The organism is Dyadobacter sp. AC419, from assembly GCF_979253085.1.
In genome coordinates this window covers 1-230,686 of sequence record NZ_CEEDCD010000020.1, presented here as the reverse complement: position 1 = coordinate 230,686, position 230,686 = coordinate 1, and the positions used below count along the sequence as shown (strand labels likewise).

Sequence of the window (230,686 nt, the reverse complement as noted above, 5' to 3'; positions counted from 1 at the left end):
CCTCTCGCCGCTCTGATCTCGTCACGGTTGTGTAAACACTGTTTGTATTCAACAAATTACGAACTCTGATTGCCTTAGTTGAATCCGGTGTTAACCCTGGTTTGACATTTCCGTAATTGGGACTATTTGGATTCAGATTCATAGAAACTTTTGGTAAGTATCCAGATAGTCGTGATATTTTATCGAGTTCAGATAATAAAGTGTACAAACCTCCGCCGAATGCAATGTAAACGATCGGGAGCTTCCAGTAATCGCGGGTCATAAATCTGCCCGCCCGGGATCAAAGCAAGTCTCTGTCGCCGTTTTCGGCACCGGAATAAACTTCTTCTTTTTATTTGAGCCCTTCACCGAATCGGCTGCCGAAACGACCGTGCTATCCGCCGAAATGATCTGCACTTCTCCTTTTCTAATGCTCGTCCTTTGGGACATTTTGCGCTATCGCATTTGCGGAAAGCATTAACATTACGACAAGCCCAAACCAATTTTTCAAGTTTATTTAAATTTCAGTGTTTCCAGAATCTTTTTCAGTTCGTCCTGAGAAGCAAAGGGAATCTTGATTTCACCTTTGTTATCATTGTTACTTTTTACGGAAACCTTAGCCCCGAAAAAGGACGATAATTGAAACTGTAACGACTTAATTTCTTGATTAATTGTTGCTTGTTTTTTGCTCGCAAACGAGATATTACTCATCATTCCCAGCTTTCTGACCTCCTCTTCCACTTTTCGTACCGACCAGCCCTCTTCAATTATTTTGTTAAAAATCTTTAATTGACTCTGATCGCTGTTAATGGTGATAATGGCGCGGGCGTGTCCCATGCTGATCTGGTTGTCGCGCAATGCTGCCTGGATCACCGGCGGCAGTTTCAGCAAGCGGATATAGTTATTGACTGTCGTGCGGTTTTTACCAACACGAACACCCAGTTCTTCTTGTTTAAGATTACATTCCAGGATCAGACGCTCATAACTTAACGCGATCTCGATAGAGTTGAGATTTTCACGCTGAATGTTCTCAATAAGCGCCATTTCCAGCATTTGCTGATCATTCGCAGTCCTATATAGGCCGGAATGGAGGTCATTCCAATAGACCGGGAAGCCTGCAAACGTCTTTCACCGGAGATCAGCTGATAACTGTCTTCGGAAAGCTGCCTGACCGTGATGGGCTGGATAATGCCCTGCACGCGAATGGAATCCGCAAGTTCCTGCAATGATTCCTGATCAAATTGGTGCGGGGCTGATAGGGATTCGCTTCAATGAGACTTACATCGATCTCGCTCATTGAGCCGACAACATCTGTTGACGAGGGTCGTTCCTTGGTGCGGTGCGTATTTACTTTTTCAGAATCCTAAGAAGCGCGCCTAGGCCTCTCCCTAATCCTGTCATTTTTTTGGCTTTACTGTTCTCCATTGCTTTCTCGCTATTCAAATCATTTATCAGTTCACTCCCAGGTGTTTATCCGAGGACAGCAGACCATTTTTACTGAGAATTTCCCGGCAAGATTTAAATAGCTCACCGCTCCCTTGCTATCGGCATCCTGCGCCATGACAGGAATTCCGTAACTGGGCGCTTCGCTGATGCGTACATTTCGGGAATAATGGTGTTAAAAACGAGTGATTCGAAATGGCTCGTCACCTCGTTCACAACCTGGTTGGAAAGCCGAAGGCGCAAATCGTACATAGTCAGCAGAATGCCTTCAATGATCAATGCAGTGTTAAGCCTCGACTGGATAATGGTGATGGTGTTCAGCAGTTTACCCAATCCTTCCAATGCAAAATATTCACATTGAACCGGAATAATAACTGAATCTGCGGCGGTAGGGCTGTTTATGGTGATTAGTCCGAGTGAAGGCGAACAATCGATGATAATAAAATCGTAGTCATCACGGATCTCTGCAATCGCGTCTTTCATGCGCTGCTCACGGTTTTTGAGGTTAATCATCTCAATTTCCGCTCCTACAAGATCAATGTGTGAGGGTAATAAATTTAAATTCGGAAAATCGGTCTCTAAAATAATATCCGCTGTCTTGGCCTGCTCCACCATGCATTCGTAAATGCTGTTTTCCATCTCCTGCGGATTAAACCCAAGCCCCGAAGTTGAATTGGCTTGCGGGTCAGCGTCGATGATCAGTGTGCGGAATTCCAACGCGGCCAGACTCGCCGCCAGATTAATAGCAGTTGTCGTTTTCCCTACTCCTCCCTTTTGGTTTGCGATTGCAATTACTTTGCCCATGTATTCATTTGAGTTACCCAAGGTCAAATTTCTATTATTCGGGGCAATTCACCAAAAAATGTTCCACGGAGTTTTAAATAAATGATTTAAACCATTATATATCAAATATTTAAATCACATTATTATTTAATTAAAAATAAAATAAAGCTGTTTTAGCTAAGTGTTTCACGCCCAGACCTGCGTTCCTTCGGTGCAGTTTTTACACATTTCTATCTCCGAGCGGGACCGGATTAGCGATGCCCGGAAATCTGAATATTTCTTGCCTTTCCAAAGCTGGCGGAAGTCTCCCTTTTCATGTCTCCAAGCTGATATTCGGCATCCTTATCAAAGCAGCATGGCACCACAGCGCCATCCCACGTGATCACACAAGAGTGCCACATTTTCCAGCAATGGTCTACAAATTTGTTTTTGATAGAATAGCGACCGCTTTCGGCCTTCTCGTAACGGGAATATTTATCAATGGTCGGGATCAGGTCAGAACCTTCTTCGTAATCGTAGATCTGCGCTGTTTTCAATCCCACTTCGTCCACGCCCATTTCCTCAGCCAGTTTTTTCACCTCTTCAATCTGATGCTCATTAGGCTTAACCACCAAAAATTGGAAAATCACATGCGGGGTGGCTGATTTCAATTCTTTTTTCCACTTGATAATGTTCCGCGTTCCTTCCAAAACCTTTTCCAGATTGCCGCCAATGCGATATTGCTGGTAAACATCCTGCGTTGTGCCGTCAATAGAAATAATCAAACGATCCAAGCCAGATTCAACCGTTTTCCGCGCCTTTTCGTCGTTCAGATAATGTGCATTCGTTGACGTTGCCGTGTAAATGCCTTTATCATGCGCATACTGAACGAGTTCAAAGAATTTGGGATGCAGATAAGGCTCGCCCTGGAAGTAAAAAATCAGTATATAATAATGTATCCGCAAGTTCGTCGATGGTTTTCTTGTAAAGTTTTTCTTCCATCATGCCGGTCGGGCGCGTAAATGAGCGAAGGCCGCTGGGACATTCCGGACAGCGCAAATTACAGGAAGTGGTGGGTTCAAAGGAAATTGCAATGGGCATGCCCCAATGGACCGGATTGCCTGTTGCTTTTGAATAAAAATAGCTGCTTAATATTTGAATGGCGTTCCATGCCCGTTTCGGCGTAACCTTGGACATCAGGTTCAGACCATCTTTGAAATTTTTATTCATTATATATGGCTTTTGGCAATTCGCAATGCTAGTTGCCTTTATATCAGGATTATCAATACAATATCCGGCAAGCAGGTCAGTTCACTGTAATCCCGGTCGTGTACTTGATTTCGGAAATTACGAAATAACTGCTGATGTGTAACACACTTTTCAGGGCAGAAAGTTTGTGCTGGTAAAATTGATTGTAAGCTTCCGCATCTTCCACAACCACTTTCAGCATGTAATCGAAGTTCCCCGAGACAACCGAACATTCCAGCACTTCGCTCATTTTTACAATGGCTTGGTTAAAATCTTCGAAGCTCTCTTTCCGCTGCTTATCCAATGTGACATTGCAATAAACGACAAGCGCTTTTCCCAATTTCCGGCGGTTGATCAGGCACACATATTTGTCAATGATCCCCTCCTTTTCAAGTTTCCGGATGCGCTCGTGCACCGGTGTGACCGACAGATTAATGCGGCTTGCTATCTCTTTGATTGTCAGTTTGGAATCGTGCTGTAAGAACTCGAGTATTTTACTGATCTGTGACGTCAGGCTGCATACAGTATTTTTTATTTGTCCGCCATTCCTGAGAAGATAATGTGCCGAACTTTTTCTTACATTAATAACCAAAAATAGTTTTTTTTTCTGTCCTTCCGGGTGAGCATAGTATCTTTTTTCTACAAAAAGTACTTTTGTTCACTACAAAGAATTTAAATCTCTACACCACAAAAACTGACACTTCCAATGATCATTGGTGTTCCCAAAGAAATTAAAAATAATGAAAACCGCGTGGCTGTGACGCCAGCTGGTGTAACTGAGTTTCGCAAGCACGGACATACGGTTTATGTGCAGGAGCAAGCCGGTAAAGGCAGCGGTTTCAGCGACGAAGAATATGCATTAGCGGGTGCAGTGATTTTGCCAACCATCGGTGAGGTTTATGCTGCCGCAGAAATGATCATCAAAGTAAAAGAGCCAATTGAAAGCGAATACAGCCTTATTAAAGAAGATCAGCTGCTATTCACTTACTTTCACTTCGCATCTTCGGAGCAACTGACTCATGCTATGATCGAACGCAATGCGGTTTGTCTGGCTTACGAAACGGTCGAGAAAACAGACAGAAGCCTTCCTTTGCTTGTTCCAATGAGTGAAGTTGCAGGAAGAATGGCCATTCAGGAAGGAGCAAAATATCTGGAAAAACCAATGGGCGGTTTTGGAATTCTGCTTGGAGGCGTTGCCGGGGTTAAGCCTGCGAATGTCCTTGTGCTGGGCGGCGGGATCGTTGGAACGCAAGCTGCAAAAATGGCTGCCGGACTTGGCGCTAATGTTACAATCGTTGACATTAGTTTGCCAAGATTAAGATATCTGGAAGACATTATGCCAGCGAATGTGGACACGGTAATGTCCAACGAATACAATATCCGTGAGCTGATCAAAAGTACGAACCTGATTATCGGCGGTGTGCTGATCCCGGTGCTAAGGCGCCATCGCTCATTACACGCGATATGCTCAAATTAATGAAACCCGGAACTGTTATGGTGGACGTGGCCATTGATCAGGGAGGATGCTTTGAAACATCCAAAGCAACCACACACGAAGATCCTATTTACGAAGTGGACGGCGTGGTGCATTACTGCGTTGCAAACATGCCAGGCGCGGTTCCATACACTTCTACTCTCGCATTGACCAATGCCACACTTCCTTACGCTTTGCAGCTGGCCAACAACGGATGGCGGAAAGCTTGCGCGGCAAATGAGGAATTGCGCAAAGGTCTGAATGTCGTAAATGGCAAGGTTGTCTTTAAAGGTGTTTCCGACGCCTGTACTTTTCCGTATACAGACGTTCAACAGGTTTTTTCATAACAAACCTAACCAGAAGCGGTCTGGCTGGCGCAAGCCGGTCAGACTTTTCATTTCCCGAAATATTACAATTACTTTTGCCTCAGTATTGTAATTTCGAAAGTTATCCTTACTTTTGCATAAAATTTGAACGAACATCCGTTGTCTCTCTGCTTCTTACACGGTTTAGCACTTTTTAGATCCGCTACCAACCTTTAAAATTCGCCTGGTTGGCACACCGTTCTCATGCAGGACCCCACGGATGGTTTGTGGTGGGCTTTGCGCAATCCCCTTTTGAATTAGTTTACGATTTGGCTTTGAATTTTTAGGTTTTGGGACAATTTTATTGTTTCTGACTTCAAATCCATCGAGCCCGCTGACCTACGATACGTTTTCTGTTCCGGCGATCCGCAGCAGCATTCAAATGACCGTAACGACTTGACAATCTTTTTATTACCCAAGAATTAATACAAAAATAAATATAATGACAACTGAAAATTTCGAAACTTTCGAAGAGCTTGGCCTCTCAGAAAACATCCTTAAAGCCCTTACTGAAATGGGTTTTACAAAACCCTCACCCATACAGGCACAGGAAGCTACTCCGCAGTAATGCAGGGATCTGACGTAATCGGACAAGCACAAACAGGAACCGGAAAAACCGCCGCGTTTGGTATTCCTGTATTGGAAAGAATTGATGTCTCGAATAATGCCGTTCAGGCACTGATCCTATGCCCTACCCGCGAGCTTGCGGTGCAGGTTTCCGAAGAAATTGGCCGTTTGGCGAAGATATGTTAGAGGTTTGAGAATTGAAGCAATCTACGGTGGTGATTCAATCGACCGTCAGATCCGTTCCCTTAAAAAAGGTGTTCACATTGTTGTAGGAACGCCTGGCCGTGTAATGGACCACATGGAGCGTAAAACGTTGAAATTCGACGAAGTACGCATGATGGTTCTTGACGAAGCCGATGAAATGCTGGATATGGGTTTCCGTGAGGACATCGAAAGCATTCTGGCAGATATGCCATCTGATCGTCAGACAATTTTGTTCTCTGCAACAATGTCTAAGCCGATCATGTCGATCACAAAACGTTTCCAGACTGATCCTATTTTGATCAAAGTGGTTCGTAATGAGTTGACTAACGTGAACATTGAGGGCAGGCTTTACTTTGAAGTGAAGCCACAAGCTAAGGTTGAAGTAATGACGCGTCTGATTGACATGCACCATTGAAATCGCTTTTGGTTTTTTGTAATACCAAAAGAAAAGTGGACGAAATCGTTGAAGATCTTCAATTAAGAGGTTATGCTTCCGAAGGAATTCACGGCGATTTGCGCCAGCAGCAGCGTAGCAATGTAATGAGCAAATTCAAGGCGGGCGTAACAACCATTCTTGTGGCTACGGATGTTGCAGCACGTGGAATTGACGTGAGCGGATTGGATGGTGTGATCAACTTCGACATTCCATTGGACGAAGAATATTACGTACACCGTATCGGCCGTACAGGTCGTGCCGGCTTGTCTGGAAAAGCATTCTCACTGGTTGCCCGCGATGAAAAATATCGTTTGAAAACCATTGAAAGTTTTACCAAAGTAAAAATTGAAAAAGGCGTAATTCCTTCTTATGAGGATATCGTTGGCGTTCGCAAAGCGCGTTTTGTTGAAAGCATTTCTGCGTCTATCCAAGAAGGTGACGATCAGGAGCTTTTCGGCGATGTGCTTGAAATGTTGCACCACGCAGGTTATTCTACGGAGCAAGTTGTAGGTGCCATGGCGAAGCAGATCATGGGCGTTCAGAAAAACGAATATGCTGATGCTAACCTTGCCTGGGAAGAAAGACGCGGCGAGCGCGACGGACGCAGAGAAGGCGGCAGCGACAGATTTGAGCGTCGTTCATCAGGCGGAAGCCGGTTTGGAGATCGCAGAGAAAGCGCTCCACGCGGAAACGACCGTTACGCACCAGCTGCACGCGGTGAGTCACGCCCAAGATTTGAAGGCGGCCGCGACGAATCTAAACGTTCGGCAACTCCGGAAGCAGGCATGACCCGTTTGTTCCTGAGCCTTGGTCGCAAAGATCACATTTTGCCAAAAGATATCGTGGGAGCCATTGCCGGTGAAGCGAACATTCCTGGAAAAACGATCGGTGCGATTGATATTTATGACAAATTCACTTTTGTAGACGTTCCTGAGCGTGATGCCCGTGCGGTTTTACGTGCAATGGACGGCAACACGATCAAAGGAAAACCGGTTCAGATCGATATCGCTAAATAAGCGTTACACATATAATTGGAAGAAGGGACTTGTAAAAAGGTCCCTTTTTTTGTTATTTTTCGGTATGCAAACCAACCCAAAACCGGAAGTCTGGCTTCGCGGACCACTTTCTGACATTGCAGACCTGCTGCAACCCGTAGCGCACGCACTCTTGCAGGCGCAAGAGGAAATCCATGCCGCGCTGATTGACTTTCCCGAAAATCTGCTGTGGGAACGCCCTTATGGTGTGGCTTCCATTGGATTTCATCTCCAACATTTGACCGGCGTGCTCGACCGGCTTTTCGCTTACGCAAGGCAGGAATCACTCACAGAAAATCAGCTTAACTATTTAAAAAGCGAAGGCATTCCCGAACCGGAAATAAGCTTACGCACTTTACTAGATGCATTTGATACGCAAATCCTGATTGCATTAAGCCAATTAAAACACACCGATCCGGCCACGCTCGCCGAGATTCGTTATGTGGGAAGGGCTATGGTCCCGTCCACACATTTAGGCTTGCTTTTTCACGCGGCCGAGCATACGCAGCGGCACACCGGCCAGTTGCTGGTAACTGTCAAAGTTCTGACTTCGAATAGTTAATCATCATTTTCAGGTCTGATCTTGAAAAGTTTTTGAAGCCAGGATTGGCTTTCCGCCTGCTCCTCTTGTTTGTCACTTTCACTTAACGAAAAGTCTTGCATACTCCCCAGATCCGGCTGGCCTGCATTGATCCAGCATGTAAACCAAACATCCGCCACCATTTTCACAGACGCTTTCATCCGCCGCTCCACCTGATGATCCAGCGTTTCATGATATTTGGTTGAAAATTCAAGCGAGTAACTCCGTGTAAGAATGTTGTTTCGCAATTCATAGCTGTATTTCTTATTCGCAGGAAAATCATCAGTTAACCGTTTTTCAAATGATAAGACGGAATCCATTGCAGCATGCGAATCCCTGACCGTTTCCCAGGCGAGCGTTGCAATATTATCCTGATAATGTGCCTGCCCGATCCACAAATCATAATCCTGCGCGAATAACTCCGGCAACCGCGACTCCCAAAATGCGTGAATTCCGCGCTGGTTTGTAAGCTGGCCGTTGTAATTCCTGGTCGTGTGCAATGGAACATGCGCGTCTGCAATGTAATGACCCAGATCCGCCGAGAGCCGCAAAATGCGTTTGGGATCTTTGGCTTTTAATGCTTCTGTGAGCTGATAAGCGCCGATCTGAATGTGCCAGGGAACAATGCCGTGTTTGCGCAAACTGTCTTCGCCCATGCGTTTGATCGCCTCGCTCCAGAATTTCGGCAACTTGTAAAGTGCACTGTCGCCATAAACGTCCAGGTCAATAAAATGTCTCTCCGCTTCGCCAACGACTGCGTAACGTCTCCGGTCCGGGTTGACAGCATTTTCGGTAATGAAGTCAATGTTTCTTTTGTAAAAAACCTGCATTTCTGGTGGCAAGCGGAAGACGGCCAGCCGGTTAATCCGCTTATGTGCCCAAAATCCCCACTCGGGTTGAGGTGGGTTGAATGATGAAAAAAGCATGGCTACGACCACAACTTTTGGGCATAACAGCTTTAAAAGCAATATTTTTGCCAAAAATATTTTTTCCAACCAAAATTTACTTCCATATAAAATTTCGAAGAGCGTTTTTGCTCGTATGAACACTTTATACGGTCTCATGCAAAAAAAGTAACGGTTACATCGGTTTATCAAATCAAAAAATTCTGATTTGACAAAAAATGCCATTTGAAGCGTGAAATTGAAATGTTAAGAACTACGAATCGGAAAAATTGGGCTCTACGTAAGGACAAAATAATGTTTCGCGTTTCAATCGCACACTTAGCATCCATTCTGCCAAATGCTATAAAATCAAAATTATTTATATTTAATATACAAATAGTACAATTAATAATTAATGTTTTAACTTTGTATTCATAAATAAATTTGATTCAATAGAATTCGAAATAATGAAGACCAGAAATAAAACATTAGGATATTTTGTGCCCGTATTTGCTTTATGCGTTTTTATGCTTGTCATCTACGGAGCGTATGTGCCTCACAAACCAGCTGAAATTCAGCGCGTAGTTTGCATCAAATTCAAACCAGGCACATCAAACGAAGAAGTAGAAAAACATTTGCGTGACTTTGCTTTGATGAAAAATGCAGTGAAAGACGTGGTTGCTTATTCAGCGGGACACGTTCAGAAAGCAGAAGGAAGTGAAAATCAGTTTGATGTGATCCATTATCTTACTTTCAGAACTAAGGAAGGCGCGCAACAATATGCAGCCAACGCAGATCGCAAACAATTTGTAGAAGCAAATCAAGCACATTGGGACAATGTTTTGGAAATGAATTCCAACATTGAAAAGTAATTTACAATAGTAATAGGAGTGAAAATCTTAAAAGAGCCGGGCATCCCGACTCTTTTTTTTGTGCCTACCACTCAATCGGCTCCATTCCTTTACTTTCCAGATAAGCGTTGGCCTTACTGAAATGACCATTTCCAAACCAGCCACCACCATTGGCAGACATTGGCGACGGATGTTTTGATTTCAGTACATAATGTTTATTCGCATTGATTATGCTGCCTTTATCCTGCGCATAGCGGCCCCAAAGCATAAAAACCACATTTTCCTTTTCATCGGAAACACATTTGATAACAGCGTCCGTGAACCGCTCCCAACCCTTGTTTTGATGTGATCCGGCTTTGCCGCTTTCTACGGTTAATGTTGCATTCAAAAGCAAAACACCTTGCTTCGCCCACCTTTCCAGATTGCCCGTTTTAGGAATTGGCTTGCCGAGGTCGTCATGAATTTCCTTAAAAATATTAACCAGCGACGGCGGAATGCGCACGCCGTCGTTCACAGAAAAACACAGGCCGTTCGCCTGCCCGAATCCGTGGTAAGGATCCTGTCCTAATATCACAACGCGACACGTGTCGAAACTGCAGTAATTGAATGCGTTGAAGATTTGCTTCGCTGGCGGAAATATCTGCTTCGTGCTATACTCTCCTTTCACAAAGTTCACAACCTCAGTGAAATACGGTTTTTCAAATTCCGGTTCCAGCCTTTCCTTCCACGATTGCTCTATTTTTACGTCCATCTCATTGAATTTAATTCGAAACCCAAATTATATTATTTTGTTTTGGTTTTATCAGTAATTGATTGTTATTTTCGTTTTAGCAGAAATGATGCAACACTTGCTGAGCCTACATCTGCAACCATTGCAAAACGCCCAAAACACCCTCAAACTATATGGTTTCCAAAGTGACAGATGGTGTGAAAGTCACCGTATTAACTGAGTATCAACCCGACTATTCCAACCCGGGACAGGACCATTATGTTTTTACTTACAAAATCCTGATCGAGAACCATAGTGAGCACACTGTGAAGCTTTTGCGAAGACATTGGCTGATTTACGATGCGAACGGGACGGTCAGAGAAGTGGAAGGAGCCGGGATTGTGGGCTTGCAGCCGATTTTGGAACCAGGCGATGTGCATGACTATGTTTCGGGATGCAACCTCCGCACGGATCTGGGCAAAATGGCAGGGACGTATTTAATGGAACGTGTGCTCGACGGTCGTCAATTCCGCGTGGTAATTCCTGCATTTTCTCTCGTTGCGCCGTATCGAATGAATTGATTTTCGAGCAGCGACGGTCTTCTGCTTCGTTTTCCTAAATATTTTACCATTGATTGCAGCCTATTTCAAGTATTTGTTTCGCTCCGGAAACGAGCATTCCATACATTCTCCTTTCATTTTCGACCTTTACACGCAGGTTATTGCGGCAAAAAAAGATAAAAATCCAGATTACGCTGCGCTGAAAACCCTGAGAAAAACATTACTTCAATCACAGGAAAAGATCAATATTCTGGATTTGGGAGCTGGTTCTCGGATCAATAAATCGAATCTGAGAAAGATTGGCACCATTGCAAAGAATGCTGAAAAACCGGAGAAATTCGGCAAGCTGTTTAACAGATTAGTGCAGCGCTTCCAGCCACGGACTATTTTGGAACTGGGCACATCTTTGGGCCTGACAACATTATATCTTTCCAAAGCAAAGCCCGATGCGCAGATTATCACATTCGAAGGATGCCCGCAGACTGCGGAAATTGCAAAGAAGAACTTTCAGCAGCTCGGCGCTGAGAACATCGACATTGTGCTCGGCAACATTGATGAAACATTGCCGCAGACATTAAGCAAATTGGCCCCCAGCATCGATTTTGCATATTTTGACGCCAACCACCGTTATGAGCCAACGGTCCGTTATTTTGAGGATTGCCTTCCCTACGCGCATAATGATTCAGTCTTTATTTTCGATGACATTTATTGGTCGGAGGAAATGACGCAGGCTTGGGAATTTATCAAAAAACATCCTCAGGTTACGCTCACGGTTGATTTGTTTTGGGTAGGACTTGTGTTTTTCAGAAAAGAGCAGGTTAAGGAAAATTTTACACTGCGCTTTTAGCGAAAACCGCAAGATAGCCTGGATATTCCGTTAAATAATTAAGAACAAATGTTGCCCGCATTGTCCTTAATTTGCCCGTCTACTCATCCCTCTTATCCACTGCATGAACATCCAGACAATCCTGCAAGCCTTTGTCAATAAAGGCATTATTCCAAAAGAACAAGCAGCATTAATCGCTGAATATGAGGATAACAAACCATTTTCCCTGCATTGGGAGCTTCGGTCCATTCTTTATTTAGGAATCGTGCTTTTTGGCTCGGGCTTAGGCGTTATCATTTACGAAAACATTGACACCATTGGGCATCAGGTCATCATTGCGCTCATTGCGGCACTCACCGCCTGGTGCTTTTATTACACTTACAAGCATGCACTTCCTTATAGTCATGCTGAGGTCAAAAATCCAAAAAAGCTAGCCGATTATATCCTGTTATTAGGCTGCACGACTTTCCTTACTATGGAAGGTTATCTTCAATTTCAATACAACGTTTTCGGTACCCGTTACGGGCTGGCCATCATTATTCCCACCATTATTTTCTTTTACTGTGCTTACCGCTTTGACCACCGCGGAGCTCTTTCAATGGCTGTGACGGGACTGGCCTCTTGGCTTGGGCTTACAGTTGCACCACTTTCGATCCTTTCCGAAAATGATTTTACAGAGAACCGGTTACTCGGCACTGCGGTGATTCTGGGTTGCGTGTTATGCGCCGTTGGCTGGGCTTCCGTCAAGCAGGCAATCAAAGCACACTTTTCCTTTACATATATTTTCCTGGGCGGAAATCTGGCCATGGTCGCTTGCCTCGCCGGAATGTTTGACGACAAGGCGCAATTTGGTTATATATTGGTTGGTGTCCTGCTCTCTGCATTTTTCATCCTGCGCGCAAGATCTGCGCAATCGTTAATTTTTCTGCTCATGGGCGTTGTCTACGCCTACATTATCTTCACTTATCTGATCTTTTCCACGCTCGGGGCAACAGAGGCTGCAACCATCTTAGGAACATTCTATTTCCTGTTTACCAGCATCGGCGTGATTTATTTTCTCCTCAACTTTAAAAAATTCCTGGGAATCAAAAAATGAAAAAGGCCTATAATTCAACCTGGATCGACCATTTACATATTTTGAGCACGTCCGAAGCTTGGCTCGAAAAGAAGCTGATCACAAACGAGCAATTTACAGCCATTGAGCAAAGCTTCCCACAACAATTTTACAGGCCAGGCATTTTTGTCAAAATCGGCCTGTTCATTTTCACCTTGATCGCATGCTCTTTTGCCTCAGGATTTGTCTCCCTTTTCCTGCTAGGCAACAGCTCCGAAGGAAGCATTTCGATTGTCAGCCTTTTATGTATGGTTGGCTTCATTTTTTTCCTCGAAAAGTTGATCAAAACAAAGAGGCTTTATCATTCAGGCGTCGATAACGCGTTGCTTTACAGTGCAATGGGCGCTGCCGTTATTCCATTCCTTTCCCTGTTTGATAACCTCGCTGTCTGGCAGTATTGCATTATTTTCTTTGCCTTTGCCTTTGCGGCCACATTGCGTTACGCCGATATGCTCACCGCCGCTGGCGCATTTTTGCTGCTAATGGGGCTGGTTGGTAATTTGATGATGAAATTTCCATTGGGAAAAGCACTTTTGCCGTTTGCCATCATGATTCTTTCAGTTGCTGTTTATCTAATCATTGTCAAGGATAAAAGCACTTATTATCGCCGTTGCACCAAGCTGATTGAGATTTTAGCACTTGCAACATTCTATTTGAGCGGAAATTATCTCGTTGTGCGTGAGGGAAATGCGTTGCTAAGCGACGTTACGCTTCCATTTTCTCCACAAATTCCTTTTGCGACGCTGTTTTATATTTTCACACTAAGCATTCCGGCCATTTACATTTTCTTCGGCCTGCGTAAGAAGGACCGCATTTTACTCATCGTCGGTTTAATTTCATTAGCATTCTCGATTTACACATTCAGACATTATTTCGGTGTCCTAACCATTGCTCAATGGCTTGGCGTTCTAGGCATGATTCTGATTATTTTGTCTGTTTCACTGATCAAATATCTGAGCAATCCAAAGCATGGCTTGTCCGACGAGCAGGAAGGAAAGCGCAGTCTGCCAAATCTGGAAGCGATTTTGGTTGCCCAGCATTTGGGTCAGGCGCCGCAGGAAACAGGCAGTGTTGAATTGGGAGGCGGTAATTTTGGTGGCGGAGGAGCAGGAGAAGCATATTAATTGGGCAAAAATGCAGAACTTCGCCCAGTTCAATTCTTCGCATGATTTCAATGAAAAAGCACTTTCTAATTCTCGCATTGCTCTCAGTGAGTTACGGCTCATTTGCTCAAACCATTCAGAAAACCGCTGGAAATCCCGTTTTCCCTGGCTGGTATGCTGATCCGGAAGGCATCATTTTTAATAACAAATTTTACATTTACCCAACATTCTCAGCGCCTTACGAAAAGCAGGTTTTCCTTGATGCATTTTCTTTCAGAGGATTTGCTAACCTGGAAAAAGCACCCTGCTATCCTGGACACAGCAGCCATTAAATGGGCTAAGCGTGCTGTTTGGGCACCTTCGATTATTGAGAAAGACAAAAAATACTATTTGTTTTTCGGCGCTAATGACATTCAAAATGACAATGAAAAAGGTGGGATCGGCGTCGCCGTTTCTGACAGTCCGGAAGGCCCTTTCAAAGATCATCTTGGAAAACCATTGATCGACAAATTTCACAATGGCGCCCAGCCGATTGACCAGTTCGTTTTCAAGGATAAGGACGGCCAGCATTACTTATTTTACGGCGGATGGAAACATTGCAATGTTGCCAAGCTGAATAACGATTTCACTGGCTTCATCCCTTTCGAGGATGGCAAAATCTTCCGTGAAATAACGCCGGAAAACTATGTTGAAGGCCCGTTCATGTTTATCAGAAACGGTAAATATTATTTCATGTGGTCAGAAGGCGGCTGGACAGGACCCAATTATTCTGTTGCTTATGCCGTTGCGGACTCTCCTTTCGGGCCATTTAAGCGTGTTGGTAAAATTTTGCAGCAAGATCCAAAAGTGGCAACCGGCGCAGGACATCATTCCATCATTCAGATTCCTGGCAAGGACCGCTATTTTATCGTCTATCACCGACGCCCGCTGACCGAAACGGACGGCAATCACCGTGAGACGTGCATTGATGAAATGACCTTCAATGACAAAGGTGAAATCAATCCGGTAAAGATTACAGTAGAAGGTGTTGGCCCGGTTACATTGGGCAAGTAAAAACTTGAATATTAATTACTTCACGGTTACGATTGCATCGCGCAACTACTATATTTGCATATCTCCCTATCCAAATAAGTAGTTGCCTGTGAAGTTCTTGCACACCAAATTTTGGCTTATTGCTCTCTTAATAAGCGCTTTCACAATTTCTAATATCCACGCACAACGCTTTAATTCGGTCGTTTTCAACAAGCTTCCGCAGGATTTACAGCTTTATCCCCGCAATCAGCAAAACCAATCAAATGTTCCCATCGCCGGATTTGTGGATGCGGCCGGCTTTGATTATGTGTCCGTGCAGGTGCTGCGAAACAATTTAGTTCAACAATATTTCAGATCACCAATCCAGTATAACAGCAAAGGAATCGGCACATTCGCGACCGAGGCAAAAATTCAGGCTGAGCTTGCTGATTACGGTTTCAAGATTTATTTGTGCAAACAAAAAGACTCTACATTGATCGTGGAACGGCAGCATGTTGTAAGCGGTGATGTTTACGTTTTGTCCGGCCAATCCAATTCTACAGGATTTTTCACAGAGTCCGACACGAGCCGTTACTGCCGCACTTTTGGCAAAATAACTGAGAACCTCAACACGAATCCTTACAATCCGGCCGACACATTATGGGCGTTTTCCAATCAGAAAGCCTATGAAAATGGCGTTGGAACAATGGGCCTCGAAATTCAAAAAAGGCTCAGCCAGCGATCCGGAATCCCCAATTGCCTTATTCATGCAGGTTTTCACTGGTCTTCGGCATCCGGACATGCTCAGCGCACGGAAAGCAACCCGGCCGATCTGAACAATGGTTATGGGCGAATGCTTTACCGTTTGCAAAAGGCAGGGCTCGCTAATGATGTGAAAGCATATATTTTCCGTCAGGGTGAAACGGAGGCTTATCATGAGGGTGGAAACTGGTGGGGATATTTTGACCTGTTGCGTAAAAACCTGAAAATGGACCTGCCCAGTCTGGACAAAATCTATGTTTTCCAGATCGACGTTATTTATTATCCTTCGCCTGTGGGCGCACAAGTGCGTGATTACCAGCGCCGGCTTCCCGACATTTATCCTGATTTGCGTTCACTGGCGACAGTCGGCACGAAGGAATTTGACGGCCTGCATTATGGCCGGGAAGGCAACAGGCAAGGTGGAATTGAACTTTCACGCTTGATGGAGCGCGATTTCTACGATCTGAAAGATACTGCCAACATTAACTCGCCCAATGTCAGAAAGGTTTTTTACCAAAATGCGGAAAGAACGAAGGTTGTCATCGCATTCGACGAAGGTCAAGAGCTGATTTATCCGGAAGCTTATGTTGCCAATAACAATGCGACACTGGATATGAAAGACTTCTTTTATTTCAATGGTCAATCCGGCTCGGTGGCATCCGGTAAGGCAGAAGGAAACCGCATTATTTTAGAACTGAAAGTTCCTCAAAACGCCAATACGCTCGATTTGATGCCGATGTACACGCCTGTTGACGGGCCCTATTATCCATTAAACGGACCATTTATTACAAACAAGCTTGGCATGCGCGCGTTAACGTTTTTTGAGGTGCCCATCGGTCAGGCTTTGCTGACTCCCAAGCTAGCAGCAGTGCAGGAAGCCGGCGGCGATGTTGTGCTTGTTTGGGAAAAAGTCCCATCTGCTTCTTATTATGTTATGGAAAGAAAGCTGGCGAATGAAAGTTCGTACAAAACAATTGCACGCCTGGACAGCGCAACCGTAAGCATTACAGACAAAAGTGTGTCAGGATCAGGAAAAACAAGTTTCCGTTTGAAAGCAGTAAGTGCGCTTTCGGAATCTGTGGACTATGGTTATGCAGAAATTGAAACGCCGGTCATTACGGGTGTCGAACCGGCAGACGAATCAATGTTTACAGTTTTTCCAAATCCGGTCCAAAAAGGCCAATCATTAACTGTTCATTTGAAGAAACCGGCTGGCGGCACATTGTCGTTGATCAATTCGAACGGACAATCGGTTAGTAACCAGCAGCTTTCACAACAGAAAGAGGCGGTTATGCAAATTCCGGAAAGCGTGGCAGGCTATCATTTTATCAAGCTGCAAGCCGGGAACACAAGCTCGACCGTGAAATTGCTTGTGCGTTAAAAAAGATTTTTCAAGTGCACATTGAGATGCCAACAATTTGTTTGTGGCCAATTAAAAACGATATTTAGCAAATTATTCGCCGTCAATATTGCTTAACTGCAAATGCTCTCTTTTAAATACGCATTGGAAATCTTCGGTGGGATCATCGTCCTGTTTTCCATTATTCCCCTGATACGCAACGACTTCTGGGCATTCCGTGTTTTCGAATATCCCAGGTTGCAGAAGCTGTTTCTGAATCTGCTCGTGCTGATTCTTCACATTGCTTTTTTCCCGATCCAATCTACATTCGATATCGTATTTACCGCGATCATCGCTGCAAATGCGTTTTATTTGGTTTATCAGATATTTCCTTTCACACTTTTTGCAAAAAAAGCCCTGCTGAAAGCGCAATCGGTGGACGAAGCGAATAAGATCAGCATCATTTCTTCCAATGTTTTTCAGGATAATAAAAATACTGCGGGTTGCATGCAGATGCTGAAAAGGAACAATCCGGATGTGATATTGCTGCTTGAAACCGATGCGTATTGGCATGAGGGAACAAAGGATCTGGCGAAAGATTATCCGCATCAGGTCCTGATTCCAATCGACAACACGTATGGTATGCTGCTGTATTCCAAGCTGGAATTGGTCGATCACGAAGTCCGCTATCTGGTTGATGAAGAGATTCCTTCCATTAAAACCAAGCTTAAACTGCCTTCCGGAAAACTGATCCAGCTTTACTGCGTCCACCCTACTCCGCCCGTGCCTGGTGAAAATATGTATTCGACTGAACGCGATAAGGAATTGCTGCTGGTGGCCAAAGAAGTCAAAGCCAATCCGCTGCCGACCATCGTTGTAGGAGACCTGAATGATGTGGCCTGGTCCTACACGACAAATTTATTTACCAAAATCAGCGGATTGCTTGATCCGAGACGTGGACGTGGTTTTTTCAATACATTTCACGCCAAACATCCTTTCCTCAGATTTCCGCTCGACCATGTCTTTTGCTCGACGGATTTCAAATTGCTGCAACTGAGAAGACTGGAAAATTTCTCTTCGGATCACTTTCCGATCTTGATAACATTGCAATATGAACAGCTCGCTGACCTGCAGGCAGGAAGAGCCGGAAGCGGATCAGGAAGAAGTGGAACTTGCCGAAGAAAAGATCAGCAAAGAGACAGATTAGCCTGATTGAATGTTAAGAAAACCTCGACGATTGAGGTTTAGAGAAGTTTGGAATGATTTTTGTAACACTGTACGCAGGATTACCAAAACAAGTGATTCCCTTCCATCTTAACATTAATCTGTCGTTTGAGTATGCTATACCAGACATATGAAGAGCAAATAACGCCTGAATTGCACAAGTGGCAGTTAAAGATGCAAAAGCGGCCAAATCTGGTAGACAGGACATCAAAGGCGGTTCAGGATAAGATCAATAATATAATTCCGGATAAAGTCCACCAGGTCATTACGGCGACCATTAAACAAATGACGCGGGCCGTTTTGACTGGCGCGGAATTTACTACTGCACTGCCCGCTCCCAAAAATTCTTTGGAAGAAATAGAAAGGGAAGTTCAGAAACGCATTGAATTTTATAAAAAAGCAGGCGCCGCAGAAGGCGGAATTACAGGAGCAGGTGGTTTTTTACTCGCATTAGCCGAATTCCCAATCCTGATCGGCATTAAAATGAAGCTTCTTTTTGAGATTTCTGCATTGTATGGCCATTCGGCCGAAGATTACAGAGAACGCCTTTTCATCCTGCATGTGTTTCAGCTAACTTTTTCAAGTCAGAAACAGCGTCAAAAGGTTTTTGAGCAAATCATTAACTGGAAAGAAAAAAGCCAGCTTTTGCCCGAAGACATTCACCAGTTTGACTGGAAAACATTTCAGCAGGAATACAGAGATTACATTGATTTGGCAAAAATGGCGCAGCTGATTCCCGGAATCGGGGCGGCGGTGGGCGTTATTGTCAATTACAGGCTGCTTAACCAACTTGGCAAGACAGCAATGAATGCGTATCGCATGCGCTGGTTCGAGGAAAGAACTTTGCAGGCAGCAAATGCGCCAAAACAGCTGCATTAACAGCAAAAAACAATAAGTATACAAACAAGAGTTACCCTTTGATCCACTTTGCATAAAAATTGAATGAGCGCCAATCAAAAGGAAAAAGTTTACACAAAAGGCCTGGATTCGGCTTTACTCGCAGTCTATAATGGTTACGTTTTCTTCCTGCGTTTTTTCAGGGAGGCTTTCCGCGGTCGCATGGAATTTCAGGAGCTCGTTAAGCAATGTTACGCGATCGGAAACAGATCGTTGCTGCTGATCGGACTTACTGGATTCATTACCGGAATGGTTTTTACCAAACAATCCCGCCCATCACTTGCCGAATTCGGCGCTGTTTCTTGGCTGCCATCATTGGTCGCAATTGCGATCGTAAGGGCACTTGCAGCATTGGTAACAGCATTGATCAGTGCAGGAAAAGTTGGTTCGAGCATTGGTGCCGAGCTGGGTTCCATGCGCGTAACCGAACAGATCGATGCCATGGAGGTTTCTGCCGTCAACCCTTTTAAATTTTTGGTGGTAACACGTGTGCTGGCATCGACTATCACCATTCCGATCTTAATGTTCTATTGTACGGCAGTGGCCCTTTTAGGCGCATTCCTGAATGTTACGCTTAACGAAGGCACGAGTTTTATTGCCTTTTTTGAAAATGCATTTGAACAGATCACATTCCTGGATGTGGGCACTTCACTCGCCAAAGCCATTGCTTACGGATTCACAATCGGGATTGTGGGTTGTTACCAGGGCTACAATGCAAGCAAAGGAACGGAGGGCGTGGGTAAAGCTGCTAACTCTGCCGTGGTAATTTCGATGTTCCTCATTTTTATTGAAGAGGTGATCATCGTTCAGGTGTCTAATTATTTTAGAATATAAAATGGAAGAAACCAATCAAACCGAAGGGCCGGTTATCGAGATAAAGGATCTTTACAAGTCGTTTGGTGACCTGCACGTGCTTCGTGGCGTGAACTTGAGGGTGGACAAAGGTGAGAATGTTGTCGTGCTCGGCCGGTCTGGAACAGGAAAGTCTGTGTTGATCAAGATCATTGCCGGACTGCTCAAACAGGACAGAGGAATGTGTCACGTGCTTGGGCAAGAAGTTTCAGAGCTCAACGAGCGCGACCTGAACGATATCCGGTTAAAAATCGGCTTTTCTTTCCAGAACAGCGCACTTTACGATAGTATGACAGTGCGGGAAAATCTCGAATTTCCGCTGGTTAGAAATACAAAAAACCTGTCCCGGGCCGACATTAACGAGCAGGTTGAATATGTGCTAGATGCTGTGGGGCTTTTACAGACCATTAACCAGGTTCCTTCCGAGCTTTCAGGTGGACAGAGAAAGCGGATCGGCATTGCCCGGACGCTGATTTTGAAACCAGAAATCATGCTTTACGATGAACCGACAGCCGGACTTGATCCGATAACATGCCTGGAAATCAATGAGCTTATCAATGAGGTTAAAGAAAAATATCACACAAGCTCGATCATCATTACGCATGATTTGACTTGCGCAAGGGAAACAGGTGACCGGATCGCCATGCTTCTCGACGGACAGTTCCTTAAACAAGGCACTTTCGAAGAAGTATTCAGCTCCGAAGAAGAAAGAATCAAAAGTTTTTACGATTATAATTTTATTCAATAATGGAAACATCAGCCAGAAAACGCTCCATCACAGTAGGACTTTTTGTTATAATAGGCTTAGTCATATTCATAGTCGGCATCCTCACCATTGGAAGTATGAAGAAAGTTTTTTCTTCAACCATTTCGGTGAAAACCATTTTCGATGACGTCAACGGGCTTAAACCCGGCAATAATGTGTGGTATTCCGGTGTAAAAATCGGGACGGTGAAAACCATTCGCTTCCTGGGAAACTCCCGCGTTGAAGTAATGCTGCACATTGAGGAAAAATCACAGGAGTTTATCCGTAAAAATGCGAAAGCCAAGGTTAGCACCGACGGATTGATCGGAAACAAGATCATCGTGCTTTATGGCGGAACGCAGAAAGTGCCTTCGATTGAAGATGGTGATGAACTGGTTGTTGAGAAGATTGAAAGCACGGAGGAAATGCTCGCTGTTTTATCAGAAAACAATAAAAACCTACTCGGGATCACCAGCGCTTTCAAGACGATCAGCAAGAATATATTGGAAGGAAAAGGAACAGTCGGAATGCTGCTGAATGACGACAGACTTTATAAAGATGTGGATCAAACATTGGCTACACTTAAACAAGCATCGGCAAACGCGCAGACCATGACGGCATCATTATCCGGTTTTACTGCAAAATTGAACCAACCGGGCGGCTTGGCCAATGATTTTGCAACTGACACCGTCATCATGCGCGACATTAGAGGCACGATCGGACGACTTAACGAAACTGTTTCTACGGCGAATGTGATGGTTACCAATCTCAAAACAGCAAGCGAAGAACTAAATTCTAACCGCACGAGTCCGCTAGGCGTGTTGCTGCATGACGAAGCAACGGCGACAAACTTGAAAGGCACCTTGCAAAACCTCGAAAGCAGCACCGATAAGCTTGATGAAAACATGACAGCGCTGAGATCCAATTTCTTATTTAGGAGATATTTTAAAAAGAAAGCAAAGGAAGAAGCGAAGGAGCCTGCAAAAGAGGAAGTAAATCAAGAAGTAAAAGAGCCGGTAAGCCAATAAATTTCCATAATTTTGTAAATTGATTATTAACCGTTTAGTCAGCTCACTCTGAAACAGTTTTAACATTTACTTAATGGACTTACAACTCAACCCTGCTCTTGATCTTAACTACATTGATCAGGTCTATGGAGACGACCCAGTAATACTTTACATGATTTTTGATGCGTTTTTGAGTGACTCTGTTCCACGCTGGCATGCGCTTAATGATGCCCTGGCAACCGAAGACATGCAAGACGCCGCCAGCATTGTACACGGCTTGAAGCCGTCGTTCACCATGGCTGGCCTGACCTGGATCCGCCCGAAAGTGGAAGTGCTGGAAAAGGCGATCAAGGATAAAGAATCACCGGAAGTCCTGATGGAAATGTATCAGAAAATTTCTGCGGAGCTCAATGAATTGCTTCCTATTATCGAACAGGAGTCGGAGCGTTTGAAGTTGATTTAAGCTTCTAAAAATATTTGAAAAGCGTGTAGCAGTCTGCTACGCGCTTTTTCTTTTTGATTTATCCCACGCAGCGCTTTGATTGCCTTTGTAAAAACGGATAATGCCTGCTATCACAGCATAATTCATCACGCAGAAATAGTAGGGCACAAATAACGCCTTCACCTTAATTTTCCGCGTTTCCAGCATCCAGCCGAGCAATGCTGCGCCATAAAAAGCGACCTGCCCAAACAGTATAATGCCGTAAAGCACACCTCCCGAGCGGGCAACAATGATAATGTTGAGCACAAAAGCCAAAATCATTAAAAATGGCGTAACCGTCCACCGGAGCACGCGATGGCTAATGTATTGGAATGACAACATGGGGAAATGAGCCGGGTTAAGCAGTTTTTTGAGGCGCAAAATAGACTGAATCCCTCCTGCCGCGATCCGCACTTTCCGCTTCAATTCCTCTTTAATGTTCTCCGACGAAAGTTCAGAAGCATACGCGTCCGGCTCGTAAATGATGCGGTAACCTTGCTGAGCAATCAGCATCGAGATCATAAAGTCATCCAGGATCGTGTCCGGCTCAACTTGCCGGTAAAGTGAATGCCGGACGCTGAATAACTCACCAGCAGCACCCACGACAGAGTAAAGTTCAGAATCCCACTTTTTGAGCGTCGACTCATATTTCCAATAAAAACCCTCCCCGCCGTTGCATCCGAAACCGCATCCTGCATTACACGCTTTTCTCCGGAAACGGCCCCAACTTTCGGGTCTGCATAATGTCTGGCAATCAGCAGGAGCGCATCGGGATTCAGATAAGTGTTTGCGTCTGTAAAAACGACCACTTCTGTGTCCACTTCATGCATTGCACGGTGCATAGCAAGAATTTTCCCGCTTCTGACGGGCGTGTGAAGCAATTTGATCTGGCTGTAAGCGCTTACACGCTCGGGCGTGCGATCGGAAGAACCGTCTGTTACGAAGATCAAACGCAGCTTTCCTTCCGGATAAGAAAGCGCGAGCGTGTTATGGATCTTTTCCTCGATAATGCTCTCTTCATTATAAGCAGCAATGATCAAAGTCAGCGTCGGCATATTTTGGTCCAGCGACGGCGCGCGCCTTTTCCCTTTCAAAGCCCGACGAATCCGAACCAAAATGTACAGGACGATCCCGTAACCTAGAAATGTGTAAAAAACTACAAATAAACTGAGCCAGAAGAGTATTTCCATAAATTAACGGGTCAAGGGATAGCCCAGATTGTTGCTATCCGCCTTGTTGGTAAAATGCCAGGTGATGGCTTTTAGAAAGACAGGAATGAAGTTGTATTCTTTATTTTTAATGTATTGGATCAAATTCCGGGGAACGACTGCCGCCAGAAAATAGCAGCAGAAGATGAAAAACTGCATGGAAGAACCGTTCTTGCGGATAAACAAAATGCGGTTGCGGTTCATGAAAAACTCTTTCAATGCTGAGCGCTTGCCAACCGCGACAGATTCTTTGTGGTAAATCAATGCAGAAAGGTCAACATGGATTTCATAACCTGCTTTTCTGATCCGTTCGCACCAGTCGAGTTCTTCATAATAGAGAAAATAATTCTCGCTCATCACACCTGCTTTCGTCAATGCTTCCCTGCTGATCATCATCGCTGCGCCGTGCGCATAACCCGTAATGCCGCTTAATGAGTCATATTGGCCTTTATCTTCTTCAAATTGCCCGATGCACGCGTTGCGCGCGGTGTAGTAATTCATCGGTGTATAACCCGTGTATTGCAACATTCCGGGCTGATCGAAATAACGGATCTTTGGCGATATCATTCCGATTTTCGGGTTGGCGTCCATCTTGTCAACCAACTTTCCGATCAGCTCGGCAGTAACTTCCGTGTCATTATTGATCAGAAATAAATAATCGCCGGTTGCCTGCGCAATGCCAATGTTATTGCCCCCGGCAAAACCAGTGTTTTTTTCTGAACGGATGAATTTGACTTCCGGAAATTTCAGCTCCCAGGCGGGAACCACATTGGGCTGGCTGCCATTGTCAACCACGATGATTTCCAAATTCGGATACTGATTGACCTCCGCCAGCGACATGAGTAAATCTTCGGTAATCTTGGGCTGATTAAAATTTACTGTTACAATGGAAACTTGTTTCATCTTTTATAGGTGCTGCAATCGGACGGTCTGATATGAGGGAATAATTGTATTGGCTTGTAGAACTATTTCAAAATTAACAATTAAAATATAGCTTTAAACAAAATGTAATCTTTGACCCTAGAAATTGTTGGAACTGCTCGAAAAAGCGCTTCTATTTCCGGCAGAATCTAATTCCATATCGGTAAAGTGAAAATATCTCGTTTGCTTGACAATAAAAAAGTTTCGGAAAACACACCGTCTGGAAATTCAGCGCAAGAAAATTCGTTGGTTGACAAAAAAATTCAGGAGCTGATCGAAGCCATAGGCCAGTCTGCCATTGAGCCTGAAAATGCGGCAGGATATGAGGAGCAAATCGCGGAGGCTTTCAAACAATCGGCCGTTCGGGCCCGGCAAGTGGCGCCGTTTCAGGCATTGGATCGGGAGAATAATCTTTCACGGGAAGAACTTTTGGAAGGTCTCGAAAAGTTGCTCGCTGAAAATCAGCTTGACAGCCGTGTTAACCATGCACCTGTGGCAAAAAATGCAGCTCAGAAGGTCATCAACTTCATCCTTTCCATCTTGCTGATTGTCTTTGGCTTTGCAATGATCATTATGCCTGCGCCGCCTAGCTTTGAGATTTTCACTGTGTTTTACTTTAATCCCAATGACGGTGTAACGATTATGGACCTGGTGTCATTACTGGTTATTTTTGGCGGAGTGCTTTTGTTTGTGCTAAACTTTAACAAGAAATGATCTCTTTTGCTGATCCCCCCTCTCCCGTTAAAAAAATCCTCCTTGTTGAGGACAACATGCTTTTTCGTAAAGTTTTTGAGGCTTCTTTGATCAAAGCAGGTTACACATGCGTGCCCTGCGAGTCGGCAACCGAAGCATTGGAGTTGCTGCTCGTCGAGACTCCCGACCTGATCCTGTCCGATTACGACATGCCTCAGATGAACGGTTTCGACTTCCGTCAGGCTGTATTATTGAACCCCAGCATCAGCGACATTCCGTTCGTTTTTCTGACATCATTCACCGATAATTCTCTGGTGATGGAAGGACTGAGCATGCATGCGCTTGATTTTATCAATAAGGAAACGCCCATTCCGGTGATCATTTCCAAGTTGAATAACATTATCAAATCACTGCAAAATGAGCATGTGCGGTCTGTCCGTGAGCTTAAAGTTGCGGCTGAAATGCTGAATGTAAAGTCAATTCCAACAAAAAGCCCCATTGTTAGCGGTTTCAAAATTTACTATTGGCATAAGGGTTACCGGGGTTATCCGGGCGGTGATTTCATCGACTTTGTTCAGGTCGACAGCCGGTTCTGCTTTGCATTTTTGGGCGACATTATGGGAAAGAAGTGGAAAGCCTGGTTTTTCACATTCGGTTTCCTCAGTTACATCCGCGCGGCAATCCGCTTCTGCGTGCTGGATAATGACTTCACGCTGGACACCATTGTGCAGAAAATCAATAAGCTCATTTATCTGGATGAAGGCCTTCAAAATATCCTTTCAAGCTTGTCGCTGATATTGTTAGACAGCGAAACAGGCGAAATTCACTACACCGGCGCGGGCGATCTCCCGCTGATCAGCTTCCAGCCTGAAACGCAGAAAATCTCCACCGTGCTTTCGTCAGGGTTGCTGCTAGGATTGCTCGAAGATGGATTTTACGACAAACAGGTGATCAAAATGAAAAAGGGCGACCAGCTCGCCATTTTTACCGACGGCATGATCGACATTCCGGCAGATGGCTCTAAAAGAAGTGATTATCCATTTTTCGTATCCAGAATTGAACCCTTTATGGGCTCGCCTGAAAGCTTTGAATCGATCAGAACCAACGTGCTGGAAACCATTAATGACAGCAACCAGCTGGATGACGCCAGCCTTATTTTTATTGAAAAAACTTAATCCCATATGATACTACAAGTACAAGAAGTTGACGGCGTGGCGCAGGCCACAATTTTACCACAGGAAGCCAGCCTTACCAATGCTGAATTGTTTAAAGAAGAAATGATAAGCCTCGTTGCCAACGGCGCGCGCCTCATTATGGTGAGCTTTGAAAATGTCAATTACATCGACAGCTCCTTTTTGGGAAGCCTGGTGGTTGCCTTAAAATACGCCATGCCCCGCAACGTAGATATTTATCTGGTTTCACTAAAACCAGATGTTAATAGCCTGCTGACGCTAATCAGGATGGATAAGGTCTTCAAAATTTTTACAGACTATGATCAGGCGATGAAAGCGTCAAACTAGCTTATGAATCAAGATTTGGATAGTGTGAAGGTTGTGTTTAGGTGCCAGCGCGAAGAGATTCCCGGCACCGTAGGAATATGTCTGGATCAGATTAGAAAAAGAACCGAAGGGCACCCCATTGATGAGTCCATTATTTCCAGGATCAAATGGGTGATCGCCGAGCTGCTTACTAATGCAGTGAAACATTCAGGTCAGCCTGAATCGGAGCTGATGATCAAAATCGGTGCGTCCGAACTGGTTTTGGAAAAAGAGGATTACGGACAGCCACTGGTCTTAATCGCCCAGGACCAGACCCGCATTTCGTGGCCGCTGCAAAATAGCACGTCCGTCGATTTTGCGATTTATCACAATGGAATGGATTCGCTTTTTGTGCGGTCTAATCCGCCGGGCAAGGCGCTATTTTTCGTGGAGGAACTTCCAGAAGTGCTCATGCCCGGGCTGCTCAGCGATACGAGCGAGCATTTCGGGCTGCTGATCATGACCAAAGCCGCTGACGAATTTACATACGAATACGACCCCATAACCAAGCTTAACCGGTTTGTGTGCCTGTTTAATCTTAAAAATTCATAGCATGAAACACAGGTTCGAAGTGCTGGACATCTTCCGCGGACTGTTTGCCTCACTGGTCTTTCTTTTCCACCTTGCTCCCTTTGCAAACACACCGATGATCAACAATCAATTCGTTGAAAACTCGGATATGTTTGTAGATTTCTTTTTTGTGCTCAGCGGATTTGTGATCGCCTACAGCTATCAGTCACTCTCCGACGGGCCGCAGTTAAAACTGTTTCTCACCAAAAGAGTTTACCGCGTTTACCCGCTGCATTTCGTCATGCTGATGGCATTTCTGGTGATGGAAGTGGCCAAAAATGTGCTCAGTCCTTACATTCAGGTTAACAATCTGATTAATCCGGCTAATAATGTTTTCACATTTTTCACCTCCTTGTTTCTGGTGAATTCAACGCCGATTCCCGGTGTGAATGATGTGAGCTGGAACATTCCCAGCTGGTCAATTAGCGCAGAAATGATCGCTTACATTGTGTTTGGAACGCTGGTGGTTTTCATTCATTCATACGGCCAGTTCACAAGACGGAATCTTTATTACATCATGGTCATTCTGATCTCGTTAACGTGTCTTTGGCTTGTTTCCGACAGTTTCCAGATCAATTACAGCTTCAATTACGGATTTCTCAGAGGTGTGCTTGGCTTTTTTATGGGCGTTTTGTGCTTTAACTTTTTCAGCAGCACGCATCTTACCATCAGACAATTCCCTTCCTGGATATTTTCTGTTCTGGAATTGGTAACATTATCATTGATAGCCATTTGCATTTACAATGGCGAGGTGATGAAGCCGTGGGGAGCCGTGTTTGAAATCTTGTTCTTTGCCTGCATTTACACTTTTGCCTTCGAAAAAGGCATTATTTCAAATGGCATGAAGCGCGTGGGGCTTTTCCATAGCCTGGGCAAATATTCCTACTCCATTTACATGACGCACGCGCTCTTGCTGAGTCTTTTCAATGTGCTTTTTATCAGAATTTTGAAGTTCCAGCCGGAAGATTACAGTTACTTGGTTTTCCTGAATTTCGCACTCATTTACTTCGTTTCGGCATGGACATACAAAAACATTGAAATGCGCTTTCAGTATAAATCGAAGAAAAAGGCTGTTGCGGAGCAGGTGAAATAGGAAGCCTTTCAGGCTTTCCTTTTCATTTCGAGGTGTTTATAAATGATATCGCCAATGGCTTCAACACGTTTTTCCCACGTATTTTCGGCAGCGATGGCAACACGTTCCTGGTTTAAAGCTTCGCTGTCATGAGACAATGCGGCGTCAATTGCCTGCGAAAACTGCTGGGCAGAACTGCAAAATGCGACAGCATCTTTGGTAAACTCTTTCAAATCAGGATTAAAGTCACTGGCAACGACAGGCTTGCCGGCGCCGAGATATTCAAATAATTTCAACGGAAAAATACTGCTGCTGAAATCGTCTTTCTTAAAAGGGATCAAGGCAACATCAAAACCTTTGATCACAGCCGGCATGTGATTGTAATCAATAGAACCCAGAAAGTGTACATTAGGCGCCTGGTAAAACCATTCCGGGACAAACTCCGGCGACACGGGCCCTACAAAAACAAAACTCTTGGCCGGATTCATGGCAATCACTTCTTTCAGCAAGCCGTAATCTAGTCTGCGTTCAATGGCCCCCAGATATCCGATCACGGGTTTGGCAATGTCTGCTATCACCGGAAACACTTTCAGATCCGGATCTAGGGCTTTGCTGCTGTGGGAAATATCAGCTGCATTGGCCACAAAATAAGTGTTCGGGTTTTGCTTCTTTTTCTCATTATAAAGATGCTTGCTGCTGCAAATCACCACATCGCTTTCCCTGACAAGCATATCCTCCGAAACCACCCCGTGCCGCCTGTTAAATGGCAAAACCATTGGGTCAAGACAATGGTAAATCGTAAGTGCTGGCGATAAGCCTTCGGCCACAGAGGGGTAATGAAAATTAAATGAGTTGATGAAAGTAAATTCCTTGATCCCGTGTGCGTCAACAATTGCTTTGAGTTTTCTGCGTATCCAGAATTCGTTGACTTTCAGGAGCTGCCTGAAAATCACATTTTCCGGCAGGAAATTTACGGATAACAAAATAGGTGGAATGACGATTTTCAGATTGGGAATATCAGTATCGATCAGACTGCTGGAAAGGGGCTTGAAATGTTTTTTTCTTAATGCAAACTCAGGCCCTTTGCGCATTTTAAAATAATCTCTTAGCGTATATGGATTCTCAACGTAATACACAAAATTATCCCTGGCCAGTAATTTGGCAGTTGTGTAATTGGTTGATTCAATGGATGCGTCAAATCTGGGTAATCCAAAAACGATGATCTGATGTCCTCTAAGTTTCATTTATCAAGCGCGTATTCGGTGGGTTTATCGGAGATCTAGTGCTTAAATATAACAACTTTACATTCTCCTCACTTCAATTTGAGCATCGGCCTAAGGTGTTTATTCCATAATTCGGGATAAAACTCATACATATAAACGAAAGTGTTCAAAACATTAACACCGATTGTCCGCCTCAGAATCACCTGCCCCACGACAAAGGCCGCAATGCTCGAAATTAATGTAGCATACGCCGCGCCCATAACGCCTATCGAGCGGATCAGAAAATAATTCAGGCACAAGTTTAATGTTGCCGAACCAATCACAACCAGAAAAGTCACTCTCGTTTTTCCGATAGAATCCAGAATGTTGCCAAAAAGCCTTCCAAATGGCCCAAGCAGACAGTAAAGTAAAGTAACCTGCAACAGGGGAATGGAGTCGTTGTATTTTTCACCCGCGATAAAGTGAATGACAGTTCCTGAAAAAAGATAAAGGAAAACCACAACCGGAAACACAAGTGCCAGGGTCGTGCCTACCGATTTTTCGTACAAATATTTAATCGCAGCCGGGCCCTCGGATTCCATGCGTTTTGCACTCTGCGGAAATACAATGATGGCAACTGCATTGCCCGGAATGTCGATCAGATTAGTAACCCTGACCGCGATATTGAAAGCACCCGAAGCCGCGGGAGAAAGCAATGCGCCCAGCATCATCTGGTCAATCGTGCCTGAAAGCAGGGAGCTTATGAGCGTTCCAAACGCGTATTTTCCATAGCCAAAAAGCTTGTCAACCCACGCCCTGCTTACATTGCGGGACAAAACAAGGTTGCCTTTTGCAAAATTGTAAGCAACCAGCATTCCCAGTAATGCGCTAAAAATCTGCATCCAGACGAGGTAAAGCAACTCAACGTGAATGGAAAAAACAAAGCAAGCCAGCACATATGCGAAAAAAGTCCCTTGCCGAATGATGGTGGTGATAAAAATGCCATTGAATCGCAGATTGGCCTGTTCTACCCCGTTAAACTGCGCCTGCATTCCTGAGAACAGGTAAATCGCAATGTAAAAATAAAGCATCGGAACAAGCTGAGGCGAATCCCAGATCCGGCTCAGATAAGGCGCAATGGCCAGAATGGTCGTAATGCAGACAACCGAAACAATGGCGGTGATTGCAAATGATGCGGTGATGATTTCCGGGTGCTCGCGCTTGTCCGTGGAAGAAATGTATTTGACCAGTGCATTTTGCAAAAGGCCGCTTCTGATGGCTTCTAAAATGGTGGTGGTGCTTATGAAAAGCGTCCACACACCGAAATCGTGTTTTGTAAGCAGCCTTACCAAAATATAAAACCCGGCAAAGCCAAAGAAAACGCCAGAAAAGTTTTGAATTATATTGATAAACCCGGACTTTATCCAGTACTGATCTTTGGGTTTACTCTCCATTTATGTGTAACAAGCTATGTAGTATATCAGACTGCGATAATAGAACTAATTTTACTATTTTTTTGCGCAAACCCGGATTAAAGTTTTAACTTTCATCCGAAACTGCATATACAGGCCATCACAGCATTATTAGAGCGTATCGAATCCACTATACTATAAGCATATGAGTTTATTTGGCTTGCCGCAATGGATTTTGCCGCACCTTTTTACCAACAAGCGGTTTTCAGATCTCAAAGGTGAAGAAATTGATCGGCTCAGAACGAGTATAAGCCGTTTCAAGGAAGAGCAACCCGATGTATCGGTGGTAATTCCTGCCTGGAATGAAGAGAACAACATTTACCGGACGCTTTCTTCGCTGTCGGCCAGCCAAAGTAAGCACAAGGTTGAAATCATTGTCATTAATAACAACTCTACGGACGGCACACAGCAGGTTTTAGAGAAACTGGGTGTCCGGACTTATCTTCAAACTGTGCAGGGCACACCCTTCGCCAGGCAGATGGGACTTGAACTTGCCCGCGGCAAATATCATCTCTGCGCCGATTCCGACACTTTTTACCCACCCGACTGGATTGATCTGATGGTTGCGCCAATGATCAAAGACCCCGGCATCTCCGGCGTTTATGGGAACTATGCATTCATTCCGCCTGAAAATCAGGGCAGATTGGGCCTCTGGGTTTATGAAAAATTTGCAGGGGTAATGATCCAGATTCGCAAGAAAAACCGCGAATATCTCAATGTTTACGGCTTTAATATGGGCTTTGTAACAGAGCTCGGGCGCACGACGGGCGGCTTTAAAGTAAGCGGTTCGCGCGTTTACGCTAACATTGTTGGAAGCGATTTTCATAACGAGGCGGAGGATGGAAGAATGGCTCTTAACCTGAAAAAGGCGGGTAATCTAAAAATGGTAACTGATTCTCGGGCCAAGGTTTTCACTTCGCCGCGCAGGCTGATGGACGACGGAGGCATTGCCAATGCTTTTGTAAACCGTGCCAAAAGACAATTGAAAGGAATGCGTGAATATCTTTCCATTTTCTGACCCTATGCATACTTTTCCTGATACAACATTACTGATAACACATTACAACAGAAGCGAATCCCTGGAAAGGTTGCTGCAAACTTTCAAAGAACTGGGCTGCCAGTTTGGTGACATCGTGGTTTCTGACGACGGAAGCCGCCCGGAGCATTTAAGCAAAATCACCAGCCTGAAAGACCGCTTTGACTTTAATCTGGTTACAACTCCGAAAAACCGCGGACTGGGTAATAACATTAACAAGGGTCAGGATGCTGTAAAAACGGCCTACACTTTATATGTGCAGGAAGATTTTCAGCCCGCCGATATTTTCCCTGCCCATTTTCAGGATGCCCTTACATTTATGCGTAATGATGCCAAATGGGACATTGTGCGCTTTTACGCCTATTTCGCCTACCCTACTTTGAAACCGTTTCAGAAAGGATTTTCAGAAATGGTCTATTCATTTTGGGACATGAACCATTTGAAATTTTATTATTACAGCGATCACCCGCATTTGAGGCGCAGCAACTTTTTGGAAAAATTTGGTCGTTATCCCGAAGGCATCAAAGGCGATCTGACCGAATATACAATGGCGGTTCATTTCCTGCAAAAGAAGGGCAAAGGGCTGTTTTTCAATGAGTTCACCAACTTATTTTACCAAAAAAACTCATCTGATGAGCCCAGCACCATGGAGCGGGCCAACTGGAAACTGAGTGAAAACCCGCTGGTCAAACTTGCCCGACTGGGTTATCTGCGTTACCGCTGGTTAAAAAACACGCTCGACCTTGTGTTGATGAAATGACCGGACCGGAACCCTTGAATGTTATGGAAAAAGAATATTATTTCGAAGGTGTGTCGCTGTTGGTAACACATTATAACAGAAGTCAATCCCTGGAACAGCTGCTCAGATCTTTTGCTGCGCTGAATTGCCGCTTTGAGGACATTGTTGTTTCAGATGATGGCAGCAAGCCCGAGCACGTTGATTATTTACGGTCATTGCAGTCACAATTCACCTTCAGGCTCATTACGACGCCTAAAAATAAGGGACTCGGAAACAACATTAACAAGGGTCAGGATGCAGTGCAGACACCTTTGACATTATATGTGCAGGAAGATTTCACCCCGGCGGCAATATTTCCTGAAAAATTCGGGCACGCGCTACGGCTGATGAACACGCGCCAGGAACTGGATATGGTGCGCTTTTATGCCTATTTCGAATATCCATATCTTGAAAATGCGGACAACGGATTTTATGACATGGCCTTTAAAGTGTGGAAACCTGGTTATCGCAAATTTTACATGTACAGCGATCACCCGCACTTGCGAAGAACCAGTTTCTTTCAAAAATTCGGACGATACATTGAAGGAAAGAAAGGCGATTTTACAGAATACAGTATGATGATGTCCTTTTTGAAGAAAAACGGGAAGGCTGTTTTTTATAAAGATTTTACCGGACTGTTCACACAAAAGAACTCAGAAGTTGAGCCCAGCACGATGAAAAGGGAAGAATGGCGGCAAAGTGAGAATTTTTTTCTTTCACAAATCAGGCATCTTTACCGGCATTTAAAGTTTAACTTTGATTATCTCACTTAACCTTACCCGCTCTTTATTCTACCTCGTTTAAGATAGCCGATTAATCCAAGTTCATGCCGACCAGTTTGACAAAAGATGCTTCCAAATGGTATTATGCAATCATATACCTGGGCTTGGCTTTGATCTTCGCTTCCCAATATTTTACCTACAAAAACGTCCGTGACCTTTCGCTTAACAACGAGCGGCTCAATCGCACGATTGGTGTTTTAAATCAAACCGCCAAGTTTGGCCATGTTACAAAGGATTTCCAATCCAATATGCGGGGTTATCTGATCACGCAGGACAACAATCTGCTGGCGGATAATTACAATAAGAAAATTGAGCTGATCGGCATAACGGACACGCTTTTTAATCTCGTCAAAAACGATGAAGCACAAAGCACCCGCGTGCGGGAACTGCTGTCAATTTCAAGTAACATTGTGGCTTATTCACAAGGTGTTGTAACCATTTACAGAACCATTGGCCGCGACAGTGCTTTTGCAAAAATCCGCAGGGGCGAAGGAATTGCGCTCAATAATACGCTGACCAGAAAGATCGGAGAGATTGAAAGTTACGAGAATCAAAACCTGAACAAGCGGCGCATGCTCGTAGCGCGAACGCAGGACAATTCGGTTATGTTTATCATTGTTACCGGCATCGTGGGCCTGTTTTTAACAATTCTTTCCATCATTTTCCTTGACCTCGATAAACGGAGGCAAGACCTTTTGCAGAAAGAAATTAACGAAAAAGAGCGGCTTTTAAGCCAATATCTGGAAGCGATCCCGGATGGTGTAATGGTGGTCAACCAGGAACGGAAAATCGTTTTCATCAACCAGTCCGGACGTGACATATTGGGTTTAAAACAACAGGGCAAGCTCGTTACATTGGAAGATGAGCTGGCACAGATTACATTGCTGGACCCGACTCGTTACCATGTTCGCTTCACGCCGGATACACTGCCCGTGGCTCGTGGCTTAGAAGGAGAGAAACTGGCTGGTAACAAAATTGATCTGATCAAAAACAATAAAATATTCCACCTAGAAACCAATGTGCAACCTGTAATCGGCCTTGAAGGTGAAGTTACAAATGCAATCACGGTTTTCCGCGACATTACAGAACGGGCCAATTACGAGGCAACGCTGGAAAAAGCGCGCGTGCTAGCTGAGAAGTCGGTCCGTGTGAAAGATATTTTCCTTTCCAATGTCAGCCACGAAATCCGGACTCCGCTGAATGCAATCATTGGTTTTACCAACTTACTGATCAGCCAGGTCTCCGATCCGAAAAGCATTGAATATGTTGGTTACATTCAATATGCGGGCAAGAATCTGCTCGAACTGATTAACGACATCCTGGATTTTTCAAAAATCGAAGCCGGACAGGTTCATCTTGATAAGACATCCGTTTCGCTGATCGAAGTCGTAGAATCAGTATCCGTTATTGTGAAGCAAAAGGCCGTTGAAAAAGGCATTAATTACAGCTATATGCTGGCCGGAAAGCTTCCCCAGTTCGTTGAAGCGGACAAGCTGCGGCTTACCCAAATCCTGATCAATGTTTGCGGAAATGCTGTTAAGTTTACCGAAAATGGAAGCGTTACATTAAGGGTTTCACCGGTAGGCGAAATTGTCAACGGCGTTCAAACGATCCGGATTGAGGTGATTGACACTGGCGTAGGAATTGCCAAAGACAAGCTTGAATTGGTTTTCAACCGTTTTGTGCAGGCCACGGAAAGCACAACCAGGGTTTTCGGCGGAACCGGTCTTGGGCTAAGCATTGTCAAATCACTCGTTCAACTATTTGACGGAACATTAAAAGTAGAAAGTGAGCTTGGCAAAGGAAGCATCTTTACCATAGATTTTCCCTTCAAAGTGATGGAGCGGCCGGCAGAGCAGGAAGAGATTGAGATGGACATTAATCAGGGCAAGTCGATCAATTCACTTCGCGTGCTTGCCGCAGAGGATAATACATTGAATCAAAAGCTTTTAAGCGCCATTTTCGAAAGGTTGCGCATTCCGCTAACCATTGTAAATAATGGACAGGAAGCAATCGATAAATTAAAGCAGGAAGAGTTCGACATTGTTTTGATGGACATTCAAATGCCGGTTATGGACGGTTACACGGCCATTAAGGAAATTCGCAGCGCCATTTCCAAAACCATTCCGATCATTACCATGACCGCGCACGCAATGGTTGGTGAAAAAGAAGAATGCATCAGCATTGGCGCCAACAGTTACATTTCAAAACCTTTCAAGGAAAGCGAACTATTAAATACAATTGCATATTTAGGAACTAAGGAAAGCGCATCACAACAACCACAACCCGTTTCAACGATCACCCCTCAATCAAACAGCATTATGCCAGATAGTATTTTAAACCTTGATTACCTTTCAGAGATCACCGGTGGTGATAAGGAACTCCGGGACGAATTAATTCAGATGTTTGAAAATGATAGCCAGGTTCAGCTAACCGCTATTCAGGAAGCATCCGCGGTGAGAGACCTGGAAAAGCTTCGCCAGTCCATTCACAAGTTCCGCTCCTCATTGTTTTCGGTCGGCATGCTTTCGACTGCTAATCAATACAAGGAACTGGAAGCCATCCTTAAACAAGGGCAATGGAGCGATGATATGAACCAGAAGCTGGTTGCCCTGAAAACAGAATCTGAAAGTGGGCTGGTCGAGTTGAAGCAGCTTTAATTTGGTCAGGAGCTGACTTTGTTAATCGCGCTGAAAATCTGCCCTACGCTATTTTCCCAAGTGTGCGAACTTGCAAAAATCCTGCGCTCCTCAGCGCGGGACGCGGAGTTTTCCTGTAAAGCCTGCTCAATTAGTATGATATAATCTTCGTGTGTTTTTCCCAGATAAACATGCTCTGAAAACACGCTCATTGCATCCGTTTGCGTAGCAACGACAGGCTTTCCCACAGCCAGATATTCATCAATTTTGCGCGGATAATTGCCAATAGTAACCTCATTCAACAGCTGCGGGTTAAGGCATACATCAAACGAATTAATATAAGCAGGCAGTTCGCTGATGTCGCGCGAGCCGGTGAATATCACATTGGGCAGTTGGTGTAATGCACTGGCGGTAAACTCATTGTCTTCCGGACCAACCAAAACGATCGTCCATTCCGGGCGTGACTTGGCAATGTGATGAAGCAAGTCCATATCAAGCCGGATGCTTTGCAAAGCGCCAACATATCCGATGCGCGGATGAGGCAAAACGCTCATATCAGCAGGCTCGGCCGATTTGCCTGCATCCATAAAAATATCCAGATCACATCCCTGGCCTACATAAAACGAATTCGGATTGTATTTTCGGCAGTAATCTGCGAGGTAAGTCGAGTTGGCGACGCAAAGATCACTTTTGGCGATCAATTGCGGTTCCATCACATCACCGTGCTTTTTCCAGTAATCCACCGCCCGCATGTAATCTCTTGAATAATAAATGGACAACACCGGTTTCAGCATGTCTTTCAAATGAAAGCTGCGAAACATATCGTTATCATTGAAGTGGATAAAGTTGGTGAAATCTAATTTTTGAATAGCCCGCTGAATGCAATTGGCGAAAATCTGATTATTCCGTTTGTTTAAATATTCAAAAATAGGCTTTGTAGTAATCCAGTTAATAGATTCAATCAGCTCGTCGGGATATAGAACCCAAAGATTTTCCTGTATTTCCTCTAATCCGTCCTGCCTTTTATTAATGACTTCGCGGCGTTTAAATACTTTCGGGTCAGTGCTGTTTTTATACCAGCTAGCCCGGTCCAATGCAGAATTTACATATAAGACACGGTGCTGTCTGCTAAATTCCAATGCTATATTTTTGCAATTGCTTCCTATCTCTACATCCCAGGCCTGCTGTCCGGTTATAACAATGTCCATAATAATTTACCAGTAAATGCCAATAAGTTCAAACTGTGGCTAAACGTTCCCGCTCCCGATCATCAATTTTTTTGGTAATGTTGATGACTGCCACAACAAGATAGAAATAAATGTTAGACGGAAATTGCACAAGCGCTTCTTGCGGATAGTTTCCAATATTATATGCAAACACGATCAGCAACATAGCCATGCAATATGTTTTCAGCTCGTGATTCTGAATTGTATAGTAATTGTTGATTCCCTGCCTCAATATAAAAAACATTAACAGGCAGAAAAGCCCCAGCCCGATCCAGCCCAGCTCAACGGCGATCCGCACGAAACCGCTGTCCGGGGGAAAGTTGGCCAAATAAGAATTGGGAGCAAAACGCTGGCCCCAGACACCGGTTGCGCCCATCCCGCCTCCCATTGGATGCGAGAGAATGTAAGGTTGAATCCGTTTCTGATTATTTTTCCTAACCAGATACGACATATCTTCACTCGGCTTGAATGCCGTCTGAAAGCGGACAATGTTTGGATTACTTGTCGGCACCACGATCATAAAAGCGATTGCCACGGCAGCGACCGCAGTTCCGATTACAACTGCTCTGCTAAGCCTCAGGATCGCAAACAACACCATTGCAGCCGGAAGCAGTACGTAAGCGCCCCGTGTTCCGGAGAACAGCATTGCGGTGAAAAGAAGCGCTGTGATGCCCAGCAAGACGATTTTCTTCCAAGTTTTCTTTACATATGTGAACATGGCAATGCACAAAATACTGCTGACCACCATGTTATAGGAAAAGGCAACGGGATCAGAAAATATTGAAAACTTTCGCCAATGCCCCGCGATGAAAAGCAGGTTTTTAATGTTCGGATCTGAATATAAGTAAGCTTCTTCGGCTGCGGAAAACCCGATGAATTCTTGTTTGAAAGCGTACAAACCTGCAAATGTTGTCAGAACGATCCACATTTTTATAAAAAAACGGATCTGCTTTACAGTCCTGATCTGATACATGAACACGAAATAAGTGAGCATTACAATCGCAACCGACCTCACCGTGTAAACCCACGCCAGCCGCGATTCCGCCACCGGGTTAGCAACTTCAATGATGTTATAAACAAGCCAGACTAATATCATCGTCCCGACAGGCCCTTTGAACATAGACCAGTCCGGCTCACGCTTTTGACGAATAAAAAAGCCCAGAATAAGCATTCCCTGAATGCCGTCCATGACCGTTCCAAGTGGAAAATCAATGCCGAGCCGGCCAACAAAAAAGAGCAGATAAGCAAGAACCAGCAACACCGTCATGCCAAACTGAGGAAACACCACAATGGAATAAACGACAACCGGCCCAACCATCAGCACCATGATCAATGCCACTGCAATCACACCGAAATAGGCTATTAATGCACCGAAAACGGATGATAGCAAAAGCAAGATCAGCAGTCCGGTAGTGCTGCTAAGCTTATCTACGAGAAATAACCTTCGGAGCTTCCCTTTGAAGCTGTCCTCGGCCGCATTGCTGTTGGAAATATATAATTGTAAATCCGTATCCATTAAAAGAATAAAATCTTAAAGAAAAAAATGAATGCGCTCACCAAAGCCAGCAGCAAGGCAATTTGCCTCGTTCTTTTCTGCAATGGAGACAGATGATCGAAAGATTGCTTCTTTTTCTTTTCAGTTTTGACCGGGTAAATTTTCATGTCGGAGCTGTCTAAATCTGTTTTTGATCCGTTTGTCCACCTCGTGTGGCCACAGAAATTTGATTGGCCTTTCTCGCATTAAGCAAGGCAAGAATCTGAAAAGAGATGAATTTCGGAATGTTCACCAACGACTGATAAATCTTAGGATCTGTATGTGACCGAGTCAGTGAAATATAGAATCCGGCAACAAAAACACATAATCCCAAAAACCACAGCATAGCCATAGGAATCGAAATGAACAGGTTTATGAACATAAAAAATACCGATAGCAACAAAAAGATAAACAGCGGCGGCCGCAGCAGCACGAGACCGAACAATGTCTGGTTCCAGTTGAAGCGCGTAAGCCCGCTGAAAAAGATCTTGAAACCCAACGCAAAGTATTTGAACCACGTGTTGATCCAGCGCGCGCGTTGCTTTACAAGCTGATCGCTGCCAGTCGTTTTTTCATCGTAAACAACCGCTTTTTCAGCAAACGCAATGCGGTATTTGCGGCTCACAATTCCATCCTGAAGCACTTTGTCAAAACCTGCCCCGGTAACATCCAGATGTCCGAGACATTCCTGATAAAGTGCGGTGGTGAACGCCATTCCTGAGCCAGCCAATGTAGCAGATGAGCCTGCGCCGAAAAGAACCTTACCGTCATAAAAGTGATAGTAAATGTCCCTCGCCGCATCCAGGCACGCGTAGGTTGTGTCCAGATTCTTCGCTTCACGAACGCCCTGCACCGCCTGAAAACCTGCATTAAAATAAACATTCAGCTCATTCAAATACTGCGGATCTGTAAGGTTATCGCTGTCAATAATGGTCAAATGTGAATGTGGCCTGATGAAATTGCGGATCGCATAAAAGTGTGAACGTGTGTTGCTGCCCAGGACTTGTTCGGGCCTGAGCAATGAAACGCGTTCAGTCGGAAAATGCAATCCCGTAATGTCACATTTGTCGGCTACAACATAAATGTGGTAACGGTCATAATTCAGCTGCAACAGCGAGCTCACCACAGCGGGAAGTTGCTGCGTGTATTCGTAAGCCGTAACAATGATGCCGTAATCCGGCAGGCTGTTGGCCGCTGCATTCCGCGGCACAAGCTTATCCTTGCCGCGAATGCTGTAAATGATCAGCAACACCACCGGGAAAACGAGATTATAACCAATCAGCAGCTGCACGATCAACCAGACCGCTTCGATGATTTTCATACCACTTCTACCGGTTTATAAATCTTACCAGCCTGCTCCGGAATGTCCTCAGTGTTGGTCAGCACCCAGCCTGAGAATTTATCTTCCAGGTTATGCAAATATTGAATTTTCGACTGGTCATCTTCCTGAATAGAACGTCCCGCAGCATACACGGCAACTACAAGATCTGAGAATGAGATCCATTCTTTTGCTTTGTTCATAGCCGTGAGCGAATCGGTTTCTACCAGAATTACATCAAATTGCGTTTTCAGCACTTGAAGTCGCGTAGCAATGGTTTTGTCATCTGAAATTTCCCGCAGCGAAACGTCTCCGCCACTGTTGCCCAGAATCCTGATCTGTCCTGCCGAAGCTTCCATGATCGTGCTGCTGTTTACGAAACTTTCAATTTGTGTGGTCTCCGGGTTCAGTTTGGAAATATCCGGTTGTCCGAAGTTACCGTCAATGATAAGCACGGACTTGTTAATTTTCGAAAATGCCCAAGCCAATGCAACTACGAAAGAGGTCTTCCCTACTCCGTGTGAAAGACTCGTCACAGCAATCATTTTAGGATCATCCAGCTCATTATCAAGCTCGTAACGGATTGATCGCACCAGATTTTTATACAACATTGTTGCCTTGTCATCGGAAGCGTTCATTCCCGAAAGGCTCAGGTTTGAACCTTTGTCCAAACTGTTCAGATAACCCAGAACAGGCCGTTCTGTCGCATTTGCAAGCTGCAACGGATAGCGGATAGACTTATCCAGATAAAATAAGATAAAGAATACAAATACGCAGAAAACAAAGCTGATAACACCCGAAAGCACAACAAGCACCATTTTCTTGGAAGCCAGCACCTCGCCTGGCATTGCACGCTCGATGAGTCTTAAATATACCGGAAAGCTGAATTCAAGACTTGCCTCATTATATCGCTGCAAAGCCTCAATATATTCTTTGCTCGCAATGTCGATCGAAGTTTCGAATTCCTGGATTTTCGCTTCGTTCGGCACCAGACCGTCAAATTTACGGTTCAGTCTGTCAAGTTCGCCCTGAATGGAAGCAACGCTGTTTTTGGCCAGTTCCAATGAAATTTCCATCTGCATCTTGTGCGTTACCAGATCCTGCTTAAGCGCCATCGGATTGTAAGCATATCGGTCTGTTGCCTCGCCTATTTCCTGGTTCAGCTCATTTCTCAGCGAATCCATGCTCACTTTCAGGCGCGGATCGAAGTTACTGAGCACATACTTTTCGTTCAGTGAGCGCAAATTCACTTTTGTGGACATAATCTTTTGATTAATGCTGGTCAAAGCACTTTCAAAATATTTACGGTCGTTCGGATCGAATTTTTTGTCAATGTTATTAATAGCAGCCGCCAGTGCGATAATGTCTTTCTGAGCAACTTCGCGCCGCGTTTCGTAATCGGCCATTTGCCCATAAATACTTTTAGCTTGCTCATTCAGGTTAAGCACGCGATTGCTGATCTTATAATTTCTCAGCGCATTCATCCTGCCGTTTAATGCTTCAAGCTTTTGCATCATAAAAGTCTGCAAAAAGTTGATCGTCCGCTTGTTATTGCCCACAACGCGCAACGAGTTGTTTGCGATAAATTCATCACTCAGCGTGTTGATTACGTAAGCAGTCAATTGCGGATTTTCAGCTTCGAATTCGATATCAATGTAGTCGCCGCCGCCTGTGCGATAGACCAGCAGCTTTTCACGAAGCGTGTTAGCGCCATAGCCCATGTCAACGATCAAATCGTTCAGTTGCTTTTCGTATGGTTTGAAAAGGAAAAGCTCTTCCCGATTTTTGTATTTGCTGGTAAGCAGCGCAATAGCCTTGGCTTTTTCAGCCTTGCTCATCACTTCGATTTCTTTTACAGGTTCTCTCCAGACTGAATCCTTTGTGCCTTTTAACTGATTCAGCATCAAGCGATAGGAAACCTGGTCAATAGTCCGTTTCAGGAGCATTACCTGAATCAGGTTTTCGAATTTGCGGGCAATCTGTGCATCCTGCTCTTCCTTAACTTTTGTAATGACCTGATCGGTTTTATCAACCAATCCGGTTGCAATGCGGCCGTGCGACTCAAATGTGTCGGGCAAGCGCCTTACCAAGAAGTAACAAATGATCACAGTAATGAGCGGCACTACGATCAATGTGATCTTGTTGCGCTGCAATAATCTCAGAAATTGTACAAACTCGCTCATTTTATGTCTTCTAATTTTTGTCCCAGTAATTCCTCAAGCATGCTTTTTGCAATCAAAACTTCACTTTCCGCATTGAGCAGGTTTTGATAATGGTCAGTTTGCATAACCAGCACCTGATTGTATTTTTCAAGTGTTTCCTGCCCCATTTCAAACCTGTCTTTAATGTTGGCAACCATGCTTTCTACATCGAGCATCGCATTGGAACGCACAGTAAATACAGCTCTTTTTTGGATCAATGTGAAATACCGCTTTTTGATTTCAGCAATCATGTTTAAATCAAATGTCTCCTTATCACGCTGAAAAACAGCAACTTCCGCTTTTGCCTGTTTAATAAGACTCGGCTTTTGCAGTATGGCTCCAATGTTGGCAAAAAAGCCCAGCTGATAACCGCTGAGCACCGTTGGTGAAATAGTCGCCGTGTTGTTATTCGGACTATACAGATAGGAGAAGTTGAAAATATCAAAATAAGAAAGCTTGGCTTTTCTCACTCCCGCCTCCCCCACGCGAATCCTTTCTTCATACATTTTAATCCTGGGATAATTGGCTTGCGAGTAAGCTATCAATTTGTCGAGATATGCGTAATCCACATCTTTGGTGAGTGATTCCTGGGCATAAGTGTTCTGAACAATTAAAAACAGAGGAATTAAAAACACTGCGTATCTCATCGGCATTAATTTTTAGGAAAAATGTTATTTAAAATGATTTTTGCTTGATTTTGTAGTAATAGGAAATACATTTGAATAAAATTATTTCTACTTATCTCCTCGCTGTTCGTATGGCCGTCTCAGACCAAATCAAGAGTAACCCGCGTTTAAAAAAATTCTTTCACTGGCTTCTCATTCCCACCAATCAAGCGCGTCCGAGGCTCTGGGTCCGGGTGATCCTGAACCGGTTTTATCATCAGCGCGGTAAAAATGTCGTGATCCGGCGCTGGGTAAGGATGGACGTCGTGCCATTCAATCATTTCTCAATCGGAGATAATTCCATGATTGAAGATTTTACTACGGTTAATAATGGTGTGGGAGATGTATTGGTTGGCAAGAATTCGCTGATCGGGTTGGGTAATGTGATTATCGGGCCGGTAACGATAGGTGACAACGTAATCCTTGCGCAGAACATCGTCGCCAGCGGACTGAACCATAATTACAGCGATACGACGCAACCCATTCACCAGCAAGGTGTAAGCGTTGCGCCGATAGTCATTGAAGACGATTGCTGGATTGGAGCCAACACGGTGATTACTGCCGGTGTTACCATTGGAAGACATTGCGTAATTGCCGCTGGTGCGGTGGTCACTAAGAACATTCCCCCGTATGCTGTCGCCGTCGGAAACCCTGCGCGGGTTATCAAACAATACGACCAATCCCGCAACGAATGGGTGAAAACCAACTAGCATAAGCGTGTAAAGTAGAACCGATAATAATAAAAGATAAAGGAGAGTTATACGTTTTCAGATTGCAATAGTGCGGGGAATGTTTTCAGTATGATCTGCATGTCCATTTTGAATGAGAACTCCTTCGCGTAAGTGATGTCCAGCTGCGTACGCTCCTCTTCGGACATGTCCGCTTTGCCTTTACCACGCTTTGTCACCTGCCACAATCCGGTCAGACCGGCGGGGCCTGCAAAACGAAGGATCTTATCATCCGTTGTCATTTTTTCTGCTTCGTAAAGCGGCAATGGTCTGTTGCCTACAAGCGACATATCGCCTTTCAGGATGTTGATCAATTGCGGAAGCTCATCCAGACTGCTGTTTCTTAAAAACTGGCCGAAGCGTGTAATGCGCGGATCATTTTGAAACTTCATGAATGCGGCTTTCTGATCTTTTTGGAAGTGATAAAGCTTTTCGCAAATCTCCTTTCCATCGTGGAAGAGCAGGCTCTTGCATTGATTGCCTGCTGCACATTCTTCGCAAAGACCGTTTACTTCAATCTGCTGCGCAGGCTCAGTGTTCTTGTTATACATACTCAATGCGGCCATTTTCCTGATCAGCTGATCGGCGTCGGTCCGCATGGTGCGAAACTTGTAAAGGTCAAAAATCTTGTAACCGCTCCCTACCCGCTTTGATTTGTAAAAAACAGGCCCTTTGGAATCCAGCCTGATCAGAAGAGCGACCAAAAGGAAAACCGGAAGCAACAGGATCACAGCCGAGCCCGTGGTAATGACATCAATTGCACGTTTCCAAAGAGGCGTACGCGTGTTTTCAGCACTAATTTTCTGTGAGGCTTTGCTGGCGACATACCATTGCCTTTTTTTGAAATAGCGGATGCGGGTAAGCAGATCACCGTCGTCAAATCTTACAGAGAAAATGTCATCTGCGTGATGCTCACGTGCCATTTCAATGGCATCATTCGTGAGGTTGTCCACCATCAGCACGAAAGGAATGTTACCAAACCCGGCACTGCTGCGGATGGAGTCCAGCAGCTCTAAGCCGCCGCTTTCCGCGTGGGCAAGTATAATGTCGGCAGGGAAATTTTCTTTTAATGCATGCAGAACGCCTTCCTTGTTGTCAAAATATTCGACCTGCAATGACTCTGTGTATTGCTTGGAAAATTTTATATACTGTTCCAGGTCTTTGTTCAGATAAACAACCCTGAATTGGGCGACGTAGGCCTTCGGCTCAACAACCATTCCAGCGGAGGTGCTTGTCAATTCCATTTATATTGCTGATTAAGAGTAGCGTTTGCTTCTGCGGAGGATCGCGTTGATTTTGGCATGAACTTCCATCGGATTGAATGGTTTAACCATAAAATCGTCAGCGCCAAGGTTGAGGCACTGGATGCGTTCACTACTTTCGTCGGATCCGGAAAGGATAATGATGGGAATGTCCGAATACAGATTGCTGGCCTTGGCAACTTTCAGGAATTCTTTTCCGCTGAGGTTGGGCATGTGCAGGTCGGCAATGATCAAATCGGCCTGGTTACCTTCTTCGAGCCAAAGCATCCCTTCGGAGCCGTCGCTCTTGATTACAACATTAAAGTCCTTTTTGAGAAAATGTTCGAGGATCTTGGTGATACTTGGTTCATCATCAATAATCAAAAGATTTTTTCTACTGCTCATAGGTTGAGTAAAAATATTCAAATTAGAAAGTGCTTGTTTAGTTGTAACCGTTGGTAAATTTCCTCTTGCGTTTCGTATTGGGTACGAATTAGCGGTTAATTATTTCGTAGAATTAGTAATAATACTGCCTAATACAAAATCTTACAGCAGAAATTATTAAATCAGCCTTTAATCAAAAGGCAAAAAATTCATGAAAACATCATTTAGTGCTAATTTTAAATGATTTAAATGGAAACGTTGTTACGAGTGGATGGGTAAGCTGGGTGGTTGCAGCGCGTAGTAAAATTAAGTACAAGTATTTATATCTCAAAAAATAACCGTTCTAAATTATAATAATTTTAAAATTAGTTCTACATAAATTTTGTAACCGCTTGATTCAGTCACGATTATTTAAATCCCAGGATAATTATATCGTGGAAATTCAAAGACAATGCCGTAAAAAACAGTCGGTTACTTATTAAGCGGAAATTGGCAGGAGCTATTTTTTGAATTGAAGCGTAACTGTGGCGGGCAAGCTCACCGAAACACCGTTCTGTTTAACAGGAACCCAGATCGGGCCTTTCTGTACAATGCGGATCGCTGCTGTTTGTAAAGTTTTTTCTCCTTTTGCGGAAAAGTCGGATAATGTTCCGTCCGCATTGACGGTGAAAGTGACGATGACGTCGCCTTGCTGACGAACGGAATCCGCATTTTGCTGTAAATAAGCCTGGTAAGATTCCCATCCCATCAGCGGCGTTGGAGCTAATTTGTCCATTGCGCCTTTTTTAAGGACCGGAGCAACGAAAGATTGTCTCGTCGAAGATGCTGCCGACATCACAACCTCATTGGCACTTATGGTTCGCAATTCCTGAATGCTTTCGTCGGCAACTGAAATCTCCTCTCGATTGCTGCGGCAAGTCTGCCGCAGCAATTTCAGGTGCCGGGATGGCTGGCGTTTCGGCTTTGGGCAATTGTGGAGTTTTTTTAGCGGGCTTAGCGGCGGGCGCTGCACTGGGCGCTGGCGCCGACAATGTTGACTCCGGCTGGGCTGGCAATGGTGCTTCCGCCACCTGATGAGCGGCCTCCTGCGTGCCATCCTGCTTTGGATCTGATACAAAAATCAGCCACAGTGCGCCAATCGCAATCATTAGGGATGCTGCGGCACCATATAACCACAAAGGAATAGTTGCCTTCCGCTGATTTTCGATTCGTGCATCGAGCATTCGGTTTAGGTCATCGGTTATCTCACTAACATTCAGCTTGTCCACCTGCATGGCGATAAATCCTTCATAGGCTTCGGCGATAGCAGGTTCTTCCAGCATTTGCTTTTCAAACAAATGCTGCTCCTTAAGCGACATCTCTCCACTTTCATAGCGTTGAAAATCCTCAAAAGTTGCTTTATGTGTGCCTTTCTCAGCCATTTTTTTCCATGCAGATTTTTAGGTTCCGCTTTCCGTTCTGAATGTAACTTTTCACCTTTCCAGCGTCAAAACCGGTTTCTTCACTGATTTCTTTATAACATTTTTGTTTCACATAAAACAGCTCAACCGCGGTTCGCTGCTCATTTGTAAGCGTTTTCATACACGTTTCCAATGCTAAGAAACGACCTTCGCTGACCAGTTCCGTTTCTGGCTCGGCAACTTCTGAAAGTAAATGGATTTCATTTGCTTCCATGTCCGAAACGTGGGCAAAACTCCTTTGCTTCCTGATCTGCATCAGGCAATGGTTGCGTGCAACACTGTGCAGCCAGCTTTTGAAATTGTCGACCTCATGCGTGCGCAATTCCACAATGAGTTTTTCAAATATCTGCATGACCGCATCTTTGCAATCGTCTTCCTCTTTTAAATATTTATAACAAACCGAAAAAACCATCTCCATATAAGGCTGATACAACGCACCCAACACACCCAGCTCACCCGAACTGCGATAAGCAGCCAGTTGCTGGGCTTCCGAGGGCGGAGCCGTTTTGTTTGCCTTAAATACGTTTAAAAACCTCACATGTGCCGGTGTAAAACATGTTAACGATGTGTGTCAATCAGTGGATGCAAGCGCTTAAAAGATTCCATAAAATATTTTGAAAAAGATTTATGGAAATGCGCGCGCCCGTGCATCCAGCTATAAACAAAACCTTATTGACCATGAAAACCAAGATCGGAATCCTTCTCTTATTAGTATTCAGTGCATTTGCATTGATCCCCAGGGCCAGGTTCACAGGCGTGGTTACCGACGATGCAATGCAGCCACTTACCAATGTGACTGTGACAGCCAAGGGAACCGTTTTCTCCACCAAAACCGACTCGCTCGGAAGATACGCAATGAACGCGCCAACTTACACGCGAACGCTGGTTTTCAACCTGCCCGGCTATAAGACCAAAGAAGTTAAATCAGCACCAGGAATATCGCTGAATGTAATGCTTACGGGCGGCACCCTGGAACTAGAAGAGGCAATGATGCCGGAGCAAAAAATACGCAACCATGTAACGCCGGGCTTCATCGCGATGTCCCCTGCACAAGGTGCATATGCCATGACTGTAAGGCCGCTTCCGCGCGCGGAGACGGAGGATTACAATGCGGTGAATGAAAACGGATTCCAAATTGCGGCTCAACAGCCGGTAACCACTTTTTCTGTGGACGTGGACCGGGCTGCTTACAGCAATGCGCGGCGTTTTTTGAACCAAGGTCAATTGCCGCCCGTCGATGCAGTCCGGATTGAGGAAATGATTAATTATTTTGATTACAACTATCCCGCACCCACCGGCGCGCATCCATTATCCGTTTCGACAGAAATGACAGATTCTCCCTGGAACCCGGGATTGAAACTGCTGCACATTGGTTTGCAGGCTAAAACAATTCCGACCAAAAACCTCCCGGCTTCAAACCTCGTTTTCCTGATAGATGTTTCCGGCTCCATGGAGGATGAAAATAAATTGCCGCTTCTCAAACAAGCATTTAAACTGCTCATCGATCAGTTGCGGGCAGAGGACAAGATTTCCATTGTCGTGTATGCAGGCGCTGCGGGTGAAATTTTGCCGCCTACTTCGGGAAGTGAGAAAATGAAAATCAAAACCGCATTGGACGCACTGGAAGCGGGCGGTTCCACAGCAGGCGGCGACGGCATTGAGCTGGCGTACAAGCTTGCCAAGGATAACTTTATCAAAAACGGAAACAACCGCGTAATTCTCGCAACGGACGGCGATTTCAATGTCGGCATTTCCAGTGAGGCGGGCCTGCAGCGGCTGGTGGAAGAAAAACGCAAAGACGGGATTTTTCTGAGCGTTATGGGCTTCGGGATGGGCAATTACAAGGATAGCAATACCGAAACGCTGGCCGATAAGGGCAATGGCAACTATGCCTACATTGATAATATCCAGGAGGCGCGGAAGGAATTTGTGCAGGAATTTGGCGGAACGTTGTTTACGGTTGCGAAGGATGTGAAACTACAAATCGAGTTCAATCCGCGTCATGTGCTGGCTTACCGGCTGATCGGATATGAAAACCGCTCACTCAAAAATGAGGAATTCCACGACGACAAAAAGGATGCGGGCGATATGGGCTCAGGGCATACGGTGACAGCATTGTATGAGATTGTCCCCGCCGGTTCCACAAGCCCTTATCTTGCAAAAACCGACGCGCTCAAATATCAAAAGCATGACGCATCAGAAGTTGGCAAAACAGATGAAATGATGACCGTCAAAATCCGCTACAAATCACCGGATTCTGAGCGCAGTGACTTATTTGACATTGCGGTAAGTAATGCTTCCAAACCCATTGCGGCCTGTTCGGAAAACATGCGGTTTGCGAGTGCAGTTGCTGAATTCGGCTTGCTCCTCCGCAATTCGGAATTCAAAGGTTCTGCCGCATATGACCATGTTATCAACCGAGCCAAAGGTGCATTTGGCAAAGATGAGGAAGGTTACCGTTCCGAGTTTGTCAGACTGGTGAAAACCGCAGCTTCATTGGACGGCACAAATCAGACCGCCAGTAAGGAATAAAAGTTCTTCCCTAAGCACCTAAGGCAATGCTGATCAAGCGCTTGCCTTCATCACTATACGCGAGATCAAGCGCCATATTTCTGCCTGGGTCACTCATTTTGGCCCAGGTTTTTTTCAATATATCAACCATTTTTTCTTCCCCCGTTTTTGCGATGAGATCATCATATTGATATTGTAAAAAGACAAGGCATAGCGCGTTTTCAATCGTCTGGACTTCCTCGTCGGCCTTAATGCGCTGTTTGAGAATGATCTGTTTCACGCGATCGATCGTTTGCTGATCATAACCTACTGATTCCAGGATTTCTGCCGTTTTTGAGGCGTGAAACTTGGACAGGTCGCTGCGCCATTTGAGATAGCCTACCCGATCCTGCGGATAAGTGTTTCGTGCAATTTCCCAGCGGCCAATATGTTGCGCCCGGGACGCCAGGAGCAGGCTTTCACTCGCGTCCGGTTGCAGCTTTTTCACCCAGTCATATCGTTTGAGCGCATAGAAATATTCTTCGGGATAGCTTATGCCTTCATGCGTTACCTGGCCTGGTGAATTCTTGTTATAGGCATCAAAAAGTTCAAATGCTTTTTGCAAATTTTCCATTGGAGTGATCTGAGGGTTGGGATTAATTTCCGGCTTTGAATTTGAGTGAGATCTTGGTTTCGCGCGGATAGTCGTAAGCGGTGCTTGTCGTTTTCATTGTAAAGAACTCTTTGCTGACTTCCTTGGGATCAATAATCCATTCTCCGCCCTTCACATCCGATTCAGCAGCGCCTACCGTAATGTTCTGCTCATTTTGTTTCCATTTGAGCAAAAACGGCTTGGTTTCTCCTTTGAAAATTCCTGAGAATGTGCCGTCCTTCCGAAGTTCGACAGTTTCCATATAACGCTCGAAATCGATTCCGCCAAACTGCTGCGTCATTTTTCCATCACGGAATGTGGTTGCATCATTGACTGAGATCTCATCGATTTTCCAAAGTGGAACCTGCGTTAAAATGGCTGCGGCATCCTGAGGATTGTCTGCCTTTTTGCAAGAAGACAATTCCACCAGCATGCCGCAGCAGATAATCCATATAAGTGCTCTTTTGAAAACCATTGTGAAATTGATTGGTGACCTGCACAAATATAGCCACATCATCAATTTCACAATCGTTTATTTATAAAACCTTAATCGCGGTTATATAATGTGGTCATGTCCAGCAAAAAGCTCGAAGCTTCCTGCGTAACCTGCCCCGGTGCCAGCCGCCAAGCCCAGTTGTTTTCATTCGATCCCGGCTTGTTCATAATGGTGCTTTCATCCAGGTTAAGCACGTCCTGCATCGGCAGAATTGCCACTTTTGCAACCGACGCAAAGGTCAGGCGTGCCAGCGCAGCGGCGACATTATCCTCTGTAACCTCATTACCAACATATTGCGTGATCCGTGCTTTTACATCTTCATCATCCAATTGTCTGTACCAGCCGCGAGTTGTGTTGTTGTCGTGCGTTCCTGTGTAAGCATAGAAATTAGACAGGAAGTTGTGTGGAATGTGCTCCGACTGCGGCAGATTCTCATCAAAGGCAAATTGAAGCACTTTCATTCCGGGCAGCGCAAATTTATCCCGCAGCTTGTAGACAGCCGGGCTCATTTCACCCAAATCTTCGGCGATAAATGGCAGCCTTCCCAATGCAGTTTCCATTTTTTCAAAGAATTCCGCATCCGGACCGATTTTCCATTCCCCTTTTACGGCTGTTTTCTCACCACCGGGAACTTCCCAATAATCGGCAAATGCACGGAAATGGTCTAATCTCACAACATCAAACAGCTCAATGTTCTTTGCCAGACGTTGAATCCACCACTCGTAACCCTGATTTTTGAGCGCGCCCCAATTAAAGACAGGCATTCCCCATAGTTGTCCGTCATCAGAAAAAGCATCGGGAGGAACACCGGCTATTCCGGTGATCTTACCTTCTTCATCCACACAGAAAAACTCTGGATTGGACCAAACATCAGCCGAATCATAACTTACATAGAACGGAATGTCACCTAGCAGGCTAATGTTCAAGCCATTGCAATAAGCTTTAAGTTCTTTCCACTGTTTGTCAAAAACATATTGCTCCCATCTGATCAGCTGCAATTGCTCGTGCTCATCTTTTTCAAGTGTTGCCAGCGCTTCTTTTTGCCGCTTGCGGAATTCTTCCGGCCACGTGTACCAGGGTTTTCCTTCGTGCTTTTGTTTCAAAAACATATAAAGGGCAAAGTCATCCAGCCATTCCTGATTTTTCTCACAGAATGTCTCGAACTCTGCTAAGCTGTGTGAGTCGTCTTTTTCAGTAAATGTTGCAAATGCTTTTGCCAAAAGCTCACTTTTTAAAGCACCAGCTTGTTTGTAATCGGCTTTCCCGTCCTGAGGAAGGTGTTTTTCTGTCAACTGATCGGCATCCAGCAGACCAGCTTCCGCTAATGCTTCCGGACTGATCAGCAACGGATTCCCCGCCCGGCTGGACAAAGCACTGTAAGGCGAATTGGCCTGCGATTCTTCAATCGGATTGAGCGGCAGCAATTGCCATATTTTTTGACCGCTTTTCGCAAGAAAATCTGCAAATGCATAAGCTTCCGGCCCCATATCTCCAATCCCGAACGGAGATGCGAGTGAAGTAATGTGCAGCAGAACGCCTGCTTTTCGCTCATTATCAGGCTTAGAGCCTTTCAAAATTGCAAAAGGCAGATTCTTGAATATTTCAGAAGGCGTAATCTTGCCTTCAAAACTTGACTCTGAATCGGTTAACACGTCTGTCCAATCCGGGTCCATGTTATCTGGCAACACAATAGATGTGTCTTTCCAGTCAAGCTCAAAAAACGATTTATCTTGTTCCTTGCAAAGGGCAGCACTGTGCAGCGGAATAGCCACGATCAGATATTCCCTTTTTTGTCGTCTTGCGAAAGCGAGAACATTGTCTTTGTAAGCGCCACGCGTTTTGAGCGGAACATATTCGCCTTTTGTAAATAGCAAAGGATATGCTTTTCTCAGTTTATAAAGCGCATGAGTCAGCCAAAGTTTGATCTGACCGCTATTACGCGTTCTCCCACAACTTTTCAAACAGTCTTTCCGCTTCATAATCTTCAAGTTCTCTCAGCAAATCTTCGCGCTTCACGTAATCAAAAGCCCGGCGGTTATCCGGGTCAACGAGGCTCAGATCCCATAATTCAGTTCCCTGATACACATCCGGGACACCGGGGCAAGTGAATTTCAGCAGCAGTTGCGACAGCGAATTAATGATGCCGTGATCAATAATCGTCTGCTGGAATTGCTGGAAATCATTGAAAAACGGACTGTCTTTTTGAAGGAGTTTTTTGGCAAAATCCTGCACACTTCGCTCGTAAACCTCATTAGGCTCGGCCCAGGTTGTGTCGGTTTTAGCTTCGCGAAGCGCTTTTTGCAAATAGTCATGCAAGCGTTCAACAAAATTATCCTCGCCTTCGCCCGGCATCGGGTAAGCGCCTACAAGTGTCTGGTAAATCAGATATTCGTCATTTGGCGTCGGGCCGTCACTGCTGCGGAGCTCCGCGTTCATTTCGGTCCAGTCCTTCACTTTCTGAATCCACTCGCTCGAAAGATCGGTCAGCACATTCAGCCTCGCCCGCACATCTTCTCCCCTTTTTGTATCGTGCGTCGAAGTGGTGTTTAACGAAAGCGGCCATTCTTTTTGTCTCAACCGCATGCGATGGTGGAAATCCTTTGGCGTCATACCAAACCGGTCCGGAAAATCACCGACATCATTATGCCCAATAAACCGGTTGTAAGTATACATTAATGTGTCCTCGCCGCCTTTGGCCATCAATGGTCCCGAGAATTGCATCCAACGCTGATAGAATTCTAGCGCCTTCGCATCATAAGCATCGTCGCCCTGACCGGTTTTTTCCAAAATGGCATTTTCGAGAAGATCAACCGCCTCGCTAAGCGCTTCGTGGTGCGCGCGCACATCTTCAAAAATTGCTTTTACAGCCTGGACTTCTATTTCATGCAAAGGCATCGCATTGCCGTAATGACGATAAATGGGGCAATGGATCAGGAATTCGCCGATTGCGGTCTTCACATTATCCTTGCCAACGGTTTCAATCTGCTGTTGGTCTATCAGCTGCAATTCCACAAAAAGCTGGTATAAATTCTCCAACTCTCCGCCCATATGGTTGTTCAGAATGCCTGATTTTTTCTCCAAAAGCTGATCATGCACGGGTGCATCATTGTCCGTGATGCCGTGATAATATTCCGAAAATGCTTCCTCGGCACCCGCATTGGTAAGCACATTGTTAACAGCCGCCAAGAATTCATAGCCCGACGTGCCTTCAACAGGCCATTGGACGGGCATATTTTCATCTTTTTCAAGAATCTTCTCCACAACAATGTATGATTCCGGTCCGCCAAGCTCACGAAGTTTGGTGAGATAAGCGGCAGGGTCGAATAGTCCGTCAATGTGGTCCACACGCAATCCCTGGAAGACGCCTTCGTCAACAAATTTTTTGATCAAACGGTGATAATGCTCAAAAACAGCATCATCCTGCATATTCAGACAAATCAGTCCGTTCACGGTAAAGAACCTGCGGAAGTTGATCTGTGAATCTGTTTTCTGCCAAAAGCAAAGCATGTATTCCTGCCCATTGGCAAGATCTGTAATGGCTTGCTGGTCATTGTTAATTTTATCAATAAGGCCATTAACCCAGCTGCTGATCACGTCATTCTTCATTAATGAAGCAATTTGCAAAACCAGCTCGTTCCATCTTTGTGAAAACACTTTGGCATCCTCCGCTTCATGGATTTCGCCCACTTGCTTTGCAAGTTGCTGAACAGATTCCGGCGCATTCTCAACATCCGTGCCCAGAATGTTCATATAAGACCGAATGTTAACCGGGAAAGCCGCGCCTTCGTACACAAGCATGAGCCGGTCATTGGTATATTGAAGCTTCAACTGACCATTAGCAATCACTTCTTCAAGCTCCGCCCCCAGAAACGGAACCATGAGTTTTCCCTGAAAAAGCTTGCTGTTCCAGGCGATGTCAAAATAAGAAGCGTATTCGGATTGCTGGCCTTTTTCCAAAACATCCATAAGCCAGCCATTGTCAGAATGGAAAGCCATGTGATTGGGCACAATGTCCTGCAACCAGCCAATGTCCTGTTTTTTCAAAGTCGCGCTTATATCACGGAGCTGCTCTTCGGTCCCGATTTCGGGATTAATGTGCTCTGGGCTGATGCCGTCATAACCGTGCGTGCTGCCGGGTGTTGCGGCCAGGATCGGCGATGCGTAAATGGTGCTTACGCCTAGTTTTTGCAGGTAAGGAATCCTTTTTTCGAAGTCCTTGAAAGAAAATTCTTTATGAAATTGTATGCGGTAAGTAGCGATTGGATTGTTCATAATGGCTCAAATGGTATGTTGCTGTGCACATTAAATATTGTGCCACTGCTCCATTCTTGCGTGCCATAAAAACGCTATTGCTCTAATAGCGCTCGCAAAACGGGAATTTCCAGCGGTTTTGAAAGCAGTTCGATCACATGCGGATTCGCACGAACCTCGTCAATGTCTGCTATGTCGACCGTGGATGAGATCATGAACAGCCGGATGCGCTCGCGGAGGCTGAGTGGTAACTGCGCATATTGGCGTGCAAATTCAAAACCATCTACACCAGGCATTTGAATGTCGAGCAGCATAACGGTTTCCGGAAGGGTGTTGACGCGCTTTCGCAGGAAGTCGATGGCAGACTGTGCAGAGTTGAATGCAGTGACCGTTTTTGCCAGGCCGCTTTTCAGAAGCAGTTTTTCCTGGGTAAAAAGATCGAAAGTGCTGTCGTCAATTAAAATGAACTCCATCGGAATGCCAGTAATGAATTTCTGTTAGGAATGCACGCGCACTAAACTATTATATAACAATTCAAGTTTTTTATTTCACTATTTACAATTGTATCCAAAAGTATACCAATGACATCGCGGTGCACCTGGCGAGAACAATGTCGTATAAGTTGAAATTTACATTATTGCTAAATCGTAAACAAACCGATTAGTAGGTAAAATGTAAAGTCTGCAGGCATGGTTTTGATTGCTGTTCTTGCCATTCGTCTAATTGAAAATTAAAAAATCAGATCGATGCAAATTCAGGAAGGCAGAAAACGGGTCGTGATTTCTAACGTTACGCCGCAGATTGAGGGCGGTAAATTTCCTGCAAAAAGAGCGATTGGCGAAAGCTTCGTTTTTACGGCAGATATATTCGGCGACGGTCACGATGTGGTGGCGGCCAGTGTGATTTACAAGCATGAGTCCGATACAATTTGGGAAGAAATTCCCATGCAATATGTCATCAATGATCAGTGGCAGGCGTCGTGGACTCCCCAGAAAACAGGCATTTATTCATATCGCTTTACAGGCTGGATCGACCATTTTACAACATGGAAGAAAGGGCTCGTTAAGAAATTCGACGCCAATCAAGACATTTCTGTGGAAATCCTGATTGGCGCCGAATTGCTTTCGGAAGCTTCTGAAATTGCTGATAAACAGGATCAGCCTGCTTTTACAAAATGGATTAATGCACTTCAAACTGCTCCGGAACCTGCATTTGCGGTTGATCTGGCGGTAAGTGACGAAGTTGCGGACGCCATGAGCAAGATCCGTTACACCGACCGGATCACCGTTTTTGACCAGACTTACACGCTGGAAGTTGAACGAAAAAAAGCCGGTTTCAGCAGTTGGTATGAGCTTTTTCCAAGGTCCGCCGCAGCCATGCCCGACAGTCACGGAACATTTAAGGATGTAACCCAGTTGCTTCCGATGGTTTCGAAAATGGGTTTCGATACATTATACTTTCCGCCCGTCCACCCGATCGGAGAAATGAAAAGGAAAGGCAAAAACAACTCGCTAACTCCTTCGGAAACTGATCCGGGATCTCCATGGGCTATTGGTAATCGGCTTGGCGGGCATAAGTCGCTTCATCCGGAATTAGGAACGCTAGAAGACTTCCGCGAGCTGGTTGATGAGGCGAAAAAACTGGACATTGAAATTGCGATGGACATTGCTTATCAGTGTGCGCCGGACCATCCTTATGTGAAAGAACATCCACAATGGTTCAAATGGCGGCCTGACGGAACAGTCCAATACGCTGAAAACCCGCCCAAGCGATATGAGGACATTTTGCCATTTGACTTCGAAACACAAGATTGGCAAAATCTTTGGAATGAATTAAAAAGTGTAATCGACTTCTGGATCGAGCAGGGCGTCAACGTTTTCAGGATCGATAACCCGCACACCAAAGCATTTGCGTTTTGGGAATGGATGATTGGCGAAGTCAGGAAGGAGCACCCGGAAATCATTTTCCTAGCAGAGGCATTTACACGTCCGAGGGTGATGGAAAGACTGGCCAAAATTGGCTTCAACCAATCTTACACTTATTTCACCTGGCGGAACAGCAAATGGGAAATTGAGCAGTATATGCGCGAGCTGACCAAAACGGATCAGCAATATTATTTCCGGCCTAACTTCTGGCCTAACACGCCGGACATTCTACCGCACCATTTGGTGGAAGGCGGAGAGAACGCACACATTATGCGCTTCATTTTAGCTGCGACGCTTTCTTCAAACTATGGCCTCTACGGACCTGTTTACGAATATGGTGTGAACACGCCGCATCCCGGAAAAGAGGAATACACCGATAACGAGAAATACGAGATCAAGCATTGGGACTGGAAGCGATACAGCCGCACCAGAGAAATCATTACTCGGGTAAACCGCATTCGCAAGGATAATCCTGCATTGCAAACGACCTGGAACATTGATTTCACCGAAACAAATAACGACATGGTAACCTGCTTTGTCAAAGAGGATGAGGCCACTAAAAATGCATTGATCATTGCTGTGAATCTCGACGTGTTCAACACGCAGGGCGCACATATCAAAGTCCCGATCCACCGCTTTGGCATTGGCGATCAGCAACCTTACGTTGTGCATGACATGCTGAGCGGCGAAAAATATCACTGGCAGGGCGAATACAATTTTATTCAGCTAAACCCTTACGAGATGCCGGCTCACATTTTAAAAATCGAACAACTTCATTAATCTGAGCATGGAATATAAAAAAGGAGTACTCGAGAAAAAACCTGCATTGGTATAAAGATGCAATCATATATGAGCTGCATATCAAGGCTTTTAAAGATGGAAATTGCGATGGAATAGGCGATTTCCAGGGCTTAATGCAGCAACTTGATTATTTACAGGATCTGGGCGTTACAGCAATTTGGCTGCTCCCGTTTTACCCATCGCCGCTCCGCGATGATGGTTATGACATTTCCGATTATTACAGCATTAATCCTTCCTATGGGGACATCCACGAGTTCAAAACGTTCTTGAAAGAAGCGCATAAGCGCGGCTTGAAGGTGATTACCGAGCTGGTAATCAACCACACTTCGGATCAACATCCCTGGTTTCAACGCGCCAGAAAAGCACCGAAAGGGTCAGCGCTCCGCGATTATTATGTTTGGACGGACGATCCGAAGCAATTTAAAGACGCGCGGATCATTTTCCAGGATTATGAAAAGTCAAACTGGACTTGGGATAGCGAAGCTGAACAATATTACTGGCACCGTTTCTTCCACCATCAGCCCGATTTGAACTATGATAATCCGCTGGTGCAGGAAGAGATTTTCAAGATCCTGAATTTCTGGTGCAAGATGGGTGTGGATGGTTTCCGTCTGGATGCTGTTCCTTACTTGTTTGAACGCGACGGAACAAACTGTGAGAACTTGCCGGAAACGCACGAATATCTCAAAAAGCTTAGAAAATATGTAGACGAGCGCTTCCCAGGCACATTGCTGCTTGCCGAGGCGAATATGTGGCCGGAAGATTCTGCTGCTTACTTTGGCGATGGCGATGAATGTCAGATGAACTATCACTTCCCTATTATGCCGCGGATGTTTATGTCGCTGCAAATGGAGGATCGCTATCCGATCACAGACATTTTCGATCAGACGCCCGAAATTCCAGAAAGTTGCCAGTGGGGCATTTTCCTGAGAAACCATGACGAGCTAACGCTGGAAATGGTGACGGATGAAGAGCGGGATTACATGTATAAAGTTTATGTAAAAGACCCCAAAGCGCGCATTAACCTTGGCATCCGGCACCGGCTGGCTCCGCTAATGGAAAATAACCGCAAGAAAATTGAGCTGCTTAATACGCTTCTTTTCACCTTCCCGGGAACGCCTATCATTTATTATGGTGACGAAATCGGCATGGGTGATAACTTTTACCTGGGTGACCGCGACGGCGTTCGTACGCCAATGCAGTGGAGTCCGGATCGTAATGCAGGATTTTCGCAAGCCAATCCGCAGCGCCTTTACTTGCCGCTGATTCTGGATCCGCAGTATCATTATGAATCGGTGAATGTGGAATTGCAGGAGCGCAACTCTTCTTCCTTATTATGGTGGATGAAAAGAGCCATTGCCACGCGTAAAAAATACGCAGCATTCAGCCGTGGAGACATTAAATTCCTAAACTCGGAAAATTCGAAAGTGCTAGCATTCACGCGGACTTTCAAAGATGAAACAATGCTTGTCATTGCCAATCTGTCCCGTTTCCCACAGCCGGTTGAGTTGGATCTTGACCTATATAAAGGTTACCAGCCGGTTGAGATTTACAGTAAAAACAAGTTTCCCTCGGTTAAGGACGCGACGCCTTATTTCTTCACATTGGAAGCATATGCTTGCCAATGCTTCGTGATGCAAAAAACGCATCCGGAAATTGACCAGAACGAAGAACTTCCGTTATTGGAGCTCGCTGAGTGGGGCGATCTGCTGGAACCTGCTGTTTTGGAAAATCTTGAAAACAGCTTCCTGCCGAATTACCTAATGAAAATGCGGTGGTTTGGAGGAAAAGGAAAAGGTCTGGACAGCGTGAAAATTGTCTCGCATGCGACAATTCCAATGGGCAGCAATCCGCCGGCATATTTGCTGTTGCTGGAAGCGTCGTATCAAAATGATCTTCCTGAAATGTATCAGCTTCCCGTTGCTTTTGGAAAAGAGCCTTTCTCTTATCGGGTGAAGGAAAACTGTCCGCAGGCTGTTATAGCGCGCATTAAAATCGACGGAGAGGAAGAAGGCGTTCTTTTTGACGCAATATATGGTCTGGAATTGCAGATGGCACTCATTACAAACATGGGTGAGAACGAAAAACTGCATGCAAAGAACAGCGAGATCCATTTTACAGGAAATGAAGATCTGGCCAACCACATTAAGGACTCGGAGAAGATCAAGCCACGTGTCCTTTCGGGTGAGCAGAGCAACACTTCCATCACTTACGACGGAAAGTATTTCTTCAAGCTTTACCGGAAAGTGGACCGCGCGATCAATCCGGATATGGAAATCACGCATTATCTGACGCACGAAGCCAAGTTCAAGAATATTCCGGCTTTTGTAGGCGCCATTGAGTGGAAAAACAAAAAAGACAGCATGGTGCTTGGTATGATGCAGGAAATGGTGGTTAACAGCACCGATGCATGGGCCAATATGCTGGACAGATTGAACAGTTTTAACGAAAAAATCCTCTCGACGAGTGAAATTCAGTTGCCGACAGAACTGCGGGGAACATTGACTGAACCGGTCGGTTATGAAGACGTTCCGGATCTGTTGAAAGATCTTTTGGATGTTCCCGTTGCTGAACAAGTTGCCCTCCTTGGGGTAAGAACGGCGGAAATGCACCTGGCTCTGGCTTCGGGCACGAACCTGCCGGATTTCAAACCGGAAGAATTTTCATTGCATTATCAGCGTTCGGTCTATTCTTCGCTTCAATCGCTGGTGAGGGTTGCTTTCCAAAGCCTGAACAGGAACATTAAGAAGCTCACACCGGAGGTTAAGCAGGAGGCGGATGACGTTTTGCGCATGAAAGAAGATATTCTGACAGAGCTCAAAAAGGTTTATACGCGCAAAATTGACACGGCTAAAATCCGTATCCATGGCGATTACCATTTGGGACAGGTTTTATTTACGGGTAAGGACTTTATTATCCTCGATTTTGAAGGAGAACCGGCACGAAGTTACAGTGAAAGAAGGCTGAAACGCTCAGCACTCCGCGACGTTGCGGGCATGCTGCGGTCATTCCATTATGCTGCTTACGGAAGCCTTTATCTGGACAATCAGATCCGTCCGGAAGACATTGGCAAATTGTTGCCATTTGTTGAGCAATGGTATCATTACATGAGTGGCTTTTTCATGAAAGCATATCTGGAAACGGTGAAGGACAGCCCGATCATTCCACAGAAAAAGGAAGATCTGGAAGTTCTTTTGCAGACATTTTTATTACAAAAAGCGATTTACGAACTGAATTACGAGGTTAACAACAGGCCTTCATGGGTGATGGTGCCCTTAAACGGCATTAAATCGATCATGAATAAAGCCCAGACCGTAACTGCTTAAAACTTGCACTATGACAGATCAAAGTAGCGACGCATTGCCAATGTTCTCCGGGTTTGACATTGATTTGTTCAAATCCGGGACACATTATCATATATATAACAAGCTTGGGGCGCACATCATTGAAAGGGATGGTGTGAAAGGAACGCACTTCGCCGTTTGGGCTCCTAATGCAAGTGAAGTTTCCGTAGTAGGAAATTTCAATGGCTGGAACCGGTCCGCGCATCCGATGATCGGGCGAACTGATTACTCGGGCATTTGGGAAACGTTCATTCCGGAAATCGGCAATGGAGAATATTACAAATATTTTATCCGGAGCAATAACGGTTATGAAGTTGAAAAAGGCGATCCGTATGCAACGCACTGGGAAACGCCGCCGCACACGGGCACCGTGGTGTGGGACCTGGATTATCAATGGAATGACAGCGCCTGGCTGGAAAATCGCAAGGCGCAGCACGCCTTGAGTAAACCCATTTCAATATATGAAATGCACATTGGTTCGTGGCGGAGAGCACATGAAGAAGAAGGCCGCTTTCTGACTTACCGGGAGCTGGCTGAGGAACTGCCTCAGTATTGCAGTTTCATGGGTTTCACGCATGTGGAGTTCATGCCGGTGATGGAGCATCCGTTTTACGGCTCATGGGGTTATCAGCTGACGGGATATTTTGCGCCTTCAAGCCGATTCGGGACGCCGCAAGATTTCATGTTCTTGGTGGACGCCTTGCATAATGCAGGCATCGGCGTGATCCTGGATTGGGTTCCTTCCCATTTTCCAACTGACGAACATGGATTAGGTTATTTTGACGGAACGCACCTTTATGAGCATGCGGATCCTAAAAAAGGATTTCACCCGGACTGGAAGAGCTTTATCTTTAATTATGGCAGAAATGAAGTAAGGGCATTTCTGATCTCCAATGCCATTTATTGGCTGGATAAATTCCACATTGATGCATTGCGCGTGGATGCAGTTGCTTCCATGCTTTACCTGGATTATTCCAGAAATGAAGGCGAATGGATTCCTAATCAATATGGCGGACGTGAAAACCTGGAAGCGCTTGATTTCCTGAAAGAGTTTAATAACGCTGTCCATACCAACTTCCCGGACGTGTTCACAGTTGCCGAGGAATCCACTGCATGGCCAGGCGTTACAGCCCCAACCACGAATGGCGGCTTGGGATTTGATATGAAATGGATGATGGGCTGGATGCATGATACGCTTTCGTATTTCCAGAGAGATCCAATTTATCGGCCTTTCCATCAGGGACAGCTTGCATTTAGCATTCATTACGCTTTCACCGAGAAATTTACCTTGCCCCTATCGCATGATGAGGTCGTTTATGGTAAAAATTCGATGATCAATAAAATGCCGGGTGATAACTGGCAGCAGTTTGCCAACCTGCGTCTGCTTTACGGTTACATGTATGGCCATCCGGGTGCGAAATTGCTGTTTATGGGTTCCGAATTTGCCCAAAGACATGAATGGCGTCATGATTTCAGCCTGGACTGGGATGAAAATTTAAATCCTTTACACAACGGAATTCAAAAACTGTTAAAAGACCTAAATGCCCTTTACAAATCAGAACCAGCGCTTTACGAGAACAATTTCTCGCCCGAAGGTTTCGAATGGATTGATAATCAGGACGGCGTTAACAGCGTAATGAGCTGGGTTAGGAAGGGGAAAGAGGAAAAAGACAATCTGATTTTTGTAGCCAACTTTACACCGGTTGTTCGAAACAACTATCGCATTGGCGTTTCAAAACCAGGATTTTATCAAGAGATTTTTAATACAGACGATTTGAAATACGGAGGTTCCGATCTTTTGATAAAAGAAGAACAGGAAAGTTTCCCTATTCCAAAACACAGCAGAGTCCATTCGATTCCGCTTACATTACCTCCTTTGGCCATTGTTGTGTTAAAATATGTGCGGGAATTTGATTGGTTATAAATCAACATTTCATCAATAAACTAAAACAATATGTCAACTAACGGAAAATATGCGCTGATTACCGGCGCTACAAGCGGCATAGGCTATGAACTTGCATTGCTTTTTGCCAAAGACCAGTATAATCTGGTAATTCTGTCGCGTGACCAGCAGCAGCTGGAAATCAAAGCACAGGAGTTGAGGCAGCACGGCATTGAAGTGACGCCTATTGCGAAGGACCTGTTCAACCGTGAAGATGCGAAGTCGGTTTACAATGACGTAAAAAGCAAAGGCATTGAGATCGATGTGCTCGTAAATGATGCCGGACAAGGTGTTTACGGGCTTTTCAAAGACAATGATCTGGATCGCGAGCTCGACATTATTGAGCTGAACATTTCAGCTGTGGTTATTTTGACCAAGCATTTCTTGCAGGATATGGTAAGCAGGAATTCGGGTAAAATCCTTAACCTGGCGTCAATTGCAAGCAAGACGCCTGGTCCCTGGCAGGCAGTTTATCATGGAACGAAGGCTTTTGTGCTGTCATTTTCCGAAGCGCTTCGCGAAGAGTTAAAGGAAACGGACATTACAGTTACAGCGCTTTTGCCAGGCGTCACCGACACCGACTTTTTCAATAAAGCTGATATGAACAGCAGCAAAGCCGTGCAGGATGAGGATTCAAAAGCGGATCCGGCGGGAGTTGCCAAGGATGGTTATGATGCGTTGATGGCTGGAAAAGATAAAGTGATATCCGGTATGAAAAACAAAATACAAATGGGACTCAGCAATGTGACGCCCGACACGCTGGTGGCGCATAATATGAACGAAATGCAAAAACCCGTGGACGCGAAGTAGCGTTAGCAGCAATTACAAAGCCCTTTTATGAGCCATATCATCATTTTGATGATATGGCTTTTTTGTGTTTTTCCTTAAAATAATTGTCGTCAACCTTTTAATATTTGGATCCGTGTTTTTTGTTAATTAACGATTAATTATACTCCTGAAAATAAAAGTAAACCCAACTCTGACGTTCATCCACCACATCCGTAACATCCTATGATAAACGCTTTAATCATTGACGATGAGCCCAAAGCCCGCACGGTAATCGAGCACTACTTGCTTAACCTGTTGCGCCACGACGTTGACATCAGGCACGCCGAATCCGTAGACGAGGCGCTGGCCTTGATCGAAACATTCGAACCTGATATTGTTTTTTTAGATGTTGAAATGCCATATCGCAATGGCTTCGAATTTTTAATGGAAAGAAGGGATTTTGAGTATGACATTATCTTTACGACAGCTTACAATCATTACGCCATTCAGGCAATCCGTTTCAGTGCCCTCGATTATCTGCTCAAACCCGTTGACCCGGATGAGCTGGCAGCAGCCATTCAGCGACATTTAGACAAAGTCCGGGGAAAGGAGGACGTGACTACGCATCAGCTGTACGACAATCTGGTGCATAATGTTCAAAAAGCGAGCATTAAGGATTTCAGGCTTGCCGTTCCTTCCAGCGAAGGCGTATTTTTCTTCACTCTGGACGAGATCATGCGTTTGGAAGCAGACAAGAATTACACTTCCATTCACCTCGTGGGGAAAAGACCTTTCGTTTCAAGCAAAACATTGAAGCATTTTGATGAGATGCTTGGCGACTTCAATTTCATCCGCACACACAAATCACATCTGGTTAATTGCCGCTTTATCAAACAAGTTTCTCACAACAGCCATTATGTTCTCCTTTCGGACGGAACGCAAGTGGAAGTTTCACGCAGAAAACGAGAAGAAGTGCAGCAGCAGCTTAGAATGCGAAAAAACTTTATTTAACGAGTTGCGCAAATAATTTATCCAAAGTCTGCTTCGGGTCACTGCAAAGTCCGGGGTGAACTTTGGATGCTTGCACAATCGTGCTGCGGGTTGCAGTCAGCCAGCGAAACCGTGACGCGGCAGGCAATGCAGCAATGGTGCCGCCCTCTTTCCTACCCTCGCATATTTGTTTCAGCGCTTGCAGGTAAGCGGCGACATCGTCAAGATCCAGATCTGCCGAAAGTGCGCGCAATTTTGTAGCATTCATTTCAAACGTTACTTCAAGAAACCGCTGGGAAGTACAAAACACAATAACGCCCACATTAATAAATTCCTCGCGCTCGACCCTCGGTACGACGCGCAGGACGGCGTACTCAAATAAGTGTTGCTCTTGCATCATTGGCTCCTTTAACTAATACATCCGACACGGAAAGCCGCGACGTTAAAAATTCGGCATATGCCTGACGGTGCTCGTCTGCCGTTTCAAATGGCGCATCATTCAAAAGCCAGTCATCCGGAATAAGCGACACGATATCTTGTATTTGCTCCTGTCCCAAAATTGCGCTGAACTCAGCATCAATCTCTTCAAGCTGAGCAGCATAGCGAAGCAAAACGTGATCTTTCACTTGCATGAAAGGCCGCTTTGCCTGCTCTTCCCAGTTTTGCCATGAATGATGAAAGTAAAGCGCCGCACCATGATCGATCAGCCATAACTCCTTGTGCCACATAAGCATATTGGTGTTCCGGGCGGTGCGGTCAACATTGGTTAGCAGACTGTCAAGCCAAACGATAGCAGACGCAAGTCTGGTGTCAACTGTGGTAACAACCGGATCAAAAGTGATGGCACCCGATAAATAATGGACTGCCAGATTTAAACCGGTGCTTGCGCGAAGCAGATCCTGAATCTCTTCATCGGGTTCTGTCCGGCCGAATGCTTCGTTGAGATTTGCAAAAACAATTTCCGGCACCCTCAAACCAAGCAGTCTCGCTATTTCTCCACCGATGAGTTCAGCGATAAGGGCTTTGGTGCCCTGCCCTGCTCCCCGGAATTTGAGGACATATAAAAAATCGTCATCCGCTTCTGCGATGGCCGGCAGTGAGCCGCCCTCACGAAGCGGAGTGACGTATCGGGTAACATTTACGGTTCTAAGATGCGGCTTTTGACCAGTCATTTGCTTCACGCTGATGATTCAAGGCCGTCAATATAGGGAATTTTCAGAAAACAACTTCCATGCTGGTTTTGACCTGAGAACCCGTGTAAGCAACCCTGTGAACCTGATTTCCAGCGACATCTTTGAGGATAATGGTGCCGCCCGAATTGGCAAGAATAATTTTATTTGTCTTTAAATCAATACTCAAACTGGAAGTCGGCGGAATGGACCCGCTCAAAATCTGCGTTCTGTCGTGTTTATCAACCAGCGCCCAGCCTTCGATTGACACGGGCACATTGCTCTGGTTTTCGAGGATTACTTTTTCATTATTGTCATCAGCGCCCGCCGGATTAACAACTGCCGAATGGATTTTTACGGCCGAGACAGTTGCACCGCCGCCTTCAAGCCGGATTGCCAATGCAAGCTTCACGGCCTCCAATGCGTCCACCCGCCCAAAACCAAACCACGGACTCCACGAACCATCTGGATGTCCATTGTCCTGAAAAGCCGCTGGAAAAACCGGAGAAACATCCCAGGACGTGTCATTATCAAAATTGGCAGGCGGTGTTTTGGGATAAGGCGTTTCGTTAAGATCTTTCGAAGCCGTTTTTTGCATCACGGATATCACTTCCAGTGCAGTAAGGTTGGGATTTGCAGAAATGACCAGCCCGGCGATCCCTGCCGTAAGCGGCGTAGCGCTGGAAGTGCCTCCGAAATCCTCGGTTATGGCTGTAATGCTGTCGCCGGTTGTAGTTACAATGCCTTTTCCTTCGACTGCCAACCGATAATAGGTGTGAACATTGTTTGTGGGAGCAGTCAGCGAAATTCCGGGGCCGTAATTGGAATAATGACTTCGTTGCGCCGTGCTCGCCAAACCGGCAATGTGCATGACCCCAGGAATATCGACCAGATTGTGCGTGAAAACTTTGCTTTTTTGAACACCAACCCAAACCAGCGAATTGCCCTGAACGCGAACGCCGTGATCGAAAGGAATATCCTGATTGCTGGAAAATTTGATCGGGCAGTTCTCGTTACCCGAAGCCCACAAAAACACAATGCCCTTTCCGCGTCGGCCGCCCGTTGTCGCCAGTGACTTAATGCGGTTAACGACTTGCTGGCTGAATGTCATTTCCGGCGAACTGCCCCACGAATTAGAAAAAACATCCACTTTATCCGCAATGTATTGAAGCGTAAGCATCATTTTATTGTCGTCAATATAAAGGCCGCCGCCTTCAGAAGACTCCCATTTGATCGGCAAAAGCCTGCAAGCTGGCGCGGCGCCGACTGTTAATGTTCCGTCCACTTCACCGGCGATTACGCCCGCGCAGGAAGTGCCGTGATTATTTCCAGGCGAATACATGCCTGTCGGATCAGCGCCAATATCCGTTTGTTTGATCAGCGCATCATTAACAAAATAGCCCCAGCCGGCGAATTTTCCCATGGAATCAAAATCATCATGATCCAATTTGCAGCCGTCGTCCGAAAGCCCGATCACGACATCTTCGCTCCCGAAATTATCGAGAAGCTGCCATGCTTCCTCACACCGGCTCGAACTGCGCGGATCGAAATCCGTTGCAGCCGGCGTATGCATGTGCAAATGCCATTGCAGATCGTAGGATGTGTCTGACGGCAATGTCAGATATTTGGTAACGCGTTGAATCAGATCATGTTCTGCAATCTGAACCGATGGCTCCTCTTCATTAATCTTCACAATCATTTTCACCGGATTCATGCCCGACTGATTGGTCAGCTGAAACAGGAAATCGACGTCACTGTAACGATTTTTGATAATGAGGGCATACTTTGTGATGAAGTCAGAAAGCGCATCCGCAGATGGTTTTTCTTTGAATGTCACCATGATCCGGTCGGTGATCAAAAACTCCTGATTCGTATCCTGTAATTGGTAAGCGTGGTGCGTCGGCGCCAGATTCCGGCTTGCCAACATGACCTGATCCAGCCGGTCGGGAGAAACGGTTGCCCGAAACGCGGAGGGAGAGACTTTTTCAATCTGATCGATCCCGAGATTGGCAATGCTGTCGGCGGAGGTGCGGGCTACGAACTGATCGTCCTTTTTGTACAAAGCAACTTTTTTCCCGTTGCGATAGGTGTACACTGCTTCATTTTGAGGCATGTTGTAGTTTGTTTATTTGATGAAAGTGATGATTTGATAATGTAATTTAAGAAATATGTCGCTTAGTGCGTATGACCGGTAACACAAAGGTTTGACAGGGAAGATTAGAATCCCATTCTTACATTGGAACGGTATTTTAGTTGATGCTAAGAGAGAAAAACAAAACTAAAAATCACACCGATGAAAACTTTGAAGATATTATTGATAGCGATTGTCTTGATGGCGCCATCCCTTGTTTTTGCGCAATCAGGAGGAAGTAGATCAGAATCAAGCAAATCAGAACGAACGTTCCAGAAAAAATCATCCCGCGCGAAAACAACCACGGACACATCAGACGTGACAGCCATTATCAAGGACTCGTCCAACGCAGAAAGCGGCCCGATTTTAAAAGATGACGGAACCGTAGGAACGAACGGAACAATCACCGGAAGAAGCAGCACCGGCCGCCCGGACGCAGACACAACCGGCTCATACACCGTAAAACGCAATAAAAAAACAATAAGAACCGGTGGCTCCGTAATGCCCGACACGACAAAACGCAAGACGCGGCCTTAAAAAAGTGGTGACCTTAATATGTAAGATTTAACCCTGACTTCAAATCAGGGTTATTTTTTTGTCTGCCGAAAGCATTATTAGCAAAACTCAGGTTGCCGATCCTTCTTTCAATTTCTTTAATTGTAAGCTGTTAACCAAAGATTTCATTTGAGAAATGGCGACCAAGTTCAGCTGTAAGAGCCGCTCGTGCTGAGGCAATCCCTGATGTATCAAAAGTGCATTCACACTTTCCAAATTTGATAGCACAACCAACTGTTCTAATGTAGCAGTATCACGCACATTCCCCGTCTCACCAACGCGCGATTCCCTCCATTGCTTAGCCGTCATGCCAAACAATGCCATATTAAGCAGATCAGCTTCATTTGCATAGACAAAACCGATTTCCCTTTTGCTAAGTGTTTTTGGAATTAGATTATCCTTAATGGCATCAGCGTGGATCTGATAATTCACTTTGGCTAATGTTCGCTGAACATTCCATTCAAGTTTAAGATCAGTGTGCTCCTCCTCTTTTAACCGCTGGAATTCTTTGATCAGGTAAAGTTTGAAGGACGGGCTCAACCAGCTGGCAAATTCGAAGGCAATGTCCCGATGCGCAAAAGTGCCGCCATATCGGCCAGATTTGGATATAATGCCAATGGCGTCCGTAGCCTCGATCCATTTTTGTGGGGTAAGCGCAAAGCTGTTGCTTCCAGCCTCATTTTTAAAAGCATCGAATTCAATGCTTTTAAAACTTGGGTTATTCAGCATCTCCCAAAGGCCTACAAATTCGATGGCATTGCGGGTTCTCATCCAGTTTTGAATGATATAATTCGTTCGATCGGAATCCCGATAACGGGCCATGTCAGTCAGGGAAATGTATTCTCCCTCATTTCTGGATAATAAGTCGATTTTGAAGTTGTCGACTTGAATGGATTTTGACTTACTCATGATTGTCTAGTGTTTAAGTTTAAACACTAGACGTAAGTCTCAACCTTTGGTCACATTATATTTTCAACGCTAACCAACCAACCGCACATATTCATTCAGAATCTGCTCTAATTCCTCCTTCTTAGCCTCCACGTCAGCCATATCTGTGAAATACATCATGCGGCGATCTTTGTAATCTCCTTCAAGAAGATCAGATTTAATGTCCACTATTGCAATGTGATGGAAAACCAGATGCACTTTGTTTTGCATACGGTGATTGAATGTCAGCAGATCGGCGGAAGTGTAGTAACTCGGTGCATTCCACTTGATCCGTTCCTGAATTGAGGAATGAGCTCCTTTGATAATGTCTCGAACTGCTTCAATTTCTGCCTTTAATGGATGCGCCAATTGCTCCATGTAGGCTGTTACTTGCTCGGAGTCACTTGGTTTTTTCGGCTTGGCTTTTGTTTCAGGAGTTTTTTTCGTAGCCATTGGAGCAGTGTTTGAATGATGGTTTTGAAAGTAAAGCAATATTATCTTTATGCATAATCATTAATTCAACTTCACTCCGATTTCAATGACTTGGCCGGGTTCATCAATGCAGCCTTGATGGCCTGCGAACTTACCGTTAGAAATGCAATCACAACCGCAATCACGCCGGCTAGAACAAACATCCACCATTCAATATCAACCTTGTAAGCGAAATCATCGAGCCAATGCTTTACCCCAAACCAGGCAACTGGCGATCCGATTAAAATTGCGATCAACACGAGCTTTAAGAAATCAGCTGACAACAATGCGACAATGCTTGACACCGTGGCGCCGAGCACTTTACGAACGCCGATTTCCTTGGTTCGCTGCGAAATTGTGTAAGAAGAAAGGCCGAATATGCCCAAAGACGCAATTAAGACGGCAAGTAATGAGAAGAAACTCGTAATCTGTCCAAACGTTTTGTCATCCTTATACTGCCGGTTGAACTGCTCGTCCATGAAAAAGTACGAAAAGTCATTGCCGGGATAAAAAGCCTTGTATTTAGCCTCAATCAAATCGATGGTCTTTTCAATGTCCAAAGTGCCGATTTTGAAGGAAAAATAGCCGCCGTTCGTATAATATGGTCTGAAAAAAATAGGCTCGATCGCGTGTTTTAATGATTGCTGATGAAAATCCTTGACCACGCCCACAATGTCCCACTCCCGGTTTAACAACAGCACTTTCTTACCAACTGCGGATTCCGCATTTGGAAAGCCTAGCAATTTTGCAGCAGACAAATTGATCATCGCATTTTTGACTTTGCGGCCATCCGGATCTGAATCTGTGGAAATGAAATTTCGTCCGGCAGCCATGTTGATTTGATAGGTTTTGAAAAAATCAAGATCGACGTCCATCCGGTTAAGCGTCACTCCTTTGTTTTGATCCTTGCCCACAACTTTTACATTAAACATGCGCGACAAGCGGTTGCCAAAAAGATTTATCGAGGCAGTTGCCGACTGAATTTCAGCATATCTTTTCAGCTCCGATTTAAAGGCATTAATGCGGTCAATCGCAGTTGAGTCAAAACGGGTGAGTTCCGGGCCGGGAATAACCAGCACTTTCTCCATGTTAAAGCCCAGGTTTTCTTTACGCATAAATTCCAGCTGGCGGTAGACAATCAATGTGCTCACAATCAGCACAACCGAAGCTGTATATTGGAACACAACGAGCGATTGTCGAACCCAAACGCCCTTAACCGACCGTTTGAAACTGCCTTTCAAAACGCTGATTGCCTGGAAAGCCGACAATGCAAATGCGGGATAAAATCCGGAAAGCAACGTTCCGGCAACAAACACCAGCGCCAGACCAATGGCCATTCCAGCGCCGCCGTAACCGCTTCCAGTCAGCAGCGAAAGGGACAACGGCCTGTCAACGACGCTATTTAAAACAGGCTGCAATACAACCGCAAGGGCGAGTGCCAGCACCATTGCCAACACATTAAGCAAAATGGATTCGGAAAGAAATTGCCAGATAAGCTGCTTCGAAGTCGCGCCGGCCACTTTCCTGACCCCCACTTCCTTCGCCCGCTCCATTGATCTTGCCGTAGACAGATTGATGTAATTTACCCAGGCAATAACCAGAATGAATACAGCAATGATCAGCATGGTCCAGACCGCTTTCCCGTTGTTCACATTTCCGATTTCGTACTCATAGTCAGAATAAAGATGCGTTTTTGACAACGGTTGCAGATAGAATTTTTCGACGCTGCCCGACACTTTGTCGCCCTGAAAATAGCGCTGGCTGAATGCAGGGAATTTTTGTTCCAGGTCAGCGGCCTGCATGCCATCTTTCAATTTGAGATAATGCCACATATCAGATCCGTCCCAACTTGTTTTAACCCAGTCGCCCCAGGTTGTAACCAGTGTCTCATAAGACATTAATGCGCCATACTGCAAATGCGACGCTGCCGGAAAATCTTTCATAATGCCGGTTACTTGATAAGGATGCGTATCCAAATCCAGCAGAAGAGACTGCCCGATTAAACCAGCGTAATTGCTTTCATTTGCGCCAAATATCCTTTTTGCATTGCTTTCAGAAAGCACAATAGAATAAGGTTTTGAAAGCGCGCTTTTGGCGTCACCGGCAACCAGCGGAAAAGTGAAGAAAGATAAAAAGTGATCGTCGGCGTAAAGCCCTTGTTCCTGAAAAATCTTTTTATCGCGTTGTAATTTGAATGTGCCCGGGTTTGAAATGGTCGTGTAAGCCTCCACTTCGGCAAAATCCTTCGCCATTGTCGGTCCTATCGTCGGATAAGTGATCGTTCCGTGCTGGATGAGCTTGCCTTGTTGAAAGCGATCATTGGTAATGCGGTAAATGCGGTCGGAATCTTTATGAAATTTGTCGAAGCTCAGTTCAAAGCTGACGTATTGAAGGATCATCAAACATGCCGTGATGCCGACGACTAGTCCAGTGAGGTTAACGGTGGAAAAAACGCTGTTTTTCCACATATTTCGCAATGCGATTTTGAAATAATTCTGAAACATGTCGGGTTAGGTTTTGATGGCTTATTACGCGATCGAAAAATGTCTTGCCAAGGATTGAATGTTTCGCCCAGACCATGCAGACGCAGTTTTTGCCCCTGGCCCATGTTCGTAACTGAACAATTACGTCCAGCGGCGAACGCGCTTTCAAGCAGCTTTCCAAGGTCTTTTTGAATTTTGCCAATTTAACCACGAACTTGCGGTTATGGTTTTCGATTTTCGCTTACAGGTTTTCAACACAGTTGCGCGGCGGCTTAATTTTACCAAAGCAGCAGCCGAGCTTTACATTACGCAACCCGCCGTCACAAAACACATTCACGAGCTCGAAAATCAGCTTAATACCAAGTTATTTGATCGAAATGGCTCGCGTGTAAAGCTCACGCAGGCAGGTGAAATCTTGTTGCACCACAGCGAGCAGATCTTCGAAATTTATCGCAACATTGAATTCGAGATCAACAACTTGTCTCAGCGCCAAGGCGGAAAGTTGCGGCTAGGCGCCAGCACCACGGCCGCGCAATACATTTTGCCACCCATCCTCGCCGCTTTTCACAAAAAATTTCACAGCATCGAAGTAACGCTCACGATCAAAAACACGGAAGAGATCGAACAGGCGCTCCAAAACAAAGAAATTGACCTGGGCGTGATTGAAGGTTATTCTAAAAATGCTGCGATCAAATACACAGAATTTTTAAAAGACGAAATTGTCCTCGTCGCCAGCAGCAAAAATCCACTGGGAGCCACCGGCGCTGTTTCTGCCGAAAAACTGAAAGAAATTCCGCTGCTGATGCGCGAACCCGGTTCCGGAACATTGGAAGTGATAGCCCATGCATTAAAATCGATTGGGATTAGCATTGCCGACCTGACTTTGGAGATGCAGCTGGGCAGCAGTGAAAGTATGAAGCTTTATATGTTGCATTCGGACACGATGGCGTTCCTGTCCGTTCATGCCGTTTTGAAGGAATTACAAAGCAAGGAATGCCGGATTATTGATGTCGAAGGCCTTAACATTGAGCGCTTTTTTTACTTTACCATTCTACATGGCCAGCACGATGCACTTCCCGACTTGTTCATGAAATTCTCCCGTTACATTGCCAAATAGGCGCTCGTCCCGCCGAAATGCATTAAATTTGAATAGTTATTTTTATTATCAAATCCTTAACATGTTAAAAATTACATTCAGTCTTGTTACCGCGTTCCTGATCCTTTATTGGAATAACACAGGAATTGAGCGTTCTCAACCCCTTCACAATTCCCAGACACTTGTAAAAGCTGATTCTTTACCCAATGCATCGAGCTGGCCGGAAGATCTGGCTATCTCTCATTTTGCCGGTTCGGACCTCACACCCAGCCCGGCCTGTCTTGCAGTGGCGCCTGGCGGTGAAGTTTTCGTAGGCGTTGACATGATGGGTTCGCTTGGAAAAGAGCCAGGCAAAGGCCGCATTGTAAAACTTGTTGATGCAAATAATGATGGTAAAGTTGATAAGCACACCAGTTTCGCAGAGGTGGATAACCCGCGCGGAATCATTGCAATGGGTGATCGCGTGTATGTTTTGCACACAACTTTTTCCAAAGAAACAAAAAAGGCGTCCGGCATGGACCTCGTTGTTTTTGAAGACAAAAACCAGGACGGAATTGCAGACGGACCTTCGTCTCCTTTGATTCAAAATATTAGTTCGCCAAAATTCCTGCAAAGCCGTGGAACTGATCATGCTACAAACGGAATCCGGATGGGAATCGACGGCTGGATTTACATTGCTGTCGGTGACTTTGGTTTCCACGACGCCGTTGACAGATCAGGCAAAAAGATGACACAATTGGGCGGCGGGATTGTGCGCGTGCGTCCTGACGGAACTGAAATGGAGGTTTACACGCACGGCATGCGTAACATTTATGACGTAGCGATTGATCCTTACATGAACATTTTCACGCGTGGCAACACGAATGACGGCGGCGGATGGAACATTCGTTTCAGCAATCAGATTCAGTCGGGTGAATACGGTTATCCTGTTTTGTTCAAAAATTTTACTGACGAAATTATCCCTGCATTAATCGACCTTGGCGGCGGCTCGGGAACGGGTGCACTGTTTATGGACGATCCGACCTGGCCTGCAAAATACAACCAGGTGCCGATGATGGCCGACTGGGGAAGAAGCCAGCTTTACATTCACCGTGTAACGCCGGACGGCCCTACATTCAAGCAGAAAGAAGAAGAATTTGTGAAACTGGCGCAGATTACCGACGTCGACGTGGACGCATCAGGCCGTGTTTATATGTCTGCCTGGGATGGAGCAGGTTACTCCGGAAATCCTGGCAAAGGATTCGTTGTGCGGGCTGTGCCGAAAAACTGGAAGTACAAAGCATTTGTTGATCTTAAAAAATCATCTGTTAAAGATCTTGCCGCGTTGCTGACTAACGCAAGCGCCGTTCAGCGCTTAGCCGCGCAACAGGAATTGCTTACACGCAAACCGAAAGATGCGGAGAAAGAAACATGGAAAGTGGCTGATAATAAGCAGCTTCCACTTTACGCACGTGTTGCAGCCATATTCACTTACGCACAGATCGCCGGCACTTCGGGCATGAACAATCTTGTGAAATTGACTGACGACAATGATGTGCGTGAATTTGCATTACGCGCACTCGCCGATCGGGAAAAGAATGTCGCTAATGTTCCTTTGGAGCCATTTTTGAAGGGTTTGCAAGATGCTTCACCACGCGTTCAGTCGGCTGCTATTGTTGGCTTGGGACGTCTCGGCAAAACGCAGGCAGCAGAAGCATTGCTGAAAACAAAGGTTCCGGCTTCATTTGTGGCGCCGGCAAAAGGAACCGAAGGACCGCATGCCACGCCAAACTCAGCCATTATCCATCCGCATTTGGCGGTTAGGGCGCTTGTGGCGCTAAATGCAGTAGAGGCTTGCGTTAAAGCCATTGGCACCGAAAACGAAACATTGGCACTTTGGGCGCTGCGTTATATGCACGATCCGAAAGCCGTTTCAGGTCTGATCGCATCTTACGGACAAGCAAAAAATGAGGCAACTAAAAGCCAGATCCTGAATACAGTTGCCCGACTCTATAAAGAAGAAGCACCTTATGACGGCTCATGGTGGTGGAGCACGCGCCCCGACACGCATGGTCCTTACTATAAGGCAATTACATGGGAATCTTCCGATGCGATCAAAGATTTTTTGATGAAAGAATGGAACAAAGCCGATCAAAATGGCAAGCAGGTTTATGCAGACCTGAATGCACGCCTGAGAATGGGCATCACCGAATTTGGCGGTGAAGAAGTGGTGGCAGCAAAAGAGGAAGTTAAAATTGATCTTGAAAAAATCCGTAACAAAAAAGGTCAGGTTGGCGAGTCATCAATTGAAGACGTGATGCTGGCTATTGCCAAAATCGAAGGAAATCCGGCCTTGGGAAAACAGCTTTTTACAAAACAAGGCTGTGTGGCCTGCCACAGCATTAGCAAAGGTGAAGTGATGAAAGGACCGTTTATGGGCCAGATTGGCTCCATTATGAACCGCGAGCAGATCGCAGAATCCATTTTGAAGCCTAATGCATCTATTTCTCAGGGATTTGCGTCGGTTTTGATTACGGCAAAAGGTGACAAAACATTCATGGGATTTGTAACCGAAGAATCAGCGGATAAGCTGGTGATCCGCGACATTGCTGGTCAGGTTAATACGATCAAAACGGCTGACATTGTTTCCCGCAAAGAAATGGAAACTTCAATGATGCCCGCAGGACTTGCTAACGAGCTTTCTTACGAAGAATTTGCCTCGTTGATCACATTCTTATCGCAGCAGCGGAAATAGTAACATTTAATATTTAGTTTGAAAACGAAAGCCTGCATATGCGTTGTCATGTGCAGGCTTTCGTTTTCTTACAATTTTCCGGCGAGCGGCTGATTTAGTTTTGTCATGTAAATCAATTAACACAAAACAATTTTGAATCATGACGACATTCGCAGCACCTCACATATTGATCACCGGCGCAACCGGGAACATTGGCAAAGAACTCACCGCCCAGCTTTCCACGATGCACATTCCATTTCGCGCCATGGTTCGCTCGCTCGAAAGCGGCGCGGAAATAGCGAAATTGCCCGGCGCAGAGTTGGTGGTCGCCGATTTCAACGATCCGCTCTCATTGAAAGAAGCACTTTCCGGCATTACGCATGCTTTCTTACTAACGAATTCTTCGGAGTTGGCGGAGCAGCAGCAAAGCAACTTTGTCTCCGTGGCAAAAGAAGTTGGCTTGAAGCACATTGTAAAATTATCACAATGGGCAGCCGACGTGGATTCGCCTGTGCGCTTTCTTCGCTATCATGCAGGCATTGAAAATCAGATTAAAGAGTCCGGCATTCTATACACATTTCTCAGGCCTAACCTTTTCATGCAAGGGTTACTTGGCTTTCGCGAGGTGATTGCAAGTCAAGGTAAATTTTTCGGGGCAATTGGCGGTGCAAAGATCAGCATGGTTGACGTCCGCGACATTGCCCTTGCCGCTGCAAAAGCATTAACTGAGCCGGGCCATGAATTTAAAACATACGATTTAACAGGTCCGGAGGCACTTTCTCACCACGAAATCGCAGCGAAACTTTCAGCCGCGACTGGACGCCAGATCACTTTTATTGACGTCCCCCCTCAGGCATTAATGGAAATGCTGATTGGCGTGGGCTTTCCTGCGTGGCAAGCGGAAGGTTTGATCGAAGATTACGCGCATTATGCCAGAGGTGAAGCGGAAACAATTTCAGCCGACTTTCGTAAAGCAACTGGGCGTGAAGCAACGTCATTCGACCAGTTTGCATTGGACTATGCGAAAGCATTTATCTCCTGAGAAAGACTGTAAGTCATCATAAAATTTTTAGAATAAGGCTTGGTAAAAATAGCCCGATTCCCGTGCTACGCAGTAGTCTATTCAAATGCAAGCAACTAATTCATCATCTAGCATTTAACCCAACGTTTATAACTGATTTCGGTCCCCGTCACGCTCAGCAGACGGGGATTTTTTTTGACCAAGGATTTACATACATTGCTGTAAATAAATGTCATAAGACAATCGCCGGGGTTCATATGAAAAAACTATTACCATTGCTCTTATTGCTTGTCCTGTCAGCTTGTGATAATGATAAAAACGAACCAACGCCTTACCCGGACCCGGCGGTGTTAGCAGCGCATCAGGCGCCATTCGGATCGCCAGCGGTGGATGTGAAGCTCAAAAAGTTGCTGTACAACGGAAAACTATTTGCGGAATACGTTTATGACGGCAAGTCGCTTCTTGAACTGAAAAAGTATTTACTATTCGCTGCTCCAATGCATTACCAAAGCGGCAATTTTAAAAGAAACAATGGCGTAACGGAGTCTTTTGATGTCGTTACGGCAGAGTGGAACGGCGAAGCGCAGACCGTTTCAGAAGTGTTCAACCCCTCCTATTCCATCAAATTCAACGCACCTACGACTGATTCTCTACGTGAGATTACGGAAGAAAATCTGGTCTTCCTGGAAGTGTTTTACAGGACATATGCCATTGATAAATCAGGCTACATCACCCGCCAGGATTTCACGGAAAAGACTAATGTAGCAAATGATTTTACCATCACATACATTAGAAACGACCAGCATAATGTTGCCAAAAGCTGGGTAAAATACGCTTCGGAACCAGGCGTCCCCAACCGGGTCGAATATATTTATGACAACAACCCCAACCCCTTTTTCAAACTCGGTCTCGACCGCAACGGCCAGCTCGCAACCCACGCATTAAGCCCAAACAACATCATAAAAGAAACCATCACCAACGAAGACGGCCCACTCTATTCCCTAAATTACAAATACGAATACACCTCAAACGGCTATCCCGCCAAGCTCGTGGTAACATCTGATAGCCAGTCGTTTATGCCTTATACGTTGGAGTTTGTTTATTGAAAAGGGCTCCTGTTTTCACACCGAACTGAATTTAATGATGGTTGAAATGCTTGTAAAACATCATGTTCTTGTCATGTACAGTAAGGATCAGTAATAACACTTTTAAGCATCGAGGTTCCCTAGAATAAATCCACCAACTTTTAGTATATTCGTATAAACAAAAGCATTAAAGTCATGCGGTTCGGACAAGTGAGCATTGACCCAGAAATCATGAGTGGGGCACCGGTTTTCGCTGGAACACACGTTTCCAATTAAAAATTTATTTGACTACATCGAGGGTGGCGAACCTCTTTCAGAATTTCTTGATGACTTTCCATCGGTTACGAAAGAAGCTGCGTTGACAGTTTTGGAAATGGCCAAAAAGACATTGACGACAGAAAAGGTGTTGCATGAAAATTTTGCTTGATGAAAGTTTGCCGCGTAAGCTTCTAAAACTACTTATCCCGAAGGTCTTTGAACGATTGAAACAAGGCGATTTGCAAAACCTTATTGAAATCCATTGAAACTTCCTGAAACCCTTCCTATCGCAATTCCTCCAACGCAACAACCTTTGCCGTTTTTGTTAGCAAATGAATGATTAGCCAAGCGATTAGATACGTGCAGCCGCAGATGGTGAAGATGATGTTGTAACCGCCTTCGAGGTTTCCGGCGGATTTGTACGTATCTAATAAGCTGCCGATTAAGATAGGAAGCAAAATCCCGCCGACTGCTCCGGCCATTCCACCGATGCCTACGACCGAGCTTACGGCTTGTCTTGGGAAAAGGTCTGATGGTAGGGTGAACACATTCGTCGCCCAGGCCTGATGCAACGCAACGGCAAAGCTGATCAGGGCGACGGCGATCCAGACGTTGCCCGCAAATTGGATCAGGATCACTGATAATTCGAGGATCGCAAATGCTAAGAGCACGGTTTTGCGCGCTTTCAATGTTGGCCAGCCTTTCTTGATGAGCCAGGATGACAGATAACCGCCGCCTATGCTGCCGATGGTCGTTGCCGTGTAAATCAGCATCAATTCGAGGCTTGGCTTTTTGAGATCCAGATTGAATGTGGATGCGAAATAGGAAGGAAGCCAAAATAGAAAAAACCAATAAATAGGATCGATAAGGCCCTTTCCTGTAATGTAGGCCCAGGTTTGCGGGAGTGTGAAAAGCTTGATCCACTTAACAGGTTGCTTTTCAGCCTCGCTTTCTTCCTGATCCTGACCACTTACAATGTAATTCAGCTCCTCTGCGCTGAGCCGTTTTTGCTGTGCAGGAATGTCATAATAAAGTAGCCAGAATATCAGCCATACAAACCCAAGCGCACCAGTAATCCAAAACACTTCCTGCCAGCCATAATGATTCAATATCCAAGGCACCAGCAACAACGCAACCACCACGCCAACGCTGGTTCCGGCATTGAAAAGACCGGTCGCCAACGCCCTTTCTTTTTTAGGAAACCATTCCGCAACCGCCTTCACCGCCGCAGGATAATTCCCCGCCTCGCCCAAACCAAGTCCGACCCGCGCGACTCCAAAACCAAATGCGCTCCGCGCCACAGCATGCAGCATGCCCGCAACACTCCAAAAAACAATGGTGATGGAGTAACCCAATTTCGTCCCGATCCTGTCGATAACCCATCCGAAAAGCAGCAAACCGAGCGCATAGGCGGCGGTAAATGCCATTACAATGCGGGCAAAATCGGTTTCGGTCCAGACAAACTCTTTTTCAAGAATGGGTTTCAGTAAACCAATAATCTGCCGGTCGAGATAATTAATGGTTGTGGCTGTGAAAAGCAGGACCACGATGAGCCAGCGGTAATGCTTGGTCGTAGTTGGCATTACAGAGCAAGTTTGCTGTGAAATTGGAGGAAATGTGCTTTCAAGCCTTCCCAGTCCTTTTGCTCAATCAATTTTTTATCAAACAGCTGCCCGCCTATGCCCAGACCGTTGGCCCCGGCTTTTAAAAATGCACTCATATTTTCCAATCCAACCCCACCCGTCGGAAGCAGTTTGAGTTGGTTCATGGGCGCTTTGAGGTCCTTAATGTAGTCGGGTCCGAGCGAAGTTGCGGGATAGATTTTCACCATTGTCGCGCCGAGCGTCCACGCATTGTAAATTTCAGTGGGCGTGAATGCGCCGGGGAAAATGGGCACTTTCTTTTTCACACAGGATTTGATCACTTTTTTGTTAATAATCGGCGTTACAATGAACTGAGCACCAGCGTCGAGCGCTATTTCCAGATCATCTTTCGTACAAACGGTCCCCGCCCCAATATTTAGTCCTTCACCTTCCGTTTCCAGCGCCAATCGGATCATTTCGGCAGCGCCGGGCGTGTTCATGGTGATTTCAATGGTTGTTAATCCCGCTTCCCGGTAAATGGGCAGGATCCGTTTTACGTCATCGGATGAAACATTGCGGATAATGCCCACCAAAGGCGCTTTGTTAAACAACTCCCAGGAAAATGTACGCTCACTCATATTTTTATTAAATAGTAATTGCTGAATATTAATGGATGTGGATTTCAAAAGATCATTTCGCCAGCCAGACGGATTTCGCCACAGACGAATCTCTGACAATAAGCTTGGCTTCCATAAGGATCTGCTTCACCTCTTCGTCAGGATTTTTAAGTTTCTTGACCAGATATTCGACGGCTGTTTTACCTAATAATTCCAATGGCTGACGGAGATATGTGATCGGGCAATAATAGAGATCGAAAACCTCAGCTTGTCCAAAACTGACTATTGCCAGATCGGAAGGCACTCTCAACCGCAACTCATTGATATATTTCAAGCCATTGATAGCCAAGCCGTAAGTTGCAAAAATCAATGCTTCCACTTTACGTTCCGAAGCAAGAATTTCGTCAATCGCCGTTTTCACTTCCTGCTCCATGGTTTCAAACCTAACTTCTTTGAGCCAATTATCCTCAAACTTTATATCGTGGTCACTCAGCGCATGCTTGTATCCACGGATCCGTTCCACCATATGATACATCTCTGATTTATAAGCGATTAACCCGATGCGCTCGTAACCAGAACTGATCAGATGAATGCCAGCATCATAAGAAGCTTTGTAATTGTTTGTGGCCACAAAGTCGGTTTGAATGTCCGGAAAATGTCTGTCCAGCAATACAAATGGAAGATTCCGCTCTTTCAAATATTGAATCTGATTCTCTGAACCTTCACAGGAAACGATGATAAATCCATCGACCTGCCTGTTGATCAGCACATTCAGCAAATCCCAGGATTTGTCGGCATTCTCATCACAGCTTCCAATGATCACCGTGTAGCCATTCTTCTTGGCTTCATCTTCTACAACCCGCGCGATATTTGCAAAAAACGGGTTAGAAATGTCTGCTATAATGAGGCCGATGGTGTGCGTTTTACCACTCCTCAGACTCTTGGCGAGGTGATTAGGCTGGTAATTAAGCTCCTTCGCTATTTCCTTCACTTTTTTGGCAATCGCCTCTCCTACCCGGGTTTCCTTTTCCTTCCCATTCAGGACATAGGAGACCAGGGCGGTCGATACACCAGCTTTTTGGGCTATGTCTTTAAGAGATGTCTTTTTCATAATATATATATCCCGAGGAAGCCCCCCAGCAAAAAAATCAATCAAGCCCCAGGACTCTGAATAGAGCCAAAGGCTCAAAAAACAAATTTGCCCGGGTTTCAACCCGGGAACAATAAAATTCAGGGGCGGATCAAGGTGCCATCAAATTTTCTGACTTGCCAGTTAGATTTTGTGGTAATTGGATATTTGGCGGCAGCTTTTTCATCAATGTCCACGCCTATGCCAGGCACTTCATTGACAGACATATAACCGTTTTTCATAGTCGGGCAGCCGGAGAAAACTTCCTGTGTTTTTTCATTAAAACTAACCGCTTCCTGAATCCCGAAATTCCAGACCGCCAAATCAATGTGTGCGTGTGCCGAATGCCCCACCGGTGAAACGTCACCCGGTCCGTGCCATGCTGTTTTGATGTTAAACCACTCGCCTAACCGGGCCACTTTCATTGCCGGAGTTATGCCGCCGATCTGAGAAACATGGATGCGGATGAAGTCAAACCATTGATTAACCATTGGCTCCACAAATTCATTAACATTGTTGAAAAGCTCGCCCATAGCAATGGGCACAGTCGTATTTTGCCGTAGAATCTTAAACCATTTTTGATTTTCCGGCGAGAACAGGATCTTCTATAAAAAACGGACTGAATTCTTCCAGTTTCTTGATCATATTGATCGCATTCATCGGTTGCACACGCTCGTGAATGTCGTGCAGCAGCTCAATTTCTTCGCCGCAACTTTTTCTGACCGCTTCGAAAAGTTTGGGAATCGCCTTTAAATAACTGTTTTCATTCATAAAACTGTCCGTAGGACCGCCGAAGTTCTCCTTTTGAAATCCGGCTGCTCGGCAGTGCTTCCAACCGCTCCATAGCCGCCCTGCTGAATTCGAATGTATTTAAAGCCTTGCTCCTGAATGCTTTTTACGCTTTCCACTGTCGCCTCGGGCGTGTTACCATTCGCGTGTGTGTAACACGGAACCGCAAAGCGCACTTTTCCGCCAAGCAGCTGATAAAGAGGCATTCCCGCGCGCTTTCCCTTAATGTCCCAAAGTGCCTGATCCAAGCCGCTTAATGCATTATTAAGCACAGGGCCATTCCGCCAGTAAGAACTCACATAGGCGCCATGCCACATATCTTCGATCTGATCGACATCTTTTCCGACGCAAAATTCATTCAAATAAGTGTTGATGGCGACCAGGACAACGGCGGCCCGTTGCGTAAAAGTCGCGCAGCCCAGTCCGTATAAGCCCGCTTCCGACGTTTCGACTTTCACGACAATCAGGTTGGAGCCCTGCGGCGCGGTGGCGATTGCGCGAACGCTTTTGATAGTCACCGGTTTCATGGCTTTGGCATAATCCGGCGTGACCTTTTCTTCCCGTGCTTTTGCCTGAGCAGTTCCGCCAAACAGTCCTAAAATCCCTGCTGACCCGGTCAGGCCCAATGCTTTCATCGTTTCACGACGATTCATATTACTACGATCCATAAGGTTTAGGATAATGAAGAAGTTAAGGTTATAGCATTAAAAGTTTTTATGCTACAAAAATTTACTTCTCAATGCTGCCAAACACATGTATTCATAATGATAATGCACTGGCTATTTTAGCTGGATTCCGGCAGACTTGAAGCGGATCAGGATTTGTTCAAAAACGTAACTTTTAAATGTCGTTTCTGAATAAACGCTGTTGAGCCAAACCTGAATAACAAGCTCAATGCTATCAGCAGTGATGGCATTTACCAAAATTTGCTTCGGTGCTTTTTTAACGATGCCGTCGGCTTTATCAACGATTTCATTGACCATTTTTTTGATCTGCTCAATGTCCGTGTCCGCTGAAACTTTGAATGTAAGCTCACTTTTCAAACGCGCGTTGCTGGTGGTATAATTCACAAGCCGACCCGACAACAAATCACCATTAGGAATGATCACTTTGGATCCTTGCGGAGTAAGCATCCGGCTCGAACGAATCCCAATGTCCAGCACTTTTCCCTTTTTATCTGCCAGCTCAATGTAATCTCCGATTGTAAATGGTTTTTCAAAAATCAGGATGATCCCCGACACAAAATTGTTGACAATGTTCTGCATCCCAAGCCCGATGCCGACACCCAGCGCACCAAGTAAAACAGTGATTTTGCTAAGCGGAACGCCCGAAACCGTGATCGCAACCAGAAAACCTACGACAATAATCACCAGCCGGACAAGCGCCAGCTTAGAACCTTTGTGCACGGAATCGGCTGTAAAATTAATGTCTGGACCGGAGAATAACAGTCCGATGTGCTTTTGCAACTTATCCGCGAGCCAGATAATGACTGAGAAAAACAGCACATTTTCCAAGGTGAATGTTACAGAACCGAATGTGCGCTGCTTTTCAAGAATGTCCAGTAAAAATCCAAATATGGGCTCAATAATGTTGAGATTGATACAAAAAACGAGCACCCATAAAATCACCGAAAGGAACGATATTAACCTGGCAAAAGTGGCGCGGCTTTTTTCCAAACTAACCCGCGAGAACAAGCGCTTTGATGCGACGCTCACCTTCATATGCAGATCCAATGCTTCCAGAACCACATGGACAAAAATGCCCAGACTCAGCACCTGAATCAATCCGCTGATGGCCGTAATGTTGAACGATTTGGCGAGTGAAATGCGCCCGAGCACATTGAGAAGAACGGCAAGCACATTCAACGAAATGTAAATGACCAGCACGGGACGGATGAATTTTTCATCCATTTTCATTTCCCGCAGCTTCCTGAAAAACCACACACCAAATGCAATGGAGCCCAGATTAAGTGACATCAGTGCCAGGCGGGAAAGGAAAGAATCGCTTACGATAATGTTGCTGACAATGGTCAAAACATAGATTACCAGCACAAAAAGCCACCAGACCAGTTGCTTGCCTTGCAGTCTTTTCAAGAAAAAAACGGTCATCGTTATCAGCAACAGGAACTGGTTAAGCTCAATGTAAATCGATGGCGATCGTGGCTCGAACAGCGGCGTGATGTTGAAAAGGACGACAAAACTGGCGAGTATGGGTTTGGGATTGATGTATTTGAAATCCAGCTTGCCAATTTCTTTGCTGAGTGCGGCGGAATTAGCGAACCGGAAATTGACAAAAATCCAGGCGAAGAAACCTGCGCAAAAAAGTAAAAGCAGCACACGGTTATCCCAGGTAGACTGCAAAAAATAACGCAAAATCTTGTTTTGGCCCGTATAAGAGACTTTTATGATGTCGTTGACACTGTTATTGACATTGTCCTTTGGCGCTTTCCAAATGTAACTGGATTCTTTGCCCAGCAAATTCCGCCCCGATTCTTTGATGTAATCATTGATCGTAATGTCCAGATCGTTGGCCCGGAAGTAGACTTCGGAAACATCCGCGAGCAGGTTACTTACCGTATCCAGGTTCGCAGTTGTGGTTTTTCCTGCTTCCTGCAATTTCAGTTTCAGATCGGTGATCTGAGATGTGTACAATTTTTTTTGCGTGCTGTCACCCGCTTTAACCGCTAGCAAAGAATCGCGGCCGAATTCAATCACTTGCTCCGAAAGCATTTGCAGATCGCTGTTATGCTTGCTAAGCGCTTTGCGCCATTGCTCCGTGCGCTGCTGCACGTCGGTGAGCATCAGCTTGTAGTTTTGCAGGTCCTTACTGCTTGGAATGGCATTTTTCGTCCCGACGGCGTCCTCTATCTGATCGACATTACGCTTTACAGCGGCGAGTTCTTTCTTGATTACACCGCTATCGTAACCTTTTTTATTGGCAGCATTGATTTGGGTAATGACCGCCTGCGCTTTCTCAATTCTAAATAAAAGTGTGTCGGGGATTGCAATTGCGCGGGTGGATTTCTTGGTGGTGTCTTGGGCTGCAATCGGGAAAGAAAGCAGCATTGTAATCAGGCTTAGTAAGATGAATTTCTTTTTGGTCATAATGATTCTAGCTGTGCAGGAATATTAAAACCTACTTTTTGGACTAAAAATCGTACCAGAAAGTGTGCTTCGCTGCAACCGCGTTAAGTTATACGCAAATCATTACAATCCGAAATCGCTATGCATCCCGATCAACCAAAACAATACAATCCGGACAATCGCCTTTCACTTCGGGGCTTGCTGTCGATTGCAGCTTCAACTTTTTACCCGTTTCGTCCGCTTCTTCCAAAAGTTCAAATACGCGGCGTTCGCCAACCATCAGCAACGCCTGAAAAAGAACGCCGGCATACTTGCTTTCCTCACTTTCCGGCCCTTTTACTTTTGCCAGATCATTATAATGTCCAAAAAGATCTTTCCCTTTTCCCATAGCTAGTCGTTGGTTTTGATAAAAAGTGAGGGTGAGGTTCAACTTACTCAAAATGGCGTGTGATCATTCAGTGCCCTCATAGTCCTTCACATCCTGCTCAGAAAGCTCCACAATAGCAATCACTTCGCCTTTGGCCTGGTCCTGCCCGCCGCGATTGACAACATTATTGATGTAAGAACGGCCGGGGAATGTGTCAGACTGGATAATGTGGCGCTCGAATGTTAAAATATTCCCCTCAGAAGTGGAGGCAATGGTGATCATGAAATTTCTCATTGTGATTTTTGTTGATGATTAATGCCAAACCGGACCTCAATAAGTGTGCCTGTAAATCGGCCGCGCTGGCATTATTGTTTGAATGCTTCGCAAAACATTTTCAAATATTGCATTATGCCTGAGGGACCGTCCATTGTTATTTTGACAGAAGCGATTGCGGAGCTGCACCTGGAAAATCCGGTGGTCAGGCTTGCGGAGGGCAGTACAAAAATTGATAAGGAGCGGCTGACCGATCAAAAAGTGATCGCTTTCAGATCCTGGGGAAAACATTTTCTGGTGTGTTTTGAAGACTTCACGCTACGGATTCATTTTATGCTTTTCGGATCCTATCTGATCAACGAGCGAAAGAAAACGCCTCCCCGACTAACTTTGGTTTTCGACGACGCCGAGCTGAATTTCTACGCTTGTTCTCTGGCAATCCTGGACAAACCTGCCGATGAAATTTACGATTGGAGCGGCGACATTATGTCTGATTCCTGGAATGCTGCGAAGGCAGTTGAAAAGCTAAAAAACACAAGGCAAATGCTGGCTTGTGACGCCTTGCTGGACCAGAATATATTCGCAGGAAGCGGCAACATTATCAAAAATGAAGTGCTGTTCCGCATTATGGTGCATCCGCTCAGCATTGTCAGCAAGTTACCAGAAGCTAAACTGGAAGAACTGGTCACCGAAACCCGGAATTATAGTTTCGATTTTTTGCACTGGAAAAAGGAATTTACACTGAAAAAACATTGGCTCGCTCACACCAAAAAAATATGTCCACGCTGCCTTATCCCCTTTCACAAGGAATATTTAGGTAAAACAAAAAGAAGAAGTTACTTCTGCGGAAATTGCCAGATCCGCTATGACTGATTTGTTTTCTTCCGGCTTCTTGCCAGCTGCACACGCTTGAAAATCAAACTGTTTAAATATATAAAAGCTGCGAGGCCGAGCAGGATGAAGACGGCATTGAGCTTGTAGGAGAAACCAATGAATTTTTCCTGACCCTGACGCGAAAGCTCGAACCGGAGCCAGAGACGTTCGGCCACGGTTGTTTCTTTGTCAAATGGAAGGGCCTCATCGTAAATCGGTTTTATGACGTAGCGGTCATTGATGTCAATGTAACCATATTTATCATCCAGCCGGACCATTGAAATTCCGTTGTTATAGTAGGATGCAAAATCGTATTTAAGTGGCGTCCTGATCTTTCCTTTTTTATCAATGTGGCCAAATTTCCCGTTGATCGCAACAGCCGAACGGTCTTCACCGGTGAAGCCGGTCGCTTCATCATATAGGAAAGGAATGCGGGTTTTTCCGGTTTTGTCAATGCAGCCCCATTTGTTATTTTTCTTCACCCAAAACAAGCCGGATGTGGGTTTGCGGGTGTCCTCGTACAAGAAATCCGTGATGAGCACGCCCGTGAAAACATTGATATAGCCAAATTTGTCGCCATACTTGACGCGCTCCATGCCTTGTCCTGAAAATTCGTAAGTCGGGTCAATGTCGTCTAGTGAAACGGGCACGCGCAGGATCATATCCTTGTCTATTATGCCGTATTTTCCTTGAAAAAGAAAGTGATAAATGTACTTGGAGCTTCGAACTTCCTTTTCAATAAACGGGCTGAAATTCCAGTTCAAAATAAAGAAATCCCGGCCTTTCCACCACAGAATGTCTTCCCGCGTATCCTGATTGCAAAGCATATCAACATTTGCCGAAGAGATCAGAAAGTCCTTTTTGAAATACTGAATGGGCACTTTGTAAATTTCCTTGCCCGTAGAATCAATGTAGGAAAGTCCGTATTGCTTGCCTGAGCGATAAATCACCCACGTTCTTCCTTCAAAAAACTTGTCCGTAGAAACATAAATCGGTGGGATCACTTCCTGTCCTTTCCGGTTGATAAAACCATGACGCCCCAGCTTTTCTGCATCCAGCTCCATCGGCACAAACTCAGCAAGTCCGCCTGAAAATTCGCCAATATCACGATATGCGGGCGTGAGCTTTTTGCCATTGTTATCAACCAAAAATGTCTGATAAGCGCGGCAGGGGATTTCGATTTTTTTGACAACATAAATCCCGTCATATTCGCGGTGCTGCGTGTATTCTTTCAGCCACGCTTTGTCCTGCGCAAAACCGGCTTGCGCCAGCAGTAATTGAACCGCAATCAGCAAGAAGAAAATTAGTGAACCGCCACGTGACCTATGAAACATCCAGCAAAGAATTTATCCAACATCCATCATCAATAGCGACGAATATACCGATTATGCCTTTTTTACACTAAAAGCGCCCACATTTTTATCACGAATCACCTGCATTCGCTTGGCAAAAAGCCAAAATACTTTTTGAATGCAACGGTGAAATGGGCCGGATTGCGGTAGCCGATCCAATAGGAAATCTCCGCCAATGTTCTGCTCCCTTCGTTGATCAACTGGCGTGCATACTCCATCCGCAACCGGTTTACGTAAGCCAGAATCGTGTAGCCCGTGTGCTGTTTAAAGCCCTTTTTGAGCTTAAATTCGTTCAGTCCGATGATCCTTGAGAGCTCAATGATGGTGGGTGGTTTCTGAAAATTTGCGTCCAAAAACTCCCGTGCTTCTTTAATCTTATGAAAGTCGTTTGCATTGAGGCGGGCAATGGTTTCGTGGCTGTTCACGGTTTGTTCCAGTTGCAGCATGAGCAGTTCTATCACCTTGGCTTCCAAAAAAGTCTCTTCAAATAACCGGTCCGTTCGCAATGGCGAATGTCCCGGATGATCCATTTCATGGCCGGCGTGATCGGTAGGTTTTTCTCCTGATGATAAGCGGGTTTGCCGGAAAATGTGTGCGAAGCAAATCTGTTATGCAATGCGTTTTCTTCCGGAATCAAATGGAAATAAACGCTTTTGGGAATCGTTACGATGAAAATGTCGGCCGCGCCTGCTGCCGGGTTGTAATGTAGCGTGCTGACGGAAGGCGGAATGTAACAAATGTTGTGCTGCCACGGAGCAAAAGCATGCTGACCGTTGAAGCCATTGACATTGGTAATGCATTGCCCGGCAATCGAAAAATAAAGCTGGATGACGTCATTATTCATCTGCTTTTCCAGCTGCAAATCCGACTTTACATCAAAGTCACATCTTGCTAAAAGCATATTTCCCAAGCTCACCTGCTCATCTGAAATCAATCCGAGATGCTCGTGGTTGAAACTCACTTTCTTTTCGTGGAAATGCCCTTGGTGATCATAATTCTCAGCAATTACTTCCTGACAAAGGCTTTCCTGCAATCCCTTAATATTAACCTCAAACTTCATAAATCCCGAATCCGTAAGTAATAATCCGCTTTGCGATAGCCTGCGCTTCCTGTTACAATGCAAATTTGCACAAATATCGAGAATTAGTCTAAATAAGCCCGTTCAAAAAAAGCATCTTATTCAACTTATCAATATGATTAATAAAATTACCCTAACCTGTTTGTGTATCCTGACTGCACTGAGCCTTCGGGCTCAGCATGCAGGCTCGATTGAAGGAAAGATCACCAGTGAATCCGGTCAGCCTGTTTCTTATGCCAATGTGGTTTTGGAAGAAACTAGCCTGGGAACAACCAGCAATGAAACCGGTTTTTATAAAATCCAGCAGCTTGCGGACGGAAATTATACATTGATCGTCTCAGGGCTGGGTTTTAAAAACCACTCACGGAAAGTAAAGATCAAAGGCGGCGAGACGGTTAACTTAAATTTTTCGCTCGTTTCGACGGCAAATGAGCTGGAAACGGTTGAAGTTTTTGGAGAAAGAGGCAAACAGCCTGCAAAGCTGGACGCACTGACGCGTCTGCCGCTCAAACCGAGTGATCAGATCCAGAGCATTTCTGTGATTTCAGATCGCCTTATTGAGCAGCAGGGAGCACTTTCGGTCATTGAAGGCGTGCGCAATGTGCCTGGCGTTTACACTTATGCAACTTACGGCGGCGTGAAAGAAAGTATTTCGGCAAGAGGTTTTCGTGGAATCCCGACATTGAAAAATGGCGTCCGGGTTATGACAGACTTTCGCGGCATGGGTTACCCTACTGATATGCAAGGTGTTGAGAACATTCAGGTGATGAAAGGAGCATCCTCGGTTACGCAAGGTTTGGGGCAGACTTCCGGACAAGCGACGGACCTGGGTGCGCCGGGCGGAATTGTGAATGTGGTGACAAAAACACCCAAATTTGTGAATGAAGGAGCTGTCTCCATGCGTGCGGGAAGCTTCAATTTATATCGTCCGACATTTGATGTACAAGGACTGTTAAATGATTCAAAAACAATCGCTTATCGCATTGATGGCGCTTATCAAACGGGCGGCAAATTCAGAAACGGGATGGAGAAAGAGTCTTTCTACATTAACCCATCGCTAGCTTTCAGGCCTGATGACAAGACGCAAATTACGCTGGAAATGGACCATTATAATGTGAACGAGACGATTGATGCCGGAACTGTGAACCTCGCTGTTGACCCGAACCCTGCATTTGATCCTTCAAAACCAGCGGGAAGGAACAATCAGCAGTTTGTTACCAACATGCGCAACGAAATTTATGACATTCCGAACGACAGGATGCTTGGTTTCAAATCGGACATTTCAACGGTGAAGCACACGACTTTTACAGCGAGTTTCAAGCGTTATATGGACCTGGAAAACAAGCTTTACATTCGTGGAGCAGTTTACCGGTCTGTTTTTGACACGGATGCAATCAGGACTTCACTCACGCCGCTGGCCAGCAAACCGGATACAAATGATGTGCAGGTGAATCTTTACAGCCGCTCGATCGGACACAATTTGCCAAGATTGGATAAAAATACGGTTGTACAGTTTGACTTTGTCGGAGAGGAAATCAACACGGGTGCATTGAAACACACATTCATGATCGGAGCGGATTATAAAGTGACCGACCTGACGGAATATGCGTACAGCACGATCAACATTCCGGGCATTATAGACGTTTTTAAACCCGAAACCATTACAAATACGCTTCCTTTTGGAACGGCTAATTTTACCAAAACAGGTGAAACTTTGAGTAAAACGACAAATATGGGCGTCACTGCGCAGGATGTAATTTCACTTGCTGACCGTGTCAAAGTGTTTGCCGGATTGCGTTACAGCACAAATCAAAGCAATTCTCCACTCAATGCTGGCTTTACAAGGACAAGTTTCTGGAACCCGATGGCGGGCTTAATGGTGACCGTGAAGAAAGGCATGAACCTGTTCGCTTCTTACACGAACAGCACCAAACCGGAAAACGTGAGTCAGATCGATGAAAGTGGAAATACATTTGGAAACGGATCCATTACGCAATTTGAGGCTGGCATCAAGTCGGATTGGCTTAATAACAGGCTGCGTTTCAACCTCACATTGTATCGCATTGAGCAGCGCAACATTATTGAACAACTTTACGACATCAATAATGTGGCAATTACCGTCAATGGCAGAAATGTTTACCGCGCCAGCGGAGATGACCGCCGTCAGGGAATTGAAGTTGAGCTGACAGGACGCGTGCTCGAAAACCTGGAAACGATTATCGGTTACTCGATGATTGACGCTTCCTACCGCAATACAAATGTGAATGTAGAAGGCTCAGCGCCAAATAATACGCCGTCGCACACATTCAACGGATGGCTTAATTACACAGTTCGCGAAGGAAAACTGGCCCGATTGAACATTGGTGCGGGTGTATATTATTTGGGTTCGCGCCCTTATAATGACTGGACACAGGTTGGCTACACAACGCACGGCCTTGACACAAGCAAGGAGCCCTGGTATAACAAAGCGTACACATTAGTGAACGCACAGGTTGGTTATCAGGTGAATAAGAACTGGGGATTGCGCTTTTTGGCAAATAACATTCTGGGCAAAGTGGGTTATGATGCTTACCGGACATCGTTCATTGACAAGATTCAGCCAAGGAATCTTTCGGGTGTCGTAACTTATCGTTTCTGACATTATATTAAGTCTAAAAACACATAAATTAGCGTTTGCAACTCAAATGTCAAGTATGAAAAACAGGTTCAAAATATTTCTCTGCGTCGCCACGGTTTTGGCCACAATGGGACAAACGCAAGCGGGCAAACTTGAAAATTTTGCTGATACAACGCGTTCTTATGCATTGCCATTATTTACCGGCCTTGCCGATGGCAAGGTTGGTTTGTCCTGGACGGAAACTGATAATAACGGCATAAGTCATCTTTATTGGGCATTGTCATCGGATAACGGTAAAACTTTTTCGGATAAAAAACTCGTGTACGCTTCACCCGGACTTCGCAGCTCGCGATTGATGCGCGCCAAAGTGCTTGCCAAAAAAGACGGTTCCCTTGTGGCCGTTTTTGGTTTGAGTCCGCAGCCAGCAGCAGCGCCCGCGACAGCAGAAGCGCACAGCGGTCATGCCGGACATGGCGAAGCAGAAAAGCCGAAAGGCAAGCCATCAGGCGGCGGGCGACCATCAGATTTACAGATCGTTTATACGGTTTCAAAAGACAATGGAAACACCTGGACAGCGCCGGAAACGGTCCATAAAGACAAAACGCCAAAAATAATCCGGGGCTTTTTCGATTCCATCGTCATGCCTAATGGTGAAGTTGCTGTCGCATTTTTGAAAGACACGGGCAATCCGCACGAAAGGGATTTGAGACTAATTACTTCTGAAAACGGGCAGTTTGGTGAAGAAAGAGTAATTGATCCATTCGTTTGCGACTGCTGTAATGTGAGTCTGCTAACCGACAAGACGGGTGCGCTGAACATTTATTACCGCTCAAACATTAAGAATATCCGGGACATTGCTAAGATGGTTTCCAAAGACAACGGCAAGACTTTTTCCAAACCGGAGATTGTTTTGGCAGATAAATGGGAGATCAACGGATGCCCGCATTCAGGCCCGGTTTCAGCGGCTGCGAGCGGAACAAACGTGATCACTTGGTTTTCTGCGGCACCAGAATCGCCAGGCATTCGTGTTGCGAATCAGGAAGGCAAACGCCTGGTTGTGTTGAATAAAAATGCAGCTAACCCCTTTATTATATCCGGCCCAAAATCTGCTGTTTTGATCTGGGAGCAAACACAAAGTTCAGAGGACGGCAAAATCTCGACGGTTGTATATCAGCCAATTGCTGGAAGCGAACCAATTAAGCCAGAAGCCTTTATGAAAGTTGGCACGGGTACGAATCCAGCTGGATTTGCTACAAAAGATGGCCTTTGGATCGCGGCAGAAACGCCGGGTAAGGGAGGCAAAAACGCTTTGAAAATTATGCAGGTGAAATTGTAAGCTATTAAAGCAATTGCAAAGCGGGCGGAATGCTATTCTGCCCGCTTTTTTGCGTTTTGCCTAAGGCTGAAAGAGATCAAGTTGGACTAATGGTGTGGTTTCACCGAGCAGCGGAATCGTGTCGATGACCTCATATTGCCGCCGCTTCTCATTGAATTTCCGAATGACAAATGTGTCGCAATGAAAGTTTGCTTCGTAATCCGTGAATAATGTGTGCGCCATCTCAACCCACTCACGCGTAAGCCTGCGTCCCACAGACATATGCGGGTTTTTCGACTCGTCGCCCCACTTTTTCGTGTACTGCTTTTTAAGTTTTTTGTCAAAAGCGCTTACAACAGCCGCGCTCCGCTCCCGTATCGCATCAGCCGATTCAGCAGTCGGATGAATGTAGAAAGCAGAAAAATTTCCCTTATCAAAATCTCCAAAGCCAGAAAACGCAACATCAAAAGGAGTCAGTTCCGAAACCACACGGCGATATTCGGCAAGAATGTAAGGATAATGATCATCATCCGCCTCAAAACCATCCAACGATATATGCGCCTCCGCATTCACACTGCTATAAGCCTTCCCAATCGCATTCCGAAGCTGCTGTTTCATCTCCGCGACTTCGAGCAGGATTGCAGGGCTGGGCATGATGGCTAGGGAGTATTCTGAAATAGGCATTTAAAAAGAGTTTTGAATGTAAGTTAAAACAGCCGCATCTGCTGACCGGCCATGTATTCATGACCGAGCAAAGGAATGCTGTCAATGATTTCGAACTGGCCTTTGGTGTCATTTAACCTACGCACGACAAAGGATTTGCAGAAGAAACTTTCGGTAAATGTGTCGTCAAAAAGCGCGTACGATTTGTGAATTTCCACATCGATCAGCTCTCGGGCAATGGTCATATGTGGATTTTTTCTTCCTGCCACGTCCCAATGATCAATGTATCTGCGTTTCAAAACTTTATTAAAATTTCCGCCAATCGACCGGCAACATTCCACGATCTGCACGATTGAATCTGTGTCTGGTTTGACAAAGAAAGTACATTCGGGCGTGTCAGAAAAATCACCAAAGCCTGAAAACTTGACTTCAAAGGGTGAAAGTCCGGCCAAGACTCTTTTGAACTCAGCCAGAATAAGCGGATAATCCTCTTCGTAAGCGACAAAAAGAATCAAACTGATATGCGCCTGCGAATTGACACTCCTGTATTCTTTGCCTAAATGTTCCGTAAGGCGCTTCTTCAAGTCTTTCACAATTGCCACAATGCGCTTATCCGGATTGATAGCCAGGGTGTAAACGGATAGTTTTCTACTTTCCATGATTAATAGACAACGTCGTAAAAATGCTGTCTCGAATTGCCGGCAACGAGCTTCGTAATCCAAGCCGCTCTCAGTGTGATCGCATAAGTGATTTTACCTTTCTTAGGATCATTCTCATCAAATATGACACGGATCCGCTCCGGTGCTCCTGCCGCCTGCGCCTCCGCCAAATTGCTGTACAACGGCAGCATCGTGTTGTCCAGATAGCCAACTTCCGGCTCCCAGTTGCTTTCGGACATTTCAGAAATGATTGCTTTAAATGATGACGGCAATGTCAGGGACACGGTTTGTTTGTTATCATCCCATTCCCAGGTCCCGTCCCAGGTGATGCCCATGCCCGTTTCGTTCATAGACTTTGCACCATAAGGCATCTTGCCAAACGGGCCGGAGCTGATGATCTCATCAAGCGTATTTGCAGTCGTGATAAAGCGAAATCCAACATTCGGCGTAACATTTATTCTTGTCTCTGCCGAGATCAGATCGGTTGGTTCTGCCAGGTTAGCACCGGTTTTCACTCCTTGCTTCTCAATCGAAATTTCCTCAAAACGCCAATTCCTCTCACCACTTATAAGTGCAGCCAGGACTTTTCCTTTGTCTATAGGCGCCTTCACGATTGGTTCTTCTCTGTCATCGCAAGAGACAATCAAGCAAAACAAGAAGAGCAGGAATGAATGTAGAATTAACTTCATATAACTGAGGTTAAATAATATTATAAATATCGATAACAATCTTCTAATTACCACCATTTTCAAGCAGTTGGATTTGCTCCCCACCTCAGTTTCCAGATAATGTTACAAACCTTGCTATGCTGAGTATTCATCCATTTTAACATGACCAATTAATGCATTAACTTCAAAGCGAAATCCAAATCTCTATTCAGATCGTTTATGAAATCAATTTTGCTTGCTCTTACATTGGTTGTCGCTCTCGTTGCTTGTGGCGAAAAAAAAGAAAAACCGGAAATGTCAACTGCTCAGCCAATCGTCGGCACGTGGGCGCTTTCATCGAGTAAGGTCATTACTAAGAAAGACACATTGATCACCTTCCCAATAAAAAATCAGGAGATGATTAAGATGTTTACCGAAACGCACTTCACATTCATGAAGCACGACACCAAACTGGGAAAAGGCGATTCAACGGTGTTTGACGCAGGCGCCGGCACTTACAAACTAAATGGAACCGATTATTCCGAACACCTGCAATACTGCAATTACCGCGACTGGGAGAACCGGGATTTCAGTTTTAAGCTTACCATCAATGGCGACACACTCATTCAAACTGGAATAGAGAAAATTGACAGCTTAGGCATTGATCAAGAGATTCGGGAGGTTTACGTTCTGTATGAAACAGCCGTAGTAACAAGACCCAAATCTTGGTGTTAAATCAGACCTTTGAAAATGTATTGATCGTCATAGTCACCTTATGCCTTTCGAGCAGGCCGATATATTCCTTCATGAAGGTCGTTTTGCTGTGATGCTGTTCTTGATTTTGAATGTATCTGATCACATCATTAATGTGTGAACGACTGTAAGAGAATGTGCCGAAGCCGCCCTGCCATTCAAAACGTTCAGGCAGAAAGCCACTTTCGTTAATCCATTTGGAAGACTTGGCTTTCGCATGTTTCATCACATCCGAAACGGAGATTGATGGCTTCAAGGCAAAGAAGCAATGCACATGATCTTCAACACCGTTTACGATAATCGTGCTGCATCCCGTTTCATTAATCAGATTACCAATAACGGCCATCAATTCCGGTCTCCACTGCCTATCAATGACTGCCCGCCGAAATTTCACCGCGAACACAGCTTGGATGTACATCTGAGAGTAAGTATTTGCCATATATAGTGTGTTTAAATTGAGGGGCTAAACTATTAAATTATCGATATACTTCAAAAAGCTCTGAGAAATCTAAGGGATAGGCGCTTAAAAAGTTACACAGGAAGCGAGCCTAGCAAAAGCGAGAAAAGGCCAGAATAAATCTGAAAAAACAAAAAGGCCAGGATAAATCTTAAAAAAATAGAAAGGTCAGGATAAATCTTAAAAAACAAAAAAGGCCAGGATAAATCCTGGCCCAAGTAAATCGCCCGTGCCTGACGGCACTGACATCCCACTCTGAAAGTGCCGTCAGGCACGACATATCTTCAAACGGGATTTTAATCCCGGGGAATAAGCTAGCAAACCCAGGAAGCGAGCCTAGCAAAAGCAAAAAAAGGCCAGGATAAATCCTGGCCCAAGTAGATCGCCCGTGCCTGACGGCACTAACATTCCACTCTGAAAGTGCCGTCAGGCACGAAACATCCCCAAACGGGATTTTAATCCCGGGAACAAGCCAGCGATCCGGGGCAAGCTAGCAAACCCGGGAGCAGGCCCAGCAAACCCAGAAAGCGAGCATGGCAAAAACAAAAAACAAAAAAGGCCAGGATAAATCCTGGCCCAAGTAAATCACCCGTGCCTGACGGCACTAACATCCCACTCCAAAAAGTGCCGTCAGGCACGAAACATCCTCAAACGGGATTTTAATCCCGGCTCTCAGCCCCCCAGCCCCCAGCCCAAACTCCCTCACAACCCCTCGATCCACTCCCTAGCGTTCACAAAGGCCTGCATCCAAGGGCTCACCTCATCCTTCCTACCCTCCGGATAGTTTGCCCAGTGCCACTGGAACAATGATCGCTCAATGTGCGGCATCATCACCAAATGGCGGCCTGTTTCGTCACAAAGCATAGCGGTATTAAAGCCGGAGCCATTCGGACAAGCCGGATAAGTCTCGTAACCATATTTAGCAACAATCCGGTAACGGTCTTCTGTATGTGGGAAATCAAAACGGCCTTCACCGTGAGACACCCAAACGCCCAATGTGCTTCCCGCCAAATTCGCAAGCATCACAGATTTGTTAGGCTGAATGGTAAGCGAGGTAAAAATGCTTTCATGCTTACCGCTGGCATTATGCAGCATTTTCGGCTTTTGCTCGTGATCATCATTAATAAGCCCGAGTTCAACAAACAGCTGACAGCCATTACAAACACCCACCGACAATGTATCCTTACGCTTGAAGAAGTTTTCCAGCGCAATTTTTGCCTTCTCATTATAAAGAAATGCCCCGGCCCAACCTTTCGCAGAACCCAACACGTCAGAGTTAGAAAACCCTCCTACTGCGCCGATAAATTGGATATCTTCCAGCGTTTCACGGCCAGAGATCAGGTCAGTCATGTGGACATCCTTTACATCGAAACCAGCTAGATACATGGCATTCGCCAATTCCCTCTCCGAATTACTTCCTTTTTCACGAAGCACCGCCGCTTTGGGGCGAGGCTTGGAAGCGTCGATCAACGGCTTTTTACCATCGAATTCGGCAGGAAACTTGTATTTTAAAACATGATATTTATAATTATCAAAACGCTCCTTAGCAAGTTCAGGCTTGGTCTGTTTGCTATCAAGCAGATAGGAAGTTTTAAACCAAACATCACGCAGCGTTTCAATGTCGAAATCCCACTTACCGGTTGAATCTTTCACCGTTAATGTGGATGCAAGATTAACCGTGCCGATCTTATGAAAAGCAACTCCGTTGGCTTGCAAGTCCGCTTCCACAGACTCATCTGCCTGGAAAACGATCCCGATATTTTCTGAAAACAGCTTTTCAATGATATCCTGATTTCCCAGTGAAGAAAGATCGATTGAAGCTCCCAGATCGCGGTCCGCAAAACACATTTCCAGCAAAGTCGTAATCAAACCACCGCTGCCAATGTCGTGACCAGCCTGTATCTTTCCAGTCTTAATAAGCTGCTGGATGGTGTTAAATGCAATTTTAAACTGCTCTGCGTCCTTAATGTCAGGTGCTGCCGTGCCCACTTTGTTTAGAACCTGAGCAAATGACGAACCACCAAGCTTATACGTGTCAGCGGAAAGATTAATGTAATAAATAGCACCACCGGTTTTTTTCAAAACTGGCTCCACAACCGCTGTAATGTCATCACAATGTCCGGCAGCCGAAATGATAACTGTTCCCGGTGCGATGACCTCCGTATCCGCATATTTCTGCTTCATCGAAAGTGAATCTTTTCCAGTTGGAATGTTGATTCCCAGGCTGATAGCAAAATCAGAACAAGCCTGAACTGCTTTATACAATCGCGCATCTTCGCCCTCATTTTTACAAGCCCACATCCAGTTTGCAGAAAGGGAAACGCTTGTCAGACTATCTTTAAGCGGCGCCCACACAATGTTAGAAAGAGACTCCGCAATGGCATTTCTGCTTCCCGCAGCAGGATCAATCAATGCAGCCAGCGGCGCGTGGCCGATTGAAGTCGCAATGCCATCTTTACCCTGAAAATCCAGCGCCATAACGCCGACATTATTCAAAGGCAATTGCAGCGGCCCTGCACATTGCTGCTTTGCAACACGCCCGCCAACGCAACGGTCTACTTTATTGGTAAGCCAGTCTTTACTTGCAACCGCTTCTAATTGAAGCATTTGCTCCAAATATTTATTAAGCTTTTCTACTTCGTAAGTGATCGGCTCGTAATTTCTGTCGATCGTTTTGTCAGCCATCACCGTTTTTGGTGAACTGCCAAACATATCGTCCATTTCCAGATCCATTGGTTTGGCACCCGTGCTTGCCGACTCAAACGTAAAACGGTGACTTCCATTCACCTCACCCACCTGATAAAGCGGTGCACGCTCACGGTCAGCTATTCGTTTCAATGTTTCCAGATTTTCCTTGCTGATAACCAGTCCCATTCGTTCCTGAGACTCATTACCAATGATTTCCTTGGCCGAAAGGGTCGGATCACCGACAGGCAATTTGTCCAGATCAATCTTTCCGCCCGTTTCTTCAACAAGTTCAGAAAGGCAATTCAAATGTCCGCCAGCGCCGTGGTCATGGATAGAAACAATCGTGTTATTTCCACTTTCGACCATGCCGCGCACTGCATTAGCAACGCGTTTTTGCATTTCCGGATTGGAACGCTGAATGGCATTAAGCTCAATTCCCGAACCAAATGCACCCGTGTCAGCAGAAGAAACCGCTGCACCACCCATTCCAATCCGATAATTTTCACCACCCATCACCACGATCTGATCGCCAGTCTGCGGTGTCGATTTTTTCGCCTGTTCAGCAACGCCGTAGCCAATGCCACCCGCTTGCATGATCACTTTGTCGTAACCAAGCTTGCGGCCCGCTTCTTCGTGTTCAAATGTAAGGACGGAGCCTACGATCAAAGGCTGGCCAAACTTGTTTCCAAAATCAGTCGCACCATTAGAAGCCTTGATCAAAATATCCATAGGAGTTTGATAAAGCCACTTTCTTTTCTCAACGCCCTTCTCCCACGGCCGATTTTCTTCCAGACGCGAAAGTGCCGTCATGTAGACAGCCGTTCCCGCCAATGGCAACGAACCCTGCCCGCCTGCAAGCCTGTCGCGGATCTCCCCGCCCGACCCGGTCGCAGCGCCGTTGAATGGTTCAACAGTTGTTGGGAAATTATGTGTTTCCGCTTTAAGCGATAAAACGGATTCAAAATCTTTTATTTCATAATATTCAGGAACGTCAGGTTTTTTAGGAGCAAACTGCTGAACAATAGGCCCTTTGATAAACGCAACATTGTCCTTATATGCCGAAACGATCGAGTTCGGATTTGCTTCCGAGGTTTTGCGGATCAGTTTAAATAACGAAACCGGCTGCTCCTCGCCATCAATGACAAATGTGCCATTGAATATTTTGTGGCGACAATGTTCTGAGTTGACTTGTGAAAATCCGAAGACTTCCGAATCAGTCAATTTGCGGCCTAACTTTTCAACCAGATTATTTAAATATTCAACTTCCTCGTCACTAAGCGAAAGACCTTCCTGCTTGTTGTAGGCAGCAATGTCAGCAACTTCAATGATCGATTCCGGCTGAATGCTGATCGTGTAAATGCTTTGGTTCAGCTCGCTGTATTTTTGCGAAAGCATGGGATCAAAATCAGAAAAGTCAGCGCTAACCTGCTTAAATTGCTCAATTCTGACAATTCCCTGAATGTCCATATTTTGGGTAATCTCGACTGCATTGGTGCTCCAGGGCGTAACCATTGCTGCGCGGGGCCCAACAAAAAACTCCGTGATGCTGTTTTCATCCCGGAGTTTTGCGCCGCCAAAAAGCCAGCTTAATTTTGAAACATCTGCTGCTGTGAGCGTTCGCTCGATTTGCAGTGCAAAAACTGTATTGTGATCGTCAGTGAAGAAGTAAATCATGATATCGAATTATGGTGCAAAGGTAATTTAATTTTCCCCCGATGCCCATTTAAAGGATAAAAATTGCGCTCTAAACTACTAACAGTCTCAGTCCCCGCAGTTGTTCCATAGATTGATGTTTTTAGAAATTTACCAGATGATGTCAACGAATGTTGCGTATTTCACCGCAGCCGCTTCCACTTTTTTTCAAGCATATCTGCAATGATAACGTAGCCTTTGTCCGAGGGATGGAGGCCGTCGTAGGTCATGTTGATGGCTTCTGACGGGTATGGATATTCGTCTTTTTCCGGGTCAAAAGGAATGGTGGTGTATTCGGGATAAGTGTAATTTTTGTAAACGCCGGTTGCGGGATCTTTCAGTTTTTTGAAATTTACCATGTTTTCAACGGTCATACCGCTGTCGTGGAATAGATCGACGACGGGGATTTTTTCGTGCTTTCCTATTTCAACGATCGCATTCGCAAAGTCTTCCAGATTCTGACCGTTTTTAGATTTATAGGAGCCGAAAGCATTGTTTTTTGGATTGTTGATATAAACAAAATCTCCCCGCTGCATCGGCGTGATCAGCATGATCTTTCCTTTTTTATTAAGCTGCGTCAATTTATCAGTAATGACCCGGAAAGCGCCATAAACTGTTTTGGTGCCCGTTTTTTGTTCAAAATCAGACATTGTGCCGAGCGCTTTTCCCTGCCACCAGTCGTTCGTACCCAGAAAAACCGTGTAAACATCGGCCTTAACCAGTTCAAGCGACTCGATCTTGTCGGCAATGTTGACGGACGTCCAGCCATTGTATCCTTTATTAATGTACGAAACTTGCGGATGCCGCTCCGTGATCAGGGTCAGATAACCCTTCGTAATGCGATTTCCGGTTTCGTCTTTATGATCGTTCAGATAAGTGATGGAATCGCCGATGGCAACCCAGGTGATTTTTCTGGGCGCCGAGGCCAGACAGCTCAGAACGACAAATGCCAGCAGCAAATATTTTTTCATAAGGTTCAAAGGTTAAGAGCCGAATATATTAATTCCCCTCGAATTGAACGTGAATGGCACGGTCAAAACTTTTGTTATTACCTTTATCGCTCAAACATCCACCATAACCTTGAAAAATTTCATCCTCATTCTGCTCATTTTTATTGGTCAAAAAGCCTTTTCACAACAAGGTTTACTGCTTTTAAATGACAAAAAACAAGTCTATTACGCTGATTCCGGCACACCCAAAAAGACGAAAAGCGAGATCTTCCAGGAGGCGCAGAATTGGATTAGCAAAACTTTTGGAAATTATCAGAATGCAGTCACATTTGAAGACCCGGCGCTTGGGAAACTGATATTGACAAGCTATGCGCCCGTGTCAAGTGTTACGTATGAATATGTGCGTTTTGACCTGACCATTGAATGTCAGGATGAGCGTTATAATGTGCATGTGGATCAGGTTGACGGGATTTCCACCATTCATAGCCCCGTGAGACTAGGAGCGAAAGACAATGATGCAATCACTGAAAAGCGGGTTGCCGTGAAGACCGAGCAAAACAAAAAGAAGCGTGCGGAAGCCGAAGATGCGCTGAAAAACGCAGAGTCCGATCTGGAAGGGATCAACAATGCGATCTACAAACTTATGTCAGATCTGAAAGTGCAGTTAACTTCATCTGGAAAACAATAATTAAAGATCAAGAGGGCGGCATTCATCTTTCTTTTTCGACTGGAAAAGGATGGATGAATGCCGTCGGCTGTTTAAAAAAAATTGAGAATAATGCTGTCGGGATGCAACGTTTTCGGGTTGCAAGTTATCCTTAGCTAAATCCCGTTCATCATAAACGGAATACTCAATGGACTTCGAAAGAGAAATTATACTGAAAAATGGGCGATGTGTTAAAGTTTTCGCCAATGCCGTTCAAAATCACTCGCGACTGGTTTTTGAACTGATTGTCATCGTAAAAGACGCCGATGAAAATACATTCCACCCGCCGATTGGCCCAAACCACTCCAAATATTGGCAGCTAAAACGCCTCAATGCGCAGCTTGCGGGCATTCTTCAATTACGACACAGCGGCGTTTCTGATAAAGACTTTAAGCAGATTATGTCAGATGTGGAAGAGATGATTGCAGAAAAAGTAATGTGAATTGTGCCATTCAACGCTTGATTTGGCTAAAATTAAAAAATCGCCGCAAACTGTCGTTCGTGTTCTTCACTTGCTGCCCGCTTTAAAAGCCTTATTGTCCGCTTCATAGCAAGGTGTGAAATAGTTCTGGGGATAAGCTAGTATACTTGCTTAAAGGAGGGAAAATCCAGTCCGGTTTACCTCGCTGATTCTCTGTTAGTGTTCCGCTAAACTTTGTTCTATGAGAAAATTTTATGTTTCTTCATTGTGGTTCTTTGTTTACCTCCTGCTGTCCTGCCTGTTTTTTCTAACGTCGATCACCAGCTGCATTTCTCCAAAAAAGATGGTGTATTTTCAGGGCGACACACTGGCCCCGCTGATCGATACGATCAAACAAGCTTACACACCGATTATCCAAAAAAACGACATGCTTTCCATCGTCGTCGGCAGTTTAAACCCGGAGGCAAATGAAATTTTCAATGTTGCCAGTTTGCGCTCTGCCCCACCCACGGGAAACGGAAACAATGGTCCGAGCGTGCAGCCTACGGGATATTTAGTTGCGGGAGACGGAAGTGTTGAACTGCCACTGATCGGCAAGGTTAAAGTTTCAGGACTCGAAGTGCAGGCCGCCGCAGATTCATTGAACAGGCGGTTGAAAAAATATCTGAAAGCGCCTTCCGTGTCTGTTTACATTGTCAATTTCAAGGTTTCTGTGCTGGGAGAGGTGAATAAGCCCGCCGTTTTTACCGTTGCCGATGGAAAAATCACGCTTCCGGAAGCATTAAGCCTGGCCGGCGACCTCACCATTTACGGAAAACGCGACAATGTAATGATCGTGCGCGAGGAAAACGGGCTCCGCTCCTACACCCGTGTGGACATGACTTCCCGAAATATTTTCGATTCCCCCTATTATTATTTGCATAAAAACGATCTGGTCTACGTCGAGCCTACCAAAGCGCGGCTGACCGGCGCGGACAGGACTTATCAGATTATTCCGCTGGTTGTCAGTGTAGTTACCGCTGTATCAGTTGTGCTGTTTAGATTTTTGTAGTGCAAGTGTTGAGTGAGCATCAAAACGGTTAACAAATAATTTTATGGAAGACAGAATCGGGAACCGTTTTTACGGAAACGCCCCAGCACACAAAAAGTTTAATCTCAAAACTTACCTGAATCAGTATGCCAAATATTGGTATCTGTTCGCAATCTCTATCCCCATCTGCTTTGCGGCTGCCTACTATTATTTGCAGATCACGCAACCCGTTTATCTGTCAAGCACCACCATGCTGATTAAGGAACAGGAATCGAAAATGGGCGGCGGAGAGGCCATTATGGATGAAATGGTGCAATTTAACGGCAACAAATCCCTTGAAAATGAAATGGGCATATTGCGCTCAAAACTGTTAATGGGCCTTGTTGCGAAAGAACTTGCGCTGGACATTTCCTATGACGCGGAAGACGGCATGCGCACCATTGATCTGTATGGCCAAAGTCCGATCAAGGTTGAGGCTGAACTGGTGTCTTCCTATGCACACGCCAATCCCATGACGATCCATTTGCTTGACCATAACAAATACACAATCAATGACATGCCCGAAATTTACAGGTTTGGGGACAAGCTCAGAACGCCCTGGGGACTGTTTTCCATTGCCAAGGGTGCTAAGTCGCCTTACCGGGACATTCAGGTGAATTTTGCTGACCTGGCCAGCCTGACAAGAGGCATGCTTTCAAGATTGAAAGTGCAGGTTCTTTACCCGGAAAGCACATTGCTGGAACTTACTTTTGAAGATGTTTCCGTGCTTCGTGCCAAAGATGTTTTGAATAAATTGCTTGACGTATATGTACAGACGTCACTTCATGATAAAAACAGCGAAGCCTCCAATACCCTGAAATTTATCGAGAGCAGACTAGGCCTGATCACGGGAGAATTACAGAATGTGGAGAAGGATGTGGAGATTTACAAAAAATCCAGGGGGTTAACTGATATAAGCACGGAATCGCAATTGTTCCTCGAAAACATCAAGGAAAACGATGTTAAGCTGAACGAGATCAATACAAAGATCAACATTCTCGAAAGTGTGGACCGCTTTATCCGAAATCCGGAAGTTAGCAAACGTCCGCCGGCAACGTATATGATTGACGACCCCATCCTGGTTTCACTGCTGACCAAATACAATGAGCTGAATTTGCAACGCGAACGCTATTCGCTTACAACAGAAGCGGATAACCCGCTGGTTGAGACGATTTTAACACAAATGAATGAAACGAGGCAGGCAATTCTGGAAAACGTGCAGAACCTGAGAAGGGGAATGGATGTGACGAGAAATAATCTGGAAGGGATTAACACCCGGTTTTCGTCCGGCCTCAGAAGCATTCCGCAGAAAGAACGTGAATATGTGGGCATAAAAAGACAGCAGACGATCAAAGAAAATCTCTATTTGTATTTGCTCCAAAAACGTGAAGAAACTGCCCTGGCCTACGCTTCGACCGTTACCGACAGCCGCCTCATCGACACGCCTATGTCCAGCAATGTGCCTATTAAGCCAAAGCGGTCAACAATCTGGATAGGAAGCGGATTGGCAAGCATTATTTTTCCACTCATATTAATCAATCTCTTATTAATGCTTGACACGAAAGTGCACGACCGGCAGGAAATTGAGGAAGTGACACAGACAGCGATTTTGGGTGAGATTGGAACAATGAAAAAGAAACGCGGACAAAAGACTTCCGACAACATTTTCAAGATTGGAAGTCGCAGCAAAGTTTCCGAGCAGATTAGGGCGCTGCGAACGAACCTGCAATATCTGGGCGATGGAAAATGCCGCGTGATTATGATCACTTCTACAATCAGTAATGAAGGCAAAAGTTTTATCAGCGCCAATCTGGCCGCCAGCCTTGCCTATTCCGACAAACGCGTCATCCTGCTGGGACTCGATTTGCGCAAGCCAACATTGCACGAGTATATCGACATTTCCAACAAAACTGGCGTTACAAATTACCTGATCAACAAAATGGAACTCGACGAACTCGTCCAAAACACGGGCGTCCATCCGAAATTCGACATTATCCCCAGCGGACCGCAGCCGCCTAACCCATCTGAGCTCCTTACAAACGGTCGCCTCGCAACATTGCTGACCGAGCTTCGGACGAGATATGATTATGTACTGATTGATTCGCCGCCATACGGACTCGTTACGGATAGCGCACTGATTTCCGAATATACGGATGCCAATTTATATGTTGTCCGTTACAATTACACCTTGCAGGAACACCTCCGGAATGTCAGGGATTTGAAGCTCAACAAGCGGATTGCCAATCTCAGCATTGTCTATAATGGTGTTACGACAGGATCTGATTACGGTTATGGCTATGGATATTTCAGCGAAGAAAGCAATGGTGCGCATGCCGATCTGGGATCAAAAAACCATAAGCAGCCACTCGGCACAGAAAGCTAATATTAGCGGGTTCGCAAAGTAACGTATAGCATTCAGAGTTAGAAAAAAGTAATTCCCTGACTATAATTCAATCCATGAACAGCATTCAGACAGCCTACACAAAAGCCTTTCACTGGGGCAAGCTCATCGCGCTCGCAGGCACGACGCAGGCTGCTGTGCAAGGCCTGGGTTTGCTGACTGGAATCTTTATCATTCGCCTATTACCAGTGCAGGAATATGCCTATTACACTATTGCAAATACGGTTTTCGGCACAATGGCGCTGCTTTCTGATAGCGGGATAAACAATGGTGTGATGGCGCAGGGAGGACAAGTGTGGCAAAACCGCGAACGCCTCGGCAGTGTGCTTTCTACCGGGTTGCGGCTGAGGCGCCGGTTTGCAAGCATTAATCTGCTGATTTCCATCCCGATCCTCATCTTTTTGCTCATGCGCCAGGGAGCTGGCTGGCCACAATCATTACTGATCGCGGCTTCTCTGATCCCCGCTTTCGCAGCCGCATTAAGCGATTCTATCCTTGAAATTCCATTTAAATTACATCAGGAAATCAAATATTTGCAGCTTAACCAGCTCGTTGTGAGCCTCGGACGATTCGTTATGAGTGTATTAATGCTCATCGTTTTTCCCTGGACGGCAGTTTCATTGCTCGCAAGCGGCATTCCACGGCTCTTCGGAAACTGGAAACTAAGACAGCGGCTCGCACCATTAGCGGACAGCAACCAACCTTTCGACGCTGACGCAAATGCGCTGATGGTGAAAATGGTCAAGCGCACATTGCCGCTGACGCTGTTTTACGCTTATTCCAGTCAGATCGTCATTTGGCTCGTGTCGCTTTCCGGCTCAACCACAGCCGTCGCACAGATCGGCGCGTTAGGACGTATTTCCATGGTGATGAGCATTATAAGTGTGCTTTTTGCGACAATGGTCATCCCTCGTTTTGCCCGCCTGGCCAGTGACAGAAAAGCTTTGTTAAGCAAATTAATGCAGATCCTGATCGGATTGACAACCATTTGTTTGCTGCTGATTTTAAGCTGCCACCAATTTTCCAAAGCCATTTTATCGATTTTGGGAAAAGAATATGCTGCACTTGACCTTGCACTTGTGCTAAGCGTCGCGGGAAGCGCCATTAACCTGGTTAGCGGTGCGCTTTACAGTCTTTATTCCAGCCGCGGCTGGACCATTCAACCATTTATTTCGGTAGGCCTGAGTTTGGCGGGAATGCTGGCCGGCATTGTTCTACTCAACGTTTCAACATTGCATGGAGTCTTGATATTCAACATCTTATCAGCCTCCCTGCAATTGTTGATTAACCTGACATTTTGCGGATACAAGATTCTAAAACTCCCGGTAATCAGTCATGCATTATGAGCGTCGATGTGTTAGTCAAAATTGGCATGGTGTTTGGATTTTTGGTGAGCTACAATTTGTGGCTGCTGTTATTTCCAATGACCAAAACATCATTTTACGACAATGTCGAACGGACGGAAGATTATCTTTTTTCAGGAAAAAACTATGCAAATGTGCTCGTAGGCTCCGGGCTCATCGGGAACCTGCGCGTGGATGGCCTGGAACGCTCTTTCAAGCTTTATTATCCCTATTATGGCAGCTGCACAGGCATAGAAGTCATTGCAGTTTCTCAGAAAATACCGGAAACTTTAATCGTTGAGATCAATTACATTTTCAAAGGCATCGACCAGGAACTGATTCAAAAGGTTTTCAACAAACACACTGGCTTAAAACGCTTTCTGCCCATTTTATTAAAAAAAAACAGGCCGATAAATTTGCTCAAAGCATTGGTTAAAAAGCTCAAACGCAACAATAAAAAAGACCCGGAAACGGATGTGGCGAAGAACGAACAAGCACTGGCCATGTTCATCGACTTATACGACCAGCTCCCACTAGTCGACAAGTTTCGAAGCGATATGGAAAAGCTGCAAAGCAACATTAATTTCATTGTTTCCAAAGGCTGTCAGGTCATTTTCTTTGAAAGTCCGATGGATACGGCACTGGAAAAAGCGACACTTTTCTCATTCCAGCGCGACGTTTTAAAAATCATGTTCAGCCCGGGAAAATTCAGGTGGATTGCACCCGACGTGCTTGAAAAATACGAAACGCAGGACGGCATCCACCTTACGGCGGCTAGCTCGCAGAAATTCGCAGATTATATCGCCCGGCAAATGACCGAAACCATTGCATGACATTTTATAAAAACAAGATGAATTCAGTAGTATGCACCTTATTTGAAGGCCATTACCATTACGGCGTGGCTGCCTTGGTCAACTCGCTGTCCAAGCACGGATTCAAAGGCGACTTCTACGCCGGATATCGCGGCGAGCTGCCCGAGTGGGCGAAAAACGGAAAGAAAACGAACATATTCGAATGGGAAAATTGCCGGACTGTGGCCATTTCAAAAGACGTGAATGTGCATTTCCTGCCCGTCACAACGAAATATCACTTTTGCAATTACAAGCCCGATTTTGTCATTCAGCTGCGAAACCATCTCGATAAAAACGTCTCCGGCGTCTTCTATTTTGATCCGGATATTGTCATCAAATGCAGGTGGTCTTTCTACGAAGAATGGCTGACGATCGGTGTGCCGCTGGTGCATGAAATCACAAATAACGACATGCCCGCCACACATCCCGTGCGCAAAATGTGGATGAAAATGATTAAGGATCAAGGCCTTGAAGTGAAGACGGACATTCAATCTTATCTGAACTCCGGTTTTTGGGCAGTAAAAAAAGATGACCTGCAATTTGCTTATTTGTTCAAAAAATTTGTGGAAGTCTCCGAGTCGGAATACAAGATGAACCTCACGGATTTTTCCTTTGAGCTCGACCGGACAAACCCTTTTTTTGCCAAAGACCAGGACGCATTCAACATTGCCGCAATGTGCACCGACGTGGCCATCAGCGAATATGGCCCCGAAGGAATGGACCTTGTACTGGGCGGCATGCTGATGTCGCACGCCATTGGCAATCCCAAACCCTGGAAAAAGCAATATTTCAAAAATTTCCTTAAGGGATCGCCACCGACAATGGCCGATAAGGAATATTGGAACAATGCAAACGCAACGATCAAACTATACTCCGATTCCTATCTGAAAATGCGAAGAACAGAACTCAAAATCTCCGCTTTCCTGGGCCGGTTTTACAGAAGATATTAGGGAAAAATGAGCAGATTCCTGTCAGAACTACGACTATACATATGCAATCGCTGGGTTTGTTTCATTCCCAGCCACACATTAAGGCTGGGCTTTTACCGGCGTGTCATGAAGTTTGAGATTGGTGCGGGAAGCAACATTTTTTTAGGGTGCACATTCGATTGCGCCGGATGCCTGCACATTGGCCGCAACTCGGTTATCAACGCCAATTGCCGCATTGACAACCGGGGCGGTATTACAATCGGCGAGAATGTATCCATTTCCAATGAGGTAACCATTTTAACAGCAGATCACAACATGCAAACAATGGATTTGGAAGGCAGGACGAGAGCGGTTGAAATCAAAGATTACGTCTGGATCGGCACGCGGGCGATGGTTATGCCCGGCCTTGTGATCGGCAAAGGCGCAATTATAGCGGCTGGCGCCATTGCAACCAAAAGCGTCGAACCATTTGATGTGGTCGGCGGCATCCCGGCGAAAGTCATAAAAAGACGCCCTGCAAGCGAAACGTATGCTTACAATGCCTCTTTTAAAAGGCTGTTTCAATGACAAAAATCTGGCAGAAGTTAATGTTTGTTACCCGGTTCCGATATGCTTTCAGAATGTCTGCCATGTTTCGCAACACGCTTTACCGCATGAAAGGAATGCACATTGGTTCAAACACTTATCTGCCAAAAATATACACGACCTGGCCCAACGCTGTTCACATCGGCAACAATTGTAAAATGGAGCGAAATATCTTTTTCAAATATGACGGCATATGGAGCAGCAAAAAGGCCATTTTCATTGATGATGAGGTTTTTATCGGCAACGGATGCGAGTTCAACATCAGCCAGTGCATCCGCATCGGAAAGTATGCCAATATCGCCTCGGGCTGCAAGTTCATCGATCACGACCACGGCAAAGAGCTCGGAAAAAGAATAGGTCCGCAACCTGGAACAAGCGAAATGATCATCATTGAAGAAGACGTTTGGCTGGGCAGCAATGTAACCGTGCTCAAAGGCGTAACCCTAGGAAGCGGCGCAGTGATCGCCGCGGGTGCGGTTGTAACCAAATCGGTCCCGGCCAACGAGATCTGGGGTGGAGTGCCGGCTAAGAAAATCGCAGAACGAACCAATCATGGATAACGAAAAACTGATCTTACACATTTCCGAAGTCGACATTGACCTCAATGGCGGCATGAGCCGGGTGGAATATTACTGGAAGCAGGCTTTTGAAAATGCCGGCTTTCAGTTCGTTCACGTGGGCCCGAAAGAAATTGGTAAGCCGTTTCACAAGTCGCTTTTTGCCCTAAAAGCCTATCGTTATGCATTGAGAAGCAAGCTCAACCCGTGCGCCATCATAGTGCATGAGCCGGCAGCCATGTTTTTTTTAAATGGCAAAACCCCAACTTTCATCGAAAGCCACGGCATTGAAAGAAGAGGCTGGGAATATGAATTGAGCAAAGATGTGCATCGCCACATTTCGCTCAGGACCAAGCTGCTATATCCCATCTGGCGGCTTTTATCCTGTGATCTAGGACTAAAAAAAGCGCATAAGCTGCTGCTCATCAACAGCGACGACAAACAGTTTGCACTTAAACGCTACGACCGCAAGCAGGAAGATATTTACGTGTTCAAAAATGGGATTAATCCGGTGGCCTCAGCCGCGGCCCCAAAAGAGTTCACCGTGCTTTTTAACGGCAGCTGGATTCCCCGCAAAGGCTACACCGTGTTGATCGAAGCCGCAACCATGCTTTCAAGAAAAGGCATTAACATTCAATACTTGCTGATCGGCGGTGGCAAACCCAAAGAAGAAGTGCTTGCCTGCTGGCCCAGATCACTCCGCCCATTTATCAAAGTGGTCGATCATTTTTCACCTGAGCAGGAAGTCAATTATCTCCGCGAAGCGTCCGTTGTAGTGCTTCCCAGCAGTTTTGAGGGGCAGCCGCTGAGTATTTTACAGGCTATGGCAGCGGGCAAATGCTGCATTACAACCAATTGCTGCGGACAAAGGGATTTTATCAAAGACAAAATTACCGGCTTTCTGTTCGAACCCGGCGACAGCGCAAAGCTGGCTGAGCTCATTGCACAATGCAGACAGTCTGCCGCATTGATTGACAAAATAGGAAATGCAGCCCGGCAGGCGGTGCTGAACAGAACGTGGGAAAATGTGTCGTCCGAAGTGGTTCAATTTGTTACCCAAAACATAACTATACCATGAATATTCTGTTTATCTGTTCTTCGCTGGAAAGCGGACGTGATGGTGTAGGCGATTATACACGCAGGCTGGCAGCCGCATTGATCCGTCAGGGACATCATAGCAGCATCATTGCCCTGCACGACAGGCACCTTTCCACAGAACGCCTTCACGGCACGCAATTCGATGAGCAACAGCAGGTTAATGTGCTAAGACTTTCTTCAAAACTGTCCTGGCAGGACCGGCTTGAAGAGGTTTCAACATTCATGCTGGCCGTTGACCCAGCCTGGATCAGCCTTCAATATGTGCCTTACGGATTTCAGGACAAAGGGCTTCCTTGGGGCCTGCCGAGCCAGATCAAGAAGATCGTGAAAGACCGGAGCCTGCACATTATGTTTCACGAGCTGTGGCTCGACAAGCCCGACAACTTCAAGCAGGAACTGACCTGGCGCACACAAAAACAGATGATCCGATACAGCATTAAGAAAATGAACCCGAAATCCATCAGCGCCACGATTCCGTTCAATGTGACGAGACTTGCAGAGATTGGTTGTAAGGCCTCGCTGGTGGACTTGTTCGGCAACATTCCTTTCAAACCGGTTGACAGAAAGGACATCATCGCGGAAAGAAATCCGGACGGGAAATTGAATCTGCTGTATTTCGGAGCGGCGCCTAAGGGAGAGTTTTTGCACACCATGGTCCAGGATCTGATTGTATTTTGTTCGGTAACAGGCATTTCCATACGGTTTACGATTGTCTGCGGCGAGACGACAGAGAAGCATAAATTTATCGCTGCACTCAACAGCAAACTTTCACCCTACAATCTTAGCATTGTAGATGTGCCTTTTGCTTCCACAGAAAAGCTCAGCGCGCTGATGCAGCAATGTGATGTGGGCGTTTCGCGGTCTGCGCCTTATTTGTTTGGTAAAAGCGGCACTGCCATCGCCATGCTCGAACACGGCATGCCCGTGTGGGTTGCAAGGTGGAATGGCACCGATCCGCTTTATTACGATTTCCGGACTGAGCTGATCTTTGACAATCTGAAGGCACGCAGCCAATGCTTCCGTAAAAAGATCTCTCGACCCGCATCCGCTTTTACCCAAGGTCGTCGGCAACTTCCTTAACCAGCTCAACGCCGTAGAACTGATAGAATCGTGATGAAAAATTTCCAATCTGCAATGCAATTATGAAAGTAATCCTCTCCCATCCTACCGGTAATGCCAATGTCCGTGCGGTCCTTTCCGGGCTTTCGGAAAATAATATGCTGCACGAATTTTATACAACGCTGGCAACATTCCCCGGCGGGCTGCTGAGTAGAATGGGCACGTCGGTGGCTGATATCAAAAGAAGACAGTATGAATCAGGTCTTTCAGAAAAGACACGCTTATGGCCGACGCGGGAACTCGTCAGGTTATTTGCAACAAAGGCCAAATGGAGCAACCTGATCAGGCATGAGCAAGGCACATTCAGCACCGATTCGGTTTACAGAAGCCTGGATAAAAGAGTGGCTTCCAGGATCCCCTTTTTCATAAATAAGTCGGTTAATGCGGTTTACGCTTACGAGGATTGTGCACTAGAAACATTCAAAGCAGCTAAAAAAGCTGGGATTACGTGTGTGTATGACCTGCCCATCGCTTACTGGCAAACCATGCGGACGTTGATGCATGAGGAGGCGCAGCGGATGCCACAATGGAAGGCAACCATGAGTGCAGAAATCAATGATTCGAACGAAAAGCTGGAACGCAAAACACAGGAACTTGAACTGGCTGACATGGTCATTACGCCCGGAAAGTTTGTAGCCGAGCTCGCTGCCTGATTTTGCCAAAGATAAAAAGATCGTGTCCGTGCCATTTGGCTCTCCGCTGCCCAGCGCCACATTGCGTAACAAGCATGTGAACCTGCGCCGGCCATTGCGGGTGCTGTTTGTCGGTAGCATGGGACAGCGCAAAGGACTTGGTGATTTGTTTGAAGCAATCAAAATCCTGCACACCGACCAAATCGAGCTCGTCGTATTGGGCAGTCTGCTCGACAAGCTTTCATTTTACCATAAGCAAATGCCCTACTTCACATACGAACCCACGCGCCCGCATGCAGAAGTGCTCGCATTGATGGCGAGTTGCGACGTGTTTTGTCTCCCCTCGATTATAGAAGGTCGGGCGCTCGTGATGCAAGAGGCCATGAGTCAGGGATTGCCGCTGATCATAACGCCTAACACCGGCGGAGAAGATCTCATCATTGATGGTCAGACGGGTTTTTTGGTGCCTATCAGATCAGCGGAGGCCATTGCGGAAAAGCTGCATTGGTTTCTGGACAACCGGGCAGCCCTGCCGGCGATGAGCCTGCAGGCACGCCAGCATGCGGCAACCTATTCCTGGAAAAGTTATGCAAACAAGATCATTGCTGAGCTCAAAAGCAATCATCCGATCAGTAATCAACAACCTGTAATACAATGAAAATTTTAGTGCTATCCCACCAGTTTTATCCCGATGTCGGCGGCATAGAAGTCAACAGTGAAGTGCTTTCACAGGCATTTCACAATTATGGACATCAGGTGCGCCTGCTGACCTGGACAAAGGAAAAGGGCAGCAGAACTTTCCCGTTTGAAGTGATCCGAAACCCAGGGAAATCCGATCTGATCAGAGAGCATTCGTGGGCGGACCTTGTTTTTGAAAACAACCTTTGTCTGCGATTGTCCTGGCCGAGGATCTTCATAAACCGCCCTTCCGTGGTCGCATTGCGCACATGGGTCAGCAGGGCCGACGGACAGATCGCGTGGCAGGACCGGGCGAAAATAAAGTGGCTCAAACATTCATCAGCCGTCATTGCAGTGAGCAACGCCATCCGAATGAAATGCTGGAAAGAGGCCGTCGTCATCGGCAACCCTTACCGGTCTGACCTGTTCAAAATCCTGACATCGGCCCCGAAACGTCCCGGCGATTTTGTGTTTGTTGGAAGGCTGGTTTCAGATAAAGGCGCAGATCTGGCCATACGCGCGTTCCGGAAATTCATTAACCTCAGAGCTGAGACAACGAAGCGTTCAAACGGCCCCTGTCTGACCATTGTAGGAGACGGTCCCGAGTTGCTGCCGCTGCAGGAATTGGTCAAGGAATCCGCTTTGGAAGCGCACGTCCGGTTTGAGGGCATTTTGAAAGGGCAAGCGTTGGTGGAATGTCTTAACCAGCATCGATTTCAGCTGGTGCCTTCGATATGGGATGAGCCTTTCGGAAATGTAGCGCTTGAAGGCATGGCTTGCGGCCTTATCCCGATTGTGTCGAGCGGCGGCGGACTTCCGGATGCAGTAGGCGACGCAGGCCTTGTGTTTGAATCGGGCAATGTGGATAGCCTCGCAGCAGTAATGAACGACATTTACAACAACTGCGAAGCCCAAAACGAGATCAGCAGAAGGGCAAGAACACATTTGAAAAACCATAATCCGGAGATTGTCGCGGCCAGATATTTAATGGTGTTTCAAGGCGCCATGGGATCCTGATGAAATCATTACATGCCCCTTAAACAAGACATTATGCATTACAATATCGAAAGGCCCGCATTAACCAGCTATCGCGTGGCAGTGGAAACCGATCCGATGGTCGCTGTGCAGAAGAAATTCATATGGCTGTATTTCCTGCTCCTCATCTTTGAAGGCGCATTGCGGAAATGGTTTTTACCAGCACTGGCCACGCCGCTGCTCGTGGTGAGGGAACCGGTGGCCGTCATGATCATTCTGCTGGCAATCAGAAACGGACTTTTCCAGTCGAATTTCTTTGTTAACTGTATGCTGTTGCTGGGCACTTTCGGCTTTTTTACAGCGATTTTTGTGGGCCATGGCAGCATGGCCGTGGCCATTTACGGCTGTCGTGTAATGCTGCTTCACTTCCCGCTGATCTTCATTATGGGCTCCACGCTCACGCGCCAGGATGTGATCCAGTTTGGCAGAATAACGCTTTTGATAGCCATTCCGATGGCGCTGCTGCTGGTGATCCAGTTTTACAGTCCGCAATCGGCCTGGGTTAACCGGGGCGTTGGCGGGGACATGGCGGGTGCTGGTTTTTCGGGTGCTTTGGGCTATTTCCGGCCGCCGGGCACATTCTCATTTACCAGTGGCACCACGTTGTTTTTCAGCTTCACAGCCTGCTTTGTATTCTATTTCTGGTTCAATGCGCACCTCATTCCCAAGCTTGTGTTATGGCTGGCAACGGCGGCGCTGCTGGTTTCCATTCCCGTTTCGATCAGCCGGGGACTGTTTTTTCAGGTTATCGTTATTTTAATGTTCACCCTGGTGGCCAGCGCCACAAGTGCGGCAAACATTGGCAAGATCATTTCCGCAATCGTCGCCGCCATTTTCATTGGGATCATTTTTAGCCAGACAGATGCATTTCAAGATGTTACACAAGCATTTGTGTCACGTTTCGAAACGGCCAGCAGCACAGAAGGAGGACTTCAGGGCACGCTGGGCGATCGTTATCTGGGCAACATGCTCGCCGCCATAACCACTGCGGAGGAGTTGCCTTTCTGGGGTTACGGAGCCGGCATGGGTTCGAATGTGGGCAGTATGCTGCTAACCGGATCGCTGCAATATCTGGTTGCCGAGGGCGAATGGGGACGAATGGCAGGTGAGTTCGGACCGTTACTGGGATTATCGATTATTCTGCTGCGGCTTGCCATGTCGTGGAGCTTTACGGTGAAAGCTTACCGCCTGATGAAACGAAATGATCTCCTGCCCTGGATCTTGCTAGGCTTTATGCTGCTGATTTTCCCGCAAGGGAGCACCGCACAGCCCACATCGCTGGGCTTTATGGTCATTATTTCGGGATTACTAGCCGCTTCACTCAAAGGAGAAATGCCCGATTACAACGATGAATCTAATCCTTTCCCTGATTATACCCACCGCCCATGAACATTGTCGTTTTTACTCATCCACCTTTTATCAAACACGAAAGCATGCCACGTTACGCCCGAATGTTGGGCGAGGGCATGGAAAAGCGCGGTCATCAGGTCGCATACTGGGCACCACAGGCTGTTTTTTTTCGGCTGCCCGGACCTGAAAAGGTCAAAAAATGGCTGTCTTATCTCGATCAGTATGTGTTGTTTCCGATGCTGGTAAAATTGAAAGCCCGCAAAAAGAACCGCGATACGCTTTATGTTTTTACGGACCATGCTTTGGGTCCCTGGGTTCCGCTCGTTGCTGATTATCCGCATGTCATTCATTGCCATGACTTTCTGGCCCAGTTCTCTGCGGAGGACAAATTTCTGGAAAATCCGGTGGGCTGGTCGGGCAAAAAGTATCAGTCGATGATCAGAAAAGGTTTTGACAAAGGCCAGCATTTTATATCCGTTTCCGAAAAAACCAGGACAGACCTGCACCAATTCCTGACAAGCGTGCCGGTCACTTCCAAAATGGTACATAACGGACTGAACCCGCTTTTTAAGCCTTACGACGCATTAAGCGCGCGCATTCAGCTGATGCAGGAAACGGGACTGGACATTCTGGATGGTTATCTGCTCCACGTTGGTGGAAATCAATGGTATAAGAACCGGATTGGCGTTATTGACATTTATGACAGCTGGCGGTCAACTGCAAATCATTCGTTGCCGCTCTTAATGGTCGGTGCAAAGCCGGATGAGGCACTTTCACAGCGGATGGAAAGCTCCCCGTTTCGGCAAGACATTCTTTGGGTTTCCGGTCTCAGCGATAAGTTTGTGCATTTTGCCTATGCGGGCGCTTCGATTTTTATTTTTCCTTCCTATGCCGAAGGTTTTGGATGGCCGGTGATTGAGGCGATGGCTTCGGGCTCCATCGTGCTGACGACCAACGATCAGGTTCTCAGAACGATAGCGGCCGATGCAGCTTTTTACATTCCACCCAAACCATCGGGCGCGGACGCTGCTGCTACGTGGGCGCAAAAAGCCGCTGCCAGAGTGAATGCCATTCTTTCGTTTCCCGAGTCGGTGCGCATGCTGGCTCAGGAAAGGGGTTTTTCCAATGCCAAAAGATTCAATGCGGAAAACAAGCTCAACGAGATCGAAGAAATATACCAGCACATTGTAGCCAATCACCGCTTATGAAAATCCTTCACATTACTGGCAGCATGGATCCCGTTGCGGGAGGCTCTTGCCAGGCGATCAGAAATATGGTTCCTGAACTCGAAAAGCAAGGCGTGTATGGAGAAGTTTTATGCGCAGATGATCAGCATGAGCTGGATTTCCAGGGCGATCCTTTCGTGTTGCATGCGCTGGGCCCGGCTTACAGTCCGTGGCAATACAGCCGTAAAATCTCAGCTTGGCTCGACGCAAATATCCCTCGGTTCGACATTGTCATTGTCCACGGCTGCTGGCTTTATCCAGGTTATGCCGCTTTCCAGGCGTGGGAAAAACTCAAATCCCGGCATCGCCTCGCTCCTTTCGGATCGTTGCCGCGCCTTTATTTTATGCCGCATGGAATGCTGGACCCGTATTTTCAGAATGCACCGGACCGAATGCTGAAAGCTGCCCGTAACTGGCTGTATTGGAAGCTGATTGAGGCCAGGCTAATCAATGAATCGGATGGACTTTTGTTTACGTCGCAGCAGGAATCTGCCGTTGCAGGTTTATCTTTTCAACCTTACAAACCTAAAAACCGGCTGAACATCGGTTTGGGTGTCAAGGATGCACCGCCTTTCTGTGAGTCCATGCACCGCGCATTCATGAATAAGTATCCGCACCTGACCAGGAAGCCTTATTATCTTTTTTTCAGCCGGATTCATGAGAAAAAAGGACTGGATATTTTACTAAAAGCCTATCAGCAGCTCAAATTCCAACATTTAGATTTCCCTGAACTCGTTGTCGCCGGCCCGGGATTGCATTCCGATTATGGCGACAAGATCATGGAATTAGTCTCTCAAAATGTTATTCTGGCTGATCATGTGACATTCACAGGCATGCTGGCGGGAGATCTGAAATGGGCGGCTTTGTATGGATGTCAGGCGCTTGTGCTGCCTAGTCACCAGGAAAATTTCGGCATAGCCATCGCGGAAGCACTTGCTTGCGGGAGACCGGTGATCATTTCTGACAAAGTGAACATTTACCGCGAAATCCTCGACGGCGGCTGTGGAATGGTTGCTAATGACACTTGTGAAGACACGCTGCAAAGCTTGCTGGCTTTCAACAACCTGCGCGAAGATGAAAAGCAGAAGATGGGCTTGCGTGCGCGGGAAACCTTTCAGACACAGTTTTCTATGGACAAGGCGGTTACAGAAATGATCGGCCAACTGACACATGCACAGGCTATTTGGTAACAAATGACCAGAAAAAGCGCCGAATAATCTGTTTTCAGGCGTTTTGTCCGCTACATCGTTCAATTTGGCCGTCTCATCAGAACTTCATTTGTATGTTATTTTATTATTAGCATTTTTATAAGACAGGGACGAAAATGCCTCAATCCTGTCGATACGAAAGTATTTGTAACCCCACTAATTAGTTAGCGTATATCAATACGCGTTATCATCAGCGCGTGCATTGCAAACGCTTTGCGGCACACGGTCATGTTTAATTAATTATCCTCCTTAATATCAGTTTTATGGAAAGAAACATTACTGCTCTCAAAGACCCACATCCGCTTAACAAGCCTCCGTTGCGCAATGCATTAGTGGTGACACACACATGTTACGTGGTGTGATGCAGACTCCATGGTTGAATTAAAAAAACTCATTTATAGGAAAATTACTACTCAATGGCCAGAACATTTGTAATTGCCGCTGACCCGGACTCAGCAGCGGATCTTGTGCGTAAAATTGAACAAACTGATGATCAATTTCAGGTTTGCAATATCGCCCTCTCTGTAAAAGAAGCGAAAGCCTTCATGGCATTCGGCCAGTTTCCCGAACTCATTATCAGTGATGTGGTGCTGAGCGATGGACTCAGTTTTGATATTTTCAAAGCATTCCCAGGTTGTGCGCCCATCATTTATTGTGCCGAAAACAACCAGTATGCATTGAAAGCTTTTGAGAATAATGGCATTGATTATCTGCTTAAACCACTTGAAAGCAATAAGCTGAGCAAAAGCCTCAAAAAATTCTCTCAGTTCAAAGAGCTTTTCAGTGAAGAGAAAATAACACCCAGGAAAGCTGTAACGCGCCTTTTCCCCTACTCGACGACTTACAAAAGCTCCATTTTGGCTTACTATAAAGATCAGATCATCCCTGTTAGCCTTTGAAAAAACGCAATACATATACTATAACAATTACGCGGTGACTGTGCACACAACAGATGCCAAATATGAAACCCGCGACACCCTTAACCACCTCATTACGACCCTGAACCCGAGAGAGTTCTTTCGGGCAAACAGGCAGTTTATCATTCAGCGTAAATCGGTAAAAAGCATTCAGCAGTATTTTGGCAGAAAGCTGCTTGTGGGAATTTCAACCGCTACACCGGAGCCTATCATTATCAGCAAGGCAAACACAACAGAATTTTTGAAATGGATGGAGGGAGTTTACACGCCTAGTTACAGCGCGATTCCGTTGCTGGAAAAAACCGCCCGTCTGATCAGCTAAGAAGCACGCATAAGGCATAACACAACACTACGCTTCGCCGGGGGACTTCCTGTCGACAGGAAAGTTTTTGTCTATAAAAATCAATGGGAGATGAGAATTTTAATTTACGGGATCAACTACGATCCCGAACTGACGGGTATTGGCAAATATACCGGCCAAATGGCCCGTTGGCTTGCAGGCAGTGGTCACGATGTGAATGTTGTAACGGCAATGCCTTATTATCCGGAATGGAAGCTGAACGAAAAGTACAAAGGAAAGCTCTGGCATAGTGAGCAGATCGATGGTGTTAAGGTTTATCGCGTTCCGTTATATGTGCCTGAGAAAATCAGTTCTTCCAAAAGGATTTTGCATGAATTTTCATTCTTACTGAGCATATTACCGGTCTGGTTCTTCACGCTTTTTAAGCGGAAATATGACATTGTGATGTACATTTCGCCGCCGTTTCACCTGGGCATTTTTCCTTATTTATATTCAAAAATCAGAGGCGCCAAATTCATCACGCACATTCAGGACCTGCAAGTGGACGCAGCGCGCGACCTGGGCATGATCAAGAATGATACACTCCTGAAATGGATGTTTGCTGCCGAGACATTTATCTTGCAAAACAGCGATACGGTGTCCACGATCAGCACGGGAATGAAGAAGCGAACTCATTAAGAAAGGCATTCCGGAATCGCGGATTTCGATTTTGTACAATTCGGTGGACACGACTAAGATATTGCCGCTTTTCAAGGAGCAATCCCTGATGAAGTTTTTCAATCTGAATATCAAAGACCGGGTAGTTCTTTATTCTGGCAACATTGGTGAAAAACAAGGGCTGGAACATTTGATAGAAGCGGCGAAACGGCTTCGGCACAGGCCGGAAATCAAGTTTGTAATCGTGGGATCAGGCGCTTATAAAGAAAAGTTAATGGCGCTTGCTTCGGAATCAGGTTGTGATAATGTTCGATTTCTGCCTTTACAGCCTTATGAGTGCCTTTCTGAGCTCATGGCTGTGGCTGACTTGCACGTGGTTTTACAAAAACAGTCTGCGTCGGATCTGCTGATGCCTTCCAAATTATCGACGATTTTGGCTGCTGGCGGATGTTCGATCGTCTCAGCACTTCCCGGGACTTCGCTGCATGAAATTGTTGAGCAAAACAATCTCGGTTTTTTAATTAAACCCGAATGTGCCGAGTCACTTTGTGAGGCAATAGAAAATGCACTTTCCTGTGATTTAAAAGTTTACAAACTGAACGCGCGTGCCTTTGCTGAAAATTATCTGGAAGCCCAGAATATCCTGGCTGGTTTTGAAAAACAGCTTGTGCATATGGTGCATCCGAGCTTCAATAAACGCATTGAAATCCAGACGGCTAATAAACTGGAAGGCGAACTGAACTGACGGGTGCCTGATTTTACTCAATTATGGATTCGATAGTGCTGGCAAATGTCCGCTTCATCGCGGCTTTTGTCCGCATTATCGAAAAATCGTTTATTCAGGGACATTAATTCTACATTTTTAATCATGGTTATTTCGCATTAAACCCTTATTTAACCAGACAAATAATTTCGATAAAGAGTAAGACGCTATTCCACAAAAACATCTGGCAAAATGACTACAACTTATCCACAATTATTCTCTTCCAGTTTTAGCGAAACTGATGCTCAATCCGTTGCTAACCAGATCAAAAATGAAAAGGGTTACCAGATTTTTGAGAACGCACTCACGACGAGCACGCTAAACAGCCTTATGCACTCGCTGCCTGGCGAACAGGTGCTGGTGAACGACAACCGCATCGGATTCGTAAAGGCGCATAGCAGCAATTACTTTTCGCACACGCTGGCGGTCTCACGCACTTGCTTCGATATTATCACTTCTGAAAATATCCGGGCAATATGCCGCAGTTATTTCGATAAGCCATTCAAAATGAGCAATCAAAAAATTTATGAAACGCACACTGCTTCGCATATTCCATGGCACACCGACAACAACCTGCAAGATGGAAATGCGTACGAAGGAAAGCATGATCTGCCCGGGCTGATGTTCATGTTTTACTTGTCCGACGTGTCGGACACCAATCCTTTCCAGCTCATCCCCTATTCCCAAAAGTGGTCGCAAGATAATAATGAGCGCTTCTTCGAGGACAACTACATCGATCAGCATTATGGTAAAGAAATCGTCTCTGTACGCGCTCCGAAAGGAACGCTGATCATCTGTAATTCCAGGATGGTGCATCGCGCGCAACCATTCAAAAAAAGTGGTTTCAAGCGCACTACGCTGCTTTTTCAGGTCGACGAATTGTCGGACAGACATCAGGGCCACGGCGAGAATATCCTGATCAACACTTCCTTTATGACAAATACCGACCCGGAAATACTTGATTACCTAGGCTTTGGTATGCGGGCCAATTATCCTGCGTTTCCTGAAACATCTGTGGCAACATTACAGCCCAAGGACATGCTTACATTACAAAAACAGATTCTCCCAAAGCAATCAAAGGCATTGGCATCGCACTAACGAAAAAACTTCTCCCAGGATCATTCATTAATACGATCAGAAAGAACCGATTTAAAGCTGCAAAAAATTAGGTTCGACGCGTCTGCATTCGTATATTCAGTCATAAAGCAATTAAAGCGCTCCCCTTAGGCACAGTTTTTATAATCACTTGCAGAAAATTTGACAATTACCCATTTTAACAGGCAGGCCCTTCATTTCGAAAGTCCGCTTTCCCACTAATTAAGGCATAGGATTTGTAAAATGTGCCCAGAACAACAAAATTTGACTTATTTCAAATTGCATTGCAGGAAGACAAATGAGCTAAGTAAAATCTCAACGACAGCAAATCAAAGATTACTGAGGAATTTCTGACACAATATTGTAGAGAATTTCAACAGGCACCGGACGCTTGCTTTGGCGTTTTCTATTTTAATGTCTTTTTAATAAGACGCAAGTACGCCGTATAGGCTTTTAGATAAATTCAGGAATTTTATACAACGTTTAGATTTACTCATCAAAACCTCTACTCAATGATCAGTATACTCGTTATTGAAGAAGAAGCGAAAGTGGCATCAAAACTGCAAAATATTATAGAGCAATTTGGAAGTGGCTTCAAGGTGTGCGCAATGGTTGGTTCAATTAAAGAAGCCAAAAAATGGTTGGTTAACAACAAATCCCCACATCTGATCATCTGTGGCGTTCGCCTGCCAGACGGTCTGATATTCAAGCTGTTCCAGGATTTTACCATCACTTGTCCGGTGATTTATTATACTGATGACTATGAATTTGCGATGAAGGCGTTCGAAAACAACGGCATCGATTATCTCGTAAAACCGCTTGACAGCAACATTCTGAACAGAAGTTTGGAGAAGTTCTGCCGTTTCCGGCGCTTTTTCGGTGAGGACGTCTCCCAGGATTCACTTCGGCTCAGCCACGCTATTTCGACCTTAAACGGGTTCAGAAGCTCGATTCTCGTGTATTTTAAGGATCAGATCATTCCCATCAGCCTGGACAAGGTCGACTACATTTACTATAACAATTATCAGGTGACCGTTTACTCCGAAAATGGCCAATACGAGACCAGAGACACGCTTAACAACATTTTTGAGACGCTGAATCCCCGGGATTTTTTCAGGGCAAACAGGCAGTTTATCATTCATAGGAAGTCGGTAACGAGCATTCAGCAGTATTTCGGCAGAAAGCTTCTCATCGGCATTGCTTCACGCACGCCTGAGCCCGTCATTATCAGCAAAGCCAATGCGACTGATTTCCTTAAATGGCTCGAAGGGCTGCATGTAGAAGAAAATGTATATCAATAGTTCCGTTTAATGTCCGCCTCATCGGAACATTTGCCCGTCTTGCCTCAGGGCTATTGGATTCTGGTTAAAGGGAGTTGATTTTTGCATGACTACGACTTAATGCAAGCTAATAAAGCACGCAAAACGCTTGTAGAATTCCTTGTCGTATATAGGATAACGTTAATTGTTGCGGTTACAAATTATTTGTGCATGATCCGTTGTACGAGCAATGTGAATATTCATGGAAATCAATTCAAATACGCATAGCGGGCCTTCGTTCTCACTCGCGAACAGGGCTGGTCGGGCAATGTGGTCGGTGTCATCTGTTTTGTTTAAATATTCGCCCAAGCCGTTTCATGCATGGCGTTCATTTATACTGCGTTGCTTTGGTGCCAAGTCGGCCGCGGCGTACATGTGTATCCGGGTGTGGTGATATGGGCGCCCTGGAACCTTGAACTTCATGATGAATGTGGCATTGCCAATAAGGTGATTTTATACAGTCAGGGCAAAATCATTATTGGAAAAAGAGCCGTCATATCGCAGGGAACACATTTATGCACGGGCACACACGACTACACGAAAGCGGGGTTTCCGCTGACAACCCGACCCATTTACATTGGCGAACAAGCCTGGGTTGCGGCAGATTCGTTTGTGCATCCCGGAGTAACAATTGGAGCGGGCTGCGTCATTGGCGCACGCTCCGTAGTCCATAAAAATATGCCCGAATGGACCGTCTGCGCAGGTCACCCCTGCAAGCCGATCAAAAAACGGGTAATTGAAGAACCACGTACAGCCCAAAAAGTATTGTCCCATGAGTCCACTTGACCTGACCATCGTTATCCCAGTTCGAAACGAAGAAAAAAATCTGGCAAATTGTCTGCATGCAATCGGACCGGAGCTGGCTGCAAAAATTGTTGTGATCGATTCGCACAGCACAGACAGAACGCAGGAAATTGCAAAGGAATTTGGCGTAGAGGTGATTGAGTTTAACTGGAACGGTCATTTTCCAAAAAAGAGAAACTGGTATCTCCGCGTTCATGCTCCGCAAACGAAATGGGTGATGTTTCTGGACGTCTGACGAATATCTTACGCCCAAGTTCAAGTCGGATCTGAGAAATACGCTGACCCAGCAAACTGACGTCGTCGGATATTGGCTTAATTACACGGTTTATTTTTTGGGGAAAGAGTTAAAGGGCGGCTATCCGCTGCGCAAACTGGCGCTGTTTCAGGTCGGAAAAGGCGAGTATGAAATGATCGATGAGGATCAATGGAGCCATCTCGACATGGAGATTCACGAGCACCCCATATTAAATGGGAAAATCGGGCTTATTGAAAGCAAAATTGACCACCAGCATTTCCGGCATATCGCATTACATTGACAAGCACAATGCATACGCAAGTTGGGAAGCCGCGCGATTTATGAAATTGTATTCCGAAACTTCACTGATCACCAAATTCACCTGGAAGCAGCGAATCAAATATCGCCTCATCAAAACGCCGCTCGTGGGCCCGGCCTTCTTCTTCGGCAGCTTCATTCTCCTAGGCGGTTTCCGCGACGGGAACTCGCGGCTTCACCTTCGCCATTCTAAAAACAGCCTATTTTATACAAGTTTACTGTAAGATCCGGAGAAGAGTTTTAGTTGATTTCCTCATAGCCATTCCCCGCCCATAACACTTTCTGGGTTTCGAGTTTCTAAAATTATAAATTGATCTTGCGATTGGTTGAGTTCTTTCGGTCGTGAGGTTTTACAATTTATCTTGAAGAAATGTCATCAAAAGTGTCCGCTGAGTCAGAAAATCCGCAACAGATCAAAACAGGCTTTTTTAATTTTTATCAAATTGAAAAGTATTTCATCGCGGATAAGGCAGAGGGCGCTTTGCAGGTGATTTCTGACCGAACATTTCAGGACCTCGATCTCGAAGACGTCTTCAAATACATTGACAGAACCGTTTCCAGCATTGGGCAGCAATATTTGTATTACTTCATGCGAACGATCCCGATCGGCAGCGCGAGGAAACAGCGGCTGGAAACCAATATCGGAAACTTCACCAAAGATCCCGAACTGAGAACTGCGGTTACAGCCGAGATTGCCAAGCTGAATAAAACCGACGCTTACTACATTACTTCGCTTTTTCACGGGAAATACACAGAACGACCGAAATTTTACTGGCTGATTCAAATGCTTTCTGCACTCAGTGTGATCGGCGTTGTAATGTCCTTTTTTATTCCCCAAATACTGATCTTCCTGATCGTTCTGCTGCCGGTCAATCTGGGCTTTCATTATTGGAACAAGAATAATTTATATCAATACGGAAGTTCAATTCCTCAGCTCCTTGTATTAATACAAACAGCCGACAACTTACTAAAAGACAGCAGATTTGCCGACCATAACATTGCCTTACAAGAACAGGTTAACGAGCTGAATCAGCTGGGCTTAGCCATGTCTATTTTCAAGATCGAGGCGAAACTGCAAGGGGAAATCGGTCAGTTTGTTGATTATGTTTTCGAGTTGTTCAAAGCCTTGTTTTTGGTCGAGCCTGTCTTGCTCTTTACCATCTTAAAAATCCTTGATTCCAAAAGGCTGCACATTCAAAATATCTTTCAGTTCGTAGCTGAAACGACATTGCCCTTTCCACATTAGCACTCAGGGAAAGCGTTCCTTACCATTGCCAACCGGTCATTCATGAGACGAAAAAAAGACTTCATGCGAAAGCCGTTTATCATCCTTTGATTTTTAATGGCGTCCCAAATGATTTGATATTAAACCAAAAATCGGCGCTGCTGACTGGATCAAATATGTCGGGCAAAACCACTTTTATTCGCACGGTGGGCATCAATGCATTGATTGGACAGACGATTAACACGTGTTTTGCAAACGAATTTGAAATGCCGGCCATGAAAATCCATTCTTCAATCCGGATTTCAGACGATTTGCTTGGCGATAAAAGTTATTATTTCGAAGAGGTTTTGACATTGAAAAACTTGCTGCTGGAAAGCCAATGCACACATGCTAACCTCTTTCTGCTGGATGAACTATTCAAAGGCACCAACTCTGTGGAAAGGATTGCAATCGGAAAAGCCGTGCTCAGCTATCTCACCAGCGGAAATGATCTCGCGCTCGCTTCCACGCATGATCGCGAGCTGGCAGAACATTTGTCCGACACATTTGACCTTTATCATTTCACGGAGATCGTTGACGGAGATGAAATTGTTTTTGATTACAAACTAAAACCCGGCAAACTAAGCACAACCAACGCGATCAGAATTTTAGAGCTGAATGATTACCCGAAAGAAGTCATTGACGAAGCCATAAGGCTGGCTGGCGGAATGAAAAACATGTGAACCGGCATCATTCAGCACCCACTTTATAATCCGGATTCACTTAATTCCGATAATTGTTTTTATAAAAAGTTTGCAACAGCGAAATGACTTTGTTGTCGCCAACACTCGGCATATGTGGATTTTCAATGAATAACAGCTGGTCTTTAAGTTCCTCCATGTTGCGGATATCGGTCGTGTTGTAACCCATCGACCACGTCTCAAAAGACCTTTGCGGAACCGGTCCCTGAAAAAGTTTGATCACCCGCGAGTGACGTGGGTCCCTTTCTATCTTCACAAACAGACTTTCCAACGCCTCTTGATCGCCCTCCAAAACCTGGATAATATTTCCATTGCAATACAGCAAGGCGCCCGTGACGTCCAATGACGTGTTGTTTTTCCGGCTTTTCGCTAAAATATTATTGATATCCTGGTCATCGAAAAGACCATTGGACGAACTTAAATAAACGATTGAGTACACCATGCTTAATAACAGACAATTTTTAAGTTGTAACCGAATTTCGACGTAATCGAAATTCATAAAAACTGCCTTCTCCCAAAATTGGCGTGCCAATTTTCTCGATTTGGTGTTCGTGACCATGCTTCGAGCCGGGTAGCATATCAATTTATGGTTACCTTCGCACACAATTAAGTGCTCCTCATTTGGCTGGAGCGAATTTTTAGGTAAAATTTTAAAACATTGTATGGCATCAGGCTTTTTTGCCATTTTAGATGATATAGCATTTTTAATGGACGACGTTGCCCTGGCGACGAAAGTAGCAACCAGAAAAACGGCAGGCATCCTCGGCGATGATTTGGCTGTAAATGCTGAAAAAGCAACGGGTTTTTTGTCTGAGCGCGAGCTGCCCGTTTTGTGGTCGATCACAAAGGGCTCACTTCTCAATAAGCTCATTATTGTGCCCGTGGCGCTGTTGCTGAACGCTTTTTTACCGGCCGCGATCACTTACATTCTGATTTAGGAGGGCTTTATCTGGCCTATGAAGGTGTTGAGAAGATATATGAATACATTTTTCCTCATCCCAAAAAGAGCACACGGTTATCAAGGAGAATCCGAAGGGAGATGCGACGTTGCAACTGGAAAACGAGAAGGAGAAAGTGAAATCCGCTGTGACTACTGACTTCATCCTATCTATCGAGATCGTAATTATCGCTTTGGGAAGCGTTGCGACAGAAAATCTTACGATTCAGATATTGACCGTTTCTGCGGTTGCTTTGTTGGCGACAGTCGGTGTTTATGGCATCGTCGCACTCATTGTAAGATCTGATGATGCTGGTTACAAATTGATTAAAAAATCAGGTGATAAAGGCATTTTCGGAAAGTTGGGGCACGTGCTGGTAAAAGCTTTGCCGCTGATGATCAAGTTTCTGGGGGCAGTAGGAACGATCGCATTGATCCTCGTTTCCGGCGGGATTTTTGTTCACAACATTCCTTTTTTCCATCACCTGTTTCCCACGCTTCCCGCAACCGTGAAAGAATTTTTGATCGGCTTGGCTTTGGGACTTGTTGTTTTTGCATTGGCAACAGGCATTAAAAAGCTGTTCTTTAAATCCAAAGAAAATGCTCATGCCTGATCGCTTACCCTTTTAACATTACAGCGACTTAATGTCCTGCGCAACAACTTCCAGATCATTTCCAAATTGATGACCACCCGTTTTCAGTTCCCGGAAAGTGGCCCACGGAAGTTGTTGCTTGTATACAGCCAGTTGCGCAAATGGAACCTCTTCATCGTCTATACAATGATAGAAGAATAGCGGCGTATTTTTGTCTATTTTTTCGGCAAAATCAGTCTTTAACTTAAAGGGTTGGACCCAATCTTCTTCTCCACTCCTAGAATGGTGTCGCCAGCAGAAAAATGCCTCTAATTTGTCTGTTAACGGCTTTTTCAGAAAGACAAGCCAGCAACATGGAAGCTCCGAAAGAGTGCGCAACCAGCATAACACCATCCTCAGCCGCTGCAATTTCGCTACTGATCTGCGTTCGTCTGCCGAGATCGGGGCGAGCCATCATTGGGCAAAAAGGGATAATGAATGGCATAGTTCTCACCTAGTTTCAGTTGTAGCGAGGCCACCAACTTTTTATCCGCCTCATAATCCTCTTTTGACCCGCCACCGTGGAAAAATGTGATTTGCTTTTGCATAACCTTTTGATCTAAATAAAAAATTACATCTTATATAACACACTCAAAATTAGCCCTTTCAACCCTTTTAAAACACGTGCAATCGGGCCAATCTCAGGGGGCTGGCGCGACAATGTTATACGTGAAATGCTGCAAGTCAGCAAACGGATTGACCACAGATTGATAACTTTATCCAATGAAGATATTTCAGCAAAGCATAACATTGCGTGAGAAGCGCCGGGGTTTTCATCTCATCACAAACGAAATCCTGCACGTGATGCCCCAGATTGCCGAGATTAAAGTCGGCATGTGCCAGGTTTTCATCCAGCACACCTCCGCTTCGCTAACCATCAACGAAAGCGCCGATCCGACTGTAAGAAAGGATTTTGAAATGTTTTTCAACAAAACCGTAAAAGAAAACGACCCCGATTACGAGCACGACTACGAAGGCTCCGACGACATGCCCGCCCACTTAAAAGCCTCGTTACTAGGCAGCTCAGTCATGATCCCCATCCGCAACGGCCGCCTGGCACTAGGCACCTGGCAAGGCATTTACCTATGCGAGCACCGGGACCGCGGCGGAGCGAGGGGGCTGGTTGTGACGGTTTGGGGGGAGTGAGAGGGGGGTTGGATTAACTGAACGCATCCTACTCAACTGTCAGTATTAGGATTTGTTGGATTTGAGGATTCTTGGATTCGACTTCTGTTTTTATTAAGACTTAATTCCTGCGCTTCGATTTTTGATATACTCTTTGTTATCAGGGTGATTAAGATTGTATACTCGCTTAAATTCTAAACTTTTCGAGCCAAAATTTATCAATAAGCCGATGGGTAAATTGTATGCCTGGCAGTAGTTCATTGCCTGGGACAGATGTGCATCTTCTAAGCGTATTACCGCTTTCATTTCAAGCATTATTATGTTTTCAACAAAGAAATCTACTCTGCGTGTGCCGACTTTAATCCCATCATAATAGATGTACATTTCCATTTCACGTTTGTAGTTCAACCGTTGCTTTTGCATTTCAATTGCTAACGCACGTTGATAAATCACTTCCTGAAAACCATTTCCTAATACACCATGAACTTTCATAGCGCATCCAATAATCTTATGAGTTAACTCCAAGTGTGTCATGTGTGTTCGCTTAAGTAATTCCTACAATCTTAAAATCCTAAAAATCATAATACAGACATTGTGCTGGACTTTTAATCTACTTCCCGATACAAAACTTACTAAAAATATTATCCAGCAAATCATCCGTCACAATCGTCCCTGTAATCTCCCCCAAATGATGCAGCGAAAGCCGAATGTCTTGCGCCAGAAAATCACCGGTCACACCTGTTTCAAGCCCGTTCAAAACGTCGGTTAATGCGTCGTGTGTCTTGACCAGATGTTCGTAGTGGCGCAGATTTGTGACCACTGTGTCGCTTGCGGATTGTCCGTAGACCATGGAAACGAGCTTGTTGGTCAGGTTGGATAATCCGGTTTGTGATTTTGCGGAAATGGAGATTACGTTGTTTTGGAGTGCGTTTAGCGTTTCTGGCGTAATGTCACTGATGTCGATCTTGTTTAGCACATATAACACTTGCTTGTCTGCCCGGAGGAGTGCGGCGAGTTGCTGGTTTTCTTTGAGCGTTGCTACACTGTCGAAGAGGAAAATCACGATGTCGGCTTTTTCCATGGCGGCTTTGGAGCGCTCGATGCCGATGGATTCGACGAGATCTGTGGTTTCGCGGATGCCTGCTGTGTCGATGAAGCGGAATTTGAGGCCTTCCAGGACGATGGTGTCTTCGATTACGTCGCGGGTGGTGCCGGCAATGCTGGTTACGATCGCTTTTTCTTCATTTAAAAGCGCATTGAGCAATGTGGATTTGCCGACATTGGGGTGAACCGATGATCGCCACGGGCACGCCTTCTTTTAATGCATTGCCAAAATCAAACGATTCGACCAGCGGTGAAATCGTGCTCAACAATGCTTCTATCAAGCGGCGAAGATCATCGCGCTGCGCAAATTCTACGTCTTCTTCACCGAAATCCAGTTCAAGCTCGATTAAGGATGCGAAATGAATGAGTTCCTGGCGTAATGATGCCAGTTTCTTCGAAAAACCGCCTCTTAATTGATTCAAAGCAGTTTTATGGCTGGCTTGCGAATCGGCGGCGATAAGGTCGGCGACTGCTTCGGCTTGTACCAAGTCAAACTGGCCATTCAAAAACGCGCGCTGAGTGAATTCTCCGGGCTTGGCGATCCTGGCTCCATTGGTGATCAGCAACTTCAATATTTGCCTGATGATATAGTCGGAGCCGTGACAGGATATTTCTACTGAATCTTCTTTTGTAAATGATCTCGGTGTTTTAAAAACAGTCACCAGCACTTCGTCGATGATTTCCCCGTCTGCCTGGATCGTCCCGAAATGTGCGGTGTGGCTCTCGGCCTTTTCAAGATCTTTGCCCTTAAAAACAGCGTTAACCATTGATATTGAGCCTTCTCCCGGAAACCCTGATGACTGCGATCGCTCCAACGCCCGACGGCGTGGCCAATGCACAAATAACTTCCTGCTGATGAATTGGTGTAATATTCATACTGTAAATATGCCACTAAATCTACTATATGGCAAAGATCCGGGGAAGCCGGTCCCTCCGGATACAGCATCGCCGGCCAACTATCGGATCGCCACTTGCTTCACGACTGATCCTTTGGCGGTGTGGATCCTGATCAGATACATGCCGCTGTTTAGTCCGGCTAGGTTGACGACCGCCCATTGCTGCTGATCATAAAGTGCTTCTTTCAGCTTAACGCCAGAATTCGAGAATATTTCCACCAAACCTATTTTGCTGTGATCAGAAACCACATTCACCTCTCCGGCAGCCGGATTGGGGAAAAAATATTGAAGTTAGCGGCTGCAAGCGGCTCCACAGTCAACACATCCTCACTCAGTTTGGTGTGCCGGATGCTTGTTATGTCAGACTCTGCATGCTCGGTTATCGCGCGGATCGAGTAAGTGTATGCAACGCCTTGCTTCGCGGATGCATCCGTGTAAGACGCCTGGCAAAGGCAAATGCAATATTTCATGTGCGCCCGCAGAATCCACGCCTCCGAGTCTTTCCAGAATGTAGCCTGTTGCACCCGGCAACTCGTTCCAGCTTAGCAATACATTGCCGACTTCGTCTCTTGCCGTGAGCGTTAACTTTCCAAGATCAGGAAATGGATAGATTTTATTGTGATGAAATGCGAAAGCCCGGAAACCCTTATCATTTCTCAGAAAAGGGCCGATATAAACCCAAGGTGCAGACAGCAATCCCGCATAATGATATTTTGAAGGCAAATATTTGATTAATGAATCCGGCCCGGCGGCTTTCTTTTCAACAATGATCTTGTTCGCCTCTGCCCTGCCCGATTTTGAGCTTTTGCCATTCTGCATTCAGGTAAAAAAGTCTTTGACAGAATAGTTAGAAACAGGCTCCTGACTGCCCTCAATGTTTGAATTCGACGTGTCATTCGGATAAATCATTTTTTGATAATCCTCGAAAACCATAGTGATTTCCGATGAATCCTTTTTTGAATAAAATGCCTTTTGCAAGCTCGGTGAAGTGATTTTTTCCTTTTTACCATAATGATAAAATCCCGCCATATCAGCCAAATCCTGCCCTACCTTCAAATAGCCCTCCAATCCATAATGGAACCCATTCCAGCCCGGAGCGCCAAGTGCGGCATAAGGCTGAATGATCGGATATTTCACTCCCAAAAGCCGCTGATCTTCCCGAAACTGGCCAATGCGGTCGTCATAAGCGCCGCCGCCGAAAAGCGGGAGCTGAAAAACATATATTTTCTCAACCAACGGGTAATCCTCTTTCCAGTTGTTGACCATTTGTTCAAAACGTGGCGCCCAAACCAACGGTTCCGGAGAAGCAGCTTCATTCTCACCCTGCCAGTAAAAAATCCCTTTCAGCGCAGGCATCAGGCCAGATTGATTTACGTAATTCAATAAAACGCCGTAAAATTTGCTGGCATCGGCGTGGTCGTTGGGATTGCGCTCAATGAGTTGCGCGAGGGAAGCGCCTGCAAGCGCGCCGTTGATTACGCATGTAGGAAAGCCATATTTTTCCGCTCAACGGTGCTTTTTGAAATTCAATGCCAAATATGCCAACCCGCGGGCTGAGATCGTTAGCCAATCCCCAGCCGTTGCCGTTGGGCCCCGAACCGTAAGTGCGGCAAAACTCGTTGCGATACTTGTAGTCCACTTCCCAAGCCACGGCATTTGACTGGCCATATATCAGGTAAAGATCACCGGCGACGACATTGCTGCGTGTGACAATCAATGTTGAATCTGTGGCAGATTTGCATGCGTAAACAGCATATGTATATTCCGCCAGCTCAGATTTGATGATTGTCGGAATGCTGAACGCCCCCGCATCACCCGTATATTTGAGTTGATTCTTGTAATAACTTTGTCTGGCCCCATTGCGCGACTTGACCACAGAAACGTAAGCATATCCCGCCGCTTCAACATTCCCAGCGACCGTAATCTCGGCTTCGTTATTTGCATTCCGAGGAAAAAGCTGCATATCGGCAGGCAGCGAATTAAAATTGACGATCCCGATTTTTTGGGCAAAAGAGGCCAAAATGCATTCCCTATTAGCAGGAATGCAGTAAACAGTAAAGTTTTTTTCATTAAGTGCGATCTAGTTCATGTGAGGTCTGTAACAAACCTAAAATAAAGCTGTTACATATCAATGCTGAACAGCAACGATTTATACAAAACTGCTGTTTTTGATTTTTTGTATCTTTGCACAATGTTTACTGAAACTTTACCAATACAATCTACAATGCTTCCCGTAATGGAGGCCTTCTACACCTTGCAAGGCGAAGGCCAGCACAGCGGGCGCGCTGCTTACTTTATCCGCCTCGGCGGCTGTGAAGTGGGCTGTCACTGGTGTGACGTGAAGAGTCCTGGAATGCAGACCTGCATCCCAAATTCAACATTAATAACATTGTCGATGGCGCGCTGCAATATCCAGGCCGTCTGGCGGTGATCACGGGCGGCGAACCTTTAATGTATAACCTCGACGAGCTCACTGGTCAGCTGCAAGATGCGGGTTTCAAAACCAACATCGAAACATCCGGCGTATATCCGTTCACAGGACATTGGGACTGGGTGTGCTTCTCTCCAAAAAAATTCAAAGAGCCGCATCCGGACATTTACAAAAATGCAAATGAGCTCAAAGCGATCATTTACAACAAGAGCGATTTTGAGTTTGCCGAATTCCATGCCGAACGCGTTTCTGAGCAGTGTACGCTGCTTTTACAGCCCGAATGGAGTAAGCACGAGGCGATGCTGCCTTTGATAATTGACTATATCAAAGACAATCCAAAATGGAAAATGTCGTTACAAACTCACAAGTATATGAACATTCCATAATGCACCGCGCCGCTATTTTTTTGCTAATATCCTGTCTGATTATTTCAAATTTAACACACGCACAGGACGCCACATTATCCAGGAAAGCCAGGGAAACTTATGAGAAAGCGCAGGAAGCCTGGCAGGCCAGAAAACTGCCCGAAGCGATTGCCCTTTTCGAAAAAGTCCTGGAACAGGAGCCTAACAGTTTCGATACAAACCTGAGACTCGCGCAGATCTACGAATTGCAGCGAAACCCCAATCTGACGAAGAAGTATTATGCCAAAGCAATCCAGCTGAGGCCTTCCGCGCCACAGTCGGCCGCTGCGCTGCAATGGATCGGCAAGCATCATTTTGAGGCGGAACGTTATGATTCGGCTTTGGTTTATTTTGAAAAAGCATTGCCATTATTTCCTGCCAAATCCAGCCTGGCTAAGCTGGCTGAGAAATCTATTGCTTCTTCCAAATTTGCTCGTGAGGCGATCAAAAATCCACTGACGATTCAGAAAAGATCGCTGGGTGACACCGTTAACTTCCTGGGCACGCAGTATTTTCCCGTGATGACTGCCGATGATGAGACATTGATCTTCACCGGACTGACTGAAAACCGCGACGAGAACATTTACGCAACCCACCGCATTAAGGGCGGACGTGGATGGGATGTGCCGGAGGAAATTTCAAAATCGATCAACACATCCAATAACGAAGGCACTTGCAGTGTTTCTGCCGATGGCCGCACATTGGTTTTCACGGCCTGCAACCGGCAGGATGGCTATGGAAGCTGTGATCTTTACATTTCCAAAAAAGAAGGAAAGGAATGGAGCGCACCCGTAAATCTGGGTCAGGAAATCAATACGCGTGACTGGGAATCGCAACCTTCGCTGTCCGCGGACGGGCATTTGCTCTACTTTGCTTCGGATCGCCGGGGCGGACAAGGTAAACGCGATATCTGGGTTTCAAAACTGGATGAAAAAGGAAAATGGGCTGCACCGAAAAATCTGGGAACGCACATTAACACACCTGACGAGGAAAACGCCCCATTCATTCACGCCAACGGACGCACCCTTTTTTATGCCTCAAACGGCCTTCCGGGCATGGGCGGCTTCGACATTTTCATTTCCCAGCGGACGGACACCACGTGGTCACAAGCCACCAACATTGGTTATCCTATTAATACAGTCGCTGACCAGGTCGGACTTTTCATTGCTTCGGACGGACAAAAGGCTTACTACACGGATGATGCTTCGGGCGAAAAAGGGCGCTCGCTGCTTTATACATTCAATTTGCCTGATCAGGTGAAGGAAAAGATTGTTCCGACGCGCTATGCGAAAGGGAAAGTTTTTGATAAAAAAACAAACACACCGCTGGCTGCCGCAATTGACCTTTTTGATTTAAAAACGCAGCAAAAAGTCGGAGAATTTTCTTCTGACAGCAAAACGGGTTTCTTCCTGACGGTTCTCAACAGTGGCGGCGAATATGCCTTTTATGTTTCGAGAACAGGTTATTTATTCAAAAGTCTATCATTTACCGTTAATGATTCTACATCTTTTGTAGATCTGGATATTCCTTTGGAAGCCATTGAAAAAGACCGTGCGGAAGTGCTCAACAATATATTTTTCAAAACAGGAGAATACAGTCTTGACGAGAAGTCGAAGGTTGAGCTGGGTAAAATGGTTGATTTTTTAACCAAAAACAGATCGGTTAAAATTGAAATCTCAGGCCATACGGACGATGTGGGTTCCGACACGGAAAATATGGAATTATCAAGGAGAAGGGCGTTGTCGGTTCAGGAATATCTGCAACAATCGGGCATTGTAGCCGATCGGATCACTTCGAAAGGCTACGGCGAGACGCAGCCGGTGGCGCCAAATGACTCCCAGGAACACAGACAAAAAAACCGCAGAATCGAGTGGCGTATACTTTAAATCGATTTGCATAAAGAAGTGAAATTTTGCACTTTTGTCGATCTGCCAATGTTGTAATAGACGAGTACAACTTAGTTCGTAAACATTCGTCGTTAACAATTAGTAATAAAATAATATGACATCCGAGAAAGTCTCTTGCTTAATCATCGGCTCCGGTCCTGCCGGTTATACAGCCGCTATATATGCATCCAGGGCAGGTTTGAATCCTGTACTTTACCAGGGAGCCCAGCCAGGAGGCCAGCTCACCATTACGACAGAAGTTGACAACTATCCGGGTTATCCTGACGGAATTACCGGCCCGGAAATGATGATCAATTTTGAAAAACAAGCCAGGCGTTTTGGCACCGATATCCGCTACGGCCTTGCCACAGCGGTAGATTTCACAACGCATCCGCACAAAGTGATCATCGACAACAAACACGAGATCCAGGCTGATTCTGTGATTATTTCAACAGGTGCTTCTGCAAAATGGCTTGGAATTGAAGGGGAAGAACGTTTGAACGGCCGCGGCGTTTCAGCTTGTGCGGTTTGTGACGGCTTTTTCTTCCGCGGACAGGATGTGGTTGTTGTAGGCGCTGGCGATACAGCTGCTGAGGAAGCAAGTTATCTGGCCAAATTGGCCCGGAAAGTCTATTTGCTGGTTCGTCGCGACGAAATGCGTGCTTCGAAGATCATGCAGAAACGTGTTGAAATGTTGCCAAACATTGAGATCCTCTGGAACACAGAAACTGTTCGGTTGAATGGTGAAGACGGACTTGAATCTGTTTTAGTAAAAAATAATAAAACCAGCGAGGAGCAACTTTTGGACGCAACGGGTTTCTTTGTAGCAATCGGACACAAGCCTAACACGGATATTTTCAAAGGATATCTGAACATGGACGAGACCGGTTACATTCAAACTGTTAAAGGAAGTGCCTGCACCAACATTAAAGGTGTATTTGCTTGCGGTGATGCTCAGGATAATGTTTACAGACAAGCGATTACCGCTGCCGGAACCGGTTGTATGGCTGCATTGGATGCCGAGAAATTTTTAATGGAACTTGAAGTAGAAACCATTATAGAAGAAACAGCTTAATTTATTTGCCCAACCCCTAATTTGAATCAGACCGCACCGAATCGGCTTTTATAGACTGTGTGGTCTGATCTGTTTTTAACACTTATGAAAGTAAAGCTTATTGTAAGTTTGCTAATGATCGTGTGTTTGATCTCCTGGAACACGCAAGCGCAAGAGCGAGGAAAATTCAAAAGAAATCCAAAAATCAACCAGTCCGGAAACAATGCCAACGAAGGACCAACACGCGTAAGCACGCCGCAGCCTGAGGATGAATATCAGGTAGAAACTTCCAATTTGAGATTTCAAAACCAGTTTGAGCCGGTTAAGCCCCTCAACCCGGTTGTAAGTGAAGACACCACCACCATTGATGAAGGCGAAACCGAAGTTGTAGAAGTGGTCGACTCGCTGCTTGTCGCCGATGAATGGGTAAAATCAGCTGAATATTACGTGATATGGGACGCCAGGACAATTAATCCTTATGGCCTGAGCCCTTTGGAATTTGACGAACCTGTTGAACTTACATTATATGATCCGGCCGTAAACCGCATGTGGGCGACGCCGATGACGGACACCAAGCCAACGTCGAACTTCGGTTACCGCTGGGGAAGATGGCACAACGGAAGCGACCTGGATCTGGAAACGGGCGACACTGTGCGTTCAACCTATGACGGAATGGTCCGTATTGTGGCATTCGACGGCAGTGGTTATGGTCGATTTATTGTAGTAAGACATTATAACGGGCTTGAAACGCTTTATGGTCACTTGTCTAAACAACTTGTGGAATCGGGGCAGATTGTGAAAGCGGGCGATGTGATCGGGCTTGGCGGAAACACCGGACGCAGCACAGGATCGCATTTACATTATGAAAATCGCTACGAAGGAAATCCTTTCGATCCTCGGAATATTTTTGACTGGGAAAATAAGGCCATCAAGTCGGATCACTTTTTGCTTACCAGCAATGTTTGGAGCCATTTACGCGGTAAATCAAACAAAAGCGAATTTGCTTCCGGCGATGCGCCCGTGGCTTACACCCGCTCTATTTTACACAAAGTGCGTTCAGGTGAAACGCTTTCATCCATTGCAGGAAAATATGGTGTGAGCATTTCAACCGTTGCCAGAAAAAACCGCATTTCGACCCGTTCGACCTTGCGGATCGGCCAAAAGCTTCGCATCAAATAACAAACTCATTATGAAACTAGATATTCTCGCCATCACAGCCCACCCTGATGATGTTGAACTCTGCTGTGCCGGCACATTGCTTTCACAATTAGCATTAGGCAAAAAAGTAGGCATCGTGGATCTGACACGCGGCGAGCTCGGCACACGCGGCACTCCGGAAGGCAGGATTCAGGAAGCAAGAAATGCGGCCACGATCATGAATATTCCGGTGCGTGATAATGTTGGGTTGGCTGATGGTTTTTTCAAAAATGACGAAGCTCATCAAAAAGCAATTATTCCTTATATCCGTAAATATCAGCCCGATATCGTCATTACTAACGCGGTTGGTGACCGTCACCCGGATCACGGACGCGCGGGCCAGCTTGTTTCAGACAGTTGTTTCTATTCGGGTTTGCGGATGGTGAAAACTTATGACGAGCAAGGCAATGAGCAGGAAGCGTGGCGCCCGAAACACGTTTTTCACACGGTGCAGGACCGCTACATCACGCCGGATTTTATTGTAGACATCACCGCAGTGCACGACAAGAAAGTTGAAGCGATCCGTGCTTTTGAGAGCCAGTTTTACGTGCCCACTTACAATGTAGATGAGCCGCAAAGTTATATTTCCTCACCTGATTTCCTTGAATTTGTCATTGCACGTGCGCGGGAAATGGGTCATGCGATCGGCGTCACATTCGGAGAAGGATTTACGACTTCCCGGAAATTAGGCGTGAAGGACCTCAGCGCATTTATTTAATAATTCAATAACAACCGCTGTTTATTGAGTTCATACTGTAATCGTAATTTGGCATCAACCATTTACGACAGTATGCCAACTAGTTACAGAAACAAACGAAATTTAAGCATATGGGCACTTTTGGTCCTGCTTGTCATGTGCAATAGCACCGAGCGGTCCAATGGATCAGGCATTATTAACCTGCGTACGCAAAAGGCCAACTTCCTTACGACGGCAACTCAGGGAGAGTTTTCAGCGATCAGCTACAACATTGCCGGCTTGCCTGCCATCATTTGCAGCGCCAAAACTCCGAGAGCCAGCAGCACCGCAGCCATTGGTAAAAAACTGCAATCGTTTGACATTGTGCATGTGCAGGAAGACTTCAACTACCACACGCAGCTGTACGATAATGACGACGTTCACAATTACCGCACGGAAACAAAAGGCGCCGTTCCGTTCGGTGACGGGTTGAACACATTGTCAAAATTCCCGATCAGTAAAGTGGTCCGGGTGAAATGGAATGATTGCACCGGAGCGGACTGCATGACGCCGAAAGGTTTCACTTACAGCAAGATACAAGTCGCGCAGGATGTTTTTATTGACTTTTACAATGCGCACTGCAATGCTTATAACACATTGCATGCAGCCTCCGCCCGCCGCCAGAATATCAGGCAATTATCCGATTACATTAAGAAACATTCTTCCGGGAATGCGGTGATTTTGATGGGCGATCTGAACGGCCGTTATAGCTATTTCTTCGATAACATTCACATGCTCAATAAAGTGAACGGAATGCAAGACGCGTGGATCGCTCATAAAAACGAAGGGAAAGTGCCCACGCCATTGAAGATAATTCCTGCTGCCAATATTTTGAACCTGGCTGATAGCAGCGAAACCATTGACAAAATATTTTTCCGAAGCAGCGATAAGATCGAGCTGAGCACGGTTAGTTATGCTTTTTTGAACCAGCATTTCAACAATGATCAGGGCCATCCCCTATCCGATCACCATCCTGTGAGCGCGCAATTTTCCTGGCGACTTAAACCGCAGATCCAATACTTGGCAGAGCGCATTTCTCCGACCAAATAGCCAACAGGCTCAGGCTGTTAATTATCATATTGTTAAGCTTTCTTCAACCGTCTGCGGATGGCTTTGCTTGTCGCTATTTTTGTTTTTATCACTTACTACTTGAAGATGAACAACAAAAATTTACTAGCACTCGCTGTTCTGGCCGCGGCTTTTACCAGCTGTACGGACCACTTTCCGGAACAACCGCAAACACCCGTTTCATTTAAAGAAATGGCTTCCATTGACCTTGGTGGAACTGCTGCTTCGGAAATTTCTGCCTACGACGCTGCATCACGCAGACTGTTTACGGTCAACAATGAATCAGCGGCTAAGGTCGATGTGATAGACATCTCGGCATTCCCGACGGTTTCCAAATTGCAGTCGATTGATATTTCCTCGCTAGGCGGTGTAGCCAACAGCGTTGCGGTTTCAAATGGCAAACTTGCTATCGCATTGGAAGCGACGAATAAACAAGCGAATGGAAGCGTGATCGTGCTGAATACAAGCACGTTGGCAACAATAAAGCAAATCACTGTCGGTGCATTGCCGGATATGGTTACTTTCAGTCCTGATGGAAAATACATTGTGACGGCAAACGAAGGCGAGCCGAATGCGGCTTACACGGTGGACCCGGAAGGATCTGTTTCGATCATTGATGTTACAGATAATTACAGTGTGAAAACTTTGACATTTGGTGCATTTGCAGGTTCCTATGCACAGCTTGCAACGAACGGATTCCGCGTTTACGGCCCGGGTGCCAGTTTTGCACAAGACATTGAGCCGGAATATGTGGCAATTTCAAGTGATTCCAAAAAAGCATTTGTTACGCTTCAGGAAAATAACGGAATTGCTGAGCTGGATCTAACCACCGGAACCATTTTGAAATTGCACCCGCTCGGCACGAAAGACATCAGCAAACCAGCTAACGCAATGGATGCCAGCGATAAAGACAATAAAATTGCGCTTGCAACCTGGCCTGTTAAGTCATTCTATCTGCCGGATGCGATTGCGCCGTTTTCTGTCAATGGTTCGGATTATCTGATCACAGCCAATGAAGGCGATGCGCGCGAATACACGGCATTTGATGAGCAAAAACGTGTCAGCGCGCTTGTGCTGGATGCCACTGCTTTTCCGGATGCATCTAATTTGCAAAAGCCTGAAAACCTAGGCCGTCTTCGGGTAACGAGCACGCGCGGTGACATTGACGGTGATGGCGATTACGATGTGCTTTATGGCTTTGGAGGCCGTGGATTCAGTATTTTCAATGCTTCAACGGGTCAATTGGTGTTTGATTCGGGAAGTATGCTAGAAGACGAAGCCATTAAGGCCGGCATTTATGACGACGACCGCTCAGACGATAAAGGCGTTGAACCAGAAGGCGTTACAATCGGCATGATCGATAACAAACCGGTTGCATTCATCGCGCTTGAACGTGTTGATGCGGTTGCGATTTACGACTTAAGCAATCCGACTGCTCCAAAATTCCTGCAACTGCTCAAAACCGGCGATGCTCCGGAAGGCGTTTTGTTTGTTGCGCCAGATAAAAGCCCTAATGGCAAAGGCTTGCTAGTGACAAGCAATGAAGGCGACGGAACTGTGAAGTTTTATCAGCATTAATCACGCAGCGCTTAAAAAGTAAAGGTTGTCCATCCGGACAACCTTTACAAATATAGCTTCACCATTTCCCGCCAGTAACGCGGTCTGTGCGCTTCCTCTTCCCAGATGTACAACTTGTGCGGCACGCCAATCTGCGTCAGCGACGCGCTTAACCGCTCGTTATCCGCCAGAAACGAATCTTCCCTTCCCACGACGAGCGTAATATCCAGGTTTCTCAGTTGTTTCAAAAGCTTCTTGTCTCTGATGCCCGGCACAAAATGGTTGGGCATGTGATAGTAAATGTTGTCATCGAAATAACCATCGAACAGGTCAGCGAAAAAAGGCAGCGGTCGGGTGAGATCGTATCTTGCACTCATGCCAACGACTTTGCTGAAAATCGCCGGGTGCCTCAATGCAATGTTGACCGCGTGATAACCGCCGAGACTGCACCCGGTAACTGTTAGATCTTTGGATTTATTTTTGCTTTTGATAAAAGGCAGCACCTCTTTCAAAATATACTGCTCATACTGTATATGCCTCAGGATCCGCTCATTAGGCGGAGTTGGCGCATAAAAACTTTCCTGATCAATGCTGTCAACGCAATAGACTTGAATTTCTCCATCCACGATGCGCTCACGCATTGCCTCGATCACTTTCCAATTTTCCAAATCATAGAAATGCGCCGATCTTGTAGGAAAAAAAAGGATTGGCGTTCCCGCATAACCAAACACCAGCAGTTCCATACTTCTGTTCAACACAGGGCTAAACCACTTATGATAAGCTCTTTCCATTACATCAGGAGTTGTGAGGATCATGAGATTAATCGGTGCCAGACGGCTTTAACGCATTCCTAATTGCTTTTTCCCACAACGCGTAACCCAATGGACTCAAATGCAGCCCATCTTGCTCAAAAAACGGTCGGTAAGGAGCGCCATTTCCGTCGAGCATTGCAGGGAAAATATCAATGTAATGCTGGTTCGGATCTTTTTCGGTCTCTTCCTGAATGAGTCTGTTAGCAGTCCTGATCTGGGAAATGATTTCCCACCGCTGCAAACTCGGTTTAATGCTGACATAATAACAAGGAATGTCGCCGAACTTATGGCGGATCTGCCCAATGAGCTGGCGGTAATAAAGGCACACTTCCATGGGATTACGCCCGTCGCCCAGATCATTATCGCCTGCATAAAGTACAATCGTTTTGGCAGATTTAACCTGCGTCATAATGCGGTCAAAAAACCAGGAACATGCTGCGAGCGTCGATCCGCCAAAGCCCAGATTAACGGGCTTTAAATCCTGAAAATCAGCATACAATGTAGTCCACAAAGTAATGCTGGAACTGCCGTAAAATAATGTTTCGGGTTGAAACGAAAGCTTTTCAGATTCCTTTTCAACTCTTAATACTTCATCCTCGTACCAATTCATTTGTTAAAATTATTCACGCTAATACGGTCATTCCAGATCGTTTTTTACAAATCTAAGCAATGCAAAATTGCTGGAATGTTAAGGTTTGTAACTCAAACCTGCTCTCAAAAAATGCGACTACAAAAAGTTCTCCAGCAAGCGCGGGATCGGCCATATAAAAGCAAAAAGTATGACCGCCGCAGATTTTGGCAGTCATACTTTCTATTTTAATTGCTGCCATTGACGCCGGCAAGCGAATGTTTGATCAGAAACTATAACGCAATCCCAATTGGAATTGGTAAGGATTTCCAGAAGGCGTAACGACCCCGGCCGTATTCACCCGGTAAACAAATTGCTGATTGGCCTTGTCGAATCCTGCAACTGCCGGTGTTGTTGCCGTAGCCGGGATTCCCAATGCATAAAGCGACTGGCTGCCCAAAGATTTGTTGGCGCCCCATTCCTTATTAAGCAAGTTGGCAACATTGAAAATATCCGCTGACAACTCAATTCCGTGGCTCCCGGCGATTTTGAATTTCTTGGTCACCCTTAGATCGAAAATGCCGTAGAAACTATTGATACCACCATTGCGCTCAGCAATCTTACCGGAGTATTTAGTAATGTAATCTTTCACACTCTGGCTTGCATTCGGATTGTCAAGAATCGCCTGCAATCCTTTTCTTACGTTTTCAGGAACGCTTGGGTCGTTTCTGTCAAATACAAAAGCGAGGTCATTCTGCCCGGCAACGAAATCGGCGTTGCTATTAGCTCCTGACAAAAGTGTATATCTGGTTCCGCCAAGTCCTGAGTAACGCACACCTACATTGATTCCCCAGAAAGACGGCAACGAACCGTAGAATACGATCTTGTGACGGAAATGGTTGTCGGAATAGCTTAACTGGCTCAAATTACGTGGATCGTCTTTAACCGGCAGCGACAATGTTGCGGTGTTGGCAACATTACCATTGTACGAAGTGTTGTCTTTCGTATCGTTGTAAGTGTAGCTCATGGTAATCTCGCCATCGCGGAAATACTGGTAAGTCGCGTCAGCAACAAAAGCGAATGTGTTGACTTTTCCCTTGCTGTTCAATTCCAGCACGCGGCCAAACTTCTGGCTTTTGCGTCCCTGAAGCCAATCTCCGGCGCCGTTAGCAGGCATGCTGGCAAGCGGAACAAACACACCGCGGTTGTCTTCATTTGCCAAACGGAAATACGGATCGTCCGCCATGTTCCGGTCTACATAAAAGTAGTTATTGCGGCCCAGCGTCATGTATCCAGCGATTCCAACACGCAATTTATCCGTAAAATAATGACTGTAAGATGCATTGGCTTTGTACATCACCGGCACACGTGCGTCCGGACCATTTGTATTGATCGTTGGCAACTGGAATGCAGCTAAACTAGGAATGCTCGCATAATTGTTGCGGTAAGCAGCAAAATCCGGTGCAGGAATATTCGGGGCGCGCACATCGACCGTTGCCAGGTGCTTGCCGTCAAATGTTAAGTTGTTGATCAGCACATAGTTGTTAATGTCGGAAGCAAAGATCCCGCCGCCCACACGCACGATGTCCGTGTGTTTTTCATTTACATCCCACGTGAATTGCAGACGTGGCTGCACCACGAATGATTTCAACCTGTGATCGGTGCGGATCTGCAATTCGTCAAACAATGTCTGGTTCAAAGGTGAGGTCGGGTAATGTGCGTAATCGAGGCGCAAACCGGCAACCATATCAAGACCAACGGCCAATTTCGTTTTCATCTGGCCATAAATCCCGGCATTAAGAATATTCCCGTTCACTGACCAGTCGTCCATCAACGGCACTTCGCGATAGTAACGATAAGGTTGCAATGCTTCAAATTTTTCCAAAGCCGTTTTGCCAGCTGCTGCATCTACTGTATAATGAAATCTTCCGTTCACCTCGCTGCCATAAGTGGAGTGCGAACGTGTGTACATGAAGTCAACGCCAAATGTATATTCAACTTTATCAGTGTTATAATACAGGTTATCAACCAATTGAATCACATTATTGGTAAAACCTTCCTGTGCGAAACGGTGACCGCCCATCTGAATGTTCGTCGATTTCGAAGTTCCGTCAGACAATGTGGATGTTACGTTTTCAACAATGGCTCTCGGAATGTTGGCCGAAGGAAGCTGATCACCCGGGCTGCTTTTCTGGTGCGTATACAAATGCTGCACCTTCAATTCATTGGTCAAACGTGTGTTGATCGACGAGCGCAACGATGCGAGCAAGCTGTTGTCAACATTATAGTCATTTCCCGTAGATTCAAAAATGTTGATCGATGTGTTGTCCTGCAAGCCCAGCTTATTCCTGTCGTTTGTGTAATTGTCGCGGATTGTCAGCAAGTTCTTTCCATTGATCTGCCAGTCTACCCGCGCAAAAACTGCATCAGATCCACGCGACTTGTCGAATGTTCCGTATTGCGGCGTGTTGGCAACTCCGTATTTCGAACGCGCAATGTCAACATACTTATCCAGCGTTGTGCGCGTCACATTGAACCTGTTTTCATCCGCAGGCGTCAACACATCGGCGATAACGAACGGACGCGTGTCTTGCTGGTGATCCCAAGCAACGAAAAAGTGCAGCTTGTCCTTTACAATGGGTCCGCCCAATGAAAAACCAAACTGATTAGTAGAAAAAGTTGTGTTCAACTTATTCCCGCGAATGTCATAAGGGCTTGATAACCAGTTGGCGCGCGTGTAATTGAATGCACTTCCGCTCAACCGGTTTGTTCCAGATTTTGTAACTGCGCTCACCGTTCCGCCACCGCTTCGGCCATACGTAACGTCATATTGATTGGTAACAACCTGAAACTCACGCACTGCTTCAATCGAAATCGAATACGGCGCCCCGCTCCTGCTGGTTGTAGAACCGGCCGAAGTTGGGTTCTTGGCATTCATACCATCAATGGTGTAGTTGGTCGATGAGCCCAGCTGTCCGGAAATGTTTCCGCCTCTGCTCAACGGAGAAAGATCCATCAGCGACGTAAAATTCCGTCCGTTAACGGGAAGGCGTGTAATGTCCTTGGCTGAAATGGCGGTCGATGCGCCGATGTTTTCAATTTTGTTTTTGATCCCGGAAGCAACCACCTGAACAACTTCAAGCGTCTGGTCGGTCTCCTTCATCGTCATCTTGATCTTGATCGCATCGCCCTGGTGTAAGATGTAACCAGTCTGCTTTTGCTCTCCAAAACCAACGAAAGACGCGATTACCGTATAAGGGCCGCCCAAAGGCAATTCTTTGAAAGCATACTCTCCTTTTGCGTTGGTTGAAGTTCCAGTCGTAAAACCTGTGGATTCGTTTTTAACCTGGACATTAGCCCCAGGCAATTCCATGTTTTTGTCATCGGTGATCGTCCCTGAGATGGACGCCTGCGTAGTTTGGGCCATCGCTTTGTTCGAAAAGCATGCCCCGAATGTTGATAAAAGAAATAATAGGAGTAAAAATCGTTTCAGCATTATAATAGTGTTTTTTACAAAAATAAAGCTGCAAAAAACGGCTATTTTCTACCGAAGCGGATTAAGACATTGTTAAGATATTGTAAAGAGATTGAAACGTTCGTAATACGTTTTCACCATGATATCCCAGCCATAATTGCTGACGGTGAATGCTTGAAAGGCCTTTTTCTGTTTGGCAAAAGTTTCAACATTGTCGATCAGCGCATTGAGCTCATCAGCCCAGACCTGCGCATTTTGGCTGGGGAGTAAAAAGCCGTTTTGGCTGTTTATGATCGCATCGGGAATGCCGTCAACATTGGCTGCGAAAACCAGTGCACCCGCAATGGCGGCTTCCAGACACACCAATCCAAATCCCTCCATATCGCCTTCGACATGAATGTTAGGCATTACAAAAGCTTCCGCAGCTTGTAAAATTGCCTCTTTATCTTTTGCCGGCAATCGGCCTAAATGCTTTACAGCGTTACCAAATTTCGGTTCGGCGAGCAATAATCTGATCGCAGCGGCATCGGACCCAAAACCCAAAAATAACATTACTTTTTCACGCAGCTTTTCAGGAACGAACGATAGGAACCGTTCAAAGAAACCTGGCTCCCTATCGAAAGGCCCGATCAGCAACACAAAAAATCGGGGATCCAGCTTGGGCACAACTTCCCGGATAAACCATGAAAAACCTTTCCGCCTGACCGGCCTGCCCACCGCCACCAGCAATTTGCGACCGGCTGGAATCGCATATTTTGCCAGCAGCTCCGCCATAGCATCGGGCAAACCGTCCAAATGAGCAATGTTTGTGTCAACCCCGTTTTTTATGACGACGACTTTGGCAGGATCAATGCCCATCGCAATCGCCTGATCAGCCGTAGCGCGGCTTACGGCAATCATCAGATCGAGGGAATTGAACTTTGGAAAAATGCGCTTTCTGTAAATCTGACTTGGAAAAACGACGTCAAGCCCGTGAAGCGTTACTGTACGTTTGAGATGTTCGTAACCTTTGTGCCACAAGCAGAATGTTGCAAGCAGCGCGTCGTTAAAATGAATGACGGAGATCTCGGGATGGGCTTTGCAGGTCTTCAAAATGTTGCGCCTCAACCCCAGAAAGAACATCAATAAGCTGCCATTGCCCTCATATACAATGCGGTGAACTTTGCAATGTCGCTGCATCCCGGTGATCAGTTCAAAACTTTGCTTTTCCATTCCACCCACAGCAGGCGGATATTTGTGGCTGACAAACAAAATTTCCATGATCAGAAGTAAAGCCTCTTTTTGTAAGCAAAAAATGAATAAAAAGCAGCTCCTACCACGATCCAAAACAGCTGTCTGGTGCGCCGCAACGCAGAAACGGAAAGCCAAAGCGGAATGCTGCTGATCCCGATCAGCGACAACATGATTTTGTTGCCTAACTCTTCCACACCAATCTGCCCCGGCACAAATGCGCCCGCTGATTTGACCGCAATAACGCCCATATCCATCAAAAGGCCGTCTATAATGGTCACATCATAACCGAATAATTTCAGCACAATGTAAAATTCCATGGAACCGACGATCCAATGCAGCGTGAAGAAAAAGAAGGCTAATGCGAGCTCTTTTGGGTGGGTTCGGCAAAAAATGTTCAGCTCAGCGCGGACGCTGGCAATCTTTTTTTGGATACGCGCAAGTTTGGGATTTTTATTGGGGTCGAAATCGAGTCCGGCTACCTTATATATAAGCAGGAATAATGAAAGCACGATCACGACGATCAGAAGGATGGATTTTCCGGGCAGCCACGTTCCTACTTGCAGCTTGCCTTGCATCGCAAACCAAACTAATGTGCAAACAAGCAGGCAAATCTGACTCACAATCATCAGCAGCCTCGAATTGATAACGGAGGTGACAACCGTCGGCTGGCTTACAGCATAATTGCGGAGTAAAACGACTTTCAACATATCGCCGCCTGCAAAACTGGCCGGGTTAAACAAACCCACGGTTTCACAAACGTGCCGGATCATGAACAGATCTGTTTTTGGAATGCCTTTTTTTGCGTCGCCAAGGCAATACCACCAGCCCAGTGTTCCCAGTGCATAGGCCACCGAAGTGCTTAAAATGACCCAGCCAAAACCGGATCCGACTGTTAACAATGCTGCCTGCACCTGCTTGGGATCAATGGCTTTAACATATTGCCAAAGCAGCACGAGCATACTTACCAAAAGTATCGCTTTGAAAACTTTTATATAACGCGACCCTATTTTCAAACTTTCAGATTTTCAGTAACCGTTGATGCCAGTTCTTCCAGGTCATCAAAATAGACTTTGGCCAATTGCTGCCAGTCAAATGTTTTGCTAAAATCGACTGCGTTTGCAGACAATTGCTCCTGCAAAGCTGGCTCGCTTAGGATCATCCGGATCTTCTGACTGTAATCGCTGGCATTGCTCGGATCGCATTTGTAACCATTGAAGCCGTCGATCAACATGTCCTTGCTTCCGCCTCCGTCTGCAATCACCGGCACCAATCCCGACGCCATTGCTTCCAGCACCACATTTCCGAATGTCTCGGATATGGACGGGAAGATAAAGATTGAAGCAGAAGCATAAAGCACGGCCAGCGCATCATGATCCAGCTGGCCGACAAAGATAGCGTCTGGCATTTGCCGCATACAATCTTTCCTTGCGGCTCCGTCGCCTGCGATCACCCAATTGCAGGGAAATCCGTCCGATTTTAGTTCATTATAGGTGTTGATAAGCGTTTCCAGGTTTTTTTCCCACACCAACCGGCTCGCAAAAAGGATTGTTGGAAGGTCATTGCCCGTCAGTTTTTTAAGATAATCCGGATCTTTTTTTTCCGGCGAAAACAGGCTCGCATCAATACCGCGTTGCCAGATTTTCAGGTTATCCGCATGCATTCCCATCTCAACAAGCTCATCGGCAAGGCTTACCGAAGGCACATATACTTTTTCACAAGAGCCGTAAAAATTATTCTGAATCGTTTTCAGGCGCTCCTGCAATGGTTTGATCAAAAAAGGAAGATACTTGAAATAGTAACCAATATAGCTGATGAAGTGCGTATGGTAAATGCTGATGACCGGCAGCTGTTTGTCCTTGGCATATTCCAAAGCAAAATGCCCCAAAAGCGATGGCGTAGCAATGTGCACCACGTCCGGATCGAAAGCGTCGAGCTGTGATTTGATCTCACCAGCGGCAAGCGATGGAATGGCCAGTCTGTATTTCTGGTTCATCGGAATGCGCACCGAACGTGTTTTGATGCAATTAAACTGGTTAATGTTATCCGGGCCGCTTCCGCAGACAAATAAAAAATCAAACCGGTCGGCGTCAATCCTGTCCAGCAATTGAAACATAGTCCTGGCCGCGCCATCGAAGTCGGGAATCAGGATTTCGGCAAAAAATACAACCTTTGTTTTTCTCATTGACGCTTAAAAAGCAGTTTAGAACAAATTTGAACCGATCACCGGCAATGCCTCCGAATTCATCAGTAATGAAAAGACGTGGGCCGGACGTGCGGGCATTGGATCGAATATCAGTTGTTCGGGAAAACGCGTCAGGCGGATCACCGCGCTGTTCGCTTCCTGCTCAATGAACGTATCAAAATGCGTAAAATTACTATTTACAAGGTCTAGCACCGGTTCCTGCGACTCCGCTAACTTCTCCTTAAAGCCAACCGAAGTGCCATAATTGACCATATATTCGCAGAGCCGGCGAAACAATTTGGGCATAATGCAGACATCCTGAGTAATCGAAATCAGCGACTCTGCATTGAAGCCAACATGCGTTCCGTCAACGGCATGCAGCTCTCTTTTCGCCTCACGCGCTTCCAAAACGGCTGAATTCAGCGTTTGGCGCAAGTCATAAAACAAGCCTTCATAGTAAGTTGGATAGGCAAGGCCTTGCAGCAAAGCCTGGTAATTATAGCTCTTTCGCAAATGTTCGGCTGTCAAAAAGAAGCTTGACCCGTCCGCTTCGTCAGTCTCGCCGGCGAACAGAAATGCAATCGGGCGACCGTATTTTTCAACGGACCTGCTGACAATGTATCCCGGCGTCCCGTCATTTGCTGAGACAACCGTTTTATGCGAAAAATCCCATTGAATGTCTGTAATGCCAACAAACTCAAAGCAGCCTGTCCATGGCCTTATTGGCAAATTCGAGCGGCTGGTGATAAACTCCGCCTCCGCTCGGCGGGGTGTAATGTGTTTCAAGCGTATCAATGGCTTCCAGGCGCAATTGAACGTGATTTCGAAAATTAAATTTTGGTTTCCCACCCGAAAGCGCTTCGACAAAAGCAACATTATCAGGCTCAAATCTTATCGAATCACCGTCCGGAGAGTAGTTCCGCACATGAAACTTACCCTTAATCAGAGAAAATGGCATATTTCAGTTCCTGTTTAGTATGAAGCTTTTGTCCAATTAATTTTTTTGGGAAAATAGCCAATTTCAAGTTACCGCAATGTTAAAACTTACAGCAATGTTGAAAGAAGCGTGCCATTGACATGACACTTCCCGTCTAAAATTAACATGCCCTTCATATCACAGCCTGCAACTTAACCTGGCGATAATACGCACTCGAGTAGTTTTGCATCAGGGCAAATTTTATCTTATAACCTGCTGAAAATGAATAGAAGGGATTTTTTTACAAATAGTTCTGCCGGACTTTTGGTCGGTAATATGTCGCTTTTCGGCAAAAAAAGTAATGTAGAAGCATTTTCGAAAGGAAAACAAAATGCAAAAAACATCATTTTCATGGTCAGCGACGGCATGAGCACCGGCACGCTAAACATGGCCGATCTGCTGCTGAGCCGAAAAGAAGGCCGCACCAGCAGCTGGATCGAGTTGTATAGGGAACAAAAAGGACGCCGGGCGTTCATGGAAACTTCTTCTTCCAATGCGCTGGTGACTGATTCGGCAGCCGGGAGCTCGGCCTGGGGAGGCGGCCGGAAAGTCCCGAACGGCAATCTGAATGTCAATGCCGACGGAAGTTTTAACAAACCGATTTTACAAAAATTCAAAGAAGCTGGAAAATCCGTGGGGTGTGTGACTTCGGTGACAATCACGCACGCGACACCTGCCGGATTTTGCATTAATAACAAGTCGCGCGGGGATGAATCGGAAATTGCATCTCAATATCTGGACCTCAAATTTGATGTGATGATGGGCGGCGGCGCTGAGTTTTTTTCAGCAGAAAAGCGAAAAGACAAGGCTGATGTTTTTGGCGCTTATGAAAAAGCGGGATACAATGTTGCGCGTAATCTTGACGCAATGCGCGCGCTGACCGACACAAAGAAACCGGTTATGGGTGTTTTCTGTGAAGGCGCAATCCCCTATTCGCTCGATACATTTGAGAATGCCGATTTACAAAAAACAGTGCCTTCGCTGGCGGCAATGACGCAGAAAACACTTGATCTGTTGTCTAAAAACCCGAACGGATTTGCAGTCCAGATCGAGGGCGGAAAGGTGGATTGGGCGGCACATTCTAACGATGCGGGCGGACTGCTTTACGACCAGATCGCATTTGACCAGGCCATTAAGGTTGCGCTGGACTTTGCTGCGAAAGACAAGGAAACGCTTGTGATCATTACAACAGATCACGGTAATGCCAATCCGGGGCTTTTCGGCGGTGATAAGCAGTTTGATCTATTGCAAAAATTCAGGCATACCAATAACTGGATCCTGGGCGAGCTGAAAGAAATGCCAACGAGCGCCCAGCTCATTGAGCGGATCGAATTCGCGCAGGGTTATGCCATTACAAAAGCGGAAGCGGAAAAGCTTCTCGCATTATTTGGCAGGAAAACCGAAACCGGCCTTTACATTGCAAACAAGCCCCTTTTCCGGGAACTAGCCAGCATTCAGACACATTATACAGGCATTGGCTGGGCTGGCATGGACCATTCGGCTGACTTTGTTGAGCTGGCCATGTTCGGGCCGGGAAGCGAGCTTCTCAAACCTTTTGTCAAAAACACGGATCTGCACAACTTCATGCTGGATATCACAGGCATAGCAAAGGTTTGAGTAACCTTAATGTGCTTGGGGGATTTGACTAATCTGCGTCAAATCCCTCTTCTTCTTCCTCGTCACCCGATCCCTTTTTAAGTCGTACAAATGCGCCTCTGCGCGGGGCAGGCATAATGCTCTTCTCGCCGCGCACGGTTTGCCACACGATTTCACTAAAAACCAGATCATCAATGGCGTCGGGCACAGTAAGATCAAACTGATCTGACCGGCGCGAATTTGAATTGATTGCTACATTTTTCTGAGCGAGATCGATATTCGCAGCTTTTGCAGTGAAACCAGCTGCATTCGGTGTTTTGTTAAAGCATCTCCACATTGGCGTTGCGGCCGCATCATACTGGCTCATAGGCTTTAAGCCGAGGATCAGCTCCATCGTGCGCAGCATGCCCGAAGTTGAATACATGGTGTGATCCACAAAATTTCTTTTCACAAAACCTCCGGCGACAAAGGCAATGGAGCGGTGCGCGTCAACATGATCGGGACCATTTTGCGCGTCGTCTTCCAGAATAAACACAACGGACTCGTTCCAGATTTTACTTTTGGATAAATGTTCAACGAAACGGCCCACGGCCAGGTCATTGTCAGCCACGGCAGCAAAAGGAGTCGGTTTGCCCACGCTTGCACCGGATGTATGGTCATTGCCAAACCGCAATGTATTGAGCTTTGGAAGCGCATTGGCGGCCACCAGTGAATCGAAATCTTTTTCCCAGGCAGCTTCCCGGTAAATGTCCATATAACTCAGATTGTAACCTTTGAAAGTCGGACAATATTTGCCTTCAAGAGTTTTAATGTTGGCTTTTCCTTCGTCGGCAAACCAGCCGTAACTGCGGAAAGTTACGCCGGCGCGCTGCGCATGGTCCCAGATGAAACCATCGCGCGGGTGTGCTATTTCTTTTTGTCCTTCAAAATCATATGTTCCGCCGCGGCCACCGTAACTCGTTACCCAGTTCTTTTCAACATAATCATTGGCATATGCGGCCGAGGACCAATTGTGGCCGTCAGCACTGACTTCGGCATCTACATAAAAGTTGTCGAGCAATACAAATTCCCGTGCAAGCGCATGTTGGTTTGGCGTTACTTTTTCGGGGAAAAGGCAAAGTGCTGCGTCGCCATTTCCTTCCTTCATATCACCCAGGATCTGGTCGTAGGTGCGGTTTTCTTTGATAATGTAAAATACATATTTGATAGGCGACTTGTCCCCCACTTTCATAGGAACCGGATTGCCCGCTTCACCTTCTGCATTCAGCTCTTTCTTCTTGGTATAAGGCGTATTGGCATAAACCAGCCGCGAATAAGCAGCAAGAACCTCGGCCGAAGGTGCGTCGAAAATGGATAATGTTCCTTTGAAAAGTCCGCCAATGTATTGCTCCCTGCCTGTATAAGCCTGCGGAATTGGGCCCCACTTGCTGCGGTACTTTCGATAAGTTTGGATTAGGGCCTTTCGGATTGGCTTTGGAAGAAAACCCTTTTCCGTTGGTTACGTATATTTTAGAGCCAATTGTTTTTACAGCCGTTGGATACCATCCTGTGGGAATGAAGCCGATGGAATGGCTTCGTCCTTTTGTCTCGACATCGAATACGGCAAGGCAATTGTTGTCCGCATTGGCAATGTACAATGTTTTTTCATCCTCGCTCAGCGCGAGTCCATTGGGTGTGGTGCCGACGGGTGCATCCGGAAAAAGTGAGGTCGTTAATGTTTCTGAAATCTGTCTTTTGGTCAAATCAATAAGTCCGACGGTGTTGTCATTGCCATTGGCGACATATAAAAATTTACCGTCGCGGGTTAAAAGCAGGTCATTTGGATTTTTGTTGGTGGTGATCTGGGCTGCTAATGTGTTTGTTTCTGTATTCACAATGGCCACGCGCGAGCCGCCCCACACAGAAACGTAAAGCTCTTTTTTATCATTGGAAAGCAGACAAGTGTAAGCGGCCGCACCCAAATTCAGTTTGCTGACAGTCTTTTTGGTTTGTGTATCGCATACATATAATGAGCTGTCTTCCTTTGTAACAACATAAATCAAATGTCTGGCGTCATCAACGGCGATGCCGGTCGGTGATATTTTTACGGGCCAGGGTTTGCCGAGCACAATGGGATCAGCGGGAACAAGCTGCTGATCTTCGATTTTAAATGTCAGGATCTTATTGTCGTTTCCACCGGAAGCGTAGATCGTTTTTTCATCCTCACTGAAAGCCAGTCCCAGATACGATTTTGCAACTCTGGCTGAGTCGAGCACTTTCTCTGATTCGGCATCGATTAATATGATGCTCTGGGTGCTCTGACCATTATTGGTAACAGCCAGGTATTTTTTAGATGGAGAAACCACGAGGTTCAAAGGCAGATCGTCCAGTTCGAGACTTCTGCCAACCGGCGTCAGCGACCAGCCGTTGGGTAAGCCAATGCGAGTTGACGAAAGATCTTTGTAGATCGCCATTTCCGCAGCATGGTCGTTGGAGCTGGAATTTTTCTTACATGCCGAGATGGCCACAATGGTGAGCAGCAAGGAAAGTGTAAGTTTCAATAAGTTCCCTGCCTGTAAGCTGGGTTGGTTGCGATCTGATAGTTGTTCGTCCATGCTTGTCTTGTTAAATTAGCGGCATTAAAACAGAGGCGTGGACCGTATGCGAACCATGCCGAAAGTTTTAAAGGAATGCGGCCAATTTACAAAGAAGCATTCAGCTAACGCATCGCTTAACAAAAACATAACAGCCATGAAGTGGATCACGCGCGAGCGCCCCAAAATTGACCGTATCGCCTGTCCGTGGCTGATCAAAAGGTTTATTGATCCGGATGCACAGATATTTTTTGTTCCGTTTGATCAGGTTAAGGCCAAGGCTGCTGAGCTGGACGCAACGCCATTTGATATTCCGGATACGGTTTTTACACATTACGAAGACCGGTGCACGTTTGATTTTTTCCTCGAACGATATGACATTCAGGACGCCGCATTGCAGGATATGGCCGTCATTATACGCGGTGCTGACACGGATGACCATTCGCTAGCGCCTCAGTGTTCGGGCCTCTGGGCGATCTCTGCCGGCCTGGCTTACAACATTACCGACGATCAGGAACTGCTTGAAAAAGGAATGCTCATTTACGATGCGCTTTACAGCTGGGCAATGCACCTGCAAAAACAAAAACACACACAAAACCCAACTGAGAAGCTGCTCCTGGCCGTTTTCAACACTTATCTTGAAAACCAAAAAGATGAGAATGTGAAAACGCCTAAGTGGGCGAAGGAATTGAAGGAGATCATTCAGGACCAGATCGATACAAATCTGAGCCTGAGTTTAAAGGAAATTGCAGAGGGTTTGCAAATCCATCCGTCGTATGTGTCCCGGGAATTTTCAAAGTATTTCAGCAACCTTTCTTTCGGTGAGTACATTCGAAAGCTCCGCATTGAAAAGGCCATTGATTTGCTGGCAAGCCCCGATCACACGCTGTCAGAAATTGCGTATCTGACCGGATTTTCTGATCAAAGCCATTTCAACCGCATCTTTAAAGCCCATACGGGGCAGAATCCATCCCATTTCAGAAAAAATTTAGCTAAAAAGTAACGTTTGTACAAATCGGTCATTTACATTCTATTTTTCAGCTTTTGTATGCGCTAGTATTGCGATTTATTCTAATGTCCTTTTATGAAAAAACTCACTCTACTACTGCTTGTACTTTTTTCCATTCCATCTTTTGGCCAAAAACAGGTCAATAAACACAGTGGCGTTTGGCTAGGCTATTTTAATCAGACCCGGATCTCGGATAAATGGGGTTTCTGGCTGGACCTGCATGCGCGGCGCACGGATTTCCTGGACCGCTGGTCTACACAGATCATTCGCCCGGGCGTTACTTATTATATCAATGACCATGTGCGATTTACGGCAGGTTATGCCTTTGCTCGCAGCTATCCGGCGGCTGGCCTGCACACGGTGAGGCCTGAGAACAGGCTTTGGCAGCAGGTTCTTTGGACAAGCCGTCAGAAAAGGCTGCAAACCCAGCAGTGGATCCGCGTCGAGGAGCGCTTTAACCGGAAAATCGCCAATGATGCTTTGCAGGACGGTTATAATTTCAACTTCCGCTTCCGTTATTTACTGAATCTGATGGTGCCGTTGAACAAGGATTTCATCGAGCCGGGAACGGTGTTCTTTGCTCTTAACGACGAAGTTCACATTAATGCCGGGAAGCAGATCACCTACAATATTTTTGACCAAAACCGCCTGTTTGTCGGGCTGGGTTACCAATTTACAAAAGGCCTCAATTTGCAGGTTGGCTATATGAACCAGTTTCAGCAGCTTCCTTCGGGAAACCATTTTAACAGCAACAATGTGCTGAGGGTCTTTGTGTTTCACAATCTTGACATCAGGCCCAAGAAGCAGTAGTTTGTTCATGACGGCATGATCTTTGTAAAGCCCACGCAATTTGTTTTGTCTAAACGATCATATGCAAAGTCATGACATCATTGTTATAGGTTCATCCGCTGGAGGCGTGCCCGCTTTGAAGGAACTCGTAAGTTCTTTTGATAAAGGGCTCGCCGCCAGCGTTTTTATTGTACAACATCTTGCTGCTGACAGGGTAAGCCAGTTACCACACATTCTTTCCACGCACGGGCCTTTGCCAGCCAAGCATCCTGCCGACGGCGAAGAAATCAGAAAAGGCATTATTTATGTGGCTCCGCCGGATCACCATCTGATCATTGAAGACGATCATATTTTAGTTAAAAGAGGCCCGAAAGAGAACAATTTCAGGCCATCGATCGACGCTTTGATGCGTTCAGCGGCATATTGGTATGGAAGCAGGGTGATTGCAGTTATACTAACCGGTTATCTCAGTGATGGCGCTTCGGGCTTATGGTCGGTGAAGCGGTTTGGTGGCATTGCCATTGTCCAGAACCCGGCAGACGCATTGTATCCGGACATGCCCGGCAATGCACTTGAATATGTTGATGCCGATTACACGCTTCCGTTGACAGAGATAGGGCCATTGATCAATCAGTTGAGGGGCCAGGCTGCGGGACCTCATGAGGTGGACGACGATCTGCTTAAAATCAGAATGAAGGCGGAAATAGGAATTGCTGCACAAAAAAACGCCTTATCAGAGGGTATCGACATTATGGGCGAAAAAACAAATCTAACTTGTCCGGATTGCGGCGGGACACTGACCGCTTTCGAGGAAGGCACGAATCTCCGTTTTCGGTGCCATACCGGCCACGGATTTTCATCGAGCGCTTTGTGGTCTGGAATTGCCGAAACAGTTGAGATTAAATTGTGGCAGGCCGTTCGCAGCATGGAGGAGGGCATTTTGTTTTCTGGAGCAGGCCGTTACCCGGTGCGACATTCAGGGAGATAAATCTGAGGCGCAGGCGCTCCGGGCAAAAGCCGAACTGCTCTCCAAACGATCGAAGGCACTCCTGGAATACATTTATTCCCAGGGGCGCATCAACGACATTCCGCTTTCCTAGCGGATCACTGACTTACCATATATTACGGAACAGCCTTCAACGTTCAGCATTTCGAATTTCTTTTTGCCTGATATTGTTAGTGAAAATAGTGAGGCGATCAACTTTTGGCACGTGCATATCGTATATAAGCAAAAATCAAATAGAAAATAGCATGAAAAAATCAATCGCGCTTTTGTTCATGGGCGTGCTCTCATTTACACTGCAAAGCTGCTACGGACAGTCTGCTCCCGCGCAGAAAGACCCGCAAAAAGCTCCGGCATATTCGCGTCAGGATACGGGTGTGGCCAGTAGAAGCAATGCGGAATGGAAGAAATTACTTTCGCCTGAGGTTTACGAAGTTGCCCGTCTGAAAGGAACCGAGCGTCCGTTCACAAGTGAATTTGAGCATTCCAAAGACGTGGGGACATTTTACTGCGCAGTATGCGGCAATGCACTTTTTAAAAGCAACGCCAAATATGAAAGCGGCTGCGGATGGCCGAGCTTTTTTGAACCGATCAGCAAAAAATCCATCATAGAAACGGCCGATAACAGCCACGGCATGCGACGCACGGAAGTAATGTGCGGCAAGTGTAAATCGCATTTAGGCCACGTTTTTGAAGACGGACCACCGCCAACCGGTTTGCGTTACTGCATTAATGGCGTCGTGCTGGATTTTGAAAAAGCCAAAACAGCAGAGAAAAAATTCGATAGCAAAAAGAAAGCAGACAGCGGAAGCTAAGCCGCTGGCTGGTTGCTTTACGAAAGCATTTTAACAGAGACACTTTCCCTAATTCAGGTTAACCAACTTGAATTCAGCGGGAAGTGTCTCTTTTTATGGGGCCGCTATAAAATCAAAATGTAAACTTTTTCGAACAATTTGTTCCAATTCTAAATAATGTATATGTTTGCGCCCGCTTAGTTTTAGTCTAAATAAGCGACCTCTCACATTTCCTGACAAAACAATTATTTGTAACAAATGCTACAACATTTCAATCTGCGCAATGTTTTATTTGCCTCGCTGTTAGTGGCCGGAATGTCTTCTTGTTCAGACGACGACGAACCAACAGTAACACCTCCTACCACCGAGCTTCGCACGAAGATCGATTACGCAAAAGTTACTCCAACTACACCTTACAAAAGCCTGTTTGTCGACACGAAAGGCGATACAACGGTTGATCTGGCATCTGGAAATGCACGTTACAAAATGTTCCAGGCGCTTAACTATTACTTAGGTTCAGCAGTACGCGATAGCGCACAAGTGAGCGCAACGGTGATGAAAAACATGTATGCGAATAGCGGTAATCCGTTCACAGACATCAGCACATCAACCATTAATATTAAAGGCGCTGACCTGAATGCATCAGGCGTTCAGTTGAGAGATGTGACGGCAACGTCGAAAACCCCTGCTGACGCAGATGCAGCACGTACGCATTTGGAAACAAGCTTTACTGCACTGGAAGCTGCAAGCAAATCGGTAAAAGCAACGGCTGCAAAAGGAACTCCGGGTAAACTGGGAACCTATCTTGTAGACGGAAAAGGAGTTGAGCACGGTCAGATCATTCAAAAAGGACTTATCGGCGCATTGCAACTGGATTATATCGGTAATGTTTTGCTTGACAAAGGTTTGGATGCAGATAATTCAGCACTTGTTTCCGGCAAAAGATACACTGCATTGGAACACAACTGGGACGAAGCTTACGGCATGCTGACATTGAATCCGGTTTATTTGGCGGGAGCAACAGACGCTGTGCGGACTGCAAACGAATCATTCATGGGTTCATATCTTTGGGAATACAACAAGGCAAGCTATGCGAAGATCCACCCTGCATTTGTAAAAGGACGTGCGGCGATCGTTAACAATGATAAAGCAGAGGCGAAAACGCAGGCAACATTTATTAGAACTGAAATGGAGAAGGCAATTGCCTCAGCTGCAATCGGTTACCTTGGCAAATGGAAAAGCGGAACGACTGATGCAGCACGTGCGCATGCCATCGGTGAAGGACTTGGCTTCATTTACTCATTGCGTTATTGCAAGATCAATGGTGCAGATGCTGCATTCTCGGATGCGATATTGCTTGGATTAATGGGCTCGCCTAACGGATTCTGGGACTTGACAAATGACAAGATCAATGCAGCTTCTGATGCGATCACTGCAAAGTTCAAATTATAATATACAGGACTTTTCCTGACCCTGGGTGGATTGACGCTTTTTGTCGATCCACCATTTATTGTTTTAAAACTGACCACTAATGAGCATTAAAAATTATCTGGCAATCCTTTTAACATTATTGTTTTTAGGCTGTTCCGACTCAAACGAAAAACCTGAGCCAGAGCCAGTTGATGAAGGCAAGGACCGGAAAGCAATGCTGACGCATCTGGCCGATAACATCATTATCCCTTCTTACGACAACTTCCAGACCAAGTTCGATCTGATGGTGAGCAAATCAAATGCATTCACCGCCAAACCGGACGCTGCAACATTGACAGACTTCCGTGCTGCCTGGGTTGACGCTTACACGGCCTGGCAAAGAGTGGAATTATTCGACTTTGGCCCGGGCGAGAAACACACCATCCGAAATTTCTTCAACATTTATCCTGCCAGTGAGCAAGGGATTGCGGCCAACATTGCCGATCCAAATGCAAGTCTGGAAACGCCGGATTCGTATCCCAGACAAGGATTTCCAGCACTCGATTATCTGATCAACGGGCTGGGCGCCAATGATGGAGCCATCATTGCACAATACACGACGGCACCGAATGCTGCCGCCAGACTGGCTTACATTAAGCGCATTACAGACCGCATGGACACCATTCTTGATAAGGTGACCGGCGAGTGGAAGGGTGCTTATAAAGAAACTTTTACGACCAAAACGGGCCTGGACATTGGTTCATCGACTTCGCTTTTGGTAAATGGATATGTGCTGCATTATGAGCGCTATATTCGTTCCGGGAAATTCGGAATTCCATCTGGCGCGATGCTTAACGGCATTCCGGCAGCCGAAAAAGTGGAAGCTTTTTACAAAAAAGACATTTCTCTGGTTCTTGCCAAAACAGCGCATCAGGCATTTATAGATTTCTTTAATGGAAAAAATGCCAATTCCGATGCAACCGGGCCTTCTCTGAAAACCTATCTGGATGCCCTCGGCGCAAAGGATAGCAGCACCGGAAAATCGCTTACGGAATTGCTTAATGCACAATTCACTGCTAGTGGAACGAAGCTGAATGCATTGAAGCCGAATTTGCACGATGAAGTCAAAACCAACAATCAGTTGATGAAAGATACGTACAATGAAATGCAGAAAGCGGTGCGCATGCTGAAAGTGGACATGACCTCGGCCATGAGCATCACCATCACCTACACCGATAACGACGGCGACTAAACGCATCATTCATGCGGGCTTATCTAAGCAAATATTCCCCGGCTGCAACGCTGGCCCTATTCCGGATTATTTTTGGCATAATGCTCTTTTTGAGCATTTGCCGTTTCTGGGCTAAGGGCTGGATCAACGATCTTTATATTTTACCAAAATATCATTTTCCCTTCTACGGCTTTGAATTCATCAGGCCTTTGGGAGAATGGACTTACCTGCTTTTTTGCGTCTGCGCCGTGGCGGCGTTGCTGGTTACTGTCGGCTTGTTTTACAGATTGGCTGCCGTAATGCTTTTTTTATCATTCACTTACATTGAGCTGATTGACAAAAGCACTTATCTGAACCATTATTATTTTGTCAGCATGGTCAGTTTCATGCTGATATTTTTACCGGCACATGCCTTTTTTCTGTCGATGCTTATCGTGATAAAAGTCTGCTCGCTGACCGCGTTCCAAGCTGGTGTATCGACAGCATCCGGCTGCTCGTGTGCATCATTTACTTTTACGCAGGTCTGGCCAAGCTAAACAGTGACTGGCTTTTGCACACGTTACCGCTCAAAATATGGCTTCCTGCGAAAAACGATCTGCCCGTAATTGGCGGACTTTTCAATTACGAATGGACTCCCTACTTTTTCAGCTGGGCGGGTTGTATTTATGATCTGAGCATTGGTTTTCTGCTCTGGAACCGCAAAACACGCCTTTTCGCATTTATTTCGGTGATCATTTTTCACCTGCTGACGGCAATCCTGTTTCCTATCGGCATGTTCCCTTACATTATGATCGTGACGGCATTCGTATTTTTTCCGGGTGAATTTCATCAGAAAATTATCGACACGATCAGTTTTGCTTTAAGTTTGCCCATTCAATTCATCCGCCCGAAGCGCTCTTATGTTGTTACCAGCATTTACAAACCAATTTTGCTCAGCATTTTTGCCATTTTCTTTGCATTTCAGGCCCTGTTTCCTTTCCGTTATCTGATGTATTCCGACGAGCTTTTCTGGACGGAAGAAGGTTACCGGTTTTCCTGGCGGGTTATGCTGATGGAAAAAGCAGGTTACACCCAATTCACTGTCACCGATGCTTCCGGCAAAAAACAGATCGTGAATAACAATGATTTCCTGACGCGTTTGCAGGAAAAAATGATGTCGACGCAGCCCGACATGATCCTGCAATATGCTCACATGCTGCGCGACCATTATGCGGCGGCGGGCTTCGATTCGCCTCAGGTTTACGTGGATTCTTACGTCGCACTGAATGGCAGAATGGGCAAACCGATGATTGATCCCGCCATAGATTTGGCAAAACAAACTGATTCCTTCCAACACAAATCCTGGATAATTCCTTTTAATGATGAGATCAAAGGGCTTTAATTTCCTTTTTCTGTTACTGACCCTTTCAAGTGTCGCAGTGGCCCAGAACCGTGTTCCGGAGAAAAATCCACCCAAAGCGGACAGCACGAAAAGCGCTTCGGACATTACCCGTGATCAGGACTTAAAGGAACTTACGATTACTGAAAAAGCGACCGATTTTGGGTTTTCACGCTTGCGCGGGGTGGAGAATATGGGCATTTACGAAGGCAAAAAATCTGAGGTAATCACGCCGGACCAGCTGGTTGCAAACCTTTCAACCAACAATGCGCGCCAGGTTTATTCCAGGGTTGCAGGACTGAATATCTGGGAAAATGACGGGAGCGGATTGCAGCTGAGCATAGGCGGACGCGGGCTGGATCCTAACCGGACTTCGAACTTCAATGTGCGGCAGAATGGTCATGACATCAGCGCGGATGCCCTGGGTTATCCTGAAAGTTATTACACCCCGCCTATCGAGGCGGTCGGACGCATTCAGATCGTGCGCGGCGCTGCTTCTTTGCAATATGGAACGCAGTTTGGCGGGTTGATCAATTTCGTCATGCGTAAGCCTGTTGAAAATAAGAAACTGGAAATTACGGCCCGTCAAACCATTGGGTCTTTTGGTTTTTACAATGCATTTACGAGTGCGAGCGGCACAGTTGGAAAGCTGAGTTACTACACATTTTTCCAGTATAAAAAAGCCGATGGCTGGAGGGCAAACTCCCATCTGGATGCCAAAACGGCTTATGCGGACATTGATTACAAAATCTCTGACAAGACGAGCATTGGCATCGATGTGACGCACATGGATTATCTTTCAAAGCAGCCGGGCGGACTTTCAGACGCTATGTTTTTGCAAGATCCGCGGCAAACGAACCGGGAACGAAACTGGTTTCAGGTGGGCTGGAATATGCTTGCTTTGCATTTTGACCAAAAGATCAGTGCAACCAGCGATTTCAACTTACGCGTTTTCGGGCTGGCAGCGCATCGCAATTCAATCGGGTTCAGGCCGAACCGTGTGGCAACCATTGACGACAATAGCGAACGTGATCTGATCAAAGGTGATTTTACAAACTGGGGAGCCGAAGCGCGTTATTTGAAAAGATATGCGCTCGCGAAAAAACTGTCGGTGCTGCTCGTTGGCGGGCGCTATTATCATGGTTTTAATCATAGTTTGCAAGGTGTCGGCAGCAATGGGAAAGATGCAGATTTCAATTTTGTTCAGCCGGAGCGCTTTATTACTTATGATTACCGGTTTCCAAATAAAAATGTCTCCCTGTTTGCAGAAAACATCTTTACCTCACCGACCGGCTTTCCGTCACGCCGGGCTTGCGATTTGAATATATCAAAACAACTGCGGACGGCTTTTACGGCACGATTTCACGCGACCTGGCAGGAAACATTATCAACATTACGCGGACGAATGAAATCCGGAAAAACGGTCGTCACTTTGTGCTCGCAGGCGTTGGAATCAGCTTTAAACCGCACACAAACGTGGAGGTTTACGGAAACATTTCCCAAAATTATCGCTCGATCACGTTCAGCGACATGCGCATTGCGAATCCTTCGTCGGTGATTGATCCGAATTTGAAAGATGAAAAAGGTTATAGCATTGACCTGGGTTTCAGAAGTCATCAAACGGCATTTTTCAATTACGACATCAGTCTTTTTTACCTGAATTACAACAACCGGATCGGTGAAGTGCAGTTTTATGACGAGAGCAACCGCGTGCTGCGACTCAGGAGCAACGTTGGGCAGGCCATCATAACCGGCATCGAATCTTACGCAGAAGCGGATTTTTTGAAGCTGACAAACCCAGACGCCAATGATTGGAGTGCGGTTGTGTTTGGCAACATTGCGCTGATTAAATCGGAATATAAAAAGAGTGAAATCCCGGGTGTTCAGGGCAATGAAGTGGAATTTGTGCCAAAAGTTAATTTGAAAACCGGCGTCAGACTGGGATATAAAAAGCTGAAAGGTTCGTTTCAGCTGACCCATTTAACCGATCAGTTTTCAGAAGCGACCAATGCAGTTGATGGCGGCGTATCGTCCGTCGTGGGGCTGCATTCCGTCTTACAAAATCATGGACCTCAGCTTCTCTTATGAGTGGAAACGCCTGAAAGCCGAAGCGAGCATCAACAATCTGGCCAACGAAATGTATTTCACCCGCCGCGCCACCGGCTACCCCGGCCCCGGCATCCTACCGTCCGACGGAAGAGGATTTTATCTGACTTTGCAGGTTAAGATTTAGTCAGATTGTGGCAATGAGAAAATCCAAATGGGTTGCGTCGCGTTAATGGATTAGTAAATTTGCGACGGCTAAAAAAGACACGATGTTCAACTATTTTCAACTAATCGACACCAAGTCCCTGCAAGCTAAGATTTCAGAGGGCGGTTTCCCTTTCAGTAAATATCTTTTCTGGGATTCTTCTATTGAAGCAATTGACATCGACAAAAATCGGAAATATGTCGTCGAGCGGGTCGTTACGAGAGGATTTTTGGAGGATTTTTAGATATTAAACCAGATTTACACTCGTGACCAGATTGTAGACGCATTGAAAAAGAGCCGGGAACTTGATCCAAAGACGGTAAACTTTTGCAGCCTGTATTTTAATATTCCTAAATCTGACTTAAATGTTTCATTATTCCACAGTTGAGCCCGAAACTTACGGAATCCTAAAAGAAATCTTTAAGATCGACATCATTAGAAATCATTTTGCACTCGCAGGAGGCACATCATTGTCTTTGCAACTTGGTCACCGACACTCAATTGATCTGGATATATTCTCGCCAGAGACATTTGACACAAGAAATCTTGAACTCGTATTATCATCGACTCCCGGTTTGAAATTTGAAATGATCAACCGGACTGAGCGAATGCTATTCAGCTATATCAATAATGTAAAATGTGACTTTGTAAATGAGCCATCGGTTTTGACTAATCCATTTTTGGTTCAGGACGAAGTGAATTATTTTCACATTGAAGATATCGCTGCAATGAAAATGCACACAGTTTGCGGCCGAGGTAAGAAAAAAGACTTTTTCGACATTTATGTATTGATAGAAAACTATGGCTGGCAGAATTTGCTCAACTGGTTTACGGCAAAATACGGTGAGTCGCAATATTATTTCCTCTGGCGAAGTATCGCTTATTTTGATGATGCTGAGGACGATGTTGACATTATAGGCTTTCCACCTTATTTAAAAAGTTGGGAAGAGATAAAGGCTTATTTAAAAGAGAAGTGTGTTTAACTCTTTCTCTGCTTAGTCATCTTCTCTGTTTAATCATCAAACTTCCCCAAAATTATCCCAAAGTGAAAACCCATCGCGAGGCTGGGGACGAAGTCGTTGGTTCCGGGCGTGTCGTATTCGAACCAGCGGTCGGTGCGCGGGACTCTTGAATTGGCTGGTAAGTCAGAAATTGCGCGTACACGAATGCTGCGGAAGCCAAGACCTGCGAAAAGATCTAATGCAATGCGGCTGCTAAAATAGAACTGCATTCCCGCTTTGGCGTGGCCGGCCTGCACCATACGTCTGGTTTTCACAAGTTTGTTTTCAAAGAAACTGCAATTGCCCCAAGGCTGTTCGCACTCCATCCCAACCCATTTGACATCTCGGTAAATTACTTTTTTCAACAAGAGTTCACCGGAAATGTATGGCTTCATGCGCCGCTTGGTTAAGTAATAATAGCGCAACTGCGTCCTGCTTTTGAAGGTTTCCCTTTCCGGACGATCGACTCCCGAAGCGTACCAAGTGTTGAAACCCGCAGAACCATAACCCAGATCTTGCTGCACTGAAATGTTTTTTCCAAGCGGAACCTCTACGCCAAACTGAACAGCATTATCAATGTCGAAAAGGGCCATTGGTGAAAATTTAATGATGACCTTTTTGGATGCCGACTCAGCGTCAATTTGCGCAAAGGCTGTGAAATGGAGCAGAAAACAGGCTGCGATGACAGTAAAGAATAATCTCATAAAACAGGGATTTTGCTCCGGAGTTCAACATGGTCTGCGTCATCATATTTGAATTGGAACAAGCCTTTTTCACCGGTAACAATCAAATGTTTGTCTCTGGCGATAATGTCATACGCGGGCATATCACCGAAAGTTTGCTTAAAAACTGGCAGTGCGGGATTACTGATATCCAGCAGCGTAAGTCCCAAAGAGCCTTCACAGATAAACAATTTGTTGCCCGAAACGGCGAGCCCATAAGGTGAGCTCATGCGCTGGGTGTGTAAAAGCTGGGGCTGTGCAGGGTTGCTGACATCGATCACATCCAGCGAACTCACCGTATTTTGCGGCCGGCACGTGATGCCGCTGCGGAGCGTGACATAAGCGTATTTCCCCTGAACCACCACAGGATCGCAGGACTGAATATGTTGAAATTTGGATAGCAGGTGCGGATCTCTCGGATTTGTATTATTGAAAATATACATCCCGTCTGTGGCTCCGATGAACAGGTTGTCCTTGTAGGGAAAAATCGTTTCAATCCCTATGCTCATGTCTTTTTTCGTCGCTTTCACTGGATTGCTGCCGTCGGCAATGTCGTAAACTTCGAGCGACTGCTTGGAAACAATGTAAAGCGTGTTACCGGTGATGGCGAAACGCGCCATGGAGCCGCCCGCTCCGCTTTGCGGATTCAACTCGGAACCATTGCCGCCGTCATCGCATGCGGTCAGAATGAGGATCAGGCCGATGACAGCGAGTCCTAGAAATAAAATGGGAACAAATTTTTTCATGGCTTTTCAGTGCTTGCTAATGTTTTTCGAGAATTTATGAATGATGGCTTTGATCAACGGGAGCAGTTGGGCCGCTCGGCCATGGGCACTTTTTCCCATGCCACGACAATGCCTTTCTTATTTTCTACGCATTCGAAATAGACATTGTTGAAGGGCGGATAGTTGTTTACCGGAATGGCGTCGGGGACTATTTTGGCAAGTTTCGGCGCTTTGGGATCGCTAATGTTGAAAACCACCAGATTGGAAAGATTATCAGCGTATAAAAATTCCCCTTTTGCGGCTATATCGTAGTTGCCGGGAATGCTGATAAAGGACAGATTTTCAGGATTTTTGGGATCTGAATTATCAATGATGTGGATTCCCAGACCGGATTCATTGATGAAAAGATAACGGTCCAGAACATAGATCTTTCCCGGCTTACTCAGCGGTTGTGCAGCTCCGGTTGCTATTTTTGCGAGGTCTTCTTCGGTGCTGTAAACCGGACGGTAACCGGTTCCGTCGAAAGGAAATCTGTCAGCAGGATCATTGTCGTCTGTGATGCACGACGTGGCAATTGCAACAAAAAAAAGAAGCTGTAAAAGATGTTTCATGGCATAGCGGTTGGTTGTGTCCGTTTAAAATTTCAGACACAATGTTGCAAAAGAACGTTGCAACCGCTAGTGAATTATTTGCATTATGCTACGGCGTCAAGCAGGCTGTCGGCAGCATGGGTAATTTCCGAATCAAGTTTTTTATTGATCTCATTGAGTTTGTCAACATGATGTTTAAGCAGACCCGTATGATAAGAATCCAACTCCAAATAAGGAAACAACTGCTTATAGGCAGACGCTATTTCTGACTGATACTGCCTGATCGCTGCAGGCGAATAACCGTACGAATCCTGATAATCATCGCTGGCGTATGCGAAATAATTGAGTTGTTCACCTTTCAGGCAACATTTATAGGAATCATATAAATGTTCGAGATCCTTTTGGCAAAGTAATGCATTCATATATCCTACGGAACAAAGCCTTCTCAAGCGTTCCTCGGCGTGAACCATGGCCTCTTTAAAGAGCCATTCACGTCTTTTGTGCATGCGCCAAACGTGCGCCGCATTTGCTAATATGTGATTGGTATTTTCCATGTCGGTAAAAGTTAACGGCCGTTTTATATAAAAATCATTCCACCAGCAGTACCAAAACAGGACAATTAATCAAAAATTTTCGAGCCCTCGCAGGATTTGAATTAAGACAATGCTTTAAGTTCTTTTAGCGTCGTTAAGAAAACGATCTGGCTCGGATGAATTTTTTCCAATGCTTCCTCGACGGTAAACCAAGCGCCTTTATCCACTTCGGGGAAAGCACTCAATTTGCCGGATTTGGGTGGCCATTCTATTTCAAATGTGTTTGAGACAAGATGAAGCGGGTCAATATCTCCTTCCATGCCCCAGCAGCTGATAAGCTTGCCACTTTTCATTTTGCTTTCACCCAAATAGACCAACTCGCCTTCGGGCATCAAACCTGTTTCCTCATAAAATTCCCTGCGTGCCGCCAACTCCGGTTCTTCGTCTGTAAACTCACCTTTGGGAATGCTCCACGCGCCAAGATCTTTTTTAATGTAAAAAGGGCCGCCGGGATGCACCAGAAAAACCTGTAAAGCATCTTGCTGCATCCTGAATAATAAAATCCCTGCGCTCTTTTTTGTCATTGTTTTAGTGAGAATGGAAATTAAAACTGAAACATTTATTCAAAAAAAGCTGCGGATAACTGGCCTTTCAAATGCCATTTACCCGCAGCGATTTATGTTACAAGCATGACCTGACAACATTATCCTTCGTCAGCTGCTTCGTAATTAATGCTGTTTTCAGCGATTTCAGTCAAAAGCTCATCAGCCTGTTTCTCCTCTGCTAATGTCTCAGCCAGTATATCAGCCACATCTTCCAGTCCTAATGTTGCCGCAAGCTGCGTAAGTCCGCCATAAGTGGCGATTTCGTAATGCTCAACTTTCTGGCTGGCCAGGATAATCCCAACATCACGCGTTGCAGTTCCCTGATCTGTGCTTTCGATGATCACTTCTCCTTCTTTGGACAAGCCTTCCATCGCGTCACATTTCTTTGCAATGGCCTCTTCGCCAAGCAATTCAAAAATCTGCTCCAATCGGGAAACGTGTTCTGTTGTTTCCTCCAAATGATTAGCAATTGCAGCGCTCAACTTTTCAGATGTGGCCGAATGCATCATTTTTGGTAATGCTTTAACAAGGTGATTTTCTGCCCAATAAATATCACGCAGACTATCCAGAAATAATTTCATCAATGCTGGCTGCGCGCCTGCTGAGGTTTTGGTTTTGAATTTAGGTTCGGAACCCGTGCCGTTATCCATGATTAGCATTTTTAGTGAAGTCTGTGCTTATACAAATGCTGTACCAGGCCGCTAATTAAATTTCTTTGGTATTTGATAATAATATAATGTTAATCCAGCTCCGTATAACCGCCGTCACCCAGGATGTCGTGCCCCTCATTGAGGCGGAATTCCCGGATAATCGCATCTCTTTCCGCATGGTTTTTAGGGTCAACACTAATAATGATCCCACCTTCCTGAATGCCGCTTTCGTAGGTCTGACAATGCTCCTCCGGGATTGTGGTGGCTATAATGCCTGCCACGGTGTCCTTTCTATCTTTTTCTTCACCTGGGTTTTGAGAAATTTTCCCGACGAGCTTTCTTGAAATTGAAATGCCCAGTTCCGGCAATGAGATCATGGAAGTGATCGAGATGATCGCATCGGCGATAATTTGTTTTGCCTTCGAATCTGACTGAGGTTGCGGATTGACATCTGCAATGTCGGCATCAGCATAATTCTGCTCATTGTTTGCCGTTGCATGCTCGTTTAAGGTCTCATCGGACATTAACACCGAAATGTCGTCTTCGGTATGACCCAGCCGGAGCAGTCCGCGATAGGCGCCTTGCGCGTGTTGTTTAGTAAAAAAAACAGCAGACACTGTTCCGGGCAGATCGTAAGAATAGGAAGCTGTGGCCATGATGGTTCTTGGAAGTAAGATTTGTTTGAATTTATTAAAAAAGCAGGCCACCGGAAATCGGATGGGACGAAGCGCTCCACACTTTTTTATTGGAACGACTTTTATATACTCGCCGTCAATTGAAAATATCCATATTATTAATTCATTGACATCTAACAAACTATCAAAATGAAAAAGTTAACATTAAGCGTATCCTTGTTCGTGATGCTTTCAGCAGCAACGGCATTCGCACAAACATCAGACAAATCAAAGCAGAATTCACAAGGAACATCTGGCAGCACAACGCAAAGTAGCGGCTCCACAGGAAGCAGCACCAGCGGAACAACGGGATCAGGGACTTACAGGCAGCAGCAGCGGCCAATATCAACAAGGAAGCGGAACAACCGGCAGCGGAACGGGAAGCACAACGGGTTCAGGAACAACTGGCTCGGGAACAACCGGCACATCCGGCACCAGCGGACAATATCAGCAGGGAAGCGGAACAACGGGCAGCGGAACGGGTAGCACATCCGGAACTGGCAGCACGAGTGGCTCCGGCACAAGCGGCACCTCGGGTAGCAGCGGCCAGTATCAGCAAGGAAGCGGCAGCAGCGGAACATCCGGCAGCGGAACGGGAAGCACAACCGGATCAGGAAGCACTAGTGGCTCAGGAACATCCGGTTCTGGAACAACCACCGGCTCAGGAACATCGGGAAGCAGCGGTTACCAGCAAGGAAGCGGAACAACCGGCAGCGGAACGACGGGTAGCGGATCGGGCAGCAGCGCTTCCGGATCAGGAAGTACAACCGGTTCAGGAAGCACAACCGGTTCAGGAACTTCGGGAACGTCAGGAACGACTTCCGGCACTTCGGGCTCAACCAGCGGCCAGAGCACAGTAGGAAGTGATGCGGGCACATCAACCGGCACATCCACTTCTGACGGTGAATCTAAAAAAAGCAAAAAGAGAAAAAACAAAGGTAGCGGCTCAGGCAGCGGCACTTCTGGAAACGATTAATTTGGAAAAACCGCATTAAACGGCAATTCAGCAGCCCGGATAACTAAACATTGTCCGGGCTTTGCATTGCTATCACACGAGACCTCAACCCGCTGCTTTTTGCAAAGCCGGTTATAATTCGTTAATCTTAGGCAATTCAAAAAGAACGCACATGATGAGATTGCCTATATTTTTACTGATTTGCGCCGCTTCGCTGCAGAGCTGCGGATTTAAGGAAAAACAAGCGCAGCTGGATAAGAAGGAAAAGCAGTTGGTGCAAAAAGAGCAAACCTTAATGCAGTGGGAACAGCGATTAACGCTGCTGGAAACCGAGTTGCAACAAAAAAGAAAAAAACAGCAACAAGATTCTACTGCATACACCGACTCGCTGCAGGCTCAGCCAGTTACTGGAAAATGGATTGTAAAAATGCGTTGTACCGAGACGAACTGCTCCGGATCGGCCATCGGCGATTCGAAAACAGAAACCTGGGAAATTGCATACCAGAACAAAGCAATTGTGGTCAATGCTTTCGCTGGAAACGAACTATCGCGGATTTACAACGGTTCATTTATTCAAAACCGGCTTGAAGTCAGCAATGGTCAGCCCGGTTCCGAATCTGTGATCCGGGTAACGCTCGAACTGAAAGAAGGCAAAATGGAGGGGGTGCGGCAAGTGGAACGCACCGATTGCAAAATCAGCTACACCCTGGCTGCCGACCGGCAAAAATAGGGCTAAACTTGTGCTTATGACTTCATTGCTAATGCTGGACCTGACATTACCGCTCAAAAATCCGGTAATCATTTTTTCCCTGGTCCTTTTTATTATTCTTTTTGCCCCATACTTTTTAACCGAATTAAAGTACCGCATATTATCGGACTGATCATTTCAGGCGTCATTGCGGGGCCTTATGGTTTGAATCTGCTGAGTCGCGACAGCAGCATTGTGCTGTTTGGAACGGTGGGGTTGCTATACATTATGTTTTTAGCCGGCCTAGAAATCGACCTTGCTGAGTTTAAGAAAAATAGCGGAAAAATTATTGTATTCGGGCTAACCACATTTGTGCTTCCACTCGTCAGCGGCACATTGGCGAGTTACTATATATTAGGTTACGGCTTTGTGTCCTCGTTATTGCTTGCGAGCATGTTTTCAACGCATACGCTCGTCTCCTACCCGATTGCCAGCAAATATGGCGTTACGCGAAACCGTGCGGTTAACATGACGGTCGGTGGAACAATGATCACCGATATTTTAGCGCTGCTTATTTTGGCCGGGATTGCCGGGATGTCAAAAGGGGACGTTTCTCCTGCATTCTGGTTTAGGCTGGGATTCTCGTTTGCATTCTTTGTGGCCGTTGTCTTGTTTGTTTTTCCAATGATATGCCGCTGGTTTTTCAAACGTTTTGACGACAGCGTTTCGCAATATATTTTCGTACTGGCCATGGTTTTCCTGGCTTCCTTTTTAGCAGAAATCGCAGGCGTAGAAGCCATTATCGGTGCGTTTTTCTCCGGTTTGGTTTTGAATAAATTTGTGCCCCACTCCTCCCCTTTGATGAACCGCATTGACTTTGTGGGAAATGCATTGTTCATCCCATTTTTCTGATCAGTGTGGGAATGTCGTTGACGTGAGTGTTTTGGTGCATGGCTGGGGTGCATTAAAAGTGGCCGGTGTAATCCTGGTGATTGCTTTGGCCAGTAAATATCTGGCAGCATGGATCACACAGAAAGTCTTTCGGTTGTCTTCGGACGAAGGTTTGATGATTTTTGGACTAAGTTCTTCCCATGCCGCTGCTACACTGGCTATTATCCTGGTCGGTTATAACATTATTGTAGGTGAAACTGCGCTGGGCCAGCCAATCCGTCTTTTGGATGAAGATGTGCTGAACGGGACGATTTTACTCATCCTGGTGAGCTGCGCTGTCAGCTCGTTCGTCGTGGAACGCGCGTCTAAACGGCTCGCGCTGTCGCAGAGGAAGAGACTCGGAAGAAACCAATGCGGCTACGGATGAAAAGATCCTGGTTTCGCTTTCCTATCCCGATATGGTTGCTGATTTGGTGGATTTCAGCATAATGTTGAAAGCAAAACACAGCTCGATTCCAATTTTCGGACTTCACATTGTTACAGACCAGGATCAAAATCATGATTCGGCTTCACATGGCAAAAAAGTCCTCAGTAAGGCAGTCGATCATGCGCAGTGCTTCGGAGAATGTGCTGATCCCGCTTACACGTTACGATGCCAATATCAGCAATGGGATTACGTATTCCATTAAGGAGCAAAACATTACCGACGTGGTCATTGGCCTGCATCAGAAAACGGATTACAAGACCTTCCTCGGGCCAAAAATCAACAACATTGTCAAGCGGATTTTCGAGACGATCTACATTTACAAGCCCGTCCAGCCCTTCAATACATTGAACAGAATTGTGGTTGCCGTGCCGCCGGCAGGCAGTAATGATCCCGGTTTTCTACATTGGCTGGAAAAGCTTATTGCATTAGCAAAGCTGAATGCAATGCCCATCATTTTTACAGTTCCGCCCGCACGATCAAAGAAGTCAAAGCAGTTTTGGCAAGAAAAGCGACGACCATTGACGTGGAATATAACCTTTTCAACACGTGGGACCAGTTTCAGACATTCTCGAATGAGCTTAGAATAGATGATCTTTTCGTGATCGTATCCGCAAGAAAAGGCTCAGCATCCTACATTCCTCAATTCGAAAACCTGCCCACCTATCTTTCCAACAATTTGCAGCAGCAAAGCATCATGCTGATCTATCCAAAACAACTGGAATCAGGAATCAACATGAGCGACATCGAACAAGCCGACAGCGGTTTGATAGGCTCGTTGTCAGATAGGCTGGGGTCGCTGCGCAGGGCAGCGCGGTATTTGCGTGGGAAAATGAGGGAGGAGTGAAAAGCTCAAATCTTAATATTCAAAACCAAGCAGCTCCATCATATCTAAAAAAGGAGCATTAAATGAAGCGGCGACTTCTTGGCGCTGACTTTAGCGGGATGCAGAAAAGAAATTTTTGAAGCATGCAGCATCATCTCATTCATCCCAAGCTCCTCCTTAAAATACCTATTCTGCTTATTACAGCCATAGGGCCTGTCGCCGATGATTGGGTGGAAGATGTGGCCATGTGCTTGCGGAGCTGGTGCATGCGGCCGGTGGTGGGCTTTAATTCGACAAGTGGAGTAGCGGGAGGTGGGATGCTTGCCGACGGAGAAATTGACTTCGGTTCTTTGGAGTGTTCGGAGGGAGGTGAATGCTTCCTGGATTGTGCCGTCTTCTTTTTTGAGGGGATAATCAATGTCCAGTGTATCTGGCGTGTAACCTCTCACAATGGCGTGATAGGTCTTCTCGACCTCGCCGTTTTGAAATTGCTGCTGCATGACGCTGTTCATTTCTTCATTGAGCGCGAAAAGCAGCACGCCGGAAGTTTTGCGGTCGAGACGGTGGACGGGATAAACTTTTTGCCCTAGCTGATCCCGAAGGAGCTGGACTGCGAAAATATTTGTGTCGCAGGCAATGGGCGACCGGTGGACGAGCAGACCGTTGGGTTTGTTGATAGCAACAAGGTCGGCGTCCTGATAAAGGATTTGCAGTGGTGCGAACTGTTCAGCCACTTAAAATATGGAAAGGTCTTTTTCGGACTTAGCCGTCAACACAGCATACGCATTGGGTTTGATGCCCAGCAAATAAGGAAACGATTTCAAGATAAAATGCTTTGCCTTGGTGATGTAAAATGCAGCTTTGTTATTCTTATATGTTGGCAAAAGCACCTCATCATTGTACAGGTGACAAATGTCTTTCACCACTTCAAAGTTTTCGGATTTTAATAAAAATCGCAGCAGCGCGGGTGTGTAAATGTTAATGTGCCCGTCAGGAAAGGAAATGCCTTACTTTTTTATCAACATAAAAAGAAAAGTCAATAGGCACTTCGAAGATCTGATATTTTGAAATCCGTTTGATTTCCCGAAGCAAAATGCGCTCGTGTTCAACATGTTCCAACACGTGCGAGCAAATTACCAGATCAAAGTGATTATCGGGAAAAGGGATTTGGTAACCGTCAAAAAGCAGTACATTTTTCAGGTTCTTAATGTGCTTTGATTTGATGAGCTCAATGCCGCTTTCTGAAATTTCTACACAGCTCATATCTTCACAAAAATCCCATTGCGAAAGCCAGTTCAGGATGCTCCCTTCGCCTGCCCCTACTTCAAGCACATTCCTGAACTTCACGTTTTTTGCAAGCTCGACAATGTTCTGCGCTTTGTATTTTGCGCCCGTATTGCGCCAAGCAACCGAAGCGTCATTATATTGGGACGAATAAGAATCCTTAACGTTATCGGATATTCGCATCTCGATATTTAATTTTTTTGGCTAAAATATCTTTAAAAAAGCGCGCTAATCTTCCTGCTGCACGCCTCTGTTTTTCTTGCTATATCTTATCCTGAACCGGACAATGGCCCATAACACCAGATAAAGAATCCCCAGCGGTATGCCGATCTCCATACTAAAAACCCAGGCTGTGCGATCCATCGCGCTTTCAATGAGGTTGTTCAAAATGGCTCTTGGATCATGAAGAATGTCCCAGCTGTTCATGCGTCTTACTCTTCCCAAATACACTCCAAAACCAGCTAGCGGGAGACTCAGCAGTAAAAAAGTAACGGTTATATTTCTCGTAAAAACACGTCGCCAGGAACGGTGAATCCAGTAAAGTGACACCAGACCATTAAACAAACTGACTTCTGCGTAGAAAAACAGCATGATTGTGTCATGCCACGTCAGATCACGCTGATAATCAACGGTCAAATGGGCCAGGTCGGTGATCATATATGGTGCATTCGGGAAAAATGCGAGCCATATCGTGGTCAACATAATGAGCGTGAAAGGAATGCGTCCGAAGCGTTTTGTAAAATTATCTGCCAGAAACGCGGTAATCAGTGGAATCCAGCTTAAAAACAGATTCCAGTCCATTGAAAAATCAACGGGAGAATTAAAAAATATGCGGATAAGGTGGAAAAATACGGCTACAAGGCTCAGCAATAAAAGCAGCAGAAGCGAAAACAGACCCTCCATGGAAACAATGGGTGGATCGGTTATGCTAAACCTATGATTCCTAATCCAATCGATCAAACGGTCCAATAGTACGGTATTTTAGTTTATTCATGACGACTTAAAAAGCTAAGCAAATGAAAAGCAAAAAAGGCATAACATGATCAAATCATTTGGATGGTTCAAATAAAAATTGATTTAATCACATCAAATCTTCGCTTCTGCCGCGTCATATTGACAAACTCTGAATGGCTATGCCTGGGTAGGGTTGTTTTGTTCTTTCTTAGGTTTACGTCTTTTCGGCCTGCCAGACGATTTTTGGGCTGGTTTGGCGGAACCGGACGGCTTACGGCCACCGGGAGCCCTGAAACGCTTTGGTTCGAAAACCGGCGCATCTCCCAATCCCAAATCCTGTGTTACCGACCTTTTTTCAAGCTCTTTTTCAAAAAGCCTTTCAATTTTCAAGACATATTTCTGATCCTGCTCATTGATAAATGTAATCGCCGTGCCTTTTGATTCAGCGCGGGCCGTTCTGCCAATGCGGTGAACATAATCTTCGGGATCACGCGGAACGTCGTAATTGACAACGTGGCTTAAATTATCGATATCAATGCCACGTGAAAGCACGTCTGTTGCTACGAGAACAGGAAATTGTCTGTTTTTAAAATCACGTAAAACGATTTCCCGATCTGCTTGCTCCGAGTCTGATGAAATGCCTCGGGCAACGAGTCCAAGCTTGCGCAATGCTCTTACAATCGGCTCAACGGTGGATTTACGTGATGTGAAAAGCACCATGCTCGTACTTTCAACCTGACTAAGCAAATGCAGCAATAATGGCAGTTTTTGCTCGTCTTTGGCCATATAGAACTGCTGATCGATCCTATCAACCGGGCGTGAAACTGCCAGTCTGATTTCTTCCGGATTTTGCAAAATTCTTTTTGCGAGATCACCAATTTTAGGCGGCATTGTGGCTGAGAACATCAGCGTCTGCCTTTTTGCAGGCAGGAAGCTCATTATCTTTAAAATATCGCTCAAAAAGCCCATATCCAGCATTCGATCCGCTTCATCCAGCACCAAATGCTTCACGTTGCCAAATGTTACATAACCGAGCTGCAAATGTGCGATAAGCCTTCCTGGCGTTGCAATGATAATGTCAGCGCCCTGGGTAAGTGCCTTTTTCTGCTGATCCCATTCCGGACCTTTGTTTCCGCCATAAACGGCAATGCTCGTGGCGCCTACAAAGTAACCCAGCCCTTGAATCTGCTGGTCGATCTGCACGGCAAGCTCACGCGTTGGAACCAGAATTAATGCTCCGGTGTGGCCATTGTTTTCATGGGCAACCTTGTCAAGAATAGGAATCAGATATGGCGGCGGTTTTTCCTGTACCTGTTTGAGCGCAGGCCAAAAGATCTTTACCGCTTAGAATGAAGGGAATTGCTTGTTCCTGAATAGGTGTCGCCTGCTGGTAGTTCATAGCGTCCACGGCGTTTAGCACGTCTTCGTGGAGTTCAAATTCATTGAAATTCAAAATTCAGCTTGTAAGGTCCATAGATTTAAGTGACTACGGACGTGTTAAAAAAGAGCTGACTTTAACTTTCCCAGTCAGCAAACCGCTTGATTTGAACAAATATAAAAATATCCTGCTAAAAATGAAAGAAGGCTTGGACGAAGCTGCTAATCTCGTCTTGCGATTTCTGCTACTTCACTTTCAACCGGTTGATCATCATTATGGCCCTGTCGATCCTGACCTGAACAGATTCGGCACCATTTACATAATATATTATGGCACGCTGATGGCTCGGCAGGGATTCGTAAAACAGCCGCTTGCCTTCCTCATCCATTTCGAGGAGTTCGGTTAACTCTTCCGGCACATCACGACCAAATTCGCTGTCGTCCTTTCGGATCTCAGCAAAAAGCTTTTGGCCTAAAACAAATTTCCCCTCCTGCCGGATGGGTGTGCCAATGTTAATGTAGAAGCCTCCCCCACCCTTTGGCCGGACTGCACATTGAAAATCGACGGTGCCGTTAAGCAGACAACGTACACGTGCGGGGCGTCTGCCTTCTACAAATTGCGCGGCGACTTCATCGGGCACCATCATATAAAATTCGCCTCCCTTTTTGGGGAGGCGATCGAGTATTGATTCAAAATGAACTGTTTGTTTCATGCTGTTATAAACTGAAATATTATTCAGTTAAGGGACGCACCATAATGTCTTTGTAAAGCACGACGCTTTTGGGATCATGTGCCTGCAAAGCAAAAGTGCCGGCTTTCAAAAATTTGGTTTTCATATCCCCTTCTCTTTTATCAACATCTGCTTCCTCATAATCCACCACCACTTTGTCGTTGATCTTGATGGTAATGTGCTTTCCTTCAACCTTAATGTACTCGGTATACCACTCGTTGTCCTTCACAAAAGTTTCTTTTACATCCACCACATTATACAAGCTTCCGGTGCGTTTGTAATCCGTATGCGATTGATTAACCTGCACTTCATAGCCCTGCGCGGGCCATCCGTCCTCCTGAAAAGCTGTATGAATGAAAATGCCTGAATTTGCACCCGGTTTAGTCATTACCGTTGCCTTAAACTCAAAATTCTTAAACATGTGATTTTTAACCGGCCCGTCGTAGAACAAATGCGCCCTGGGACCAGCCACCTGAATGTTCCCATCCACGACGGTGAAAGAAGTGGCGTTTGCACCAATTTTCCATCCATCGAAATTTTTTCCGTTAAAAAGTGAGATCCAGCCATCCTGTGCAGCGGCCGAAAATTGTAATCCGATGCTCAGCATCAGCACTATGAACAAATTATTAAATGTTTTTTTCATAAAGACGTTAAACTCAGTTGTATTTGGGTGATATAAACTCTTTTACGAAAAAATCGGATTTTCACAAAAAACTACTCTTTTTATAAAGAATATCACGCTTCCGGGAACGTTGCAAAGCTGACGCGGAAGCTTCATATCTTTGTTTACGAATAAAACAAGTAATGAATAATCCTTATATATCTCTACTCGCCACCGCATGGCGATATGCGCGTCAGCAAAGAAAACGTTACGTGCTGATTTACGCCATGTTCGTGATGGCTAACATTGTATTGGCGGCACACCCGCTGCTCTACGGCTGGTTTATCCAATCCATTCAAAAGGATCCGACGAATGTGCTCGAAAATGTGTGGCTTTATGCCGGTGCGTATTTCATTTTGATCCTTGCTGAATGGGCATTTCACGGCCCAGCGCGCATTATGGAGCGTAAATTGGCTTTTGATCTGAGCAAAAACTTCCTGGACGAAATGTATCATCAGGCGCTGCATTTGCCTATTCGCTGGCATCAGGACCATCACAGTGGCTCCACGATCAACCGCATACGAAAGGCTTATGAAGCCCTGAAAGACTTTTTTCAAAACGGTTTTATGTTTCTGCATGCCTTTGCAAAATTCATTTTTTCGTTCATCGCAATCATTTGGTTCTCTCCGCTTTTTGGGGCAATCGGTGTTTTGATCGGCATTGTGAATGTGTGGGTTATATTCAAATTTGACAAACCATTTATCAAAGCCCTTGACGAGACAAATGAACGCGAACACATTGTTTCATCAACGCTATTTGACAGCTTATCCAATATCATCACCGTCATCACATTACGGCTCGAAAAACGCATGAAAATAAGTCTGATCAGCAAAGTGGATGAGGTCTTTATGCCGTTTTTAAGATCCGTTAAAATCAATGAATGGAAATGGTTTTCGGCTAGTATGTTTATTGCATTAATCTATGTCGTCGTAACCACCGGATACGTTTATCAAAACTACATTCCTGGCCAAGTCTTCCTTGTTGGCGGGCTGGTTACATTGCTGAGTTATGTAAACCAGTTCACAAGCGTATTCCAGGACATTGCGTGGCAATACACGGAAATCATCCGCTACAACACCGAAGTACAAACGGCACGCTCTATATCAGAGACTTACAACCAGCAGCACCGTCCAGACGCAGGTGAAGGCTTGCCTGAAAACTGGCAGCAGATCGAGATCAGCAACCTGAACTTTTCTCACGGACGGAATTACGATAAAGAAACGCGCGCGCACAGTTTGCATGGCCTGCATATCCGGATCAAAAAAGGCCAGCGCATTGCCTTCATCGGTGAAAGCGGAAGCGGGAAAAGCACGTTACTGGCATTATTAAGGGGACTTTACGAGCCGGAAAACGGTGCTCAGGTTTTGATAGATCAAAATCAACCGACTGACATGCAAGTTTTAGCGGATCAGATTACCTTATTTCCACAGGATCCGGAAATTTTTGAAAACACAATTGCCTACAACATTACACTCGGACTTCCTTTCGATGAAGAAGAGATTATGCAAGTTTGCAAAACAGCGCATTTCACAGACGTGATTGCAAAATTGCCAAGCGGCCTGGATTCCAACATTCAGGAAAAAGGCGTGAACCTTTCCGGCGGACAAAAGCAAAGACTGGCACTTGCAAGAGGCATTCTGGCAGCCAGAAGCAGTGAAATCGTGTTATTAGACGAGCCAACCAGCAGTGTAGATCCAAAAACAGAGTCGCTGATCTACGACAAAATGTTCGAAGAATTTAAAGGCAAAGCGGTCATCTCGACCCTGCACCGGCTGCACCTGCTTACGAAATTCGATTACGTGTACATTTTACGCGACGGACATTTGATCGGCGAAGGAACGTTTACAAGCCTCCGGGCAACCAGCGAGGTATTTCAGGATTTATGGCGGCACCAGGAAGCGATGGCGGGGCGGTGAGGAATGCAACAACAGGTTGTTAAAAGAATGATGCAATAGAATAGTGCAATTTTCCATTTTTAAACTGTTTGGAAAATTTTCAGTATAAAATTCTAAATAGTGTCATTTTTTTTATCTTAAATTTGTCCTACTTTTAATTATACAATGTTCCGGTCGTGAAGCCAAGTTGTTGCAACTACCATTGGTCTGGATTGAAATTCATATGCTCAACTGGTTATTTGATAAAAAGACAAATAAGGATGTGAATCTAAGCCGAATAGGAATAGACATACATTCTCACCTAATTCCCGGGATTGATGATGGCGTAGAAACAAGTGGAACAAGCTGTCGCAATGGCCAGCAAAATGCAATCCCTGGGCTATACTAGAATTTTTACAAGCCCGCACGTGATGTGGGACTGTTACCGGAATACTCCCGAAATTATTCTATCAGGACTAGAAGACGTTCGCAAAGCTGCAAAAGAGGCGGGTCTCACAATTCAAATTGATGCAGCTGCTGAGTATTTCATTGACGAACATTTTAACGAAATGCTCGCTACAGGGGAACAGGTGCTGACCTTACCAGGCAACAGATTACTGGTAGAGCTTCCTTATTCCACACCGCTGATGAACACCTCCGAAAACCTTTTCTCCATTATCGAAAAAGGTTACCAACCCGTTCTCGCTCACCCGGAGCGCTACACTTATTTTTATTCTGACCCTACTGTTTATAAAAAACTAGCCGATGGAGGCTGTGAATTACAGGTAAACATTTTGTCGCTAACTGGTTACTACGGTGATAATATTGCAAAGATGGCTGAGTGGCTTCTGAAAAATAATCTGATTACATTTTTAGGCACGGATGCTCACAAAATTCAGCACCTTGAAATGATCCAAAAGAGCAATAGGCACAACTGGATATCAAATTATCCGTTTCAAAACGAAAAACTTATAAATATTTAATGATGATAATTGAATTTATTCTATATTTGTAACAAATTAAGAATTCCTTTTTTTTGCACAATAGAAAGAAATATTTCTCCTACGCTGTTGTACTTTAAGTTTGCATAGTGAAATAGTAGACATTCTGAGTAGCAATTATGATTCTCAATTGACTTTCTCCCCAAAGTCAATCATCTGAATGACAACAAATTAATATAATAGTTTAACATACTCACGTTAACTCATGATCTTACGCATTAAGCGCTTGTCTCAATTCAAATTCATTTTTCTTTTTGTCTCCCTTGCGATGATCGCAGGAACGACATCTTGTGTCTCTCCCAAGTCGATTGTATATTTCCAAGGAGACACTACTAGGTATTCCTCTAAGAAATAACTCAAAAGTACATTCCTAAAATTCAGTCTAGTGACATCTTGTCTATCATTGTTGGAAGCTTAAATCCCGAGGCAAACGAAGTTTTCAATACACCTAACCAATTTACCACGGCCAGCACTAACTATTCGAATGTCGGTGGAGCAAGGAGTTCAACCTTTGGGTTATCTGGTGGATACGGACGGAGCAATCGAAATACCCTTGATTGGTAAACTTAAGGTCAGCCGGCTTACGTACAACCGATGCCGCCGACACCATCAGGCTGCGTTTGCAAAATTATTTGAAGGAGCCTTACAGTGATTGTACGAAATCTTAACTTCAAAATTTCAATACTTGGTGAGGTGAAACTTCCGGCGGTTTATGTTATTCCTGACGAGAAGATTACACTTCCGGAGGTCCTTAGTTTAGCAGGCGATTTGACAATCTACGGAAATCGAAACACTGTAATGGTAATTAGGGAGGAAGAAGGAAAAAGACATTACGCTAGAATAGATCTTACATCGCGTGATGTTTTCAATTCCCCGTATTACTATTTACATAAGAATGATGTGATTTATGTGGAGCCGGTAAAAGCGCGCATGTTAGACACCGACAGTCGGATTAGAACGGTTCCCTTGATAGTTACAATAGTGGGTGGAATCAGTACACTTGGAATTCTATCTTGAATCTAACCAAGTAACGGCAAAACAATTGAAAGGCTAATCATGACTCATTATTATGAACAATAATTTCAACACCCGGCTCAGAATTTTTTCGACGATAAAGAAGAAGAATTCAACTTGAGTGAGTACATCAGGAGATACTTTCGCTACTGGTATCTTTTCCCAATCTTCTTTTTTCTGGCACTGACTCTGGCGTTTTTTTATCTGGAAATAAAACAGCCAATCTTCAGCACAAGGACAAGTATATTGATTAAGGATGAAAAAAAAGGGTTAGGCGGTGCGCAAGGAGACATACTGACCGAATTAAGTTCTCAATTTGGAGGTAATAAATTAGTGGAGAATGAACTTGAAATTATCAAGTCTCAGACCTTAATGGAACAAGTGATTAAGGGACTGAGCCTCGATGTTGATTACTCATCTCGTGATGGCTTGCATACTGTTAATCTTTACAAGACTAGCCCGGTAATTGTAATCCCCGAAGTCATAACACCATTTGGAATTAAAGAGCCTTTACAAATACACATTGTCGACAGCTTACATTTTCAAGTTTAACGACGAAGACAAGTTGTTTACTTTTAATCAACGTTTCAATAATTCCTGGGGCGCTTTCATCGTCAATAAAGGAGCAAATTTTGAATTCGAAGATGTTAAGGTTACGTTCAAGGATGTGAAGGAGCTTGCCGAAGACATGCTAAACAACTTGAAAGTAGAGCAGCCCAATGCAAAAAGCACCGTACTGGAACTTACTTACGAAGATTCGGATGTACAGCAATCAAAGGATGTTTTAAACAAACTTCTTGATGTTTATGTGCAATCGTCATTGAGCGATAAGAATAGTGAAGCTAGTAATACCCTTAAATTCATTGAAAACCGACTTGGTCTGATCACCGGCGAATTAGGTGATGTTGAAAAAGATGTTGAATCGTACAAAACCAGTCAGGGTATAACGGACATCAGTGCGGAGTCTCAACTTTTTCTCGAAAATATAAAAGAGAATGACTCGAAATTAAACGAGGTTAATACCAAAATAAGCATTCTAGAAAGCGTTGATAGTTACATTCAAAATGCTGGCGAAGGTGCAGTAGCGCCAGCAACATATATGATAGACGATCCGGTTCTTGTGTCGCTTCTAACCAAATTTAATGAACTGGAACTGCAACGTGAAAGATACGCGCGAACTACTTCGCCAAACAACCCACTTTTGCAAACGATAAATACTCAGCTGGCTGGGACGAGACAGTCAATCCGGGAAAATGTTCAAAATTTAAAGCGAGGAATGGCAGTAACTAAGCGAAACCTGGAAGGCATTAATACACGCTTTTCAGCCGGGCTTAGAAGTATACCAAAAAAGAACGTGAATTCGTTGGCATCAAACGACAACAGTCGATTAAAGAAGAGCTATATCTTTATCTTCTTCAAAAACGAGAGGAAACTGCGCTGGCGTATGCTTCTACTGTGACGGATAGCAGGCTGATAGACGCTCCTATTTCAACTTTTTCAATCCAATAAAGCCGCAAAAATCATTTGTCTGGTTAGGATCAGGAATTGCTCGATTGGTAATTCCAATTTTACTTATCAATATCTTATTCTTACTGAATAACACAGTACAACGCCGCGAAGAAATAGAAAAAGTAACGCACTCCTCTATACTTGGTGAAATTGGGCAAATGAAAGCCGCCGGCAATGGACAACCAGGTGAGGACGCAATCATTAAAATGACAAGTCGCAGCGCAGTGGCGGAACAGTTTCGTGCATTAAGGACAAACCTTCAATACCTTGGAGATGGAAGATGTAGGGTAATAATGTTTACCTCTTCAATTGGTGGTGAGGGGAAAAGCTTTGTTAGTATAAACCTGGCTGCAAGTCTTGCCTATTCTGATAAAAGGGTTTTGCTAATTGGCCTTGATTTGCGTAAGCCGACTTTGCACGAACGACTAATGATCCCAAATAAGTTTGGTGCTTCTAACTGTTTAATCGGGCAAGGAAATTACGAAGACTACATTCAGTCTACCGGAGTGCATCCCAAATTCGATGTTTTGACAAGCGGACCAATTCCACCAAATCCGTCAGAACTACTCAGCAATGGTAAGCTGCCGAATCTTGCTTACAGAATTAAAAACCAAATATGACTATATTCTAATTGACTCGCCTCCCTACGGTCTCGTAACAGACTCGGCTTTAGATTGCTGAGCATGTTGATGCCAGTTTGTATATCGTCCGTTTCAATTATACTTTGGTGGATCACCTCAGACGAATTGGAGATCTTCAAAGAGCTAAGCGATTTACAAATCTGTCGATCATTTTCAACGGAGTGAACTACGGTGCCGGATATGGTTATGGGTACGGATACGGAGGATATGGTTATGGATACTATTCCGAAGAAGCACCAACTTCCCCAACAATCAGTAGCAAGATCAAAAAATTGGTTGGAATGAACTGACAATTGATTAACAGCTTTCAAGACTAGCTGCGCAAGAACAGTTTTCTCACTTTAAACACATAGGCCTATCCACATAGCATTGTGTTTGCTAAGTTGAGTAAGTGGATGGCTCTGTATAAAACTTGCAAATGTATGTTTCCTAAATCTTGGATATGGAGTATTTTCGTTCTCATGATGAGTACGGTCATATGCGAAAAGGTGCACGGGCAAGTGACATATACATATCCAGACATTTACGTAGTTGTTAGAGGCAAATACAACAAAGCAGTCTTGATAGTTTATTGGCATTGAACTGTGTGAAGGGAGTTACCTATTACGTGGGATGGTCAAGAATAAATCCCGCTAAGGATGAATACAGACTTTCCAATACAAAAAGGTATTCGCAAAGGTTATTCAACATAATAAAAAACTGAATACTAGCAATACTTCCGGGAAGATGGTGCCCTGAATGGCTCTATAAGTTAGATGTAAAAACAATGAGTTGGGTGCATCAGGACAATTACGTCGAAAATGGAATTGGCAAGTATTCGAAAGCCCCGGTGCCGTGGGATAAAACTTACCTAAACTATTATTATAAACTATTAAAGGAGCTTGCATCATTGGTAAATAATAATAGTAAAATACTGTAATTCAATCGTAATCACAGGCGGAAGCAATACAAATGGCATCGAAACGAATTTAATTTCTTCAGACACAGAATTAAGACGCATCGGTTTTACAAATGAGAAGTATGTTAATAACTGGGAAAGGATTATCTATAATTTTGTAGAACTGTATCCCAAAATTACATTTTCACTGTCTATCCATAACATGTACGGATCAATGAGGACGGATAAAATTTCAAAGGAATTGATTAGGTATGTTGACCAAAAATACAAAGGAAAGGTCAAGATTGCAGCACTTCCGTTTTACCGAAGAATCTTGGTTCAATCATGGAAATAATTATGCTGACCTAGCCTTGTCTCAGACTTCAAACAATATTGTTCTTCAGGCTCATAAGGATTTATTCCAAAAAGGAGACATCCAGGATTTCAAGGTAATGAATCAGAAAAAGTAAAAGGTAAAACCCAGCTTGGCTTGAAGTTGGCTGAGGATGTGTTCAGCAATCAGTTAATTGTGAATGATTATGGGTCTAATTATTTAGCTTTTTGTTATATGTTTTTACCTTGTTTGAAGAAATTTAATACTTTTTCAACCAAGCTTTTTGAAATGTCTACTTTCATCGTCTTGATTCGCTAGCACTTATCGCACTTTTTTTATTCAGAGAAAATGTACGAATCCGGAAATTACCAGAATGTTATTCAAATGGTGATAGTCGGATATTTTTTTATAAATGTAGGTTATCTTCTTGCTTCCTTGAAAAATCGTGCTAAGCCTCAGGGCCTTACACAAGATAAAGACGAAAAGCCAGGACTTTAAAGCCTTCCTAAAATCTAAAATGAAAATTTCAGCTTACATTTTTATTTGTATTGGCCTTATAGCAGCATTTGTTTTCTTCTGAGAGCCGGCAATATTCCGATACTCGCAGCTCAACAAAGAGGGCGCAAGGGTTGCTGCACTTGCGGTTAGCGGGAATGGCTACTTCTTGTATCTAATGAGTATGGGAATGTATGGTTTAGCCCTGTTTGCCATATATTCTTATTACTACAAGCGTGATAATCTCACGCTAGTCCTTCTCTTTATATTGGTCAGGATTAGCTATGACCGGAACTGGTTGAGAAGGTATATTCTTTGGATTGGTTTATATGTCCTGATTGCCCGACATTATCTCTACTCTCCGATTCCTAAAAAGAGAATGATTCTCTATGCGTTCTTTGGGTTGCTTTTTGTTAACCTTTTCGAAATGTTCCGTAACCCTGACAGCATGACAACTGTCAGTTTATCGACAACCTTTTCCTATCGATTTATAACATATATTTCGAACCTTGAGAAAGTACTAACTTACTTCATTTCACGAGATCAGTATGAATATGGGGGCAACATTCTTTATGGACGTTCTTACAGCGCTACCTGGCAAGCAACTCGACTATCAGTCATGGTTGAAGCAGGTGACAAATCTTGAATTTGAGGGGTTTGAATCCCACCTACGTTGATGGGTGATTTATATGTAAATTTCGGATACACAGGAGTTTATTCTGGGCTGTAGCTTGTTTGGCTTTGTAATTAAAAAGATATATAATCACTTAATCCAGCAACCTGGAAGTATTTATAATCTCTTTTTATACATGACTCTGCCCTTGAAATTGCGTAGAAAATCCTGACATCAGGCTTCTCTGCACAATCGATAAGTATTTTATGGCTAGGGGTATTTATAGTCATACAAAAATTACTTTTTCATCACCTCAGTGTATCGAGAACTAGGTAAGTCATGCAAGTGAACAAAATTCTCAAAGTAATTCTTAGCGGTTTTGGTGCAGCTGGCGCAACTTTTCTTTTACAAATTGTTATCAGTCATAATTTACCCATTGATCAGTTTGGAAAGTATGCAGCTTCAAACTCGATTATGTCTATTGTTGGGCCATTTGCGGGAGTAGGAATTTCGGGCCTGTTTTTACGCCGGGCATGCATCAACTCTACCCCGCTCGTGCCTTTGAAAGCTTCTGCAATTGTAACTTTGGTATTTACCACCGTTGTTGCGTTTCTTGTAAGCACATTGCTTTTTGTGGACTCCGATTTGTCTGTTCCCACAGCATTATACTTGTCGACTTACTATTTTCCTCTTTCCGTTCAATATCTGAGTGTGTCATACGCGCAATACAAAGAGGAGTTTAACAGCGTATCCATTATTCAAAGCACATTGCCCCTATTAAGGCTGTTGATTGTATTCGTCAGCAGCTATATATTGGTTTCAAGCTTGCCGATGATAGGTCTTTCACTGGCTGTTGCTCACCTGATCGCGTTGATTATATTAATTAGTTTGAATAAAAGTGCGTACTTCGAAGGAGTATTGAAAAATCTGCCGACCGGCAAAGAGCTATTTAAATTTTGGAAAGAGTCGGTTAATTATTCTTTCAATGGAACACTGAATGTCGCTCAAATTCAGATATCAACAATTTTTGCAATATATCTTTTTGGTTCATCCAGTTCCGCGATTTACTCGTCTGCAAACACTATCCTGGCTGCTTGCTACATTATGCCCAATATTGTTTTCGGCACTTACTTTTTACCAAAGTATCACAAATTAGCGCTGAGCAGTGATTCCTTTTCGCTTCCCTTACGCCATGCAGGTATTTCTTTCCTTGTTGGAATTACCGTAGCTTTTGCATTATACATTTCCTCTGGGGTTATAATAGACCTCTTTTATCCTGAGTCATTTTCTCAATCAGCCGTTATATTAAGGATACTTGCGTGCAGCCTGCCATTCAGATTTTTTTCTACGGCTTTGGGAGCGGCTATTTTGTCTGAACAAACCGTTGGCAAGAAATTAGCTTCTTCTTTGATCTCAGTTGTCGTGCAGGCCATTCTGGTATTCTCGTTCAGTCAATACGGCATTACTTTCCTGGCATTCAGCTATATTCTGAGTGAACTGATTATTGCAGTGTTGTATTATTTTGTATATACGGGTCAGACGAAGGCTCTAAAAATTGCTCTTTCTAAATGAAATTATCGCTTATTGGATATTATGGAGGAAATTTCGGAGACTTATTAATGTTGAACTCTCTTTTGGATTACTTCAAAAATCACTATGATTCTATTGTAATCTTCACCTACGGAGATAAAGACACACTTGAAAAAGTTGTCGAATCTCATCATCAAAAAGTAAACATTGAAATACACTCGTTACAAAAAAATAAATCTATTTCTGAATTCAAATCAAAAGTAAGCGGCTCTTCTGCTATTATTTGGGGCGGAGGCACTTGCTTCATGGATCAGGGAGGAACCGGCGGGATAAAATATATGATGGTTGCTAAGGCTTTAAATATCAAAGTTTTTTATTTCGGAATAGGCATTGATGCAGTGCAAAAACTGAAAACCAAGCTATACATTGCAATTGCTAATACCATTTCTACCAAGCTGTTTCTTCGCGATAAAAAATCGGTAGCAATAGCGCAAAGATTCAGCTTTCAGAAAAGCAAAATACAATTTGTTCCTGATATTGCTTTCTTAGAGGAAAAGCCCGTAAATCTTGCCTCGCTTCCGGAATCACATGTCGTTTTTAGTTGCCGTGATTTGAAGGAATATAAGCATCTTGATAATAACAAAGTGAACCGTGCCCTTGCGAAACTTACTGTTTCATTATGCAGGCAATTAGGAGTAAGTAAAGTTGTTAATCTAATCTGCGATCTGGATATAGATGAAGATCAAGCAAACATTTGCGCTGAATATTTTACAAAGTCAAAATCTGGCAGTTGAAAACATTGTGGGACATGAAGTCGATGCGGCCGTGGCATCGATTGTTCAGAGCAGCTTTGTCCTGACTGCCAGGCTGCACCCGGCAGTTTTGGCCCAGGCAAATAATGTTCGCTATGCGATCTATAATTACTCTGACAAAAATCAAAAATTTGTCAATGAGGAAGAAGAGCCGCTTCGTTCGATAGATAGATTTGATATTGAAAAATATACATTTGACCTCAGGCAATTGGTTAATAAAGACATCTCGAAGCGCAGAGGTGCTATCATTTCAGCTCTTTCCCAGGTTATCTGATGCAATAACCTTATGGTCAATATTGAAGCATCTACTCAACGTTATGACAGAAAAAAGGATTACATTAACTACACCTATAACCCTTATTGAGCCCGTTGGCGGACATGGAGGGATGGATTATTACGACTACGGATTGGCATACGGCTTAGGCCAGAATGATGTTCGGGTGCAATATTATACTTGCGACAAAACGAATATCAGATCATTTCAAAATGTAGAAACAGTAATCTCATTTAACAATCTCTGGTCTCGGAAAGTACTGGGAAAAGCTACGGAATATATACGCGGACATGCTGCTGCATTTCGACAAGCTAAAAAAAATCGTTCACAAATTGTTCACCTTCATTTTTTTACATTTCGGGCCATTGATCTGATTGTCTTGACACTCGGAAAAGTCAGCCGCTTTAACACAGTAGCGACCATACATGATGTAAATGCTTTCGATAAACGCGCCAGCAATGCAATAGAAAAGATTTGCTATGCCTTGATTGATGGCGCAATCGTTCATAATCAGGCGTCACTTCAGGCATTAAACGAGAAGCAATTTGTAGCGTGCCCGAAAACGGTAATTCCGCATGGAAATTATCTGCCATTCATTAAACCCGCCTTTGCAATAAAGGTCAACAGCCCGGTTTTTAAAATACTTTTCTTCGGCCAGGTTAAGCAGGTCAAAGGTTTGGATGTTTTATTGAAAGGTTTTGCCTCTGCTAAGCAAAAAGGATATAACATCCATTTAACCATTGCTGGAAAAGCCTGGAAGAGCGATTTACAGGACTATCTTGATTTAATTTCTGAATTGAAAATAAGTGAAAATGTGACAACAGAATTCAGATATATTCCTGATGAAGAGGTCGCTTCATTTTATGAAATGGCAGATCTGATAGTTCTACCCTACCGTGAAATTTATCAGAGTGGTGTTCTGCTGCTTAGTCTAAGTTACGGAAAACCTGTTCTGTGTTCTGATTTGATGCCGTTTAAGGAATTTATCAAACAGGATGAGACGGGGTTTCTGTTCAAAAGTGAGGACGCAGAGGATTTGTCCAATCAGCTTATCCGCCTGGTAGAGAACCCCGCATTGCTAAAGAGTGTTAAGGAAACCGCCGATCGTCTTATTAGTACACAGTTTGATTGGGTTAATATCGGAAGCTTACCAAAGATTTTTATTTGCAAATACTTTCAGGTAAAAACGGGGTGAAAAATAACTAAGCGTATGAAACTTATTCCTTTTCTTTTCCTGATCTTTCTCGACGCGGGCATCGCGCTAAGTCAACAAGTCTCTGAATTTTGGATCAACGGCAGAAAATCCGGCTTTAAAAATTGTAAATTTGTTTATAACAAGTGTTTTGACTCCGATTTGGTTTGTCAATTCAAGATCAGGATACATTCTAATGCGGCATAATATCCCGAGAAGTTCTATTTTCAAATCAGAGAATAACAAGATATTCTTAAAGTTCAATGTCCCAATTCTTGCGTCCGAATCTAAGCAGCGAAGGGTGCGCATAAAAGGATTTTATAAATCCAAAGGACTGGAAAAAGGCTCAAAGGTTACAGAAATCAAAGAATAAAACTCAACGAACAAGATTATGAAAATTGCAGTAATTGGTACGCGAGGAATACCCAACCATTATGGTGGTTTTGAACAATTTGCCGAGTATTTAGCGAAAGGACTCGTTAAACGCGGCCACGAAGTAACTGTTTACAACTCACATTCTCACCCGTACCAGGAGGCAGAATGGAATGGCGTTGAACTTGTTCACTGCAATGATCCGGAAGATAAATGGGGCACAGCCGGACAGTTTATATATGACTTGAACTGTATTCTTCACACCCGGAAGCGGTCATTTGACATTATTTTGCAATTGGGATACACCAGCAGCACGGTTTGGGGCTGGCTTCTTCCAAAAAAAGCTATTATTACAACCAATATGGACGGGCTTGAATGGTCCAGGTCCAAATACTCAAAGCCAGTGCAATGGTTTCTGCGGCAGGCCGAATATCTCGCTACGGTTTTCAGTAATCACTGGATTTCGGATTCAATCGGAATTCAGGAATATTTGACTAAAAAGTATAATATTACATCGACGTATATACCATACGGTGCATATCCTTTTTACGATGCGGATCCATCGCAACTAGCGAAGTATGGTGTGAGTGAATTTTCCTACAACATGCTTGTAGCGCGTTTGGAACCGGAGAACAACATTGAAGCTATTTTGGACGGAGCATCTCTGGCAACCAAAAAAACAACATTCCTGGTAATTGGAAATCATAAAACCAAGTACGGAGAATTCCTTAAAGCCAAATACAAAGATCAAGGTCACATCAGGTTCGTTGGCGGCATTTATGACATCGATATCTTGAATAGTGTCCGATATTTCTCGAACCTTTATTTTCATGGACACTCGGTGGGCGGAACCAATCCTTCGCTGCTGGAGGCCATGGCTTCTCATGCCCTGATTTGCGCTAATGACAACCTTTTTAATTCTTCAATACTGGAAAAAGATGCTTTCTATTTCTCAAATGCAGATGATGTGAGGCAAAAACTGGATACTGTTCAAAAGGCAGATTACGATCATTATTTACAAGCCAATCTGCACAAGATTACGGAAATATATGAGTGGAATAAGATAGTGAACAAGTATGAAGATCATTTCAATTCGATCTTGAAACAAAAAAGGGAAGAATCGCTCATAAGCTCCTGACACGCTTTTGGATTTAAATTATATACTCACCGTAAAATATGAATTACAAAAATTTGTTTCTGCTAATAATCTTGAATCCGTGCTGCTGCATGCTGTTCACAGCACCTGTTTCAGGATTTCCAAATACGGTTTCCAAGCGATTTGAAACGCGGCAGGATACAAATGAGCTGGCAGATGCCTCTGAGACTGTTGATAGTCTGTCAGTACCCCGGAAGCCTTCAAATTCCCCCTATTACGCTATTTCAGCATCTGCGATCGCTACCAGCAATAACCATGTGCCTTTCTGGATGCGTGCCAATCAGTACGGTAATGTTCCGCTGACCGGCGTTTCAGCGGCCATCGGCGGTGTACTTGTGCGACCATACAAAACGGACAGCAAGCGACTGGTAGATTGGGGACTGGGAATTGAGGGTAGGCTTAATGCCGGTAAGTCAGTCGATGCCATTCTCATCGAGGGATACGCCAAAGGTCGCTTGGGCATATTTCAGCTCAAAGCAGGACGGAGCAAAGACATTATGGGACTGGTCGATTCGACACTTTCAAGCGGTGCTTTTTCGATATCCGGAAATGCGCTAGGAATCCCAAAAGTGGAGCTTTCTATACCCGAGTTCTGGGATTTGCCTTTGTTAAACGGTCTGATTTCCGTAAAAGGAAATTTTGCACACGGGTGGGTGGGTAATAAGGCCGTCAATTATACCACGACGGACAGCATTGTCAACACGTTTTTTCACCAGAAATCATTTTACGGACGGTTTGGAAAGCCTCAGTGGAAGGTTAAGTTTATAGCAGGTTTCAACCATCAGGTTTTTTGGGGGAATGAAAAAAGATGAACCGCACGCGTTTTTAAGCTATCCCCGCTAAAAACCTTTGAGTATGTCCTACTTGGAAAGAGTTATGGTGAAAAAGGCACAGGTTTACCATTATCGAAGGTTGGAAATCATCTTGGCTCCATTGATCAGGCAATCCAGCTCGATTTCAAGAAAGTGGACATGCTTTTCTATCACCAGTTTTTCTATGAAGTAGGCGGTCTTTATCATTTAAACAATGTCAAAGACGGATTATGGGGTTTAAGCATTGCCAATAACAATTTTGAAAATTCAACATCTCCGTTTCGTTTTAAAAAGGTGTTATTTGAATTCATGAACACTAAGAGCCAGGGCGGCGAAATTGATGCAAAGATAACTCCCTCCGGTGATGAAGATTATTATAATAATTACTTGTACAGGAAAGGTTGGACATACCAGAATGAAAATTTAGGAAATCCACTTTTGACAAGCAAAAAGTATGCGCGGACAGATCTTCCTGCCATAAATGAATATATAACCAATAACCGCATTCGGGCATTTCATGCAGGATTAGAAGGTGCTGCGAAAGACTATTCAATACTGCTGAGACTAACTTATTCCCTAAACTACGGCACCTATGGCACCAGTCCGCTGGGTCACTCGCTGAATAATACCAGGGATCCAAGCTATCCGCCATATTTCGGAGAAGAGGCCCAGTTTTCAGGATATCTTGAAACTGGCCGTAACCTGAAAAACAATCTGAATCTATCATTATGCCTGGCTGTGGATAAGGGCACAATGATTTATAACGCATCCGGGATTTGGCTGAGATTAACCAAATCGTGGTAAACATTATCAGATTTTATTTTTAGCATATTCATTTTTTACTCAACTCGATATGAAATTTTCAACCACCTCGCTCAAGGACGTCTTCATTATTGAACCGGCCGTATTCCACGATGACCGTGGTCTTTTTTTTGAATCGTTCAATTCCAGCAAATGGCAACAGCAGGGCTTTGCGGATAACTTCGTCCAGGATAATCAATCATTCTCTAAAAAGGGGGTTGTTAGGGGCCTGCACTTCCAGACCGCCCCGTTTCAGCAAGGAAAACTTGTAAGGGTCCTGAAAGGTAAGGTTCTTGATGTGGCTGTCGATCTGAGAAAGGACTCCCCTACTTTCGGTCAATACGAGCTCTTTGAGCTGGATGATGTGAGCCACAAAATGGTTTACATTCCCGAAGGATTTGCGCATGGTTTTGCCGCTCTTGAAGACGCTATTTTCCATTATAAATGTACTAATCTGTACGATAAAGCATCGGAAAAAGGAATAAGGTGGAACGACCCTAACCTGAGCATTCCCTGGGGTGTTTCAAATCCGATTGTTTCTGAAAAAGATCAGATTCTGCCTCTTTTTGATGAGATCTTTCAAAAAGACAACAACTCGATCTTGTAGCTCACCCAATACCAACGTAAAATGAAAAAAATCCTAATTACTGGGGGAGCCGGGTTCATCGGCTCTCACGTCGTGCGCCATTTTGTAACGAAATACCCCTCGTATCACATCGTTAACCTGGATGCGCTTACATACGCTGGAAACCTCGAAAACTTGAAAGACATTGAGGACCGGGACAATTATTCTTTTGTAAAAGGAGACATTGTTGACGCAGCATTTATTAGCCAGCTGTTCGAAGATCATGCATTTGATTCTGTAATACATCTTGCTGCCGAATCGCACGTGGACCGCTCCATTACAAATCCTACGGGCTTTTTTATGACCAATGTCATCGGGACGGTGAACCTTTTGAATGCTGCCCGGATGCTCTGGAAGGATAATATGAGTGAACATTTATTTTATCATGTTTCCACAGATGAGGTTTATGGCGAATTGCACGATGCAGCCGAGTTCTTTCTGGAAACAACAAAGTATGATCCAAGATCCCCTTACAGCGCAAGTAAGGCCGCTTCCGATCACAGTGTTCGTGCTTACCACAACACCTATGGCCTGCCTGTTGTCATTTCAAACTGTTCCAATAACTACGGACCTAATCATTTCCCCGAGAAGTTGATTCCGCTCATGATAAATAACATTCTCAATGATAAACCCCTCCCCATTTATGGTGAAGGAACGAATGTCCGGGATTGGTTATACGTTGAAGATCATGCCAAAGCGATAGACGTTATTTTCCACAATGGAAAAGTGGGAGAAACATATAATATTGGTGGGCACAATGAATGGAAAAACATTGATTTGGCTGTGTTGCTCTGCAATGTGATGGATTCCAAATTGGGAAGAGAAATCGGCACGTCGGCCAAGCTGATCTATTTTGTAAAAGACCGCGCCGGACACGATCTGCGCTATGCAATCGATGCTTCCAAGCTGGAGAATGAGCTTGGCTGGACGCCGTCCCTGCAATTTGCCGAAGGATTGGACCGCACGGTGGATTGGTATCTGAATAATACTTCCTGGCTGAAAAATGTGACTTCGGGAGCGTATCAAAATTACTATGAAAGCATGTACTGGACCGAGTCAAAATGAGCGAAACTCAACGTTAAAATCAAAAGTATGAAAGGAATTATTCTGGCTGGCGGATCCGGCACGCGTTTGCATCCATTGACCCTTGCAGTAAGTAAGCAGTTAATGCCTGTTTACGACAAGCCGATGATCTATTACCCACTGTCGATACTAATGCTGGCAGGGATCAGCGACATTCTTATTATTTCAACACCCCATGATCTGCCGCACTTTCAGAAACTGCTGGGAGATGGCAGCAGGTTAGGCTGCACTTTCAGCTATGCCGTACAGCCAACGCCTGATGGACTGGCCCAGGCATTCGTTATCGGCGAAAGCTTTATAGGCACGGATAAAGTTGCTCTTGTGCTCGGGGATAACATTTTTTACGGCTCGGGGCTCTCCAAACTGCTTCAGTCCAACAATGATCCCGAGGGCGGAGTAATCTTTGCTTACCAAGTTCAGGACCCTGAGCGATACGGTGTGGTCGATTTTGATAAAAAGTACAATGCGTTATCCATAGAAGAAAAGCCGGCAAACCCGAAGTCTAATTACGCAGTTCCAGGGTTGTATTTCTATGACAATGATGTTGTTGAAATTGCCAAAAATATCCCTGCCTCTCCCAGAGGTGAGTTTGAAATCACCGATATCAACAAGAAATACCTGGAAATGGGAAAACTTAAAGTTGGCGTGCTCGACCGCGGTACGGCGTGGCTTGATACAGGCACATTCGAATCATTAATGCAAGCCGGCCAATTCGTTCAGGTAATTGAAGAAAGACAAGGCTTGAAAATCGGGTGTATTGAAGAAGTTGCCTTTCGTATGGGTTTCATAACAGGTGCACAACTAAAAGAAATCGCGCAGCCACTTGTAAAGAGTGGATATGGTAAATATTTGTTAAGACTGGTTAATTGAAGTTAGGATCAAGAAATATTATATTTTGATCCAATTACAAAAAAGAGGACTTCCGCTGGAAGTCCTCTTTTTTAGTTCAAAGAAAGCGCTCTATACTACTGCCCCCGGCCCAGGACCATAACTTGAACCGTTCTGAAAATTAGCCTAACATCGTCCAATACGCTATACTGTTTTAGGTATTGAAGGTCATATCGTAGTCTTTCGACATTCTTGGCCACAGTGTCAGCATAGCCCACGTTTATTTGGCCAATTGATGTGATTCCGGGCTTTACCGTCAATAACCGTTGAAAATCATGCGGCGCCGCTTCCATTAACATGTCGACGTCGTACTTGAACAATGGTCTGGGGCCAACCACAGACATCTCTCCTTTCAATACGTTGATGAATTGCGGTAATTCATCTAACCTAGATTTTCTCAACACACGACCAATAGGGGTAATTCTAGGATCGTTGTCCCCCTGAGAATGTTGAAGTCCCAATTTCTCAGCGTCCGTGTACATACTGCGAAACTTGTAGATATAAAACATCTCGCCCCATCTGCCAGACCGCTTCTGCTTAAAGAATACCGGACCAGGCGAAGTGATCTTAATTGCTGCCCAAACCAGAAAAAATATGGGCGCTCCCAGAACCATAACAACTGCTGAGAAGATGAGGTCAAATGTCCTTTTTACTGTCTGCTCTTTAAAACTAGAAAAAGGCTTCGTATTGACCTGTATGATGGGATACATGTCATGGTACTCAATTTTGGCCATATTAGTCATAAACCCTCTGAAATCAGGAACCAATCTTATTTGAGTTCTATGTCTCTCACCAATCTTGATTATTTGCCTTACTTGATCGTCACTCATCTCAGACATGCAGCAGTACAGATAGTCCAAATGTTTTTCCTTAATAAGCATTTCGATCGACTCCAACTGTTCACTTCCACTCAATTCGACCATTCCATAATAACGGTATCCAAGTTCTTGTCTTTCTCTATAGAATTCCCTGATGAGCGCAGCAAGATCACCGTTCCCAACTATTGCATAGCGATTGTAATTATACCCAGCCTGCCGATACATCTTCAAGAATAAAATAGATACCGCACGCGATACGGCTGATAACAAAATAAATGTACCGTAGGTTAGCAAGAACTGATACCTGGAAAATTCTTCGCCTTGCTTTGATAAGTACAAAAAGGCGGTCATGACTGCACCATGGACAGCAACAGCCTTAAAATATTTTGCTAACTGTGTATTAAAGTGGTACGACAGTCTGGTAAACAAGTACGTTTTGAAAATATGAATTATGAGAATCCATACAAGGTTTGCAACTAACAACAGGTTGATATACTGACCGTCTACAAGATTTATAAGATTCCCGAAACGTATGGAATACGCCAGAAAAAGGAAGCATTAAGTAGAATTACGTCAGTCCACAGATGAACTTTCGGCAGGAGGCCTGGATAGTGATTTTTCATACTTTAAACGTTGAGAGTATTTTAAAAGTTGTCTTAACCCTTCATTACTGCAAGATAATACCTTCTATCGTATAAAAAAAATGCTATTTATATTCTTTATGTTTTGGTAACTTTTGTTTTGTCTGATCAAGGATTCTCAGAAAACGTCAATGAGGATTGTATAAACTACTATCGAAATCTGTTGAAATGCGAGAATGTTGACACAGCTAGAAAAATTGTAGACACAGGAATTTGATCCAATTTTGCCTGGCAACATAAAATATCAAGTGCTGCAAGACCTAGGTCTTGCAGCACTTGATATTTTATGCCTTTAATGCAGTTCACCGAAAAAGCGGGGAAGAGGGTTTAGCCAGTGGTATTAATCTCGAAATTTCCAAGCAATTTTAATTCAGCATTACCTTCTACATAGATTTTTTTCACTGTCACATTTTGACCAAGCTCAACTAGATGACCAGACCTGATTGTTATTTGATCAAGAGCGGATGGAACCCTGCCGGAAGACCATATTGACCTGTCTATCCAAGCTCCCGAAGCAAGTGACTGCACAGTATTGGAAAATAGCGATGTTGTATTGAAATTTCGAAATAGAATACTATTGGTTTTGTCCGGCGGAGTTCCAAACCATTCATTTAAAATGTCTGTATACACCCTTCGGAAATCAACCTGCATCTTGATATCCTGGTTGTTGTTATATTGTGACGGGGCGATAGGAACCAGATCTGTAATTAAATTTGGGTTCGTGCCGACCATTTGTCTCTTTATGCCGTTTCCAAAAACAAACATTGGAGCTGCGATACCATGATCCGTCCCTTTTGAAGCACTGGAATTAGCCCTCCTCCCGAAATCGGAAAATGTCATACCAATAACCTTATCTGCTGTTCCTTGCAACTCGACATCTTTCTGAAAAGCAGAAATTGCTTCTGACATTTGTTTTAACAGCAGAGCGTGCTCACCTTCAATCGTGCTAGTGGTTGAAACTTGTGAAGCATGCGTGTCAAATCCTTTCAGTTCAACACAATAGATCTTTGTTTTTAGTCCTCCATGAATCAGCCGTGCCACTACCTTAAAGTTGCTCGCCTAGGTCGTTAACGCCAATACCAGAAGGGTAAGTAACCATATTCCTTCCTGCATCACCCGCCCTTTTGATTTCCTGAGAATAGCCTGATGACATAAATTGCTGCTGCCGGAAATAGTTGATCAGTTCCCCGGCATCACAACAAGGCAACTGTTCAGAAGCTACGGCATCAGGACTCCCTAATAACTGGTAAAAGCTATTTGGATTTTGCAATGAAATATTCATCGGCTGATCTTTTCCCAATAAAGTAGTCGTATTTATGTATCCAATCTGGATTGCCAGAGGATCAGGCATAGTCTGATTTGGATATCCGCTAGGATAATTTGGGAACTTATTATTCAGATACCGGCCAGCCCAGCCGCTTTCTGAATATTTATCCGAATCGACACCGGTCATCCATATATCAGTTGAACGATAATGCGATTGATTAGGATTTGGGTATGAAACCGAATGAATAATGGCGAGTTTGCCATTGTCATACATCTCCTTCATCCCAGGCATAGAAGGATGAAATCCTGTTTCCGGATTCTGATTTAACTTTGAGTACTTTATTTTCCGGAATGGCTATATTACTCCGGAGATTATAGTATTGAGAATAAAAATCCAATGGAATCACAGTGTTTAAACCGTCGTTTCCTCCGTTTAAATATACGATTACCAAGACCCGATCGTCCTGGATAGCATTGGTTCTCAATACTGATTGTACAAGATCGTGATTGGCTGACAGAGCTTTGAATCGAAGACCATCAATTTTTAGAGGAAGAAATAGTGATGAGGAAGCCGCAGCTAAAAATTCTCTTCTTTTCATAGTGATTAAGTTAAAAAATATTGAATTCCGCCATATGCAACATATACCTCATTAAGGAACGACATCGCCTCATAACTACGTCATAACGATTAAAATTCTCAGGCATAGAGCGATAAGCATTCCATTCGGTTATCCAATTTCTCCGGGATAGCCCACGCATCATAATGGTGTCAATAATAAAATCCTTTTGCGATTGAAATAAGTCCCTGGCAAACATGTGTTGTGAAAGCTCGGCGAGAACCTCCTCACAGGTTATAGCTGGCGTTCCCACTACATCTGAGAAATTCGGCTGTTTGGTTGTGATCCAGGCGACCAGATCTATCAATGGCTGGCCTGGTCGAATGTTTTGCTCTGGAAATGAAAGTACTAACTGGTCAGTGACAACATTGCGCAACCCGATTACAGAACCATTTATCCAGTTTTTCGAAAACCCAGTCTGATAAAAAGGTGGATAACCAAATACGGAAGGTTGATCTAAAAGTCTTAATTGAAGGTTTGCCATATTAGTATACACGAACATGCCATACTTACGGAAACCAATGTAGTCCTCATTTATTTTGGGTGGGGAAATTGAAAACAGCCTAAACATCCCTACCACAAGTTCCATAGGCGACTTCATGATGGCACCTTTGTTCCTATCATCGAAGAAGATATCGCAGGAAAGCAACTTTCTCAGGACTGGCTCAATGCGAAAGTTATTGGACTCGCTGGCAAAGAAACTGGCAAGCGGAACTATAACATTTTCTTCAATTTCTGCGGTTACTTCGGGATTGACATACCATCTATACAACTTCCTACAGATGAATTTAGGAGAGTGAGGATGCCTAAGAAGCATGTCTACGAAGTCGGCAATTTCAGCATTGCCTGCATCTGCATTATTCCTACCTGTAATGGTTGTTAAATTATATTTTTGAGAAAACTTTTTGTCTGTTATATCATGACGATCTAATGTAAATATAGAATCACAGAAGGTAGAGCCTTCAATTAGATAATTTCTAACCTGCCAGCCTGTTAAGACTTTCGCGGCCGTCTTGACGTCATCTTCTAAATAATTTGGATTTCCGTAAAAGTCAGCTTGTCCGACTACAAACAGCTCTTGCAACTCTCTTGCGTAATTTTCATTTGGTTTGCCTTTGGTATTCTCGTTGCCATTTTGAAAAATCAGCATTGCAGGATCCTTCGTGACTTGAATGGTCAAATCTCTAAAACTCCCTAAGCTACCCTCCCTCAGAAGTCTTAAATATTTATCGGTTAATCTGTAGTCAAAAACTACGCCTTGCGGAACAACGAAGTGATTTTGCCAAAATGCCGTCAACTTATCAAGAACGGATGGTGGATTGTTTTGATCGGCCATTAAACCGGCCCAGAAATAACGGATATGATAACACCAATCACTTCTGCGGTCTTTATTGAAAGGCAAATTTACGAAGGGCTGGCCTGCTGTGGGCTTGGTCTCATCCAAGTCCAGTGGTTGAGGCAATATGCGAACTTGGCTCGAATTCGAAATCAATAAATCAATCGCCGCAGTAGCCGACATGCCTGTAAATTCGACTATCTGAGCCTTCGTAGGTCCAAAGGTGGCTCTCCGAAGCAGATGCGAAGCATCACTTTCACTTAATGGGGAATTATAGATATCTAAATAAGACATAGCATCTTCGCAGGATGTTGGTTGAGAGTATAGAAATATGTGCTGGAAACAATACGACAGACAAAGTTACTTCGTCAAATGTAATTTAAAAATATTTTTACAAATATATAGAAGTACTTCGATTGATTTAAGTAGTAGTATTGATTATTATTTGACCCTACTAACGCCGACAATTAGATAATATCGATAAAAATTTCTTTATGAAATATCAACACACCAAATATTTTGTAATACATTTGTGTATTGTTATGTCGAATTAGTTGTATCTTATGAAATGTGAATATATACTTCTGCTTTTTTACCTTTTATCTCCTTTTGTAGGACTGTCACAAGCAAATGTAGTTTCAACCGGGAGACTAGCGTCTCAGGGGAAGGTATCTTATCCAAGTTCATCCGTTATCACTAAAAGTACAGTGGATGGATATGTGAAAGTTGTAGGAAATACAAGATTTGTCTTTCCACTGGTTGATACTGGCCGCTTTCGACCAATCGCAGTTGCTGCTGATGGCACTGTCGCAGCATACTATGGAGCTAATCCAAGTATTGCAATTACCAATAATCCGAATGGTGGCAACTACGGGCCACTTCCATCAGGAGCTCCATTTCCCGTTTCATCACGTGACGCTAATGTCAGCGTAGTTTCTACACTTGAATATTGGGATATAAATGGTACAAATGCCAGTAAGATCACGCTATCTTGGAATGGATCAAGTTCTATTACTACACTTGTAAAAGGAAGTAATATTGCCTCACTCTTTATAGTTGGGTGGAATGGCAGCAAATGGGTAAAAATTCCGTCAGTGGTTGACCCCGTATCTATCTTGGGAGGACAAAGTACAGTTACTATGGGCTCCATTACGACAGCCGCAGAAATAGTGCCAAATCAATTTAATGTTTACACGCTTGGAGCTTACTTACAAGCCTCACCTACTCCAATAGTCAATTTAGCTGGTAAAGAATTTCCTCATGGTTTTTTATTAGAAGAAGAGTCTGAAAGCTTAATCAATAGCCCGGAAGATGAAGATTTGAATCAGGAAACAGATCAACAATTTCTCTTTTATCCCAACCCATCAACAGATCGCTTGTACATTTCAGGGCCAAAAATTAAAGACATCAAAAATCTATATTTTTATGATGAGAAAGGAACAAGGCAACTTGTTGCCTTGTCCTTAACAAATGCCGGAATTGATGTCTCTAAGCTTGTAGAAGGCATATATATAGTAATGATCGAAGGAATAAATGGAAAAATCACATCTAAGAAGGTAATTATTGCCAAATAGCATTGCTCATTTCAGTCATTGCCTATCTTTGCTGCCGAACGTTATTAGCATTTACATGAAAATCGTAGTCCTCGGCGCTTCCGGCCAATTGGGCAGTTGTTTGAAAAAAGTAGCTGCCGAAAGAAATATCACTGACATTTCTTTTCCTTCTGAACAAGATGGCAACATTCTTGACGAAGGACTTCTTGACAAGCTGTTTTCAGCCGAAAAACCTTCATTTGTCATCAACTGTGCGGCTTATACGGCTGTTGATAAGGCGGAAGATGAGGTTGATATTTGCCGGAAAGTAAACCGTGATGGTGCTGCATTTATAGCAAAAGCATGTGCAGCACACGGAGCAGCATTGATCCACATTTCTACGGATTTTGTTTTCAAAGGAAATGTTACCGGACTTTTAACAGAAACGGATCCTGCCGAGCCGGAGAACATTTACGGACTTACCAAACTGGAAGGTGAAGCTGCAATCGCAGAGATTTTACCGGCGCATTATACATTGCGTACGAGCTGGTTATATTCTGAGTTCGGCAATAATTTTGTAAAAACAATGTTAAGGCTGGGCAAGGAAAGAGATCAGCTTGGTGTGATCGTTGATCAGGTGGGCTCCCCTACTTATGCGATCGATCTGGCTGGTGCTATCTTAGACATTACTGAGTCGGATAGTACGGCTTATGGGATCTATCATTATAGTAATGAAGGTGTTACGTCTTGGTATGACTTCGCTAAAGCGGTGTTTGATATTAGCAAAACCGAGGTGAAGCTGAATCCTGTGAAAACATCTGAATATGTAACAAAGGCCGTTCGCCCTGCCTATTCTGTTATGGATAAAAGCAAGATCAAAAGCACATTCTCCCTGGCCATTCCATATTGGAGAGATAGCCTGAATGTATGCCTGGAACGTCTGGCTGCTGAGCAGGCTTAATGCTAAAACGAAAGATTTTTGCGGATCGAAAGCATTAGTCCAACCGCATCATCAAAAAATTCTCCGGCATCAACGGCAACAGCGCCTTTTATAACAGAACCGCCTAACCAGCTGACTGGCTGTTCAACTGAAATGATGCCGGAGAACTGATTCATTGGCTTCGGAAGCTTCTGATCATAGGTTCCCTCATTGCTGGAAAGTGAGAATTTGCTAGTCCATATTGCAGTGTTCAATTTGCCCTGCATCCCGGCATGAATCACCCAAACGCGGTTATTGTTAGTAAAAAAGTCTGCATATCTGGGCCAGTTGTTTTCTGACTGTGGTGTAATAAAAGGCGTTCCCAGTCCTCTTCCATAATATTGCCAGCCGTCCCTAACCTGACCATTGTTGAAATAATCGTCTTTGCCCCGGATGCTGCTCGTGTCCGAAACCTCCGTCCCGCCCTGGCTTTTGGTGTACAATAATTCAAGCGTCAGCCGTTCCACAGTGAAGTTTCTCCCGTCCGTATTCTTGAACTTGATCGCTGCGCCATTCAGTCCGTCGGCAATGTTGTTTAAATAAAATAAGGACCCGTCCTCGATCAGACTTTGCCTGTAAAGCATAATGTTGACCCGTTTAAAGTCCAGCTCCATCCCAAAATCAAGACTAGCCACATGATTACCGATTCGGTTATTATTATCAAATGAAGAGATGCCATTCAGTTTTCCAACTGGCTTAAAACCTGTCACCACATACCAATATTTGTCCAACCCGTTAGGCATTTGACCATTCTCCGTAAAATAGGGTGACTTGCCTCCCCATTGAACAGCATGGTTAAAGCCTCCGTAAAGTTTAAGTGCGCCCGTTGGCTTGCCCAAACGCACGAAAAGGCTTTTGTTATGCAACTTCAAATCACTGGTAACCGGTCGCTTTCCATCCAGCAATCCATCAGAATAAAATCCTTTGAAATAGATAAAATTGCGAATCAGCGGCACATATTCTTCAAATCCAAGCTGGATCCTGGGTGCAGGAAGCGCATTTCCGGACCACATATAGGATCCCGTTCCCAACTCATTATCATTGAAACCAACAAATTGCTTACGCCGGCCAATGGTCAGCTGGAAACTGCGAAAAGCTATTCCTGCATATGCTTGCGGAATCAGAAGCTTGCTATGCGCACTGGCATTACCAACCAATTCTGCACCGTAAGCCACTGACCATTTTGATTTTCCCTCAGCATCAGTCGTCAAAGCCTTCCTCGCCTCAATCCCGGCCCTAAGGCTGCCTACATTGCCGGAGGTTGGAACAATGCCCCACTGGTTTGCATGCAACCAAAATGGTGTTCTCGAAATGGTCGAGCCGTAAGCAGCTAATTCTACCCAAGCATTTGACTTTGCGGCAGTTACACTGTCTTTTTGCATTGCAAAGGCATTCGTTATGCAGGCAAAAGCTGCTGTAAGCACGCGGGCGCTAATTGAAACGGTGCGGATAAATGTCATCAATAAAGGAGTTGTTTAACTAAAAGTTAAGCCTGGTTTACTGCAAATATGTCTAAATAATTGATAAGATAAAGATAATGCCAGCGAGCCTGACAAAACAGCACCTGGACTGTCCACTCATCCCAATTTTCATTCTTTATGCTAAAACAATGTAAAAACCGTTCTATTTTTACCAGTGGTACAATGCCCTGCCATTCGAACCTCTGAAACCCTGACATTCCTGCTCATGAGCACAACAGAAAATAGCCCCGAGGATCGCGATGGGCTGCCACCATTCGTAAGCAGCTGGAAACAGCTTTATAAATTACTGATTGGTACGCTCTTTCTGCTGATTGTCCTCTTCTATTTATTCATGACCCACTTTCAATGAGCTCGCTGGACTGGATTGTACTTTCGCTTACCCTTATATTTGTTGTCGTTTACGGTATTTATCGCAGCCGCGAAAAGCATACAATGGACTCGTTTTTACTGGCGGGTCAGTCGCTTCCCTGGTATCACGTGACGCTTTCGCTGATGGCGACGCAGGCGAGCGCAATTACATTTTTATCCGCTCCCGGTCAAGCCTACACGGATGGCATGCGCTTCGTTCAGTTCTACTTTGGTTTGCCGCTTGCTATGGTGGTATTGTGCGTCACTTTCGTGCCAAAATTCGGTCAGCTTAAAATTTTTACGGCTTATGAATTCCTTGAAGGGCGCTTTGACCTACGTACGCGGGGGCTCACTTCATTTCTTTTTCTCTTGCAAAGAGGACTTTCAACCGGACTTTCTATATACGCACCGTCGCTTATACTTTCTGCAATTCTAGGCTGGGACATCACCTGGACCAACATTATATCGGGCGGCATCGTCATGCTTTACACCATTGCAGGTGGCAGCCGGGCGGTTTCGCATACGCATTTGCAGCAAATGGGCATCATTACAGTCGGAATGGTCGTGGCCGGAATCATGGTTGTTAAGTTTTTGCCAAAAGAAGTTTCTTTCACGGATGCACTCCATGTTGCGGGCAAAATGGGCAAAATCAATCTGATTGATTTCACATTCGATCTCAACAATCGTTACAACGTATGGTCAGGACTGATAGGCGGTTTCTTCCTGCAACTCTCCTACTTTGGCACGGATCAGTCGCAGGTTGGACGGTTCCTGACGGGCAGTTCCCAAGGTCAGAGCAAGCTTGGTCTGGCTATGAATGGCTTGTTGAAAATTCCCATGCAGTTTTTGATATTACTGGTCGGCGTGCTCGTGTTCGCTTTTTACCAGTTTACCAATCCGCCATTGTTTTTTAATAAAACAGCAGTTGATCAGGTGCGCACGACGCAATATGCCAATGAATACAAAGCATTGGAAAAAAAGCATGACGCAATCCAGGCTGCCAAGCATCCCTATGTAATGGAGCTTACGCGGGCGCTGAAAACGGATGACGAAAAAGCCATCGAGCAGTCGCGTGCAACATTGGCCGGCATTGAAGATCAGGTTAAGGATGTGCGTAAAGAAGCGGAAACCGTGCTTTCCAAATCCAACGGCACTGCCATTAATGATGTAAACTATATTTTTCTTCGCTTTGTAATCGACTATCTGCCCGTGGGCATGGTTGGGCTGCTTATCGCGGTGATCCTGCTGGCTTCCATGGGCTCTGTTGCGTCGGCTTATAATTCACTTGCTTCCTGCACGATCGTCGATATTTATAAGCGAATGGTGCGCAAGGATGATGACTCGCGTGATTATGTAACCGCTTCGCGCTGGGCTACATTTTTCTGGGGTATTTTCTGCATCGGCGTCGCGCAATATGCCTCGCGTCTTGGAAGCATGATTGAAGCGGTTAACATTCTTGGCTCCTTATTCTATGGGGTAATCCTTGGCATTTTTCTGGTTGCCTTTTATTTTCCAAAAATCGGCAGCAGAGCCGTTTTCTTCGGCAGTTTACTCGGTGAATTCTTTGTAATAATCAGTTATTGGCTCGATCTGACTGCATTTCTATGGCTCAATCTGATCGGTTGCGCACTGGTTATTTTGTTCGCTTTCATCATTGAAAAGATCTGGCCGCAGCCGGTTTCACAGCAAACGGCATTATAACCTGACTGTATCAAGTCTCACACCGGTTACACGAATATTACAATCTACGGCTAAGGCTGTTTTCCGAACACATTCGGTACAATTCCCGATATAAATTTGACTATTAAAAGAATGTGGTCAATTAGCGGGATGTTTTAGCTTCTACTGTGAAACTATTCCGCGTTTTAAATCCTTAATAAGTACAATGCAAGAAGCGCTCCGATGTATCGTCGGATCTATTATGTCACCGCTAGTTTACAATTTCACAAATCCTAGACTCATTATGCAGTTCTTTGTCAATCCTTTCTCTTTGCGGATAGATGCCACATTTATTCCGTCCGACAGCTGATTCCCTTTTAATTATACTCAATTGCTGCCATGCAGCCCTCTTTTAATTCTTTATTCATCAAATAAAATTTACATGAAGTTTTGGTCTAAGCCACAAAAAACAATGCGTTTGGCGCTTAGCTCGGCACTGCTTTCACTAAGTTCTTTTTGCCCTATATTCTCTCAGGCCATTCAGGAAAGTTCCAAAGAAGCGCCCCTATTGGAGCAGGCAACACTTCAAGCTGTTGTCGACTATGCCATTAAAAACCAGCCCGTCATTCAGCAATCGCTGATCGATGAACGTATCACGGAAAATCAGATCAGAAGCCGGCTGGCCGATTGGTATCCGCAAATCAATTTCAATTACAATTTGCAGCACAACTTCATTGTGCAAACCAGCATTATCGCTGGTAACCCCGTCAAGCTTGGGGTTAGCAATGTTTCTGCTGCTCAGTTTACACTTTCCCAGCAGATCTTCAACCGCGACGTATTGCTGGCTAATCAGACAAAACGCGACGTTCAGCTTCAAGCGAGCCAAAACACGTCTTTCAACAAAACGGACATTGCTGTCAATGTTTCCAAAGCATTTTACGATGTGCTGGCCACAACGCAGCAGATTGACGTTGCCAATGAGGACATCCTGCGTCTGGAAAGAAGTTTGAAAGATGCTGAAAATCAATACAAATCCGGCATTGCTGATAAAATCGACTTCAAACGCGCGACCATTACGCTTAATAATACGCGGGCAAACAAGAAAAGCAACGAAGAATTGCTGAAAGCGAAGACCGAATATCTTAAATCGCTGATGGGCTATCCGGCCAGTCAGCAACTTGTGATCAGCTACGACACATTGCAAATGGAGCGTGAGATTGCGCTGGACACCATGCAAAGCGTCGATCTGAACACGCGCATTGAATATCAGCTTTTGACTACGCAGAAGAAACTGGCGGAAGCCACGCTGCAGTATAACAAATGGAGTTACTTGCCCAATATTTCTTTAAACGGCGCTTATAACCTGAACTTTCAGAATAACCAGTTTACAGATTTATACAACAAAAATTACCCGAACTCTTTCGGGCTTTTGACATTGTCGCTGCCGCTTTACCAGGGTGGCAGAAGAAAGGCCAATACAAAAGCAGCAGAATGGGCCATTAAGCGACTCGACTGGGATATCAAAGGTTTGCAGCTTAATGTAAACTCGGAATATGCGCAGGCACTTGCCGGTTATAAGGGCAATCTGACAAATCTTTTGGCTCAAAAAGAAAACATGGATCTGGCGCGCGAGGTTTACGACGTCATCCAGCTGCAATACAAATCGGGCATTAAGACTTACCTCGAAGTGGTAACATCTGAGACTGATCTCCGCCTTGCGAGAATCAACTATTACAATGCATTATATCAGGTCTTGGCCAGCAAAATAGATGTTCAAAGGGCTTTGGGCCAAATGAATTATTGACAATCGGTAAATCCTGTTTAAGATATCAAATTGAAAAAATACCCTATTATGTTTTTAAATAAAACTCCATATTACGCCGCAGCCCTATTTGTGAGCATATTAAGCTCCTGCGGAAAGAAAGAACAGCAGCAGCAGCCTATGCAGCCAACCGCTATCCCTGTTACGCTGGTTGAGGTAAAAACAGCAGATGCTGCTTACTATGATGAATATCCCGCAACAGTAACCGCTCTTAACGAAATCGAGTTGCGCCCGCAGGTGACGGGATTTGTAACCGGCATTCATTTCAAAGATGGCTCACGTGTGAAAAAAGGCCAGTTGCTTTATTCGATCGATGCGCAGCTTTATAGTGCCAATTACGATCAGGCAGTTGCCAATCTCAATGTGCAGCAAGCCAATCTGGCCCGTGCGCAAAAAGATGCTGATCGTTACCACGAACTTGAAAAAAACGACGCAGTTGCCAAGCAGCTCGTTGATAATGCTGATGCTGCCTTGGAAGTTGCCAAAAGGCAAGCGGATGCGGCAAAAGCGAACATTCGTGCCGTGCAAACGAGTGTGAACTATACGAAAGTTACCGCGCCTTTTAATGGTGTTATCGGCATTTCAGCAGTTAAAGTCGGTGCAGCCGTAACAGCTGGTCAGACGATTTTGAACACCGTTTCGACTGATACGCAATTGGCGGTGGATTTTAATGTGGATCAAAAAGAAATTTATCGCTTTACCGAGCTGATGAAAAGCACCAAAGCTTCTGATTCTACATTCACATTGAAATTCGGTAATGACGTTTATCCTGCAATAGGGAAACTTACCTTGATCGACCGCGCAGTTGATCCGCAAACGGGTACGATTAAAACCCGACTTGTATTTCCAAATAAAGACAACACGCTGCGTTCGGGCATGAGCACCACGGTTCGTGTGCTGAACAATGCATCCGCGAAATCTGTGGTGATCCCTAATAAAGCGGTTACTGAGCAGCTGGGCGAATACTTCGTATATGTTGCCGGCGACAGCAGCAAAGTGAGCCAGCGCCGTGTTGTTCTTGGAACGGCCCTTGGTGCTAACATTATCGTAAAAGAAGGTCTGAAAGCCGGCGAGAAAATCGCAGTGGAAGGCGTACAAAACCTGAGAGAAGGAGCAGTTATCCAGGAGGGTAAATAAGGCTGACTTTTTCTAGCATTTAATATAATCCAGTAAAAATGATTGCAGATATTTTTATAAAAAGGCCTGTCACAGCGATTGTCACATCCATTGTGCTGGTACTTGTCGGTTTAATTGCCTTAACCACGCTTCCGGTGGCGCAATATCCGGACGTGACACCGCCTACTGTGACGGTAAGCGGAAACTTTACGGGTGCCGATGCCCAGACCGTCGAGCAAACCACGACAACGCCCATTGAAACGCAGATCAATGGTACGCCGGGCATGACTTATATGTCCAGTAACTCGACGAGCAGCGGGCAAAGCAGCATTAACGTAACTTTTGATGTAGGAACAGACGTAAACATTGCGGCTCTGGACGTTCAGAACCGTGTTAGTGTGGCTGAACCTACGCTTCCGGATGCTGTAAAAAGGCTTGGTTTGACGGTTAGAAAACGCCAGCCAAGTATCATGATCGCGCTTGCATTGTACTCTCCGAATGGAACGCACGATTCGCAGTTCATCGGTAACTATGCTAACATTTATCTTAAAGATGCTTTGCAGCGTGTAAAAGGCGTCGGTGACATCATTTCACGCGCTGATGACTTTGGTATGCGGATCTGGCTCAATCCTGAAAAGCTGGCGACCCTGCGCATGACGCCTGCTGACATTTCAGCTGCATTGGCAGAACAGAATTTACAGGTTGCTGCGGGTACGATCGGTGGAACGCCCCAGCCCAATCAGCAAAGTTTTGAATACAGCGTTTTGACCAATAGCCGCTTGACTACAAAGGAGCAGTTTGAGGACATTGTTGTAAGATCTTCGCCTGCCGACGGAAGCGTTGTGTATCTGAAAGACGTTGCACGTGTAGAACTTGGAAAGTTTGATTATGGTATCAATGCATTTGTAAGCGGCAAGCCTGCTGCATTCGTATTGATTTATCAGGCGCCGGGTGCCAATGCACTTGCAACATACGATGGCGTGATAAAGGCTTTGACAGAAATGAAAAAGACTTTCCCGAAAGATCTTGATTATGTGATTCCAACCGAGACAGCCACTGTTGTAAAGGTTTCGATCGAAGAAGTGCTTCACACATTTGCAGAAGCAATGATCCTGGTTGTGATTGTGGTGTTCCTGTTTCTTCAAAACTGGCGCGCAACATTGATCCCGATTCTTGCCATCCCCGTCTCTCTGATCGGCACATTCATTTTCTTTATCCCGTTTGGATTTACGATCAATACGCTGACGCTCTTCGCGTTTGTACTCGCCATTGGTATTGTGGTCGATGATGCCATTGTGGTGGTGGAGGCCGTGCAGCATTATATTGATGATAAAAAGATGTCGCCTAAGGATGCCACGGTTCAGGCGATGAAAGATATCTCGGGGCCCGTTATCGCGATTGCATTGATCCTTGCGGCCGTTTTCGTTCCTGTAAGCTTTGTGCCAGGGATCGTTGGACGCCTTTATCAGCAGTTCGCCATCACCATTGCTGTTTCTGTATTGCTTTCCGCATTTGTTGCGCTTTCCCTTACGCCTGCTTTGTGCTCGATCATGCTGAAACCTACCAAAGGAGCAGATGAGAAGAAAAACTGGCTGGAAAAATTCTTCGATCGTTTTAACAGATGGTTCGATAAGCTTTCACGCGGCTATACACGCGGCGTGGCCAAATGGATTAAAGCAACGCCATTGGTGCTCGTAATGATGGTTTGTTTGTTTGTAGGCTTGTTCTTTCTTTTCAAAAACAAACCGTCAGGCTTTATCCCGGTTGAAGATGAAGGACGTCTTTTTGTAACCTACGAAATGCAGGAAGCAACTTCAACTGCGCGTAACGTTGCGATGATTAAAGACATTATGCAGCGCGTCTCATCCATTCCGGAAGTGCGTGTAGTCGGTGGTCTTGCCGGATTGAACATTATCAGCTTTTCAAACAAATCCAACGTGGGAACTATGTTTGTCAACCTGAAACCCTGGGCTGACAGGAAAGGCGCTGAGCACCACGTGCAGGCCGTTATTAAAGAAATCCAGAAACGTACGGGCGATATTAAGGAAGCACGCGTTCTGGCCATTGCTCCGCCTGCAATTCCCGGTTTAGGTTCGACATCCGGTTTTACATTCCAATTACAGCAATCAACCAGCACGGATAACATTCAGCAGTTTGAAACGGTTATGCGCAACTTCTTAGGCGCTGTGAACAAGCGGCCTGAAATTGCAATGGCATATACATTCTTTAATGCAAGAACGCCAAGTTACCAGATTGACGTTGACCGCGATAAGACCAAGAAACTGGGTGTGCAGATCAATGATGTTTTCAGCTCGCTATCCACGCTTCTGGGAAGTAGTTATGTAAATGACTTTAACTTATACGGCCGTAACTTCCGGGTAATGGTGCAAGCCGACAGCAGTTTCCGCTCGTCGTTGGAGAACATTCAGAAATTCTACGTCCGCAACCGCGAAGGCAATATGATTCCGCTTAGCTCTTTGGTTACCTCCAAAGTTGTTGAAAACCCTGCGCTGATTTCTCACTATAACATTTACCGTTCGGTGGAGATCAATGGAACGCCTAAGCCGGGTTACAGCTCGGGTCAGGCCATTCAGGCATTGCGTGAAGTGGCTCAGACATTGCCGGCCGGTTACAGCTACGAATTCTCAGGGATGAGTAGTGAAGAGATCAAGGCAGGAGACAGTACGACAACGATTTTTGCTATCTCGATTGTCTTTGTATTCTTATTCCTGGCTGCACTTTACGAAAGCTGGTCAATTCCATTCTCCGTACTTTTTGCAGTTCCTATCGGTGCATTCGGATCCATTCTTACATTGACCTTTTTGCCGAATTTGTCTAATAACATTTACGCGCAGATCGGTTTGATCACATTGATCGGACTTGCAGCCAAGAACGCGATCCTGATCGTTGAATTTGCCAAAGAGCGTGTCGATGGCGGCATGGAGCTCGTAGCAGCCACATTAGAAGCTGTGCAGCTGCGTTTAAGGCCGATTATCATGACTTCACTTGCCTTTATTCTCGGTGTTCTTCCGCTTGCCTTTGCGAGTGGAGCAGCCGCAGAATCCCGTAAGACGATCGGATGGACCGTATTCGGCGGTATGCTTGCCGCGACTTCACTTGCCATCTTTGTGGTGCCTGTACTTTTTGTGGCCATTGAAAAGTTGGCCACGGGTAAAAAGAAGCACCAGGATACGCCGCCTAATGCTCCGGCAGCTGAGATTGCCTCGCATTAATAAATAAGACAGCATAAAACGCCCCGTAGAAATTTGTTTCTACGGGGCGTTTTTTATTACTTTTCACAAAATCTTTCGGAATACGCCATTCGGCGCCGATTTCGGAAAAGATTATCATTAAGGCACCGGCTCTATTTCATGTACGTAAAGCAAGTATTTTCAATCTGGCGGCTCATGAGGGGCATTTGGCCGGGTTTGTTGGCGGTCACAGGATACGCGACGCTGGTCTTTTATCTTTTTACTTTTAAGCAATGGGATTTTTTATCCTTTCCCATATCCATTATTACGATTCTGGGAACGGCGCTTTCGCTGTTGCTGGGCTTCCGGACTAACTCTGCTTACGACCGGTGGTGGGAAGCGCGCAAAGTGTGGGGTGAAATCGTTAATGACAGCCGCAGCCTGGTGCGGCAATCAGTGTCATTTATTAATGCGCCTAAGGATGAAAAGGAACTGATTGTGTCCAATATCGCCCATTTGCAGATTGCGTGGTGCTACGCGCTTACGAATTCGCTCCGGCGAGGACAAGTGCTCGTTTATGCGGATCTGCATTTATCAACTGCTGAGCACAATTATGTCGCCGCGCAGGACAACATTCCCAATGCGATTCTGAATCTGATACAGTTCAAATTTGCCGAGCTGCACGAGCAGAAAAAGATAGAAACGCTGCTTTATCAAAACATTGACCAAACCTTACAGCGTCTCTGTGATGCCATGGGAAAATGCGAGCGGATCAAAAACACGATCTTTCCGACTCAGTACAGCTTTTTCGTCGTGCTCGTTATTTTCATTTTTACACTCGTGCTGCCTATGGGACTTGTCGAGAGCATTGGCAGGATCGCCATCCCGATCACTTTCATCATTTCCTTCCTGTTTTTTTACGTTGAATGGATCGCATATGTTATGCAAAACCCATTTGAGAATGGCCCCAACGACATTCCCATGACCTCTTTGTCAAGAACCATTGAAATCAATTTATTACAATTGATTGACGCCCCAAAAATCCCTGAGAAGATCTTACCAAAACGTGGGGTGATTATGTAAGGGGTAAAAAGCAGTTATATTTTTGATTTACAGATTGTTAACATAAATAATAACCCTCCTAACCTCGACTTTTGACACTTAAACAATCAATTTCTAATCACCTGACCAACTTGTAATGATACAAAGCGGCCGTTAAAAGTATCATTTTTCCAATAACCCCAGTTTTACTACGCTTACCCCGAGTTTTCAGTAGGTAGCCCCAAAAATGTGAATGGGCAGAGCCAGTTGTACTAAGTTTGACACTAGTTACGATGAGCGATCATCAGAATTAGAATCACTTGACTGTACAATACTCAACTCATGAATATCAGAAATGCTGCTTGCATTGTTGCCCTCCTCTTTCTAAGCTCCTGCGGATCCTACAAGCATATCCCCTACTTTCAGGACCTCAACCGCGCGGAATCTTCGCAGCAAGACGTTGCCAATTTCTCGCCTGTAACCATTCAAAAGGCAGATGTTTTGGGAATAAATGTCAATAGCCGCAACCCTGAGTCATCAGCAATTTTCAACTACAATCTCAACCGTGCAAATGGCCCGAGCATGGACCAACCCGCAGACAGCCCTGTAAATGGCTATTTGGTTGATGAAAAAGGCGAGATCAGTCTTCCGCTGATCGGTAACTTGAAAGTGACGGGCCTTACGACTTCACAACTGAGAGAAAGCCTGACGAAGACGCTGCTGACTTACTACAAAGACCCGGTTGTCAACATCCGTATCCTCAATTTTAAAGTCGCAGTTTTTGGAGACGTTGCACGTCCGGATGTGTACAGGTTGCAAAACGAGCGCACCACCATTACGCAAGCGCTGAGCTTGGCGGGTGACCTCAACATTACGGCAATGCGCACCAACATCCTGCTCGTAAGAGAACAGGACGGAAAGCGGAATTTCATCCCAATTGACCTAACCTCCAAAAATCTTTTCGAATCTCCGTATTACTATTTAAAGAATAACGATGAGATCTACGTGCAGCCAGACCGCACAAAATACGCAACTGTTGATCGTGGTTACCGCGTCACAACATTGATCCTTTCCGGGCTTTCCATCATTGCCATTGTTCTTTCAAACATATACAGGTAAACATTTACATGAACACCCAGCAAATACCCTTAACAGCATTTCCTGCGTCAGGTAAAAAGAACCAGGCTGCCCAGATAGCAAATACGATCAAGCAATATCTTTATCACTGGCCGCTCTTTGTCATCGGACTGACGATTGCAGGCGGCTTGTTATTTCTGCACATTAAGAGAACAAGACCCGTATATCAGGTTAAAGCGACCATTCTGATCCAAGATGAGAAAAAAGCGCCTGGACAGCAGTCGCCCTTGCGCGAGATCGATCTGATCAGTTCTTCTAAATTGATCGAGAACGAAATTGAGATCCTGAAATCCAAAGCTGATCGGTCAGCTTATTAACGACCTCAACCTGGACATTGTTTACAAGCACAAGGAAGGTTTGGTTACGTGTGACCTTTATAACATTAGCCCGGTTAAGCTGAATCTTGTCACAAGATCCGGCGATTACGCACGTGCGAGCATTAGCATCAAAATAAAAGATGCAAACTCGTTTTATCTGATTATGCCGGACGAGACCACACAGGAGCTTTTATATAAGGACACATTGGAAAGCAGCTTCGGCAGCTGGAAACTGGAACCAACCAAGGCGCTTACCAAATTCCAGGACGAAGTGATCACCATCAGTATTGCCGATCCGGATCAGCTGGCATTGCAATATCAGAGCCTGATTGGCATAGGTTTATCTAATAAGCTTTCAACTGCATTGGTTTTGTCGATCGAAGACGAAGTCCCGCAGCGAGGCAAAGACATTCTCAACAACCTGATTTACAACTATAATTTATCTGGCAAGAAGGGCAAAATTCAGCAAACCAAAAATACGCTGGACTTCCTGGATCAGCGCATTGCATCACTGGCAGGCGAACTTACACAGGCTGAAAAAGGAATTGAAGGTTACAAAAGCAGCCGTGGCATGACAGACCTGAGCGCCGATTCGCAGATCAGTCTGGAAAATATGCAGGAGAGCGATACGCGCCTCAATGAGGTGAATGTGCAGTTAAGTGTGATTGAAGGCATTGAAAGATACATTAATGCGCCCGTTTCCTCATCGCAGGCTCCGACTACATTTGGCATTACGGACCTTTCTCTAAGCAAGCTGGTTGACAAATTGTCTGACCTGCAATTGCAACGGGAAAAGCTGTTGGCAACAACACCAGAAACCAACCCCGATTTCGATCCGATCAACCGCCAGATTTACATTACAAAATCAGCGATCAAAGAGAATGTTACGAACATCAAACGATCATTGCTGGGCACCAGATCAAAACTACAATCCATTAATTCAAGGGTAAAATCATCTATCAAAAGCATCCCTACGCAGGAGCGTGAATATGTAAGCATAAAAAGACAGCAGGCTACGAAAGAGAATTTGTACACTTATTTGCTGCAAAAAAGAGAAGAGGCGTCTGTAAGTTATGCCACCACATTAATGGACGATCATGTTGTAGACCAGGCTTATGCAGGTCCTCCAAAAAACAGTCAGCGGATTCTGGCGGCTTTGGCAGCTTTTCTGCTTGGATTGGGACTTCCAGCCGGTTTGATCTATGTCAGAAGCATGCTTAATGCGAGAATAACAACGCGTGAGCAGATTCTGGAACATTTGAAAACGCCGATTATCGTAGAGCTTCCTCTGGAAACGGATAATAGCCCGGTTACGGTTGACCCTAGCAAACAGAATGTGGTTAGCGAGCAATTCCGTGCGCTTCGCATTAAGCTGCATCATCTATTTGGCAAACGCGAATATGGCCGGGTTACGCTTGTTACTTCCAGCGTTCCAGGTGAAGGCAAGAGTTTTGTCAGCAGCAACCTGGCTGTTTCAACTGCATACTCGGGAAGAAAAACGATCGTGTTGGAACTGGATATGCGCAAGCCTAAGGTTGCTGATATATTCCGTCTACCAAAATCACATCCAGGCATCAGCGAATTCCTCAACGGATACACGCCTCAGAATGAGATCATTCAGCATTCGGCTAGTGAAGCTAACCTGCATTTTATCACAAGCGGAGAAATCGTTGCCAACCCATCTGAGCTGCTAGAAAAGAACCTGCTCGCAGAACTGATCGACAGCCTTAGATTAATGTACGACGACATTATCATCGACAGCCCTCCTATTCACCTGGTTCCGGATGCAATGATCCTCTCACGCGTTTCCGACATTACATTGTACATGATCAGACAGGGTTTTACAGAAAAATCTGAGCTGGACTTTATTAAAGAGCTTGATTACCAGAAGCAGCTGACCAACATTCACATTGTTTTCAACGGCATTCAAAGGGTCAAATATGGCTATGGATATGACTACGATGTCAACTATTACATGCAGAAAAAATCCAAACCGCTCAGCTTCATGTTCAGCGATTTCCGTGGAAGATTTTAATCAAGCATTCAGCCTTACCCTTCTTTAAAATACTGTGAGAAACTTATTTGTCATTTTCAACTGCATCAGGTGCCTGCCGCATATTGCGCTGTTTTACCTGCACAAGAATAAAAAGACGATGCGTGCGGATGTTGCGCGCTGGCTTCAGATCTTCGGGAAGGATTACAGCAATGTATTTGGTTTTGTCTATCTGCTTTCGTTTTACCCTGAGTTCCGGAACCTGTTTTATTACCGCGTAGGCTTCCTTCAGCATTTTTTCAAATTCCTTTGTCCGCCGATGTCAACGCTGTATTTGTACACGCCCCACATTGGCGAAGGGCTTTTCATCCAGCATGGTTTCAGCACCATTATCAATGCCAATTCGATCGGTAAAAATTGCTGGATCAATCAGCAGGTGACGATCGGATTTACCAACAACACGGACAGCCCGACATTAGGCGACGATGTAACCGTATATGCAGGAGCGAAAGTGCTTGGAAATGTATTTATCGGCAACAATTCAGTGGTTGGCGCCAATGCGGTTGTCGTAAAAGACGTCCCTAGCGACTGCACCGTTGTGGGCATTCCCGCCAAGATCATCAAGCGGAACGGAAAGCCGGTAGGCAGAGTCGAGTCAGTTATTTAAAATTCCAACAAGTGAACACCGCAAATTCTCAGAAACGATTAACGCGCAATATTATGTCGCTGACATTGGTTCAAATTGCTAATTATGGCATGCCGCTGATCTCAGTGCCCGTTATCTCGCGGATCATCGGACCCGAAAAGTTTGGCGTAATCAATTTTGCCGCAGCCTTCATCGCCTACTTTACATTGCTGATCGGTTACGGATTTGACCTTACTGCAACAAGAAAAATCGCCAAGGACCCAAGCAACGAAGCAAACAGAAACAAGGTTTTCAGCGAAGTTTTCACCACGCAATTGCTGCTGCTCGCCGTGGCATCGTGCGTTTTCTTCATTCTTATATACACCGTGCCGCGTTTGCAGATCAACAAGCAGGTGATGATTTTCTCCTTTGTGCTTTGCATTAGTGCCGTATTTACCCAAAACTGGCTTTTCCAAGCCATGCAGGACCTTTCGAAAGTTGCTATCTTCAATCTTTTAAGTAAAATCCTGTTCACCGTAGCCATTCTGATGGTGATTCAGGAAAGTGATGATTACATCTGGCAACCGCTTCTTTTCGGCGCGATTCAAACGCTGGTCGGACTGATCGCATTCGGATGGGCGATCAAACGATATAATATCAAGTACACGCCTGCTTCTTTGAAAAGGTGTATAAATGTGATTTGGGAAGAAAAAACGATCTTCTTTTCTCTCGTTGTTGTGAATTTATACACGACTACAAACACCTTTATCCTCGGCCTTTACCAGACCGCGGAACAAACGGGTTATTACACTGCCGGCCAGCGCCTGATCGTGATCGCGCAGTCGGTGCTGACGTTGCCGCTTACGCAGGCGCTTTATCCTTTTATTGGCAAAGCATTTGGTGAAGATCGCCAGCATGGCCTGCGGGTGGCGCAGAAAATCATCCCGCTTATTGTGCTTTTTACAGGCGCTGCAACGCTTTGCATGATCGTGCTAGGACCTATCATTATCGGCCTTTTTTATGGTCATAAGTTCGATGCGGCCATTCCGGTTTTCCAGATCCTTTCATTAGTTCCGCTGATCATTGCATTGAGCAATGTTTTTGGAATTCAAATCATGCTTAACCTAGGCATGGACAAATATTTCCTGAGAATCACCGCCCTCGGATCGCTTCTGAGCATTTCATTTAATATCCTGATGATCAAGGAGTGGGGTTATATCGGCACATCATTTAACTGGCTGATGACGGAAGTTTTCATTCTGCTGAGCATGTATGTGGTTTTGCGGAAACAAGGCATTAACCCAATCAATTTCGAATATTTCACGCCTGCGAGTTTCAAAGAATACCTGGCCCCGATCAAGGCCAAACTGTTTGTAAGATAAACCCCAAATCTCACGTTTATGAAGCTTTACTCTATTCAATTCTTGCGCGCATTGGCAGCGCTTCTGGTTGTTTACTGCCATTCCCTGGACCTTCAGTCCAAATATGCTGTTTCATATCAGCAAAATTTTCGCTTCCTGCAAGATTTCGGCGCCATCGGTGTCGACATCTTTTTTGTCATTTCCGGCTTCATTATCTCCTTTATCGGTTATGATATCAACGGCCGGAAAAGCATGTATCAGTTTCTAAAAAAGCGTTTTATCCGGATCAACCCTTACTATTATCTGGTAAGCATTGTGGCTTTCGGCTTTTTGCTGCAACGCCAGCAAGGCGAATTTTCTTTCAAAGCGATCGTCAAAACACTTACCATTCTGCCTGTTGAAATGGGATCTCAGATCTGGTGGCCGATCCTGACCATTGGCTGGACGCTGAGCTTTGAATGGTTTTTCTATGTGCTGTTCTCCGTGTTGATCTACAAACGCATTCAATCCAAAGAATTTTACCTGACCGGCATGCTGCTGGTGCTCGTTTTAATTGGTCAGATTATCCCTTCCAATCAGGTGATATTCAACTTTATCACGCACCCTATCATTCTTGAATTTGGCGCTGGTGCTTTGATGGGCTGGCTTTTGAGAAACAAAAAAGTTTCTTCCGGTCTGGCGGCAACATCATTGATCGCTGGTCTGGCAGGCTTTGCGTTGCTGATCACATTCGGCTATGGCCGGGTTTCTGAAATGGACGAAGTGCTGACGGGCCGCGTAACATTTGCAAGACTGTTCTATTTTGGCATTCCAAGCATTCTGCTTGTTTTCGGATGCGTTTTCCTTGAAACCAATGCGAAATTGAAAGGTCTCTGGAGCAATGGACAAATGCTTCTTCTGGGTGACGCTTCCTACTCTATTTATCTGGTGCACACCATAGCATTCTCTGCTTTGGGTTTGGTTTACGACCAATTCGGCATGCCTGCCGCCGCCGACCTTGTGGTGATGGTGCAGCTGGTGCTTGCCACGGGCATTGGTGTGATCTGCCATTTATCTATTGAAAAGAAAATTGTCCCTGTTTTCACCATGCTGGCTGATAGCGTTGAAAACATCTTCCGTAAAAACTACTCTTACTTGAAAGCCTGATGAACAATATTGCAGCAGTTGTAGTAACATTCAACCGATTAGAATTGCTTAAAGGCTGTATCAATGCCTTACGCCAGCAAACAGTGCCACCGGATGCGATCGTGGTTGTCAATAACGGCAGCTCCGACGGCACAGCGGCCTGGCTTGCTGAGCAGCAGGACCTTACATTGGTTAATCAAAATAATCTGGGCGGTGCCGGTGGTTTTTACACGGGCATTAAGGAGGCATATGATCAGGGTTACGAATGGATTTGGGTGATGGATGATGACTGCGTTGCAGACAAACATTGCCTTGCCAATATGCTCGCTTCCCGGACGTCCGACGAAGTGCTTTGCCTTGCGCCACTCGTTGTAGACCGCGACGGGAAAATTGACACACGTCACCGCGGTTGCTTCGACTTTTCACAAGGTTCCTCTTCGATTTACAGGCCTATTAATGAAGAAAACGAAGGCGATATCCTGGTTGATTTTGCCTCTTTCGTAGGGTTAATGGTGCATTCAAGTGCTATTAAGCAGGTGGGTTTGCCAAAAAGGGAATTTTTCATCCATAATGATGATGTGGAATATTGCCTAAGGCTGAATCAGGTTAGCCGCGTGCAGGTGAGTGTAAAAGCAAAAATTTATCACCTGGAAAATGCGACTGCCGGCGGTGAGCGCAAGACATTCCTGCATAAAGTGAATTACCGCACTCCTTTTGACAAGCTCTGGATCCGCTATTATGGCATGAGGAACATGATCTGGATCAAGAAGAAATATGTCTTCAACGACTCCAAAGCAACAAAATACAGAATGCTGCTCATGCTGACCAGATCTTTCCTTTCCGACTCAAAAGCCATCATCCTTTACGATGATTACAAATACAAACGGATGAGCTTCCATTTCAATGCTTACCGCGACGGCTGGAAAGGCGTTTTTGACAATGATCGCCCGAAAAGGATCGCTACGAGGAATTAAACAAGAAGTTTGCTCAACTAAAAAATAAACGGCCCCGACTCTTTAACAAATGAACAAGACATTAACACAAAATCCGGCCAGTGGCTTTGTCAGAAACAATACGCTTGACTTTATCAGGGCTTGCGCGGTGTTGCTTGTGATATTAAACCACCTGTATCCGCTGGTTTCTGCCAAGTCCGATCCGGTTGTGAAGAAGCTGGTTGGCTATGGTTTTTATGTGATCAACACCGGCGGATGGATCGGTGTTGACCTGTTCTTTGTGCTTAGCGGCTTCCTGGTTTCAGGACTTTTGTTCAAGGAGCATCATTTGAGCGGGAAAATTGACGCCGTGAGATTTCTGATCAGACGCGGTTTCAAAATTTATCCAAGCTTCATCGCATTGCTGCTGATCACATTTATTGTCGAAAGGACTTTTCTGAGCGCTGATTTTAAATTTGAAACCATCGCTTATCTCAAAGATCTATTCTTTGTTCACAACTATCTGGGCGGAAGATGGGCTCATACCTGGTCGCTGGATGTTGAAGAAGGCTTTTATTTCCTGCTAACAGCTATGTTTCTGGTTTGCATTAAATTCAACAAGCTTACCCTCAAAACTTTGCTCATTTCATATCTGACTTTGCTTGTTACAGGCATTGCTTTCAGGTTAATGGCCAACATCGAGCACCCGCAATATGATTTCCTGATGCATTTCGGTCGCACCCATTTCCGACTGGACGCATTACTGCTCGGCGTTGTGCTTTCTTATCTTTTTAATTACAGAAAAGAGAAACTGGGCGATTTTATCAAAGCGAATCAGAAATGGATGGTGCCTTTGGCAGCGGTTATGCTCGCGCTCAATTTTGTTTTGCCTTATTGGGAGTTCAATGTTGTGTCGGTCATTTTCCTTTCTACCAATGCAGCCTGCTTCGGCGTGTTGCTGATGGCAGCCCTTTTTCAGAAAGACAACATTGCATTTTTTAGCAGCAAAGCGGTCGCATTTATTGGTCAAAACTCTTACTGCATTTATCTCTGGCATGTGCCCGTGAATGTGTATCTGCTGCTTGCTTTCAAAAAAGCCGGCATCGCGACGCCCTTTACCAGCGTTCCGCAGTGGCTTTTGTATGCGGCTCTTTACATCGGACTTTCGCTTTCTGCCGGGATCGTTTTTACAGAGATCATTGAAAAGCCGTTCTTAAAAATCCGTGAAACATTTTTCCCTTCAAAAAGCTCCTCTAAAACTGCCAAGCCAATAATTGAAAGCGACGTAACATTGGCATACAACAAGCATTTGGCTTGACCATGAACCGGACTGAAACCATGAATAATTTTAAATATTACCATTACATCTTCATCTTCCTGCTTGTCCTATTTTCGCTGAACTATTTCTCAGCAAAAATTGCAAGCTCGGGCGTGCTCAAAAATCTGAGCTATGCATTTGTGCTGGGAACGATCCTGATGTCGCTCCCGCATTTTTTCCGGAAAGGGGGTGGCTTCATTTTGCCTGTGCAGGTGTTGTGCTTCTCGGTGGTGTTCTCGATTTTGATGGCTTATATTTCTTGGGGGCAGGCACTCAGTTACAGCGTGAGCTCTATTCCGTATCTGGTCTGGTTTTCGTTCTTTTTCTTGCTCTATAAAAAGTATCCAATCGCGATGCTGGAACGTGTGGTTATGGTGTTCGGAGTGGCTTACATTATACTTTACCTGTTCCAATTCACGCATAGCGACACCGTTTATTTCGGTTTCAGAGAAGAGTTTGTTGAAGACCGCGGCATCGTGCGCATCCTGTTTCCGGGAGCCGGCGTTTTCTTTCTGGCGTTCTTTATCGCATTGAACAAAAGCCTTGAAAAAAACAGCTACAAATGGTTTTACATCGGCTTCGTGCTGATGGGTGTGGGCGTAACGCTTTTGCAGGTGACACGCCAGTCCATCGGTCTGATCGCCGTTATCCTGATTTATCATTATGGCAAAAAAGCGTCATTAGCGATGAAGTTGGGCATGGTGGCGATGTTCATCGTCGGGATCGTTTATCTGCAAGGCTCTGACATTTACAAAGGACTTGCCGAAACGCAAAAAGAGACGGTTTCGGACGGAGACAAATACATCCGCGTGCTTGCCGGCGAATATTTTATCAATGACTTTTCACCCAACACGCTGTCCAGGATTTTTGGAAACGGGCTGCCGAACAACACCTCTTCTTACGGCGCCTACACGACTTACCTTGAAGATGTCTATGGTTTTTACCTGTCTGATGTGGGCATTATCGGCGTGTATGTGATGTTCGGCGTTCTTGCGGTGCTTGGTTACATCGCCATTTTCATCAAATCCTTCACGATGCGGGTGCCGGAAAACTATTATTATCTCAAATATTACACGTTGCTGCTGCTGGTTACAAGCCTTACTTCCGATGCAGTGTACTCGCATAACTTTATGATATGCAATGTGTTCGTGCTTTACATTTATCAGTATTTGTTACGAAAACCAGCAGGAATATATCGCGCAACACCAGGTGGTTGTTGAAAATCCAATCATGCACCCAATCCTGTAACGCAAACCATGAAAGAGCAATTAGCAATCGTTATTCCGGCATATAAAGCCGAGTTTTTAAGGGAAGCACTCGAATCGATCGCGGCGCAGACCAGCACGAAATTTCACCTCTATATCGGGGACGACAACAGTCCGCAGGACCTTTACAGCATTGTCCGGGATTTCGAAACGCGCATTCCCCTTACTTATAAGAAATTCGAAACCAATGTTGGCGGCAAGGATCTGGTAAGCCAGTGGAACCGCTGCATTGATATGACGCAGGATGAGAACTGGATCTGGCTTTTTTCAGATGACGATGTAATGGGTGCGGACTGTGTTGAAAGCTTTTTTGCAGCGCTGGATCAGAACGATCAGACAGACCTGTTTCATTTCGACATTAAGATCATCAACCAACACAGCGAGCTGATCAAAACTTGCAATCCATTCCCTAAGCAACTCGCTGTCAATGATTTTTTTGAAAAAAGAATTCAGCGCCAGATTAACAGCACGGTGGTTGAATTCATTTTTTCGAGAGAAATTTATCAGCAGTCAGGCTTTATCAACTTTGATCTGGCGTGGTGCTCAGACGATGCAACCTGGATTGCTTTTGGTCATAAAAAAGGCATTACGACGATTCCTGGCTCAACGGTTTATTTCCGTGACAGCGGCATTAATATTTCCTCTGATCTCAAAGACAAAAGCATTGTACAGCGCAAGCTCAAATCGAATGTTGCTTACATCATTTGGGTAAACAGGTTTTTCAAAAACAACGGCATTGCAGAAACTACATCGGAATTCACCAAGCTCCGCTGGATCTGTTCTACGCTGCTGCTTTCGCAATCCTTTACCATTGCTGAAAAAACGGCATTGCTGAAAAATGTTTTGAATGAGTTGGGTGCAACCAAATTGCTCGTGCCAGCCAAAATATACATGTATTACTTAGCCTTGAAACCGCTATTAAGTTCCGCTGAAAACATCAAACCAACTCCTTCGCTGCCAAAGCGCACGGTAACTCTGAACTAATTATGAGCTTCAACATTAATATGCCACTCCTATCCATTATTGTTCCCGTTTACAATAAGCAGGATTACATCGACTCGTGCATCGATTCGATTCTGAAACAGCGGTTTACAGATTTCGAACTGATCCTTGTAAATGACGGCTCAACCGACGAATGCGGTGCCATTTGCGACCGCATCGCACGCCAGGATAACCGCATTTTGGTGATCCATCAGAAACAACCAGGGCGTGTCCAGCGCCCGTAACACGGGATTGGGCATTGCGGTTGGAAAATACATTGGGTTCGTGGACTGCGACGATGAGCTCGAAGTGGATATGTACGAATTGCTCGTGGAAAATGCACTTTAGACGCCAGGCTGACATCTCCATCTGCGGCACGCGCAAGATATTCCCGCATAAAGTTGAAATGTTCTACGGAACGGGAAAAACGAACGATTTTTAACCGTGCGCAGGCAATTACTGCACTCCTAACAAAGGATTTTTCGCACAGCGCTAACGACCGGGTTTGCACTGCCGAGATTGCGCGCAGCATTAAGTTTGAAGGCAGCATGTACGAAGATACATTTTATAATTTCCGGGCGCTTAACCTTGCTAACAAGATTGTATTTGATGATCAGGTTAAATACAACTACATTGTCCGGGAGAACTCTGTGAGCATGACCAAATTCAGCACTAAATACATGGATACGGTAACGTTTTCTAAAAAGATGGTTGAAACCTGCGAACAAAGCCTTCCTGAAATCGTGAGAACGAAAAGACCAAATATTTCGATCTCATCACCAACATTTCATTAATCAATCTCATATTCATTTCTGGGAAGACAGAAATATCTTGCTGAATACAAACAAGCGAGTGAGAACCTGGTTGCCTATTATCAATATATGTTTAAAAGAGCGATTAAAAGCGAAACATCGTTATGCATTAAAGCTTTTTCTAAAACAAGCCCGGCCATGTATGAATTTCTGATGAAAGCATATATCAATCTGGCTAATGCTGATGTAGCAAGGAAAGTCTAGAATCTCTTATTTAATATCAGTTACGCAGACCCTACTCAACAATTCAGTAAGCCTAAAAAGATGATTTCCAATAGCATTTCCAGACAAGTTTTAACCGTTGGTGAGGGATATCAGCCACCGCTGGGCGGCATATCAAGCGTTTTGTCTACTTATTCAAAACACTTTTCTGATTTCAAGTCTTGTCGCAACTTATAATTTACAGATCGGGAAAATAAGCAATGTGTTTTATTTCCTGCTAAGCCTGTTAAAGCTTGGCGCAAAGTTGCTGACGGATTCAGAAATTAAAGTCGTTCACATTCACGGCGCGCATTATGGAAGCTTTTACAGGAAGTTTTTGGTGTTTCTGGTTGCTAAGATGTTTTCAAAAAAAGTCATTTATCACAGCCATGGATCTGACTTTCACATATTCTACAATAATGCCAATGGCTTTACCAGGAAATTAATCAGGATATTTTTCGAGAACATTGATCTGGTAATATGTCTTTTCAAAGCAATGGAAAACATTTTTTGAAGACAATTTCAAATTGAAAAGCATCATTGTTCTTGAAAACATAATTGATCCTGCTGATGCATCAATTATCAAGAAAGAAATCAGATCGTTTACAATTGCTTTTCCTTGGGTTTATTGGTGAGCGCAAAGGGATATCTGATCTGCTTGAAGTTATCCGTGATAATAAGACATATTTCCAATCGAATCTTCAATTGACAATTGGTGGAAACGGTGAAACCAAAAAGCTGGAAGCATTCATAAAAGAAAATCAGTTGGAAGATATTGTCTCGTTTAAAGCATGGACATTCAGGACAGGAAAAGAAAACATTATTGCAGCAAAGTGACGTTTACATTTTGCCATCGTATAATGAAGGTTTACCAATTTCTATTTTGGAAGCGATGAGCAAACAGCATGCCGATCATTTCGACAGCTGTTGGTGGAATCAGTGAGGTATCTAACCAGCCATGTAAATGGATTTTTAATTAATCCGGGTGACGCCGATGCCATCTTGAACAGCATTAAGGCTTTCATTGACAATCCAGAATTAATAGAAGAAATGGGCAGGAAATCGAAGCAAATAGTTACGCCTTATTATGTCCAGCTTCCGTTATACCCAAGCTTGAATCTGTTTATCAACAAATACTAATGGTTTAGAGAGAATTTCTCTGCCATTGATTACAAAATTAATTTTTTAACCTCATTACTAAATCGCAATCTTATGTGTGGAATCGCTGGAAGCGTAAATTGCAAATTAACAACCCAAAGTATTGACCTGACTCCAGCCACAGAGGGCCTGATTCGCAAGCACTTATTGAAATAGAACTTGGTAACAACCGCATTTATTTTGGTCATACACGGCTTTCAATCCTCGACTTATCGGAAGCGGGAAGCCAGCCGTTGTTTTTTTTTTTGGGGGGTGGTGGCCAGAAAAAAAAAAAACGGTTGGCTGCTCACAACTTCTTTGGAGGGAGAGAGAGAAAAAAAAAAAAGAAAAAAAAAAAAAAAAAAAAAAAAAAAAAAAAAAAAAAAAAAAAAATGCCACCTGCCAGCCTGTGCCATGGCATGCCATGGCGGGGAACCTGCCAAAAAAAAAAAAAAAAAAATTTTTTTTTTTTAAAAAAAAAAAAAAAAAAAAAAAAAAAAAAAAAAAAAAAAAAAAAAAAAAAAAAAAAAAAAAAAAAAAAAAAAAGCACCTGCCACCTGCCATGCCATGGCTGCCATGCCATGCCATGCCATGCCATGCCATTTTTTTTTTTTTTTTTTTTTTTCCATGCCATGCCTGGGAGGGAGGAGCTGATGCCATTTTTTTTTTTTTTTTTTTTTTTTTTTTTTTTTTTTCTCTCTCTCCAGCCAGCCTCTGCCATGCCATGCCTCTGCCTCCTGCCATTTTTTTTGTTTTTTTTTTTTTTTTTTTTTTTTTTTTTTTTTGTTTCTCTTGCCATGCCACCTCCAGCCTGCCTGCCTGCCATGCCATGCCATGGCCTGCATGCAAAAAAAAAAAAAAAAAAAAAAAAAAATTCCTCCAGCCTGCCTCCCCAGCCTCCAGCGCCTGCCACCATGCCATCCAGCCTGCCATGCCATTGTGCCATGCCAAAAAAAAAAAAAAAAATGCCTTGAATGCCATGGGATTTGTGTGCCTGGCTGCTGCCATGTGTGTGTGTGTGTTTTTTTTTTTTTTTTTTTTTTTTAATTTTTTTTTTTTTTTTTTTTTTTTCTGTGTTGCCATGCCTGCCTGCCTCCATGTTGATTGTGCCTGCCTTTCTGCCTGCCATTTTTTTTTTTTTTTTTTTTTTTTTTTTTTTTTCTGCCATGCCATGCCACCTCCATGCCAGTGAACATGATCATGATGCCATGCCT

The 230,686-nt window shown here is 45.0% G+C and carries 205 protein-coding genes and 18 pseudogenes; 136 read left to right on the top strand and 87 right to left on the bottom strand.

Features of this window, described 5'->3' with window-relative positions; genetic code table 11:
* Positions 1 to 258 precede the first annotated feature (258 nt).
* From AC0IYG_RS18045 to AC0IYG_RS18025, 5 genes and pseudogenes are all read right to left on the bottom strand, one after another.
* A complete protein-coding gene (locus AC0IYG_RS18045) occupies positions 259 to 429 on the bottom strand; it encodes a hypothetical protein (RefSeq protein WP_471712525.1) in 171 nt (56 codons plus the stop codon).
* A gap of 63 nt (positions 430 to 492) precedes the next feature.
* Positions 493 to 1,404: pseudogene (locus AC0IYG_RS18040) on the bottom strand (ParB/RepB/Spo0J family partition protein).
* A 26-nt stretch (positions 1,405 to 1,430) separates the two neighbouring features.
* Positions 1,431 to 2,226: pseudogene (locus tag AC0IYG_RS18035) on the bottom strand (ParA family protein).
* 165 nt (positions 2,227 to 2,391) lie between these two features.
* Positions 2,392 to 3,414: pseudogene (locus AC0IYG_RS18030) on the bottom strand (radical SAM protein).
* Positions 3,415 to 3,490: 76 nt separating this feature from the next.
* Positions 3,491 to 4,024: an Lrp/AsnC family transcriptional regulator gene (locus AC0IYG_RS18025; RefSeq protein WP_471712524.1), complete on the bottom strand. Its 534-nt coding sequence runs from the start codon at positions 4,022 to 4,024 to the stop codon at positions 3,491 to 3,493.
* Between the two features lie 114 nt (positions 4,025 to 4,138).
* Here AC0IYG_RS18025 and ald point away from each other — a divergent pair.
* The 3 genes and pseudogenes from ald (at position 4,139) to AC0IYG_RS18010 (ending at position 8,074) form a co-directional block, all read left to right on the top strand.
* A pseudogene (gene ald / locus AC0IYG_RS18020) lies at positions 4,139 to 5,253 on the top strand (alanine dehydrogenase).
* A gap of 460 nt (positions 5,254 to 5,713) precedes the next feature.
* Positions 5,714 to 7,494 (top strand): annotated as a pseudogene (locus tag AC0IYG_RS18015) (DEAD/DEAH box helicase).
* 64 nt (positions 7,495 to 7,558) lie between these two features.
* Positions 7,559 to 8,074 (top strand): DinB family protein, encoded by a 516-nt coding sequence (locus tag AC0IYG_RS18010; RefSeq protein WP_471712523.1) that lies wholly within the window; start codon positions 7,559 to 7,561, stop codon positions 8,072 to 8,074.
* On the opposite strand, the gene AC0IYG_RS18005 is transcribed toward AC0IYG_RS18010, so the two are convergent.
* A complete protein-coding gene (locus tag AC0IYG_RS18005) occupies positions 8,071 to 9,072 on the bottom strand; it encodes a zinc dependent phospholipase C family protein (RefSeq protein ID WP_471712522.1) in 1,002 nt (333 codons plus the stop codon). The two genes, AC0IYG_RS18010 and AC0IYG_RS18005, sit on opposite strands and share 4 nt — an antisense overlap.
* 371 nt (positions 9,073 to 9,443) lie before the next feature.
* On the opposite strand from AC0IYG_RS18005, the gene AC0IYG_RS18000 reads away from it, so the two are divergent.
* Positions 9,444 to 9,848 (top strand): Dabb family protein, encoded by a 405-nt coding sequence (locus AC0IYG_RS18000; RefSeq protein ID WP_471712521.1) that lies wholly within the window; start codon positions 9,444 to 9,446, stop codon positions 9,846 to 9,848.
* Positions 9,849 to 9,912: 64 nt separating this feature from the next.
* Here AC0IYG_RS18000 and ung read toward each other — a convergent pair whose 3' ends face one another.
* On the bottom strand, positions 9,913 to 10,578 hold the full coding sequence (ung, locus tag AC0IYG_RS17995) for a uracil-DNA glycosylase (protein ID WP_471712520.1): 666 nt from the start codon (positions 10,576 to 10,578) through the stop codon (positions 9,913 to 9,915).
* A 152-nt stretch (positions 10,579 to 10,730) separates the two neighbouring features.
* Between ung and apaG the strand changes: the two genes are divergently transcribed.
* The 12 genes and pseudogenes from apaG to AC0IYG_RS17935 all read left to right on the top strand — a co-directional run bounded on the left by apaG (position 10,731) and on the right by AC0IYG_RS17935 (position 22,439).
* Positions 10,731 to 11,117 (top strand): Co2+/Mg2+ efflux protein ApaG, encoded by a 387-nt coding sequence (gene apaG, locus AC0IYG_RS17990; protein ID WP_471712519.1) that lies wholly within the window; start codon positions 10,731 to 10,733, stop codon positions 11,115 to 11,117.
* A 49-nt stretch (positions 11,118 to 11,166) separates the two neighbouring features.
* Positions 11,167 to 11,943 (top strand): O-methyltransferase, encoded by a 777-nt coding sequence (locus AC0IYG_RS17985; RefSeq protein WP_471712518.1) that lies wholly within the window; start codon positions 11,167 to 11,169, stop codon positions 11,941 to 11,943.
* A gap of 103 nt (positions 11,944 to 12,046) precedes the next feature.
* The gene (locus tag AC0IYG_RS17980) at positions 12,047 to 13,018 is read left to right on the top strand and encodes a DUF2157 domain-containing protein (RefSeq protein ID WP_471712517.1); all 972 of its coding nucleotides are present in this window, start codon (positions 12,047 to 12,049) and stop codon (positions 13,016 to 13,018) included.
* Positions 13,015 to 14,160: a hypothetical protein gene (locus AC0IYG_RS17975; protein ID WP_471712516.1), complete on the top strand. Its 1,146-nt coding sequence runs from the start codon at positions 13,015 to 13,017 to the stop codon at positions 14,158 to 14,160. The genes AC0IYG_RS17980 and AC0IYG_RS17975 overlap by 4 nt, the downstream gene beginning before the upstream one ends.
* Positions 14,161 to 14,210: 50 nt before the next feature.
* Positions 14,211 to 15,192, top strand: a pseudogene (locus AC0IYG_RS17970) (glycoside hydrolase family 43 protein).
* A gap of 88 nt (positions 15,193 to 15,280) precedes the next feature.
* Entirely contained in the window at positions 15,281 to 17,293 is a 2,013-nt protein-coding gene (locus AC0IYG_RS17965) for a T9SS type A sorting domain-containing protein (protein ID WP_471712515.1), read from the top strand.
* 102 nt (positions 17,294 to 17,395) lie between these two features.
* The gene (locus AC0IYG_RS17960; protein WP_471712514.1) at positions 17,396 to 18,463 is read left to right on the top strand and encodes an endonuclease/exonuclease/phosphatase family protein; all 1,068 of its coding nucleotides are present in this window, start codon (positions 17,396 to 17,398) and stop codon (positions 18,461 to 18,463) included.
* Between the two features lie 126 nt (positions 18,464 to 18,589).
* Positions 18,590 to 19,354, top strand: coding sequence for an EcsC family protein (locus AC0IYG_RS17955; protein ID WP_471712513.1), 765 nt, complete (start codon positions 18,590 to 18,592; stop codon positions 19,352 to 19,354).
* Positions 19,355 to 19,417: 63 nt separating this feature from the next.
* Positions 19,418 to 20,206: an MlaE family ABC transporter permease gene (locus tag AC0IYG_RS17950; protein ID WP_471712512.1), complete on the top strand. Its 789-nt coding sequence runs from the start codon at positions 19,418 to 19,420 to the stop codon at positions 20,204 to 20,206.
* Between the two features lies 1 nt (position 20,207).
* Positions 20,208 to 20,972 (top strand): ABC transporter ATP-binding protein, encoded by a 765-nt coding sequence (locus AC0IYG_RS17945; protein WP_471712511.1) that lies wholly within the window; start codon positions 20,208 to 20,210, stop codon positions 20,970 to 20,972.
* Positions 20,972 to 21,997, top strand: coding sequence for an MlaD family protein (locus AC0IYG_RS17940; RefSeq protein WP_471712510.1), 1,026 nt, complete (start codon positions 20,972 to 20,974; stop codon positions 21,995 to 21,997). The genes AC0IYG_RS17945 and AC0IYG_RS17940 overlap by 1 nt, the downstream gene beginning before the upstream one ends.
* A 73-nt stretch (positions 21,998 to 22,070) precedes the next feature.
* On the top strand, positions 22,071 to 22,439 hold the full coding sequence (locus AC0IYG_RS17935) for an Hpt domain-containing protein (RefSeq protein ID WP_471712509.1): 369 nt from the start codon (positions 22,071 to 22,073) through the stop codon (positions 22,437 to 22,439).
* A 36-nt stretch (positions 22,440 to 22,475) separates the two neighbouring features.
* On the opposite strand, the pseudogene AC0IYG_RS17930 reads toward AC0IYG_RS17935, so the two are convergent.
* Positions 22,476 to 23,647: pseudogene (locus tag AC0IYG_RS17930) on the bottom strand (glycosyltransferase family 2 protein).
* A gap of 3 nt (positions 23,648 to 23,650) precedes the next feature.
* The gene (locus AC0IYG_RS17925) at positions 23,651 to 24,568 is read right to left on the bottom strand and encodes a glycosyltransferase family 2 protein (protein ID WP_471712508.1); all 918 of its coding nucleotides are present in this window, start codon (positions 24,566 to 24,568) and stop codon (positions 23,651 to 23,653) included.
* Positions 24,569 to 24,754: 186 nt separating this feature from the next.
* Between AC0IYG_RS17925 and AC0IYG_RS17920 the strand changes: the two genes are divergently transcribed.
* Genes AC0IYG_RS17920 through AC0IYG_RS17900 form a run of 5 tightly spaced genes read left to right on the top strand, consistent with a single transcriptional unit; the run spans position 24,755 to position 28,480 of the window.
* Entirely contained in the window at positions 24,755 to 25,300 is a 546-nt protein-coding gene (locus AC0IYG_RS17920; RefSeq protein WP_471712507.1) for a hypothetical protein, read from the top strand.
* Positions 25,297 to 26,454, top strand: coding sequence for a SpoIIE family protein phosphatase (locus AC0IYG_RS17915; RefSeq protein WP_471712506.1), 1,158 nt, complete (start codon positions 25,297 to 25,299; stop codon positions 26,452 to 26,454). The genes AC0IYG_RS17920 and AC0IYG_RS17915 overlap by 4 nt, the downstream gene beginning before the upstream one ends.
* 6 nt (positions 26,455 to 26,460) lie before the next feature.
* Positions 26,461 to 26,799 (top strand): STAS domain-containing protein, encoded by a 339-nt coding sequence (locus tag AC0IYG_RS17910; RefSeq protein ID WP_471712505.1) that lies wholly within the window; start codon positions 26,461 to 26,463, stop codon positions 26,797 to 26,799.
* 3 nt (positions 26,800 to 26,802) lie between these two features.
* Entirely contained in the window at positions 26,803 to 27,369 is a 567-nt protein-coding gene (locus tag AC0IYG_RS17905; protein WP_471712504.1) for an ATP-binding protein, read from the top strand.
* 1 nt (position 27,370) lies between these two features.
* On the top strand, positions 27,371 to 28,480 hold the full coding sequence (locus tag AC0IYG_RS17900; protein ID WP_471712503.1) for an acyltransferase family protein: 1,110 nt from the start codon (positions 27,371 to 27,373) through the stop codon (positions 28,478 to 28,480).
* An 8-nt stretch (positions 28,481 to 28,488) separates the two neighbouring features.
* On the opposite strand, the gene AC0IYG_RS17895 is transcribed toward AC0IYG_RS17900, so the two are convergent.
* Complete coding sequence (locus AC0IYG_RS17895; RefSeq protein ID WP_471712502.1) at positions 28,489 to 29,703, bottom strand: glycosyltransferase family protein; 1,215 nt, start codon at positions 29,701 to 29,703, stop codon at positions 28,489 to 28,491.
* Between the two features lie 68 nt (positions 29,704 to 29,771).
* Entirely contained in the window at positions 29,772 to 31,115 is a 1,344-nt protein-coding gene (locus AC0IYG_RS17890) for a flippase (RefSeq protein WP_471712501.1), read from the bottom strand.
* 163 nt (positions 31,116 to 31,278) lie between these two features.
* Between AC0IYG_RS17890 and AC0IYG_RS17885 the strand changes: the two genes are divergently transcribed.
* The 4 genes from AC0IYG_RS17885 to AC0IYG_RS17870 are packed head-to-tail and all read left to right on the top strand — an operon-like array spanning position 31,279 to position 36,389.
* Positions 31,279 to 32,151, top strand: coding sequence for a glycosyltransferase family A protein (locus AC0IYG_RS17885; RefSeq protein WP_471712500.1), 873 nt, complete (start codon positions 31,279 to 31,281; stop codon positions 32,149 to 32,151).
* A 4-nt stretch (positions 32,152 to 32,155) separates the two neighbouring features.
* Positions 32,156 to 32,929, top strand: a complete 774-nt coding sequence (locus AC0IYG_RS17880) for a glycosyltransferase family 2 protein (RefSeq protein ID WP_471712499.1) — start codon at positions 32,156 to 32,158, stop codon at positions 32,927 to 32,929.
* A gap of 23 nt (positions 32,930 to 32,952) precedes the next feature.
* Complete coding sequence (locus tag AC0IYG_RS17875; RefSeq protein ID WP_471712498.1) at positions 32,953 to 33,720, top strand: glycosyltransferase family 2 protein; 768 nt, start codon at positions 32,953 to 32,955, stop codon at positions 33,718 to 33,720.
* 53 nt (positions 33,721 to 33,773) lie between these two features.
* The gene (locus AC0IYG_RS17870) at positions 33,774 to 36,389 is read left to right on the top strand and encodes a hybrid sensor histidine kinase/response regulator (RefSeq protein ID WP_471712497.1); all 2,616 of its coding nucleotides are present in this window, start codon (positions 33,774 to 33,776) and stop codon (positions 36,387 to 36,389) included.
* A 5-nt stretch (positions 36,390 to 36,394) separates the two neighbouring features.
* Here the strand turns inward: AC0IYG_RS17870 and AC0IYG_RS17865 are convergent, their stop codons facing one another.
* From AC0IYG_RS17865 to AC0IYG_RS17845, 5 genes are all read right to left on the bottom strand, one after another.
* Positions 36,395 to 37,576, bottom strand: coding sequence for a glycosyltransferase (locus AC0IYG_RS17865; protein WP_471712496.1), 1,182 nt, complete (start codon positions 37,574 to 37,576; stop codon positions 36,395 to 36,397).
* Between the two features lie 28 nt (positions 37,577 to 37,604).
* The gene (locus tag AC0IYG_RS17860; RefSeq protein ID WP_471712495.1) at positions 37,605 to 39,110 is read right to left on the bottom strand and encodes an O-antigen ligase family protein; all 1,506 of its coding nucleotides are present in this window, start codon (positions 39,108 to 39,110) and stop codon (positions 37,605 to 37,607) included.
* Positions 39,111 to 39,267: 157 nt separating this feature from the next.
* A complete protein-coding gene (locus AC0IYG_RS17855) occupies positions 39,268 to 40,449 on the bottom strand; it encodes a glycosyltransferase (RefSeq protein WP_471712494.1) in 1,182 nt (393 codons plus the stop codon).
* Positions 40,446 to 42,629, bottom strand: a complete 2,184-nt coding sequence (locus AC0IYG_RS17850; protein WP_471712493.1) for an exopolysaccharide transport family protein — start codon at positions 42,627 to 42,629, stop codon at positions 40,446 to 40,448. The genes AC0IYG_RS17855 and AC0IYG_RS17850 overlap by 4 nt, the downstream gene beginning before the upstream one ends.
* Positions 42,626 to 43,294 (bottom strand): TolC family protein, encoded by a 669-nt coding sequence (locus AC0IYG_RS17845; protein ID WP_471712492.1) that lies wholly within the window; start codon positions 43,292 to 43,294, stop codon positions 42,626 to 42,628. The genes AC0IYG_RS17850 and AC0IYG_RS17845 overlap by 4 nt, the downstream gene beginning before the upstream one ends.
* Positions 43,295 to 43,365: 71 nt before the next feature.
* On the opposite strand from AC0IYG_RS17845, the gene AC0IYG_RS17840 reads away from it, so the two are divergent.
* The gene (locus AC0IYG_RS17840) at positions 43,366 to 44,022 is read left to right on the top strand and encodes an acyltransferase (protein WP_471712491.1); all 657 of its coding nucleotides are present in this window, start codon (positions 43,366 to 43,368) and stop codon (positions 44,020 to 44,022) included.
* Between the two features lie 47 nt (positions 44,023 to 44,069).
* Here the strand turns inward: AC0IYG_RS17840 and AC0IYG_RS17835 are convergent, their stop codons facing one another.
* The 5 genes from AC0IYG_RS17835 to AC0IYG_RS17815 all read right to left on the bottom strand — a co-directional run bounded on the left by AC0IYG_RS17835 (position 44,070) and on the right by AC0IYG_RS17815 (position 47,663).
* Positions 44,070 to 45,284, bottom strand: coding sequence for a sugar transferase (locus tag AC0IYG_RS17835; RefSeq protein WP_471712490.1), 1,215 nt, complete (start codon positions 45,282 to 45,284; stop codon positions 44,070 to 44,072).
* Between the two features lie 12 nt (positions 45,285 to 45,296).
* Positions 45,297 to 45,686, bottom strand: a complete 390-nt coding sequence (locus tag AC0IYG_RS17830; RefSeq protein WP_471712489.1) for a response regulator transcription factor — start codon at positions 45,684 to 45,686, stop codon at positions 45,297 to 45,299.
* Between the two features lie 478 nt (positions 45,687 to 46,164).
* Positions 46,165 to 46,530: a TonB family protein gene (locus tag AC0IYG_RS17825; RefSeq protein WP_471712488.1), complete on the bottom strand. Its 366-nt coding sequence runs from the start codon at positions 46,528 to 46,530 to the stop codon at positions 46,165 to 46,167.
* Positions 46,508 to 47,086 carry a hypothetical protein gene (locus AC0IYG_RS17820; protein WP_471712487.1) on the bottom strand — a complete coding sequence of 193 codons (579 nt, stop codon included), beginning with the start codon at positions 47,084 to 47,086 and terminating at the stop codon, positions 46,508 to 46,510. The genes AC0IYG_RS17825 and AC0IYG_RS17820 overlap by 23 nt, the downstream gene beginning before the upstream one ends.
* A complete protein-coding gene (locus AC0IYG_RS17815) occupies positions 47,079 to 47,663 on the bottom strand; it encodes an RNA polymerase sigma factor (protein WP_471712486.1) in 585 nt (194 codons plus the stop codon). Before AC0IYG_RS17815 ends, AC0IYG_RS17820 begins: the two co-directional genes overlap by 8 nt.
* A gap of 140 nt (positions 47,664 to 47,803) precedes the next feature.
* Between AC0IYG_RS17815 and AC0IYG_RS17810 the strand changes: the two genes are divergently transcribed.
* Positions 47,804 to 49,657 carry a YfbK domain-containing protein gene (locus tag AC0IYG_RS17810; RefSeq protein ID WP_471712485.1) on the top strand — a complete coding sequence of 618 codons (1,854 nt, stop codon included), beginning with the start codon at positions 47,804 to 47,806 and terminating at the stop codon, positions 49,655 to 49,657.
* A gap of 10 nt (positions 49,658 to 49,667) precedes the next feature.
* On the opposite strand, the gene AC0IYG_RS17805 is transcribed toward AC0IYG_RS17810, so the two are convergent.
* From AC0IYG_RS17805 to AC0IYG_RS17785, 5 genes are all read right to left on the bottom strand, one after another.
* Positions 49,668 to 50,249, bottom strand: a complete 582-nt coding sequence (locus tag AC0IYG_RS17805; protein WP_471712484.1) for a DUF4202 domain-containing protein — start codon at positions 50,247 to 50,249, stop codon at positions 49,668 to 49,670.
* A 22-nt stretch (positions 50,250 to 50,271) separates the two neighbouring features.
* Positions 50,272 to 50,742: a hypothetical protein gene (locus AC0IYG_RS17800; protein ID WP_471712483.1), complete on the bottom strand. Its 471-nt coding sequence runs from the start codon at positions 50,740 to 50,742 to the stop codon at positions 50,272 to 50,274.
* Positions 50,743 to 50,813: 71 nt separating this feature from the next.
* Positions 50,814 to 52,742, bottom strand: a complete 1,929-nt coding sequence (gene malQ / locus AC0IYG_RS17795) for a 4-alpha-glucanotransferase (RefSeq protein ID WP_471712482.1) — start codon at positions 52,740 to 52,742, stop codon at positions 50,814 to 50,816.
* The gene (gene treY / locus AC0IYG_RS17790) at positions 52,699 to 55,035 is read right to left on the bottom strand and encodes a malto-oligosyltrehalose synthase (RefSeq protein ID WP_471712481.1); all 2,337 of its coding nucleotides are present in this window, start codon (positions 55,033 to 55,035) and stop codon (positions 52,699 to 52,701) included. The genes malQ and treY overlap by 44 nt, the downstream gene beginning before the upstream one ends.
* A 74-nt stretch (positions 55,036 to 55,109) precedes the next feature.
* Complete coding sequence (locus AC0IYG_RS17785) at positions 55,110 to 55,487, bottom strand: response regulator (RefSeq protein ID WP_471712480.1); 378 nt, start codon at positions 55,485 to 55,487, stop codon at positions 55,110 to 55,112.
* A 273-nt stretch (positions 55,488 to 55,760) separates the two neighbouring features.
* Between AC0IYG_RS17785 and AC0IYG_RS17780 the strand changes: the two genes are divergently transcribed.
* The 5 genes from AC0IYG_RS17780 (at position 55,761) to AC0IYG_RS17760 (ending at position 64,805) form a co-directional block, all read left to right on the top strand.
* Positions 55,761 to 57,719, top strand: a complete 1,959-nt coding sequence (locus AC0IYG_RS17780) for an alpha-1,4-glucan--maltose-1-phosphate maltosyltransferase (protein WP_471712479.1) — start codon at positions 55,761 to 55,763, stop codon at positions 57,717 to 57,719.
* Between the two features lie 14 nt (positions 57,720 to 57,733).
* Positions 57,734 to 61,066: a maltose alpha-D-glucosyltransferase gene (gene treS / locus AC0IYG_RS17775; protein WP_471712588.1), complete on the top strand. Its 3,333-nt coding sequence runs from the start codon at positions 57,734 to 57,736 to the stop codon at positions 61,064 to 61,066.
* Positions 61,067 to 61,076: 10 nt separating this feature from the next.
* Positions 61,077 to 63,008: a 1,4-alpha-glucan branching protein GlgB gene (glgB, locus tag AC0IYG_RS17770; protein ID WP_471712478.1), complete on the top strand. Its 1,932-nt coding sequence runs from the start codon at positions 61,077 to 61,079 to the stop codon at positions 63,006 to 63,008.
* A 30-nt stretch (positions 63,009 to 63,038) separates the two neighbouring features.
* Positions 63,039 to 63,836 carry an SDR family NAD(P)-dependent oxidoreductase gene (locus AC0IYG_RS17765; protein ID WP_471712477.1) on the top strand — a complete coding sequence of 266 codons (798 nt, stop codon included), beginning with the start codon at positions 63,039 to 63,041 and terminating at the stop codon, positions 63,834 to 63,836.
* Between the two features lie 201 nt (positions 63,837 to 64,037).
* The gene (locus AC0IYG_RS17760; protein ID WP_471712476.1) at positions 64,038 to 64,805 is read left to right on the top strand and encodes a LytR/AlgR family response regulator transcription factor; all 768 of its coding nucleotides are present in this window, start codon (positions 64,038 to 64,040) and stop codon (positions 64,803 to 64,805) included.
* Here AC0IYG_RS17760 and AC0IYG_RS17755 read toward each other — a convergent pair.
* From AC0IYG_RS17755 to AC0IYG_RS17745, 3 genes are read right to left on the bottom strand one after another with little or no spacing between them, the layout of a single operon-like run.
* Positions 64,798 to 65,181 carry a DUF3037 domain-containing protein gene (locus tag AC0IYG_RS17755; protein WP_471712587.1) on the bottom strand — a complete coding sequence of 128 codons (384 nt, stop codon included), beginning with the start codon at positions 65,179 to 65,181 and terminating at the stop codon, positions 64,798 to 64,800. The genes AC0IYG_RS17760 and AC0IYG_RS17755 overlap by 8 nt on opposite strands.
* Positions 65,159 to 65,956 carry a HipA family kinase gene (locus tag AC0IYG_RS17750; RefSeq protein ID WP_471712475.1) on the bottom strand — a complete coding sequence of 266 codons (798 nt, stop codon included), beginning with the start codon at positions 65,954 to 65,956 and terminating at the stop codon, positions 65,159 to 65,161. The genes AC0IYG_RS17755 and AC0IYG_RS17750 overlap by 23 nt, the downstream gene beginning before the upstream one ends.
* A gap of 43 nt (positions 65,957 to 65,999) precedes the next feature.
* A complete protein-coding gene (locus AC0IYG_RS17745; protein WP_471712474.1) occupies positions 66,000 to 68,066 on the bottom strand; it encodes a S8 family serine peptidase in 2,067 nt (688 codons plus the stop codon).
* Between the two features lie 180 nt (positions 68,067 to 68,246).
* Here AC0IYG_RS17745 and AC0IYG_RS17740 point away from each other — a divergent pair, with 180 nt between their 5' ends.
* Positions 68,247 to 68,621: a hypothetical protein gene (locus tag AC0IYG_RS17740; protein WP_471712473.1), complete on the top strand. Its 375-nt coding sequence runs from the start codon at positions 68,247 to 68,249 to the stop codon at positions 68,619 to 68,621.
* Between the two features lie 87 nt (positions 68,622 to 68,708).
* Here AC0IYG_RS17740 and AC0IYG_RS17735 read toward each other — a convergent pair whose 3' ends face one another.
* The 3 genes from AC0IYG_RS17735 to AC0IYG_RS17725 all read right to left on the bottom strand — a co-directional run bounded on the left by AC0IYG_RS17735 (position 68,709) and on the right by AC0IYG_RS17725 (position 72,541).
* Positions 68,709 to 69,548, bottom strand: a complete 840-nt coding sequence (locus AC0IYG_RS17735) for a KilA-N domain-containing protein (RefSeq protein ID WP_471712472.1) — start codon at positions 69,546 to 69,548, stop codon at positions 68,709 to 68,711.
* 69 nt (positions 69,549 to 69,617) lie between these two features.
* Positions 69,618 to 70,019: a DUF1801 domain-containing protein gene (locus tag AC0IYG_RS17730; protein ID WP_471712471.1), complete on the bottom strand. Its 402-nt coding sequence runs from the start codon at positions 70,017 to 70,019 to the stop codon at positions 69,618 to 69,620.
* Positions 70,020 to 70,090: 71 nt separating this feature from the next.
* A complete protein-coding gene (locus AC0IYG_RS17725) occupies positions 70,091 to 72,541 on the bottom strand; it encodes an ABC transporter permease (RefSeq protein ID WP_471712470.1) in 2,451 nt (816 codons plus the stop codon).
* Positions 72,542 to 72,743: 202 nt separating this feature from the next.
* On the opposite strand from AC0IYG_RS17725, the gene AC0IYG_RS17720 reads away from it, so the two are divergent.
* The 4 genes from AC0IYG_RS17720 (at position 72,744) to AC0IYG_RS17705 (ending at position 78,456) form a co-directional block, all read left to right on the top strand.
* On the top strand, positions 72,744 to 73,637 hold the full coding sequence (locus AC0IYG_RS17720; RefSeq protein ID WP_471712469.1) for a LysR substrate-binding domain-containing protein: 894 nt from the start codon (positions 72,744 to 72,746) through the stop codon (positions 73,635 to 73,637).
* A gap of 61 nt (positions 73,638 to 73,698) precedes the next feature.
* Positions 73,699 to 76,350 carry a DUF7133 domain-containing protein gene (locus tag AC0IYG_RS17715; RefSeq protein ID WP_471712468.1) on the top strand — a complete coding sequence of 884 codons (2,652 nt, stop codon included), beginning with the start codon at positions 73,699 to 73,701 and terminating at the stop codon, positions 76,348 to 76,350.
* 139 nt (positions 76,351 to 76,489) lie between these two features.
* Positions 76,490 to 77,371 (top strand): SDR family oxidoreductase, encoded by an 882-nt coding sequence (locus tag AC0IYG_RS17710; protein ID WP_471712467.1) that lies wholly within the window; start codon positions 76,490 to 76,492, stop codon positions 77,369 to 77,371.
* A gap of 236 nt (positions 77,372 to 77,607) precedes the next feature.
* Positions 77,608 to 78,456: a hypothetical protein gene (locus AC0IYG_RS17705; protein ID WP_471712466.1), complete on the top strand. Its 849-nt coding sequence runs from the start codon at positions 77,608 to 77,610 to the stop codon at positions 78,454 to 78,456.
* Between the two features lie 521 nt (positions 78,457 to 78,977).
* Here the strand turns inward: AC0IYG_RS17705 and AC0IYG_RS17700 are convergent.
* From AC0IYG_RS17700 to AC0IYG_RS17670, 7 genes and pseudogenes are all read right to left on the bottom strand, one after another.
* Entirely contained in the window at positions 78,978 to 80,276 is a 1,299-nt protein-coding gene (locus AC0IYG_RS17700) for an MFS transporter (RefSeq protein ID WP_471712465.1), read from the bottom strand.
* Entirely contained in the window at positions 80,276 to 80,914 is a 639-nt protein-coding gene (locus tag AC0IYG_RS17695; RefSeq protein ID WP_471712464.1) for a bifunctional 4-hydroxy-2-oxoglutarate aldolase/2-dehydro-3-deoxy-phosphogluconate aldolase, read from the bottom strand. Before AC0IYG_RS17695 ends, AC0IYG_RS17700 begins: the two co-directional genes overlap by 1 nt.
* 52 nt (positions 80,915 to 80,966) lie before the next feature.
* Positions 80,967 to 82,004 carry a LacI family DNA-binding transcriptional regulator gene (locus AC0IYG_RS17690; protein WP_471712463.1) on the bottom strand — a complete coding sequence of 346 codons (1,038 nt, stop codon included), beginning with the start codon at positions 82,002 to 82,004 and terminating at the stop codon, positions 80,967 to 80,969.
* 119 nt (positions 82,005 to 82,123) lie between these two features.
* A pseudogene (locus AC0IYG_RS17685) lies at positions 82,124 to 83,479 on the bottom strand (enolase C-terminal domain-like protein).
* A 111-nt stretch (positions 83,480 to 83,590) separates the two neighbouring features.
* Positions 83,591 to 85,915 (bottom strand): mechanosensitive ion channel family protein, encoded by a 2,325-nt coding sequence (locus tag AC0IYG_RS17680; protein WP_471712462.1) that lies wholly within the window; start codon positions 85,913 to 85,915, stop codon positions 83,591 to 83,593.
* Between the two features lie 118 nt (positions 85,916 to 86,033).
* Positions 86,034 to 86,282: a hypothetical protein gene (locus AC0IYG_RS17675; protein ID WP_471712461.1), complete on the bottom strand. Its 249-nt coding sequence runs from the start codon at positions 86,280 to 86,282 to the stop codon at positions 86,034 to 86,036.
* A gap of 63 nt (positions 86,283 to 86,345) precedes the next feature.
* Complete coding sequence (locus AC0IYG_RS17670) at positions 86,346 to 86,555, bottom strand: hypothetical protein (RefSeq protein ID WP_471712460.1); 210 nt, start codon at positions 86,553 to 86,555, stop codon at positions 86,346 to 86,348.
* 114 nt (positions 86,556 to 86,669) lie between these two features.
* On the opposite strand from AC0IYG_RS17670, the gene AC0IYG_RS17665 reads away from it, so the two are divergent.
* Entirely contained in the window at positions 86,670 to 87,407 is a 738-nt protein-coding gene (locus tag AC0IYG_RS17665) for a DNA-formamidopyrimidine glycosylase family protein (RefSeq protein WP_471712459.1), read from the top strand.
* Here the strand turns inward: AC0IYG_RS17665 and AC0IYG_RS17660 are convergent.
* The 3 genes from AC0IYG_RS17660 to AC0IYG_RS17650 form a co-directional block, all read right to left on the bottom strand.
* Positions 87,398 to 88,741: a WG repeat-containing protein gene (locus tag AC0IYG_RS17660; protein WP_471712458.1), complete on the bottom strand. Its 1,344-nt coding sequence runs from the start codon at positions 88,739 to 88,741 to the stop codon at positions 87,398 to 87,400. The genes AC0IYG_RS17665 and AC0IYG_RS17660 overlap by 10 nt on opposite strands.
* A 95-nt stretch (positions 88,742 to 88,836) precedes the next feature.
* Complete coding sequence (locus AC0IYG_RS17655; RefSeq protein ID WP_471712457.1) at positions 88,837 to 89,232, bottom strand: helix-turn-helix transcriptional regulator; 396 nt, start codon at positions 89,230 to 89,232, stop codon at positions 88,837 to 88,839.
* Positions 89,217 to 89,819, bottom strand: a complete 603-nt coding sequence (locus AC0IYG_RS17650) for a hypothetical protein (protein ID WP_471712456.1) — start codon at positions 89,817 to 89,819, stop codon at positions 89,217 to 89,219. The genes AC0IYG_RS17655 and AC0IYG_RS17650 overlap by 16 nt, the downstream gene beginning before the upstream one ends.
* Positions 89,820 to 89,952: 133 nt before the next feature.
* Here AC0IYG_RS17650 and AC0IYG_RS17645 point away from each other — a divergent pair, with 133 nt between their 5' ends.
* Both AC0IYG_RS17645 and AC0IYG_RS17640 read left to right on the top strand, forming a co-directional pair.
* The gene (locus AC0IYG_RS17645) at positions 89,953 to 92,475 is read left to right on the top strand and encodes a TonB-dependent receptor domain-containing protein (protein WP_471712455.1); all 2,523 of its coding nucleotides are present in this window, start codon (positions 89,953 to 89,955) and stop codon (positions 92,473 to 92,475) included.
* 55 nt (positions 92,476 to 92,530) lie between these two features.
* Positions 92,531 to 93,790, top strand: a complete 1,260-nt coding sequence (locus tag AC0IYG_RS17640; protein WP_471712454.1) for a sialidase family protein — start codon at positions 92,531 to 92,533, stop codon at positions 93,788 to 93,790.
* 60 nt (positions 93,791 to 93,850) lie between these two features.
* On the opposite strand, the gene AC0IYG_RS17635 is transcribed toward AC0IYG_RS17640, so the two are convergent.
* Genes AC0IYG_RS17635 through AC0IYG_RS17625 form a run of 3 tightly spaced genes read right to left on the bottom strand, consistent with a single transcriptional unit; the run spans position 93,851 to position 95,702 of the window.
* Positions 93,851 to 94,453 (bottom strand): 2'-5' RNA ligase family protein, encoded by a 603-nt coding sequence (locus tag AC0IYG_RS17635; protein WP_471712453.1) that lies wholly within the window; start codon positions 94,451 to 94,453, stop codon positions 93,851 to 93,853.
* 23 nt (positions 94,454 to 94,476) lie between these two features.
* Positions 94,477 to 95,091: a 2'-5' RNA ligase family protein gene (locus AC0IYG_RS17630; RefSeq protein WP_471712452.1), complete on the bottom strand. Its 615-nt coding sequence runs from the start codon at positions 95,089 to 95,091 to the stop codon at positions 94,477 to 94,479.
* A 2-nt stretch (positions 95,092 to 95,093) separates the two neighbouring features.
* Positions 95,094 to 95,702, bottom strand: a complete 609-nt coding sequence (locus tag AC0IYG_RS17625) for a hypothetical protein (RefSeq protein WP_471712451.1) — start codon at positions 95,700 to 95,702, stop codon at positions 95,094 to 95,096.
* A 276-nt stretch (positions 95,703 to 95,978) separates the two neighbouring features.
* Between AC0IYG_RS17625 and AC0IYG_RS17620 the strand changes: the two genes are divergently transcribed.
* Complete coding sequence (locus AC0IYG_RS17620) at positions 95,979 to 96,473, top strand: hypothetical protein (protein WP_471712450.1); 495 nt, start codon at positions 95,979 to 95,981, stop codon at positions 96,471 to 96,473.
* On the opposite strand, the pseudogene tnpA reads toward AC0IYG_RS17620, so the two are convergent.
* From tnpA to AC0IYG_RS17605, 3 genes and pseudogenes are all read right to left on the bottom strand, one after another.
* Positions 96,470 to 96,930, bottom strand: a pseudogene (tnpA, locus tag AC0IYG_RS17615) (IS200/IS605 family transposase). The gene AC0IYG_RS17620 and the pseudogene tnpA sit on opposite strands and share 4 nt — an antisense overlap.
* 720 nt (positions 96,931 to 97,650) lie before the next feature.
* Positions 97,651 to 101,310, bottom strand: a complete 3,660-nt coding sequence (gene purL / locus AC0IYG_RS17610; protein WP_471712449.1) for a phosphoribosylformylglycinamidine synthase — start codon at positions 101,308 to 101,310, stop codon at positions 97,651 to 97,653.
* 161 nt (positions 101,311 to 101,471) lie between these two features.
* Positions 101,472 to 102,299, bottom strand: coding sequence for an SGNH/GDSL hydrolase family protein (locus tag AC0IYG_RS17605; protein ID WP_471712448.1), 828 nt, complete (start codon positions 102,297 to 102,299; stop codon positions 101,472 to 101,474).
* A gap of 109 nt (positions 102,300 to 102,408) precedes the next feature.
* Between AC0IYG_RS17605 and AC0IYG_RS17600 the strand changes: the two genes are divergently transcribed.
* The 29 genes from AC0IYG_RS17600 to AC0IYG_RS17460 all read left to right on the top strand — a co-directional run bounded on the left by AC0IYG_RS17600 (position 102,409) and on the right by AC0IYG_RS17460 (position 127,842).
* Entirely contained in the window at positions 102,409 to 102,966 is a 558-nt protein-coding gene (locus AC0IYG_RS17600) for a DUF4468 domain-containing protein (RefSeq protein ID WP_471712447.1), read from the top strand.
* A 166-nt stretch (positions 102,967 to 103,132) separates the two neighbouring features.
* Positions 103,133 to 103,426 carry a hypothetical protein gene (locus AC0IYG_RS17595; protein ID WP_471712446.1) on the top strand — a complete coding sequence of 98 codons (294 nt, stop codon included), beginning with the start codon at positions 103,133 to 103,135 and terminating at the stop codon, positions 103,424 to 103,426.
* 220 nt (positions 103,427 to 103,646) lie between these two features.
* A complete protein-coding gene (locus tag AC0IYG_RS17590) occupies positions 103,647 to 104,456 on the top strand; it encodes a polysaccharide biosynthesis/export family protein (RefSeq protein ID WP_471712445.1) in 810 nt (269 codons plus the stop codon).
* 43 nt (positions 104,457 to 104,499) lie between these two features.
* Complete coding sequence (locus AC0IYG_RS17585; RefSeq protein WP_471712444.1) at positions 104,500 to 106,857, top strand: GumC family protein; 2,358 nt, start codon at positions 104,500 to 104,502, stop codon at positions 106,855 to 106,857.
* Between the two features lie 74 nt (positions 106,858 to 106,931).
* Positions 106,932 to 108,221: an MATE family efflux transporter gene (locus tag AC0IYG_RS17580; protein WP_471712443.1), complete on the top strand. Its 1,290-nt coding sequence runs from the start codon at positions 106,932 to 106,934 to the stop codon at positions 108,219 to 108,221.
* Entirely contained in the window at positions 108,218 to 109,051 is an 834-nt protein-coding gene (locus AC0IYG_RS17575; protein WP_471712442.1) for a hypothetical protein, read from the top strand. The genes AC0IYG_RS17580 and AC0IYG_RS17575 overlap by 4 nt, the downstream gene beginning before the upstream one ends.
* Before the next feature lie 17 nt (positions 109,052 to 109,068).
* Positions 109,069 to 110,019 carry a hypothetical protein gene (locus AC0IYG_RS17570; protein ID WP_471712441.1) on the top strand — a complete coding sequence of 317 codons (951 nt, stop codon included), beginning with the start codon at positions 109,069 to 109,071 and terminating at the stop codon, positions 110,017 to 110,019.
* A gap of 6 nt (positions 110,020 to 110,025) precedes the next feature.
* Positions 110,026 to 110,565, top strand: a complete 540-nt coding sequence (locus tag AC0IYG_RS17565; protein WP_471712440.1) for an acyltransferase — start codon at positions 110,026 to 110,028, stop codon at positions 110,563 to 110,565.
* A complete protein-coding gene (locus AC0IYG_RS17560) occupies positions 110,562 to 111,143 on the top strand; it encodes an acyltransferase (RefSeq protein ID WP_471712439.1) in 582 nt (193 codons plus the stop codon). The genes AC0IYG_RS17565 and AC0IYG_RS17560 overlap by 4 nt, the downstream gene beginning before the upstream one ends.
* Complete coding sequence (locus AC0IYG_RS17555; RefSeq protein ID WP_471712438.1) at positions 111,136 to 112,218, top strand: glycosyltransferase family 4 protein; 1,083 nt, start codon at positions 111,136 to 111,138, stop codon at positions 112,216 to 112,218. The genes AC0IYG_RS17560 and AC0IYG_RS17555 overlap by 8 nt, the downstream gene beginning before the upstream one ends.
* Positions 112,215 to 113,318 (top strand): glycosyltransferase family protein, encoded by a 1,104-nt coding sequence (locus tag AC0IYG_RS17550; RefSeq protein ID WP_471712437.1) that lies wholly within the window; start codon positions 112,215 to 112,217, stop codon positions 113,316 to 113,318. Before AC0IYG_RS17555 ends, AC0IYG_RS17550 begins: the two co-directional genes overlap by 4 nt.
* A 62-nt stretch (positions 113,319 to 113,380) precedes the next feature.
* Positions 113,381 to 114,010 (top strand): hypothetical protein, encoded by a 630-nt coding sequence (locus AC0IYG_RS17545; protein ID WP_471712436.1) that lies wholly within the window; start codon positions 113,381 to 113,383, stop codon positions 114,008 to 114,010.
* 22 nt (positions 114,011 to 114,032) lie between these two features.
* Complete coding sequence (locus tag AC0IYG_RS17540; RefSeq protein WP_471712435.1) at positions 114,033 to 114,647, top strand: glycosyltransferase family 4 protein; 615 nt, start codon at positions 114,033 to 114,035, stop codon at positions 114,645 to 114,647.
* Complete coding sequence (locus tag AC0IYG_RS17535) at positions 114,644 to 115,684, top strand: glycosyltransferase family 4 protein (protein WP_471712434.1); 1,041 nt, start codon at positions 114,644 to 114,646, stop codon at positions 115,682 to 115,684. The genes AC0IYG_RS17540 and AC0IYG_RS17535 overlap by 4 nt, the downstream gene beginning before the upstream one ends.
* Before the next feature lie 33 nt (positions 115,685 to 115,717).
* A complete protein-coding gene (locus tag AC0IYG_RS17530) occupies positions 115,718 to 117,091 on the top strand; it encodes a hypothetical protein (RefSeq protein WP_471712433.1) in 1,374 nt (457 codons plus the stop codon).
* A 44-nt stretch (positions 117,092 to 117,135) separates the two neighbouring features.
* Positions 117,136 to 118,260 carry a glycosyltransferase gene (locus tag AC0IYG_RS17525; protein ID WP_471712432.1) on the top strand — a complete coding sequence of 375 codons (1,125 nt, stop codon included), beginning with the start codon at positions 117,136 to 117,138 and terminating at the stop codon, positions 118,258 to 118,260.
* Positions 118,257 to 119,468, top strand: a complete 1,212-nt coding sequence (locus AC0IYG_RS17520; RefSeq protein ID WP_471712431.1) for a glycosyltransferase — start codon at positions 118,257 to 118,259, stop codon at positions 119,466 to 119,468. Before AC0IYG_RS17525 ends, AC0IYG_RS17520 begins: the two co-directional genes overlap by 4 nt.
* Positions 119,469 to 119,902: 434 nt before the next feature.
* Complete coding sequence (locus AC0IYG_RS17515) at positions 119,903 to 120,385, top strand: LytR/AlgR family response regulator transcription factor (RefSeq protein ID WP_471712430.1); 483 nt, start codon at positions 119,903 to 119,905, stop codon at positions 120,383 to 120,385.
* Positions 120,386 to 120,419: 34 nt separating this feature from the next.
* Positions 120,420 to 120,725, top strand: coding sequence for a LytR/AlgR family response regulator transcription factor (locus tag AC0IYG_RS17510; RefSeq protein WP_471712429.1), 306 nt, complete (start codon positions 120,420 to 120,422; stop codon positions 120,723 to 120,725).
* A gap of 90 nt (positions 120,726 to 120,815) precedes the next feature.
* Positions 120,816 to 121,382: a glycosyltransferase gene (locus tag AC0IYG_RS17505; RefSeq protein ID WP_471712428.1), complete on the top strand. Its 567-nt coding sequence runs from the start codon at positions 120,816 to 120,818 to the stop codon at positions 121,380 to 121,382.
* 31 nt (positions 121,383 to 121,413) lie between these two features.
* Positions 121,414 to 122,106 carry a glycosyltransferase gene (locus AC0IYG_RS17500; protein ID WP_471712427.1) on the top strand — a complete coding sequence of 231 codons (693 nt, stop codon included), beginning with the start codon at positions 121,414 to 121,416 and terminating at the stop codon, positions 122,104 to 122,106.
* Positions 122,107 to 122,316: 210 nt separating this feature from the next.
* Complete coding sequence (locus AC0IYG_RS17495) at positions 122,317 to 123,222, top strand: phytanoyl-CoA dioxygenase family protein (protein ID WP_471712426.1); 906 nt, start codon at positions 122,317 to 122,319, stop codon at positions 123,220 to 123,222.
* Between the two features lie 509 nt (positions 123,223 to 123,731).
* Positions 123,732 to 124,520, top strand: coding sequence for a LytR/AlgR family response regulator transcription factor (locus AC0IYG_RS17490; RefSeq protein ID WP_471712425.1), 789 nt, complete (start codon positions 123,732 to 123,734; stop codon positions 124,518 to 124,520).
* A 339-nt stretch (positions 124,521 to 124,859) separates the two neighbouring features.
* Complete coding sequence (locus AC0IYG_RS17485) at positions 124,860 to 125,324, top strand: putative colanic acid biosynthesis acetyltransferase (protein WP_471712424.1); 465 nt, start codon at positions 124,860 to 124,862, stop codon at positions 125,322 to 125,324.
* Positions 125,311 to 125,577, top strand: coding sequence for a glycosyltransferase (locus AC0IYG_RS17480; protein WP_471712423.1), 267 nt, complete (start codon positions 125,311 to 125,313; stop codon positions 125,575 to 125,577). Before AC0IYG_RS17485 ends, AC0IYG_RS17480 begins: the two co-directional genes overlap by 14 nt.
* A 97-nt stretch (positions 125,578 to 125,674) precedes the next feature.
* Positions 125,675 to 125,878, top strand: coding sequence for a hypothetical protein (locus AC0IYG_RS17475; RefSeq protein WP_471712422.1), 204 nt, complete (start codon positions 125,675 to 125,677; stop codon positions 125,876 to 125,878).
* Positions 125,829 to 126,119, top strand: coding sequence for a hypothetical protein (locus tag AC0IYG_RS17470; RefSeq protein ID WP_471712421.1), 291 nt, complete (start codon positions 125,829 to 125,831; stop codon positions 126,117 to 126,119). The genes AC0IYG_RS17475 and AC0IYG_RS17470 overlap by 50 nt, the downstream gene beginning before the upstream one ends.
* Before the next feature lie 146 nt (positions 126,120 to 126,265).
* On the top strand, positions 126,266 to 127,141 hold the full coding sequence (locus tag AC0IYG_RS17465; RefSeq protein ID WP_471712420.1) for a hypothetical protein: 876 nt from the start codon (positions 126,266 to 126,268) through the stop codon (positions 127,139 to 127,141).
* A gap of 86 nt (positions 127,142 to 127,227) precedes the next feature.
* The gene (locus AC0IYG_RS17460) at positions 127,228 to 127,842 is read left to right on the top strand and encodes a MutS-related protein (protein WP_471712419.1); all 615 of its coding nucleotides are present in this window, start codon (positions 127,228 to 127,230) and stop codon (positions 127,840 to 127,842) included.
* 40 nt (positions 127,843 to 127,882) lie between these two features.
* Here the strand turns inward: AC0IYG_RS17460 and AC0IYG_RS17455 are convergent, their stop codons facing one another.
* Entirely contained in the window at positions 127,883 to 128,302 is a 420-nt protein-coding gene (locus AC0IYG_RS17455) for a BLUF domain-containing protein (RefSeq protein ID WP_471712418.1), read from the bottom strand.
* Between the two features lie 220 nt (positions 128,303 to 128,522).
* Between AC0IYG_RS17455 and AC0IYG_RS17450 the strand changes: the two genes are divergently transcribed.
* Positions 128,523 to 128,798 carry a DUF808 family protein gene (locus AC0IYG_RS17450; protein ID WP_471712417.1) on the top strand — a complete coding sequence of 92 codons (276 nt, stop codon included), beginning with the start codon at positions 128,523 to 128,525 and terminating at the stop codon, positions 128,796 to 128,798.
* A gap of 109 nt (positions 128,799 to 128,907) precedes the next feature.
* Complete coding sequence (locus AC0IYG_RS17445; protein ID WP_471712416.1) at positions 128,908 to 129,411, top strand: DUF808 family protein; 504 nt, start codon at positions 128,908 to 128,910, stop codon at positions 129,409 to 129,411.
* Between the two features lie 256 nt (positions 129,412 to 129,667).
* Here AC0IYG_RS17445 and AC0IYG_RS17440 read toward each other — a convergent pair whose 3' ends face one another.
* Positions 129,668 to 129,847, bottom strand: coding sequence for an alpha/beta hydrolase (locus AC0IYG_RS17440; protein ID WP_471712415.1), 180 nt, complete (start codon positions 129,845 to 129,847; stop codon positions 129,668 to 129,670).
* 305 nt (positions 129,848 to 130,152) lie between these two features.
* On the opposite strand from AC0IYG_RS17440, the gene AC0IYG_RS17435 reads away from it, so the two are divergent.
* Positions 130,153 to 130,575 (top strand): secondary thiamine-phosphate synthase enzyme YjbQ, encoded by a 423-nt coding sequence (locus tag AC0IYG_RS17435; protein WP_471712414.1) that lies wholly within the window; start codon positions 130,153 to 130,155, stop codon positions 130,573 to 130,575.
* Between the two features lie 93 nt (positions 130,576 to 130,668).
* Here the strand turns inward: AC0IYG_RS17435 and AC0IYG_RS17430 are convergent, their stop codons facing one another.
* The 6 genes and pseudogenes from AC0IYG_RS17430 to AC0IYG_RS17405 all read right to left on the bottom strand — a co-directional run bounded on the left by AC0IYG_RS17430 (position 130,669) and on the right by AC0IYG_RS17405 (position 134,574).
* On the bottom strand, positions 130,669 to 131,088 hold the full coding sequence (locus tag AC0IYG_RS17430) for a GxxExxY protein (RefSeq protein ID WP_471712413.1): 420 nt from the start codon (positions 131,086 to 131,088) through the stop codon (positions 130,669 to 130,671).
* Positions 131,089 to 131,164: 76 nt separating this feature from the next.
* Positions 131,165 to 132,534, bottom strand: a pseudogene (mnmE, locus tag AC0IYG_RS17425) (tRNA uridine-5-carboxymethylaminomethyl(34) synthesis GTPase MnmE).
* Between the two features lie 80 nt (positions 132,535 to 132,614).
* Positions 132,615 to 132,821, bottom strand: a pseudogene (locus AC0IYG_RS17420) (T9SS type A sorting domain-containing protein); the annotation flags it as partial.
* Between the two features lie 93 nt (positions 132,822 to 132,914).
* Positions 132,915 to 133,373 carry a hypothetical protein gene (locus AC0IYG_RS17415; RefSeq protein ID WP_471712412.1) on the bottom strand — a complete coding sequence of 153 codons (459 nt, stop codon included), beginning with the start codon at positions 133,371 to 133,373 and terminating at the stop codon, positions 132,915 to 132,917.
* A complete protein-coding gene (locus AC0IYG_RS17410; protein ID WP_471712586.1) occupies positions 133,374 to 133,991 on the bottom strand; it encodes a sialate O-acetylesterase in 618 nt (205 codons plus the stop codon). It lies immediately after the preceding gene.
* Entirely contained in the window at positions 133,987 to 134,574 is a 588-nt protein-coding gene (locus AC0IYG_RS17405) for a hypothetical protein (protein WP_471712411.1), read from the bottom strand. Before AC0IYG_RS17405 ends, AC0IYG_RS17410 begins: the two co-directional genes overlap by 5 nt.
* 216 nt (positions 134,575 to 134,790) lie before the next feature.
* On the opposite strand from AC0IYG_RS17405, the pseudogene AC0IYG_RS17400 reads away from it, so the two are divergent.
* The 7 genes and pseudogenes from AC0IYG_RS17400 to AC0IYG_RS17370 all read left to right on the top strand — a co-directional run bounded on the left by AC0IYG_RS17400 (position 134,791) and on the right by AC0IYG_RS17370 (position 142,908).
* Positions 134,791 to 135,371: pseudogene (locus tag AC0IYG_RS17400) on the top strand (7-carboxy-7-deazaguanine synthase QueE).
* 20 nt (positions 135,372 to 135,391) lie between these two features.
* The gene (locus tag AC0IYG_RS17395; protein WP_471712410.1) at positions 135,392 to 137,275 is read left to right on the top strand and encodes an OmpA family protein; all 1,884 of its coding nucleotides are present in this window, start codon (positions 135,392 to 135,394) and stop codon (positions 137,273 to 137,275) included.
* Between the two features lie 115 nt (positions 137,276 to 137,390).
* Positions 137,391 to 138,350, top strand: coding sequence for a thioredoxin-disulfide reductase (gene trxB / locus AC0IYG_RS17390; RefSeq protein ID WP_471712409.1), 960 nt, complete (start codon positions 137,391 to 137,393; stop codon positions 138,348 to 138,350).
* A gap of 84 nt (positions 138,351 to 138,434) precedes the next feature.
* On the top strand, positions 138,435 to 139,508 hold the full coding sequence (locus AC0IYG_RS17385; protein WP_471712408.1) for a peptidoglycan DD-metalloendopeptidase family protein: 1,074 nt from the start codon (positions 138,435 to 138,437) through the stop codon (positions 139,506 to 139,508).
* A 10-nt stretch (positions 139,509 to 139,518) separates the two neighbouring features.
* A complete protein-coding gene (gene bshB1, locus AC0IYG_RS17380) occupies positions 139,519 to 140,244 on the top strand; it encodes a bacillithiol biosynthesis deacetylase BshB1 (RefSeq protein WP_471712407.1) in 726 nt (241 codons plus the stop codon).
* Positions 140,245 to 140,379: 135 nt separating this feature from the next.
* The gene (locus AC0IYG_RS17375) at positions 140,380 to 141,312 is read left to right on the top strand and encodes an exonuclease/endonuclease/phosphatase family protein (protein WP_471712406.1); all 933 of its coding nucleotides are present in this window, start codon (positions 140,380 to 140,382) and stop codon (positions 141,310 to 141,312) included.
* Positions 141,313 to 141,417: 105 nt separating this feature from the next.
* A complete protein-coding gene (locus AC0IYG_RS17370; protein WP_471712405.1) occupies positions 141,418 to 142,908 on the top strand; it encodes a choice-of-anchor I family protein in 1,491 nt (496 codons plus the stop codon).
* Between the two features lie 44 nt (positions 142,909 to 142,952).
* Here AC0IYG_RS17370 and AC0IYG_RS17365 read toward each other — a convergent pair whose 3' ends face one another.
* The 8 genes from AC0IYG_RS17365 to AC0IYG_RS17330 all read right to left on the bottom strand — a co-directional run bounded on the left by AC0IYG_RS17365 (position 142,953) and on the right by AC0IYG_RS17330 (position 152,115).
* Positions 142,953 to 143,702 (bottom strand): esterase family protein, encoded by a 750-nt coding sequence (locus AC0IYG_RS17365; protein WP_471712404.1) that lies wholly within the window; start codon positions 143,700 to 143,702, stop codon positions 142,953 to 142,955.
* A 4-nt stretch (positions 143,703 to 143,706) separates the two neighbouring features.
* Positions 143,707 to 144,309, bottom strand: a complete 603-nt coding sequence (locus AC0IYG_RS17360; RefSeq protein WP_471712403.1) for a GDSL-type esterase/lipase family protein — start codon at positions 144,307 to 144,309, stop codon at positions 143,707 to 143,709.
* Between the two features lie 244 nt (positions 144,310 to 144,553).
* Positions 144,554 to 147,763: a TonB-dependent receptor gene (locus AC0IYG_RS17355; RefSeq protein ID WP_471712402.1), complete on the bottom strand. Its 3,210-nt coding sequence runs from the start codon at positions 147,761 to 147,763 to the stop codon at positions 144,554 to 144,556.
* A 72-nt stretch (positions 147,764 to 147,835) separates the two neighbouring features.
* Positions 147,836 to 149,002 (bottom strand): glycosyltransferase family 4 protein, encoded by a 1,167-nt coding sequence (locus tag AC0IYG_RS17350; RefSeq protein ID WP_471712401.1) that lies wholly within the window; start codon positions 149,000 to 149,002, stop codon positions 147,836 to 147,838.
* Positions 149,003 to 149,004: 2 nt separating this feature from the next.
* Entirely contained in the window at positions 149,005 to 149,988 is a 984-nt protein-coding gene (locus AC0IYG_RS17345) for a lysylphosphatidylglycerol synthase transmembrane domain-containing protein (RefSeq protein WP_471712400.1), read from the bottom strand.
* Positions 149,985 to 151,157 carry a glycosyltransferase family 4 protein gene (locus tag AC0IYG_RS17340; RefSeq protein WP_471712399.1) on the bottom strand — a complete coding sequence of 391 codons (1,173 nt, stop codon included), beginning with the start codon at positions 151,155 to 151,157 and terminating at the stop codon, positions 149,985 to 149,987. Before AC0IYG_RS17340 ends, AC0IYG_RS17345 begins: the two co-directional genes overlap by 4 nt.
* 18 nt (positions 151,158 to 151,175) lie before the next feature.
* Entirely contained in the window at positions 151,176 to 151,886 is a 711-nt protein-coding gene (locus tag AC0IYG_RS17335) for a hypothetical protein (RefSeq protein WP_471712398.1), read from the bottom strand.
* Positions 151,855 to 152,115 carry a hypothetical protein gene (locus AC0IYG_RS17330; protein WP_471712397.1) on the bottom strand — a complete coding sequence of 87 codons (261 nt, stop codon included), beginning with the start codon at positions 152,113 to 152,115 and terminating at the stop codon, positions 151,855 to 151,857. The genes AC0IYG_RS17335 and AC0IYG_RS17330 overlap by 32 nt, the downstream gene beginning before the upstream one ends.
* 240 nt (positions 152,116 to 152,355) lie before the next feature.
* On the opposite strand from AC0IYG_RS17330, the gene AC0IYG_RS17325 reads away from it, so the two are divergent.
* On the top strand, positions 152,356 to 153,750 hold the full coding sequence (locus tag AC0IYG_RS17325) for an alkaline phosphatase (protein ID WP_471712396.1): 1,395 nt from the start codon (positions 152,356 to 152,358) through the stop codon (positions 153,748 to 153,750).
* A 28-nt stretch (positions 153,751 to 153,778) separates the two neighbouring features.
* Here the strand turns inward: AC0IYG_RS17325 and AC0IYG_RS17320 are convergent.
* Positions 153,779 to 156,323 (bottom strand): annotated as a pseudogene (locus AC0IYG_RS17320) (bifunctional YncE family protein/alkaline phosphatase family protein).
* A 136-nt stretch (positions 156,324 to 156,459) separates the two neighbouring features.
* Between AC0IYG_RS17320 and AC0IYG_RS17315 the strand changes: the two are divergent.
* The 12 genes and pseudogenes from AC0IYG_RS17315 to AC0IYG_RS17260 all read left to right on the top strand — a co-directional run bounded on the left by AC0IYG_RS17315 (position 156,460) and on the right by AC0IYG_RS17260 (position 167,150).
* Positions 156,460 to 157,305, top strand: coding sequence for a chromate resistance protein ChrB domain-containing protein (locus AC0IYG_RS17315; protein WP_471712395.1), 846 nt, complete (start codon positions 156,460 to 156,462; stop codon positions 157,303 to 157,305).
* Positions 157,306 to 157,386: 81 nt separating this feature from the next.
* The gene (locus AC0IYG_RS17310) at positions 157,387 to 158,121 is read left to right on the top strand and encodes a DUF2490 domain-containing protein (protein WP_471712394.1); all 735 of its coding nucleotides are present in this window, start codon (positions 157,387 to 157,389) and stop codon (positions 158,119 to 158,121) included.
* Positions 158,122 to 158,182: 61 nt separating this feature from the next.
* Positions 158,183 to 159,088 carry a chemotaxis protein CheB gene (locus AC0IYG_RS17305; protein ID WP_471712393.1) on the top strand — a complete coding sequence of 302 codons (906 nt, stop codon included), beginning with the start codon at positions 158,183 to 158,185 and terminating at the stop codon, positions 159,086 to 159,088.
* Positions 159,089 to 159,351: 263 nt separating this feature from the next.
* Positions 159,352 to 159,918 (top strand): peptide-methionine (R)-S-oxide reductase MsrB, encoded by a 567-nt coding sequence (gene msrB / locus AC0IYG_RS17300; RefSeq protein ID WP_471712392.1) that lies wholly within the window; start codon positions 159,352 to 159,354, stop codon positions 159,916 to 159,918.
* Between the two features lie 237 nt (positions 159,919 to 160,155).
* The gene (locus tag AC0IYG_RS17295) at positions 160,156 to 161,349 is read left to right on the top strand and encodes a DUF4856 domain-containing protein (RefSeq protein ID WP_471712391.1); all 1,194 of its coding nucleotides are present in this window, start codon (positions 160,156 to 160,158) and stop codon (positions 161,347 to 161,349) included.
* 79 nt (positions 161,350 to 161,428) lie between these two features.
* Positions 161,429 to 162,559: an imelysin family protein gene (locus AC0IYG_RS17290; protein ID WP_471712390.1), complete on the top strand. Its 1,131-nt coding sequence runs from the start codon at positions 161,429 to 161,431 to the stop codon at positions 162,557 to 162,559.
* Positions 162,560 to 162,570: 11 nt separating this feature from the next.
* Positions 162,571 to 163,919 (top strand): annotated as a pseudogene (locus AC0IYG_RS17285) (HTTM domain-containing protein).
* Positions 163,897 to 164,421, top strand: a pseudogene (locus AC0IYG_RS17280) (TonB-dependent receptor plug domain-containing protein); the annotation flags it as partial. The pseudogenes AC0IYG_RS17285 and AC0IYG_RS17280, both read left to right, overlap by 23 nt.
* Before the next feature lie 806 nt (positions 164,422 to 165,227).
* Positions 165,228 to 166,004, top strand: a complete 777-nt coding sequence (locus tag AC0IYG_RS17275; RefSeq protein WP_471712389.1) for a TonB-dependent receptor domain-containing protein — start codon at positions 165,228 to 165,230, stop codon at positions 166,002 to 166,004.
* Positions 165,982 to 166,149 carry a hypothetical protein gene (locus tag AC0IYG_RS17270; RefSeq protein ID WP_471712388.1) on the top strand — a complete coding sequence of 56 codons (168 nt, stop codon included), beginning with the start codon at positions 165,982 to 165,984 and terminating at the stop codon, positions 166,147 to 166,149. Before AC0IYG_RS17275 ends, AC0IYG_RS17270 begins: the two co-directional genes overlap by 23 nt.
* 82 nt (positions 166,150 to 166,231) lie before the next feature.
* Entirely contained in the window at positions 166,232 to 166,411 is a 180-nt protein-coding gene (locus AC0IYG_RS17265; protein WP_471712387.1) for a DUF6922 domain-containing protein, read from the top strand.
* A 121-nt stretch (positions 166,412 to 166,532) separates the two neighbouring features.
* Positions 166,533 to 167,150 (top strand): nucleotidyl transferase AbiEii/AbiGii toxin family protein, encoded by a 618-nt coding sequence (locus AC0IYG_RS17260; RefSeq protein WP_471712386.1) that lies wholly within the window; start codon positions 166,533 to 166,535, stop codon positions 167,148 to 167,150.
* Between the two features lie 29 nt (positions 167,151 to 167,179).
* Here AC0IYG_RS17260 and AC0IYG_RS17255 read toward each other — a convergent pair whose 3' ends face one another.
* The 7 genes from AC0IYG_RS17255 to AC0IYG_RS17225 form a co-directional block, all read right to left on the bottom strand.
* Positions 167,180 to 167,872: a DUF3575 domain-containing protein gene (locus AC0IYG_RS17255; protein WP_471712385.1), complete on the bottom strand. Its 693-nt coding sequence runs from the start codon at positions 167,870 to 167,872 to the stop codon at positions 167,180 to 167,182.
* Positions 167,869 to 168,636: an LVIVD repeat-containing protein gene (locus AC0IYG_RS17250; RefSeq protein ID WP_471712384.1), complete on the bottom strand. Its 768-nt coding sequence runs from the start codon at positions 168,634 to 168,636 to the stop codon at positions 167,869 to 167,871. The genes AC0IYG_RS17255 and AC0IYG_RS17250 overlap by 4 nt, the downstream gene beginning before the upstream one ends.
* 53 nt (positions 168,637 to 168,689) lie before the next feature.
* The gene (locus AC0IYG_RS17245; protein ID WP_471712383.1) at positions 168,690 to 169,226 is read right to left on the bottom strand and encodes an LVIVD repeat-containing protein; all 537 of its coding nucleotides are present in this window, start codon (positions 169,224 to 169,226) and stop codon (positions 168,690 to 168,692) included.
* Between the two features lie 83 nt (positions 169,227 to 169,309).
* The gene (locus AC0IYG_RS17240) at positions 169,310 to 169,759 is read right to left on the bottom strand and encodes a hypothetical protein (protein ID WP_471712382.1); all 450 of its coding nucleotides are present in this window, start codon (positions 169,757 to 169,759) and stop codon (positions 169,310 to 169,312) included.
* Positions 169,760 to 169,860: 101 nt separating this feature from the next.
* Positions 169,861 to 170,322, bottom strand: coding sequence for an NUDIX hydrolase (locus tag AC0IYG_RS17235; RefSeq protein WP_471712381.1), 462 nt, complete (start codon positions 170,320 to 170,322; stop codon positions 169,861 to 169,863).
* 119 nt (positions 170,323 to 170,441) lie between these two features.
* Positions 170,442 to 170,993 carry a YciE/YciF ferroxidase family protein gene (locus tag AC0IYG_RS17230; RefSeq protein ID WP_471712380.1) on the bottom strand — a complete coding sequence of 184 codons (552 nt, stop codon included), beginning with the start codon at positions 170,991 to 170,993 and terminating at the stop codon, positions 170,442 to 170,444.
* Between the two features lie 89 nt (positions 170,994 to 171,082).
* Entirely contained in the window at positions 171,083 to 171,649 is a 567-nt protein-coding gene (locus AC0IYG_RS17225; RefSeq protein ID WP_471712379.1) for a hypothetical protein, read from the bottom strand.
* 168 nt (positions 171,650 to 171,817) lie between these two features.
* On the opposite strand from AC0IYG_RS17225, the gene AC0IYG_RS17220 reads away from it, so the two are divergent.
* Positions 171,818 to 172,153 (top strand): hypothetical protein, encoded by a 336-nt coding sequence (locus AC0IYG_RS17220; RefSeq protein ID WP_471712378.1) that lies wholly within the window; start codon positions 171,818 to 171,820, stop codon positions 172,151 to 172,153.
* A gap of 198 nt (positions 172,154 to 172,351) precedes the next feature.
* On the opposite strand, the gene AC0IYG_RS17215 is transcribed toward AC0IYG_RS17220, so the two are convergent.
* A complete protein-coding gene (locus tag AC0IYG_RS17215) occupies positions 172,352 to 172,588 on the bottom strand; it encodes a hypothetical protein (RefSeq protein ID WP_471712377.1) in 237 nt (78 codons plus the stop codon).
* 206 nt (positions 172,589 to 172,794) lie between these two features.
* Here AC0IYG_RS17215 and AC0IYG_RS17210 point away from each other — a divergent pair, with 206 nt between their 5' ends.
* The 5 genes from AC0IYG_RS17210 (at position 172,795) to AC0IYG_RS17190 (ending at position 175,532) form a co-directional block, all read left to right on the top strand.
* Positions 172,795 to 173,352, top strand: a complete 558-nt coding sequence (locus AC0IYG_RS17210; RefSeq protein WP_471712376.1) for a hypothetical protein — start codon at positions 172,795 to 172,797, stop codon at positions 173,350 to 173,352.
* 24 nt (positions 173,353 to 173,376) lie between these two features.
* Positions 173,377 to 174,222: a cation:proton antiporter gene (locus AC0IYG_RS17205; RefSeq protein WP_471712585.1), complete on the top strand. Its 846-nt coding sequence runs from the start codon at positions 173,377 to 173,379 to the stop codon at positions 174,220 to 174,222.
* A complete protein-coding gene (locus AC0IYG_RS17200) occupies positions 174,197 to 174,628 on the top strand; it encodes a hypothetical protein (RefSeq protein WP_471712375.1) in 432 nt (143 codons plus the stop codon). The genes AC0IYG_RS17205 and AC0IYG_RS17200 overlap by 26 nt, the downstream gene beginning before the upstream one ends.
* 146 nt (positions 174,629 to 174,774) lie before the next feature.
* Positions 174,775 to 175,275 (top strand): hypothetical protein, encoded by a 501-nt coding sequence (locus AC0IYG_RS17195; protein ID WP_471712374.1) that lies wholly within the window; start codon positions 174,775 to 174,777, stop codon positions 175,273 to 175,275.
* Positions 175,212 to 175,532, top strand: a complete 321-nt coding sequence (locus AC0IYG_RS17190; protein ID WP_471712373.1) for a hypothetical protein — start codon at positions 175,212 to 175,214, stop codon at positions 175,530 to 175,532. Before AC0IYG_RS17195 ends, AC0IYG_RS17190 begins: the two co-directional genes overlap by 64 nt.
* Positions 175,533 to 175,544: 12 nt before the next feature.
* Here the strand turns inward: AC0IYG_RS17190 and AC0IYG_RS17185 are convergent.
* The 7 genes and pseudogenes from AC0IYG_RS17185 to AC0IYG_RS17155 all read right to left on the bottom strand — a co-directional run bounded on the left by AC0IYG_RS17185 (position 175,545) and on the right by AC0IYG_RS17155 (position 180,500).
* Positions 175,545 to 176,245, bottom strand: a pseudogene (locus tag AC0IYG_RS17185) (pseudouridine synthase).
* Positions 176,246 to 176,434 (bottom strand): hypothetical protein, encoded by a 189-nt coding sequence (locus AC0IYG_RS17180; protein WP_471712372.1) that lies wholly within the window; start codon positions 176,432 to 176,434, stop codon positions 176,246 to 176,248.
* A 67-nt stretch (positions 176,435 to 176,501) separates the two neighbouring features.
* Positions 176,502 to 176,978, bottom strand: a complete 477-nt coding sequence (locus AC0IYG_RS17175) for a class I SAM-dependent methyltransferase (protein ID WP_471712371.1) — start codon at positions 176,976 to 176,978, stop codon at positions 176,502 to 176,504.
* 45 nt (positions 176,979 to 177,023) lie between these two features.
* A complete protein-coding gene (locus AC0IYG_RS17170; protein ID WP_471712370.1) occupies positions 177,024 to 177,698 on the bottom strand; it encodes a DUF1361 domain-containing protein in 675 nt (224 codons plus the stop codon).
* A gap of 282 nt (positions 177,699 to 177,980) precedes the next feature.
* Positions 177,981 to 179,148: pseudogene (locus tag AC0IYG_RS17165) on the bottom strand (DEAD/DEAH box helicase); the annotation flags it as partial.
* Between the two features lie 223 nt (positions 179,149 to 179,371).
* Complete coding sequence (locus AC0IYG_RS17160; RefSeq protein ID WP_471712369.1) at positions 179,372 to 179,839, bottom strand: YdeI/OmpD-associated family protein; 468 nt, start codon at positions 179,837 to 179,839, stop codon at positions 179,372 to 179,374.
* Between the two features lie 19 nt (positions 179,840 to 179,858).
* Positions 179,859 to 180,500, bottom strand: coding sequence for a 3-keto-disaccharide hydrolase (locus tag AC0IYG_RS17155; protein ID WP_471712368.1), 642 nt, complete (start codon positions 180,498 to 180,500; stop codon positions 179,859 to 179,861).
* 161 nt (positions 180,501 to 180,661) lie between these two features.
* On the opposite strand from AC0IYG_RS17155, the gene AC0IYG_RS17150 reads away from it, so the two are divergent.
* The 15 genes from AC0IYG_RS17150 to rfbA all read left to right on the top strand — a co-directional run bounded on the left by AC0IYG_RS17150 (position 180,662) and on the right by rfbA (position 198,403).
* A complete protein-coding gene (locus tag AC0IYG_RS17150; RefSeq protein WP_471712367.1) occupies positions 180,662 to 182,434 on the top strand; it encodes an ABC transporter ATP-binding protein in 1,773 nt (590 codons plus the stop codon).
* Positions 182,435 to 182,748: 314 nt separating this feature from the next.
* Positions 182,749 to 183,375, top strand: a complete 627-nt coding sequence (locus AC0IYG_RS17145; protein ID WP_471712366.1) for a tyrosine-protein phosphatase — start codon at positions 182,749 to 182,751, stop codon at positions 183,373 to 183,375.
* Positions 183,376 to 184,524: 1,149 nt separating this feature from the next.
* The gene (locus tag AC0IYG_RS17140) at positions 184,525 to 184,959 is read left to right on the top strand and encodes a Wzz/FepE/Etk N-terminal domain-containing protein (protein WP_471712365.1); all 435 of its coding nucleotides are present in this window, start codon (positions 184,525 to 184,527) and stop codon (positions 184,957 to 184,959) included.
* Positions 184,931 to 185,866 (top strand): GumC family protein, encoded by a 936-nt coding sequence (locus AC0IYG_RS17135; RefSeq protein WP_471712364.1) that lies wholly within the window; start codon positions 184,931 to 184,933, stop codon positions 185,864 to 185,866. Before AC0IYG_RS17140 ends, AC0IYG_RS17135 begins: the two co-directional genes overlap by 29 nt.
* Before the next feature lie 94 nt (positions 185,867 to 185,960).
* Positions 185,961 to 186,536, top strand: a complete 576-nt coding sequence (locus AC0IYG_RS17130) for a CpsD/CapB family tyrosine-protein kinase (protein WP_471712363.1) — start codon at positions 185,961 to 185,963, stop codon at positions 186,534 to 186,536.
* A 2,679-nt stretch (positions 186,537 to 189,215) separates the two neighbouring features.
* Positions 189,216 to 190,448 (top strand): oligosaccharide flippase family protein, encoded by a 1,233-nt coding sequence (locus AC0IYG_RS17125; RefSeq protein WP_471712362.1) that lies wholly within the window; start codon positions 189,216 to 189,218, stop codon positions 190,446 to 190,448.
* Entirely contained in the window at positions 190,445 to 191,200 is a 756-nt protein-coding gene (locus AC0IYG_RS17120; protein ID WP_471712361.1) for a polysaccharide pyruvyl transferase family protein, read from the top strand. The genes AC0IYG_RS17125 and AC0IYG_RS17120 overlap by 4 nt, the downstream gene beginning before the upstream one ends.
* Positions 191,142 to 191,492: a hypothetical protein gene (locus AC0IYG_RS17115; RefSeq protein ID WP_471712360.1), complete on the top strand. Its 351-nt coding sequence runs from the start codon at positions 191,142 to 191,144 to the stop codon at positions 191,490 to 191,492. The genes AC0IYG_RS17120 and AC0IYG_RS17115 overlap by 59 nt, the downstream gene beginning before the upstream one ends.
* A 43-nt stretch (positions 191,493 to 191,535) precedes the next feature.
* Positions 191,536 to 192,687: a glycosyltransferase family 4 protein gene (locus tag AC0IYG_RS17110; protein ID WP_471712359.1), complete on the top strand. Its 1,152-nt coding sequence runs from the start codon at positions 191,536 to 191,538 to the stop codon at positions 192,685 to 192,687.
* A 388-nt stretch (positions 192,688 to 193,075) separates the two neighbouring features.
* Complete coding sequence (locus AC0IYG_RS17105) at positions 193,076 to 194,194, top strand: DUF1972 domain-containing protein (RefSeq protein ID WP_471712358.1); 1,119 nt, start codon at positions 193,076 to 193,078, stop codon at positions 194,192 to 194,194.
* Between the two features lie 89 nt (positions 194,195 to 194,283).
* Positions 194,284 to 195,024: a hypothetical protein gene (locus tag AC0IYG_RS17100; RefSeq protein ID WP_471712357.1), complete on the top strand. Its 741-nt coding sequence runs from the start codon at positions 194,284 to 194,286 to the stop codon at positions 195,022 to 195,024.
* A 153-nt stretch (positions 195,025 to 195,177) separates the two neighbouring features.
* The gene (locus AC0IYG_RS17095; protein ID WP_471712356.1) at positions 195,178 to 195,828 is read left to right on the top strand and encodes a hypothetical protein; all 651 of its coding nucleotides are present in this window, start codon (positions 195,178 to 195,180) and stop codon (positions 195,826 to 195,828) included.
* A gap of 49 nt (positions 195,829 to 195,877) precedes the next feature.
* Complete coding sequence (gene rfbC, locus AC0IYG_RS17090; RefSeq protein ID WP_471712355.1) at positions 195,878 to 196,432, top strand: dTDP-4-dehydrorhamnose 3,5-epimerase; 555 nt, start codon at positions 195,878 to 195,880, stop codon at positions 196,430 to 196,432.
* 21 nt (positions 196,433 to 196,453) lie between these two features.
* Positions 196,454 to 197,515: a dTDP-glucose 4,6-dehydratase gene (gene rfbB, locus AC0IYG_RS17085; protein ID WP_471712354.1), complete on the top strand. Its 1,062-nt coding sequence runs from the start codon at positions 196,454 to 196,456 to the stop codon at positions 197,513 to 197,515.
* Between the two features lie 27 nt (positions 197,516 to 197,542).
* Positions 197,543 to 198,403, top strand: coding sequence for a glucose-1-phosphate thymidylyltransferase RfbA (rfbA, locus tag AC0IYG_RS17080; protein WP_471712353.1), 861 nt, complete (start codon positions 197,543 to 197,545; stop codon positions 198,401 to 198,403).
* A gap of 95 nt (positions 198,404 to 198,498) precedes the next feature.
* On the opposite strand, the gene AC0IYG_RS17075 is transcribed toward rfbA, so the two are convergent.
* The 5 genes from AC0IYG_RS17075 to AC0IYG_RS17055 form a co-directional block, all read right to left on the bottom strand.
* Positions 198,499 to 199,722, bottom strand: a complete 1,224-nt coding sequence (locus tag AC0IYG_RS17075; protein ID WP_471712352.1) for a sugar transferase — start codon at positions 199,720 to 199,722, stop codon at positions 198,499 to 198,501.
* Positions 199,723 to 200,207: 485 nt separating this feature from the next.
* Entirely contained in the window at positions 200,208 to 200,921 is a 714-nt protein-coding gene (locus tag AC0IYG_RS17070) for a DUF1501 domain-containing protein (protein ID WP_471712351.1), read from the bottom strand.
* 4 nt (positions 200,922 to 200,925) lie between these two features.
* The gene (locus AC0IYG_RS17065; protein WP_471712350.1) at positions 200,926 to 201,429 is read right to left on the bottom strand and encodes a DUF1501 domain-containing protein; all 504 of its coding nucleotides are present in this window, start codon (positions 201,427 to 201,429) and stop codon (positions 200,926 to 200,928) included.
* A complete protein-coding gene (locus AC0IYG_RS17060; RefSeq protein WP_471712349.1) occupies positions 201,413 to 201,745 on the bottom strand; it encodes a hypothetical protein in 333 nt (110 codons plus the stop codon). The genes AC0IYG_RS17065 and AC0IYG_RS17060 overlap by 17 nt, the downstream gene beginning before the upstream one ends.
* A 10-nt stretch (positions 201,746 to 201,755) precedes the next feature.
* Positions 201,756 to 203,393: a DUF1800 domain-containing protein gene (locus AC0IYG_RS17055; RefSeq protein ID WP_471712348.1), complete on the bottom strand. Its 1,638-nt coding sequence runs from the start codon at positions 203,391 to 203,393 to the stop codon at positions 201,756 to 201,758.
* A gap of 425 nt (positions 203,394 to 203,818) precedes the next feature.
* Between AC0IYG_RS17055 and AC0IYG_RS17050 the strand changes: the two genes are divergently transcribed.
* Both AC0IYG_RS17050 and rfbD read left to right on the top strand, forming a co-directional pair.
* Positions 203,819 to 204,673 (top strand): T9SS type A sorting domain-containing protein, encoded by an 855-nt coding sequence (locus tag AC0IYG_RS17050; RefSeq protein WP_471712347.1) that lies wholly within the window; start codon positions 203,819 to 203,821, stop codon positions 204,671 to 204,673.
* A gap of 55 nt (positions 204,674 to 204,728) precedes the next feature.
* A complete protein-coding gene (gene rfbD, locus AC0IYG_RS17045) occupies positions 204,729 to 205,592 on the top strand; it encodes a dTDP-4-dehydrorhamnose reductase (RefSeq protein ID WP_471712346.1) in 864 nt (287 codons plus the stop codon).
* A 2-nt stretch (positions 205,593 to 205,594) separates the two neighbouring features.
* On the opposite strand, the gene AC0IYG_RS17040 is transcribed toward rfbD, so the two are convergent.
* A complete protein-coding gene (locus tag AC0IYG_RS17040; RefSeq protein WP_471712584.1) occupies positions 205,595 to 207,070 on the bottom strand; it encodes a capsule assembly Wzi family protein in 1,476 nt (491 codons plus the stop codon).
* A 366-nt stretch (positions 207,071 to 207,436) separates the two neighbouring features.
* Between AC0IYG_RS17040 and AC0IYG_RS17035 the strand changes: the two genes are divergently transcribed.
* The 20 genes and pseudogenes from AC0IYG_RS17035 to AC0IYG_RS16940 all read left to right on the top strand — a co-directional run bounded on the left by AC0IYG_RS17035 (position 207,437) and on the right by AC0IYG_RS16940 (position 229,278).
* Positions 207,437 to 209,140, top strand: a complete 1,704-nt coding sequence (locus tag AC0IYG_RS17035) for a sodium:solute symporter family protein (protein WP_471712345.1) — start codon at positions 207,437 to 207,439, stop codon at positions 209,138 to 209,140.
* A gap of 400 nt (positions 209,141 to 209,540) precedes the next feature.
* A complete protein-coding gene (locus AC0IYG_RS17030) occupies positions 209,541 to 210,902 on the top strand; it encodes a TolC family protein (RefSeq protein ID WP_471712344.1) in 1,362 nt (453 codons plus the stop codon).
* Between the two features lie 48 nt (positions 210,903 to 210,950).
* On the top strand, positions 210,951 to 212,057 hold the full coding sequence (locus AC0IYG_RS17025; RefSeq protein ID WP_471712343.1) for an efflux RND transporter periplasmic adaptor subunit: 1,107 nt from the start codon (positions 210,951 to 210,953) through the stop codon (positions 212,055 to 212,057).
* Between the two features lie 38 nt (positions 212,058 to 212,095).
* The gene (locus tag AC0IYG_RS17020; protein ID WP_471712342.1) at positions 212,096 to 215,269 is read left to right on the top strand and encodes an efflux RND transporter permease subunit; all 3,174 of its coding nucleotides are present in this window, start codon (positions 212,096 to 212,098) and stop codon (positions 215,267 to 215,269) included.
* 138 nt (positions 215,270 to 215,407) lie between these two features.
* A complete protein-coding gene (locus AC0IYG_RS17015) occupies positions 215,408 to 216,310 on the top strand; it encodes a bestrophin family protein (protein ID WP_471712341.1) in 903 nt (300 codons plus the stop codon).
* Positions 216,311 to 216,610: 300 nt separating this feature from the next.
* Positions 216,611 to 217,387, top strand: a complete 777-nt coding sequence (locus AC0IYG_RS17010; RefSeq protein WP_471712340.1) for a polysaccharide biosynthesis/export family protein — start codon at positions 216,611 to 216,613, stop codon at positions 217,385 to 217,387.
* An 8-nt stretch (positions 217,388 to 217,395) separates the two neighbouring features.
* Entirely contained in the window at positions 217,396 to 217,722 is a 327-nt protein-coding gene (locus AC0IYG_RS17005) for a hypothetical protein (RefSeq protein WP_471712339.1), read from the top strand.
* A gap of 40 nt (positions 217,723 to 217,762) precedes the next feature.
* Positions 217,763 to 219,757, top strand: a complete 1,995-nt coding sequence (locus tag AC0IYG_RS17000) for a polysaccharide biosynthesis tyrosine autokinase (RefSeq protein ID WP_471712338.1) — start codon at positions 217,763 to 217,765, stop codon at positions 219,755 to 219,757.
* Positions 219,758 to 219,791: 34 nt separating this feature from the next.
* Positions 219,792 to 220,382 (top strand): serine O-acetyltransferase, encoded by a 591-nt coding sequence (locus tag AC0IYG_RS16995; protein WP_471712337.1) that lies wholly within the window; start codon positions 219,792 to 219,794, stop codon positions 220,380 to 220,382.
* A gap of 11 nt (positions 220,383 to 220,393) precedes the next feature.
* Positions 220,394 to 221,722 (top strand): flippase, encoded by a 1,329-nt coding sequence (locus tag AC0IYG_RS16990; RefSeq protein ID WP_471712336.1) that lies wholly within the window; start codon positions 220,394 to 220,396, stop codon positions 221,720 to 221,722.
* An 18-nt stretch (positions 221,723 to 221,740) separates the two neighbouring features.
* Positions 221,741 to 222,847 (top strand): acyltransferase family protein, encoded by a 1,107-nt coding sequence (locus tag AC0IYG_RS16985; RefSeq protein ID WP_471712335.1) that lies wholly within the window; start codon positions 221,741 to 221,743, stop codon positions 222,845 to 222,847.
* A complete protein-coding gene (locus tag AC0IYG_RS16980) occupies positions 222,847 to 223,800 on the top strand; it encodes a glycosyltransferase family 2 protein (RefSeq protein WP_471712334.1) in 954 nt (317 codons plus the stop codon). The genes AC0IYG_RS16985 and AC0IYG_RS16980 overlap by 1 nt, the downstream gene beginning before the upstream one ends.
* 49 nt (positions 223,801 to 223,849) lie before the next feature.
* The gene (locus tag AC0IYG_RS16975; RefSeq protein WP_471712333.1) at positions 223,850 to 225,076 is read left to right on the top strand and encodes an acyltransferase family protein; all 1,227 of its coding nucleotides are present in this window, start codon (positions 223,850 to 223,852) and stop codon (positions 225,074 to 225,076) included.
* Positions 225,077 to 225,096: 20 nt separating this feature from the next.
* Complete coding sequence (locus tag AC0IYG_RS16970) at positions 225,097 to 226,296, top strand: hypothetical protein (protein ID WP_471712332.1); 1,200 nt, start codon at positions 225,097 to 225,099, stop codon at positions 226,294 to 226,296.
* Between the two features lie 36 nt (positions 226,297 to 226,332).
* Positions 226,333 to 227,325, top strand: a complete 993-nt coding sequence (locus AC0IYG_RS16965; protein WP_471712331.1) for a glycosyltransferase family 2 protein — start codon at positions 226,333 to 226,335, stop codon at positions 227,323 to 227,325.
* A gap of 2 nt (positions 227,326 to 227,327) precedes the next feature.
* Positions 227,328 to 227,670, top strand: a pseudogene (locus tag AC0IYG_RS16960) (glycosyltransferase).
* Between the two features lie 53 nt (positions 227,671 to 227,723).
* Positions 227,724 to 228,116, top strand: a complete 393-nt coding sequence (locus AC0IYG_RS16955) for a hypothetical protein (RefSeq protein ID WP_471712330.1) — start codon at positions 227,724 to 227,726, stop codon at positions 228,114 to 228,116.
* 322 nt (positions 228,117 to 228,438) lie between these two features.
* Entirely contained in the window at positions 228,439 to 228,849 is a 411-nt protein-coding gene (locus AC0IYG_RS16950; RefSeq protein ID WP_471712583.1) for a glycosyltransferase, read from the top strand.
* 56 nt (positions 228,850 to 228,905) lie between these two features.
* Positions 228,906 to 229,172 carry a glycosyltransferase gene (locus AC0IYG_RS16945; RefSeq protein WP_471712329.1) on the top strand — a complete coding sequence of 89 codons (267 nt, stop codon included), beginning with the start codon at positions 228,906 to 228,908 and terminating at the stop codon, positions 229,170 to 229,172.
* Entirely contained in the window at positions 229,111 to 229,278 is a 168-nt protein-coding gene (locus tag AC0IYG_RS16940) for a glycosyltransferase (RefSeq protein WP_471712328.1), read from the top strand. Before AC0IYG_RS16945 ends, AC0IYG_RS16940 begins: the two co-directional genes overlap by 62 nt.
* A 359-nt stretch (positions 229,279 to 229,637) precedes the next feature.
* On the opposite strand, the gene AC0IYG_RS16935 is transcribed toward AC0IYG_RS16940, so the two are convergent.
* Positions 229,638 to 230,686: hypothetical protein (locus AC0IYG_RS16935; RefSeq protein WP_471712327.1), on the bottom strand; the 1,049-nt coding region annotated here is incomplete at its 5' end.

What these genes read in the sequence shown, in the direction of transcription:
- AC0IYG_RS17530 (WP_471712433.1), top strand. Translation starts at nt 115,718, where the DNA reads ATGCATTACAATATCGAAAGGCCCGCATTAACCAGCTATCGCGTGGCA.
- AC0IYG_RS17010 (WP_471712340.1), top strand. Translation starts at nt 216,611, where the DNA reads ATGAATATCAGAAATGCTGCTTGCATTGTTGCCCTCCTCTTTCTAAGC.
- AC0IYG_RS17065 (WP_471712350.1), bottom strand. Translation starts at nt 201,429, where the DNA reads ATGAAGGAGATGTATGACAATGGCAAACTCGCCATTATTCATTCGGTT.
- AC0IYG_RS17005 (WP_471712339.1), top strand. Translation starts at nt 217,396, where the DNA reads ATGAACACCCAGCAAATACCCTTAACAGCATTTCCTGCGTCAGGTAAA.
- AC0IYG_RS17890 (WP_471712501.1), bottom strand. Translation starts at nt 31,115, where the DNA reads ATGGAGAGTAAACCCAAAGATCAGTACTGGATAAAGTCCGGGTTTATC.
- AC0IYG_RS17665 (WP_471712459.1), top strand. Translation starts at nt 86,670, where the DNA reads ATGCCTGAGGGACCGTCCATTGTTATTTTGACAGAAGCGATTGCGGAG.
- AC0IYG_RS17295 (WP_471712391.1), top strand. Translation starts at nt 160,156, where the DNA reads ATGCTACAACATTTCAATCTGCGCAATGTTTTATTTGCCTCGCTGTTA.
- AC0IYG_RS17830 (WP_471712489.1), bottom strand. Translation starts at nt 45,686, where the DNA reads ATGAGCAGTAGAAAAAATCTTTTGATTATTGATGATGAACCAAGTATC.
- glgB (WP_471712478.1), top strand. Translation starts at nt 61,077, where the DNA reads ATGACAGATCAAAGTAGCGACGCATTGCCAATGTTCTCCGGGTTTGAC.
- AC0IYG_RS17160 (WP_471712369.1), bottom strand. Translation starts at nt 179,839, where the DNA reads ATGAAACAAACAGTTCATTTTGAATCAATACTCGATCGCCTCCCCAAA.
- AC0IYG_RS17750 (WP_471712475.1), bottom strand. Translation starts at nt 65,956, where the DNA reads ATGACTGGTCAAAAGCCGCATCTTAGAACCGTAAATGTTACCCGATAC.
- AC0IYG_RS17705 (WP_471712466.1), top strand. Translation starts at nt 77,608, where the DNA reads ATGAAAAAACTATTACCATTGCTCTTATTGCTTGTCCTGTCAGCTTGT.
- AC0IYG_RS18045 (WP_471712525.1), bottom strand. Translation starts at nt 429, where the DNA reads ATGTCCCAAAGGACGAGCATTAGAAAAGGAGAAGTGCAGATCATTTCG.
- AC0IYG_RS16965 (WP_471712331.1), top strand. Translation starts at nt 226,333, where the DNA reads ATGAAAGAGCAATTAGCAATCGTTATTCCGGCATATAAAGCCGAGTTT.
- AC0IYG_RS17735 (WP_471712472.1), bottom strand. Translation starts at nt 69,548, where the DNA reads ATGAGTAAGTCAAAATCCATTCAAGTCGACAACTTCAAAATCGACTTA.
- AC0IYG_RS17055 (WP_471712348.1), bottom strand. Translation starts at nt 203,393, where the DNA reads ATGTCTTATTTAGATATCTATAATTCCCCATTAAGTGAAAGTGATGCT.
- AC0IYG_RS17715 (WP_471712468.1), top strand. Translation starts at nt 73,699, where the DNA reads ATGTTAAAAATTACATTCAGTCTTGTTACCGCGTTCCTGATCCTTTAT.
- AC0IYG_RS17255 (WP_471712385.1), bottom strand. Translation starts at nt 167,872, where the DNA reads ATGAGATTATTCTTTACTGTCATCGCAGCCTGTTTTCTGCTCCATTTC.
- AC0IYG_RS17260 (WP_471712386.1), top strand. Translation starts at nt 166,533, where the DNA reads ATGTTTCATTATTCCACAGTTGAGCCCGAAACTTACGGAATCCTAAAA.
- AC0IYG_RS17175 (WP_471712371.1), bottom strand. Translation starts at nt 176,978, where the DNA reads ATGCGAATATCCGATAACGTTAAGGATTCTTATTCGTCCCAATATAAT.
- AC0IYG_RS17910 (WP_471712505.1), top strand. Translation starts at nt 26,461, where the DNA reads ATGATACTACAAGTACAAGAAGTTGACGGCGTGGCGCAGGCCACAATT.
- AC0IYG_RS17645 (WP_471712455.1), top strand. Translation starts at nt 89,953, where the DNA reads ATGATTAATAAAATTACCCTAACCTGTTTGTGTATCCTGACTGCACTG.
- AC0IYG_RS17170 (WP_471712370.1), bottom strand. Translation starts at nt 177,698, where the DNA reads ATGGAGGGTCTGTTTTCGCTTCTGCTGCTTTTATTGCTGAGCCTTGTA.
- AC0IYG_RS17860 (WP_471712495.1), bottom strand. Translation starts at nt 39,110, where the DNA reads ATGGATACGGATTTACAATTATATATTTCCAACAGCAATGCGGCCGAG.
- AC0IYG_RS17025 (WP_471712343.1), top strand. Translation starts at nt 210,951, where the DNA reads ATGTTTTTAAATAAAACTCCATATTACGCCGCAGCCCTATTTGTGAGC.
- AC0IYG_RS17760 (WP_471712476.1), top strand. Translation starts at nt 64,038, where the DNA reads ATGATAAACGCTTTAATCATTGACGATGAGCCCAAAGCCCGCACGGTA.
- AC0IYG_RS17455 (WP_471712418.1), bottom strand. Translation starts at nt 128,302, where the DNA reads ATGGTGTACTCAATCGTTTATTTAAGTTCGTCCAATGGTCTTTTCGAT.
- purL (WP_471712449.1), bottom strand. Translation starts at nt 101,310, where the DNA reads ATGATTTACTTCTTCACTGACGATCACAATACAGTTTTTGCACTGCAA.
- AC0IYG_RS17015 (WP_471712341.1), top strand. Translation starts at nt 215,408, where the DNA reads ATGTACGTAAAGCAAGTATTTTCAATCTGGCGGCTCATGAGGGGCATT.
- treY (WP_471712481.1), bottom strand. Translation starts at nt 55,035, where the DNA reads ATGAACAATCCAATCGCTACTTACCGCATACAATTTCATAAAGAATTT.
- AC0IYG_RS17805 (WP_471712484.1), bottom strand. Translation starts at nt 50,249, where the DNA reads ATGGAAAATTTGCAAAAAGCATTTGAACTTTTTGATGCCTATAACAAG.
- AC0IYG_RS17710 (WP_471712467.1), top strand. Translation starts at nt 76,490, where the DNA reads ATGACGACATTCGCAGCACCTCACATATTGATCACCGGCGCAACCGGG.
- bshB1 (WP_471712407.1), top strand. Translation starts at nt 139,519, where the DNA reads ATGAAACTAGATATTCTCGCCATCACAGCCCACCCTGATGATGTTGAA.
- AC0IYG_RS17585 (WP_471712444.1), top strand. Translation starts at nt 104,500, where the DNA reads ATGGAAGACAGAATCGGGAACCGTTTTTACGGAAACGCCCCAGCACAC.
- AC0IYG_RS17350 (WP_471712401.1), bottom strand. Translation starts at nt 149,002, where the DNA reads ATGGAAATTTTGTTTGTCAGCCACAAATATCCGCCTGCTGTGGGTGGA.
- rfbC (WP_471712355.1), top strand. Translation starts at nt 195,878, where the DNA reads ATGAAATTTTCAACCACCTCGCTCAAGGACGTCTTCATTATTGAACCG.
- AC0IYG_RS17365 (WP_471712404.1), bottom strand. Translation starts at nt 143,702, where the DNA reads ATGATCCTCACAACTCCTGATGTAATGGAAAGAGCTTATCATAAGTGG.
- AC0IYG_RS17690 (WP_471712463.1), bottom strand. Translation starts at nt 82,004, where the DNA reads ATGAAAAAGACATCTCTTAAAGACATAGCCCAAAAAGCTGGTGTATCG.
- AC0IYG_RS17115 (WP_471712360.1), top strand. Translation starts at nt 191,142, where the DNA reads ATGAAGATCAAGCAAACATTTGCGCTGAATATTTTACAAAGTCAAAAT.
- AC0IYG_RS17520 (WP_471712431.1), top strand. Translation starts at nt 118,257, where the DNA reads ATGAAAATCCTTCACATTACTGGCAGCATGGATCCCGTTGCGGGAGGC.
- AC0IYG_RS17550 (WP_471712437.1), top strand. Translation starts at nt 112,215, where the DNA reads ATGAATATTCTGTTTATCTGTTCTTCGCTGGAAAGCGGACGTGATGGT.
- AC0IYG_RS17780 (WP_471712479.1), top strand. Translation starts at nt 55,761, where the DNA reads ATGCAAATTCAGGAAGGCAGAAAACGGGTCGTGATTTCTAACGTTACG.
- AC0IYG_RS17835 (WP_471712490.1), bottom strand. Translation starts at nt 45,284, where the DNA reads ATGGAATTGACAAGCACCTCCGCTGGAATGGTTGTTGAGCCGAAGGCC.
- AC0IYG_RS17195 (WP_471712374.1), top strand. Translation starts at nt 174,775, where the DNA reads ATGGCAAAAAAGTCCTCAGTAAGGCAGTCGATCATGCGCAGTGCTTCG.
- AC0IYG_RS16970 (WP_471712332.1), top strand. Translation starts at nt 225,097, where the DNA reads ATGAATAATTTTAAATATTACCATTACATCTTCATCTTCCTGCTTGTC.
- AC0IYG_RS17265 (WP_471712387.1), top strand. Translation starts at nt 166,232, where the DNA reads ATGTTCAACTATTTTCAACTAATCGACACCAAGTCCCTGCAAGCTAAG.
- AC0IYG_RS17570 (WP_471712441.1), top strand. Translation starts at nt 109,069, where the DNA reads ATGAATTCAGTAGTATGCACCTTATTTGAAGGCCATTACCATTACGGC.
- AC0IYG_RS17695 (WP_471712464.1), bottom strand. Translation starts at nt 80,914, where the DNA reads ATGAGTGAGCGTACATTTTCCTGGGAGTTGTTTAACAAAGCGCCTTTG.
- AC0IYG_RS17100 (WP_471712357.1), top strand. Translation starts at nt 194,284, where the DNA reads ATGCTGTTCACAGCACCTGTTTCAGGATTTCCAAATACGGTTTCCAAG.
- AC0IYG_RS17975 (WP_471712516.1), top strand. Translation starts at nt 13,015, where the DNA reads ATGAAAAAGGCCTATAATTCAACCTGGATCGACCATTTACATATTTTG.
- AC0IYG_RS18000 (WP_471712521.1), top strand. Translation starts at nt 9,444, where the DNA reads ATGAAGACCAGAAATAAAACATTAGGATATTTTGTGCCCGTATTTGCT.
- AC0IYG_RS17960 (WP_471712514.1), top strand. Translation starts at nt 17,396, where the DNA reads ATGCTCTCTTTTAAATACGCATTGGAAATCTTCGGTGGGATCATCGTC.
- AC0IYG_RS17465 (WP_471712420.1), top strand. Translation starts at nt 126,266, where the DNA reads ATGTCATCAAAAGTGTCCGCTGAGTCAGAAAATCCGCAACAGATCAAA.
- AC0IYG_RS17290 (WP_471712390.1), top strand. Translation starts at nt 161,429, where the DNA reads ATGAGCATTAAAAATTATCTGGCAATCCTTTTAACATTATTGTTTTTA.
- apaG (WP_471712519.1), top strand. Translation starts at nt 10,731, where the DNA reads ATGGTTTCCAAAGTGACAGATGGTGTGAAAGTCACCGTATTAACTGAG.
- AC0IYG_RS17820 (WP_471712487.1), bottom strand. Translation starts at nt 47,086, where the DNA reads ATGGCTGAGAAAGGCACACATAAAGCAACTTTTGAGGATTTTCAACGC.
- AC0IYG_RS17605 (WP_471712448.1), bottom strand. Translation starts at nt 102,299, where the DNA reads ATGAAAAAATATTTGCTGCTGGCATTTGTCGTTCTGAGCTGTCTGGCC.
- AC0IYG_RS17315 (WP_471712395.1), top strand. Translation starts at nt 156,460, where the DNA reads ATGAAGTGGATCACGCGCGAGCGCCCCAAAATTGACCGTATCGCCTGT.
- AC0IYG_RS17580 (WP_471712443.1), top strand. Translation starts at nt 106,932, where the DNA reads ATGAACAGCATTCAGACAGCCTACACAAAAGCCTTTCACTGGGGCAAG.
- AC0IYG_RS17565 (WP_471712440.1), top strand. Translation starts at nt 110,026, where the DNA reads ATGAGCAGATTCCTGTCAGAACTACGACTATACATATGCAATCGCTGG.
- AC0IYG_RS17635 (WP_471712453.1), bottom strand. Translation starts at nt 94,453, where the DNA reads ATGCCTATTTCAGAATACTCCCTAGCCATCATGCCCAGCCCTGCAATC.
- AC0IYG_RS17375 (WP_471712406.1), top strand. Translation starts at nt 140,380, where the DNA reads ATGTGCAATAGCACCGAGCGGTCCAATGGATCAGGCATTATTAACCTG.
- AC0IYG_RS17310 (WP_471712394.1), top strand. Translation starts at nt 157,387, where the DNA reads ATGAAAAAACTCACTCTACTACTGCTTGTACTTTTTTCCATTCCATCT.
- AC0IYG_RS17725 (WP_471712470.1), bottom strand. Translation starts at nt 72,541, where the DNA reads ATGTTTCAGAATTATTTCAAAATCGCATTGCGAAATATGTGGAAAAAC.
- AC0IYG_RS17595 (WP_471712446.1), top strand. Translation starts at nt 103,133, where the DNA reads ATGGACTTCGAAAGAGAAATTATACTGAAAAATGGGCGATGTGTTAAA.
- rfbA (WP_471712353.1), top strand. Translation starts at nt 197,543, where the DNA reads ATGAAAGGAATTATTCTGGCTGGCGGATCCGGCACGCGTTTGCATCCA.
- AC0IYG_RS17915 (WP_471712506.1), top strand. Translation starts at nt 25,297, where the DNA reads ATGATCTCTTTTGCTGATCCCCCCTCTCCCGTTAAAAAAATCCTCCTT.
- AC0IYG_RS17495 (WP_471712426.1), top strand. Translation starts at nt 122,317, where the DNA reads ATGACTACAACTTATCCACAATTATTCTCTTCCAGTTTTAGCGAAACT.
- AC0IYG_RS17700 (WP_471712465.1), bottom strand. Translation starts at nt 80,276, where the DNA reads ATGCCAACTACGACCAAGCATTACCGCTGGCTCATCGTGGTCCTGCTT.
- AC0IYG_RS17325 (WP_471712396.1), top strand. Translation starts at nt 152,356, where the DNA reads ATGAATAGAAGGGATTTTTTTACAAATAGTTCTGCCGGACTTTTGGTC.
- AC0IYG_RS17450 (WP_471712417.1), top strand. Translation starts at nt 128,523, where the DNA reads ATGGCATCAGGCTTTTTTGCCATTTTAGATGATATAGCATTTTTAATG.
- AC0IYG_RS17525 (WP_471712432.1), top strand. Translation starts at nt 117,136, where the DNA reads ATGCCACGTTACGCCCGAATGTTGGGCGAGGGCATGGAAAAGCGCGGT.
- AC0IYG_RS17200 (WP_471712375.1), top strand. Translation starts at nt 174,197, where the DNA reads ATGCATTGTTCATCCCATTTTTCTGATCAGTGTGGGAATGTCGTTGAC.
- AC0IYG_RS16985 (WP_471712335.1), top strand. Translation starts at nt 221,741, where the DNA reads ATGAAGCTTTACTCTATTCAATTCTTGCGCGCATTGGCAGCGCTTCTG.
- AC0IYG_RS17125 (WP_471712362.1), top strand. Translation starts at nt 189,216, where the DNA reads ATGCAAGTGAACAAAATTCTCAAAGTAATTCTTAGCGGTTTTGGTGCA.
- AC0IYG_RS17800 (WP_471712483.1), bottom strand. Translation starts at nt 50,742, where the DNA reads ATGGTTTTCAAAAGAGCACTTATATGGATTATCTGCTGCGGCATGCTG.
- AC0IYG_RS17485 (WP_471712424.1), top strand. Translation starts at nt 124,860, where the DNA reads ATGGCGTTCATTTATACTGCGTTGCTTTGGTGCCAAGTCGGCCGCGGC.
- AC0IYG_RS17330 (WP_471712397.1), bottom strand. Translation starts at nt 152,115, where the DNA reads ATGCCATTTTCTCTGATTAAGGGTAAGTTTCATGTGCGGAACTACTCT.
- AC0IYG_RS17225 (WP_471712379.1), bottom strand. Translation starts at nt 171,649, where the DNA reads ATGGCCACAGCTTCCTATTCTTACGATCTGCCCGGAACAGTGTCTGCT.
- AC0IYG_RS17740 (WP_471712473.1), top strand. Translation starts at nt 68,247, where the DNA reads ATGAAAACTTTGAAGATATTATTGATAGCGATTGTCTTGATGGCGCCA.
- AC0IYG_RS17440 (WP_471712415.1), bottom strand. Translation starts at nt 129,847, where the DNA reads ATGATGGCTCGCCCCGATCTCGGCAGACGAACGCAGATCAGTAGCGAA.
- ung (WP_471712520.1), bottom strand. Translation starts at nt 10,578, where the DNA reads ATGGACGTAAAAATAGAGCAATCGTGGAAGGAAAGGCTGGAACCGGAA.
- AC0IYG_RS17620 (WP_471712450.1), top strand. Translation starts at nt 95,979, where the DNA reads ATGAAATCAATTTTGCTTGCTCTTACATTGGTTGTCGCTCTCGTTGCT.
- AC0IYG_RS17870 (WP_471712497.1), top strand. Translation starts at nt 33,774, where the DNA reads ATGCCGACCAGTTTGACAAAAGATGCTTCCAAATGGTATTATGCAATC.
- AC0IYG_RS17680 (WP_471712462.1), bottom strand. Translation starts at nt 85,915, where the DNA reads ATGACCAAAAAGAAATTCATCTTACTAAGCCTGATTACAATGCTGCTT.
- AC0IYG_RS17785 (WP_471712480.1), bottom strand. Translation starts at nt 55,487, where the DNA reads ATGGAGTTCATTTTAATTGACGACAGCACTTTCGATCTTTTTACCCAG.
- AC0IYG_RS17900 (WP_471712503.1), top strand. Translation starts at nt 27,371, where the DNA reads ATGAAACACAGGTTCGAAGTGCTGGACATCTTCCGCGGACTGTTTGCC.
- AC0IYG_RS17105 (WP_471712358.1), top strand. Translation starts at nt 193,076, where the DNA reads ATGAAAATTGCAGTAATTGGTACGCGAGGAATACCCAACCATTATGGT.
- AC0IYG_RS16945 (WP_471712329.1), top strand. Translation starts at nt 228,906, where the DNA reads ATGCATCAATTATCAAGAAAGAAATCAGATCGTTTACAATTGCTTTTC.
- AC0IYG_RS17905 (WP_471712504.1), top strand. Translation starts at nt 26,803, where the DNA reads ATGAATCAAGATTTGGATAGTGTGAAGGTTGTGTTTAGGTGCCAGCGC.
- trxB (WP_471712409.1), top strand. Translation starts at nt 137,391, where the DNA reads ATGACATCCGAGAAAGTCTCTTGCTTAATCATCGGCTCCGGTCCTGCC.
- msrB (WP_471712392.1), top strand. Translation starts at nt 159,352, where the DNA reads ATGAAAAAATCAATCGCGCTTTTGTTCATGGGCGTGCTCTCATTTACA.
- AC0IYG_RS16975 (WP_471712333.1), top strand. Translation starts at nt 223,850, where the DNA reads ATGAACAAGACATTAACACAAAATCCGGCCAGTGGCTTTGTCAGAAAC.
- AC0IYG_RS17640 (WP_471712454.1), top strand. Translation starts at nt 92,531, where the DNA reads ATGAAAAACAGGTTCAAAATATTTCTCTGCGTCGCCACGGTTTTGGCC.
- AC0IYG_RS17020 (WP_471712342.1), top strand. Translation starts at nt 212,096, where the DNA reads ATGATTGCAGATATTTTTATAAAAAGGCCTGTCACAGCGATTGTCACA.
- AC0IYG_RS17250 (WP_471712384.1), bottom strand. Translation starts at nt 168,636, where the DNA reads ATGAAAAAATTTGTTCCCATTTTATTTCTAGGACTCGCTGTCATCGGC.
- rfbD (WP_471712346.1), top strand. Translation starts at nt 204,729, where the DNA reads ATGAAAATCGTAGTCCTCGGCGCTTCCGGCCAATTGGGCAGTTGTTTG.
- AC0IYG_RS17765 (WP_471712477.1), top strand. Translation starts at nt 63,039, where the DNA reads ATGTCAACTAACGGAAAATATGCGCTGATTACCGGCGCTACAAGCGGC.
- AC0IYG_RS17230 (WP_471712380.1), bottom strand. Translation starts at nt 170,993, where the DNA reads ATGGATAACGGCACGGGTTCCGAACCTAAATTCAAAACCAAAACCTCA.
- AC0IYG_RS17240 (WP_471712382.1), bottom strand. Translation starts at nt 169,759, where the DNA reads ATGGAAAATACCAATCACATATTAGCAAATGCGGCGCACGTTTGGCGC.
- AC0IYG_RS17435 (WP_471712414.1), top strand. Translation starts at nt 130,153, where the DNA reads ATGAAGATATTTCAGCAAAGCATAACATTGCGTGAGAAGCGCCGGGGT.
- AC0IYG_RS16980 (WP_471712334.1), top strand. Translation starts at nt 222,847, where the DNA reads ATGAACAATATTGCAGCAGTTGTAGTAACATTCAACCGATTAGAATTG.
- AC0IYG_RS17360 (WP_471712403.1), bottom strand. Translation starts at nt 144,309, where the DNA reads ATGAATTGGTACGAGGATGAAGTATTAAGAGTTGAAAAGGAATCTGAA.
- AC0IYG_RS17150 (WP_471712367.1), top strand. Translation starts at nt 180,662, where the DNA reads ATGAATAATCCTTATATATCTCTACTCGCCACCGCATGGCGATATGCG.
- AC0IYG_RS17110 (WP_471712359.1), top strand. Translation starts at nt 191,536, where the DNA reads ATGACAGAAAAAAGGATTACATTAACTACACCTATAACCCTTATTGAG.
- AC0IYG_RS17895 (WP_471712502.1), bottom strand. Translation starts at nt 29,703, where the DNA reads ATGAAACTTAGAGGACATCAGATCATCGTTTTTGGATTACCCAGATTT.
- AC0IYG_RS17155 (WP_471712368.1), bottom strand. Translation starts at nt 180,500, where the DNA reads ATGAAAAAAACATTTAATAATTTGTTCATAGTGCTGATGCTGAGCATC.
- AC0IYG_RS17030 (WP_471712344.1), top strand. Translation starts at nt 209,541, where the DNA reads ATGAAGTTTTGGTCTAAGCCACAAAAAACAATGCGTTTGGCGCTTAGC.
- AC0IYG_RS17340 (WP_471712399.1), bottom strand. Translation starts at nt 151,157, where the DNA reads ATGAGAAAAACAAAGGTTGTATTTTTTGCCGAAATCCTGATTCCCGAC.
- AC0IYG_RS17210 (WP_471712376.1), top strand. Translation starts at nt 172,795, where the DNA reads ATGATGAGATTGCCTATATTTTTACTGATTTGCGCCGCTTCGCTGCAG.
- AC0IYG_RS17220 (WP_471712378.1), top strand. Translation starts at nt 171,818, where the DNA reads ATGAAAAAGTTAACATTAAGCGTATCCTTGTTCGTGATGCTTTCAGCA.
- AC0IYG_RS17035 (WP_471712345.1), top strand. Translation starts at nt 207,437, where the DNA reads ATGAGCTCGCTGGACTGGATTGTACTTTCGCTTACCCTTATATTTGTT.
- AC0IYG_RS17630 (WP_471712452.1), bottom strand. Translation starts at nt 95,091, where the DNA reads ATGGAAAGTAGAAAACTATCCGTTTACACCCTGGCTATCAATCCGGAT.
- AC0IYG_RS17545 (WP_471712436.1), top strand. Translation starts at nt 113,381, where the DNA reads ATGAAAGTAATCCTCTCCCATCCTACCGGTAATGCCAATGTCCGTGCG.
- AC0IYG_RS17560 (WP_471712439.1), top strand. Translation starts at nt 110,562, where the DNA reads ATGACAAAAATCTGGCAGAAGTTAATGTTTGTTACCCGGTTCCGATAT.
- AC0IYG_RS17865 (WP_471712496.1), bottom strand. Translation starts at nt 37,576, where the DNA reads ATGGACATTGTTATAACCGGACAGCAGGCCTGGGATGTAGAGATAGGA.
- AC0IYG_RS17950 (WP_471712512.1), top strand. Translation starts at nt 19,418, where the DNA reads ATGAGCGCCAATCAAAAGGAAAAAGTTTACACAAAAGGCCTGGATTCG.
- AC0IYG_RS17980 (WP_471712517.1), top strand. Translation starts at nt 12,047, where the DNA reads ATGAACATCCAGACAATCCTGCAAGCCTTTGTCAATAAAGGCATTATT.
- AC0IYG_RS17590 (WP_471712445.1), top strand. Translation starts at nt 103,647, where the DNA reads ATGAGAAAATTTTATGTTTCTTCATTGTGGTTCTTTGTTTACCTCCTG.
- AC0IYG_RS17120 (WP_471712361.1), top strand. Translation starts at nt 190,445, where the DNA reads ATGAAATTATCGCTTATTGGATATTATGGAGGAAATTTCGGAGACTTA.
- AC0IYG_RS17370 (WP_471712405.1), top strand. Translation starts at nt 141,418, where the DNA reads ATGAACAACAAAAATTTACTAGCACTCGCTGTTCTGGCCGCGGCTTTT.
- AC0IYG_RS17355 (WP_471712402.1), bottom strand. Translation starts at nt 147,763, where the DNA reads ATGCTGAAACGATTTTTACTCCTATTATTTCTTTTATCAACATTCGGG.
- AC0IYG_RS17385 (WP_471712408.1), top strand. Translation starts at nt 138,435, where the DNA reads ATGAAAGTAAAGCTTATTGTAAGTTTGCTAATGATCGTGTGTTTGATC.
- AC0IYG_RS17745 (WP_471712474.1), bottom strand. Translation starts at nt 68,066, where the DNA reads ATGCCTCAAAATGAAGCAGTGTACACCTATCGCAACGGGAAAAAAGTT.
- AC0IYG_RS17845 (WP_471712492.1), bottom strand. Translation starts at nt 43,294, where the DNA reads ATGAGATACGCAGTGTTTTTAATTCCTCTGTTTTTAATTGTTCAGAAC.
- AC0IYG_RS17730 (WP_471712471.1), bottom strand. Translation starts at nt 70,019, where the DNA reads ATGGCTACGAAAAAAACTCCTGAAACAAAAGCCAAGCCGAAAAAACCA.
- AC0IYG_RS18010 (WP_471712523.1), top strand. Translation starts at nt 7,559, where the DNA reads ATGCAAACCAACCCAAAACCGGAAGTCTGGCTTCGCGGACCACTTTCT.
- AC0IYG_RS17855 (WP_471712494.1), bottom strand. Translation starts at nt 40,449, where the DNA reads ATGAAAATCATCGAAGCGGTCTGGTTGATCGTGCAGCTGCTGATTGGT.
- AC0IYG_RS17810 (WP_471712485.1), top strand. Translation starts at nt 47,804, where the DNA reads ATGAAAACCAAGATCGGAATCCTTCTCTTATTAGTATTCAGTGCATTT.
- AC0IYG_RS17670 (WP_471712460.1), bottom strand. Translation starts at nt 86,555, where the DNA reads ATGAGAAATTTCATGATCACCATTGCCTCCACTTCTGAGGGGAATATT.
- AC0IYG_RS17935 (WP_471712509.1), top strand. Translation starts at nt 22,071, where the DNA reads ATGGACTTACAACTCAACCCTGCTCTTGATCTTAACTACATTGATCAG.
- AC0IYG_RS17490 (WP_471712425.1), top strand. Translation starts at nt 123,732, where the DNA reads ATGATCAGTATACTCGTTATTGAAGAAGAAGCGAAAGTGGCATCAAAA.
- AC0IYG_RS17235 (WP_471712381.1), bottom strand. Translation starts at nt 170,322, where the DNA reads ATGACAAAAAAGAGCGCAGGGATTTTATTATTCAGGATGCAGCAAGAT.
- AC0IYG_RS17555 (WP_471712438.1), top strand. Translation starts at nt 111,136, where the DNA reads ATGGATAACGAAAAACTGATCTTACACATTTCCGAAGTCGACATTGAC.
- AC0IYG_RS17675 (WP_471712461.1), bottom strand. Translation starts at nt 86,282, where the DNA reads ATGGGAAAAGGGAAAGATCTTTTTGGACATTATAATGATCTGGCAAAA.
- AC0IYG_RS17305 (WP_471712393.1), top strand. Translation starts at nt 158,183, where the DNA reads ATGCAAAGTCATGACATCATTGTTATAGGTTCATCCGCTGGAGGCGTG.
- rfbB (WP_471712354.1), top strand. Translation starts at nt 196,454, where the DNA reads ATGAAAAAAATCCTAATTACTGGGGGAGCCGGGTTCATCGGCTCTCAC.
- AC0IYG_RS17535 (WP_471712434.1), top strand. Translation starts at nt 114,644, where the DNA reads ATGAAAATTTTAGTGCTATCCCACCAGTTTTATCCCGATGTCGGCGGC.
- AC0IYG_RS17415 (WP_471712412.1), bottom strand. Translation starts at nt 133,373, where the DNA reads ATGCAGAATGGCAAAAGCTCAAAATCGGGCAGGGCAGAGGCGAACAAG.
- AC0IYG_RS17650 (WP_471712456.1), bottom strand. Translation starts at nt 89,819, where the DNA reads ATGAAGTTTGAGGTTAATATTAAGGGATTGCAGGAAAGCCTTTGTCAG.
- AC0IYG_RS17925 (WP_471712508.1), bottom strand. Translation starts at nt 24,568, where the DNA reads ATGAAACAAGTTTCCATTGTAACAGTAAATTTTAATCAGCCCAAGATT.
- AC0IYG_RS17505 (WP_471712428.1), top strand. Translation starts at nt 120,816, where the DNA reads ATGAGAATTTTAATTTACGGGATCAACTACGATCCCGAACTGACGGGT.
- AC0IYG_RS17720 (WP_471712469.1), top strand. Translation starts at nt 72,744, where the DNA reads ATGGTTTTCGATTTTCGCTTACAGGTTTTCAACACAGTTGCGCGGCGG.
- AC0IYG_RS17575 (WP_471712442.1), top strand. Translation starts at nt 108,218, where the DNA reads ATGAGCGTCGATGTGTTAGTCAAAATTGGCATGGTGTTTGGATTTTTG.
- AC0IYG_RS17945 (WP_471712511.1), top strand. Translation starts at nt 20,208, where the DNA reads ATGGAAGAAACCAATCAAACCGAAGGGCCGGTTATCGAGATAAAGGAT.
- AC0IYG_RS17885 (WP_471712500.1), top strand. Translation starts at nt 31,279, where the DNA reads ATGAGTTTATTTGGCTTGCCGCAATGGATTTTGCCGCACCTTTTTACC.
- AC0IYG_RS17880 (WP_471712499.1), top strand. Translation starts at nt 32,156, where the DNA reads ATGCATACTTTTCCTGATACAACATTACTGATAACACATTACAACAGA.
- AC0IYG_RS17060 (WP_471712349.1), bottom strand. Translation starts at nt 201,745, where the DNA reads ATGAAAAGAAGAGAATTTTTAGCTGCGGCTTCCTCATCACTATTTCTT.
- AC0IYG_RS17755 (WP_471712587.1), bottom strand. Translation starts at nt 65,181, where the DNA reads ATGCAAGAGCAACACTTATTTGAGTACGCCGTCCTGCGCGTCGTACCG.
- AC0IYG_RS17515 (WP_471712430.1), top strand. Translation starts at nt 119,903, where the DNA reads ATGGCCAGAACATTTGTAATTGCCGCTGACCCGGACTCAGCAGCGGAT.
- AC0IYG_RS17940 (WP_471712510.1), top strand. Translation starts at nt 20,972, where the DNA reads ATGGAAACATCAGCCAGAAAACGCTCCATCACAGTAGGACTTTTTGTT.
- malQ (WP_471712482.1), bottom strand. Translation starts at nt 52,742, where the DNA reads ATGAAGCGGAAAGACTGTTTGAAAAGTTGTGGGAGAACGCGTAATAGC.
- AC0IYG_RS17875 (WP_471712498.1), top strand. Translation starts at nt 32,953, where the DNA reads ATGGAAAAAGAATATTATTTCGAAGGTGTGTCGCTGTTGGTAACACAT.
- AC0IYG_RS17480 (WP_471712423.1), top strand. Translation starts at nt 125,311, where the DNA reads ATGAGTCCACTTGACCTGACCATCGTTATCCCAGTTCGAAACGAAGAA.
- AC0IYG_RS17850 (WP_471712493.1), bottom strand. Translation starts at nt 42,629, where the DNA reads ATGAGCGAGTTTGTACAATTTCTGAGATTATTGCAGCGCAACAAGATC.
- AC0IYG_RS17245 (WP_471712383.1), bottom strand. Translation starts at nt 169,226, where the DNA reads ATGAAACATCTTTTACAGCTTCTTTTTTTTGTTGCAATTGCCACGTCG.
- AC0IYG_RS17660 (WP_471712458.1), bottom strand. Translation starts at nt 88,741, where the DNA reads ATGTTTCATAGGTCACGTGGCGGTTCACTAATTTTCTTCTTGCTGATT.
- AC0IYG_RS17270 (WP_471712388.1), top strand. Translation starts at nt 165,982, where the DNA reads ATGGACCTCAGCTTCTCTTATGAGTGGAAACGCCTGAAAGCCGAAGCG.
- AC0IYG_RS17430 (WP_471712413.1), bottom strand. Translation starts at nt 131,088, where the DNA reads ATGACACACTTGGAGTTAACTCATAAGATTATTGGATGCGCTATGAAA.
- AC0IYG_RS17040 (WP_471712584.1), bottom strand. Translation starts at nt 207,070, where the DNA reads ATGACATTTATCCGCACCGTTTCAATTAGCGCCCGCGTGCTTACAGCA.
- AC0IYG_RS17955 (WP_471712513.1), top strand. Translation starts at nt 18,590, where the DNA reads ATGCTATACCAGACATATGAAGAGCAAATAACGCCTGAATTGCACAAG.